Annotated in this window: 183 protein-coding genes, 1 tRNA gene, 4 pseudogenes and 1 riboswitch (1 of these 189 only partly in view); of the genes and pseudogenes, 128 read left to right on the top strand and 60 right to left on the bottom strand. The window is 45.0% G+C overall.

Annotated features, from left to right (window positions below; genetic code table 11):
• On the top strand, window positions 1-86 hold an 86-nt coding region (locus G9U52_RS11350), incomplete at its 5' end, for an IS3 family transposase (protein ID WP_166146575.1).
• Window positions 87-265: 179 nt separating this feature from the next.
• Here G9U52_RS11350 and gerQ read toward each other — a convergent pair.
• The 8 genes and pseudogenes from gerQ to urtA all read right to left on the bottom strand — a co-directional run bounded on the left by gerQ (window position 266) and on the right by urtA (window position 7340).
• Window positions 266-718, bottom strand: a complete 453-nt coding sequence (gerQ, locus tag G9U52_RS11345; protein WP_166149391.1) for a spore coat protein GerQ — start codon at window positions 716-718, stop codon at window positions 266-268.
• A 39-nt stretch (window positions 719-757) separates the two neighbouring features.
• Window positions 758-1088, bottom strand: a pseudogene (locus tag G9U52_RS11340) (cell wall hydrolase).
• A 170-nt stretch (window positions 1089-1258) separates the two neighbouring features.
• Window positions 1259-2086, bottom strand: a complete 828-nt coding sequence (locus G9U52_RS11335) for an aldo/keto reductase (RefSeq protein WP_243767264.1) — start codon at window positions 2084-2086, stop codon at window positions 1259-1261.
• A 201-nt stretch (window positions 2087-2287) separates the two neighbouring features.
• The gene (gene urtE, locus G9U52_RS11330; RefSeq protein WP_166149387.1) at window positions 2288-2983 is read right to left on the bottom strand and encodes an urea ABC transporter ATP-binding subunit UrtE; all 696 of its coding nucleotides are present in this window, start codon (window positions 2981-2983) and stop codon (window positions 2288-2290) included.
• A complete protein-coding gene (gene urtD, locus G9U52_RS11325) occupies window positions 2970-3761 on the bottom strand; it encodes an urea ABC transporter ATP-binding protein UrtD (protein WP_166149385.1) in 792 nt (263 codons plus the stop codon). The genes urtE and urtD overlap by 14 nt, the downstream gene beginning before the upstream one ends.
• A 138-nt stretch (window positions 3762-3899) precedes the next feature.
• The gene (urtC, locus tag G9U52_RS11320) at window positions 3900-5024 is read right to left on the bottom strand and encodes an urea ABC transporter permease subunit UrtC (protein WP_166149383.1); all 1125 of its coding nucleotides are present in this window, start codon (window positions 5022-5024) and stop codon (window positions 3900-3902) included.
• A 54-nt stretch (window positions 5025-5078) separates the two neighbouring features.
• Entirely contained in the window at window positions 5079-5981 is a 903-nt protein-coding gene (urtB, locus tag G9U52_RS11315) for an urea ABC transporter permease subunit UrtB (protein ID WP_166149381.1), read from the bottom strand.
• Window positions 5982-6068: 87 nt separating this feature from the next.
• Complete coding sequence (urtA, locus tag G9U52_RS11310) at window positions 6069-7340, bottom strand: urea ABC transporter substrate-binding protein (protein ID WP_207952895.1); 1272 nt, start codon at window positions 7338-7340, stop codon at window positions 6069-6071.
• Between the two features lie 399 nt (window positions 7341-7739).
• On the opposite strand from urtA, the gene G9U52_RS11305 reads away from it, so the two are divergent.
• From G9U52_RS11305 to G9U52_RS11265, 9 genes are all read left to right on the top strand, one after another.
• Window positions 7740-8048, top strand: coding sequence for an urease subunit gamma (locus tag G9U52_RS11305; protein WP_166149379.1), 309 nt, complete (start codon window positions 7740-7742; stop codon window positions 8046-8048).
• A 20-nt stretch (window positions 8049-8068) separates the two neighbouring features.
• Window positions 8069-8458, top strand: coding sequence for an urease subunit beta (ureB, locus tag G9U52_RS11300; RefSeq protein ID WP_166149377.1), 390 nt, complete (start codon window positions 8069-8071; stop codon window positions 8456-8458).
• Complete coding sequence (ureC, locus tag G9U52_RS11295; protein ID WP_166149375.1) at window positions 8439-10238, top strand: urease subunit alpha; 1800 nt, start codon at window positions 8439-8441, stop codon at window positions 10236-10238. Before ureB ends, ureC begins: the two co-directional genes overlap by 20 nt.
• A gap of 72 nt (window positions 10239-10310) precedes the next feature.
• Window positions 10311-11015, top strand: a complete 705-nt coding sequence (locus G9U52_RS11290; RefSeq protein WP_207952894.1) for an urease accessory protein UreF — start codon at window positions 10311-10313, stop codon at window positions 11013-11015.
• A gap of 67 nt (window positions 11016-11082) precedes the next feature.
• Entirely contained in the window at window positions 11083-11742 is a 660-nt protein-coding gene (gene ureG / locus G9U52_RS11285; RefSeq protein ID WP_166149373.1) for an urease accessory protein UreG, read from the top strand.
• Window positions 11723-12613 carry an urease accessory protein UreD gene (locus tag G9U52_RS11280; RefSeq protein WP_166149371.1) on the top strand — a complete coding sequence of 297 codons (891 nt, stop codon included), beginning with the start codon at window positions 11723-11725 and terminating at the stop codon, window positions 12611-12613. The genes ureG and G9U52_RS11280 overlap by 20 nt, the downstream gene beginning before the upstream one ends.
• 240 nt (window positions 12614-12853) lie before the next feature.
• On the top strand, window positions 12854-13798 hold the full coding sequence (cyoE, locus tag G9U52_RS11275) for a heme o synthase (protein ID WP_166149369.1): 945 nt from the start codon (window positions 12854-12856) through the stop codon (window positions 13796-13798).
• A gap of 83 nt (window positions 13799-13881) precedes the next feature.
• The gene (locus tag G9U52_RS11270; protein ID WP_243767263.1) at window positions 13882-14508 is read left to right on the top strand and encodes an SCO family protein; all 627 of its coding nucleotides are present in this window, start codon (window positions 13882-13884) and stop codon (window positions 14506-14508) included.
• A gap of 23 nt (window positions 14509-14531) precedes the next feature.
• Window positions 14532-15455, top strand: coding sequence for an AEC family transporter (locus G9U52_RS11265; protein WP_166149367.1), 924 nt, complete (start codon window positions 14532-14534; stop codon window positions 15453-15455).
• Here G9U52_RS11265 and G9U52_RS11260 read toward each other — a convergent pair.
• Window positions 15435-15800 carry a toprim domain-containing protein gene (locus tag G9U52_RS11260; protein ID WP_166149365.1) on the bottom strand — a complete coding sequence of 122 codons (366 nt, stop codon included), beginning with the start codon at window positions 15798-15800 and terminating at the stop codon, window positions 15435-15437. The two genes, G9U52_RS11265 and G9U52_RS11260, sit on opposite strands and share 21 nt — an antisense overlap.
• A gap of 206 nt (window positions 15801-16006) precedes the next feature.
• Here G9U52_RS11260 and G9U52_RS11255 point away from each other — a divergent pair, with 206 nt between their 5' ends.
• The 4 genes from G9U52_RS11255 to G9U52_RS11240 all read left to right on the top strand — a co-directional run bounded on the left by G9U52_RS11255 (window position 16007) and on the right by G9U52_RS11240 (window position 22011).
• Window positions 16007-18364: a helix-turn-helix domain-containing protein gene (locus G9U52_RS11255; protein ID WP_166149363.1), complete on the top strand. Its 2358-nt coding sequence runs from the start codon at window positions 16007-16009 to the stop codon at window positions 18362-18364.
• A gap of 100 nt (window positions 18365-18464) precedes the next feature.
• Window positions 18465-20087 carry an extracellular solute-binding protein gene (locus G9U52_RS11250; RefSeq protein WP_166149361.1) on the top strand — a complete coding sequence of 541 codons (1623 nt, stop codon included), beginning with the start codon at window positions 18465-18467 and terminating at the stop codon, window positions 20085-20087.
• A gap of 97 nt (window positions 20088-20184) precedes the next feature.
• Window positions 20185-21117, top strand: a complete 933-nt coding sequence (locus tag G9U52_RS11245; protein WP_243767262.1) for an ABC transporter permease — start codon at window positions 20185-20187, stop codon at window positions 21115-21117.
• 12 nt (window positions 21118-21129) lie between these two features.
• Window positions 21130-22011, top strand: a complete 882-nt coding sequence (locus G9U52_RS11240) for a carbohydrate ABC transporter permease (RefSeq protein ID WP_166149359.1) — start codon at window positions 21130-21132, stop codon at window positions 22009-22011.
• A 193-nt stretch (window positions 22012-22204) separates the two neighbouring features.
• Here G9U52_RS11240 and G9U52_RS11235 read toward each other — a convergent pair whose 3' ends face one another.
• Window positions 22205-23836 (bottom strand): S-layer homology domain-containing protein, encoded by a 1632-nt coding sequence (locus G9U52_RS11235; RefSeq protein ID WP_166149357.1) that lies wholly within the window; start codon window positions 23834-23836, stop codon window positions 22205-22207.
• A 275-nt stretch (window positions 23837-24111) separates the two neighbouring features.
• On the bottom strand, window positions 24112-25287 hold the full coding sequence (locus G9U52_RS11230) for an MFS transporter (RefSeq protein WP_166149354.1): 1176 nt from the start codon (window positions 25285-25287) through the stop codon (window positions 24112-24114).
• 205 nt (window positions 25288-25492) lie between these two features.
• Here G9U52_RS11230 and G9U52_RS11225 point away from each other — a divergent pair, with 205 nt between their 5' ends.
• From G9U52_RS11225 to G9U52_RS41350, 8 genes are all read left to right on the top strand, one after another.
• Entirely contained in the window at window positions 25493-25663 is a 171-nt protein-coding gene (locus G9U52_RS11225; protein WP_166149352.1) for a hypothetical protein, read from the top strand.
• A gap of 41 nt (window positions 25664-25704) precedes the next feature.
• Window positions 25705-26145, top strand: coding sequence for a hypothetical protein (locus tag G9U52_RS11220; RefSeq protein WP_207952893.1), 441 nt, complete (start codon window positions 25705-25707; stop codon window positions 26143-26145).
• Window positions 26146-26193: 48 nt separating this feature from the next.
• On the top strand, window positions 26194-27357 hold the full coding sequence (locus G9U52_RS11215; protein ID WP_243767261.1) for a transglutaminase domain-containing protein: 1164 nt from the start codon (window positions 26194-26196) through the stop codon (window positions 27355-27357).
• A gap of 36 nt (window positions 27358-27393) precedes the next feature.
• A complete protein-coding gene (locus G9U52_RS11210; protein ID WP_166149348.1) occupies window positions 27394-29439 on the top strand; it encodes a peptidoglycan D,D-transpeptidase FtsI family protein in 2046 nt (681 codons plus the stop codon).
• A gap of 151 nt (window positions 29440-29590) precedes the next feature.
• Window positions 29591-31468, top strand: a complete 1878-nt coding sequence (gene asnB / locus G9U52_RS11205) for an asparagine synthase (glutamine-hydrolyzing) (protein ID WP_166149346.1) — start codon at window positions 29591-29593, stop codon at window positions 31466-31468.
• 16 nt (window positions 31469-31484) lie between these two features.
• Window positions 31485-32228, top strand: a complete 744-nt coding sequence (locus G9U52_RS11200; protein ID WP_166149344.1) for a Cof-type HAD-IIB family hydrolase — start codon at window positions 31485-31487, stop codon at window positions 32226-32228.
• Window positions 32229-32313: 85 nt separating this feature from the next.
• Entirely contained in the window at window positions 32314-32793 is a 480-nt protein-coding gene (locus tag G9U52_RS11195) for a DUF456 domain-containing protein (protein WP_166149342.1), read from the top strand.
• A 107-nt stretch (window positions 32794-32900) separates the two neighbouring features.
• Window positions 32901-34571 (top strand): putative polysaccharide biosynthesis protein, encoded by a 1671-nt coding sequence (locus G9U52_RS41350; protein WP_207952926.1) that lies wholly within the window; start codon window positions 32901-32903, stop codon window positions 34569-34571.
• A gap of 151 nt (window positions 34572-34722) precedes the next feature.
• Here G9U52_RS41350 and G9U52_RS11185 read toward each other — a convergent pair whose 3' ends face one another.
• Complete coding sequence (locus G9U52_RS11185; protein WP_166149338.1) at window positions 34723-35157, bottom strand: small multi-drug export protein; 435 nt, start codon at window positions 35155-35157, stop codon at window positions 34723-34725.
• Between the two features lie 188 nt (window positions 35158-35345).
• On the opposite strand from G9U52_RS11185, the gene G9U52_RS11180 reads away from it, so the two are divergent.
• The 6 genes from G9U52_RS11180 (at window position 35346) to G9U52_RS11155 (ending at window position 41886) form a co-directional block, all read left to right on the top strand.
• Complete coding sequence (locus G9U52_RS11180) at window positions 35346-36491, top strand: Gfo/Idh/MocA family protein (RefSeq protein WP_166149336.1); 1146 nt, start codon at window positions 35346-35348, stop codon at window positions 36489-36491.
• A gap of 284 nt (window positions 36492-36775) precedes the next feature.
• The gene (locus tag G9U52_RS11175) at window positions 36776-38365 is read left to right on the top strand and encodes a copper amine oxidase N-terminal domain-containing protein (protein WP_166149334.1); all 1590 of its coding nucleotides are present in this window, start codon (window positions 36776-36778) and stop codon (window positions 38363-38365) included.
• 76 nt (window positions 38366-38441) lie between these two features.
• The gene (locus G9U52_RS11170) at window positions 38442-38795 is read left to right on the top strand and encodes a thioredoxin family protein (RefSeq protein ID WP_166149332.1); all 354 of its coding nucleotides are present in this window, start codon (window positions 38442-38444) and stop codon (window positions 38793-38795) included.
• 268 nt (window positions 38796-39063) lie between these two features.
• On the top strand, window positions 39064-39996 hold the full coding sequence (locus G9U52_RS11165; protein ID WP_166149330.1) for a COX15/CtaA family protein: 933 nt from the start codon (window positions 39064-39066) through the stop codon (window positions 39994-39996).
• 247 nt (window positions 39997-40243) lie between these two features.
• Window positions 40244-40969, top strand: a complete 726-nt coding sequence (locus tag G9U52_RS11160) for a Cthe_2314 family HEPN domain-containing protein (protein WP_166149328.1) — start codon at window positions 40244-40246, stop codon at window positions 40967-40969.
• A gap of 137 nt (window positions 40970-41106) precedes the next feature.
• On the top strand, window positions 41107-41886 hold the full coding sequence (locus tag G9U52_RS11155) for an SDR family oxidoreductase (protein WP_166149326.1): 780 nt from the start codon (window positions 41107-41109) through the stop codon (window positions 41884-41886).
• Between the two features lie 95 nt (window positions 41887-41981).
• Here the strand turns inward: G9U52_RS11155 and G9U52_RS11150 are convergent, their stop codons facing one another.
• On the bottom strand, window positions 41982-42227 hold the full coding sequence (locus G9U52_RS11150) for a NifU family protein (protein ID WP_166149324.1): 246 nt from the start codon (window positions 42225-42227) through the stop codon (window positions 41982-41984).
• 83 nt (window positions 42228-42310) lie between these two features.
• Between G9U52_RS11150 and G9U52_RS11145 the strand changes: the two genes are divergently transcribed.
• Entirely contained in the window at window positions 42311-42565 is a 255-nt protein-coding gene (locus G9U52_RS11145; RefSeq protein ID WP_166149322.1) for a YuzB family protein, read from the top strand.
• A 27-nt stretch (window positions 42566-42592) separates the two neighbouring features.
• Here the strand turns inward: G9U52_RS11145 and G9U52_RS11140 are convergent, their stop codons facing one another.
• Together G9U52_RS11140 and mqnE are read right to left on the bottom strand one after the other, a co-directional pair.
• The gene (locus G9U52_RS11140; protein WP_166149320.1) at window positions 42593-43654 is read right to left on the bottom strand and encodes an NAD(P)/FAD-dependent oxidoreductase; all 1062 of its coding nucleotides are present in this window, start codon (window positions 43652-43654) and stop codon (window positions 42593-42595) included.
• Between the two features lie 93 nt (window positions 43655-43747).
• Window positions 43748-44851, bottom strand: a complete 1104-nt coding sequence (mqnE, locus tag G9U52_RS11135; protein WP_166149318.1) for an aminofutalosine synthase MqnE — start codon at window positions 44849-44851, stop codon at window positions 43748-43750.
• A gap of 229 nt (window positions 44852-45080) precedes the next feature.
• On the opposite strand from mqnE, the gene G9U52_RS11130 reads away from it, so the two are divergent.
• From G9U52_RS11130 to G9U52_RS11120, 3 genes are all read left to right on the top strand, one after another.
• Window positions 45081-45260: an aspartyl-phosphate phosphatase Spo0E family protein gene (locus G9U52_RS11130; RefSeq protein ID WP_166149536.1), complete on the top strand. Its 180-nt coding sequence runs from the start codon at window positions 45081-45083 to the stop codon at window positions 45258-45260.
• Between the two features lie 79 nt (window positions 45261-45339).
• Complete coding sequence (locus G9U52_RS11125) at window positions 45340-45711, top strand: HesB/IscA family protein (RefSeq protein WP_166149316.1); 372 nt, start codon at window positions 45340-45342, stop codon at window positions 45709-45711.
• 375 nt (window positions 45712-46086) lie between these two features.
• Complete coding sequence (locus tag G9U52_RS11120) at window positions 46087-46242, top strand: sporulation histidine kinase inhibitor Sda (RefSeq protein ID WP_166149314.1); 156 nt, start codon at window positions 46087-46089, stop codon at window positions 46240-46242.
• 115 nt (window positions 46243-46357) lie between these two features.
• Here G9U52_RS11120 and G9U52_RS11115 read toward each other — a convergent pair whose 3' ends face one another.
• The gene (locus tag G9U52_RS11115; RefSeq protein ID WP_166149312.1) at window positions 46358-47344 is read right to left on the bottom strand and encodes an NAD(P)/FAD-dependent oxidoreductase; all 987 of its coding nucleotides are present in this window, start codon (window positions 47342-47344) and stop codon (window positions 46358-46360) included.
• Window positions 47345-47856: 512 nt separating this feature from the next.
• Between G9U52_RS11115 and G9U52_RS11110 the strand changes: the two genes are divergently transcribed.
• Both G9U52_RS11110 and G9U52_RS11105 read left to right on the top strand, forming a co-directional pair.
• On the top strand, window positions 47857-49047 hold the full coding sequence (locus G9U52_RS11110; protein ID WP_166149310.1) for an NAD(P)/FAD-dependent oxidoreductase: 1191 nt from the start codon (window positions 47857-47859) through the stop codon (window positions 49045-49047).
• A 2-nt stretch (window positions 49048-49049) separates the two neighbouring features.
• Window positions 49050-49337 carry a hypothetical protein gene (locus G9U52_RS11105; protein WP_166149308.1) on the top strand — a complete coding sequence of 96 codons (288 nt, stop codon included), beginning with the start codon at window positions 49050-49052 and terminating at the stop codon, window positions 49335-49337.
• Between the two features lie 98 nt (window positions 49338-49435).
• Here the strand turns inward: G9U52_RS11105 and G9U52_RS11100 are convergent, their stop codons facing one another.
• Together G9U52_RS11100 and hemQ are read right to left on the bottom strand one after the other, a co-directional pair.
• Entirely contained in the window at window positions 49436-50671 is a 1236-nt protein-coding gene (locus tag G9U52_RS11100) for a GAF domain-containing hybrid sensor histidine kinase/response regulator (protein WP_166149306.1), read from the bottom strand.
• Between the two features lie 91 nt (window positions 50672-50762).
• Window positions 50763-51509: a hydrogen peroxide-dependent heme synthase gene (gene hemQ, locus G9U52_RS11095; RefSeq protein WP_166149304.1), complete on the bottom strand. Its 747-nt coding sequence runs from the start codon at window positions 51507-51509 to the stop codon at window positions 50763-50765.
• A gap of 262 nt (window positions 51510-51771) precedes the next feature.
• Here hemQ and G9U52_RS11090 point away from each other — a divergent pair, with 262 nt between their 5' ends.
• From G9U52_RS11090 to dnaI, 4 genes are all read left to right on the top strand, one after another.
• Entirely contained in the window at window positions 51772-52056 is a 285-nt protein-coding gene (locus G9U52_RS11090) for a YuiB family protein (RefSeq protein WP_311764844.1), read from the top strand.
• Between the two features lie 39 nt (window positions 52057-52095).
• Window positions 52096-52293, top strand: a complete 198-nt coding sequence (locus tag G9U52_RS11085) for a YwbE family protein (protein WP_166149302.1) — start codon at window positions 52096-52098, stop codon at window positions 52291-52293.
• A 144-nt stretch (window positions 52294-52437) separates the two neighbouring features.
• Window positions 52438-53982, top strand: coding sequence for a replication initiation and membrane attachment family protein (locus tag G9U52_RS11080; protein ID WP_166149300.1), 1545 nt, complete (start codon window positions 52438-52440; stop codon window positions 53980-53982).
• Between the two features lie 50 nt (window positions 53983-54032).
• On the top strand, window positions 54033-54983 hold the full coding sequence (gene dnaI, locus G9U52_RS11075; RefSeq protein ID WP_166149298.1) for a primosomal protein DnaI: 951 nt from the start codon (window positions 54033-54035) through the stop codon (window positions 54981-54983).
• Between the two features lie 134 nt (window positions 54984-55117).
• Here dnaI and G9U52_RS11070 read toward each other — a convergent pair whose 3' ends face one another.
• On the bottom strand, window positions 55118-55264 hold the full coding sequence (locus G9U52_RS11070) for a YqzM family protein (RefSeq protein WP_166149296.1): 147 nt from the start codon (window positions 55262-55264) through the stop codon (window positions 55118-55120).
• 247 nt (window positions 55265-55511) lie between these two features.
• On the opposite strand from G9U52_RS11070, the gene trxA reads away from it, so the two are divergent.
• Both trxA and uvrC read left to right on the top strand, forming a co-directional pair.
• Entirely contained in the window at window positions 55512-55826 is a 315-nt protein-coding gene (gene trxA, locus G9U52_RS11065; protein WP_166149294.1) for a thioredoxin, read from the top strand.
• A 171-nt stretch (window positions 55827-55997) separates the two neighbouring features.
• Window positions 55998-58130, top strand: coding sequence for an excinuclease ABC subunit UvrC (gene uvrC / locus G9U52_RS11060; RefSeq protein WP_166149291.1), 2133 nt, complete (start codon window positions 55998-56000; stop codon window positions 58128-58130).
• 50 nt (window positions 58131-58180) lie between these two features.
• Here uvrC and G9U52_RS11055 read toward each other — a convergent pair whose 3' ends face one another.
• Window positions 58181-59854, bottom strand: coding sequence for a CPBP family intramembrane glutamic endopeptidase (locus G9U52_RS11055; RefSeq protein ID WP_166149289.1), 1674 nt, complete (start codon window positions 59852-59854; stop codon window positions 58181-58183).
• 236 nt (window positions 59855-60090) lie between these two features.
• A riboswitch (cyclic di-AMP (ydaO/yuaA leader) is annotated at window positions 60091-60238 on the top strand.
• 63 nt (window positions 60239-60301) lie between these two features.
• Here G9U52_RS11055 and G9U52_RS11050 point away from each other — a divergent pair.
• Window positions 60302-61654: a TrkH family potassium uptake protein gene (locus tag G9U52_RS11050; protein WP_166149532.1), complete on the top strand. Its 1353-nt coding sequence runs from the start codon at window positions 60302-60304 to the stop codon at window positions 61652-61654.
• A gap of 11 nt (window positions 61655-61665) precedes the next feature.
• Complete coding sequence (locus G9U52_RS11045; RefSeq protein ID WP_166149287.1) at window positions 61666-62325, top strand: potassium channel family protein; 660 nt, start codon at window positions 61666-61668, stop codon at window positions 62323-62325.
• 94 nt (window positions 62326-62419) lie between these two features.
• Here G9U52_RS11045 and G9U52_RS11040 read toward each other — a convergent pair whose 3' ends face one another.
• Window positions 62420-63358 (bottom strand): LysR family transcriptional regulator, encoded by a 939-nt coding sequence (locus tag G9U52_RS11040; protein WP_243767258.1) that lies wholly within the window; start codon window positions 63356-63358, stop codon window positions 62420-62422.
• A gap of 230 nt (window positions 63359-63588) precedes the next feature.
• Here G9U52_RS11040 and G9U52_RS11035 point away from each other — a divergent pair, with 230 nt between their 5' ends.
• From G9U52_RS11035 to sdhB, 3 genes are read left to right on the top strand one after another with little or no spacing between them, the layout of a single operon-like run.
• Window positions 63589-64245, top strand: coding sequence for a succinate dehydrogenase cytochrome b558 subunit (locus G9U52_RS11035; RefSeq protein ID WP_166149530.1), 657 nt, complete (start codon window positions 63589-63591; stop codon window positions 64243-64245).
• A gap of 16 nt (window positions 64246-64261) precedes the next feature.
• Window positions 64262-66022 (top strand): succinate dehydrogenase flavoprotein subunit, encoded by a 1761-nt coding sequence (gene sdhA / locus G9U52_RS11030; RefSeq protein WP_166149283.1) that lies wholly within the window; start codon window positions 64262-64264, stop codon window positions 66020-66022.
• 2 nt (window positions 66023-66024) lie between these two features.
• A complete protein-coding gene (gene sdhB, locus G9U52_RS11025; RefSeq protein WP_166149281.1) occupies window positions 66025-66789 on the top strand; it encodes a succinate dehydrogenase iron-sulfur subunit in 765 nt (254 codons plus the stop codon).
• A 166-nt stretch (window positions 66790-66955) separates the two neighbouring features.
• Here sdhB and G9U52_RS11020 read toward each other — a convergent pair whose 3' ends face one another.
• Window positions 66956-67906, bottom strand: coding sequence for a cation diffusion facilitator family transporter (locus tag G9U52_RS11020; RefSeq protein ID WP_166149279.1), 951 nt, complete (start codon window positions 67904-67906; stop codon window positions 66956-66958).
• A gap of 828 nt (window positions 67907-68734) precedes the next feature.
• Here G9U52_RS11020 and G9U52_RS11015 point away from each other — a divergent pair.
• The 14 genes from G9U52_RS11015 to G9U52_RS39230 all read left to right on the top strand — a co-directional run bounded on the left by G9U52_RS11015 (window position 68735) and on the right by G9U52_RS39230 (window position 86541).
• A complete protein-coding gene (locus G9U52_RS11015; protein WP_166149277.1) occupies window positions 68735-70576 on the top strand; it encodes an ATP-dependent nuclease in 1842 nt (613 codons plus the stop codon).
• A 4-nt stretch (window positions 70577-70580) separates the two neighbouring features.
• A complete protein-coding gene (locus tag G9U52_RS11010; protein ID WP_166149275.1) occupies window positions 70581-72551 on the top strand; it encodes a UvrD-helicase domain-containing protein in 1971 nt (656 codons plus the stop codon).
• A 485-nt stretch (window positions 72552-73036) separates the two neighbouring features.
• The gene (locus tag G9U52_RS11005) at window positions 73037-74242 is read left to right on the top strand and encodes a hypothetical protein (protein ID WP_166149273.1); all 1206 of its coding nucleotides are present in this window, start codon (window positions 73037-73039) and stop codon (window positions 74240-74242) included.
• 623 nt (window positions 74243-74865) lie between these two features.
• On the top strand, window positions 74866-76569 hold the full coding sequence (locus G9U52_RS11000) for a sensor histidine kinase (RefSeq protein WP_207952892.1): 1704 nt from the start codon (window positions 74866-74868) through the stop codon (window positions 76567-76569).
• Window positions 76570-76585: 16 nt separating this feature from the next.
• Window positions 76586-78079, top strand: coding sequence for a response regulator (locus G9U52_RS10995; RefSeq protein ID WP_166149269.1), 1494 nt, complete (start codon window positions 76586-76588; stop codon window positions 78077-78079).
• Between the two features lie 101 nt (window positions 78080-78180).
• Window positions 78181-80124, top strand: a complete 1944-nt coding sequence (locus G9U52_RS10990; RefSeq protein WP_166149267.1) for an ABC transporter substrate-binding protein — start codon at window positions 78181-78183, stop codon at window positions 80122-80124.
• 75 nt (window positions 80125-80199) lie between these two features.
• Window positions 80200-81198, top strand: a complete 999-nt coding sequence (locus tag G9U52_RS10985; RefSeq protein WP_166149265.1) for an ABC transporter permease — start codon at window positions 80200-80202, stop codon at window positions 81196-81198.
• 22 nt (window positions 81199-81220) lie between these two features.
• Window positions 81221-82063, top strand: a complete 843-nt coding sequence (locus G9U52_RS10980) for an ABC transporter permease (protein WP_166149263.1) — start codon at window positions 81221-81223, stop codon at window positions 82061-82063.
• A complete protein-coding gene (locus tag G9U52_RS10975; RefSeq protein WP_166149261.1) occupies window positions 82047-83003 on the top strand; it encodes an ABC transporter ATP-binding protein in 957 nt (318 codons plus the stop codon). Before G9U52_RS10980 ends, G9U52_RS10975 begins: the two co-directional genes overlap by 17 nt.
• A gap of 26 nt (window positions 83004-83029) precedes the next feature.
• Complete coding sequence (locus G9U52_RS10970) at window positions 83030-84067, top strand: ABC transporter ATP-binding protein (protein WP_166149259.1); 1038 nt, start codon at window positions 83030-83032, stop codon at window positions 84065-84067.
• Window positions 84068-84087: 20 nt separating this feature from the next.
• Window positions 84088-85176, top strand: coding sequence for a glycoside hydrolase family 172 protein (locus tag G9U52_RS10965; protein WP_243767257.1), 1089 nt, complete (start codon window positions 84088-84090; stop codon window positions 85174-85176).
• A gap of 116 nt (window positions 85177-85292) precedes the next feature.
• Entirely contained in the window at window positions 85293-85610 is a 318-nt protein-coding gene (locus G9U52_RS10960) for a hypothetical protein (RefSeq protein WP_166149255.1), read from the top strand.
• A gap of 533 nt (window positions 85611-86143) precedes the next feature.
• Entirely contained in the window at window positions 86144-86383 is a 240-nt protein-coding gene (locus G9U52_RS10955; RefSeq protein ID WP_207952891.1) for a hypothetical protein, read from the top strand.
• Window positions 86380-86541 (top strand): hypothetical protein, encoded by a 162-nt coding sequence (locus tag G9U52_RS39230; RefSeq protein ID WP_207952890.1) that lies wholly within the window; start codon window positions 86380-86382, stop codon window positions 86539-86541. The genes G9U52_RS10955 and G9U52_RS39230 overlap by 4 nt, the downstream gene beginning before the upstream one ends.
• Here the strand turns inward: G9U52_RS39230 and G9U52_RS10950 are convergent.
• The gene (locus tag G9U52_RS10950; RefSeq protein ID WP_166149253.1) at window positions 86538-86819 is read right to left on the bottom strand and encodes a hypothetical protein; all 282 of its coding nucleotides are present in this window, start codon (window positions 86817-86819) and stop codon (window positions 86538-86540) included. The two genes, G9U52_RS39230 and G9U52_RS10950, sit on opposite strands and share 4 nt — an antisense overlap.
• 365 nt (window positions 86820-87184) lie before the next feature.
• On the opposite strand from G9U52_RS10950, the gene merR reads away from it, so the two are divergent.
• From merR to G9U52_RS10930, 4 genes are all read left to right on the top strand, one after another.
• Window positions 87185-87583: a mercury resistance transcriptional regulator MerR gene (gene merR, locus G9U52_RS10945; RefSeq protein WP_166149251.1), complete on the top strand. Its 399-nt coding sequence runs from the start codon at window positions 87185-87187 to the stop codon at window positions 87581-87583.
• A gap of 13 nt (window positions 87584-87596) precedes the next feature.
• The gene (locus tag G9U52_RS41660) at window positions 87597-87857 is read left to right on the top strand and encodes a MerR family transcriptional regulator (RefSeq protein WP_166149249.1); all 261 of its coding nucleotides are present in this window, start codon (window positions 87597-87599) and stop codon (window positions 87855-87857) included.
• A gap of 451 nt (window positions 87858-88308) precedes the next feature.
• Window positions 88309-88494: a hypothetical protein gene (locus G9U52_RS10935; protein ID WP_166149247.1), complete on the top strand. Its 186-nt coding sequence runs from the start codon at window positions 88309-88311 to the stop codon at window positions 88492-88494.
• A gap of 65 nt (window positions 88495-88559) precedes the next feature.
• Entirely contained in the window at window positions 88560-88892 is a 333-nt protein-coding gene (locus tag G9U52_RS10930) for a hypothetical protein (RefSeq protein ID WP_166149245.1), read from the top strand.
• Between the two features lie 1602 nt (window positions 88893-90494).
• Here G9U52_RS10930 and G9U52_RS10920 read toward each other — a convergent pair.
• The gene (locus tag G9U52_RS10920; RefSeq protein WP_166149240.1) at window positions 90495-91505 is read right to left on the bottom strand and encodes a Gfo/Idh/MocA family protein; all 1011 of its coding nucleotides are present in this window, start codon (window positions 91503-91505) and stop codon (window positions 90495-90497) included.
• A 366-nt stretch (window positions 91506-91871) separates the two neighbouring features.
• Between G9U52_RS10920 and G9U52_RS10915 the strand changes: the two genes are divergently transcribed.
• The 3 genes from G9U52_RS10915 to G9U52_RS10905 all read left to right on the top strand — a co-directional run bounded on the left by G9U52_RS10915 (window position 91872) and on the right by G9U52_RS10905 (window position 93472).
• Complete coding sequence (locus tag G9U52_RS10915) at window positions 91872-92801, top strand: ComEC/Rec2 family competence protein (RefSeq protein WP_166149238.1); 930 nt, start codon at window positions 91872-91874, stop codon at window positions 92799-92801.
• 2 nt (window positions 92802-92803) lie between these two features.
• Window positions 92804-93019 carry a DUF3006 domain-containing protein gene (locus tag G9U52_RS10910; RefSeq protein ID WP_166149236.1) on the top strand — a complete coding sequence of 72 codons (216 nt, stop codon included), beginning with the start codon at window positions 92804-92806 and terminating at the stop codon, window positions 93017-93019.
• A 99-nt stretch (window positions 93020-93118) separates the two neighbouring features.
• Window positions 93119-93472, top strand: a complete 354-nt coding sequence (locus G9U52_RS10905) for a hypothetical protein (protein ID WP_166149234.1) — start codon at window positions 93119-93121, stop codon at window positions 93470-93472.
• 117 nt (window positions 93473-93589) lie between these two features.
• On the opposite strand, the gene G9U52_RS10900 is transcribed toward G9U52_RS10905, so the two are convergent.
• Window positions 93590-93805 carry a hypothetical protein gene (locus G9U52_RS10900; RefSeq protein WP_166149232.1) on the bottom strand — a complete coding sequence of 72 codons (216 nt, stop codon included), beginning with the start codon at window positions 93803-93805 and terminating at the stop codon, window positions 93590-93592.
• A gap of 142 nt (window positions 93806-93947) precedes the next feature.
• On the opposite strand from G9U52_RS10900, the gene G9U52_RS10895 reads away from it, so the two are divergent.
• Window positions 93948-94020, top strand: a tRNA-Lys gene (locus G9U52_RS10895).
• A 181-nt stretch (window positions 94021-94201) separates the two neighbouring features.
• On the opposite strand, the gene G9U52_RS10890 is transcribed toward G9U52_RS10895, so the two are convergent.
• Both G9U52_RS10890 and G9U52_RS10885 read right to left on the bottom strand, forming a co-directional pair.
• Window positions 94202-94402: a hypothetical protein gene (locus G9U52_RS10890; protein ID WP_166149230.1), complete on the bottom strand. Its 201-nt coding sequence runs from the start codon at window positions 94400-94402 to the stop codon at window positions 94202-94204.
• 117 nt (window positions 94403-94519) lie between these two features.
• The gene (locus G9U52_RS10885; protein WP_166149228.1) at window positions 94520-95587 is read right to left on the bottom strand and encodes an aldose 1-epimerase; all 1068 of its coding nucleotides are present in this window, start codon (window positions 95585-95587) and stop codon (window positions 94520-94522) included.
• 138 nt (window positions 95588-95725) lie between these two features.
• Between G9U52_RS10885 and G9U52_RS10880 the strand changes: the two genes are divergently transcribed.
• On the top strand, window positions 95726-97114 hold the full coding sequence (locus G9U52_RS10880) for a mandelate racemase/muconate lactonizing enzyme family protein (protein ID WP_207952889.1): 1389 nt from the start codon (window positions 95726-95728) through the stop codon (window positions 97112-97114).
• 168 nt (window positions 97115-97282) lie between these two features.
• On the opposite strand, the gene G9U52_RS10875 is transcribed toward G9U52_RS10880, so the two are convergent.
• The 4 genes from G9U52_RS10875 to G9U52_RS10860 form a co-directional block, all read right to left on the bottom strand.
• Window positions 97283-98284, bottom strand: coding sequence for a mannonate dehydratase (locus G9U52_RS10875; RefSeq protein WP_166149224.1), 1002 nt, complete (start codon window positions 98282-98284; stop codon window positions 97283-97285).
• Window positions 98285-98355: 71 nt separating this feature from the next.
• Window positions 98356-99669: an ABC transporter substrate-binding protein gene (locus G9U52_RS10870; RefSeq protein WP_166149222.1), complete on the bottom strand. Its 1314-nt coding sequence runs from the start codon at window positions 99667-99669 to the stop codon at window positions 98356-98358.
• A gap of 244 nt (window positions 99670-99913) precedes the next feature.
• Window positions 99914-100750: a carbohydrate ABC transporter permease gene (locus tag G9U52_RS10865; protein WP_166149220.1), complete on the bottom strand. Its 837-nt coding sequence runs from the start codon at window positions 100748-100750 to the stop codon at window positions 99914-99916.
• Window positions 100747-101703 (bottom strand): carbohydrate ABC transporter permease, encoded by a 957-nt coding sequence (locus G9U52_RS10860; RefSeq protein ID WP_166149218.1) that lies wholly within the window; start codon window positions 101701-101703, stop codon window positions 100747-100749. Before G9U52_RS10860 ends, G9U52_RS10865 begins: the two co-directional genes overlap by 4 nt.
• 530 nt (window positions 101704-102233) lie before the next feature.
• On the opposite strand from G9U52_RS10860, the gene G9U52_RS10855 reads away from it, so the two are divergent.
• The gene (locus tag G9U52_RS10855; protein WP_166149216.1) at window positions 102234-103139 is read left to right on the top strand and encodes an RraA family protein; all 906 of its coding nucleotides are present in this window, start codon (window positions 102234-102236) and stop codon (window positions 103137-103139) included.
• A 56-nt stretch (window positions 103140-103195) separates the two neighbouring features.
• On the opposite strand, the gene G9U52_RS10850 is transcribed toward G9U52_RS10855, so the two are convergent.
• On the bottom strand, window positions 103196-103849 hold the full coding sequence (locus G9U52_RS10850) for a helix-turn-helix transcriptional regulator (RefSeq protein ID WP_166149214.1): 654 nt from the start codon (window positions 103847-103849) through the stop codon (window positions 103196-103198).
• A 242-nt stretch (window positions 103850-104091) separates the two neighbouring features.
• Window positions 104092-105171 (bottom strand): substrate-binding domain-containing protein, encoded by a 1080-nt coding sequence (locus tag G9U52_RS10845; protein ID WP_166149212.1) that lies wholly within the window; start codon window positions 105169-105171, stop codon window positions 104092-104094.
• Window positions 105172-105444: 273 nt separating this feature from the next.
• Between G9U52_RS10845 and G9U52_RS10840 the strand changes: the two genes are divergently transcribed.
• The 12 genes from G9U52_RS10840 to G9U52_RS10785 all read left to right on the top strand — a co-directional run bounded on the left by G9U52_RS10840 (window position 105445) and on the right by G9U52_RS10785 (window position 119053).
• Window positions 105445-107097 carry an MDR family MFS transporter gene (locus tag G9U52_RS10840; protein ID WP_166149210.1) on the top strand — a complete coding sequence of 551 codons (1653 nt, stop codon included), beginning with the start codon at window positions 105445-105447 and terminating at the stop codon, window positions 107095-107097.
• Between the two features lie 14 nt (window positions 107098-107111).
• Window positions 107112-107540 (top strand): MarR family winged helix-turn-helix transcriptional regulator, encoded by a 429-nt coding sequence (locus tag G9U52_RS10835; RefSeq protein ID WP_166149208.1) that lies wholly within the window; start codon window positions 107112-107114, stop codon window positions 107538-107540.
• Between the two features lie 83 nt (window positions 107541-107623).
• The gene (locus tag G9U52_RS10830) at window positions 107624-108277 is read left to right on the top strand and encodes an HlyD family secretion protein (RefSeq protein WP_166149206.1); all 654 of its coding nucleotides are present in this window, start codon (window positions 107624-107626) and stop codon (window positions 108275-108277) included.
• Between the two features lie 30 nt (window positions 108278-108307).
• Window positions 108308-109627: an efflux RND transporter periplasmic adaptor subunit gene (locus G9U52_RS10825; protein WP_166149204.1), complete on the top strand. Its 1320-nt coding sequence runs from the start codon at window positions 108308-108310 to the stop codon at window positions 109625-109627.
• Window positions 109628-109639: 12 nt separating this feature from the next.
• Window positions 109640-111259, top strand: coding sequence for a DHA2 family efflux MFS transporter permease subunit (locus G9U52_RS10820; RefSeq protein ID WP_166149202.1), 1620 nt, complete (start codon window positions 109640-109642; stop codon window positions 111257-111259).
• Between the two features lie 83 nt (window positions 111260-111342).
• Window positions 111343-112410, top strand: coding sequence for an HD-GYP domain-containing protein (locus G9U52_RS10815; protein ID WP_166149200.1), 1068 nt, complete (start codon window positions 111343-111345; stop codon window positions 112408-112410).
• A 351-nt stretch (window positions 112411-112761) separates the two neighbouring features.
• Window positions 112762-115041 carry a heavy metal translocating P-type ATPase gene (locus tag G9U52_RS10810; RefSeq protein ID WP_166149198.1) on the top strand — a complete coding sequence of 760 codons (2280 nt, stop codon included), beginning with the start codon at window positions 112762-112764 and terminating at the stop codon, window positions 115039-115041.
• A gap of 116 nt (window positions 115042-115157) precedes the next feature.
• Window positions 115158-115391: a hypothetical protein gene (locus G9U52_RS10805; RefSeq protein ID WP_166149196.1), complete on the top strand. Its 234-nt coding sequence runs from the start codon at window positions 115158-115160 to the stop codon at window positions 115389-115391.
• Window positions 115388-115774 carry a D-ribose pyranase gene (rbsD, locus tag G9U52_RS10800; RefSeq protein ID WP_166149194.1) on the top strand — a complete coding sequence of 129 codons (387 nt, stop codon included), beginning with the start codon at window positions 115388-115390 and terminating at the stop codon, window positions 115772-115774. Before G9U52_RS10805 ends, rbsD begins: the two co-directional genes overlap by 4 nt.
• A 190-nt stretch (window positions 115775-115964) precedes the next feature.
• Window positions 115965-117095 (top strand): sensor histidine kinase, encoded by a 1131-nt coding sequence (locus tag G9U52_RS10795; protein WP_166149192.1) that lies wholly within the window; start codon window positions 115965-115967, stop codon window positions 117093-117095.
• A 238-nt stretch (window positions 117096-117333) separates the two neighbouring features.
• A complete protein-coding gene (locus G9U52_RS10790; RefSeq protein WP_166149190.1) occupies window positions 117334-118320 on the top strand; it encodes a YihY/virulence factor BrkB family protein in 987 nt (328 codons plus the stop codon).
• Window positions 118321-118501: 181 nt separating this feature from the next.
• Window positions 118502-119053, top strand: coding sequence for a glycerol-3-phosphate responsive antiterminator (locus G9U52_RS10785; RefSeq protein WP_166149188.1), 552 nt, complete (start codon window positions 118502-118504; stop codon window positions 119051-119053).
• Here the strand turns inward: G9U52_RS10785 and G9U52_RS39910 are convergent.
• The 3 genes from G9U52_RS39910 to G9U52_RS10775 all read right to left on the bottom strand — a co-directional run bounded on the left by G9U52_RS39910 (window position 119050) and on the right by G9U52_RS10775 (window position 121466).
• On the bottom strand, window positions 119050-119280 hold the full coding sequence (locus tag G9U52_RS39910) for an Rpn/YhgA-type helix-turn-helix domain-containing protein (protein WP_243767256.1): 231 nt from the start codon (window positions 119278-119280) through the stop codon (window positions 119050-119052). The two genes, G9U52_RS10785 and G9U52_RS39910, sit on opposite strands and share 4 nt — an antisense overlap.
• Window positions 119281-119285: 5 nt before the next feature.
• Window positions 119286-119594 (bottom strand): hypothetical protein, encoded by a 309-nt coding sequence (locus G9U52_RS39905; RefSeq protein WP_243767255.1) that lies wholly within the window; start codon window positions 119592-119594, stop codon window positions 119286-119288.
• A 195-nt stretch (window positions 119595-119789) separates the two neighbouring features.
• A complete protein-coding gene (locus tag G9U52_RS10775; protein WP_166149186.1) occupies window positions 119790-121466 on the bottom strand; it encodes a glycerol-3-phosphate dehydrogenase/oxidase in 1677 nt (558 codons plus the stop codon).
• A 298-nt stretch (window positions 121467-121764) separates the two neighbouring features.
• Here G9U52_RS10775 and glpK point away from each other — a divergent pair, with 298 nt between their 5' ends.
• Together glpK and G9U52_RS10765 are read left to right on the top strand one after the other, a co-directional pair.
• A complete protein-coding gene (glpK, locus tag G9U52_RS10770) occupies window positions 121765-123252 on the top strand; it encodes a glycerol kinase GlpK (protein ID WP_166149184.1) in 1488 nt (495 codons plus the stop codon).
• Window positions 123253-123593: 341 nt separating this feature from the next.
• Window positions 123594-123824, top strand: coding sequence for a hypothetical protein (locus tag G9U52_RS10765; RefSeq protein ID WP_166149182.1), 231 nt, complete (start codon window positions 123594-123596; stop codon window positions 123822-123824).
• 57 nt (window positions 123825-123881) lie between these two features.
• On the opposite strand, the gene katA is transcribed toward G9U52_RS10765, so the two are convergent.
• Window positions 123882-125339, bottom strand: a complete 1458-nt coding sequence (gene katA / locus G9U52_RS10760) for a catalase KatA (RefSeq protein WP_166149180.1) — start codon at window positions 125337-125339, stop codon at window positions 123882-123884.
• Window positions 125340-125670: 331 nt separating this feature from the next.
• Here katA and G9U52_RS10755 point away from each other — a divergent pair, with 331 nt between their 5' ends.
• Complete coding sequence (locus tag G9U52_RS10755) at window positions 125671-126393, top strand: queuosine precursor transporter (protein ID WP_166149178.1); 723 nt, start codon at window positions 125671-125673, stop codon at window positions 126391-126393.
• A 198-nt stretch (window positions 126394-126591) separates the two neighbouring features.
• Entirely contained in the window at window positions 126592-127587 is a 996-nt protein-coding gene (locus G9U52_RS10750) for a Gfo/Idh/MocA family protein (RefSeq protein WP_166149176.1), read from the top strand.
• Here G9U52_RS10750 and G9U52_RS42065 read toward each other — a convergent pair.
• Window positions 127575-128605, bottom strand: a pseudogene (locus G9U52_RS42065) (IS3 family transposase); the annotation flags it as partial. The gene G9U52_RS10750 and the pseudogene G9U52_RS42065 sit on opposite strands and share 13 nt — an antisense overlap.
• 45 nt (window positions 128606-128650) lie before the next feature.
• Here G9U52_RS42065 and G9U52_RS10725 point away from each other — a divergent pair.
• The 10 genes from G9U52_RS10725 (at window position 128651) to G9U52_RS10680 (ending at window position 139549) form a co-directional block, all read left to right on the top strand.
• Window positions 128651-129052, top strand: a complete 402-nt coding sequence (locus G9U52_RS10725) for an IclR family transcriptional regulator (protein WP_446430478.1) — start codon at window positions 128651-128653, stop codon at window positions 129050-129052.
• Window positions 129053-129129: 77 nt separating this feature from the next.
• Window positions 129130-130911, top strand: a complete 1782-nt coding sequence (locus G9U52_RS10720; RefSeq protein ID WP_243767287.1) for a sensor histidine kinase — start codon at window positions 129130-129132, stop codon at window positions 130909-130911.
• Window positions 130904-131278: a response regulator gene (locus G9U52_RS10715; RefSeq protein ID WP_166149162.1), complete on the top strand. Its 375-nt coding sequence runs from the start codon at window positions 130904-130906 to the stop codon at window positions 131276-131278. Before G9U52_RS10720 ends, G9U52_RS10715 begins: the two co-directional genes overlap by 8 nt.
• A gap of 17 nt (window positions 131279-131295) precedes the next feature.
• On the top strand, window positions 131296-132522 hold the full coding sequence (locus G9U52_RS10710; RefSeq protein WP_166149160.1) for a helix-turn-helix domain-containing protein: 1227 nt from the start codon (window positions 131296-131298) through the stop codon (window positions 132520-132522).
• Between the two features lie 105 nt (window positions 132523-132627).
• The gene (locus G9U52_RS10705) at window positions 132628-133518 is read left to right on the top strand and encodes a carbohydrate ABC transporter permease (RefSeq protein WP_166149158.1); all 891 of its coding nucleotides are present in this window, start codon (window positions 132628-132630) and stop codon (window positions 133516-133518) included.
• 15 nt (window positions 133519-133533) lie between these two features.
• Window positions 133534-134421 carry a carbohydrate ABC transporter permease gene (locus G9U52_RS10700; RefSeq protein ID WP_243767254.1) on the top strand — a complete coding sequence of 296 codons (888 nt, stop codon included), beginning with the start codon at window positions 133534-133536 and terminating at the stop codon, window positions 134419-134421.
• A 26-nt stretch (window positions 134422-134447) separates the two neighbouring features.
• Window positions 134448-135839 (top strand): ABC transporter substrate-binding protein, encoded by a 1392-nt coding sequence (locus G9U52_RS10695; RefSeq protein ID WP_166149156.1) that lies wholly within the window; start codon window positions 134448-134450, stop codon window positions 135837-135839.
• Between the two features lie 362 nt (window positions 135840-136201).
• Window positions 136202-137392: a sialidase family protein gene (locus tag G9U52_RS10690; protein WP_166149154.1), complete on the top strand. Its 1191-nt coding sequence runs from the start codon at window positions 136202-136204 to the stop codon at window positions 137390-137392.
• Window positions 137393-137524: 132 nt separating this feature from the next.
• On the top strand, window positions 137525-138790 hold the full coding sequence (locus G9U52_RS10685; protein WP_166149152.1) for a sialidase family protein: 1266 nt from the start codon (window positions 137525-137527) through the stop codon (window positions 138788-138790).
• 15 nt (window positions 138791-138805) lie between these two features.
• Window positions 138806-139549, top strand: coding sequence for an RraA family protein (locus G9U52_RS10680; RefSeq protein ID WP_207952888.1), 744 nt, complete (start codon window positions 138806-138808; stop codon window positions 139547-139549).
• 225 nt (window positions 139550-139774) lie between these two features.
• Here the strand turns inward: G9U52_RS10680 and G9U52_RS10675 are convergent, their stop codons facing one another.
• Window positions 139775-140581, bottom strand: a complete 807-nt coding sequence (locus G9U52_RS10675) for a histidinol-phosphatase (RefSeq protein WP_166149148.1) — start codon at window positions 140579-140581, stop codon at window positions 139775-139777.
• A 6-nt stretch (window positions 140582-140587) separates the two neighbouring features.
• The gene (locus G9U52_RS10670) at window positions 140588-141490 is read right to left on the bottom strand and encodes a LysR family transcriptional regulator (RefSeq protein ID WP_166149146.1); all 903 of its coding nucleotides are present in this window, start codon (window positions 141488-141490) and stop codon (window positions 140588-140590) included.
• 252 nt (window positions 141491-141742) lie between these two features.
• Here G9U52_RS10670 and G9U52_RS10665 point away from each other — a divergent pair, with 252 nt between their 5' ends.
• Together G9U52_RS10665 and G9U52_RS10660 are read left to right on the top strand one after the other, a co-directional pair.
• Window positions 141743-143305 (top strand): MDR family MFS transporter, encoded by a 1563-nt coding sequence (locus tag G9U52_RS10665; RefSeq protein ID WP_166149144.1) that lies wholly within the window; start codon window positions 141743-141745, stop codon window positions 143303-143305.
• Between the two features lie 77 nt (window positions 143306-143382).
• Entirely contained in the window at window positions 143383-143970 is a 588-nt protein-coding gene (locus G9U52_RS10660; RefSeq protein ID WP_166149142.1) for a PadR family transcriptional regulator, read from the top strand.
• Window positions 143971-144188: 218 nt separating this feature from the next.
• On the opposite strand, the gene G9U52_RS10655 is transcribed toward G9U52_RS10660, so the two are convergent.
• On the bottom strand, window positions 144189-144983 hold the full coding sequence (locus G9U52_RS10655; RefSeq protein ID WP_166149140.1) for an HAD-IIA family hydrolase: 795 nt from the start codon (window positions 144981-144983) through the stop codon (window positions 144189-144191).
• Window positions 144984-145174: 191 nt separating this feature from the next.
• Here G9U52_RS10655 and G9U52_RS10650 point away from each other — a divergent pair, with 191 nt between their 5' ends.
• From G9U52_RS10650 to rpmG, 9 genes are all read left to right on the top strand, one after another.
• Window positions 145175-145444 (top strand): NifU N-terminal domain-containing protein, encoded by a 270-nt coding sequence (locus G9U52_RS10650; RefSeq protein ID WP_166149138.1) that lies wholly within the window; start codon window positions 145175-145177, stop codon window positions 145442-145444.
• 66 nt (window positions 145445-145510) lie between these two features.
• Window positions 145511-145672 carry a hypothetical protein gene (locus G9U52_RS10645; protein WP_166149136.1) on the top strand — a complete coding sequence of 54 codons (162 nt, stop codon included), beginning with the start codon at window positions 145511-145513 and terminating at the stop codon, window positions 145670-145672.
• Window positions 145673-145794: 122 nt separating this feature from the next.
• A complete protein-coding gene (locus G9U52_RS10640; RefSeq protein WP_166149134.1) occupies window positions 145795-146256 on the top strand; it encodes a zinc ribbon domain-containing protein in 462 nt (153 codons plus the stop codon).
• Between the two features lie 207 nt (window positions 146257-146463).
• Entirely contained in the window at window positions 146464-147459 is a 996-nt protein-coding gene (locus tag G9U52_RS10635) for an acetylxylan esterase (RefSeq protein WP_166149132.1), read from the top strand.
• Window positions 147460-147972: 513 nt separating this feature from the next.
• A complete protein-coding gene (locus G9U52_RS10630) occupies window positions 147973-148689 on the top strand; it encodes a metal ABC transporter ATP-binding protein (protein WP_166149526.1) in 717 nt (238 codons plus the stop codon).
• A complete protein-coding gene (locus G9U52_RS10625; protein ID WP_166149130.1) occupies window positions 148626-149534 on the top strand; it encodes a metal ABC transporter permease in 909 nt (302 codons plus the stop codon). The genes G9U52_RS10630 and G9U52_RS10625 overlap by 64 nt, the downstream gene beginning before the upstream one ends.
• 2 nt (window positions 149535-149536) lie before the next feature.
• Window positions 149537-150511, top strand: coding sequence for a metal ABC transporter substrate-binding protein (locus G9U52_RS10620; RefSeq protein ID WP_166149128.1), 975 nt, complete (start codon window positions 149537-149539; stop codon window positions 150509-150511).
• Window positions 150512-150626: 115 nt separating this feature from the next.
• Window positions 150627-151838: a GTP-binding protein gene (locus G9U52_RS10615; RefSeq protein ID WP_166149126.1), complete on the top strand. Its 1212-nt coding sequence runs from the start codon at window positions 150627-150629 to the stop codon at window positions 151836-151838.
• Between the two features lie 48 nt (window positions 151839-151886).
• A complete protein-coding gene (rpmG, locus tag G9U52_RS10610; protein WP_166149124.1) occupies window positions 151887-152036 on the top strand; it encodes a 50S ribosomal protein L33 in 150 nt (49 codons plus the stop codon).
• Between the two features lie 111 nt (window positions 152037-152147).
• Here the strand turns inward: rpmG and G9U52_RS10605 are convergent, their stop codons facing one another.
• Window positions 152148-152507 (bottom strand): hypothetical protein, encoded by a 360-nt coding sequence (locus G9U52_RS10605; RefSeq protein WP_166149122.1) that lies wholly within the window; start codon window positions 152505-152507, stop codon window positions 152148-152150.
• Between the two features lie 125 nt (window positions 152508-152632).
• Window positions 152633-152863 carry an eL33 family ribosomal protein gene (locus G9U52_RS10600; protein ID WP_166149120.1) on the bottom strand — a complete coding sequence of 77 codons (231 nt, stop codon included), beginning with the start codon at window positions 152861-152863 and terminating at the stop codon, window positions 152633-152635.
• Between the two features lie 393 nt (window positions 152864-153256).
• Here G9U52_RS10600 and G9U52_RS10595 point away from each other — a divergent pair, with 393 nt between their 5' ends.
• Both G9U52_RS10595 and G9U52_RS10590 read left to right on the top strand, forming a co-directional pair.
• Window positions 153257-153715, top strand: a complete 459-nt coding sequence (locus tag G9U52_RS10595) for a chemotaxis protein CheX (RefSeq protein WP_166149118.1) — start codon at window positions 153257-153259, stop codon at window positions 153713-153715.
• A gap of 125 nt (window positions 153716-153840) precedes the next feature.
• The gene (locus G9U52_RS10590; protein ID WP_166149524.1) at window positions 153841-154617 is read left to right on the top strand and encodes an SDR family NAD(P)-dependent oxidoreductase; all 777 of its coding nucleotides are present in this window, start codon (window positions 153841-153843) and stop codon (window positions 154615-154617) included.
• Window positions 154618-154715: 98 nt separating this feature from the next.
• Here G9U52_RS10590 and G9U52_RS10585 read toward each other — a convergent pair whose 3' ends face one another.
• Complete coding sequence (locus G9U52_RS10585) at window positions 154716-154976, bottom strand: DUF2573 family protein (RefSeq protein ID WP_166149116.1); 261 nt, start codon at window positions 154974-154976, stop codon at window positions 154716-154718.
• Window positions 154977-155097: 121 nt separating this feature from the next.
• Between G9U52_RS10585 and G9U52_RS10580 the strand changes: the two genes are divergently transcribed.
• The 3 genes from G9U52_RS10580 (at window position 155098) to G9U52_RS10570 (ending at window position 158188) form a co-directional block, all read left to right on the top strand.
• On the top strand, window positions 155098-155913 hold the full coding sequence (locus tag G9U52_RS10580) for an alpha/beta hydrolase family protein (RefSeq protein WP_375790246.1): 816 nt from the start codon (window positions 155098-155100) through the stop codon (window positions 155911-155913).
• 79 nt (window positions 155914-155992) lie between these two features.
• A complete protein-coding gene (locus G9U52_RS10575) occupies window positions 155993-157600 on the top strand; it encodes a DEAD/DEAH box helicase (protein ID WP_166149112.1) in 1608 nt (535 codons plus the stop codon).
• Window positions 157601-157648: 48 nt separating this feature from the next.
• On the top strand, window positions 157649-158188 hold the full coding sequence (locus G9U52_RS10570; protein WP_166149110.1) for a hypothetical protein: 540 nt from the start codon (window positions 157649-157651) through the stop codon (window positions 158186-158188).
• An 81-nt stretch (window positions 158189-158269) separates the two neighbouring features.
• On the opposite strand, the gene rsgA is transcribed toward G9U52_RS10570, so the two are convergent.
• On the bottom strand, window positions 158270-159358 hold the full coding sequence (gene rsgA / locus G9U52_RS10565; RefSeq protein ID WP_166149522.1) for a ribosome small subunit-dependent GTPase A: 1089 nt from the start codon (window positions 159356-159358) through the stop codon (window positions 158270-158272).
• Between the two features lie 384 nt (window positions 159359-159742).
• On the opposite strand from rsgA, the gene G9U52_RS10560 reads away from it, so the two are divergent.
• The 8 genes from G9U52_RS10560 (at window position 159743) to G9U52_RS10525 (ending at window position 168079) form a co-directional block, all read left to right on the top strand.
• Complete coding sequence (locus G9U52_RS10560; protein ID WP_166149108.1) at window positions 159743-160609, top strand: MurR/RpiR family transcriptional regulator; 867 nt, start codon at window positions 159743-159745, stop codon at window positions 160607-160609.
• A gap of 7 nt (window positions 160610-160616) precedes the next feature.
• Complete coding sequence (locus tag G9U52_RS10555) at window positions 160617-161636, top strand: serine hydrolase domain-containing protein (RefSeq protein WP_207952886.1); 1020 nt, start codon at window positions 160617-160619, stop codon at window positions 161634-161636.
• Window positions 161637-161705: 69 nt separating this feature from the next.
• Window positions 161706-163007: an ABC transporter substrate-binding protein gene (locus G9U52_RS10550; protein WP_243767252.1), complete on the top strand. Its 1302-nt coding sequence runs from the start codon at window positions 161706-161708 to the stop codon at window positions 163005-163007.
• Between the two features lie 36 nt (window positions 163008-163043).
• Window positions 163044-163997, top strand: a complete 954-nt coding sequence (locus G9U52_RS10545; RefSeq protein ID WP_166149104.1) for a carbohydrate ABC transporter permease — start codon at window positions 163044-163046, stop codon at window positions 163995-163997.
• Window positions 163998-164052: 55 nt separating this feature from the next.
• Entirely contained in the window at window positions 164053-164877 is an 825-nt protein-coding gene (locus G9U52_RS10540; RefSeq protein ID WP_166149102.1) for a carbohydrate ABC transporter permease, read from the top strand.
• Window positions 164864-165895 carry an N-acetylglucosamine kinase gene (locus G9U52_RS10535; RefSeq protein WP_166149100.1) on the top strand — a complete coding sequence of 344 codons (1032 nt, stop codon included), beginning with the start codon at window positions 164864-164866 and terminating at the stop codon, window positions 165893-165895. The genes G9U52_RS10540 and G9U52_RS10535 overlap by 14 nt, the downstream gene beginning before the upstream one ends.
• Before the next feature lies 1 nt (window position 165896).
• Window positions 165897-166808, top strand: coding sequence for an N-acetylmuramic acid 6-phosphate etherase (murQ, locus tag G9U52_RS10530; protein WP_166149098.1), 912 nt, complete (start codon window positions 165897-165899; stop codon window positions 166806-166808).
• Between the two features lie 317 nt (window positions 166809-167125).
• Complete coding sequence (locus G9U52_RS10525) at window positions 167126-168079, top strand: macrolide 2'-phosphotransferase (RefSeq protein ID WP_166149096.1); 954 nt, start codon at window positions 167126-167128, stop codon at window positions 168077-168079.
• A 104-nt stretch (window positions 168080-168183) separates the two neighbouring features.
• Here G9U52_RS10525 and G9U52_RS10520 read toward each other — a convergent pair whose 3' ends face one another.
• From G9U52_RS10520 to G9U52_RS10495, 6 genes are all read right to left on the bottom strand, one after another.
• Complete coding sequence (locus G9U52_RS10520) at window positions 168184-168783, bottom strand: ABC transporter ATP-binding protein (protein WP_166149093.1); 600 nt, start codon at window positions 168781-168783, stop codon at window positions 168184-168186.
• The gene (locus G9U52_RS10515; protein ID WP_166149091.1) at window positions 168773-169696 is read right to left on the bottom strand and encodes an ABC transporter ATP-binding protein; all 924 of its coding nucleotides are present in this window, start codon (window positions 169694-169696) and stop codon (window positions 168773-168775) included. The genes G9U52_RS10520 and G9U52_RS10515 overlap by 11 nt, the downstream gene beginning before the upstream one ends.
• Before the next feature lie 19 nt (window positions 169697-169715).
• Entirely contained in the window at window positions 169716-170600 is an 885-nt protein-coding gene (locus tag G9U52_RS10510; protein WP_166149089.1) for an ABC transporter permease, read from the bottom strand.
• Window positions 170597-171586, bottom strand: coding sequence for an ABC transporter permease (locus G9U52_RS10505; RefSeq protein ID WP_166149087.1), 990 nt, complete (start codon window positions 171584-171586; stop codon window positions 170597-170599). Before G9U52_RS10505 ends, G9U52_RS10510 begins: the two co-directional genes overlap by 4 nt.
• Window positions 171587-171605: 19 nt before the next feature.
• Window positions 171606-173237: an ABC transporter substrate-binding protein gene (locus G9U52_RS10500; protein ID WP_166149518.1), complete on the bottom strand. Its 1632-nt coding sequence runs from the start codon at window positions 173235-173237 to the stop codon at window positions 171606-171608.
• A gap of 143 nt (window positions 173238-173380) precedes the next feature.
• The gene (locus tag G9U52_RS10495; protein WP_166149085.1) at window positions 173381-175015 is read right to left on the bottom strand and encodes an FAD-dependent oxidoreductase; all 1635 of its coding nucleotides are present in this window, start codon (window positions 175013-175015) and stop codon (window positions 173381-173383) included.
• 232 nt (window positions 175016-175247) lie between these two features.
• Here G9U52_RS10495 and G9U52_RS10490 point away from each other — a divergent pair, with 232 nt between their 5' ends.
• The 5 genes from G9U52_RS10490 (at window position 175248) to G9U52_RS10470 (ending at window position 181783) form a co-directional block, all read left to right on the top strand.
• Window positions 175248-176519, top strand: coding sequence for an S-layer homology domain-containing protein (locus G9U52_RS10490; RefSeq protein WP_243767250.1), 1272 nt, complete (start codon window positions 175248-175250; stop codon window positions 176517-176519).
• A gap of 217 nt (window positions 176520-176736) precedes the next feature.
• The gene (gene ilvA / locus G9U52_RS10485; RefSeq protein WP_166149083.1) at window positions 176737-177990 is read left to right on the top strand and encodes a threonine ammonia-lyase IlvA; all 1254 of its coding nucleotides are present in this window, start codon (window positions 176737-176739) and stop codon (window positions 177988-177990) included.
• A gap of 179 nt (window positions 177991-178169) precedes the next feature.
• Window positions 178170-178718, top strand: coding sequence for an NfeD family membrane protein (locus G9U52_RS10480; RefSeq protein WP_243767249.1), 549 nt, complete (start codon window positions 178170-178172; stop codon window positions 178716-178718).
• Window positions 178719-178751: 33 nt separating this feature from the next.
• Window positions 178752-180371: a flotillin lipid rafts scaffold protein FloT gene (gene floT / locus G9U52_RS10475; RefSeq protein WP_166149081.1), complete on the top strand. Its 1620-nt coding sequence runs from the start codon at window positions 178752-178754 to the stop codon at window positions 180369-180371.
• 266 nt (window positions 180372-180637) lie between these two features.
• Entirely contained in the window at window positions 180638-181783 is a 1146-nt protein-coding gene (locus G9U52_RS10470; RefSeq protein ID WP_166149079.1) for a cation:proton antiporter, read from the top strand.
• A gap of 113 nt (window positions 181784-181896) precedes the next feature.
• Here G9U52_RS10470 and G9U52_RS10465 read toward each other — a convergent pair whose 3' ends face one another.
• The 3 genes from G9U52_RS10465 to G9U52_RS10460 are packed head-to-tail and all read right to left on the bottom strand — an operon-like array spanning window position 181897 to window position 183828.
• Entirely contained in the window at window positions 181897-183210 is a 1314-nt protein-coding gene (locus G9U52_RS10465) for an aminotransferase class I/II-fold pyridoxal phosphate-dependent enzyme (protein ID WP_166149077.1), read from the bottom strand.
• 34 nt (window positions 183211-183244) lie between these two features.
• Window positions 183245-183406 carry a hypothetical protein gene (locus tag G9U52_RS39225; RefSeq protein ID WP_207952885.1) on the bottom strand — a complete coding sequence of 54 codons (162 nt, stop codon included), beginning with the start codon at window positions 183404-183406 and terminating at the stop codon, window positions 183245-183247.
• Window positions 183407-183462: 56 nt separating this feature from the next.
• On the bottom strand, window positions 183463-183828 hold the full coding sequence (locus G9U52_RS10460; protein ID WP_166149075.1) for a helix-turn-helix domain-containing protein: 366 nt from the start codon (window positions 183826-183828) through the stop codon (window positions 183463-183465).
• A 166-nt stretch (window positions 183829-183994) separates the two neighbouring features.
• Between G9U52_RS10460 and G9U52_RS42060 the strand changes: the two are divergent.
• Together G9U52_RS42060 and G9U52_RS10450 are read left to right on the top strand one after the other, a co-directional pair.
• Window positions 183995-184180, top strand: a pseudogene (locus G9U52_RS42060) (nitroreductase family protein); the annotation flags it as partial.
• A gap of 26 nt (window positions 184181-184206) precedes the next feature.
• The gene (locus G9U52_RS10450) at window positions 184207-184812 is read left to right on the top strand and encodes a nitroreductase family protein (protein WP_166149071.1); all 606 of its coding nucleotides are present in this window, start codon (window positions 184207-184209) and stop codon (window positions 184810-184812) included.
• Between the two features lie 311 nt (window positions 184813-185123).
• On the opposite strand, the pseudogene G9U52_RS42055 reads toward G9U52_RS10450, so the two are convergent.
• The 6 genes and pseudogenes from G9U52_RS42055 to G9U52_RS10420 all read right to left on the bottom strand — a co-directional run.
• Window positions 185124-185267, bottom strand: a pseudogene (locus tag G9U52_RS42055) (transposase); the annotation flags it as partial.
• Window positions 185268-185312: 45 nt separating this feature from the next.
• On the bottom strand, window positions 185313-185921 hold the full coding sequence (locus G9U52_RS10440; protein ID WP_166149069.1) for a GNAT family N-acetyltransferase: 609 nt from the start codon (window positions 185919-185921) through the stop codon (window positions 185313-185315).
• Window positions 185922-186147: 226 nt separating this feature from the next.
• Window positions 186148-187656 carry a sulfatase family protein gene (locus G9U52_RS10435; protein WP_243767248.1) on the bottom strand — a complete coding sequence of 503 codons (1509 nt, stop codon included), beginning with the start codon at window positions 187654-187656 and terminating at the stop codon, window positions 186148-186150.
• 15 nt (window positions 187657-187671) lie between these two features.
• The gene (locus G9U52_RS10430) at window positions 187672-188505 is read right to left on the bottom strand and encodes a carbohydrate ABC transporter permease (protein ID WP_166149067.1); all 834 of its coding nucleotides are present in this window, start codon (window positions 188503-188505) and stop codon (window positions 187672-187674) included.
• On the bottom strand, window positions 188502-189392 hold the full coding sequence (locus tag G9U52_RS10425) for a carbohydrate ABC transporter permease (RefSeq protein WP_166149065.1): 891 nt from the start codon (window positions 189390-189392) through the stop codon (window positions 188502-188504). The genes G9U52_RS10430 and G9U52_RS10425 overlap by 4 nt, the downstream gene beginning before the upstream one ends.
• A gap of 101 nt (window positions 189393-189493) precedes the next feature.
• Window positions 189494-190807, bottom strand: coding sequence for an ABC transporter substrate-binding protein (locus G9U52_RS10420; RefSeq protein WP_166149063.1), 1314 nt, complete (start codon window positions 190805-190807; stop codon window positions 189494-189496).
• 178 nt (window positions 190808-190985) lie between these two features.
• On the opposite strand from G9U52_RS10420, the gene G9U52_RS10415 reads away from it, so the two are divergent.
• Together G9U52_RS10415 and G9U52_RS10410 are read left to right on the top strand one after the other, a co-directional pair.
• Window positions 190986-191747: a response regulator transcription factor gene (locus G9U52_RS10415; RefSeq protein WP_166149510.1), complete on the top strand. Its 762-nt coding sequence runs from the start codon at window positions 190986-190988 to the stop codon at window positions 191745-191747.
• A protein-coding gene (locus G9U52_RS10410) for a sensor histidine kinase (RefSeq protein ID WP_166149035.1) crosses the window boundary here: on the top strand, window positions 191744-192590 show its 5' end (the start). Its footprint extends 908 nt past the window's final position; the window shows 847 of its 1755 coding nt (coding positions 1-847); it begins with the start codon at window positions 191744-191746; its stop codon lies off the right edge, out of view. The genes G9U52_RS10415 and G9U52_RS10410 overlap by 4 nt, the downstream gene beginning before the upstream one ends.

The following is a 192590-nucleotide window of genomic DNA, read 5'->3' as shown; positions in this document are numbered from 1 at the left end:
GTTATTATAATCATCACAGATATCAGTGGGGACTAAAAAAGATGACTCCTGTTCAGTACAGGAATCATCTCTTATGTGTGGCCTAGCACTCTTTTTTTTAAGTGTCCTTGACTAAGGGTCTAGTTTAGATCAACGATCAACCGGGGCTTCTCTTTTCTTTGCGATTCATTCTTTCTTGCCTATTATGTTCATGGAATTATGCTTATGCCCAAGCTTGTGAATCCCTTGCGCGTGTTATGACGCTGCATGGCAGAAGAGCCTCTTCTTATCGTCCAGGCATCGGATTCCCATACGGATACGTATAATTTAATTCCTCGTCAAACGTGATGTAATCCAGGTTGACCATCAATAATAAGTAGCGCATACCAGTCTTGGGGTCGCTGATGATGATGTGGTCACGGCCGGCAGCCTCCAGCCTGCCTTTAAATATTTTGGCATTCCACTCGCTGTTGTTCTCGTACGTCATATAAATGGTTGCCATCTTGCCCAGGTTTAGACGTAAAATATTTTCGATGAAAGACTGTTCCAACGGCAGCAGGCCTGGAACTGTGGGTGATCCGGTCGTCGGGCCGCTTGATGTGCCTGGAATGAAAGAGCCGCTAGGCGTACCCGGCGGAGGAGAATACTGCCCGGTTTGGGGCGCCCCCATGGGCATTTGCATATAACCGCCGGGGTAGCTAGGGTAGGGCGTGCCACTTCGGTAAGGGTTGTTATTCATATCTTGTTATCCTCCTTCATGGGTTATAACTCTTCTGTATTAATAAGTATTAAAGACGCTTGGACAATTATCACTAGTTGGTGAAAAAAAATAATGTTTTTTGAAACGGCATGTCAGCGGCTGGTCGTACCACTCGTCCGGACAGTCACCCTCAGGCCGGAAGTACCATAAGGAATTGCTCGCGGGATGGAATCTTTCGCCATTGACGACTTTTTGGGCTAGGCGAATCTCAGAATCACGAGGCTTTTGGTAAAAGTAACCTTTTTGCGTAGCTTCAAAGCCGCCAGGGCTTTGAAATACCATTTGCCTCAGCACGCATTAAACGTGCCAATAGCTGCAAGTCCTCTGAATTGGTTTTAATGACGGCCATATGGAACGTTCACTTCCATTCGTAAATACAATTGGCTTATGCACATAACAGCATATGGGCTAGACTATGAATTGATGACAATTACAGCAAAAAGCCGGCTTCTCCCCAAATAGGAGGAAGTCGGCTTATGTCGCTTTTAACGGCGAGATGAAACAGCAAGGAGCATAGCCTTAAAAATTGAAATTATCCGGGTCAGCCCCAAAACGATGGTTTTCGTTTAGGGCATCCAGCTCGGAGATATCTTCAGCAGACAAGGTGAAATCGAAGATAGCTGCATTTTCTTGAATGCGCGCAGGAGTGATCGACTTAGGGATCACAACAATCCCATTCTGAAGGCTCCAGCGGAGAATGACTTGTGCTGGTGTTTTGCCATGCTTGGCAGCAAGCTTGGCCAATACAGGAAGGTCTAGATTTCCTTGCATTAACGGGCTCCAGGCTTCGACTTGAATACGATTTGCTTGGCAGAAGCTGCGCAGCTCCAGCTGGCTCAAACGGGGATGAAGCTCAATTTGGTTCACCATCGGAACAATCTCGCTTCCGGCGATCACATCCTCCAGATGATGTACTTGGAAATTGCTGACGCCAATGGCTCTAACAGCGCCATCCTTATAAAGCTGCTCCAGAGCGCGCCAGGTTTCTTTGTATTTGCCTTTAACCGGCCAATGGATCAAATAGAGGTCAATGATATCGATACCCAGCTTTTTTCGGCTCTCTTCAAATGCCTTTAAAGTGGAATCATAGCCTTGCGAAGCATTCCATACCTTCGTTGTAATAAAAAGCTGCTCGCGGTCAATCCCGCATTCCTTGATCGCGGTACCAACGCCTTCCTCGTTGTCATAGGCAGCAGCAGTGTCAATGCTGCGGTAGCCAGCTTCAATCGCGGATTTCACGGCGTTGATCACCTCGTTGCCCGGCTTTGTCTTCCAGACGCCAAACCCTAGTTGTGGCATTGTGACTCCATTGTGCAGTTCTATGCTTACGGTGCTTTGTTTACTCATTGTCTTCATTCCTCTCAATAGATATGTAGTACAAGCTTGTCGTTTCTGAATGGCTTTCTGAGTGGCTTGCCAATATATCATACCATTGCTTTTGGGTAAAAGGAAAATTGGGCGAGTTCTTAACAAATGACAAAAAAAACAGCTCGCTATCGCGGCGGCTGCGGTTAATTGTATGGAGTTGGATGTTAGCTGCTTAGAATCTTAGACGGCGAGATGCTTCTTTACTTGATCCTCGCTTAATGTTGAAGAGCTGCCTTCGGCGACGATCGTTCCTTTATCAAGAACGTAATAATAGTCAGCAATGCTTGTAGCGAAGGTGAGGCTTTGCTCAACGAGTAGCACGGACATCCGTTTGCTGGCTTTGATCGATTCGATAACCTGCTCAATCTCCATGACAATGGAAGGCTGGATTCCTTCCATCGGTTCATCGAGCAGCAGCAGTTCCGGCTCGGAAACCAAGGCACGCGCGATGGATAGCTGCTGCTGCTGGCCGCCGCTCAAATCGCCGCCTTTACGGCGCATCATTTCTTTGAGCACGGGAAACATTTCATATACGTTATCGGGCACCTTGCTCTTGCGGATGCGGCTTGCTTCCAAGCCGAGCATCAAATTCTCCTCCACGGTAAGCTGGGGGAAAATGTCTCTGCCTTGAGGCACATAGCCGATTCCTGCTTTGGCACGTTTATCCGGTGGAGCATGGGTAATTTCTTTTTCTCCGTAGTAAAGGCTGCCTCTTTTAGGTTTAATCAGCCCCATAATGGTTTTCATTAATGTGGTTTTACCGACACCATTGCGCCCCATTAAGCAGATCACCTGCCCAGGCTCTACCTTCATCGTAACGTTTCTCAGAATCATGCTTTCTCCGTAACCGGCCTCCAATTCCTTAATGCTCAGCATCACGTTCACCCCGTCTTCCCAAATAAACCTCAGCTACCTTGTCGTCATTTTGGACTTCTTCCATCGTTCCTTCACAAAGCACGGTTCCTTCATGCATTACCGTTACGGTTTTGGCAAACTGCCTGACAAATTCCATATCGTGCTCCACTACGATAATCGTTTGACGGTCGCTGATTTTGTGCAGCAGCTCACCGGTTTTCTCCGTTTCACTGTCAGTCATTCCAGCCGCTGGCTCGTCAAGCAGCAGTAGCTCCGGTTCCTGGATAAGCAGCATTCCTATCTCCAACCATTGCTTCTCGCCGTGGGAGAGGGAGCCGGCTTTCTCTTTGGACTTATTTTCCAGACCGATCATATGAAGATAATGCTGTATACGGGCGCGTTGCTCGGCTGTGGTATGGGCGATTAGGGAGCTGAGCAGGCCTCTTTTTTGGCGCATGGATAACAACAGGTTTTCCAACACGGTTAAAGTGATGAAAATGGAGGGGGCTTGAAACTTCCGTCCGACTCCTAGCTGTGCAATCTGGTGCTCTTGATGCTTGGTCAGATCGATATGGTTGCGAAACAGTACCTTGCCCTTAGATGGCTTTACTTTGCCGCATAAAACATCAAGCAAAGTAGTTTTGCCGGCACCATTGGGGCCGATCAGGAAACGCAGCTCGCCAGATTGGAGAGAGAAGTCTAAGCCACGGATGGCTTTAAAGCCGTCGAAATCCACCTCTAGCTGCTCGACATGCACCAATTCGCCAGTGACTTCTTTTCTTGGTGATGTTTCAATCATGATAGAACCTCCTTAGAGTTTTGCGAAGCAAAACTTTCTTCGTAAGCATAAGCTGAGTTTTGCGAAGCAAATTCTTCGTAAGCATAAGCCGAGTTTCACAGGTCAGCTATGGAATAGGTGCGGAGAAGTATTTGCTTTTTACTTGGTATGGGCGGGATTCGTATCTTTAGGTAGGTCTGGATACGAGCCTTCACTAGCTTTTGGCTGTAATCGACTGGATTTTTTGAACGGGTACAAGCCCCATTTCTCGCAATATTCGTAGATCGTTCCGACTATACCTTTTGGGAAAAATAGTACGGCTGCAATAAACATGGCTCCAAGAATGATCGGCCACCATTGCGGATACGCTTCACTGAACGTAGTTTTGGCTGCATTGGTAACGACTGCCCCAATAACGGCTCCATAGACGGTTCCACGTCCGCCGATAGCTACCCATAAAACCATTTCAATCGATGGTACGATGCCCATTTGTGCAGGTGAGACGATACCCTCTTGAAGAACGAAGAGGATTCCAGCTACGCCGGATAAAGCGGCGGAAAAGCAGTAAATGAACACTTTGTACGTAACGGGGTTATACCCGATAAACCGGACGCGGTTCTCTGCATCGCGGATAGCGACCAGAATTTTACCAAGACGGCTGGTAATCAGCCATTGGCAGAGCAACAAGGTACCGATAAGTGCGAAGGCAGTTACATAATAAAAAATGAGCTTAGTCGATTGCTCGCCGACTTTCATGCCAAGAAAGGTGTCAAAGTTCGTTAAACCGTTCGTTCCGCCTGTATATCCCTGCTGCCCCACGAATAAGGTGACGGTAATAATAACAAGAGCTTGTGATAGGATGGCAAAAAAAGCTCCTTTAATTCGGTTACGGAAGGTCAGGTAGCCAAGGACAAACGCGACAGCTACCGGAACGATAATGGCCAGCAATATAGCAACGCCGGCCGACTGGAATGGTGCCCAGAACCAAGGCAGCTTGTCGACACCGCTCCAAGACATGAAATCAGGAAGCTCGCCATGCGAGGCGACCAGCTTTAGGTGCATCGCCATACAGTAGGCGCCTAGCCCAAAATAAACGCCGTGGCCGAGGCTGAGAATACCTGTGTAGCCCCAGATGAGGTCGAGACCCAAGGCAATAATAGCGTAGCAGAGAAATTTGCCTAATAAGGAAAGCCGGAAATCGGATAAAAACATCGGCGCCGCCAGCATCACAGCAAGAAGAAGTACAGTGAACACGATTTTCATTTTTGTGTTAGTGATGGCCATTTTATCAACTCCTACAAGCTTCCTTTAGGAAGCTGACTTCGTAAGCATGTGCTTCTAATCGAGTGCTCTTGATTTTATCGTGACCAAACCGGAAGGTTTCCATTGTAGGAAGGCGATAATGAGTGTAAAGACGATTACTTTGCCAAGCGTAGCGCTGGTTGTGTATTCGAATACGGTGCTGAGCACGCCGATGCCAAGTGCGCCGGCAATGGTTCCAATAATTTTGCCAATGCCACCGAGAACGACGACCATAAAGGCGTCCACGATGTAATAGGTGCCAATTGAGGGTCCGATTGGACCTACGAGAGTTAACGCGCAGCCTGCAATGCCAGCCATGCCGGAGCCAAAAGCAAAGGCCTGCCCATCGATACGGCGTGTTGAGATACCGAGGCATGAAGCCATGCTGCGATTTTGCATAACAGCTTGCATGTTGCGTCCACCGCGGCTTTTGTATTGATAGAGATAAATGATCGTAATGCACACAATGACAAGCCCGATAATAAATATCCTTTTGTATGGCAGAATGACATCGCCAAGCGCGAGGCCGCCCTCAAGCCATCCTGGTGCTTTGACCGCCACATTGGGGGCTCCGAAAATTTGCCTTGCAAGCTGTTGGAGTACAAGGCTTACGCCCCATGTGGCCAGCAGGCTATCTAGGGGTCTTCCATAAAGGAAGCGGATCAGTGTAATTTCGAGCAGCCATCCAATCGCGAACGCTACAGCAAAGGCAACAAGAATCGAGAGGATGAAATACCAACCAAATGCAGACGCCGGCAAAAACTTTTGGAACATCTGTTGAATCGTATATGCCATATAAGCACCGATCATAATAAATTCGCCATGTGCCATATTGATCACATTCATTAAGCCGAATGTAATAGCCAGACCCAGTGCGATTAAGAGCAGGATGGAGCTCAGGCTGATACCGTTAAACAATTGGAGCATTAATAAGCTCATTGGAGTCATCCTCCCTTATAAAATGCAGGACTGTCCTTGAAGGACAGTCCCGATCCTTAATTATGCAGTTGATTCATTGCGAAAGGGCTATTTCTTAGTAACTTCAGCGCCCCATGGATAAGTTTTAAGGAATGGATCTGGCTTCACAGGTTTACCGGAGTTCCATACTTCTTTAAATTGTCCGTCCGCTTGCACTTGGCCGATACGAACGGTTTTGTATACGTGTTGATTGTCACCATCGATCACAACCTTGCCGCCTGGTGCATTATACTCAAGGCCTTTAGCTGCTTCCTTTACCTTTTCCACATCGAAGGATCCGGCTTTTTTTACAGCTTCTGCCCATAAGTAAACGCCAAAGTAACCAGCTTCGATCGGGTCATCCGTTACGCGGTCTTTACCATATTTGGCTTTGTAGGCTTCAACGAATTTTTTGTTTTCTGGTGTATCTGTAGATTGGAAGTAGTTCCATGCTGCATAATGTCCTTCCAATACAGAAGCGCCAATTCCGCGAATTTCTTCTTCCGCGATACTAACCGACAATGTCGTCAAATCTTTGGCGCTAATGCCAGCATCCTTTAATTGCTTGAAGAAGGCTACATTGCTGTCACCATTCAAAGTGTTAAAAATGACATCCGGTTTATCTTGTTTAATTTTGCTAATAATAGTGTTGTAATCGGTATGTCCAAGTGGCGTGTACTCTTCGGCAACGGTTGTTCCGCCTTCTGCCTTAAGCTGCTCTTTAATAATTTTGTTAGCCGTTCTTGGGAATACATAGTCGGATCCGAGTAAGAAGAACTTTTTGCCTTTGTTTTGCAATAACCAGGTTACAGCAGGAACGATTTGTTGGTTAGTCGTTGCACCTGTGTAAAAAATATAAGGAGAGGATTCAAGGCCTTCGTATTGCACGGGATAGAAAAAGAGTCCTTTGTTTTGTTCAACAACTGGAAGTACAGCTTTGCGACTTGAAGATGTCCATCCTCCGAAAATAACTGCAGCCTTATCGCTTTGCAGTAGTTTTTTCGTTTTCTCTGCAAATGTTGGCCAATCGGAAGCGCCATCTTCTATAATCGGTTTAAGCTGTTTACCAAGCACGCCCCCTGCTTTATTAATTTCTTCAATTGCCATCATTTCGGCATCTTTGACAGATACTTCACTGATGGACATCGTGCCAGTTAGTGAATGAAGAATGCCTACGGGTACCGTATCGCCTTTGGCTGCCTCAGGTGTTGCAGGCTTAGCCTCCATGGTTGGGGCTGCTGCCGGCGTTGGCTGCGTCTGTGTGGCACAACCTGCTAATAGTACGGTAAGCGACATACTAACTGCCATTAATACGGTAATTCCTTTTCTCTTTGCCGACATTCCATCCACTCCTTTTAATATACTTCTGAAAATGTTATATAACCTAACGTAATGCTGACCTCTGATTTAGTGTTCAGATGTTTTTTGTGTATCAGCAAAGTTAATTGGCTATATCACATGATTAATATAGTGTAAATGTTATGTAAGTGTCAATAAAAATAACACAAAAATTTCCGTATTTATGTTTCATTTTGTATGACAAAATTCGACTTTATGCTTATTTTTAGGAAAAAAGCCCTTGAAACAAAGGGATTTAACTATTTTAATTATTCAAACACGAATGACGGAGATTTACAGTTCTCTATATAGCGAATATAATAAACATGAAAGATGTTCATTATTCGTCTTTTCATGTTAGATTGTTTTACATTGCAAGTGGTGTAAAGGAGGCAAGTCGAGATGCATTTGACCGAAAGAGAAAAAGAAAGGCTGCTGATTACTGTAGCTGCCGATCTTGCCCGAAGGCGTTTGAATCGTGGCGTAAAACTCAATTATCCCGAGAGTATAGCTTTGATCACATCGGAAATTATGGAAGGTGCCCGAGATGGAATGAGCGTGGCACAGCTTATGCAGTATGGGACGAAAGTGCTAAACTCAAGCCAAGTCATGGAAGGTGTGCCGGAGATGATTCACGAGGTACAGGTAGAAGCTACCTTCCCGGATGGCACGAAACTGGTTACCGTCCATCAGCCGATTAACCATGAATAAGGATGAAGGAGTGGGCAAGCATGATCCCTGGGGAATATCGCGTAAAGGCTGGAGAAATAGAATTAAATAAAGGCAAGCGAACGCTCCGCATCTTAGTGACGAATATCGGGGACAGACCGATTCAAGTCGGATCCCATTATCATTTTTTTGAAGTGAACCGTGCTCTTCAATTCGACAGAGAAGCCGCATTTGGCATGCGTTTAAGTATAGCTGCTGGTACAGCTGTCCGTTTTGAGCCTGGTGAAGAAAAGCCGGTAGAATTAGTAGAATTGGGTGGTTCGAAGCTGTCCTATGGGCTTAATCATTTATCCAAAGGCGAGGCAACACTAGGGCAAATGCCTGAGGAGACGAAGCGACGCTTGGAGAAGTGGAAGGAGGGACCGGTTACCTATGGCAAAGATGGATCGTAAGGCTTATGCGCAAATGTTCGGTCCTACGACCGGCGATGCCATCCGCTTGGCTGATACGAGGCTTTGGGCTGAAATCGAACGGGACTATACCGTTTATGGAGATGAATGCAAGTTTGGCGGCGGCAAAGTCATTCGTGATGGAATGGGACAATCCAGCCGCCATACCCGGGATCAAGGTGTACTGGATACTTTAATTACGAATGCAGTTATTATTGACCATTGGGGAATTGTTAAGGCGGACATTGGCATTAAAGATGGCATGATTGTAGGAATAGGCAAAGCTGGTAATCCCGATCTTATGGATGGCGTGCAGCCCAACATGATCGTAGGCGCCGGAACCGAAGTCATTGCTGGTGAGGGCAAGATTATTACAGCGGGTGGCATTGATACACATATTCATTATATATGCCCACAACAGATCGAAACAGCGCTTGCATCTGGTGTGACTACGATGATAGGTGGTGGCACTGGTCCGGCAGCAGGTACAAGCGCGACGACATGTACACCTGGTGTTTGGCACATGCATCGTATGCTGGAGGCGGCTGAGGCCTTTCCGATGAATCTCGGATTTACAGGAAAAGGGAATGCTTCCTTCCCGGAGCCGCTAATCGAGCAGGTGGAGGCAGGTGCTGTAGGCCTTAAGCTTCATGAGGACTGGGGTACGACACCAGCAGCTATCGATACTTGCTTACGGGTAGCGGACCAATACGATGTTCAGGTGGCTATTCACACCGACACCTTGAATGAATCTGGCTTTGTAGAGGATACGCTTGCTGCCATCGGCGGCAGGACGATCCATACGTACCATACGGAAGGCGCCGGCGGCGGCCATGCTCCTGATATTATTAAAGCATCAGCAGAACTTAATGTGCTGCCATCCTCGACGAATCCAACAAGGCCTTACACCATTAATACTATAGAAGAGCATTTGGATATGCTGATGGTTTGCCACCATCTGGACAGCCGTATTCCCGAGGATGTGGCATTCGCGGATTCACGGATTCGCCCGGAAACAATCGCGGCTGAAGATATTCTTCACGACTTAGGTGTATTCAGTATGCTGAGCTCTGACTCACAGGCGATGGGGCGGATTGGCGAGGTTATTATTAGAACCTGGCAGACAGCGGATAAAATGAAGCAGCAGCGCGGTTATTTGCCAGCGCCTGATGAAGTTTCATTGTCGGCTCCTGAAGCAAACCATGCTGAGGCTGTGGTGCATCAAGGGCAGTCAGAAGAGTCGGAAGAGTCAGAAGATACATACCAAGATAATTTTCGCATCAAGCGTTATATCGCCAAGTATACAATCAACCCGGCAATCACTCATGGCATTTCGCATTTGGTGGGCTCGGTGGAGGTAGGCAAGCTGGCTGATCTTGTCGTATGGAATCCGATGTTTTTTGGTGTAAAGCCGGAGACGGTGATCAAAGGCGGAATGATCGCTTACGCGCAAATGGGCGATCCTAATGCTTCCATTCCCACTCCGCAGCCGGTGATGAGCCGTCCGATGTTTGGTGCTTATGGGCGGGCGCTTAATCAGTGCATCACCTTTGTATCGCAGGCAGCTTTTGACCTTGGTGTACATACCCAGCTAGGGCTGCAAAAGCGGATCGAGCCAGTCAAAAATTGCCGAACGGTTACGAAAAAGGATATGATTCATAATGGGGAAACCCCCAAGATTGATGTTAATCCAGAAACCTATGAGGTTAAGGTAGATGGAGTGGCTATCACCTGTGAGCCTGCGACCGTTTTGCCGATGGCGCAGCTTTACTTCTTATTTTAATTAGCAGCAAGCAAAACTCAGTGAATGCTTACGAAGATAGTTTTGCAAGCAAAACTTTAAGAAGGTGAATTCTTGGGGCAGCAAATATCTACAGTCAATTGGCTATCGTATTTACAGCTTCTGGATTCGGCGCTGCCTATCGGTGGCTTCTCGCACTCCTTCGGGCTGGAAACACTCGTACAGAATGGCACGGTACAAAAACCAGCGCATCTAAAGCAATATGTCGAGACGATGCTCACTCAGAGCTGGGCGCCTATAGATGCCCTTGCTGTCAAAGCGGTGTATGTATACGCTCCAAGCGGGCAATGGGAAACGTTATGGCAGGTAGACCAGATGCAGCATGTACAACGTACAGCCTATGAGACTCGCGAAGGTGTGGTGAAAATGGGCCGCCGTCTGCTGCAGCTCGGGCTTTCGATTTATCCAGACCTGCGTTGGGGTCTTCTGCAGGAAGCAATTCGCGAGCAAAAATGCTTCGGGGCGCATCCCTTAATTCATGGCTGGCTAGCCTACCATTTGCAGGTGCCGTTGACGATGGCGGCAGAAGGTTACCTGTATGCCTGTACGATGACTTGTATTAACAGCGGTTTACGGCTGATGTCGATTGGGCAAACTGAAGGCCAGCGCGTACTGGCGGAGATGCTTCCCATTATAGCGGAGGCATGGAGGAATGCCGAGCATCTTGACCCTGTAATGGACGGCTTTGGCAACACGCCAATGGCTGACATCTCGATGATGCAGCACGAAAATTTATACTCACGACTATTTATGTCCTAATCATCCTAATCATCCATACCTCCCCGGTATCTGTGAATGATAAATATAATTTCAGGAGGCAAACTTTATGTGCCAAGGCGGAACGCATAATCATGGTTGGGTAACACCCGAGAAATCCCAGTTAGAACGTCCAATGCGAATTGGTATCGGAGGCCCTGTAGGCTCAGGTAAAACAGCACTTGTAGAAAGGCTTGCACGCCGTTTAAATGATAAATATAGTATTGCCGTTATTACGAATGATATTTATACGAAGGAAGATGCCAATATTTTAATCCGTTCCGAAGCATTGACAGCCGATCGTATTATCGGGGTGGAAACGGGAGGTTGCCCGCATACAGCGATTAGAGAGGATGCTTCCATGAACTTTGAAGCCATCGAAGAGCTGGAGAGTCGCTTTGCGCATCTCGATATTATTTTTATCGAAAGTGGTGGAGATAACCTAGCGGCTGCATTCAGCCCGGAGCTGGTGGATCGCTTCATCTATATTATCGACGTAGCCCAAGGCGAGAAAATCCCCCGCAAAGGCGGTCCAGGTATTATTCGCTCGGATATGCTCATTATCAACAAGATCGATTTGGCTCCTTATGTAGGCGCGAGCTTGACCGTTATGGAAGAGGACACTCGCAAAATGCGTGGAGAACGTCCATTTATTTTCTCCAATATGTTTGACGGCCAAGGTGTGGATGCGATTGTGGATTGGGTAGAGCATGAATTCGCACATGCCTGATATGACCGGCTGTATCTCGGCTGGATTTCACGAGCGGAATGGGCAAACATGGCTCGGCGATAAGTACCATACGTATCCCCTTAAAATCGCCAAAACCTTTGCATTTGATTATGGGCAGCTTGGCGTCTATATGATGGATGCTTCGCCGGGCATTATGGCGGGCGACCGATACGTGATGGATTGGCGGTTTGGGGAACGCACCAATGTGTATATAACAAACCAATCCTACACCAAGGTACACCCTGCACGTCCGGAGAATGGCGGAGATGAAACCGTAAGAGTTAGCGAACAGCAGCAGACGTTGGAGCTTGCTTCTAACAGCTATGTTGAATATATGCCGGAACCTGTCATGCTGTATAAAGATGCTGTACTGCATAGCAGCATGGAGGTGCGGCTGGCTGCGGGCTCGACTTTAATTCTTTCCGATCTGGTATCACCGGGAAGGGTGCTCCGTGGTGAGCTTTTTCAATATGAGCATTACGAGAATCACCTGAAGGTGACCTATGAGGAAGAACTGATTTATTGCAGCAAACAGCGCATCGTACCTGCCCAGCAAAAGCTGCAGGTTATTGGTGGCTGGGCGACCTATACGCATATTGGAACCTTTTATCTATTCAATGAGCAAGTGGATGCGGAATTTGTGGAAGCATTAAAGGTGCATTTGGATGAACAGCTCCAGCTTGATCGCGAGAACGACTTGGGCGTCGCAGCAATCCCGCTTTATTACGGGGTCAGCCGTACTTATAAAAAAGGGCTGGTGCTTTCCATCCTTGGTCATAAGGTATATGAAATTCAAAGCCTGCAGGATGCCGCTTGGGCGTTCATTCGCAAGCAGTTATTTAAGAAAAGTCCACTGCTGGTTCGAAAATAGCATCCCATATTCATGCCTTATTATAGAAGAGCCGCATTTAGCTGCGGCTTTTTTTCTGCGAACAGTGACAAATTCTTTTCACATTTAGGCCTAACTATCGACAATATTTTGAATTCGTGCCGTGGTTTATTGTCAAATGGGTCTTGGGTTGATATGATAAGGTAAGTAAAAGCTTAATCGGAATTTTGTGAACTTTGAAGCAAGCTTTCTGTGAAAACTCTTAAGGAGGATTTTATCCAAGTGGAAGAACAATTGAGGCTTAACCTCACTGTGGATTCGGCGGCAGCCGAGTCAGAGATGGAACATGTCGACCAAGGCCCCGTAACCTGGAGAGATTTTGTGCAGCTGGCCAAGCCGGGTATTATACTTTCGAACTCGATCACTGCATTTGGGGGCTTCTGGGTCGCTTCGGGCTGGAATGTCGATTGGGTGCAGTTGTTGTATACAATGATCGGAACAGCGCTTGTAATGGCGTCAGGCTGTGTGCTGAACAATTATTTGGACCGCGATATGGACACGAAGATGGCTCGTACTCAACAACGGGCACTGCCTAGCGGCAAGATGTCCCCACAGACCGTATTGTGGTATGGGATTATATTGGGCGTGATCGGTGTTTCCGGGCTTTGGCTGCTCGTCAATCCATTAGCCGCGTTATTCGGATTAATCGGTCTGTTCGTATATGTTTGGATTTACACAGCTTGGTTCAAACGCACATCGGTTTGGAGCACGGTTGTAGGCAGCTTTTCTGGTGCGATGCCACCGGTTATCGGTTATTGTGCAGTCCGCCATGATGTAGATGCAGGAGCCGTTATCTTGTTCCTGATTCTTTTCCTCTGGCAGCCGCCGCATTTCTGGGCACTTGGGATTCGCCGTATGGAGGAATACCGCGCCGCTGGCTTCCCGCTATTGCCTGTTGTCAAAGGTACTTTTATAACGAAGATCAGCATGGTCCGTTATGTCGTTCTGCTAGTCCCAGTCTCGCTTTTGCTTTATGTCTATGGTTACGTCAATGTGATTTACTTTTACGCGGCGATCGTGATGGGCTTATACTGGGCATTTCTCTGTATTAAGGGCTTTAAAGCTGAGGATGAAGTGCTATGGGCCAAAAAAACATTTATTTATTCCATTAACTATTTGACGGTACTGTTTATTATTATGGTTCTAACTACAGTAGCGACTAAATAACAGCGAGAAGTTGTAGCAACCTAAGATTCAAGTCCCATGGCAGCATGGGATATTTTTTTTCGCACAAAGGATGGAGACAACTAATGAACCCTACATTTATGCAAAAAAACGGCTTTAAGCTACTGGTCATGGCACTGCTTTTGGTGATGATTGGTACTTTGGGCTATATGGTGATAAAAGGGAATAATCCCGCTTCGAAGCTGGAGGTTATGAAAAAAGCACCCGATTTCAAGCTCGATAATATCGACGGCAAGCCCATCAGCCTAGCGGAGCTATCAGGTCGCTCCAAGCTGATTTACTTTTTTTATTCCACATGCCCGGATGTATGCCAGCCGACTACGTATACCTTATCCAAGGTGCAGGATGCTTTAGTGAAAAAAGGCGTATTTGGGGATAAAACGGCGATTACTTCGATCAGCTTTGACCCTAGCAAGGATACAACCGAGCAGCTGCAAAAATTTTCGAAAAGCTTTCACGCTGATCCCAAGGGCTGGTATTTCCTGCGCGGTGATGAAGCCGCAGTGATTGATCTGGCGCAAAAGTACGGAGTGATGGTGGTTAAGGATAAAGAAGGTGGCACATTTACCCATAATAATGTGATCCTGCTTGTCGACAAAAAGGGCGATCTCAGAACGTACTATAATGGTAGCGACCCGGATCTTGATGTAGATAAAATTGCAGAGGATATGATTGGATTAAGCAAGGAATAGCGCATCTTTAGAGGAGCACAGGCATGACGTATTTCGTTTATATTTTACTCAACAATATTATTCCGCTTTCGATTATGATCGCTTTGGGTGTGATTCTTTATAAAGCCTTTAAATTAGATATTCGCACCTTATCCAAGCTGAATTTTTATTTATTTTCTCCTGTGCTTGTATTTAAAATGCTTTACGAATCATCGCTTTCGTTGCAGCTTATGATGCAGACACTCCTGTTTTTCTCACTCCATTTTGCTGCGATGTTCCTGCTGGTTGAGTTTGTAATGCGTATACGCGGCTACCAGAACAGCATGATCACTGCCATGCGCAACAGCGTGATTTTCTACAACAGTGCCAACTATGCGCTTCCGCTGAATCAGCTTGTTTTTGTAGGCGATGCCTTTACCTTATCGATTCAAATTATTATTATGATGATGCAGTCCTTGTTGCCTAATACGTATGGGGTATATAGCGTAAATGCGCATAATAAGGATACTAGGAAAACGTTGCGTACGATCCTGTCACTGCCCGTTATTTATATGATTCCACTTGCTTTCCTGATGCGCTGGCTGCATATTCCGATTCCTGATCCTATCTATACACCGATAAACTATATTTCGAGTGCATTTGTCTGTACGGCCTTACTGACATTAGGTGTGCAGCTGGGAAGTATGAAATGGAAGCTGATGTTTTCGGATGTGATGCTCTCCAATGTTCTGCGCTTAATGGTCGGACCGGCTGTTGGCTTCGCGATTGTCTGGCTGCTGGGTATCCATGGAACCATGGCTCAAGCACTTGTGCTGGCTAGTGCCGTGCCCACCTCGCTAAGCAGCGCATTATTAGCCGTAGAATATGATAATGAGCCGGAATTCGCCTCTCAAGTCGTATTTTCTTCTACGATTTTTAGTATATTTACAGTGACCTTGGTCATTTATTTAATCCAATTTATTGCTTAAAGCCGTGATGGGTAAGGGGTATATGATGTACTCCTCCAGGCCGGCTTTTTCTAATTGCAGAATTAAATATTCGTCAGGTGTACCTTCTACTCCGGCATAACCCCTTCTTGTGTAGATTTGAGTGGCATCAGGAAAGGCATCGCGCAAAACACCACGAATTTTTTTCCCGGAAGCATCATTATCTGTAAATAAAAAAACCTCACTGTCCTCGGCTTGTTTCTTCAATAATTCCAGACGCTTCGTACTTAAGGAGCCATAAGTGCAAACAATGCGGATCTCTCCTGTTAACAATCTCCTTAAACGGCTTCGGTCATTTTTTCCCTCAACGATAATAGTTATATACATGCTTACACCTCATATCCACGATGCTAACGCTTTTATTTGTAGTATATCCACTTTTACCGCCTATTCCAAGCTAATTGGAAGCTATTTGTATTTCCTAGGAAATGTATAAAGTAATAGTATGAAATGAAGTAAACGCATTCTTTTCCTAATTATAAAAATAAAGTATGATTGTTACATATGCATGATTCTTAAGGGGGGAAGGCCACTTGGATCTTAAAAAATTGCTATTGAATCGTCGAAGTGTTGTCATGACATGGTTGATTTCTTATATATTGGTTTTGTTCGTTCCCATATTGTTTAGTGCTGCTTTATATGGAGAAGCAAAACGCACAATTGATGAACAGATTCAAAGAGCTAACGATACTTTGTTGAAGCAGATGCAGGATGCTATAGACAACGAAATTGACCAGATAAACCGCCTTACGAATGAAATCTATTCCAATGTGAAGGTGCGAAATTTATTTTATACCAACAAGTTTTCACGCGGGGATTACAGCTATGATCTGTACGAGATTACACAGGATTTAGGAGCATACCGCTCTACGTTTTCCAATCTTGCTGAATTTTATATATATTGGGCACCCGGTGACCTGGCTTTGACACCAATGGTTCATAAACCGTCAGAGCTGCTTTTTTCAGATCTTTATAGTGGCGGTGAATTGAGCTTGCAAGGATGGAAGGAGAAGCTAAGCCATATTCATCAACGCCAAGCTATATATACAAGCCGGACGAATGAAGCCGGTAATAAACAAACCTATGTCAATTTTATTAGCCCGTTTCCAGCTGATAATAACGACAAACCTGTCGGCTCCATTGTTGTCATGATTGATAAAAATAAACTACTACATACCATTTCAGGTGTAGGCGAGTATAGCGGAAGTGATGTGTTTATTCTTAATGAAAGCAATCAAGTGCTTGTATCGAATACAACGAAAGAAATCGATCTATCACTGGTTAGCCGCTTCTTCGATAAATCAGGTAATGTATACGGAGAATATCAGGGGGAGGAATCACAGTTTTTCTACATTAAATCGAATAATTCCAAGCTGACCTATTTGTCGGTTGTTCCCAGCTATTTAATATGGAAAGCATCGGCTTATGTGCGGAATATAGCCGTTTTCAGTATTGGTTTTAGCTTGCTAGGGGGTTGTCTTCTAACCCTGTTTTTTTTGCGTCGAAACTACAAGCCTCTGGATGCCCTGATGCAATCCATGGCCGCATATACAGGAACGAAGGCTCAAAGAGACGGCAATGAATTTCATTTAATCCAAAATACATTTAAAGATACCATGGATGAAAAAGAGCAAATCAGCCATCGTTTGAAGCAACAGCAGAATCAATTAAGAGCACATTGGATTTCGCGTTTACTTAAGGGAAGGATGGATGCCCAGCTTTCCTTAGAGGAGGCTACGCCATCTTTTCAGCTACAGTTCGTCTCTAGGGATTTTTGTGTGATGCTGTTTTATTTAGAGGATAGTGACCCCTTTTTCGAGAAAATTAAACATCATCAGGTTTTGGATAAGCTCAAGCTTATGCAATTTATTGTGACGAACGTAGTTGAAGAGTTGGTCAACAAGCATGATACAGGCTATATTGCAGAAGTCGATGATATGCTGGCTTGTTTAATCAATGTACATAACTTTGACAAGGAACAAACATCACTCCAGCTGGCCCAGATTGTCGAAGAGGCGCGGAGCTTCCTGATGGTTCATTATGAAATCGAGGTGACCATTGCCATAAGCGGATTCCACGTCTCCAAGCTGGAGCTTCCTGATGCTTATAATGAAGCATTAGATGCGATGGAACATAAGCTGATCATGGGGAAACGAAAAATAATATGGTACGAGGAGCTTCGTCAGGGAGGGTTATACCAATCGAAGGAAGGTTATTATTATCCACTGCAAACTGAACAGCAGCTTATTAATTTTATTAAGCTTGGCTTAGTGGATCAAGCACGTTCGTCTTTAAATCATATTATTGACCGAAATTTACATCAAACTTCTTTGTCTTTAGAGTTTGCCAAATGTTTATTATTTAATTTGGTTAGTACTTTGATTAAAACAATGAATGAAGTGGATGATATCCACCAAACGTTTATAGAAAATCACCCCCATGCTATTGAAAATCTGACTAATGCTAAAACCGTAGAAGATATGCATAAGCAATTGATAATGATGCTTGAATCTATATGCCTTCTTGCCGCGGTTAAGCAAGAGGAGAATAAGTTAAAGCTAAAGGATAACGAACGTGATGAATTTACGCGAAAAATTGTGAAGTATGTTGAGGATAACTATGCTGATACCAATTTGAATATATCGATGATTGGTGACTCATTTGGCATGAAAGCCACCTATTTGTCGAAGCTTTTTAAAGATCAATCAGGTGAAGGGCTACTGGACTTTATAAATAAGTTGAGAATTGAAAAAGCGAAGGATTTGCTGAAAGCCGAAGAGGTTCCTATCATGGAGATTGCCAATCGCAGTGGTTTTAATGATTTAAATACATTTATGCGCATTTTTAAGAAGCTAGAGGGCGTTACTCCAGGGAAGTATAAAATTTTATGAGAGTGAGATTGGACATTTTGATGATATCCGTACTACCTAATTGTGCTCATAATAAGGGGGTAAGCTCTTACAGGTTACGAGTAAACGAGGAGGTCAACAAATGAATAAGAATGTTAAGAGGTCTCTATGGTTATTAACGACCAGTCTTATGACTAGCAGTTTGGTGTTGGCTGCTTGCTCTAAGGATAGCTCTCCAGTCAGCTCTACTCCTAAAGCCAATGAGGCTACGGCATCGGGACCCGTTACTTATCCGATTAAAACGGATATAGTGCTTACTCATTGGTACGCTGCAGGTGCCCAGCAGTTGGGTGTGATTCCTGATGCCACGAATTGGCCGATTTTCCAAGAGCTCGCGAAGAGAACCGGGATTAAGGAGAAGTATGTATCACCTGCTGTAAACCAAGCCAAAGAGCAATTGAACGTCATGTTTGCCTCAGGCGAGTATACCGATATTATTGAATGGAATTTTCTAAATGATTATCCGGGCGGTCCTGAGAAAGCAATTAAAGACGGAAATATTCTCAAACTAAATGATCTGATTGATAAACATGCGCCTAACTTGAAAAAATATTTGAAAGCGCATCCAGAGGTGGATAAACAAATTAAAACCGATAACGGCACCTATTACGGATTCCCTTTTATTCGCGGTGATGATTGGCTCAAGACTTATGGAGGTCCGATTATTCGCAAGGACTGGCTAGATGATTTAGGCTTGCAAGTTCCTACAACGATTGATGAGTGGTATGTCGTACTGAAAGCATTTAAAGAGAAAAAAGGAGCAACGGCTCCACTGACATTTAAGAGTGGGATTCCCAGAGTTTTCGATGACCTTTCTAGCGGTGCATTCATCGGTGCTTACGGGGTAACAAGGGGCTTCGCTATGAAAGATGGCAAGGTTTATTTTGGACCTGCACAACCCGGATATAAAGAATTTCTGGCAACCATGCGTAAATGGTACGCCGAGGGCTTGCTCGACAAGGATATTGCAACGATCGACGGCAAGATTCAAGATGCCAATATGACCTCGGGTAAATCAGGTGCAACCTTTGCTTTAGCAGGTGGCGGGATTGGCAAATGGCTTGGTGCGATGAAAGATAAGGACCCGAAATATAACGTGATCGGAGCACCGTATCCGGTACTGAAAAAAGGCGATGTGCCGATGTTTGGACAAAAGGATTATACGGCTCCGAGCGGAGGAAATTTTGCCGTTTCACCCAAAAGCAAGAACCAAGAGCTGGCAGTTCAATTGCTTGATTACGGCTATAGCGAGGAAGGGGCTACTTATTTCAACTTTGGAACTCGGGGTGTTAGCTATGATATGAAGAACAATTATCCCACCTATTCCGAAATGGTGAAGAGTAACTACTCGTTAAATTTAGGACTGTATACCCGATCAACTGGAGGACCGACTATCCAGGACAAGCGGTACTACGAGCAATTCGCCGCACTTCCACAGCAATCAGAGGCTGTTACCACTTGGTTCAAAACCGATGTGGATAAATACCAATTGCCTCCGATTTCTCCTACTCCTGAGGAAAGCTCAGAATTGGCAAAGATCATGACAGAGGTGAATACGTTGGTAGATGAAACCACAATCAAAATTGTTTTGGGAACGGACCCGGTCGATTCCTACGATAAATTTCTGGAAAAATTAAAATCATTGAAGATTGACCGTGCCTTACAGATTGAACAGGCGGCATTAGATCGTTACAACAAAAGATAACAAAGCAGGTAGGAGCGATAGGGGAGCGAGTTCATGCTCTCCTGAACTTTATTAGCGGTCTAGGCCAGATAGATTGACAAGTATGGAAGGGGATATCATGGAGAAAGCACTAAAGAAAATGAGCCGGAGGAAATTTCTCTTAAATGATTTACTTCGCAATAAACTTCTTTATGTAATGATGCTGCCCGCACTAGCCTACTATATTATTTTTCATTATGGACCGATGTATGGGGCAATTATTGCGTTTAAGGATTACTCTCCATCCAATGGAATTTGGAACAGCGAATGGGTGGGACTAGCTAATTTTAGAGAGTTTTTCAGCGGTTTTTATTTCTGGCGTATCTTTAAGAATACTGTACTAATCAGCATATATGCCCTTGTATTTGGATTTCCTGCCCCGATTATACTAGCTTTGCTAATTAATGAGCTGAGAAGCAGCGGGTTTAAGCGAATCGTCCAGTCTATAACCTATATGCCCTATTTTATTTCACTTATTGTTATTTGTGGCATTATTAAAGATTTCACGAATAGCGGTGGTCTTATTAATACTTTATTCAGCTATTTTGGCGGCGATGGTAAGACGATGCTGCAAAATCCGGATTATTTCCGCCCGATTTATATTCTTTCTGAAATCTGGCAGCATTTTGGATGGGAATCGATTATTTACTTGGCAGCTTTAAGTGGGATTGACCAAGAGCAATATGAAGCAGCTAAAATAGATGGAGCCGGACGTTGGCGGCAAATGCTGAGTGTAACCTTGCCTGGTATTCTTCCAACTATAATGATTCTGCTTATTCTTAGGATGGGGAACCTGCTTAACGTTGGATTCGAAAAAATTATTTTGCTTTATAACCCTTCCATTTACGATACGGCAGATGTCATTTCTTCTTACGTATATCGAAAAGGCTTAATCGAATTCAATTGGAGCTTTAGTGCATCCGTAGGTCTTTTTAATTCACTCATTAATTTATGTCTGCTTGTTGCAGCGAATTATATTAGTCGTAAAACCAGTGAAAACAGTCTGTGGTAAGGAGGAGGAAGGATGGGAAATAGACGTTCCCTGTCGGATAAGTGGACCGATGGATTCATCATCTCGATCATGCTAGGCTTGGTCTTTATTACGGCCTATCCCATCTTTTATGTCATTCTCGCTTCGTTTAGCGATGGGACGCTATTGATGCAGCACACCGGGTTTCTTTATAAATCATTTGGTTTCCACATTGACGCGTACTTAAAGGTGTTTGATAATGCTAATATATTAATCGGCTACGGAAATACGCTTTTTGTCGTTGTGGCTTCCCTTGTGGTCAGCTTAAGCATTACCGCTATGACTGCCTATGTGCTTTCACGTAAACAAGTATACTGGAATCAAACGTTTATCTTCATTATCGTATTAACGATGTTTTTTAATGGCGGGTTAATTCCTTTTTATTTAGTCGTTAAGGGTGTAGGGTTAATGAATTCATTATGGGCATTAATTATTCCTTTTGCTGTCAATACCTTTAATCTGATTATTATGCGAACCGCATTTATGTCTGTACCTGACAGCTTGGAGGAATCCGCTAAGATCGATGGAGCTAATCATTTCACAATCTTCTTTCGGATTGTTATACCGCTTTCGCTTCCTGTAATTGCGGTGATGTCACTATATTATGCGGTGGAAAAATGGAATGGTTGGTTTTATGCATCGTTATTCTTGAAGGATCGCCAGCTTTTTCCATTACAGCTTATACTGAGAGAAATATTAATATCCAACTCGACGGATAGTATGCTGGGTGGAGGGAACCTGGATACCCAAGTTGAATTCAGTGAAACGATCAAATACGCTACAATTGTAGTCGCAACCTTGCCAATTCTATGTATTTATCCTTTTGTGCAGAAGTATTTTGTGAAGGGTGTCATGGTAGGGGCTTTGAAGGGTTGAACGCAAATAAAGCTTGAATTGGGTACTTAAGGTGACGGGTGTTTAAGAAGTAGGAAGGGCTAATCCCCGCTGCCTACAGGGTGAGCAGTAAAAATCAATGGCTATTTACAAAGAAAAAAGGGAACTGACATTGCTGTCAGCTCCCTTTTATTACTTATTGTTGACCTCTTCTTCATTCATTTGCCAAGCAAGCTTAGTTAATGAAATTGGATTTGGTCAAGAAACGTTTCAGCATAGTAGCCGATTGTGCACGAGTTGCTTGGTTGCCCGGAGCAATTGTGGTATCGGTCATTCCATCAACAATACCAGCTTCAATGGCAGTTGCTACTTCTGTTTGCGCCCATACAATGCTGCTGGAATCGGTGAACTTAGCCAGCAATTCGGCTTGACGGTCTGAAGTTACAGTTGGCTTAGCGCCAGCGTAGTTCAGTGCACGAACAACCATTGCTGCTAATTCTTCACGCTTAATGGGTTGGTTCGGTCTAAATGTCATATCTTCATAGCCATCAATGATTTTTGCTTTAGTTGCTGCACCAACAACGCCAGCAAACCAATCACCTGAAGCAACGTCATTAAATGAACTGCTTCCAGTCGCTTGCTCTAAACCAAGTGACCTAACCACTAATGCTGCGAATTCAGCACGAGTAATGTTACGCTCTGGCTCAAAGGTTGTGTCGGTTACACCATCGATAACTAGCTTGTTAGCCAATAAATCGATGTAGCCTTGCGCCCAGTGGCCTATGCTGTCAGGGAAGCTTTTGTTTAATTCAAGAGCCGTATAAATACTGTTGCTGTTACGTTTAATTGTTGCTTGGTTCACGTTTTCTGATGAACTAAATAATGTAGGTACAAAGCTTAACTTCTTCGTTATTGGATCAAATACGACACCAGTTGAACGGGTTGTATCAGCCGTTTTCGTAATTGGTAGGATACGGCTAATATAAGTGTTACCGAAATCTACAGCTTGTGTTTTACCATCTTTGCCAAGAGCAACTACAGTGAAATCAACAGGTGTAGCAATTTCAGTTGCGCCCAAAGCTGTAGCCGCTGAGCTGATGCTTGCAATGTCAGCAGCACTTGCCGCAGAGATCATTACTTTGATTACCAATTCGTCAACCGTAATGCCAAGCGCGGTTGCTAAATCAGCCAAGTTCAAAGAAGAAATCGGAAGAATATAAGTGCCTTTAGTGTTAACAATTCTTAATGTCTTTAATGGGTTGCTAGTGAAGCCGGTTAATGCTTTAGCTGGAATTAAAGCAAGATCGCCGCTAAGATTAAGCGTGACTTCATCCGCGTTGTTCAAAGCATTGGTTAAGGTATTCGCATCGACTGTTCCATCGGACGAGATATTCATAGTCGATCCGGATGAGCTTCCGCCACCACCGCCACCGCCACCGCCGCCGCCGCCTGTGTTGCCACCAATATAGCTATACGATATAGGCATGGTAGCAGATTCGGTTGGATCTACTGTACCGTTCTTGTATACAGTAGTGCTTACCGATAGTGTGCCGTAAGAATTGGAAACACTGATAGCCGGTATAGTAGAATAGTACCAACCTTTGTTGGGGTCATACGTATTGGTGTAAACAGCTTTTGCAGCAGTAATAAATTCTCCAGTACTACTATACACATTGACATATACGGCATCACCAACAGTGTTGGTATGTAAATCATTAGTGGAATAGACCGTTGCATTTACAGAATTATTCTGATAAGTAAGATTGGAAAATCCTGTTGCAGCAAAAGCCAATACAGGTAACATTACTGAGATGATCAGCATTAGAACGGTAACCTGTGCTGTCTTTTTGAAAAAAGCTTCTTTCATTGATGGCTCACTCCTATCATTCCTGGTTATATGTTGTTCTTTTTGAAAAGGCTTATTTGTCACTATGCTTTTCACCTCCTTCTTCGACAATTATCTTTGTAGCTGTCTTATTACAAAGTTCGAACGTAATTTCTCATTTTAAGTCCGTCTGTCCCCAAATAATATTGATTCAAGACTATTCAGAGTAAAATGAGAAATTACGCTCGACGTAATCCCTAATTACCCGCAACATATTATCTTGAATCAGAATTGATAGATGGGGATGATTGCTGATCTTAGCTGGGCTCGATGGGCACTGCTTGAAACGTTTTTATAGGCACTAGGCTTAAAGCCAGCATCAAGCAAGCAAATGCGATAAAATAAGGCGAGGTATGACTTCTCAAATGGCCGGCAACAATGGGACCTATAAAGGCTCCTATAGAAAAGGAAATCGACAGAATGGAAAATACACGTCCATAGCGGCTAGGGTTTGTAATGCTTGCCAATAAAGAGGCTATGGCTGGAAAGATAACGCCTTTAGCCATTCCAATCAGAAACAACGAGACATAAATGGGGATGGGCCAATGGATGGATAAACCAAAAAAGACGATGGCTAGTCCGAGGCTTCCTATCGTAGTCCGCAGAAAAGGAGACTTCCTATTCAAGAACACCATACTTAACGTTACGAGCGCACCCAGACTGACAAGTGAAAACAAAATGCCGGAGGTGAGAATGGAGCCGCCGGATTCCTTCATTAAGGGAAGCTCAAAAAACAAAATCCCCTGTGCACAGGAAATCGCCAATGGGATTCCGAAAAATAACCAAGGAATACGTGTCTCTTTTATTGGCAGGAGCCCGTCTACGTTTACATCGGTATTGGTATCGGGGTGTTGCTGCAGTTGCAGATCGGCCACCTTGTTTAAATAGGGCCGCTCCTTCACGCCTATAATCGCGAGTAATCCAGTAGCAATCAGCACCCATCCCAGTATGGTGAACGATTGGGAGAAGCCAAGCTTGGCTACCAGAAAAGCGCCGACTGCCGGGCTTAGTACGGAAGCAATCGTATGTACAAGCCCATTTCCTGACATGAACTTGCTTTGCTGGATCCGGTCTTTCGCAATCTTGGCTAACAATGCCAAGCAAGCAGGTGATAAAAAAGCGAGTACAAACCCACTAATCGAACGGATGATAAGTAAATCCCAAGGATCGGTTACGCGAGATTGAACTAATAAGACAATTCCTGCTACAATTAGACTGAAGACAATAAAGCCCTTGCTGCCAAAACGGTCCACACCATAGCCTGCTAGAAGATTGCCTGGTAAATGCGTAAGTGAATATACCCCTAGGATAAGTCCAATAAAGGAAGGGGCTGCACCAAGCGAAAGCGCAAATGGGGATAAAATGGGATACTGCGCATGCAAGTCGAAAATCGCGATGAACATAAATAAATATAACCACATAGCCGTCTTCAAATCGTTCACCTCTAATTTAGGAGCAACTGAATAATAGCTGGTAATTCTATTTCAGTTGTGCCTTAGTCGTTATTCTGCCAATTCAGCAGTCTGATACTACTTTTACGTGACAAGCTATTGGGTTAGTACCACTATTTTTACAACCAGAGGGCATGAGGTGCGTACAAGGTACAAAAGAAGGAGCGTTTGTGAAAGGGGGTTAGGTATGGAGCCGTTTACACTGATCGTATTAGCCCTTATTCTCGTCTTTTTGTTTTTTAGGCTGCGCCGAACCTTTCGAAAGACCAAAAACTTCGATCGATCCGAACAAATTCAGCAACAGCTACAGGAGCTGAGGAAAAAAAGGGATGAAGATAACGATAAAAATGGTGTATGATAATCAATATTGAGAAAGTATTTGGTTGAGGCCGAGGAGAGATGGAATTGGATTTTATTGCAGCATTTTTACAAGAGCGCTGGTATATTATTGTTGCAGCTATTATTATTTTGTTTATAGTTGTCCGGATTGTTAAAACGGTTATCAAGTGGGTCATTGTACTTGCGATAGTGGCAGGATTATATTTCTATGGAGCTAGCTACAAGGATCAACTTATCAATATGGGGGCTTCTGTAGGAGCTTCTGTAACCACAGAAGTGAAAAACCAAGCGGCCAAAATCGTCTCAAGTGAAATGAAGGATGCGCAATATAAGCAGAATCCAGACGGAAGTTATACCGTAACGACCAAAAGCTTAAGAGTAGATGGAAAACCAGGTGCGAGCGAGGTTAATGTCACCTTTATGAATCAAACCTTTACGATGAAGCTCGATGATATCATTAAAGCATTGATTGACCAAGCCAAGGCCAATACAGCGGCCTAAAGTGCTTCATGCCGCTGGAATCCTGGGCTCGTGAGGAGAGGAAAGAAATTGCCACCATCTATTGATCTATTAACTTCTATAAACTGGGTTACGGTGCTTATAGCTGGGACAATCCTATTCTCGATTATACAAGGGATGATTCGCGGAGCATCCTCTTCGGCTCGTTATTTCGCCTTGATGCTGTCAGAAGGCATTGCCACTGTACTGGGTATTCTTCTGTCTTGGCAGCTGTCTTCCTGGGCATCGCCTCATGTTCAAGTCTGGTTGCTAGCACAGCAGATCGCGATTCCTACGAGAGAGCTTGCTTTTTACGAGCAATTTTATTATACCTTTATTACAGCAGTACGCGATTTCCCTTTGCTGCGATTGGGTATTTTGTTCATGATTGCTTATGCGGTTATTAAGCAAATCATTTACCGAGTCATGGATCCCTTCGTCAGCAGATGGATGGCGAGTAAACCAACGCAACCAGCAAAGAAAACGGAGCGTTCCCAAAGTCCGGGTATACTTAGCAGCCTAGTAGGTGCTATTATGGGCACCTTAACAGGGCTTGGGCGTGCACTTATGGTGATAGCGGCACTGTTTATATTCACTACATTGCTTCCGCAAACTCAGATATCGCCCTATATTCAAGCCTCCACTTTGTATCAAAAAGGGGCAACCCAAGTGATCAAGCCAGTAGCTGGCGACTTCTTGGCCAACCAGCTTCCTGTGTTTACAAGAGCGGTCGAAGAAGAGTTTAGCAGTATTTTGCAAAGAAAGTATGAAGTGCTGGATGCGCAAATTCCCGCGGATATTGCTGATGCTGCCAAGGAAGTAGTAGCCAAAGCAACAACGGATGAGGAAAAGGCGAAGCTTTTATATAAATGGATCGGCACTAGGGTGAAATATGACTGGGATAAGGTCAATTTATATGAGCAACAACGAATTTGGAAAGAACAAGCACCCGCAGAGACATTTCAAACAAAAAAAGGCGTTTGTATCGATTACTCACGATTATATGCGGTGATGGCTCGCTCCATTGGTCTTGATGTTAAGGTCGTAACAGGGTTGGGCTATGACGGCCGGGGCGGCTATGGTCCGCATGCATGGAACGAAGTGTATTTGCCCGAGTACCAAAAATGGGTACCGTTAGATTCAACCTGGGTGGCAAGTGGAGGCAATTGGTTTAACCCGCCTAACTTTGATGAGACCCATATTAGGGAAGTCTAAACAAGCACCCAAGAAACGCTTTAAGGAGAGGTAAGTATGTTACGCAATAAGCTTTCCAAAGAGGATCCCCAGAAGCAGGAATCGGCCAAACGCCACCATTTTACGTTTCGGATCAATCTGATCTTTTTTTGTACATTTTTTTTATTTTCGATTCTCATTGTCAGGCTTGCCGTACTGCAGTTTGTTGAAGGCAATCAATTAAAAGCCGAAGAAGCCGATAAGGACAAGATGGATACACCTATCGGACCAATACGCGGTAATATTTATGATAGAGGGGGTGCCCCCTTAGCTTTTACTTCGTCAACTCAATCGCTTTATTTCCGGATGGAATCGGATCAGAATAAGGATGAGGTTATTGCGATGGCGCACCAATTAGAGCAAATATTTGTTGATCTGGGTACACCCTCGAATAAAGTGCTGAGCGCTGCCGATATCATTAAAGAGATGGATGTTGGCTACGACCTTGAGAAGGCAACGACGACCTCGCCAAGCTATTCTTTTGTCCCAAGGCGTATTAAGTCAGGCTTGTCTGAAAAAGAAATTGCCTTTATTCTTGAGCATCGTGACGAAATGAAATGGCTCGAGATCATGGAAGAAAGCATTCGGGCCTATGATACGGGACCGATTGCGGCGCAATTAATTGGTTATATGCGGCCCTTCTCAGTAGCAAGGGAAACGAAGAGTGGGCTTGAATACTATAAAAACAAAGAGATTACAAAAGGATATCTCGACACAGAGGATATCGGTTATGATGGTATCGAGTTGATGTACCAAGAGGAGCTCCGCGGCAAAAACGGGATGAAAACCTACCCGGTTAACGCTTCCCAAAAAATTATTGGCAAGGTATCTGTCAAAGCTCCCGAAAAAGGCAATAATCTATATTTAACGATTAATAAAAATGTGCAGGAGGTTGCCGAGCAGGCGATCATGGAGCAGCTTGCTGCTGCCAAATCAGCCGCTGCGCGGTCTTCCCAATATGGCTATGCCCCTAATGCAAGAGCTGGCTACGCGGTTGCCATAGAGGTTGAAACGGGCAAGGTGGTTGCGATGGCCAGCATGCCGGATTACGACCCTAATTTATGGAATGGGGGTATTCCAACAAGCGAATACAACCGAATCCAGCCTTTTATTAATAATGGTACAATTACTAATGCCTATCCGGATTACCCAGCGGCTGAGCTTAAGAACCATCCAACCTCGATTGTGTATGTAGGATCGATCATAAAGCCATTATCCGTATTAATTGGCTTACAGGAAGGATTATTTGGTGTCGAAACTAGGTACAATGACACAGGCGAATTCAGCTACGGCAAGGACAATAACGCGAGGCTGACGAATTCCGATCGAGCCTCTTATGGATATATTAATGCTTCGGATGCGATATGGCATTCATCCAATACCTTTATGTCTGCTATGGTGGGTTACAAACTTCACCAGAAGTATGGTGCCCAATCCGCAGATATTTGGGAATCCTACCTAAATAAATTTGGCATGGGTATTACAACGGGTAGTGGCTTGCCCAGAGAATCGGCGGGGATGAGCGAGTTCAAAACCAACGATAAGGAATCCATGCAATCCCGGATGGTATTTGCTTCCTGGGGACAAAATGAGAAATATACAACGATGCAAATGGCGCAATATGCAGCTACATTAGCAACCAAAGGCAAGAAAATGAAGCCGCTTTTGGTCGATAAAATCGAAACCTATGAAGGCCAGCCAGTAAGAACGATTGAGCCTGAGATTATGGAGGAAACAACCTTCCCCAAAGCTTATTGGGATTCGGTTATTAAGGGGATGGAAAAGGTCTCCGTTCAAGGCTTTGACGGATTTCCTTACCCCTATGCGCGAAAAACAGGGACCTCCACGCAATCGGTGGGCGGAAAGCTAATCGATAATGCTGTATTTATCGCCTATGCTCCACTCGATAAACCAAAGCTGGCGATAGCCGTAGTCGTTCCTGAAGGGGGCTTTGGCTCCAGAAATGCTGCACCTATTGCCCGCAAAATATTCGATGCCTATGATCAAAATTATGGCTTGGATGGCGTGCCTAAAGGAACCAAAGGGGTCGTCGTTTCGCCATAGCTGGCTAGAGACTGACCAGGCGCCTGTCCTAATGGACAGGTGCTTTTTGCATGAAGGGCCTATAAAATTAAACATAGCTATCGTATTTGTGGTATACTATAGCATTGAACTAGGTTCAACATCTAGATGCTTATGAGGGGGAATTTTAGTTATGTGCGGTATCACCGGAGCGATGTATTTTGAAGATAGGGAACCCTCGCAAGCGATGCTTAAAAGCATGACGGATTGCATCATACACCGAGGTCCTAATGATTTTGGGTTTTGGGGCGAGAACCGTATCGGCTTAGGCTTTCGCAGGTTATCCGTTATCGACCTTAAAGAAGGCCATCAGCCATTAGCGAATGAGGATGATACGGTCTGGATCGTATTTAATGGAGAAATTTATAATTATAAATATTTGCGTACCTCGCTTCAAGAGAAGGGGCATGTATTTAAAACGCATAGCGATACCGAGGTCATTGTCCATCTCTATGAGGAATATGGTGAGGAGTGCTTAAAGCATCTTCGTGGCATGTTTGGATTCGTCATATGGGACCGCAGGAAAAAGCGGCTTTTTGGAGCACGTGACCATTTTGGCATCAAGCCTTTTTATTATTATAAAAATAATAGACAGTTTTTGTTTGGCTCTGAAATAAAAAGCTTGCTGGCTGCAGAAGGTATGGAGCGCACCATACATACAGAAAGCCTGTTGAATTACTTGACCTTTCAATACGTGCCTGAGCCGGATACGATGTTTCGCAACATTCAGAAGCTGCCGCCAGGGCACTACATAACGATTAGCTTTGACGGAGAGATGCAGATCCGCCGCTATTGGGATCCAATGTTCGAGCCGGAGGAACGGCCATTTGAAGAATATGTGGAACGAATTCGTGAAGGCGTAAAGGATTCTGTGATCCATCATATGCAGAGCGATGTAGAGCGTGGCTGCTTTTTATCCAGCGGTATTGATTCTACGGCAATAGCTACGCATATGCGTAATATTGAGCCAATACGTACGTTTTCCGTTGGTTTCGAGGGTGCCAATAATGAGACCGATATTGCCCGCCAAACCGCAAATGCGTTGGATACCGAGCATTATTCGAAAATTATTTCGCAGCAGGATTTCTTCAATGTGCTGCCCAAAGCGGTATGGCATCAGGATGAGCCCGTGGCAGATCCGTCAGCCATCGCTTTGTACCACGTTGCCCAGATGGCAAGAGAGCATGTTACGGTGGTGTTATCTGGAGAAGGAGCGGACGAGCTATTCGGCGGCTACCGGATTTATAATGAGCCGCTGTCGTTAAAGGGGCTTGATAGCCTGCCTATGGGGCTAAAGCGAATGCTGCATGCCGTTGCCAGAATGCTGCCTCATGGTTTATACGGCAGGAATTACCTGCTTCGGGGTACGACGCCGCTGGAGCAGAGATTTCTCGGCAATGCCAAAATCTTCACCGAAGATATGAAATCGGAGGTCGTGCGTATCGACCAAGATATGCTGCGCAGCTATCGCAATCCTTGGCAAATCGCTGAACAGTATTATAATAAAACCAAACATCAGGATCCAATCACACGGATGCAATATATCGATATGAACCTTTGGCTGCCTGGAGATATTCTGATGAAGGCGGACAAAATGACGATGGCGCATTCCTTGGAGCTTCGTGTTCCTTTTCTCGATGTGGAGCTTTATGAGGTCGCCCGCCGAATACCTGCCCATTACCGCGTATCCCATGGAACAACCAAATATATTTTCCGTAAAGCGATGGAAGGGATTATCCCGGATTTTATCCTTAACCGCCCTAAGCTGGGTTTTCCGGTTCCCCTGCGGGATTGGTTGAAAGGCAACCAAGGCAAGGTGATGCTGGAGCAGATTGAAGCCAGCGGCATTGAGGATTACGTTAACATTGGGACTGTTCGCCAAATGGTGAGCAAGCACCAAAGCGGGCAAGGCGACTATGCTAGACGTTTGTGGACCATTTATATGTTTGCTTTATGGCATGTTACTTATATGGAGGATTTACCGAAACCGTCTTTTGCCAAGGCACTCTAGAGAGGGGATGTAACGGATGGGAAAAGGAGATTACAAGCTGCTAGCTTTGGATATGGACGGAACGTTCCTGACAGACGATAAAACCGTCTCCAAGGAAAATCGTGCTGCGATTATCGCTGCTGAACGGGCTGGAGTTAAGGTAATGTTCGCCACAGGACGTGGGATTCAAAATGTGCAAGCCTATATTGAGGAGCTCAAGCTGGAAGCGCCGATTATTACCGTAAACGGCAGCGAGGTATGGGCAGCACCGGGCAAGCTGCATAGCCGCATCCTGCTAGATCCGGCGATCATGAGCGATTTGCATGCTATTGCTGTGGAGTATGATACCTGGTTCTGGGCTTATGCAGTTGGCGAGATTTACAACAAGGAACGCTGGGTGGAAGCTATAGATGCCCATCAATGGCTCAAATTCGGCTACTATTATGAAGATGAATCGATCCTTTCGGCTATACGGGCTAAGCTTGAGGCATGGGATTTACTGGAGATCACCAATTCACATCCGCTAAATTTGGAGTTAAATCCTAAAGGGATAAACAAAGCCAGTGGCGTCCGCCAAGTATGCGAAATGTTTGGCTTTGATATGTCGCAGGTGATCGCGATGGGAGACAGCTTAAATGATATCTCGATGATTCGTGAGGCTGGCTTGGGTGTCGCAATGGGTAATGCACAAGACGAGGTAAAAGCGTTGGCTGATGTGGTCACAGTAACGAATGAAGAGCATGGCGTCGCGAAAATTATCGAAACGTATATTTTATCGTAGCTTACGAAGTAGCTTTTGCTAAAGCCAAACTCGATTTATGCTTACGATGTAGTTTTCTATCAGAAAACTTGTAGGAGGGCGCCCCATGTTAATCACCGCTTGGATTATCGTTATTGTTTTATTTATAGTCGGTATGATAGGAGCCGTGTATCCGATTTTTCCTGGAGCAGTTGCAATTTATGCAGCGTTTTTTGTATATGGCTGGATGGTTAGCTTCGAGCCTTTGGGTGTTTGGTTTTGGGTAATTCAGACGACGATTTTTATCGCCCTGATTGTCGCCGATTATGCGGTAGGAGCCTTAGGGGTGAAAAAGTTTGGGGGCTCCCGGGCGTCGATGATTGGCAGTACAATTGGGCTGATCGCAGGACCGTTCGTTATTCCGGTAGCTGGACTACTACTCGGCCCTTTCCTGGGTGCAGTTATTGCCGAGTTGATCATAGGTACCGAATTCAAAAAGTCGCTTAGCGTCGGTCTTGGAGCTCTAGTAGGGCTACTCTCCAGCGTCGCCGTCAAATTGGTGCTTCAGCTGTTGATGGTTATTCTCTTTTTGGTTTGGGTGCTGTAAGCACAAGAATGAAAATGCTTGGCATCTAAGGATCCCAGGCAATTGGGTAGGGAGAAGGGACAGTTGTGGCCAAGGATTCATTAGTGAAGGGAACCCTGATTTTAACGATGGCGGCATTGGTCGCTCGGGCGCTTGGGGTTGTCCAAAGAGTTCCGCTTATTGCTTTATTAGGTGACATTGGGATGGCAAGTTACGGGATCGCCTTTAACCTCTATTCCATGTTATTGGTTGTAGCTACTGCGGGCATTCCCAGTGCCCTTAGCAAAATGATTTCTGAGCGCAGGGAGCTCGGGTTTTATGCAGAGGCTGCACGTATTTACCGTGCTGCTCTATGGTTTGCTGTGGGTGCGGGTGCCATCATGACGCTATTTTTATATATCATTGCCCCTTATTATGCCAATATCACGTTAAATCCACAGGCGGCGTTGCCCATCCGAACCTTGGCACCGGCGCTGCTGTTGTTCCCGCTAATCGCGATTATGCGCGGCTACTTCCAAGGGCGGCAGATGATGATGCCTAACGGCATCTCACAAATTGTGGAGCAAATCTTCCGCGTTGCCGCTTCGGTAGCGCTTGCCTATATGCTGCTTAGCTTTAGCCTGGATTGGGCTGTAGCCGGTGCTTCCTTCGGCGGCGTTGTTGGCAGTGTGGCTGCCATTGCGGTCATGATCTATTACGCACTGAAGCTGCGCCGCGGCGATCGTGCGGAAGGAGTAGCTGCTGGCAGTAGCAGTGGCTCAAGTTCAACGGGTTCAGCTAGTTCAAGTGGTGCTATTGGCAAACAAATGGTGGATCGGGTCGATCAAAGCTCGCTTTCTTTCAAATCGATCTATGCCCAGCTGTTTAAGCTGTCGATTCCCATCGTTATTTTTTCCTTGACGGTTACCTTGGTATATACGATTGATTCATCCATTGTCACGCTGCTGTTGAGGGATCAGGTTGGTGAAGCAAGTGCCCAAGAAATTCTTGGGGTGCTTGTTGGACGGGCACAGTCATTAGCAGGTATCCCAATTATATTGGCGATTGCCCTTAGCCAATCGGTAGTGCCGATTATTTCCTCAGCCTATTCCAAAAAAGATATGGTGGAGGTTGGGCAGCAGACAGGCAAAGTGCTGCAGCTTTCTATACTAAGCGGCTTACCGATGGTGCTGGTCATTTGTTTGGCTGCCGGACCCTTGAACGGTTTTATTTTTGGTAATATAAAAGGCTCGGCCATTGTCGAGACTTTCGCCGCTCCCATTATTATTGTACTGACGATTAGCTCGATTTTCCAGATTGTGATGCAAACATCGGGTGCTGTATTGATGGGGATGGGAAAAATGCGGCCACTTGTGTTGCATGTGATTGTGGGGATCGCCATTAAGCTGGTTGCGAGCTTTGCGCTTGCGCCCTGGTTTGGCATCTACGGCATTATCGCAGCTACTTGCTTATGCTTTATCGTGATGGCAGCGCTCAACCTGCTTGTGCTTCGTAAAGAAGTTACGTACACGTTACTAAGTCCACGCCGCTTTCTCGGCCTCGCCATAACAACAATCGTTATTATAGCAGTAGGAATGGGCTTGGGCAGTTTAGTCCATGCCTATGTGTGGCCATTTGGCCATGCCCGCGGTGATGCTTTTATTCAAGCAGCTATCTTGTGTACAGTTACCGCTGCCGCTTATCCTTTACTACTGTTCGTTACGCGCACGATGGGCGTGGCTGACCTCCAGCATATGCCTGGTTCTATACAAAGGTTGCTTGGACGAGTGGCGCCTAAGCTTATGAAAAAAGGAAACTAGGAGAAACCCGCTCAAAGTTAACTGAAAAATCCGGCTAAATCTTGTCCTATTCGCTATTTGGGCGAATGGTGCTCGAATTAACCGGATTTTTTCCATATATCAGCATAAAAAAAGAAATACGGACGAAATGAAGGGAGCTTTCCAGCTAAAGCTAAGCCAGCTTAAGAGCCATCAACCCATATGCGGCAGCAATCGTTAATACGCAGCTCCAAAATATGATACCCACAGCCATCCAAAGCAGCAGCTTGCGCGGCTCTGCATTAAAGGAAATCCCGATTGCGGCACCTAAAGGAGCCCCTGTCAGGAGCGGCGACAGGAAGCCTAGGCCAATGATCCCATAGCGGTTCCAGATTCGGCTCATGCGGCTGTCTTTGCCCCCATTTTTGCGTTGGAATCGTTGGATCAGCCAATTCCGCAGCGAACTGCCAAAAAAGATAATAATTACAGCACTTAACAATGAACCAAGAGCGCTTAATATAGCTGTTGTCACGGGATGGAGCTGTAGGGTAAAGCCGAGCGGAATCGCCACCCATAGCTCCAACACACCTGAACCAAGGACGGAAGCCCATGCCAATAGAGTGTTCATCAGGGTCACCCACTTTCTAGCCTGAGGCATGATTTGAAAAGCTATACATAGGTATACGTAATAACAATGGAATGGTCGCGTTTAATAGGTCTATGGGATGGAGTTGGGCTGTTTCTGCTTCAAAACCGTGAAAAATGGACAAATAAGAGATAGCAAGAAGATATAGACCGAATGGAAGGATGATGGATATGGGAGATAAACAAGTGCGAATCGGAATGATTGGATATAAATTCATGGGCAAAGCGCATAGCCATGCTTACCGTGACTTGCCGTTTTTTTTCGATTTACCGCTCGTTCCCGTGATGCAGGCAATTTCCGGACGGGACGAAGATGGGGTTCATACGGCGGCTCAAAAAATGGGCTGGGCATCCCATGAAAGCGATTGGCGTAAGCTAATCCAAAGGGATGATATCGATGCTATCGATATTGTAACCCCCAACCATTTACACGCAGAGATCGCTATTGCAGCGTTAGAGGCTGGCAAGCATGTTTTATGTGAGAAGCCGCTCTCTGTTAATGTAGAGGATGCCAAACGAATGCTGGCAGCTGCCCATAAATCGGGCAAGGTGCATATGATATGCCACAATTACCGCTTTTCCCCGGCTGTGCAATTTGCCAAAAAGCTGATTCGTGAGGGTCGTCTTGGTCGTATCTACCATTTTCGCGGACTTTACCTGCAGGATTGGTTAATGGATCCGGATAGCCCGCTGGAGTGGCGGATGCGTAAGGAGCAAAGCGGCTCCGGGGCGCATGGAGACCTGGCTTCGCATATGATTGATCTGGCTCGTTTCCTGGTAGGCGATATTGCTGAAGTTGTTGGTACGATGGAAACCTTTATTGGTGCCCGCCCGCTTCCTGACCAAGAAGCCCCTGAAGAAATAACAGAGATGGGTGAAGTGGATGTCGATGATGCATCGGCCTTTATCGTGAAATTTAAAAACGGGGCAATCGGTACGTTTGAGGCAACGCGTTTTGCCGGCGGCAACCGAAATGGGAATCGTTTTGAAATCAACGGGGAGCGGGGCTCCATACGTTGGGATTTGGAAAGCTTAAATGTATTGGAAGTATATTTAAAAGATGACGAGGCGGGCTTGCAGGGCTTCCGCAATATTACCTGTACGGAATCCGAGCATCCTTATGGCAATGTATATTGGGCACCTGGCCATAACATTGGATATGAGCATACCTTCTTAGGCTTGATTCGCGAGTTCCTTAATGGCATAGCAACAAGCCGTTGTCCCCAGCCGAGCTTTGCCGATGGGCTTCAGAACCAGATGGTACTGGAGGCCGTTGAGAAATCGAGCCAAAGCAGGCAGTGGGTATCTGTGGAGTAAAAGAAGCTGGGCGCGATAATTAATTCATATAACCATGATAGGAGCAGGCAGTAGAATGCCAGCTCCTATCATGGTTTTTTGGTTTGCCTAGACCCCTGGCCGGCTACCTCACTCATAAGCAACAAATCCGAGCCAAGATGATGCGTTAAGCGGGTGACGTTTATAGTTAAAAAAAGGAGTTACACCTGCGTTTGTCGTATATAAACAATAGGCCTTGCATGGGCAAAGAATTTCAGCAGATGGTATCATATAAACTTTCTGCGACAAATCTAAGGAGGAAAATAATGAAAATCAGGAAAAAGCAAACATGGATTGCCCTACTATTAGCAGTAGCTTTAGTTGTGCTGTCAGGCTGCGAAGCTGTTAGTGGGTTGGATTTGAACAAAGCCATTCAAAACTCGTTGAGCATTAAATCCTCAGAAGGCAGTCAAACCATTTCGTTGGAAATAGTTCCGAATCCTTTGGCGACATTTATGGTCGAGAATGACAAAAAGCTGTTGGAGCTATTCAGCAACGTTAAGCTCACCATTACCGATGCCAAGCAGCAGGATTATACACATGCTTCCCTCAAAGGTATTTTCGAATATAATAAAGGCAAGATACCTTTTCAGCTGACAGTAGCCGACCAGAACTATACGATCATGGTGGAAGGTGCCAAAAAACCAATCGTCATTTCTAATAATGGGTCGTTTCAGCAAGGACAGCAAGCCATGTCAGCAGAAATGCAGGATGTGATCAAGCAAATGCAGCTAAAGGTTTATGAATGGTACCCAGCACTCGGAGCTTATATAACAGGCATTTCGCCGAATCCGAACAACATTTCCGCTTCCAAAGGCACTGAGATCATCGGCACAGAAACCGTAAGTGGTACTAAGGTCCATGCTGAAATCAAGGGCACTGAATTAGTCGGTCTAGTCAAAAAGTTTTTAACCAATATGCTAGCGGATGAAAAAGGGTTAAAGGATGCGTTGGGCCAAATCTATGATTTGTTTGTTCCTATCATCAAGCAATCCCTTAAAGAAAGCGAAAGTGCAGATGCACCTAATCCTTATGGCAACGTAATTGCGCCATATTTAAACAATAAAACATTAGCAGTTGAGTTCGCCTTTACGTTTATCACTAGCAATTTGAAGTCTGCTTTGGAAAGCTTTGACGGGACCGTTCAATCAATGAAGGAATCGTATCAAGGTGAATCTTTGAATGTACTATTAAGTGATCAGCTGAAATTAAAAACAGATATGTTTATCGATAACGACTTGATGCCGCGCAAAGCAACAACAGAGGTTATGTTTACTCTGCCAGCGGACAATACAACGGCGCTGCAATCTATCAAATTGACTAGTACCGCCCAAAACTGGAATATTAACAAACCGGTCAAGGTAGATGTTATTGATACAAGCGCAGGGGTTACTGAAATCAAAGAATTTAATAAGCCGACTCAATTTTTGGCTTTACTGGATCCGAAATCGAAGCTGTATGAGTTATTGAAGAATGATTTGCATATTACCAAAAAAGAAATCAATTTACTGATGGATAACTCCAGCAGCAGCTACAATGATTCAACCAAGCCCTATATTCGTAATGGTATCACCATGGTTCCGGCTCGCTTCGTCGTTGAACAGCTAGAATCCGACGTTAGCTGGAACCAAGCGACTCAGCAGGTTACAATCACCGATCCTGTCAGCGGCGCTGTAATCAACCTGAACATTGGCAGCAAGCAAGCTACAGTGAACGGCATGATCAAGCCGCTTGAAGTTGAGGCTGAGCTCAAAGATGGCACCACCTTTGTGCCCGTTCGCTTTATTGCCGAAAATCTAGGCACCAAGGTGAGCTGGAACCCAGAGCTGCAAATGGTTACGATTTCACGCGATTAAGCCTGGCTTTCGAGTATTGACTTCAAAAATCGAGCATGCTATATATAAGTAATGTATGTAGAAAGAGGTGCTCTTTATGGAAAAAGTGAATTCTGAATCTGTTTTCGATCAAATCGTTGCCGGCGACAAACCGACAATTGCTGTATTCAAAGCATCCTGGTGCAAGGATTGCCATTATATCGAGCCCTTCATGCCTTCAATCGTAGAAGCTTATGGAGACCGTTTGAACTTTATCGAATTGGATCGAGATGAGGTTCCAGATCTGTGCGAGAAGCTTAATATTCTTGGCATCCCGAGCTTTATTGCATTCCGCGATGGCCAAGAGCTGGTTCGCTTCGTCAGCAAGCTGCGCAAAACAAAAGAAGAAATCGAGCAGTTTCTGGATCGCGCTGTACAAGTAGCGGATGCACTTAAGAAACCGCAGGCATAAGAGGACTTGGCTTAGAGGCTAACAGGACCCGAGGATCAGGTTGGTTAAGTAACGGAAGGCGAGTAAGCAACGCATGAGCTGATGGTTACCAGGGAATGAGAACGTCCCCTGGTAGCCGTCAGTTTTTTTAATAAGCTTTATGCTCACTTTCAACGCTTTGTAACATTTCCACATGGAATTGCTCTGCTTTTATCGCTATAATGAAACATGAACGTTTCGGCTTGCAGAACCGTGTCGAAGCTTTAAGAAAAGTGGGTGATACCAGCTTATGAATTTGCAAAAGTGGCTCAAAGGCTTTTCCTTTGCCAGTATGTACGGCATGTTCCTTATTCTCGTAATGGGAGCACTTGTGACTAAAACGGAATCCGGTCGCGGCTGCGGTGATGATTGGCCGCTATGCAATGGTAAATTTGTGCCAGCGTATACCATTGATTCCATTATCGAATATAGCCATCGCTTCGTGGTGGGGGTAGTCGGCATCATTTTATTAATTGCGTTTATCCTAGTATGGATGTATAGCAATAGAAAAGATGCAAAGGTGTTCGTATCCGGTGCGATGTTTTTTACAGTGCTGCAAGCTTTGTTGGGTGCTTTGGCTGTAATTTGGCCGCAATCGTCCTCTGTTTTGGCTCTGCATTTTGGCTTCTCTTTAATGGCTTTTGCTTTTACCTTGCTGCTTTCCTTGGTTTATACCCGTTTTGGTAGCGGTCTGTCAGGCGCGACACTATCACTAACTGCTGGAGTAAGATGGGGAGTTTTCTTAATTACCCTTTACAGCTATGCCGTCGTATATTTGGGCGCATTTGTCCGGCATACGGAATCCTCAGGAGGCTGTATAGGTTGGCCCTTGTGTAACGGAAGCTTCATTCCTGAATTGGTCGGTCCAACAAGAGTCGTATTCGCGCACCGTCTTGGTGCCGCACTATTGTTTGTTTTGCTTGCTTGGCTGTTCATGGCTATTCGTTCCCAGATGCGCGCAGAGGAAAATATGTACCAAGCCGCCAAATGGGCGCTGATTCTCGTTATTACGCAAATATTTAGCGGTGCTTTCGTGACTTTATCGATGGGATACGACTCGTATCTTGTAGCGAGCCTGCTTCACGCGGTGCTGGTATCGTGTTTGTTTGGTATATTGTGTTATCTAAGTGTACTTGCCTTCCAAGCCAAGAAGGGCGATAGACAGGCTTACGGAGCTCGTTAGGTATGCGTAGCTTGTTGTTGCATGCAAATAGCAATATGTGTAATAGGCTACTACTGTGCGACCAACGCAGCAGGCTGGTAGATAGCCCAATTACTTAAAAATATGCAATGCTTTAATAGCATTGCTTGGTTTTTGAAAGCGCTTCGCTTTGTTGATTGCGAAAAGATCGGCGGCTATTTTTGGGCATGATAACAGTAGGTGGCTTTTTTTCGATTATAGAATCCAGCAGAAGGGGTGGGCGAGCTACATGCTAAGAGCAATGTTCGGTGAACCAAGCCGTGAAGCTAGGGGAGCCTTGGATGAGACGAACCATTCCATTCATCAATATTTGGCATTGTTGAATTCGGTTCCGTTTGCCAAGCGCAGCTCCCAGGACAAGCGATACATCATTTGGGGCAATGGATTTCTGAGAGCCTTGGATGAATTGGAGCAGAGCCAATACGCGGCGAGCCGTTATAGCGAGCATATCAATAAAACGTTTATTGATGATATGGACGCAGAAGAGCTGGCTAATTATAACCGCCATCTGTATTTTTATAGAAATGCGATCATTCGTGTATTCGCCATATTGGATAAGCTCGGTCATTTCATGAACGAGCGGTTTCGGCTGAAAACCGAAGAGGTCAAGTCGCGGTTTTCGTACTTTACCGTGCTTCGTAATATGCATCAGCATCATTTGTACTCTGAGCTGGAGCGCAAGCTTTACGATTTGAAAATGAACTATAAGAATCCAGTAGAGCGGCTCAGAAATGAGCGCAATTTGGAAATCCATACGATAAATGCTGATCTGCTGGATGATTTATTGCAGGTGGCTGAGGTGGAGCAACTACACAATGAACGTATGAAAACGGAAAATGTAAGCGGGCATCTTAAAGACTTGGAAGCAGGCTGTGATATGGTGTTTGCCGCTGTACACACAGCTTTTGATTATATCGGGAAGCTGTCCGAGTCCACAGGAAGATACCACCCTTAATGCATGAAAATTTACTTGAACCTACCCAAGCCCGTTCTACAAGGATTTATCGATTAGGGTTGTAGTTGTTGTTGAATCGGCAGTGTGCTTCCTCTATACTTAACTATAGCATGTGCAACAAGGAGAGGAAATTCGGGATGAGCGAACAACGGAAAGTCGCACTCATTACAGGAAGCGCCAAAGGGCTAGGCAAAATGACCGCACTCCTGCTCGCAGATATCGGTTGTGATATTGTTATTAATTATGTGCATAGCGCTGATGAAGCTAAGGAATTATGCGAACGTATTCAAGCCAAGGGAGTTCGCTGTTTGGCACTACAGGGGGACGTCTCCCGCCGAGAGGATATGCAGCGACTTGTCCAAAGTACGGTCGAGCAATTGGGAAGCATTGATATTTTAATTAATAATGCGGGCCCCTTTGTCCGTGAGCGCAAGTTTTTTGGCGAATACGAGCAAGCGGATATCGATTACATCATGAATGGAAATTTGCTTGGTGTTATGCATTTAGACCATATGGTGCTTCCCATGATGCGTACCAAGCAATGGGGCAGAATCATCCATTTCGGATTCGGTCATGCCTCAGAGGCACGAGGATGGCCGCACAGGGCTGTTTATGCAGCAGCCAAGGTTGGGTTGGTTTCGTTCACCAAAACGCTGTCAGTAGAGGAAGCACCCTTCGGAATCACCGTTAATATGATTTGTCCGGGTGACATTCGGGGTGCCAACAAAGAAAAGCGGATTGCCGAAGTGGAGCATGTGAAGGATCCTGAATCACCACGCGGCCGGCCTGGAGCAGGAGAGGACATTACGAGAGTGATCGCCTTTTTGTGCGAGCCGAGCTCGGACTTCATAACAGGCAACATCATGGAAATATCGGGAGGTCTGGATCCAATCCGCGCCAACGTTCATATGGAATAAATACTGGATAGAAAAAAAGACCTTGGATACAAAGAAGCAAGCCAATTAGGCTATTTCTCCTTGTACACACAAGATCTTGAATGTAGGATTTGGTATTAGAATACTTGTACGACCTCTACTACGCCTTCTACTTCTTCAAGTAGAGCACGTTCAATACCTGCCTTAAGGGTGATGGTTGAGCTTGGGCAACTCCCGCAGGCACCAACCAGTTTTAGCTTAATGATGCCATCTTCAACATCAACTAGCTCTACGTCGCCGCCATCGCGTTGTAAAAACGGACGCAACTTATCTAAAACCTCCAGTACTTCATCGTACATGGTGCTTTGTGTTTGTTCTGTCATTTGACGTCAACTCCTTTCTAACTCTTATTATAATACAATTGCCATGAAATTAAAATGGCTAACAAGGCAGGTGCGAAGTAAACATGAGTGCAATCATCGAATTTTGCTCAAGTAATCTGCATAGCGGCACGGAATTGGTAATGAAACGCCTCGAAGCAGATATCGAGCTAGATGTGATCGAATACGGCTGTCTGGGTAACTGTGGGGAATGCTATACGTTTCCTTATGCCTTAGTCAATGGCGAAATTGTAGCCGCTGCATCCCCAGATGAGCTGTATGAGCGAATCCAATCCAAAATAAAGCAAGCCCAAGCTATGCTCGATCTTTTGGGTGAGTAGCCCTAGCTGGGACACAAGCGGATAAACTTAACCGAAATGGTGCTTAGATAACCATAACACACCACTTTTTAAAGCGCGGGGCACCAGACCGGTAATTGAACGTTTGCCCATGACGCCAAAGCCGGATTTTTTGCCAAGCGAACCCAAAACCCCTTTTAGCTTGATTTGTCCAAGCCGAGGGGTTTGCTGCTTCCAGCCTGCACGAATGACTTGTGCAATCTGCTCGCCTTGTGCTTCGGCTGCCTGCGCGCTTGGCGAGAAAGGCAGCGACGCACAGTCGCCAACCACATAAATATCCGGGTAATCATGAATATGGTGGTACTCATTAATAATGAGCCGTCCTTGGTTGTCTTTGGGAAGCTGTAATTGCTGCACGATAGGGCTTGGCTGAATGCCGGCCGTCCAGATGGTTACATCGGTATGGATCACATCCTGCTGGTTATACAGGATACCGCCTTCAAGCCGGGAAAGTGAAACATGGGGCATCATTTCGATCTGGTGCTCCTGCATCCATTCACGGACGAATCCCTGCAGCTTCTCAGGAAAAGCAGACAAGATGCTGGGTCCGCGATCCAGGATGCGGATGTTGAGGTCTGCCCGGCTTTCACGAAGCTCTGCTGCCATCTCGACACCACTTAAGCCTCCGCCAACAATGGTGACTTGCCCATAGGGCAACGTATCATTGACCGCCTGATACGTTTTACGTGTGCCCGAAAGCGTTTGGATGCTGTTGGAATATTGCTGAGCGCCAGGAATCTCATGGTACTTGTCCACGCAGCCAAGACCCAGAATTAGCGTATCATAAGCCATGGGCTTATCATTTTCAAACAAAATCAGCTTTTGAACGGGGTCAACAGCGGTAACCTCGCCATATTTAAGAATTAAGCGTGGGTCTACAGGATATTGAACGCGAATTTCTTTATCGGCGAGCGTCCCAGAAGCCAAAGCATAATATTCAGTTTTTAATCCTTGGTAGGGCATCCGGTCGATGAGTACCAAGACAGTGTCGGCAGGCAAATCTTTTTCGAGCAGCTCATTGGCTACAGTGAGACCGCCATAGCCTCCGCCCAAAATGACGATTTTTTTCATGATGCACAAACCCCTTCTCTCCAACTATCCGAAATACAAACCTTAGAAACCGTTATGAGGCATTCTAAGTGTTGATCTTTATTTAAGTGTTGATTATTCGAAAACTTTAATTTCTTTGTAAAACGTATCACGTTCTACAGCAATTCGCCCAGCGCCTTGGATAAGCCAAACAAGCTCATCACGAGTTAGGCCTTCAGGAGACAAAGCTCCAGCCGCGTGGCTGATCCGTTCCTTAACTATCGTTCCGTGCACATCGGAGGCTCCGAAGGTAAGGGCGATTTGTGTAAGCTGTGTGCCCAAATTAATAAAATAAGCTTTGATGTGTTGAATATTGTCCAGCATCAAACGGCTGATCGCGATGGTTTTCAAATCGTCAAAAGCGGCTACGCGGCGCTTGATTCCAGCATTTACACTGGCAGGCTGCACGGAGTTCGGAATAAATACCATAAAGCCGTCTGTATCGTCCTGAAGCTCACGCAAATAAATCATATGCTGAATGCGTTCCTCTAGAGTTTCAATGGAACCATAAAGCATTGTTGCGTGCGTCTTCATACCCATTCCATGGGCTACGCGTTGAATTTCCAGCCATTGATCGGTAGTTGCTTTGCCTACGCCCATTTTTTTGCGGTAGCGCTCGGACAAGATTTCTGCACCTCCACCGGTCAATGTGCTAAGACCTGCATCGATCAGAGCCTCAAGCACCCCTTTATAGCTTAACCCACTGATCCGCGAATAAAACTCAATTTCTGCCGCAGTGTGCGCCTTAATTGTTACGTTGGGATAACGCTGCTTCAATGAGCGTATGGATTCGAGATAATAGTCAAATTTAAGATGGGGATTATGGCCTTGTGCAATATGGAACTCGCGCATACCAGGGTGGTAATGCTCATCGATAAATTCAAACATCTGTTCAGGTGTTAAGGTGTAAGCACCTTCTTCGCCTTCATCCCGGCGGAAATGACAGAAAGCACAATGAGCTTCACAAACATTGGTAAAATATAAGCTCATATTTTCAATGAAAAACACTTTCTTTCCATTTTTACGAAGATTGACCTCATTTGCTAATTGGCCTATGGATAATAAATCATCGGATTGGTACAAAAATAAACCATCATCTGCCGATAGCCGCACCTCATTCCTGACTTTATCGGCGATTTCGGCCATCCTTTGTTCAGAACGACTAATTAAAATACTCATGGAGCCACCTCCTTTTTTTAGTGTAAATGGTGAAGCAATCTTATCTATTATAAACTTACTGCTTGGGTGGGGCAATACAGAGTTCGACAAAATGGATTTATAACCCTTATAATGGAATTGAAAGTAGAAAGATGTAACCTAAAGGCGTTTTTTGGCAGAATTAAGTAAATATGCGAATCTATGTATATGGTGGTGATGACAATTGAAATCCATCTACTCGAATGAGCTTATGAAATATTCAAGAGAAATAGAGATAGTTAGATCACATATGGTTCAACTCGTCGATCAATATGGCTTCATGCATCCGGAAGTGCAGCAGTGTAGCAGCCAGCTTGATATATTGTTATTGCAATTTTACCAATTGGACAAGCAGTTAAAGCTTAAGGGTCTTGAGGAGTATACATATTAAGAGTATACTGAGAAGAGAGGGGTTTATGTAACCCTTTTAAATAAGTTTCCCTTCGAAAAACTTTAGGAGGTTATAACAAATGGTAAACATTAGCGAAACAGCTGTTGATAAAATTAGAGAAATGCTCGCAAGCGAAGAAACACCAAACCTATTCCTGCGTCTTGGTGTTAAGTCAGGCGGATGCAGTGGGTTCTCATATGGTATGGGCTTTGATGATAAAGAAAATGCCGATGATAAAATATTTGAAATCCATGGACTTAAGGTAGTAGTGGATGGGGATAGCTCCAAATATTTATTCGGTGTAGAAATTGATTTCAAGGATACAGGAATGGGCGGGGGCTTTACTATTGATAATCCGAATGCCGTAGCTTCTTGTGGCTGTGGATCTTCATTCAAGCCTGCTGATTATGAAGGAACTCCAGAGCCTTGTGATGATAAAGTAGAAGTGTAACCCTAAGCTTAAATAAGCATTTAAAAAACCTCCTGCATTTGTATGTAGCCCATACAAAATGCAGGAGGTTTTTTGGTTCGGACCCAACTGTGGATTAAGCTTGCGCGAAAATGGTTAAAAGATATTAAACAAGGCTTTATAGGCAAAACAAAGCAAATATTCACAAAATTAAAAATATTTTTAGCGTGAATGGTGGGTAAGTTAGCCTGTGCATAACCTTGTCCACACTATCCACCGTGTTATCAGCCAGTTTGTTACACTTATCAACAAATTGCGCACAGCTTATACACAGTTGCTTGTGGATAACGGAACACTTGTTCTTAAGGATTTAACGTGTTAATATGAATTTACTTTACAGAATTTGGGTGATATTTAATGAGACTAATGAGCAACGAAGTATTAATTGACACCTACTTCAAGGCATTAGACCTGAAGCTTGAGAAGGAATTTATTCGGCTCTTATTGGATGAGATCAGTCGTCGGAAACTAAGTGTAGATTATTATCCCAACGGAGAAGCGCAGGTTAGCTAAATCTCACCACCATAGATAGGAACAACAACGTACAAACCAAAAAAGGATATCCATAACAGAATTACGTAAGTGGATATCCTTTTTTGGTGCTTTTGCCTAAAAGACAAACCATAAATTACATTTTCATATTGCTGCTATGTCCTGGGGATAGCTTGGCGGTAGGGTCAATATAAACCTTGGCATTATTAATGGCGGTAGGGGCTTCACCAAATCCAACAGCAATCAATTTCAGCTTGCCGGGATAAGTAGTGATATCACCAGCAGCGAAGATGCCGGGAATGCTTGTTTCCATGCGGGAATCGACGATAATGGAGCCATTATCGATTTCAAAGCCCCATTCTGCAATTGGGCCTAGGGAGGAAATAAAACCGAAATTGACGATAACGGCATCTACTTCAACGTCCATCACTTCACCGCTTTTGCAATCCGTCAAAACAACTCTATTGATATAATCTTCTCCGTGAAGCGCGGTAATTTCTTTAGGGGTTAAAATCTCGACAGTAGATTTGTTCAAGTTCTCTACACTATGCTCATGCGCGCGGAATTTATCACGACGGTGTGTTAAGTACACTTTTTCTGCAATTGGCTCTAGCATTAAAGCCCAATCTACCGCGGAGTCGCCGCCGCCGCTAATCAATACTTTTTGACCTTTAAATTTAAGCAGGTCACTAACAAAATAATGAAGGTTTTTCTTTTCGAATTTCGATGCTTCCAGCAATTCCAGACGTCTTGGTTCAAAAGCGCCAACTCCACCCGTTATAATAACAGCTTTGGATTGATGGACACCTTTATCGGTAACAACTTCGAACAAACGCTCGTCCTTCTTAATCACCTGCAGTACCTTTTCTTCCAAGCGAATATCAGTTGGGAAGTGCTTCAATTGGCGCTCCAGGTTGCTTACAAGCTCCGCCGCTGTTACTTTTGGGAACCCGGCAACATCATAAATGTACTTTTCCGGATACAAGGCAGCCAATTGTCCACCTAGTTGGGGCATGCTTTCAATGATTTTTACACTTGCATGACGCATACCACCATAGAACCCGGCAAACATACCGGCAGGGCCTCCGCCAATAATAATAATATCCACAATTTCGTTCTGCATTTGTTTAATGAACCTCCTAAGGATTAATGAATATCAGTAATTGAAATGAATCACTGATAATGAATATCAGTTAACAATATTCGAATTATATTATACATGGGCACATAATGGAAGGAAATATTAATCTTATGAAGGATTTTCTTGTCTACAGTATGTACAACACCGAAAATTTAGCAGGTAAAAAGTCGAATAAAGGCTTCAGCATTTGATTCTTAACAAATACGCAGTAATTGGGAGGAATCGCGTATATACTCAAGTTAGTGTTCGTTTTTTTCCTCTATATTAACCAAAACAAACCTTGCTATTTGTCACTTAAGAGTATACTATGTCTTGAGAACTTGTTTACACTGATGTGAGATTTGAAAGGGGATTGGTCATATTATTTATGTATTATGATCAAACTATCATGAAGAAAATGACCCGCGGTGTACTTTGTGTAAATTTTCACAATCATTTTTGTGGCGATTTACAATGATTGATAAAAAGAAACTAACGGATGGAAGGGATTAACCATGAGTCGAATACCAAGAATAGTTATTTTGGGAGCAGGGTATGGAGGCATTGTAACGGCTATTCGCTTGCAAAAGGAATTGAATTACAACGAAGCTGATGTAACTCTTGTCAACAAACATGATTACCACTACATTACTACACATCTGCATATGCCCGCTGCAGGAACAGATAACCCAGAGAACGCAAGGGTAAGCATCCTTAAACTGATTGACGAATTTAAAATCGATTTTGTGAAATCGACAGTTGTTCAAATTCGCCCTCAAGAAAAGAAGGTTATTCTCGAGGAAGGTACACTTTCCTACGATTATTTGGTTATTGGTTTAGGCGGAGAGCCTGAAACCTTTGGTATTCCAGGCTTAAAGGAATATGCGCTAAGCATTCGCAGTATCAATAGCGTTCGTTTTATCCGTGAGCATATTGAATATCAATTTGCAAGATTCAAACGCGAACCAAACCGTCTAGATTATTTAACATTTATAGTAGGCGGTGCCGGGTTTACAGGAATTGAATTTATTGGTGAAGTGACTGACCGTATTCCGAAGCTTTGCAAAGAATATGACGTTGATCCTTCCCTTGTGAAAGTATATAACATTGAAGCTGCACCAACAGCATTGCCTGGATTTGATCCAGAGCTGGTTGAGTATGCAATGGGTGTCTTGCAAAGTAAAGGCGTAACCTTTAAAATTGCAACGGCTATTAAAGAATGCACACCTGATGGCGTTATTCTTGCTAACGGAGAAGAAATCAAATCAGCCACTGTCGTATGGACAGGCGGTATCCGCGGCAATCATATGCTTGATGATGCAGGCTTTGAAACGATGCGCGGTCGTATTAAGGTTGACGAGAACCTGCGTGCACCTGGCCACGATAACGTCTATGTATTAGGCGATTGCTCGCTTGTATTCAGTCCGGAAGGTCGCCCTTACCCGCCAACGGCTCAAATCTCGATTCAACAAGCGGATGTCTGTTCGCACAATCTTGTTGCTTCCATTCGTGGTGAAAAGCTTAAAGGCTTCACTTATGAGAGCAAAGGTACGGTTGCTTCACTCGGACGCGGCGAAGCGATTGGTATTGTTGGTTCCCGTAAAGTTAAAGGCGGTATGGCTGCTATCATGAAAAAGGTTATCGATATGCGTTACCTTTATATGATTGGCGGAATTCCTCTGGTGCTGAAGAAAGGTCGCTTCTAGTTATGCGGCACTGCAGCGTACAGGTACGCGGTTTATTGACGCGGGATGAGCTGGATCGCTATAACGCGCTCATTGACGTGGGGCATTATCTGGAGTCCCAAACCCGCTATGATCTGGTTTATACGGTGCAAAAGGAAATTGATACTTTGATTCTGCCGGCCATTGAAAGGCTGAAGGAAAAGTCGCGTCAGCGCGATCGGGATACCGAAGCTTATTTGGCGCAAAAGGCTGAAGCGAGCCGAGATGCCAGATTCGATGATGACGACGATGATGACGAAGAACAAAAGTAATAATGAAAAGCAAAATCTTAAAAAAGCCATATAGCCGCTGATTCGCGGCTGTATGGCTTTTTGGCGGTCAGGATTTGGACGGAAGAAGTTACAGACAGCTAAGAAGGCTGGTCTACATAAGAAACTTGGATATCAAAGCAGAAGCAGGTTCCGTTTCCAGTAGCCTCTAACCAGATATGTCCATCCATTAGCTCAATTAACTGCTTACAAATGGCGAGCCCAAGCCCAGTCCCCCCATAAAATTTGCGGGGAGTTGTGGAATCCTCAGCGGAGAAAGAATGGAGCAGCCGATCAGCAACAAGCTTGGGTATCCCAATACCTGTATCTCTTACTTTAAAAGCAAGGTAAACGGATTCCGTTTCTTTTTCAGTAGAAATTAAATCGACGGATAAGGTAATTGATCCCTTTTGCGTAAATTTTACAGAATTTCCCAACAAATTTATTAATATTTGTCGAATCTTATTTTCATCACCAAAAAGAATTGAAGGCACTGCATCGTTAACTTCAACAATCAATTCAATTCCTTTTTCTAAAGCTTTAGCATTAAATAAAGCGCTAACTTGGTTTACACAAAAAAGAACTTCAAAGGGAAGAATATCTAACTCCATATTTCCAGATTCTATTTTCGAATATTCCAGCAGGTTGTCTAATATAGAAATAAGCGCTTGGCTACTCGATTGAATAATTTCGGTATACCCGCTTTGTTCAGAGGATAGCTCGGTTTCCTGGAGGAAGTTGGTCATACTAATAACGCCGTTCATAGGATTGCGGATTTCATGGGTCATGGTGGTCATCAAATTGGAGTTGTCCTCCAGAGCCCGAATGGCAACCGCTTCCGATTTTTTTAGAGCATCTATCGTGTTGTCGAGTTCAAGGACATAGGCGAAAAAAACAGCTAATGAGTTCATTAAGCTAATATCTTTGGCATGAAATGGATAATAGTCGGGATCAAACGCACAAAAGGCTCCGTATATAGACCCATCACGCCTTTTGATAGGGACACCTAGAAAGGAACAGCCACCTAGGACGGGGGTCACGCTCATATCGCTAGTTAACGGGTGGATGAGATTATTCTCGATGATCAGCGGAACTGGAGACTTATCAATCACCAGGTGGCAATAGGATTCCTCATAAGGAATACGCCACCCTTCCTGAAGGAATTGGCGATCGCGGTTAAAGGCTTTAAGTATAGTGGATGTATCCCCATCAATGGCCGAGATGTAAAAGGTATGGGCTAATATAAGCTCGCTGGCGGTTTGCATAACCTGTCCAGCCGCTTCGTATGCACGAATAGACATTAAAGATAAAATATTCTCGACCATTTCTGTCTCCAAGTTGACACCTGCCTATTGTCCTAATTTTAAGGGTGAAAAACCCTACCTGTGCTGTTTAGCCCAGGTAGGGTATAGATGATGGTTGGAGGTGTTACAACTTTAGCATAGCTTCCATTTTGTCACGGCTTAGTAAATTGCCTACGTAAAATTCGCCGAATTCACCAAAGCGGGCGCTTGTTTCGTCGAAGCGCATCTCGTGGACGATTTTTTTGAACTGTAAGGCGTCCTCGGCAAAGAGGGTAACGCCCCATTCCCAATCATCGAGACCAATCGAGCCTGCGATAATTTGTTTGATTTTTCCTGCATAGGTACGTCCAATCATGCCATGCGCGCGCATGAAGGTACGGCGTTCTTCTGTCGATAGCATATACCAGTTGTCATTGCCCTCTCGGCGTTTATTCATCGGGTAGAAGCAAACGTGACGTGCTTTAGGCAAGATAGGCTTGAGGCGTGCGATGATATCTGGATCTTCCATCGGATCCGTCCCCGGCTTTGCCATATAGCTGCCTAGCTCGACGATGGAAACATAGGAGAAGGTCGGAATGGTGACGGAAGCGAACAAGCTTTTATTGAACGCCGTTTCAAGCTCGTTGAGCTCCTCCAAGGTTTCACGCAGATGCATGAACATAAAGTCTGCCTTCTGGCCGACGATCGAATAAAATGCCGTGCTTCCTTGTTTCTTATCCTCTACATCTTGGTACTGGCCCAGCAAGCTGTAGAGCTCGTCCTCGGCGCGATTTCTTTCCTGTTTGGAAAGACTTTTCCAGGCGGTCCAATCAATAGCGCGAAAATCATTTAGTGCATACCAGCCTTCTAATGTTTGTAGAGCTTCACTCATTAAGAACACTCCTTCTATGTAATAGGTTCGTTTTCATATATAATAGTGACCTGCAAGAACTTGCATCAATCATCAAACTAGGCAAGGCCTTTTATTCGTACTTGCCCGCCTGTACCATTGTAACGAAATTGGACTCAAAGGGCAAATAAAGTGTTACCGTTTCACGAAGGGGAGTTGTTCATCAAGCGTTCACTTTACCCCGTGGCAAAACTTATATAGAATAAACTTAGGTATATCCGATTGTATTAAAGGAGTTGGGATTGTGCTGCAACTAATGATTGTTACCGTGCTGTTGTTTGTATTGTTCTTCGGTCTCGGTTTTATATTAAACATGCTGATGAAAACAACATGGTTTCCGATTTATGGCTATATCGTATTGGTGATCGGATTGATCATTTATTGGGGCTGGGGGACAGGGTCGCTGGCATCGAATTTATCGGAATATTCGGTGGCCGACTACATTCCAGCTGTTGGCGGGCTGATGGGTGCCGCCTTAAGTGGTTGGACGATTAAAGCCTTGCGTGTTCGAGGCTACCAAATGTTCTAGAAGCCTCCTTAACGGGAGGAAGGAAGCGGGTGATCATTGATGAATGGCCAGCAACGTAAAGATGTAATACCAGGAAGAAAGGTTCAAATTGTCCAAAAGCAGGATCAACGAAGCGGCAAGCTAACGGCAGGTGTCGTAAAGGATATTTTAACCAATTCGCCAAATCATCCCCATGGCATCAAAGTCCGTCTGGTGGACGGGATTGTCGGCCGTGTTAAAGAGGTTATTATCGAATAAGCAAGCCTAAGAGCTCCCGAGCTGTTTTGTTACGACAAAGCCTCTGGGAGTTTTTTTCATCGTTTTCATCACCCAACTTATCGAGTTCTGTGTTAAAATGAAGTTTACTAGACTAGTAATGTTATTTAGATGGGATTTGAGCTTATGCGAATTACGAATATGCACCACTTCTCGGAATACCACCGCTTTTATGTGGTACGGGACTTTTCATTAAGCGGAATAGACATGAAAATGCTCTCAACGATTTACCAGCCGATGGTCGGAGCTTATGCGATCAGCCTGTTCCACACCTTGTTCCTGCAATTGGCGATGGATAAGGTAGGGTGCTCCTCAACCGAGCAGCAGCGCAAGCTATTTCTTTCCTTGGAGCTGGAGACGGGTGAGCGGGGGCGGAAGTTTTTTATTGAGCAGACGTCGAAGCTTGAAGCGATCGGCTTGCTAAAAACTACCCGTAAATTCGCCGAGGCTTCGGATGATTATGTGTATGTGTATACGCTCCATGCTCCCTTGTTGCCCAATGAATTTTTTAAAAACCAGCATTTAACCCTACTGTTGCGTGATAAAGTCGGAAAATATATGATTTATTCTTTGCGTGATGAGCTATTGCAGCTGGAGCCCGATGAGCTAAAATCGGCAAATGAAGAAAATTTGTCAGTACCCTTTTATGAGCTGTTCCATTTGAATTCGCAAGCTATTGATTTGGAGATGGAGCAGGCTTTTTTCGAAACCGCAAGCACCAAGCCAGCAGAGGCAAAACTCGAAATTGTGAATAAAGGCTTCCAGTATGCCGATATTATTTTGCATTTTCCTCGGGAGTCGGGAAACCGTGTTTTTGTTGAGCAGCTGAAATATGAGCCTGAGCAGATGGGACAAATTAATTATGTAGCCAAAAAATATGGCTTATACCTGACGGACATCTGCCGCCTGTTGGATGAAGATGGTGTGTTTGATCCGCATGGGGAACTCATGCTCGAATTGCTGCAGCATAAGGCAAACTTGGTGTTTCGGCAAGACAAGAAGCGCGGCGAAGAGCGAGGGCGTTATTTGGCCAAGGTGGAACAGCAACAGGTGCGTGGGGCTGGAGTACAAGCTAAGGATGGCAACGGCGAAGCCGCCACTGATAAAACCGTAGAGATGGAATTTTATTTGCAGGTGCCGGATATTTTCCAAGGGGAATGCAACCAGCACCAGTATAATTATATTTTGCGTAATGAGCCTTATCGGTTTTTGCTGGAAAAAATATTTTCCAAAGGCACGGTTCCTGATGGGCTGTTGGATACATTGGCCAAGGTTGATTTGAATTATGGCTTGAAAGAGGAAGTCATCAATGTCATGATCCATTATTTGTATATGAATAAGCGGTCATGGTCGAAGGCTTCAATTGAGTTCAGTGTTACGGATATGCTGGCGAAGCAGGTGAATTCGTACGAGCAGGCAGTGCAATATATTCGCGAGCAAGCGAAGTATATGGAAAGCAAGTCAGCCGCTGCTGCTCCACGCACTGGCGCACGCGCCAGCGGCTCTACGGGGGCTGCTGGGCAACGCAGCAATTATGCGCGCGGTACAGGCAGGCAGAAGCCCTTGCTGCCTACGGTCGAGGATAAGCCGGTAACGGCAGCCGCCTCACGGAGTGCTGAGGAACGCGAAGCTATGCGCCGTAGAGCGCAGATGCTGGACGGTAAAGTATAGCACCGAGCAACGGCTAGGAACAACGGAATGTGGAAGGAGTGTTAAAAGCTATGGAATCGCTCTCCGATGTACTCAAGTCGATGCCCAATTCGAAATTCCGCCAAAGAGCCGAGAGTAAGATCAAGGAAGTATTGGCGGACCCGTTAATAACGAAGCTGCGGCAGCAATATCCGCTACTTGATGAATATACAATGAAGATCAATATGAATAAGCTTTATCAATATGTGACTGAGCATAAAAGCTGCTCGAATTGTCCGGGGCTGGACCTATGCCCCAATGATTTTATAGGGCATTACACGATGCTTACGGTCGAATCGGACAATGGAAGAACTAGCTTGTACGATACGAAGGTTCCCTGTAAGAAGCTGATTGCGAAGCAGAACCAGGATGCAATCCGCAGCCGTATCCGCAGCTTTTATGTGGATGAGCGGGCATTGTCACAGGGCTATTCATCGATGGAAATATTCGATAAAGATCCGGCGCGTGAGGAAGCTGTGGATAAGCTGAACCAGTATATCTATTTGACACGTGGTGAAGGGCTGCAAAGCTCAGGCTTATATTTGGCGGGAAGCCTAGGCACAGGCAAAACCTTTTTGATGTGCTATATGCTTCATGAACTGGCGAAAAGCGGGTTTAGTGGAGCGATTGTGTACATGCCTGATTTCGCGGAGGATTTAAAGGCGATGTTCCAGGATCCGCAGAAGCTAAAGGAAACGATCGATGCGCTCAAGGATACGGATTTACTCGTATTCGACGATATTGGAGCGGAGAACCTGAACCCTTGGCTGCGTGACCATGTGATGGGGGCGATCCTGAATTATCGGATGAACCGCAAGCCTACTTTTTTTACATCGAACCATGATCTGAATGCACTGGAGCAGCATTTTAGCTTTACCAGCAAGGATGGAGATGAGGAATTTAAAGGCAGGCGGATTATGGACCGGATTCGTCCTTTCGTGGAAGTAATCCTTGTTAATGGGTACAATAAGCGCGGCGGCTAGTCAAGGTCTGAGTATACAGCAGTCCCATAAAGCAGTTGGAACAAAACCATGATAACAAAAAAGCCTGCTCCAAGGTAGGAACAGGCTTAGCTGGTATAGGACTTGATGGGATCTGTATTCTTGTACTCGGCAAATTACTTGATAAGTAGAGAGATAACTGTTGCAACTACGCCCATAAGTAACAAGAAACCAAAAAATGCACCAAAACCAATAGCGACGTCCATAAAATCGTTGCGTGGTTCTTCGTTAACGTGAATCTCAGGGTGTTTGATTTCGTTCATAGGAATAATTCCTCCTTGGATTGAGTGAAGACCGATGGTTGAAGAATCACATTTAGTATAACCAACTTCACCGAGAAATGTAAAGCAAGTTCATTTTTAAATAGGCATCGCGCACGCGCTTTGTGACAAGTTGAAGGCAGAATGCAAGCGGGTTAGCTTTTATGGTGAACGTGTGCGGTTGAAAATAGGGCTTACTGTGGTATACTTTACATGTTCACTATATTTTATTGGGTAAAGGAGAATTTCTATGGCTATCGTAAATGTAACGGATCAATCCTTTCAAAACGAAGTTGAAGGATCTGGTACGGTTTTGGTTGATTTCTGGGCTCCGTGGTGCGGACCTTGTAAAATGATTGCTCCTGTATTGGAAGAGCTGGACAAGGAGCTTGGCAACCTGAAAATTGCTAAAGTCAATGTGGATGACAATCCAGAAGCGGCTTCCCGCTTTGGCGTGATGAGTATCCCTACACTGATCGTGTTTAAAGATGGCCAGCCAGTAGATAAAGTGGTAGGCTTTCAATCGAAGGAAGCTTTGAAAAACGTTGTAACCAAGCATCAATAAGACAAAATCGGTTTTGCCCGGCAAAACGCTCGGTTAATGAAGCTTGTATGGCATTAATCGATACATATTGACGTTTGTGAAGCGGTTTTGCTGCGGCAAGACCGTAGAGTAAAAGCTCCTTTTCTGCTATGCTGGAAAAGAGCTTTTTTTGCATGGAAAGGAGGGGGCGTGATGTCTCCAAATGAAGAGCAGCTGGAACGAAAAAAACGCGATGAGCAAATCCGCAGCAAGCTGGCCCTCTTGCCCGAGAAGCCGGGCTGTTACCTGATGAAAAATAAAGAGGATATCATTATATATATCGGAAAAGCAAAGGTGCTGCGTAATCGGGTACGCTCTTATTTTACCGGGAGCCATAATGCCAAAACCTTGGCGCTAGTCCAGGAGATTGCCAGCTTTGAATATATTGTTACTGCCAGTAATGTCGAAGCACTCATTCTTGAATGTAATTTAATTAAAAAGCACCATCCCAGATACAATGTATTACTGAAGGATGATAAGACCTTTCCATATATTAAAATTACCCACGAAACCCATCCGCGGCTGGAAGTGACCCGCAGGGTGTTTAAGGATAAAGGGAAATATTTTGGCCCCTACCCCAATGCCTTTGCAGCCCAGCAGACAAAGAAATTATTGGATCGGCTATACCCTTTGCGTAAATGTAAAAAGCTGCCGGATCGTGTCTGTCTTTATTATCACCTAGGACAGTGCATAGCCCCCTGTGAATATGAGGTTGACCAAGAAGCTTACGACAAGATGGTCCAGGAAATATCCCGTTTCCTAAATGGCGGTCATGATGAAATCAAAAAGGATTTGACCCGTAAAATGCAGGAGGCTTCAGAGGAGCTGAATTTTGAACGGGCAAAGGAGCTTCGCGACCATGTGATCCATATTGACCAGGTCATGCAAAAGCAAAATATTACGACGACCGATTCGTCAGACCGCGATATATTTGGTTATGCCGTTGACAAGGGCTGGATGTGTGTACAAATTTTATATATGCGCCAGGGCAAGCTTATCGAACGCCATGCTTCGATGTTCCCCTATTATGGGGATGAATATGATGATTTCGTCACCTTTATTACGCAGTATTACAGCGACAATCCGGCTTTGCCGAAGGAAATCTTTTTGCCTTTGGAGGCAGTAACGGTGCTGCCTAGGGCAGAGGCAGGGACTTTGGCAGGCGCGATGGCAGAGGATGCTGCGGGCGGGGCAGAGGCAGGGACGATGGCTGATCCAGCCACGGGTGCGAATGTTTTGGCAGCCGTGGATATTTTGCTGGATGAAGCAGCAGGCGGGGAGGCGGCGTTTGAGCCGCTAGATACGCGGGATACGGACATATCGAGGCTGGAAGTTGAGCTTGAGCCTGAGGTCGAAGCGACGAAAAAGGATGTTAAAGAAGCTTTGGAAAGCTGGCTTAAGGTCAAGGTGCATTTTCCACGCAGGGGATCGAAGAAAAACATGGTGGAGATGGCCGGTGACAATGCACGGGTTAGCTTGGATGAGAAATTCCGACTGATAGCCCGCGATGAGCAGCGTACGGTAATGGCTGTTGAAAACCTAGGGGATTGGTTAGGAACCGGAGTTATTCGACGTATTGAGGCATTCGATAATTCCAATATCCAAGGCTCGGACCCGGTCTCTGCTATGGTCGTATTCACCGATGGCAAGCCTGACCGTAAGGAGTACCGCAAATACAAGATCCGCACTGTAACCGGCCCCGATGATTACGAGACGATGCGTGAGGTCGTGAGACGCCGTTATGAGCGCGTATTAAAGGAAGGCTTGCCAATGCCTGATCTGGTCGTGATCGATGGAGGAAAAGGGCAAATATCGGCCGCCATCGATGTGCTGCAGAATGAGCTCGGGCTCTACATCCCGGTCTGTGGCTTAGCCAAGGATGACAGGCACAAGACAGCGCAGCTGCTGATGGGCGATCCGGCAGAGGTGATTCCTTTGCCGCGTGATAGCCAGGAATTTTATTTGCTCCAGCGCATACAAGATGAGGTCCATCGCTTCGCGATCACCTTCCACCGGGACACGCGTGCCAAGTCCATGATCGTCTCCCAGCTGGATTCGATTCCCGGAGTGGGGGAGAAGCGGCGCAAGGCGATTTTAAAGCATTTTGGATCCATGAAAAAAATAAAAGAAGCCGGAATTGAAGATTTCCGACCGCTTGGTATTGGCGTCAAACTGGCTGCACAAATATTACAGGCACTTAATGACGATCAAGAGGGCGATGCCCAGGAAGAGGCTGCAACTAACGCAGCTAACGGCGCTCAAGACGAGCCCTCAGGCAGCCACTAGAATGACACTAACTCGAGCATAACCTCTTAGCTGCATTTTTGAGTTTATAGCTAATATTGATCAAGACGAGGCATAGACGAAGCTCGTCTTTTTGTTCTGCTTTGATGAAGCTTGTAGATGAACCAGCCGACTAAAGCGGGGAAAACTAGGTAAAAGCTGCCGATGAGAATATGTGTCCAATCGCCTAATCCATATAAGGACATGCCCATCAGAATACTATCCATGGAGGCATGGGCAAACAGTACGGTCATAAACCCGTATTTCAGAAAAGCATAGCCGAAAATAACGCCGATAATTGTGACCTCGACCAACCGCGTGTAGACCGGATAAATCGGGTATTGGGTATGGCTTAATGCCCAGATGACGCTGGGCAGCAAGATGGCCAGAAAGCGGAAACGGCAAATTTTCATGAAAAAAGCGATCCCAAATAAGCGGTAAATTGCTTCCTCGGAAATTGCCGCAGCCCAAGCCATTAAGGGGAAAAATCCAGGTATGGACATATTCAGCACGGAGTCGGAAGCATCATTGACCGACCACACATCGAAAGCCTGCTCGGCTATAAAAAACAACACCTGCTGCACGCCAAGGATGAATAAGCATAGCAGGTAACCGCGGCCCATAGCGGTCAAGGCATCTCTTCCAAAGCTAGATTCTTTCCAGCTGGGTAACGGGTTCCAGTGGAATCTCGACCACATCTGCTTGCCCGCAAGGACGGACAAATACACGCTGACAGCCATCATCACAATGATGACATTAAGGAAGGCAAGATAGAACAGCGCTTCAAACTGCGACGGTCCTTCGGAATGGGAGGTGCGAAAGGCAGGAAGCATATTAAAATTATTACCGATGTAAATAATAAGGAAGATCACCGTCAGCCATAGGCCGCTGCGGAAGGTGATTTCTCTGCGGTAACGAATGAGAATATAAAGCGCATAGGCAGCCATACCCAAGGAAACCAACATACTGATGCGCGTCATCAGCGATGCGCTGTCATTTTGTGCGGCCTGCCAGGCTTCAAAGGAAGCCGGGATGTTAAACAGCGGGTAGAAGGAAACGATCTTGCCGCCCGAAACGGCCAAGGACAGATGCAGCCTCGCCTCACCAATCTGGTTGGTGAGGCTTTGATAAACGAAGCTGCTGCCTAATGCGGCAGGAAGAGAGCTGCCTTTCTCCAAGGCAGGGCTTTTATCCAGATCCAGCTTCGTGAAATCGGCCAATGTATAGCCTTGGTCTTGAATGGCTTGCTCGGCAAGCGCCTGGGGCTCTACGAGGGACGAGGCTACGGTATTCGCCTTGGTTAAAGGGGAAAGATGCGCTGACCAACCAAGAACCTGGCTATTCTCGTAGTTGATATCGACGTAGTACGTTGTGGAGCCCCTCGATAAATCGTTAATTTCCACCTCATAATAATCGATCGGCAGATTAGCGAAACGTTCCGAGTAAGTATCTGATAAATGCTCCTTTTGCAAATATCCGCTTCGTTTGGAATGGGTTTGGTATAAAGTACTGGCTTCATAATTGCTGGAAAGCTGGAATTGCTTTTGGGCAAAACGAACGGCGACATCGGCTGCTTCCTGCATCGTTATGGCAGGTGTCTGGCTGGCTTCCTCTTCAGCTTGGTCAGTGCCCAGCAGATAAGAGGATGTAAAAATAACGCTTAAAAAAAGGATGACACCAATGACTGCCAACAGCAGTAAAGTAGATTCCGATTGACGTTTGACCATGATTGTCTCCTTAGGGTAAATGGTTTGGATTACTTTGGTTATTGTATTCTCTAAACTTAGCATACATGCTAAGGCAAATCCAATGCATGAACCAGCATAACGGTGAAAAATGGTGGAATCCCAAGCGTTTAGCCATTCGGCTGGACCCCAGCTCTTATAAGAATCGGTTTATCCCTGCTTTTCGAGTTATTACGACTTTGTGATTATAGTTAAATAGCTTTATAATTCATATGAATTGAATATGAAAGCCGAGTTTCTTTTTTTGAAAACGGGGGAACCATTGTAGTAAGGGGTGAATCCAATTCCATTCATGTAATGGGATTGATAGGGTACCTGTAAACCCGAATCCGTCAGCTAACCTCGTAGGCTTTATGGCAGGAACCTTTATGAGACAGTGGGTTTCCAGTGTCTTTTTTGCTGTGTTTATATCCATATATGAGGTGAATGATGAAATTACCATGGAAAAAATTCCAGCTGGCGCCTCCACAAATTTTAGTGCTTGGCTTTGCCGCGATTATTGTACTGGGGGCTATATTGCTCTCACTGCCAGTGGCATCTGCAGCCGGGGCTAGGCTCCCCTTTCTTGATGCTTTGTTTACGGCAACATCGGCTACCTGTGTAACTGGATTGGTCATTGTTGATACGGGTACTTATTTCTCGATATTTGGACAAAGTGTCATTATGGTTTTGATTCAAATCGGCGGACTTGGTTTTATGACGATGGCCACTTTGTTTGCCTTTGCGCTGAAAAAACGGATTTCCTTAAAAGAAAGGCTTATTTTGCAGGAAGCGATGAACCAAGGCAGTATGGAAGGGATTGTCCGGCTGATTCGTAAAGTGATTTATTACTCTCTAACGATAGAGTTGGTTGCGGCGATTATTTTCTCGATCCGTTGGTCATTTGATCTGGGACTAGCCAAAGGTATTTATTTTGGAGTCTTTCATGCGATTTCTTTTTTCAATAATGCAGGTTTCGATTTATTCGGTTCCGTGTCAGGACCCTTTAGCAGCCTTACTGCTTATGCTTCCGACCCTATTACGAACATCGTATCCATGGGGCTTATTGTACTCGGGGGCATCGGGTTTATTGTCTTATCGGACCTGCTTGAATATAAGAAGGTAAAAAGATTGTCGCTGCATTCCAAGGTAGTGTTAAGTGCTACAGCAGGGCTTATTGTATTTGGTGCTATTGTGCTGTTTATGTTTGAATTCAGCAATGCGAGAACCATGGGGACGCTCAGCCTGTCGGGCAAAATATGGGCTTCGCTGTTTCAATCGGTAACCCCAAGAACGGCAGGCGCCAATTCCATTGATATTGCTGGCATGAGGCAGGCCTCCCAATTTTTTATGATCATCCTGATGTTTATTGGCGCATCACCCGGATCAACGGGCGGCGGGATCAAAACCACTACATTTACCACGCTGATTGGGGCGATTATCGCAATGATTCGGGGGAAAGAGGATATTGTCCTATTCCACTATCGTCTGGGCAAGGATCGTATTCTCAAAGCCATTACTTTGACGATGATAGCGCTATTTCTTATCATTTTCGTAACGATGGTGCTGTCGACTACCGAGGATCACTCGTTGCTGAAGATTTTGTTCGAGGTGACCTCGGCCTTTAGTACAGTTGGCTTGTCGATGGGAATTACAGCGGATTTATCGATAGTTGGCAAAATTCTTATCTCCATAACGATGTTCGCCGGTCGTTTGGGGCCGTTAACCTTGGCTTATGCGTTGGGACCAAAAGCTGAAAAAGAATTATACAGATACCCTGAAGGGAAAATTACAATTGGATAGGGGAACATATAATGAAACGCACGCAATATGCAGTTATTGGTTTGGGCAGATTTGGTTCAAGCCTAGCGAAGGAGCTCGTCAAGCTAGGCCATGAGGTTCTGGGTATTGACCAGGATGAAGAAGCCGTCGATGAGATGAGTGAGGTTCTGACCCATGTGGTCGTAGCAGATTCTACGGACGAGGAGGTGCTTCGTTCTCTGGGCATCCGCAATTTTGACTGTGTCGTTGTTGCGATCGGGAGCGATATTCAAGCGAGTATTTTGACGGCTATTTTGCTTAAAGATGTTGGGGTAAAAAAGGTCGTAGCTAAGGCGCTTTCCGAGCTGCATGGCAAGGTGCTAAATAAAATCGGCGTGGATCGTGTTATTTATCCAGAGCGTGATATGGGGATCCGTGTCGCCCATCAGCTGGTTTCTCCGAATCTGCTCGATTTTATTGAGCTATCCAAGGATTATACGATTGCCGAACTGGCCGTGCCGAAGCGGATGTCAGGCTGGACCTTAAGGGATCTGAACCTGCGTGCCAAGTATGGCTGCAGCGTCGTTGCTATTAATAAGAAGCAAGGCGTTATTATAGCGCCTACGGCTGTTGATATTTTGGAGGAGCAGGATATCATGGTTGTGATTGGCACGAATGCACAGATCGAATTGTTTGAGCATGATATTGCGTAGCAGGTTCCTCCGATTGAAACCATAAACAAAGGCACTGCTACGCTATCTCCAGAACCCCTGGCCACTCTGCGAAGTTTTCACCGACTTTTAAATTTTAGTCATTACGGTTAAAATGGCTTTTGGCTTTTTCAATAAACCGCTGTGCGGAAGGATGATGGACGGCCTCTTCTGTGTACAACAGGGAGGTCGTTCTTGTTGTTTGGTCGAGGGCGGGAATAAAGCGCACGACCAGTTCGTTTTCCTCCAGGAAATGGCGTCGGAGATAGGACTCGGGAAGCAGTGTAGCGGTTTTGCAGGTGGAAACTAGACGGATAATCGCTTCGAAGGAATCGATTTCCATTTTCACATCAGGCTGTAAGGAATAACGCTGAAACAATTCGTCCATGAGAATCCGGTACCAGGTTCCGCGGGAAAATAAGATCATCGGCAGCCCGTGTAAATCTGTTATTTCTATAGATGCTTTGTCCACATAAGAATGATTATCGGGGAGCACCAGGCAGAGGCGGTCGTCGAATAACGGAATGCATTGCAGGCCGGGATGTTCGATTTTGGAAGCAACGAGACCGATATCCACCTTGCGTTCCTTGACCATCGGGACAATTTCATGGGTTTTGCCGGTGATGGCTTTTATATCGGTGTGGGGATAGTCCTTGGCATAAATTGTGATTAAATCGGGCAGAGTGGATTGTAGGGTCGTTAGGCTGGCTCCAATAATGATACTTGCGGGCTTGACCGTTGTTTTAAATTCTTCAATGGAACGCTGCAGCTTCCGTTCCAGAGTGCGCTGCTCCAGGGCATACTCATAGCAGATTTGCCCGGCACGGGTAATTTCCAACCGTTTTCCCTTACGCCTGAATAGCTCAATACCCAGCTCTTCCTCCAGCCGCATAATTTTTCGCGACAAGGCGGGTTGGGATATATTTAAGGAGTGTGAAGCTTTATTCAAGCTTTCCATTTCAACGACGACTGCAAAAATATCAATATTTTCGAACATAGGGATACCTGCTTTCTGCTGCTTATGTTTAAAATGCATAAGTGATTATAAATAATCGGCACTTCCATTATAAGCGTTAAAGGAGTACGATGTATATGTTACTTAAGCTTCACATTATTTTGCCACAATTGCATAAATATTTGTCGACTCATGGAAAATAGGCGTAGCGAAACTTGTTGACGCTTGTTTCTTGCGGGGGTACAATGAAAAATGGTTTTGACAAAAATGTGAACACGGCTATCAACTATTTAAGGGGGGAACGCATTCAAATGTTTGGAAATTCGTATTTAAATCGTAAGCTGCATTCATTGCTTGGTGTGATTCCGGTCGGATTCTTTCTGGTCGAGCACCTAATAACTAACTATTCTGCTTCAAAAGGCGGACATTCGGCATTTCTTGAAGAGGTTGAATGGCTTCATAATCTGCCCTTGGTGCTGGCGCTTGAAATCGTAGCCATCTGGATTCCGCTGCTCTATCATGCGATCTACGGCTTATATGTTGCGTACACGGCAAGGAATAACGTGTCCAATTATGGCTACTTCCGCAACCAAATGTTTTTTATGCAACGTGTTACAGGTGTCATTACGTTCTTGTTCGTGGCCTGGCATTTCTTTGAAACACGCTTTCAAATTACATTGGGTAATGTTGAGCAAGAAGCTATTGGTGTGCAAATGCATCATATTGCGACCAATCCGGTCAGCTTTGTCTTTTACTGTATCGGCATTGTGGCTGCGGTGTTCCATTTTAGCAATGGTATGTGGTCTTTCCTGGTCAGCTGGGGAATTACTGTTGGACCGCGGGCGCAAAAGGTATCTTCGTATATATGGATCGGCGTGTTTGTGATTATGACGGTGATGTTCTTGATGTCATTAACGGCATTCCTGAATCCTGATTTCCAAACTGTACCGCAGCCGGCTAAAGGTTAAGGGGGGAAAAACAACAATGGCTAATTCAAAAGTAATCGTAGTTGGTGGGGGCTTAGCTGGTTTAATGGCTGTTATTAAAGCCGCAGAAGCAGGTGTCCATGTTAATTTGTTTTCACTGGTTCCAGTAAAACGCTCACACTCTGTCTGTGCTCAAGGTGGAATTAATGGCGCCGTTAATACAAAAGGCGAAGGCGATTCCACCTGGGAACATTTTGACGATACGGTGTATGGAGGCGACTTCCTTGCTAACCAGCCACCTGTTAAAGCGATGTGTGATGCCGCACCAGGCGTTATCCATCTTATGGACCGTATGGGTGTTATGTTCAATCGTACACCTGAGGGCTTGCTAGATTTCCGCCGTTTTGGTGGTACGCAATATCACCGTACAGCCTTTGCTGGAGCCACAACAGGCCAGCAATTATTATACGCATTGGATGAGCAGGTACGCCGCTGGGAAACCGCCGGTCTTGTAACTAAATATGAGCATTATGAGTTTGTTGGCGCGATCCTTGATGATGACGGCGTATGCCGTGGTGTTACCGCGCAGGATCTGCGTACGATGGAAATGATCTCCTTCCCTGCCGATGCCGTTATTCTGGCAACAGGCGGTCCTGGGATTATCTTCGGTAAATCGACCAACTCGGTTATCAATACAGGTACAGCCGCAAGTGCTGCTTACCAGCAGGGCGTTTATTACGCGAATGGCGAATTTATCCAAATTCATCCGACCGCGATCCCGGGTGATGATAAGCTTCGTTTGATGTCCGAGTCAGCACGAGGTGAAGGCGGACGTATTTGGACCTATAAAGACGGCAAGCCTTGGTACTTCCTTGAAGAAAAATATCCGGCATACGGCAACTTGGTTCCTCGTGATATTGCAACGCGGGAAATATTCGCAGTATGTGTGGATGAAAAGCTGGGTATTAATGGAGAGAACATGGTTTATCTCGATCTTTCCCATAAGGATCCTAAGGAATTGGATGTTAAGCTAGGCGGAATTATTGAAATTTACGAAAAATTTATGGGTGATGACCCCCGTAAAATTCCAATGAAAATATTCCCTGCCGTTCATTATTCCATGGGCGGAATGTGGGTTGACTTCAACCAAATGACGAACATCCCAGGCTTGTTCGCCTGTGGCGAGTGCGAGTATCAATACCATGGCGCCAACCGTCTAGGTGCGAACTCGCTATTATCCGCTATTTATGGCGGTATGATTACGGGGCCTAAGGCGATTGAATATATTAAGGGCTTAGCCAAGCATTCCGAGGATATTTCTTCCACTTTGTATGAGAATGATTTGAAGAAGCAAAAGGATAAGTATGAAGGCTTGTTGAAAATGGACGGTACGGAAAATGCCTACGTCCTGCACAAAGAGTTGGGCGAATGGATGACCAATAACATGACGGTTGTACGTTACAACAAGAAGCTTGAAGAAACCTTGGCTAAGATCAACGAGCTGAAGGAACGCTACAAGAATATCAGCATGACCGATACCGCTCGATGGAATAACCAAGGCGTAGCATTTACCCGTCAGCTTTGGAATATGATTGAGCTCTCCCATGCAATGACATTAGGTGCGCTTATGCGTGATGAAAGCCGCGGCGCCCATTACAAGCCTGAGTTTACCGAGCGTAATGATGAGCGCTTCCTGAAAACAACAAAAGCCAAATGGACACCTAACGGTCCTACCATAGAATATGAAGATGTCGATGTATCCTTAATCGAGCCTCGTAAACGGGATTACTCAACCGATAAGAAGAAGGGAGCGAGCTAATCATGGCTGAAACGAATACTGCGGGTAAAAAGGTTAAATTCGTTATTACCCGTCAGGATTCCCCTGAAAGCAAGTCCTATACAGAGGAATTCGAGATCCCTTACCGTCCTAATATGAATGTGATTAGTGCATTGATGGAGGTTCAGAGAAATCCGACCAATGCTGTGGGCACTAAAACAACTCCGGTATGCTGGGATTCCAACTGCTTGGAGGAAGTATGCGGTGCATGTTCGATGGTGATCAATGGCAAGCCGCGCCAAGCTTGTACGGCGCTTATTGATAAGCTGGAGCAGCCTGTACGCATCGCTCCAATGAGCACGTTCCCTGTCGTGCGGGACCTTGTAGTTAACCGCGAGCGGATGTTTAATGCGCTGAAGAAGGTTAAAGCGTGGATCCCAATTGACGGAACGTATGACCTTGGTCCAGGACCCCGTATGGCAGAGAGCAAGCGCCAATGGGCCTATGAGCTATCCAAATGCATGACCTGTGGCGTATGTCTGGAATCGTGTCCCAATGTAAACGATAAAACCTCGTTTATTGGTCCTGCCGCCATATCCCAGGTTCGATTGTTCAATGCCCACCCGACAGGTGAAATGAACGCTGATGAGCGTCTGGATACCTTGATGGAGGACGGCGGCATCGAAGGCTGTGGTAATTCACAGAACTGTGTGCGCTCGTGCCCGAAAGGCATTCCGCTTACGACTTCAATCGCAGCAATGAACAGGGATACAACGAAGCATTTGTTTAAAAAATGGTTAGGGATGTAAGGACTTAAGCAAATCCAAGCAGATCTAAGAGAGACCGCACTTCCTGAAAATGGCCTCTAGTCGAATATAAAGAACCTTCAATTCCACTTGAATCGTGGAATTGAAGGTTCTTCGCATTTATACCGACAATGCTTAAGGTCTATTAGGAAGTGTGCTACTTGGTAATCTACTCTGAAGAATGTCCTAGCTCCTCGCGGTGCAGCAGAAATTGCTTGCCATATTCCCCATGGGGATGAATGCTGGCATTTTCCATTTGAATCGTAGAGTGGGCGATCCCATACTGCTTCTGCAGGGTTTCATTAATAGCGAGGATGATGCAGAACGGTTGGATCTTGTCATCAATAAACACATGGGCGGTCAGCGAATAATGGTCGGAGGAAATGGCCCATAGGTGCATTTCATGAACATCCTCTACACCTTCGACGGTTCTAATCGCTGCACGGATTTCATCCAAATTAAAATGTGGGGGAACAGATTCCATCAATATCATGTACGAGGCCTTAATAATTTTCATTCCGCCCAGAAAGATAATGGTTCCAATGATCATACTGATCAGTGGATCCAACCACTGCTGGTTTGTGAAATAGATGAGTACCGCAGAAATAATAACGCCAATCGAGCTTAATAAATCACCGATAAAGTGCCATAAGGCGCTCTGGATGTTAAGATTTTCTTCCTCCTTCATACTGCGGCTCAGCACGATAGTAAGCACAATATTGACAACCAGGCCAATGGAGGCAATGACAATCATCAGCTTGAAGTCAATGGGCTCTGGATGGATGAAGCGGCGAATTCCTTCAACAAAAATCCCGATAGCAATGATCGCTAAAGCCAATCCATTCAGAAAAGAAGCGATAATTTCAAACCGCAAATAACCAAAGGTAAACCGGGCATTCGGTGGATGTGTCGCCAAATAGATGGCAATCATGCTAAGCCCCAGAGCGAGTACATCGGAGATCATATGGGCAGAATCCGATAAAAGTGCAAGCGAATTAGAAAGCAGCCCTCCGATAATTTCAACAATAGTGAAAAATAAGGTCAAGAGAAGGGTGATCCATAAAGTCCTTTTGGATTTGGATTGCTCCTTCACATGTCGTAGATGATGGTAATCATACATATAATCACTCTCTTTCGCTTTCAAATATGTTATGGTTGGATTATACGTCAAGGTCGATATTTTGGCAAATAGTTTAAATGATACTGATTATCAGCCTTATGATAGCGATTATCAGTATTGTGATAAGGTTTATCATTGATTTACTCCTATTTACGAGATAATTCTCTATTTTTATATGAGGAAAAGCTCGGAATATAGTTAAAGCAATTAATAATTAATAGCGCTTTCAAAATTGTTACATAACTGAAATATTGCTGTTATGGTTTTAACATGTTTATGAGGTATTATAATAACCAAGACCCCCTTTTTAATATAAACACTTTAAGAACCGCCCCGTTGGCGGTTCTCTTTTTTTGTCCAGACGACAAATAACCCTTATAGAGCAAGGGTTTACGGGGTGTAGGCGCTAAAGTAAATGGTTTTTTTGAGGACGTTGGAAGGATATTGGAAGGAAACCTAAGAAATCGAGGTTTTAAAGTGTGTGAAAAGATGAATTATAATGCTATTCGTGTTCCTTTTGATCATTGTCCTCATCCAGATCAAGTAGCCTTTCCATGGTAAGGTGAGAATATAGGTCTAGCGTGATTTGAATACTGGAATGACCTAATAGCTCTTGTAGGATGATATACAGTACCTATAACTTAGTTATTCAGGTTTATAATATAGATTTGTCTTTTAGTGATATACGAGAGTTCATTGATTGGTATCATTATTTTCGTTAAGAGTTATACTTTGTGGATTAAGTTAATATAATTGAAAAAAAGGAAAATGACGGAAAATGTCGAATTTTTAAAAGTATTCTTTTATATTTGAGGAGCATTGATAGCTATGTATCTTTCCGAAGTAAGAATTAGAAACTTTAGAAAATTTGGTGAAAAAGCCGATGCCAGTCCAGGATTGGTTTTATTTTTAAATAAAGGTTTGAATGTTCTTATAGGGGAAAATGATGCTGGAAAAACTACAGTAATAGATGCAATTAAAACAGTTTTGTTAACGCAAAGCAGAGAGTATACGAGATTAGAAATAGAAGATTTTCATGGTACATCCAATGAGTTGAAGATTGAGTGTATCTTTAAGGGTTTTACTGTAAATCAAGCTAAAGATTTTTTAGAATGGATAGGAATAGATAACGATAAGGGATATTCTCTTAGAGTGTTTTTAAGTGCAAGAAAAGACGTCAAGGGAAAAATTTTTATAGATGATATCCATGCAGGTAATGACACTGAAGGACAAATACTTCATAGTAAAGCTCGCGATTTATTAAGAACGATTTACCTTAAGCCTTTAAGGGACGCAGAAAATGAACTTGCTGCGAAGAGAAATTCAAGGTTATCTCAAATTCTATACTCACATCCAGCGTTTTCCGATGGGGATGAGCACGAATTAGTAAGGATTATAAAGAAAGCCAATTTAGATATCGAAAAATACTTTGAATACGAAGAAATGACTAAGGATGAAAAAAAGGTTTTGCAATCGATTAACTCATTTTTGGCGAAATTTTCAGACAATAAAAACATTTTAAAATCAAATATAGAGTTAGCTCAAGTTGGACTAAAAACAATATTAGAAAAGATCGATTTACTATTACTAAATGTAAAATCAGGGCTTGGTTCGCTCAATCAACTGTATATAGCGGCGGAACTTTTACTTTTGAGGATTGAGAAAAAAGAAGGCATCAATTTGGCTTTAATTGAAGAGATTGAAGCCCATTTACACCCTCAGGCTCAGATAAGAGTTATTAATTATTTGCAGGAACTGAGTGAAGATGTGAAGTCTCCTATGCAAATACTTCTTTCAACTCATAGCGTAACATTAGCTTCAAGTATAAAGTTGAAGAACCTAATCATTTTTACAGAGGCAAACGCTTATTCTCTTGCAGAAGGGAACACGAAGTTACACAGTGGTGATTATAGATTTTTGGAAAGATTTTTAGATTCTACTAAAGCAAATTTGTTTTTTGCAAAGGGAATCATAATTGTTGAGGGTGATGCTGAAAATTTATTATTGCCAACGTTGGCTGCAAAGCTAAATAAACCCTTCGCTAAACATGGGGTTTCAATTGTTAATGTTGGTAGTACTGCCTTGTTAAGATATTCTAAAGTTTTTTTGAGGAGCTCCGCACCAGATATGAAATTGCCAGTGGCGATTCTTACTGATTGCGATGAGAAGGTTTCAGAAATTGTTGATAGTTCTATAAAAATGATTTCTGACAGAAATTCTATTGCAAAAAACTTAGATAAAAGGTTGAAATACAGTGCTGCAAATGTGATAGCTTATGTTTCTCCTGAATGGACTCTTGAATTTGATATGGCTTGTAGTTGTTTGAAAAATGAATTATATGCGGCAATCTTAATGGCAAGAGATTACACCAATCAAGACAAAGCTTTAACAGAAGATAGAAAGATTAAGGAAATTAAAAACTTGGATGACTACTTATCAGACGCTGAAATTAAACTAGCTGAGTGGGAGATGTATGATAAGTTTACACTCGCTTCAAATATAGTTAAAGACGTAGTTCTCAAAAAGAATATTTCCAAAACAGTAATAGCCCAATGCCTTTCGGAAATCTTAGAATATCGTGATTTTACAAATGAAGAAATTGAAGCTATTAAAAATGACACTTATCTAAAGTATTTAGTAGATGCAATAGATTATGTTACAGGAGATTAGCCAAATGAATAAATTCACTATTAGTGATGAAGATATACAATATGCTTCAGCTATTTTAAAAGTCAGTAGTTTTGATGACCAAAGGACTAAAGTAATCAAGTGCATGGAGAGTAAAGACATTGTCGCCTGCCCAGGCAGCGGAAAAACTACTGTGTTGCTTGCAAAATTAATGATATTAGCTAGAAAGCTGCCATTTGAAAACAATAAAGGAATATGTGTTATAACACATACGAATGTCGCCATTGATGAGATAAAAGAGCGGCTAGGAGATAAAGCTAATGAATTGCTTTCGTATCCTAATTACGTTGGAACTCTTCATTCATTTATTAGTAAGTTTTTAGGAACACCCGCTATGATTAAATATCATTCGAAGAGACCAACAAGAGTTTTTGAAAACGAAGATTTTAAAATGCGTTTAATTAAAAAAAGTAATGTGGTGTATCCTCCTTTTAAAGGTAGCAAATTAGCTGGTTATCTATACGCCAATACCGATAAAAAAACAAGAGATTCAAAAGACAAATTAAAAATTGCAAAAGCTAGAGAGGATATGCTTCGTTCATTTGAATTTGATTATACAGATAATATTATTAAGAAAGTGTCTTACAACAAAAGATCAAATGTATTTAGTGAGGCAACCGACTCATTTAAAGAATATAAAATGTTAATAGAAGAACTTTTAAATGATGGAATAACTTCTTACAATGAAATACAAGGTTTAGCAATAAAATATTTAAATGAGTTTGAAAAACAGCTTTCTGAGATTTTCGCGAGCCGTTTTTCTTTTGCATTTGTTGATGAAATGCAGGATACAAGTTTACTGCAATTGCAAATATTGAATAAGGTGTTTGATACAAATAAAGTCGTTTTCCAATGTTTTGGTGATCCTCAACAAACGATTTATGAATCGGAGGACAAAGGATGTGCTTGGCAGCCAATTGATCCTTTACTTATTAAAAATAGTCATAGAATAAGTCAAAGTATAGCAAATGTTGCGGATGTTGTGGCTCTTCATCCATATGGGATGCAAGGGAGAATACTTCCTGAGAACAACAAATGGGCTCCAATTATAATAACTTATAAAGCAGACGATGTTTCACATGTGCTAAAGACATATGCCAAGATTATCAGTAAATATAAAATGGACGAAAACGACCAAGCAGTTTTTAAAGCTGTAGGCATGGTTAAAACTAAACCCACAGGGCTATCAATTACAAGTTACTACCCCGAGTTTCAAAAGGAAGAAGGTAAAAGGAAGATTAACAATGATTTTTCTAATCTCCAAAATTATCTAATCAAGATTCAAGAAGAAATAGTTAAGAAAGAAGGAACGAAGGTTTATTACAATCGATTCATTCTTGCTTTTTTAAAGGTGTTAAGAATAAAAGATATTAAGACTACAGACGGTCGATATTTTTCGAAGAATTCTCTCATTAAATATTTACGAGAAAACGATGAAAAGCTGTACAGAGTAACTCACAGATATTTTGTAAGGACAATAGCAAGAATAGAACAAGAAAAATCAGTATTAATGAGTTTTAAATACATGATACATATAATGTTAGATCGATTGTTTCAAGATAAAATTGATCTAATTGCAGATGACTTTATTAACGGGTCTTCTGTTCAAGTGCCTATAGTCCACAAAAATGTTGGACAAGAAAATACTTATGTATATAACGATATAGGCATAGAAATTAATAGCGTCCACGGGGTTAAAGGACAAACCCATACTGCAACCTTATACTTAGAGACCTTCTACTTTTCAAAAACTACTGGAAGCATAATTGATTATTTGAATGGAGGAAGTAAAGCGAACTTAGAATCATATGAGGAAAAACACTTGCGAGTCGCATATGTTGCCATGACGAGACCAACGGACTTGTTGTGTATTGTGATGGATGATGAAGTATATTTACAGAATAAAGCCAATTTAAATCAATTAGGATGGGTTCATCATTCTGATGTATTGTCATAGTATAATAAATCTTTTAAATGACTTTGAATTGCCAAAAGGAGTCTAGGGGTTGTGGACTCTTCCTTCAAAATGATAATAAAAGCCGGATACTATTAAATGGGTTCGGCTTTTCGCGCGGCTTGTTGATAGACTTATAATTAAGGCTTGCTGAGCAAATAAAAAAATGAACTGTAGCAAGGATTTAGACGTTGAATATTTACTGGTGAAAAGGCTATCAGTTGCGTAAGAAAAAATCACATGCAGAAAATAAGAAAGCAATTGAATCAAATTAAATAACAGTATATTTATCGGTCGAAATGGCATCTATGAATACAAAGACCCTCATCTTCATAAATCCCTCAAACCCTTGTCACACCCACAATGCTTTATGCCATGTATGATAAGGGAAAATGCCAGAAGTTGTTGAAAAGATAGCATCATTGATAATCAGGCCAAATTAAATAATGGTGATAGTTTGGGATAATATTTCAAAGGGGTCAAGTGACATGTTTAATTTAGAAATTGAAGATAATATAAAATTAACACTCGAAGTATCTGAAAACTATCTAAAAAATATCATTGATGAACGCAATGATGTCAAAAACTACAAAATGGTAATTCTTACACTACACAATGCACTAGAATTAACATTTAAATTTTTGTTGCAGTCGAGAGATGGCTTTATGATTTATGAAATGCAAGACAGTAATTCTTTTCATAACGTTATAAAGACCTATAAAAGAATTCATAAACAGAGTAAATTTACAACTGAAAAAATGCTACCAGAAAGTGAATTACATACGGTTTCATTTACTAAAGCTTATGAAATATTAGCTTATCTTTATAACGTAGATGGATTTGATGAAAAATTTATTTTTAAATTAAAGAGGTTGAATACATTACGTAATGGATTGACTCATTTTAAAGCCAGAATAGAACATACTGATATATTAGTTTTATATAATCTTTATGAAGAATGTGTTGATTTATACAATTCCGAAATAGATAACGACAGACATAGTCTTAGAAAACTTATCAATGTAGACTATAATTATAATAGATTTATACCAAATCAAGATTTAGCATATGAGTTTCCAAATGCAATTGAAGAAATCAAAATGAAGTTGTTGGATGAACCTATTATTAAAGAACTTATTGGTTTTTTAATAAAAAAATTGGATTGTGTGAATTCAGATATAGATTTAAATGATTACGAAAAATTACTCGAATTTTTCTTAGGAAAAGAGAAACGCGGTATTAATATAGTATCTAAGGATAACTATAAATCACTTGGTTTTACAGAATCAGAGTTTGAGAAAGTTCTGAGAGAAAGCAAAGAACAAGAAAAAAAAGCTAATAAGAGAGAAGCTAGAATAAGGACGACAATATACAATGAATCTGATAAAAAGGATTCTTTTGAAGAATTTGTTGTAAGGGCTATTTTTATGTTGTTAGAGTCAGATTTCATATATAGCAGGACATACTATCAGAGATATGAAAGTTTTGATCATGATTTAATGGGAGGATTAAGTTTAACAGTTGGTTGTAAGGATCTTATTCTAAAAAAATGGAATTATGACAGTGATTTGATTTGTAAAGCATTTGACCTATCCCAAGAGGAATACTACAGATTATTAAAATTTCAAGGGGATCATGATCATTTAGATTCGTTTGATGACACGCTTATTGATTATCCAGATGACGAGCTGTAGGCTCTGCCAAAATAGTATTCAGAAGCACGTAAAAACACAATGAATTTTATGAAAATATAAAACATCACTGTTTAATATCTAATCCTTTTATCGTTATGAAGAGGGTCTAATCCTTATGCCGCTCGAGCTATAAGATACCAGCCATTAAATGATTTGGTAGGATTTCTGGTAGGAAATGAGCGATTCGGCTTTCTGCGGCGCACTGAAAATGAAATCACTTCATTTTCATAAAAACGCCCAAACCCTTGCCACACAAGGCTTTACGCCTCGACTTTCCTTATAGCTCATCGCTCAAAAAATCACCAAAATCTCGGAACCTACGTCCCGTTGGCGGTTCTCTTTTTTTTGTTTGGACGTCTGAGAACCCTTATACCATAAAAAGGGGCGTTGACAAGCATCAGGACTGGTGGCATTATATATCATGCTGAAGGTGCTACTGTGTTGATATTCGATTTCAATGACCAGCCTCATTCGTAGGCTGGTCTATTATGCGCTTGGCAGGGCATCGACTAAGGAGTGAAACGCTCCAAATCTCGTGTCGTGAAAGAAGCTGTATTTATTACTATAGGAGGTTTTCATTTGGCTGGATATTTTGGGTATGAACAAAAAATAACGATATGTACATGATGAGATTCTTGAAAATGCGAACGCTCAAATCGAAGATTATTTTAATGTTTATCTTGACCGCTAGTATTGTGTTGGTTATTCAGGTAGGGGTTTTTCAGAATTGGATCAGCACAATCTATATGGAACAATCGGATGCATATTTTCGCGAAACGGTACATCAGATAGGTAAACGTGTGGATCTTCAAGTGGAAAAGTCCGACAATATGATGCAGATCATTACAGGTAACCAAGTACTGAAAAATTATTTAAAGGACCTCAAATATGATTCCATTAACTACAATGTTGCCAAATATTTGATCACTCGGGAAGTATTAAGGCATACGAATCTCGAAATGATCGACAATATATATATTTATCCTGTCAATCATGAGCCCATTAGCAGTTATTATTCGGGGCCGACCTTGGATAATCATTTAGATATGAATGATCTTCCAGATTCGACAAGTCCTAATGACAAAGTCGAAAGAATGGCTTTGAAGACAAATCCGTTTCAGCTTACTATCTTGATATCCATACATGATGAGGAAGAGAGACTGGGTTTGTTAAGAATCGATCTTAATGAAACCTTTTTAAGCAGAATCTTGGATGAGGTAAAGCTGGGAAATGAAGGAGAGGTTTATATTGTTGGTAATAATACCGTTATTTTTGCGAAAGACCGCGACCTGATTGCAAAGCCCGTATCGGTAATAAACCAGACTGCCGGTTCAACGGTAAAGCATTCCTTATATAATAAAAATTGGGAACTGATAGGCATCGTCCCCAATACGGAGATTATGAACCATATTAATAGGTTTAACCGTATTTTTTTTCTCATGGTTATTTTGATTTTGCTGGCTATTTTGGTTTTTGCACTGGCTACAGCCCGGCTAATTTTTCGACCGTTAAAGATGATCATGAAAGGAATGGAGAGTATACAGCAAGGGAATTTGAATATTATATTGGAAAATAACAAGAATGATGAATTTGGCACTATTATACATAGTTTTAATTCAATGGCGGATAGAGTGAAATCTTTAATCGAAACGATTTACCACCAGCAAGTTCATTACCGAAAGGCGGAGATTCTGAGCTTGCAAGCAAAACTGAATCCCCATTTCTTATACAATACATTGGATATGATCTATTGGATGCTGATTTTAAAAGACGAGGAAGAAATAGGGGAGTCTGTTGTAGCTCTCTCGAGTATTTTGCGCTATTCGATTTCACATAACAACGAATTTGTGACGGTAAGGGAAGAAATGGATCAATTGGAAAACTATTTAAAGATACAAAGAATGCGCTTCCAAGATAAGTTTCAATTTACTTTTGAAATACAAGAAAATGTAAGGGAGTTAAGAATTCCAAAACTGATTATACAGCCGTTGGTGGAAAATTCCTTTAAGTATGCGTTCCAAGATTTGAAGCGCAGCGGGTCTATTATTATCCGCAGTTATGCGGAAAACGATCAATTGTTTTTTGAAGTAGCTGACAATGGGGTAGGGATGTCCGAAGACAAAATCTGGTCTATTTTTAGTTCATTGGAAAACCAAAACAAAAAAGGCGGAATCGGCATTCAATTAGTACATCAAAGAATGAAGTATATTTATGGGGAAGGGTATGGTATATCTAACGTTGAAAGCGTTCTCGAAAAAGGGACGAAGGTAACAGTGAAACTTCGGAAAAAAGCTGAGATCAACGCGGAAGAGCTATTAAGCGAATAAAAGGGGGATTTTTACAATGCTTAAAATCTTAATCGTGGATGATGAAATAACAGTTTTAAAGGGCTTGAATAAGATATTGTCCAAACATTGTCCTGACTATGAAATCGTAAATATGGTGCAAAGTCCGCATGAAGCGCTGAGAATATTGACAGAAAAAGCGGTTGATGTTGTGATTACCGATGTCAAGATGCCTGATATGGATGGAATTGAGTTAACAAAAAGAATCCGTGCTCAGTATCCTGATACAACGGTCGTTGTGCTAAGCGGCCATTCTGATTTTGAATTCGTCAGACAAACTTTGAAAAATGGTGCGCATGATTATTTGTTGAAGCCCTGCCATTACCAGACTGTAGTAGATCTTCTTCGTACCCTTGAGGATAACGTGAAGCATAAAGAGAAAAAAACACTGGAGTCCAATAAAAAAAAAGTTTTGGAAGCTGTTATATCGGGAAAGCAGGAATTGTCTGAAGAATGGGCTGTCTATGCTCATTTGCAGATGATTATTATTAAAATTAAAGACTATAAGGATCCGTTGCTTGAAGAACAACTGAAGAAAGAATTTGTAAATAGGAATGGGGATAACGAATTTCTGGAAATGGTAACCTTTGATGATATTATCGTCGTGCTTTTTCAAAATTCAATTGACATAGCAACAGTCAGACAAAGGGTATTTCCTAATATTTGTAAAAGTGGATTTCGTCTCTGTATGGCCATGCATCGTTTTATGAACGGTCCCAAATGCTTACAAGATGCTTATAACACCTGTATGCAAATGATTGAGTTTTTAGAATTTAACGTGCTATCCATCTTTATGGATATGGAGATGTATCTCGAATTCGTCGAACGCCAAAAGAAGTATGCATTAAATAATTACTTTTCCAACCAGATACTGTTGAAGCATATGATGAACGGCAATCTCCAGATGGCGCAGCAATATCTCTCAACAAATCTGAATCAGTTGTATCTTCTCGATGTATATGTTGATCCTGTCCGTATAAGGAAAGAAACGCTGAGAGAATTGATTTCACTGGAACAACACTTAAAGGATCACGGTATCGATATCGAACAACATTTTGGACGGCAAGATGATTATTTACGTGAATTGAAGGAACTGAAAACATACCGGCTTTTATTAAATTGGTTCAAAAAGTTCGTAATGGGGATCATTATGAAGACGGAAGAAGGTAATTATATGCCTTTTTACATTCATGCGGCTATCAAATATATAAATACACATTATATGGAAGATATTACTTTAAAAATGATTTCGGAGGAGGTATATGTAAATCCTTGGTATTTCAGTACTCAGCTGAAAAAACATACGGGTTTATCCTTTAGCGAATATGTAAATCAAGCAAGAGTTCGAAAAGCGAAAGAGTTTTTAAAACAAAAGGACTTGAAAGTATACCAAGTGGCGGAAATGGTCGGATTTCAAGATGCGGCCTACTTCAGTACCGTGTTCAAAAGCATTGAGGACATAACTCCGAAGGAGTATCAAAAAATGATTTAAAAACAAGTCCCAATATTTTTAGAAGAAATCAAATATTCACAAAATTCAAAAACCGATTGGGATGCTATACTTCATTTAGCCCAATACGAGGAGGAGTGTTAATGAGAAAAAGGCAAATGAATACGCTTTTAAGTTTATTTTTGTCATCAGTTTTGTTACTGACAGCCTGTACGGATGCGGTGGCGCCGCAAAATCCAACTGCTACAGATAAGAATGAGCCAAGCGGCACCGCAAGGATGACCGATGCCGGAACGCCTAGAAACGAAACGTTAATTGTGGATATCCTTAACGGCCGCCAAGCCGATCCGCAATCGATGAACCCGTACATGCCAGGCTCAGTTCACACATCAGCCGGCTTGCATCAATTGATGCAGTCTCATTTGTGGGAGATCGATACAGTAAAAGGTGATCAAATCCCCAATTTAGCGGCAACGATGCCGGAACCGTTGGACAATACGAATACCAAATTTAAATTTAAGGTCCAGGAGGGCTTAGCTTGGTCGGACGGCGTGGAATTCACGGCCAAGGATATCGAATTCACTTCAGATTTGATTATGAAAACAAAAGAGTTCGGGTTTAACGGATTTTACACAAGCTTGGTGAAAACAATGAAAGCGCTTGATAATTACACCATTGAGGTGGAAACCGTCAAGCCGGAAACGAGATTGGCTCAAAAATTGGGCGTTGTTATTTACGGTAACTCTTTTAAGATTCTTCCTAAGCATATTTGGGAAAAGGAAGATCCGACCAAATTTAAATTTTCAAACCCGATTGGCGTCGGACCGTACAAGTTGAAAGATCGCGATCCGCAAGGTTACTGGTTCCTGTATGAGAAAAGGGAAGACTGGAAGAAAAGCGATGTCGGCAAACTTGCAGGAGAGCCGATACCGAAGTACATTCTGTTCAAGTCCTATGGTCCGGAAGAGAAGCGCATAATCGCGGCAATCCAACATGATATGGACGTGCTGCAGGATATTACGCCGGAGAGCTGGGATATTTTAAGAAAGAAAAACGAATTTGCAAGAGCTTGGTATAAAAACTTCCCGTATGCGACAATGGATGATCCTTGTCAGCGCGGAATGTCCTTCAACGTCTCGAAGGCGCCTTACAACAATCCAGATGTCCGTTGGGCATTAGCACTGGCGACCGATATCAAGAATGTGTCGATGGCTACCTTCGGCGGGATGTTGAGAGTATCGCCGATTCAGGTGCCTCCTATTTCGGTACTGCAAAAGAATTACCACAAACCGATGGTGGACTGGTTGAAAAACTTCGAAATCAGCGGCGGTTATAAACCGTTCGAAGAAAGCTATGGCAAAGACATGGTCGAGATGCTGAAGCAACAAGGAATCAAGGATTTGCCGGCAAACAATCAGCTGGTTGATACATTTGGAATCGGCTGGTGGAAATACGATACCAATAAAGCGAGCGAATTGCTGACAAAGAACGGATTTACAAAGAAAGGGGATAAGTGGTTTAAGCCGGATGGTTCTCCGTGGCAAATGACCATTAACGCTCCCGCTAACTTTGAAATCCAATCCATGAGGCTCGCCTTCGCTGTTGCGGATACATGGAGAAAATTCGGTATTGATGTAAATGTTCAACAAATGGATTCAGCTACTTTCGGGACTAGTGAATCCACTGGCGCTTTTGAAGTAGGATCGTATTGGCCTTCTTGCGGATTGTTGCCGGATACGACAGTTCAAATGCAAACTTGGCATAAACAGTATGTCGTCGAAAACGGCAAGCAAGCACCCGGAAATCGAAACCGTTGGGCGAACGACCGTGTAAGCCAATTGCTGGATGATTTGCAGGGAATGAAAAGCAACGATCCTGCTGTCATTAAAAACATTACCGAAATCAACAAAGAATTTGTAAAAGAATTACCGTTTATCCCGATGTTCGGTACATCGAAATTCGTACCTGTCGATACGTACTATTGGGAAGGGTTCCAAACCTCGGAAAACGCTTACGAGGGGCCATGGTGGTGGTGGTCACAGTTTAAGTATTACTTGCCTCACCTGAAGCCTACTGGGAAAAAATAGTCTGATTTGTCTGATGAGTCTCGCATGCCGGGCTGAACAAACCTGGTATGCGATTCTAAAAAGGGAGCGTATCCTATGGGATTTTACAAGTTTTTGTTAGGTAGAATAGCGACCTTTTTATTGGTTGTGTTAATCGGTATTACAACGGTGTTCTTCGTGCCGAGATTTATGCCGTCCGATCCGGTGGAAGCGATGATCGGACAAATGATGTCCAAATCGGCTTTTATGGAGCCGGAAGCGGTTGTAACGCTGCGCAAATCGTTAAATGAATCGTTCGGGCTGGAAGGGACTTTATGGGAGCAATATGTAGGATTTTTTAAGAGGGTCATTTTCACACAAGATTTTGGCCCTTCGCTTGCCATGTATCCTACACCGGTTAATCAACTGATCTCGAACGCATTGCCCTGGACGCTTGGGCTGCTACTTACTTCAACGGTGATTGCCTGGCTGATCGGCAACCTGGTCGGTCTGTTGGCAGGATTTCGAAAAGAAAAAGCATATTCAAAAGTGCTGGAAGGGGTATCGATGGTTCTATACCCGATTCCTTATTACATCCTGGCATTGATATTGATTATGCTGTTCTCGTATATATATCCCATATTTCCTCTTTCTACGACGGTCAAGGGAACAGGATTTACATGGGAGCATCTCCGTAGCTTGATCTACAACTCGCTGTTGCCGGCGATTTCCATGGTTTTAATCGGAACGGGCTGGTGGGTGATTAGTATGAAAACGCTGTCGGCGGGCATTGCCGAAGAGGATTACGTTCATTTTGCCCGTTTGAAAGGGTTGAAGGAAAGAACGATTATGACCAAGTATGTTCTGCCTAATGCGGCATTGCCTCAGATCACCATGTTGGCCTTGCAAATCGGCGCCGTATTCAACGGAGCCTTGATTACGGAAATTTTGTTCGGATATCCCGGCATTGGGATGCTGCTCTACGGGGGCATTTTGCAGGCGGATTACAACTTGATCATGGGGACCATTACCGTTTCCATCATTTCGGTAGCCGCTGCGACATTTTTTATCGATTTATTGTATCCGTTTATAGACCCTCGGGTGCGTTATAAGTAGGAAGGAAAGAGGGAGGATCGGCATGGCGTATTGGAACACACGGCTAAAGCTGGGAGTACTCATTTTAGGCATATTCCTGATCCTGGGGTTTATTGTACCGCTATTTGATTCTGGCAACCCTGTAGAATGGGGGAAATTTCCTAAGAACTTAAAGCCGGGCGCGGCGCATTGGCTTGGCACAACGAGCCTTGGGCAGGATACGTTTTGGCTAATTGCAAAGTCGATTCAAAATTCATTTATTATCGGGATAATCGTCGCCTTTTTCGCAACGCTGATCGGTGTGCTTGTTGGGCTTTGGGCCGGATTGAAAGGCGGGTTTCTCGACAGAATCATCACCTTGATGACGGATTCCTTTATCGTTATTCCCTCCTTGCCGATTTTGATTTTACTCGGCAGCTTGTCCAAAGGCAAAGCGTCTTTAATGTACATTGCGCTCGTGCTCATTATATTTAACTGGCCCTGGCCGGCGAGACAAATCCGCGCGATGGCGTTATCGCTGAGAGAACGTGAATTTATCGATACGGCGCGCTTTTCCGGGGAAGGCACGTTTAAAATTATAACGAAAGAAATATTCCCCTTTGTATCAGGATGGTCGCTTGCCAACTTTATTAATACCGTACTGGTTGCCATTACTGCGGAGTCGGGACTTGCCATCATCGGGATGTCGAGCAATGAAAGCGCGACCTTAGGAACGATGATTTATTGGGCAAACCAACATCAGGCCATGCTGGCCGGACACTGGTGGTGGATCGGTGCGCCGGTCGTCGCGAAAATGTTCATCTTTATCGCCCTGTTCTTGACTATGTCAGGATACCAAGAGTATTCCGCGTTAAGGAGGGGGAAGAAGCTTGCTGCAGCTAACTAATGTAAGCGCACAGTACAAGACGGTGTCGGGAACCGTGAAAGCCGTGGATCGTGTTGATTTTACCGTTGAAAAGGACGAAATTTTCGGGATAGCCGGGGAGTCGGGCTGCGGAAAGTCCACCTTACTGAAGGTTATGTACGATCTGATCAGCTACCCGCTGGAAATTTCGGAAGGCTCCGTGCGGATTCAAACCAAAGATAAAAACGGCTCTCCAGTAACTTTGTCCAATGGGGAAATCCATCAGAGCTGGTGGAAAGCAATTTCTTACGTCCCGCAGGGCGCCATGCATGTCATGAATCCGGTGACAAGAATCCGAAGCCAATTTTTTGACGCCATCAACAAATATCATGATAAAACAGACAAGAAGGCATTGGAACAGGAAATCATCCGGTATTTAAAAGAACTGGAGCTGCCCCCTGAAGTGCTGAAAGCTTATCCGCACCAGCTGAGCGGAGGCATGAGACAGCGGGTCCTCATAGCGCTAGCCACGTTCTTGAATCCGGAAATTGTATTGGCGGACGAACCGACAACCGCTCTGGACGTTGTTGTGCAAAGAGGCATATTGACGATGCTGTCCAGGGTACAGAAAAAGATGAAAAACTCGATGGTTATCGTATCGCATGATATGGGAGTTCATTATCAAATTACGAACCGATTGGGCATTATGTATGCCGGACAGATGATCGAAATCGGCCCGACCGAGCAAATTTTTAGCAACCCGCAACATCCATACACGAAGATGCTTATTAGCGCTCTGCCTAAGGTAGGGGATAACAGCCAGAAGGAAGGAATTCCGGGCACACCGCCCAGTTTGAGGAATCCTCCTGGTGGCTGCCGGTTTGCCGCAAGATGTCCGCTTGCTGAAGAACGTTGCCGGACGCATGAACCGGTTCCCGTATCTGTGGGTCCCAGACATGTTGCCAGCTGCCACTTGCTCTAGTAAGCCAACCGGAAAGGAAGTAAAATATGGCGCATCCTATACTCGAAATTAATAACGTTTCGCGGAATTTTAAAATAGGCGGTATGTTGCTCGGAACCAAAATAAAAGCAATCGATGAGGTCAGTCTCACCTTGCCGGGCGACAAGCCTCAGATCATGAGCATCGTGGGGGAATCTGGCTGCGGCAAAACAACGTTGGCGAGGATGATCCTGCGCTTGTTGGATCCGTCGTCGGGTGACATCATGATTGATGGCGTTCCATTATCGTATTACAGTAAGCGGAAAAACAGGAAAGAGTTTTTTAAAATAGTACAGCCTATTTTTCAAAATCCGTTCACTTCTTTCAGCATGAGGAAGACAGTAGACACATATTTGTTTGAAACGGCGTTAAACCTGGATGTGGCCAAAACGAGAAAGGAAGCAAAAACCGTAGTTGCCGATGTCTTGAAGTCGGTCGGTCTTGAGATCGATCAAGTGCTGGGCAAATACCCCAATCAGTTCTCCGGCGGTGAATTACAGCGGATATCCATTGCGCGGGCCCTCATCTCAAGGCCTCGGTTAATAGTAGCGGATGAACCAGTAGCTATGATAGATGCATCCCTTAGAATGAACATCGTTAATTTATTTAAAAAGCTAAAGGATGAATATAATGTAAACTTTGTTTATATTACTCATGACCTGTCTACCGCTTACTATGTAAGCGACTACATCGCGACCATGTACCGAGGCAATTTGATTGAATTTGGAAACGCCAAAAATATATTGACCCATCCTGCGCATCCATATACAGAACTGCTGCTGGACTCGATTCCTAAAGTAGGGGAAAAGTGGGATCAGGAATCCTCTCTTCCCGACTTAGAGTCGAAAGAGTATGGCTTGAAGGGGTGTAAATTTGCAACACGTTGCCCTCATGTTAAAGAAGTATGCCGTAGCTCCATTCCTGAGATGGTCCTAATCCATCAAGAGCACTCGGTTCTATGTTTGAAACACAATGATTACAAAACGGGCATTCCTAAGCAACTCGACAAGAGCGGCTTCGATTCAAATAATCAATTAAGCGTTTAGAAGATTTCATAATAGAAGGGATGAAGCATATGTCAGGATTTGACGGATTAGGAATGGGTTTAGGAAACTTATCAAGATTATCTAAAGCGAAAACACGTTCCATCAGTGCTGAGAATTTTACCGGAGAAAAAGGGAAAGGCGGAATGGCCACAGAGGGAACAGGCGCCGCATGCGCGATTGATTTGGGGCAAGGCTGGAAAATTTCCCCTTCCGTTGTCATCGCAGGAAAATCCGTCTTTACAATGGCGGATATTGCAGGACCTGGAGTGATCCAACATATTTGGTTGACCTGCCACCCGAAGGCTTGGCGGTACTTTATTTTCAATATTTATTGGGATAATGAGAACGAGCCTTCGGTAAAAGTACCGGTAGGGGACTTTTTCTGTAATGGCTGGTGCGAGCGGAGCAACGTCAATTCGGTTCCGGTAGCAGTCAATCCGGCAGGCGGCTTTAACAGCTACTGGGAGATGCCTTTCCGTAAAGCGGCCAAAATTACGATGGAAAATATATCGGATGAGGATGTCGTACTATATTATCAAGTAGATTATACTTTAACCGATGTCCCGAATGATGCGGCCTACTTCCATGCGCAGTACCGCCGCAGTAGCCCTCTTCAATACAAGGAAGTACATACGATCTTAGATGGAGTAAAAGGACAAGGACATTATGTAGGTACTTATTTGGCCTGGCAGGTGAACAACAACAAATGGTTCGGAGAAGGGGAAATTAAGTTTTTTATGGATGGGGATAAAGAATTCCCGACGATATGCGGTACAGGAACGGAAGATTATTTTGGAGGGGCATGGAACTGGGATCAGGACGGACAATATGTCACGTATTCTACTGCATTCCTAGGTATGCACCAAGCCATTAAAGCGGATGGCTTATATCAGGCGAATCAAAGGTTCGGGATGTACCGTTGGCATATTATGGATCCGATTCGTTTCGAAGATGATTTGCGTGTAACGATTCAAGCATTGGGCTGGCGCTCAGGAAGAAGATATCTTCCGTTAAAAGACGATATCGCTTCTGTGGCGTTTTGGTATCAGTCCGAGCCGCATCAATCCTATCCGCAATTTCCAAGTAAGGATGATTTGGAAGTTATTTAATTAACAGCCAGAAATCATCAAAATTCTGAGACCTTAGCCCTGTTGGCGGGTCTCTTTTTTTGTATTGCTACACGAAAAATAGAGGGAGTCCAACATGTTAAAGGAAAAAATTATGCATGGTTGCTGCTTTCGGGTTTGTCCAGTCCTATTACCAGAATGATATCTCCGAATATTTAGGTGTAGGAAGAGCTTTTCATGGTTTAACGTGGTCTACAAATATCATCATTTCTGCACTATGCGCACCCATCGGTGGCTTATTAGTAGATAAATACGGCTACAAAAAGGTCATGTTATTCACAGGGATAACGGGTAACATCGATATTTTAACCATGTTATACGCAAACACTTCGGTAGGTTATTTTATTGGCTGTTACTTATTATTGGTTTGGGCTCCATTCTTTTTATACTCTTTTTTGTCCGTACTAATGATGTAGAGCATGCTGCTAAGGCAGAATCTAATTCTAGTGATACGCCCATAAAAAAGAACGGAAGCTGTTGGAGAATGCAAGAGAGTGGTCTCCAAATTTCATTCGATATTGTAAAAAATCCAACAATTGTAGTTGTAATGATTGCTTGTTTACATGTGGCTTTAATATGGGGATAGTTGAGAGACATTTCATTGCCATTCAGCAGGTTTCACATGTACACGAAACTGTATTTGCTTCATCTCTGAGTTTACTCGGTTTGCTCGAGATCGTGGGGGGGATTATTTTTCTCATTCCTGATTGATCGTATAAACAGGTTGTTAGCATTGCGATCCTGTACTTCATGGCAGCTTTACGTTATATATCAGAATCTGGATTAGGAAAAATACTACTAAAAAAAGCGCAGCCAAAAAAGAGCCTTCCGTAGAAACTCAACGACCTCATGTACTTCTATTAGATGAGGCAGAATGATGCTTACATCCAAATGCAATACGAGAATCATGTAAATGTAAGGTTCTTTATGATTTACCTCAAACAGGAAATTGGCAAGTGATGGTAACCACTCTCATTCCCCGGCTTTTATTGATTTAACAAGTGACAATAAAACAATTATTCGTGTTGAGCGTGGTATAGATGGTCAGATAAATGGAACAACTCTTTATCGACCTGAAAAAGCGAAATTAGATGATGATGATAAAGCACTTTTGAAGCTATTGAATTTGAATATATGCGATCCTTATGTTGCGGAATTCTTTTTTGGCTTTTTGGAGGACGGATTGTGATAGTTGAAGGTGATACTCCACAGGCAGCGATGCGGTCAGATCAGTATATGAATTCAAAATTAGCAATAAAACTGGAAGGAAAATTGGAAGGAAATGAGCTGCTCGACATTCCGCGCGCATTGAAAATAAAAGGGCTCCATTTTCGAAAATTGCTCTAAACCTTTATTATACAAGGGCATAGAGCAAGCTTTTCTTTACTTCTCAGCCCATTAAAACTCATTAAATTTCGGAGACCTCCGCCCCGTTGGCGGTTCTCTTTTTTTTGTCCGGACGACAAATAATACTGAGAAAGCCTTGATACATATTCTGGCATGTCCATTTCGCCGAAAGACCCTAAGGTATCCATTCTTCCTTTAGGTAACCCGACAACGGCAGCCCCTTTATCAAAGATAGAAATATTTTTGATTATGTTTATAGTCGATTCATCGAAATTCACTTCGGGCCACTCCAGCGCCAGCAACTCCCCACGTCTAAACCCACCTATTAAGCTGCCTAAGAAGTATAAGCGCCAACCGATTGGTTCTTCGTATAAAGCCTAAATTAACAATTCGGCTTCTTTGTCATCATAAAAATCCGCTTTGTTTCTCTCAGCGGTAATCAACCTTGGAGGAAGTGCTCGTTGAGGGAGATATCACGCTACAGGATTGAACCAAATCGAAGTTGGTAATGGACTGATTGCAAGGGTACCTTATGTTTCTTGAAAAACATGTGGAATGAAAAATGAAGAAATTAGTAAATATATATTGACCTATTGACCACGTACATAGGTACAGGGTTTAAACTGCATATGAGGTGATACAAATGCATCTTCATGTTGGAGAACTGGCTGAAAAATGTAGCGTTAACAAAGAAACCATTCGATATTATGAACGAATAGGTTTAATTTCAAAACCTATTCGTTCAGATTCTGGATACCGAATTTATTCAGAACTAACTGTTGACCGTTTAAATTTTATTAAACGAATGCAAGAATTGGGATTTACACTAAAAGAAATTATTGAATTTACAGATGTTTTCGGTCGCGAAGAAACAAGGTGCCAAGATATATATGATATCACGGTTAAAAAGTTAGGAGCCGTACAATGTAAGCTTCAATATCTCAAAAGAATTGAACAAATGCTTGTAGATCTAAAAGAAAGATGCCCCGAAAACAAGGCTATTTGTAGTTGTCCCATTATTGAAGAATTAATGAAAAAATAAGAAGGTGACCAGCATGAGGCCGTATCTACGCAACTATGAACTTGTGGTTCGGTTAAACATAAAAAGGGGAACCCTTACGCATTGGATTAAGTATTTTCAGGAATTTTTGCCTATTGATAAACAAGGAGATGTGAAGTGTTATGGTTATGAGGCTATAAATGTTTTATTGAGGATTAAAACCCTCCGTGAACAGTTATATTCAAAACCATCAATTAGGGAGATTTTAATTAACGAGGGTTATCCTATATTCACCAAAAATCCCGATAACTCATAACTGAACGCAATCTTTGGAACATGCTTGCAAGCTAACCAAAAATATGGGTGGATTTCCTCATAAATTAAGGTTTGAAAGCAGTTTGTTAAAAAATACCATGTAGAGCAGGAAATGCTTCCTTACCTTAATCCCAAACGTTTTCGTTCCTTGTGGGGGAAATGGAAGCCTTCAGAGGCTGGATTGAAAGTTAGCAAAGCTTCGGTGAAAGCCGCGACCAATATAATGAAATGTTCCTGTGGATCCGAAATGCTTCTACGAAAAAGCAAAGAAGGTAAGAAGCTTTGGGGGTGTTCACAGTTCCAGGCATGCAGATAAACGAAGTCGAAGTCAGTATAACTCATATAAGCTATAAGCCCTCATCCTTCGCGATCGAGGTTTTTTTGTCTAAAGGCAGATAACTGTGTATAATAAGAATTTGGATGAATTGGAATAGAAAGGAATGCGATGTTTAATGGGAGCATTTTCAATTTACGCAGCTATTATTCAAATATTGACTTTGGCATTCTGGGTTTTTATTATCTATGCAGCGGTAACGTTAGTAAAGAACTCTAACGAAAACAAAAAAAGATTAGAAGGCATTGAACTGGAGCTTCGTAAAATCAACCTTCGTCTTGAGAATGATTCTAATCATGGATAGGCCAGGGCAGTTTTCATTATCAAAATATACTATCGAGTTCGATCTAATTTATAGGTGGTGATTAAATGACCAGTTCTATGAGTGATCTGTTGATGATGATGTGGACCATCATCATCATCATTGCTATGGGGTTATTTTTTAATATTGTATTCGTGCGACAAAAATTCACCATTGCTATGTTACGTCTTATAGTTAAAGAGATGGGATTAAAAACTCCAATAGATACCGAGCTACGAAAATTTATAGCCCAAGGAGAAAGAAAGAAATCAATAAAAATACGTTTAGACCTCCCAAATTATTATCACAACAGTCATATCATTGGATACACACATGAAAAGCCCTCATCCTTTGGGATCAGGGGCTTTTTGTTGCTTTTGCTGAACTCAAGTGTTCGCTGAAGCGCTCTTGTCTTTAACATTTATTGATTTCTTATAATTTAGATAACGTATAATTGAAATAGGTAAATTTGTGGCTCCTATAAATATTCCACAGAATAACGGTATAAGCTGTTGGAAAGAAGGTGGCTTAACTCCATCTCCCACTGGTCCAACTTTTGGTTGGTTGGCATCCCATAAGCCATACAAAATGGCGCATATAGGGAATATTAGCGTAAATGATGAGATAACTATATAGAAAGCATACCTATTCACTATATTACCTCCATACAATGTTTTATAATCTCCATCTAATACGTACGTATTTTATCTGTTAAATGTTTCTTTATTACTCGATCCCATTAACCTCCCATGCATACGAGCATATTACAGAATGATCATTAAAGGTCAGGAAACTTTTCCTTACCATCATCCCAAGCGTTGCGAATATAAAAGCCTTCCTTAACTTCGGGACGCGGGCTCTTTTTGATTTCTTCAGTGGATTTCACCTATTATAGGCAATTGCCGTGTTCCTTAAAGAGATGTCTCCATAGACTGATGTCGTAAGCTATTCACAATATCGAGGAGTGGTAATCGGAAATGTCTTTTACTCATCAACAAATGCCTATGTATACCCAGGATCACGCAACATACTGGAAGCAAATGCATGATTGGCACATGAAAATGCACCATTATCATGATCAGTTACGGGCGTTTCATTTGGAAAGAGCGAAACATTTTCAAGGGTTAATGGGAGGGACTACTCACCATGCTAGTCCTCGCCCGGAAGGTGTAGCCTGAGGGAAGTGCATCACTTGGAGTCAGGCCTTGACTTGGAAAAACACTGAATGAGACAATGTTGCCCTCATTGTATATAAATACAGAAATGCCCTCTTCCTTCGGGACGCGGGCTTTTTTTGATACACACCAAACATGACTAAAGTCAATTGATGCTGAAAAATGTCGAAAAATGATCGAAATATTACTAAATTAGTGAACTTCTTCATCTACAATAGGTCGTTAGAATTGTTTATAATGAAGATAGCTTAATTAAGTATCCTAAAGTCTGTAGGCCAATCATGTTTAAGGGAGATGGCTAGAATTCAAAACGATATTTTTTTTACTGAACTAAGAAAATTAAGTTATAATGATGATATGAGATACAAACGTCTGATCTTTGGTATCAAACGAATTTTGGAAAACAAAAAAAACAAAAAAAGTATATTCCGAACAAAGGTGAAAACCCAACCAAAATGGGATTGACTTTGATTAGGCGGACGCCTTCCATAGACACCTTCCTAGAGTTAATGTAAGGCAGTGTGTCTTTTTTTTTATTTTTCTATTAGAGAGGAGATTATATGGGCAACAACAATTTATGCCCTTACTGTGGGTTTTTAAAGCCCGTGATTCATTTGATTTGTGAATCTTGCACAGAGGAATATAAAGCTATACGTTTCTATATAGAGAAACAACCTTTATCAAACATGATGGAAATATCTACTTCAACAAAAATTTCACTAAAAAAAATCAGAATGTTTATTAAAGAAGGATATATTTCTTTGAAAATGTAATACAAAAAGCCCTCTATCTCGAAGCCCCATCCTTCGGGATCAAGGGCTTTTACCGTTACCGTTGCGGCACCTCTACGGTTCGCCGCTCCAATGAGGATTGATAAATGCTTTTCACCAATTGCAGCGACTTTCTTCCTTCGGCTCCATTGACCAAGGGCTGCCTGTCTTGCTCAATGGCCTCGATGAAATCGATATATTGCTGTTTGTGCGCTTCGCCCAAATGGTCCACGGGGACAGCGGGATGGTTAATCGTCAGCTCAGGACGATCCTGAATGTGCAAAGTCCGAATATAAGGAACCTCGGTTCCCGCTAATTCAAGCGTGCCCTTCGTCCCGTGGAACGTCAATAGCTGGGGATGGTCGGGGTAGATCGAGGTCGTCCCTTGGATAATGCCCATGGCTCCATTGGCAAAATTGACAATAGCGGCAGCGGTATCCTCGACTTCTATTGCATGCTTGAGTGTTTTAACCTGTGCGGTCACAGAAGAGACTGAACCTGCTAACCACAGCAATAGATCGATCCCGTGAATGCCTTGGTTCATCAGGGCGCCCCCGCCATCCAACTCTTGTTTCCCTTTCCATGAGCTGTTCTCATAATAAGTTTCCGGACGGTAAAATTTCATATAAGTGTCTACCTCGATAAGTGCACCTAACAAGCCTTCCTCCAATATGCGTTTTGCTTTTTTCGTCTCCTCCATAAATCGAAGTTGAAAAATCACCCCAAGCTTAACGCCGTTTTCCTTGCATACCTGGATGGCTTCATCAGCTTGCTCCAAAGCAATATCCAGAGGTTTTTCTACAAGCACATGCTTGTGGTGCTGGGCTGCCTGAATAATCAGCTCTGCATGCGTCCCGCTTGGTGTGCAAATAGCAACAGCATCAATATCGGAAGCCATCAGCAGCATTTCCAAATCCGTCGAATGCTTGCAGCCATATTTTCGGGCAAAATCTGCCCCATACCGCTCATTACGGCTATGTACCCAAGTTAAATGATGGCCGTCCAGCGATTGAATGACTTCAGCATGAATGTGGCTGATCATACCCGTACCGATAATAGCAAAATTCATAATTTAGCGCCTCCAATTCGGATAAATTTTTCTTAGTTCCAGTCCCAGTGTCCCAGTCCCAGTCTTAATCTGTGGGAGGGGATATTCACTGGAGAGACGACAGCGGAACGGTTTTGTACTGACGCCGTTCCCGTTCAAGCTGATAAGCAGGCCTCAAAGCCGGACTGCTCGCCTTGGGCATTAATAATATTAGGTAATGCCGAATATACCATAAATCATTTTCGAATAAAATACGTATTTATCGATATGAAGAAATGGACGCTGCAGGTGCTCGTCAAGCCGCTGGGTTAAGAAAAGTTGTGCAACAAATCTGAATCTTAGGTTATAATGGGAAGAAAATGGCATCAGGGGAGCGCATACTAGCAGATGTTGAAAACTTCATATCGTTGGTTAATGGGAATTATAGGTTTAGCTTTGGTTATACTGGTAGGCTATGTATGGCTAGTAACGGTTGACGAGACCGAAACTACCTCTGGGGTAGCTACGGTTAGCGAGACTGAAGCCACGAATACCAATCTGCAGCCCGATGGTAAGCTGCGGGTTATCTTTCTCGATGTGGGGCAGGGAGGCAGCCAGCTACTGATCAGCCCTTCAGGCAAAACGATGCTAATCGATGCTGGCAATAACGATAAAGAGCAGGTAATGGTCGATTACCTAAAGAAGTACCATATCGAGAGGTTGGATCTGATCGTGGGCACCCATCCGGATGCCGACCATATCGGGGGACTTGATAAGGTAATTGACTATGCAAGCGTAGGGAAAATTTATATGCCAAAGGTCTCGTCCACCACCAAGACCTTTGAATCTGTATTGGAATCAGTCAAGAATAAAAGCCTGCAGGTGCAAACGGCTAAAGCCGGACTTTCACTGGAATGGGATAAATCCGTAAAGCTGGAGATGATTGCTCCTGTTGAAACCTATGGCGATCCCAATAATATGAGTGCCGTCATTAAGGTGACCTTTGGCAGCACTTCGTTCCTGTTGACCGGTGACGCAGAAGCCGCTAGCGAGAAGGACATGCTCAAATCAGGCGTTGACCTTTCGGCAACCGTTCTGGGCGTTGGCCATCATGGGTCGAAGTCATCGACTTCCCTGGCTTTTTTGAAGCAGGTCAATCCGAAGTATGCGGTTATCCAATCGGGAAAAGATAACAATTACGGGCATCCAGAAAAAACCATTTTAAGTCGATTAACTAAAGCGGGTGCTGAGGTATTCCGTAATGATCTTCAGGGTACCGTTACGCTAGTTTCTGACGGGAACCAAGTCTCTGTTGCGACGGAAAGGAAGGCGAAGTAAGCTTGAAGGGTATCGTTGACCGTATTGAGGGAAAGATCTATGTTATTGAAATAGATGGTGTAACCACCGATGTCCACCGTAGTAAGGTAGCCCGAGATGTCCGGCCAGGCCATGCTGTTGAGTTTGTGAAAGGGCTGTGGATAGCTGATGCTTCAGCCACTAAGCTAAGAGAGCAGAAGATCGCTAAGCTTATGGACGATGTCTGGGCCAAGGAATAAGGAAGAATGTCCAGAAGAACATAAACCTAAAGCTTTTCTAATTGTTTCCTAACAGTTGTTATATATACTAAAAAGAAAATCCAAAAGAGGTATACATACATGCATTTTTTTTCATATGGGATCGTCGCTAATCAATATAACTCTAATGTGATTTTGAAACGTGGGCTTACTGTAGTTTCCAAGCATGCATGGGTAAAAGGTTCATTATATGATACCGATTTAGGATTTAATGTGATGGATTTTGGAGAAGACAAAGTGGATGGTATTCTGTTTCATGTCGATGAAGAAGCGATAATGACTATTAAAGGGATTGCCCAAAATTTTCAATCGCTTAAGCCTGGTTTGGATTTTGTGCTGACACCAATGGTGGTCTATACGGAAACCGTGGGATATGAGGCCTATGCATTTATTAACGAAAGTGTTGAAGGATTGTTGAAAATATCGAGCAGCTAAAATAGGAACCAAGCCGTCTTTCTACATAGTACACCCTAACATAGATGGGAACCATAAAAAGAAGCTCCATATTGAATGGAAGCTTCTTTTTACCTTATACTATAGAGTGGCTGTCCTCTAAATAGGTTTTTGATCAGGAATTTCAGGAACTACGGGCGGACTGATTTCAGGTGTTTTTTGGGGTTGCGGCGAAATTTCCGGAATCGGATTCGGATTTACTTCTGGTGATGACTTTGGTGATATTTCCGGAATGGGATTCGGATGGGGTGTTACCTCTGGCGGAATATCTGGATTTATTTCCATAATCGGGCTTGAAGCTAATAGCTCTTGCATAACCAACACCTCCTTCGTAGGTATTATTAAACATAATAAGCATTTTTAAATAATTTAATCATCAATTTCGTAAAGAAAAAAATTCCATATCATTTAGGGTTGCATTTAGTATAGGGGATGTGCTATTATAACTAAGCAGTAAAGGTCCGTAGCTCAGTTGGTAGAGCAGTTGACTCTTAATCATCTGGTCGCGGGTTCGAATCCCACCGGGCCTATATTTTATAACAATGATTCCGCTAACTCAGGTTAGCGGTTTTTTTGTGTCTGCTGGGCGGGATAAATATATATATGCGCCTATCATATGCAAAGAAAAAAGCCCGCCTGCTTGGGCTACTCAGGCTCGCGCAGGGGACTTGGGTTTGACTCCGGTTGGAGCTTATTGCGTCGTGCTTGGTGCTATACTTGGTGGGTAGCCCGCTCTGCAACCAAAATTTGCATAAGCACGTTGCCAAGCCGGTGAATCCCTTCTTGAATTCGCGCGTCATCCATATTGGAATAGTTTAAGCGAATCGTGTTCTCATGGCCGCCATTCGGATAGAAGCTTCCGCCGGGAACGAAAGCGACATTTTGTTCGAGGCAGCTAATGAGGACATTCAAGCTCCACGAACGTCCGGTTGGATTCTGGAAGTCCGGGATCACATAAATTAATTTGCTGCGCGCAGTTGCTTGTAGCAGCAGTCGCAGCTGCTGGATATACTTCCTCCTCCTTGGCGGTTAGCGCTGCTGGCTCCGTTGTGAATGGACAGCCGCTGTAGCACCATATTCAGCCTCTGCACGTTCTTTAATACAATAAAGTCGGCTGGTTTCCTCCCAGATTTCTCCGGGCTCCAGGCCGAATAAGCCTGTTTGTTCACGATCCAGCTCTTGCTTTATGTTCGGAGCGTTAACCAGATTAACCTGAGGCTCTGGACAGAAGAAGCCTTCCGTCGCATTGTTATTCCAAATCATCCACTGCTTGTAGCTGGTACCCACATCATAAACAAGAGTGACCTTGCTGCGCAGATCGGTCAGCTCCATCCGGTTGCGCCCATTTTGCGGGCTAGCGGTATAATGGTTGTCCATCGATTCCCAAAAAGGAGATAGCCCTTCGGCTTTCATGCTCGCTTCACCAGGGCTCAATTTTTGAAAACGACCGGTAGGCAGCATGCGCTCATCCAATTCCCAGCGATCGCCGATGGTCAACTTAAAGCGGTAATCGTCTGCAGTGCTTGCCGGGTCGAAAGGGGCATTAATTGCGGTATGGAAAGCCAGCAGGCAAGGCATAAGCGCTTCGCCATCGTTACGCACAATAACATGCTGGGATAGACCAAGCTCGCTTAAGGTGTATCGGATTTTGATCGTAAAGGCATGGGGGATATACGAATATACGGAATGGCCTTCCGTCACGGTTAAGGTAAGGGTGACCCAGCTCTCATTGGAATCGTTTCCAAATCCTTCAACCTTCCAAGGGATGCTGTGGACAAACCCATGTAGATGGTTGCCCGTTGCTGGTTCATTAACAGGAAACTTATAAATATTCCCGTTCCAACGAAATTCGCCATCCTCATAACGGTTGGGGGGGAACAGCACAGGGATTCCATAGCTGTAGGGCCTTGCTTTAAAGGCTTCCATTTCTTCAGGCTCTGGCTCATGTAAAAAACGGTATTGGCTGTCTGTATCGCGAAAAGCAATTAAGTTGGCGCCTATTCCAGGCAGAATAGCAGCTTCATAGGTAGAGGCACGCAGCCAAATGGCTTTTTCTCCTTGATAAATCCCTTCACTAGCATGCGGATGATAGCTCATGTTTCCTCCTGTGATGATATATTGATGACCTAACCTCTATTATAAGAAAAAGAACTAAAAAAACAAACAAAATGATAATTTTACAGCCTGCCAATTCAGGAACACGCTTTATATAATGTGATAAAGGAGATGGTTAGCTTGTTAGTAAAGGAAACATTCGAAAGTACAACCGCTTATGTAAATACGTATTCAATTCCTGCGGAATTAAAAATTACCGATGTTCGCTTCGCAGATATTGATGGGGCTCCGATGCATTGCAGCTTGATCAAGATTTATACGAACCAAGGTTTAGTTGGCTACGGTGAGGTGAGGGACGCTGCTGACAAACGATACGCGTTGATGCTGAAGTGTCGGATTTTAGGCGAGAATCCTTGCAATATTGATAAGCTTTTTCGGCGGATTAAACAATTCGGCGGCCATTCCCGGCAAGGTGGAGGCGTGAGCGGTATTGAAATTGCGTTATGGGACCTAGCTGGAAAAGCTTACGGCATTCCGATTTATCAAATGCTGGGCGGCAAATTCCGCGACAAGATCCGGATGTATTGCGATACCGATGTGATGGGCAGAGACACGGGGCTGTCGATGGGTCATGCGTTGAAATTGAGGATAGAAAAAGGATACACCTTTCTGAAAATGGATCTCGGAATTAACCAAATTATTCACGAGCCGGGTTCTTTGAGCGCACCACTGGGCTTCTTTGAGAATATGAGGAACTTATCCGAGGCATGGGCCAACCGCAAGCATACGCAAATGAGCGAATCGGAGCTTTGCTATGCACGGAATCGACTGTATGATGCCTATAATATAGCCCATCCGTTCACAGGAATTCATGTGACTGAAAAAGGACTGGATATGCTTGAGCAATATGTAAGCGATGTGCGCTCGGTGATTGGCTATGAGGTACCACTGGCGATTGACCATTTCGGGCATATCGGCCTGGAGGATTGCATCAAGCTGGGGCGCCGGATCGATAAATATAATCTTGCTTGGATGGAGGATATGATTCCATGGCAATACACGGACTTATACGTCAGACTTTCAAGGGCCGTGACAACCCCAATTTGCACAGGTGAAGATATTTATTTGAAGGAAAATTTTAAGCCTTTGCTGGAATCAGGTGGCGTTTCCGTAATTCATCCAGACCTGTTGAGCACAGGCGGCATTCTGGAAACGAAAAAAATCGGTGATATGGCTCAAGAGTACGCCGTAGCCATGGCAATTCATATGGCGGAGAGCCCGATTGCCTGCTTGGCTGCAGTGCATTGTGCGGCAGCAACGGAAAATTTCCTCGCGCTTGAATTCCATTCCGACCATGTGTCGTGGTGGGATGATATCGTTATTGGGCGTTCACTTCCCAAGCCTCTGATCCAGAATGGCTTTATCACTGTGCCAGATGCCCCAGGGCTCGGTATCGATGCGTTGAATGATGAGGTGATAGCCGAGCATCTACACGAGGCTATTCCAGGCTTGTGGGAGTCAACGGACGAATGGAATCATTCGGTGTCCAATGACCGGCTGTGGAGCTGATCAATTTTAGCTGTCAAAGCGTCTGACGCTTCCTTGCAGGAATGGAGAAACGCTTTACAGGCTGCAGCTGCGTTGATTGAAAGAGAAAGAACCTTAATCCCTACTATTTAAGTAGGGATTAAGGTTCTTTTTCCAGTCACCAGTCATTCCATTCAATTATGATTCAGATCAATTATGATTCAGAACGGGCTCAGGGCTAAATCTCTTATCGGCACTTACCGCCTCCATAAGTCCTTTGATATAGCCAACACCGTATAAACGCCCCAATAATTCATAGCCGGGATGTGTATTATCTTCGCCCTCCATGGTAGGAACATGGTCAGGTCGTGCCGGCCCCTGGAACCCAACCTCGTAATAGGTACGCATGGCTTCCAGCATATCGGTTTTGCCGTCGTCATGGAACGTTTCCTCGAACTTTTCAGGCGTTCCACGTACATCGCGGAAATGGACGAAGAAAATTTTATCCTGCGCAGCAAACTTGCGGATGACGCTTGGGATATCTTCGCCAGCCGTGGCTAAGGTGCCTTGGCATAACGTAATGCCACTGTAGGGGCTGGGCACCAAATCAATTGCGCGTTGCAGCGCTTCTGAATTGCGCAGGATCCTTGATACTCCGCGTATCGGGGAGATCGGGGGATCGTCGGGATGCAGTGCGAGCTTGACCTTCGCCTTCTCCGCAACAGGGACGATCCGTTCCAAATAATAGTGCAGATTGTCCCACAGCTGGTCCTCTGTGACGATACCGGCCTCCGTGAGTGGTGCATCCGCAAGCAAGGAATGATCATAGCCGGAGACAAGCGCGCCTCCACGGGTACGAATGGTCGTCGAGGTTCGAAACCAATTAAATTGCGCCATAAAATTATAGCAAAGCACGGAAATGCCGGCTGCGCCCATATTCGTAATGAATTGGCACATAATATCGATTTCTTCATCCCGACCGGGCAGCCCCAGCTTGATTCGATTCGTCTCAGGTGCGGATTCGATAACCTGCAGGTCGAGCCCGAAATCGCCAAATCTTTGCTTCATTTGCACCAAATTCATGTAGTCCCAGGGTTTCATGCCATGCTCCTCTTTAGGAAGCGGTCCGACGGCATAAGCAATTCCCATCTGCTTGGCAAGATGCCAAAGCCTGCTCGGGTATCCGGGAAAAAACTCGGCTAATTGAAACATATCATGCCTCCTCTTAAGAAATGGTCTGCCTTTTTATGATAGTCTGTTTTTATTAAAATGGTCTGAACGACTTACTTTTTGTTCAATTTGGCTTCGGTTTCTTTGCCTTTGGCGACGATTTTGTCATAAGCTTGCTCTATAGTCTGCTTTTTGAACATAACGGATTCCATTTCCGCTTTGTAAAGACTGACGAAATCGGACCAGCCTTGTGGCGCAGGATAGAACGGAAGTGCCTTATCCAAGGCAGTAGCTAACAATTCCTTGCCCATTAAATCCTTTTTACTTAATGTTGGCTCCAAGGCTTTGTAGATCGTATCGTTGATGGGAACACCACGTGTCAAGCCGAGAGTTTTTCCAGCTTCTGGATCAGAAATGAAATATTGAAGAAATTTTTTCCCTTCAACTGCATATTTGGAGCTCTTGCTCATGCTCAGGAAGATCGTAGCCTGCGCCCATCCGCCACCGCTAGGGCCAACAGGGTTGTTGACGACGGCAATTTTGCCTGGATTTAACGTTTCCATAACGCCAACAGAGCCAACAGTTACAGCTCTAGCCATAACGCCGGATACCATGGCATCGGCTTTAGGATCATTGTCCTTATAGGCAGAGGAGGTTTCTGCTGAAGGAAGCGAGCCGTCTGCACGCCATTGCTCATGCATATTTTGGAATTTAAACCAAAGGTCCTTATCCAGGTTAAATTTGGTTCCATCCTGCATGATGGGACCCTTGCCGTTGGAGGTTTGGTAAAATTGGTACCAATCCCATACGCTTGTATTATCTGTGAAGGCATACTTGCCCTTCGGCAGCTTCTCGTGGGCTTCTTTCACAAAGGCGAAGTATTCATCCCATGTCCAGTCCTTTTTGGGCAGCTTTACGCCAGCTGCCTCCAGCTCCGTCTTATTGTAAGCGATGCCTGAACCGTTGTGGCTAAGCGGAATTCCATATAATTTACCATCGATCTTGACGTTATTAACAATTCTCGGATCAACAAGCCCCTTTAAGTCAACGTCAGACAGATCCATGAGCAAGCCTTTTTTGGCATACTCATTAATATAAGCTCCATCCATTTGCAAAATATCGGTCATTGAGTTGGAGGCAGCAAGCGTAGGGAGCTTGGCCCAGAATCCATCCCATGCCATATATTCGGAAGTGAATTTAATGTTCGTATTTTTAGCCGAATACATGTCGAGCACTTTGGTTGTAGCTTGATGACGGTCGTCCGCTCCCCACCACATAATGCGCATATCGGCAGGTGTGGCCGCAGTGGGTGTATCCTTGGCTGGGGTACCCGTCCCTGTAGTTTCCACGGCTTTGGAGCAAGCGGTCAGCACCAAGGAAAAAGCAAGCATGGCGAGCAAAAGGTTTTTCTTTTTATTGGATTTCATTATAGATACACTCCCCTAAATCATATAGTTTTACAGAGGCTCCACCAGTTAGTCGATCTGCCTGCACAGCGTAGCGAACGATGCCAAGCCATGGCTAGCTCATGACTGGATTGTATGGCCTTCCGTGAGGCCGATGGGCCTGCAATGCTGTAATTCAGTAATGCGTATGCACGTATTGCACATGTTACACTCCAGAATGTGGCCAACATTCGTGGAAGCAGGTGTTACCAGCTATCAAAACCGTTTATCCTTTTATGCCGGTTGTGGCGATACCTTCAACGAAATGCTTTTGTGCGGTTACAAACAAGATGACGGACGGAACAACCGATAACAAGGACATTGCCAAGAGCTGGCCCCACTGGATTTCGAACTGGTCAATAAACATGCGAAGTGCTAAACCAACCGTATATTTATCGATAGAGCTTAAATACAGAACTTGGCCAAAGAAGTCATCCCAGCTCCATATAAACGTGAAAATCGCTACCGACACCAACGCTGGTTTGATTAATGGAAAAATAATGTGAGAGAACGTCTTATAAACAGAGGCTCCGTCAATTTTGGCAGCTTCGTCAAGCTCTTTGGGAATACCGCGAATAAACTGGACGACCAGAAATATGAAGAAGGCACCGCCCCCTAAGAAATGGGGAAGGATGAGCGGGATGTAGCTGTTCACCAACCCCCAATTGTTGAACATAATATATTGCGGCACGATGGTAACTTGTCCGGGAAGCATTAAAGTGAGCAGCAAAATGGAAAACCAGAAGGAGCGGAACTTAAAATTAATTCGGGCAAAGCCAAAGGCGACTACTGCACTGCTGAGCACGCCCCCCAGCACGTTCCAAAATTCCATGATCAAGGTGTTCATAAAAAATGTCGTAAAGCTGTATTTGGCCGAGAAGGCCCAGCCCTTGGTATAGTTCTCCCACATAAAAGTGGTTGGCCAAATGGATGAAGATTTCATATCTGTTACGGTTTTGAGCGAAGCGCCCAGCCACCAGAAGACGGGATAAATCATAATGAATGAAAACACGAGCAGGATGAAATGGCTGCGAAATGTGCTGAATCCGATAGCTTTGTTCATTTGTCATTCCCTCCTTCCGACTCATAAAATACCCAATACTTAGAGGCCAAGAAGTTTAGACCGGTCATAATGGCAATGATGACGAGCAAGATCCAGGCCAGAGAGGATGCATATCCCATTTGATAATGTTTGAAAGCCTTTTCGTAAAGATAAAAAGCATACATATAAGTAGAGTTTGCGGGTCCACCAGTCGTAATAATGAATGCGGAGGTAAAGGTTTGAAAGGAGCCGATAATTCCAAGGATGACATTGAAAAACATAACAGGGGAGAGCATAGGTAAGGTGATATGGAAAAATTGACGTACTTTGCCTGCACCATCTACCGAGGCTGATTCATATAAATCCTTAGGTATTTGTTTGAGGCCGGCCAGGAAGATAACCATGGTGGAGCCAAATTGCCAGACATTGAGCAAAACGAGCGTGCCGAGCGAAGTATCCGGGTTGGCGATCCAGGCTCTTCCTTGAATGCCAACCCAAGAGAGCACCTGATTGACATACCCATCAAGGCCAAACAAATTACGCCAGAGGACGGATACGGCGACGCTGCCACCGATTAGGGAAGGAAAGTAGATGGCGGTGCGGTACAGGTTCATGCCCTTGAGATTTTTATTAAGCAGGATCGCAACCATCAATGAGAAGAACAATTTGAGAGGCAACGAGAAAAGCACAAAGGTAAAGGTAACGCCCAGCGATTTTTTGAACAGGTTATCCTTTAAAAAGATTTCTGTGTAGTTATCTAATCCGATCCACACCGGCTGCTCCAGAAGTGAATACTCCGTAAAGGACAGATAGAAGGACCGCCCGATCGGCCAAACGGTTAGCAGCAAAAACCCAAGCAGCCAAGGGGAGATAAATATATATCCATCCAAATGATTGCTGAATAAGTTTCTTTTACTTTTGCGGACTGGCAGCTCGGCTACCGTGTTTACATTTGTTATTTCTTTAACCGCCATATATTCACATCCCTTATCATAGGTTTCGAGTACTTTCACAGTGTAGCAAAGCGGGTTTAACCTGCACAGGTGAGGAATTTATGATATTGTTTGATTTTTTAACCACTCTTATTTACGTTAATTTGGCTGATTGCAGGGGAAAATACACATGGTGGCTGAGCATCAATGCGGTAGTTGAGAGGCGGGCTATGATCATCTGAGAGGAGCTTGTGAGGGTAAAGGAACATAAAAGTAATGATCAAATGTAAACGCATACAATTAAATTGGTTACTTATTTAATTCCTTTTGTAATCCCTCCTCTTATTTCCAATATACATACTGACAGAGACTCTATATAGGGGAATTTGATAAGCTATAGGGGGGAATATCATAAGGTTGTTAAGTGGAAAAGCGAAAAATTTATAACCCTGCTATAAAATTTACGTAAAAAAACCGCATCGACAAAACAGAAAAAACGCTTAACATGAGAAGTGGGACTTAAGTTAAGAGGTTTAGTTATAAGACTTAATAAAAGGAAAGAAGGGCTTAGCTTGAATTATGATAATCGGGATGACATGATCCAGCTTACACCACTTTGGCAGGGCGAGAGATTTCCTAATGGCCGGCCCAAGGTGGCTGACGATATTTTGCGGCGTATGGCGAGAATTACCTTGGAGGAAGCCTGGGGGACACTTTGGAATCACGGGTATACCTTTCAATTTGAAGGTGATTTAAAAATCATACATCCAAATCGAGTGATGGTTGGGCGGGCAGTGACCTCGGTCATGGTTCCCAAACGTCCCGATTTACACGATACCTTGTTGCATTATGGCCATGGGCAGGAAAACAGGAATGGCTTTTTCAATCAGTGGGTGATCGATACGCTGCAGGAGGATGATGTGGTGGTAGTCGACCTGTTCGACAAGGTTCATCAAGGCACCTATGTGGGTGGTAATCTCTCGACGGCGATTGCAGCCAAAACCAAACGGGGTGGTGCTGTCATCTGGGGTGGAATCCGTGATACACAGCAAATCGTGGGCATTGAAGGGATTAATATGTATTATCGAGGCAGTGACCCAACGGCAATTGCCGATGTTACAATGGTCGGCTTAAATACACCTTGCCGGATTGGCAAAGCAATATGTCTTCCAGGTGATGTGGTGCTAGGAACGCCGTCAGGTGTACTCTTCATTCCCCCGCATCTGGCTGAGCTTACTGTCGTCCAAGCTGAAAAGTCGCAGGTACGCGATATATTCGGTTTTATCCGCTTAAGGGAGGATATCTATACGACAGCACAAATTGATTCGCCATGGACGGTGTCGATCTGGAATGACTTTATCGGATGGCTCGGTAGCACGGAAGAGGCTTCGGACTTTCGCCAGCTTACATGGGATGTGGAGCTGGAGGAGGCAGGCAAAGCAGAGCTGCAGGGAGGTTCAGGCCAGGTTCGATTGTAAAATAATAAAGGGGCCATATAGGCTGATCACCGTATGCCCCTTTGCCCTATGTGGCTTTAATTGGTAGCTGATTCTCTGTAATCACTAGGCGACAATCCGACCTTTTTCTTGAAAATTTGACTGAAATAACGGGAATCCTGATAGCCTATGGATTCGGCTACTTCGTAATTTTTGAGATGGGTATTTTTCAGAAGCTGTTTGGCCTTGTCAATCCGAATTTCTGTGAGTTGTTCAATAAAGGTTTTGCCCGTATTGGATTTGAATAACATGCTGAGGTAGGAGGGTGTCATAAATACTTTCTGGGCAAGGCTGTCGAGGGTGGCATGCTGGAATTCGTTCTCCATGTGCTGGATCGTTTTTAATATTATGCTGGTATGATAGTGATTAAACTTACGTAATATAATTCCCCGTAATTCCATAAAACATTCAAGTACGTATGCTTTAACCTCCTCTAGGTTTGTTTTATTGACCACGCTCATCACTTCTAATTTATTACACTTGCTATCCTTGCCAAATTCGGCAACAACCCTTTTTTCTATGCCCACTAATAAACGAACCGTCGTTTCATACATCTCAAACATTTCACTGGAGCCATTTTGGACAAAAAAATCATAAAAGGTTTCTATGCTGTGCTGAATCTCGGTTGAATCGCTAGCTGATTTGAAAGTATCGTACAGCTCCTTTTCTTTGGTATACGAATATTCCTGCATAAACATCACTCCCCGCTTGGCTTTTACCATTTGCAGCTTAAAAATTTGTTAGCAAATAAGTGATTTTGTTAGGTAAAACTAATTTAGCACATAAAATGAAATCGGTTACATTACCATTTTAAGTTAATTCTACAACGGAATTATAGTCAGGTCAACCTAAATTGTTTGAAAAAACTAAAAAATGAGTATTTTTTTCTGGATATTAGTTTTAAGTTAGCAAAACAACCTAACGAATATATTTGTTAGGTTGTTGTTGGGACTTCTTTAGTGGTTTTAGCTGCCTGTGTACTGCCTCTGTAAATAAATTGGCTTTGTAGCAAAACCTTCTCGTAGGGCATGTGGGGATTCATAATTCTCCACAATAACAGGTCTACTGCTTTGGTGCCTAACGCTTCTTTCTCTGCATTAATGGTTGTGAGCTCAGGGAAATATTGGGTAATATCGTCGTTGTTATCAAATCCAGTAATGGAGCATTCATCAGGGATACGAATGTTCAGCTCCTTAAGGGCATCGGCTACATGCAAGGCGATTTGGTCATTCGCACACACAAAGGCTGTGGGAAACATAGCTGCCGACAATTGGAATTGCTTAAGCTCCGACAAAAGCGAGTGATAATTATCCGGATTGTAGGATGGCTTAATATGCAGCAATAGTTGGTTAGTCTTATAGGTGCTTACTTGTTCATCCATGGCTGATTTAAAACCACACCATCGATCAAAAAAGCTTCTGGAATAATGAATATCTCCGACAAAATGAATATCCGTATGGCCCAAACCAAGCAGGTATTTCGTTAATTTACGAATGCTGTCAAAGCTATTCATAAAGATGCTATCCGATGCCAGCAGCTCGTCCTCATGATCGACCAGCACGAAGGGGATGGATAAGCGCCTAAGCTCCTCTAACATCGGGGTGGATATTAGGCCTACACTTATAATGCCCATTAAGCCTTCAGGCTTAATAACGAGATTAAAGTTTTGCGGGGAGTCGTTAGTAATGATAATGGTGCCAACACCGCGCTTTTCTAGGTTGCTGGATATGCCCTCAACAATTTTGCCCCAATAAGCCGACTCCTTATTTTGGCTTCTAATATCAGGGATTAGAATACCAACCAGTTTATTTTCGGGATTCGCTTGAGTCTGGTGAGCCCTATCTATTTTTGCTTTATATTTAACATATCCGTATTGCGAAGCCACTGTTAATATTTTCTCGCGAGTTGCTGTGCTTATCCCTGATTTCCCGGACAAAGCTTTGGACACGGCAAATTTGGAGACGCCCACTTGATTGGCTATTTCCTGCATAGTCACCTTTTTGTTTGTTGGCATTAGGTTCACTCCGATTGAGTTCTATTATACTTTTACGGGTATCGTATAATTTTCACATAGATCTAAACGGAATATCAACATATTTTTATTAATTTTTTTTACAACAAAGCTTAATGGACGAGTGGGGCTTGGAAAAAAAGAATATTGCCAATAAAACCAATAAACATTCTCTTGCAAATCGAGGGAATCTTTATTATTATACATTTACACAAGTTAAATATTATTACTTGTAATATTATTGCGTATAACAAAAATATAAAAGAGGTGAACGGTATGGCTACTGCGGTTCCAACAAGTGAAACAGCACAACAAGCTTCTGCTTATGAGAAAAAACCATCCTTGGAAGAACAAGATCCGGCCCAACGTCGGGGGCTGTTGGTTGCAGGATTAATTATAGCTATGCTGTTTGGTGCCTTAGATGGAACGATAGTCGGAACGGCAATGCCGCGAATTGTAGGGGATCTGGGCGGGTTAGGCTTAATGACCTGGCTAACCACCGCTTATATGCTTACATCGACCGTGATCGTTCCCATAGCCGGCAAGCTGGCGGATTTATTAGGTCGTAAGGTGGTTTATGTAACAGGCTTGACGATATTTATCGTAGCGTCCGCGTTATGTGGGATGTCCCAGAACATGACAGAGCTTATCTTATTTCGCGGTTTGCAAGGCATCGGCGGCGGGATCATGATGCCGATGGCGATGATTATTATCGGTGATATTTTTACCGGTAAGCAACGCGCCAAATGGCAAGGTGTATTTGGTGCTTTATTCGGTTTATCTTCGATTATTGGCCCGCAGGTTGGAGGCTGGATCGTTGATGCCGCTAACTGGCGTTGGGTATTCTACATCAACCTGCCTGTTGGAATCCTAGCTGTCGTGTTAATTGCGATGGCGTTGCCGAAGCACGAAAGAGCGAAGAAGGTACAATTTGATATTGCAGGCATTGTCACAATGATCGTGGGTGTGGTCAGTCTGTTGCTTGCCCTGACCTTTGGCGGCAAGGAATTTCCGTGGGCCTCCTGGCAAATTATCGGTCTTATAGCGCTGGCTATCGTCTCATTGGTAGGCTTTGTGTTTATTGAATCAAAAGCCAAAGAAGCGATCCTGCCTGTTCGTTTGTTCAAGAACCGAACCTTCTCCATTATTAATGGAGTTGGCTTCCTGATGAGTGTCGGCATGTTCGGCGCGATTATGTTTGTGCCGCTGTTTATGCAGGGGATTGTCGGGATCAGCCCGGCGGCATCGGGAACGGTCATGACGCCTATGATGATTACGATGATTGCAGCAAGCGTGCTGGGAGGGCAGCTTGTGCAAAAAATCGGCGTACGGACGCAAATGGGTGTTGGCATGGTCATTATGGCGGTTGGCTTTATCCTGCTCACCACGTTAAGCATGACGACCTCCAAGCTTACAGCATCTAGCTTTATGATGGTCATTGGGCTAGGCATGGGATTGGTCATGCCGATATTGACATTGGCTCTTCAAGAAAGCTTTCCGAAATCGGAGCTGGGCGTTGTAACCTCATCCAGCCAATTTTTTCGCCAGATCGGCGGCACGTTCGGCATGACCTTATTGGGTGCTGTGATGAACCATCATTCGAGCAAGCTGCTTAATGAGGATTTGGTGCCCGTACTTGGCCAGATTCCACAGGAAGGCACGGTTAATACGTTTATCGTTGACATGTTGGCCAAAATCAATACAGATCCACAATCGTTATATTCAATCCTGCTCAATCCTGAGGCTTTAAGTAAAATTCCGCAGGAGCTATCTGCGAAGATTGAACCGATTCTAAAAATAGCTTTAGTGGATTCTCTGCATACCGTCTTTGTATATGGTTTGATTTTTGTGATTTTGGGTGCAGTTCTCAGCTTGTTTGTTGGTAATGTCCAAATCACTGACCGTAGAAAGGAACAACAGGGTTCTTAAGGAAGGACTGAATTATGGTGACTGAACTATTTGATCTTGAAGTGATGGAGCAGTTACATCGGCAAATTCACAAAAAGTATTTGGCTGAGTGGAGTGCAATTAGCCCTCTTAACCTCACACTTCCTCAGGCTAATATGCTGTATAAGCTACAAAAGGAAGGTATACAAAGGGTTACGGATTTGGCGGAATTATTGTGCATGACACCCGGTAGCCTTACACTATTGTGCGATAAGCTGGAGGAAAAAAAGCTGATTCTGCGCTACCGCGATGAAGTCGACCGCCGTAGTGTGTATTTAGAAATTAGTGAAGAAGGTGAGAAAGCAGTTAGCTCCATCAAAGAACTAAAGGCAGAACTTTTCAAAAAAATGATGCAGGGTGTTTCCGCCGAGGACCTGCAAGTCTTAAAAAAAATATTTAACTCCTTTTTACGAAATTTGGAATGACTTGGAGTAAGCATTATTGAGATGAATATGGATGTTGGGCTGTTGGAGAGACGTTAAAGACGGAAAGAGGATTGGGGACAGTTATGAAGCGTAAAGTCATATTGATCGTTATTTTAACAGTTTTGGTTATCGGGGGTGGAGCACTGGGAGGCATGTTCTGGTACCAAGGCACCCAATATGTTTCCTCAGAGGATGCAAGGCTTGCTGGTGACATCTACAAAGTCATGCCGCGCGTTACGGGCAAGGTGCTTACGATGCAGGTTAATGAAGGCGACCATGTACTGGCTGACCAGATTGTAGGGCAGCAGGACAGCAATAACCTAAGCGTTAGTATGCTTGACCAAGCTACATTAAGATCCCCGATTGAGGGGACGGTGATCAAATCGTTGATCAAGCCTGGCGAAATTGCTTCACCAGGGCAAACGGTTGCGATGGTCGTAGACCAAAGCCAATTGTATGTGTCCGCGAATATCGAAGAAACGGAAATTCACCGGATTCAGGCCGGGCAGAAGGTTGAGATCAAGGTCGACACCTTCGCTGGAGTCACACTTACTGGCACAGTGAAAGAGATCAGTAAAGCGACTGCCTCTACCTTTTCCTTGCTTCCAGCTTCGAACACTAGTGGGAACTTCACTAAGGTGACACAACGCATTTCTGTGAAAATATCTATTGATAACCAACAAGTCCTCGATCTATTGCCGGGGATGAGCACCGCGATCAAAATTCATGTTAAGTAACTAAGGTATGGATAGAGGAGAGTTAATCATATGAAATCAAAGCAAATGTGGGTTCCTGCGTTATTATCCCTAACATTAATTGGAGCCTTATCGGGGTGTGGCTCAGATACTAGCAGTCAAGTTGATGGTGCGGATGCCGCTGCATCCGTTAAAGTTATGAAGCTCGGCCAGGTTACAGATTCAGGCTGGAGCGGGAAGATTAACCCGAATCAGGAAGTGAAAATAGTAAGCAAAACCTCAGGTAAGGTGACCGCTGTAAATGTCGAGGAAGGAGCCCTTGTGAAAAAGGGTGATGTTCTCGTTCAACTCGAAACTGACGACCTGGTACAGCAGCTGAAGCAGGCCGAGTTCGGCGTGATCGCCTCCAATGCGAAGCTTGCCGATACACTGGCTGGAGCAAGATCGCAGGATCTTCGTGCTGCCGAGAGCGCCGTGCGTGCGGCTGAAGCCACTCAGGCACAAACGAATGCAGCGGTTGAGCAGGGCAAAGCGGGCTTGGAGGTAGCAACACATATTTATAATAGCTTGCGAAACCAGTTTGACAGCTCCTCCGCGGTAACCAAAGAGGATATGGACCGCGGCCAGCTGGAATTTGAGAAGGCGCGGACTGGCTATGACCAAGCAATGGCGGCAAGCCAAGCAGCGGCAGCCCAAGCCAACGCTGCTAAAGCAAGGCTGGAGCTAGCCCAGGCTGGCGCCACAGATAATACGATTAAGGCATTAAAGGCTGATGTGGATCGGTTGAATGCTACGGTTGTATTGGCTAACAACTCGGTCAACAATGCAGCGATTACAGCACCTGCGGATGGCATGGTCATCAAACGCACAATCCAGCCAGGTGAAATGGCGCAGCCGGGCGTAGCGCTTTTCTCGATCGTAGACATGAGCCAGGTTCAGGTGGAGCTTAGTGTCACCGATACACAGATTGGCAAGGTCAAGGCTGGGACAGCGGTTGAGGTCAAGGTAGCCAATGTGCCCGACCAAACCTTCCCAGGTACCATTACTTTCGTCAGTCCTATTTCTAATGCCAATAGCAATACATTTCCCGTCAAAGTAACGGTAGATAATAAAGATGGCTTGTTGTTTGCTGGTACGATTGCTGAGGTTCATATGCAGAACACATCTCCAAGCAAGCTTGAGGTGCCGAAATCGGCAATCATCAAGAAGGATGGCAAAAACTACGTAGCTAAGGTAGAGGGCGATATTGCTCATCTTATGGAAGTCCAAACCTCCGATAAAAACCAGGATTGGGTATTCGTAGAAGCTGGAGCTAATCTCCAAGCCAATCAGCAAATTGTAGTCAACCCTAACGACAAAATCGTCGAGGGTGGCAAATTGAAGGTAGAATAGGTGGTGCACAATATGGCCGAGGCTACAGCTTTACAGACAGATTCGAAAAGTGACGGGAGAATATGGCTTGGGCTGATTGCTATCGTGCTGGGCACCTTCGTTTCTGTCTTGAACAGCAGCTTAATGAATGTGGCGCTGACCAAATTTGTTGCTGTATTTGGATCGGATGTTCCTACTGTCCAATGGGTTATAACGGGGTATATGCTGGCATCCGCTGTAGTAATTCCGATGAGCGGGTTTCTAGGTGCCCGGTTTGGCAATAAAAATGTGTTTATTTTTTCGGTAGCAGGTTTTACGATTGGTTCGGTTCTTTGCGGGTTAGCTTGGAGCGATTCCAGCTTAATTTTATTCCGTATTCTCCAAGGCTTGGCAGGCGGATTTATTATGCCCATCGGCATGGCTATTATTTATTCGACATTCCCGCGGGAAAAGACAGGTACCGCAATTGGGCTTTGGGGCGTAGCGGCTATGGTAGCGCCTGCGCTTGGACCGACCTTTGGCGGCTACTTAATTCAATATTATAGCTGGCGTTGGTTGTTTTTCATTAACATTCCTATCGGTATTTTTGCCTTTATTATGGGAAAGGTGCTGCTTCAGGAGTCGCCAAGGAAAGTGGATACGAAATTTGATACGGCTGGCGCGGTGTTTTCCATCCTGTTCTTTGGGACGTTGCTGTTTGCATTAAGCAAAGGGCAATCGGAAGGCTGGACATCCCTGTTTATTGTCAGCCTGCTGTTCGTCTCGTTTTTTAGCCTGCTGCTGTTAATATGGGTCGAGCTTGGCTCCGAGCATCCATTATTGGACCTTAAGCTTTTCAAAAATACAGGCTTCACCCTGAGTGTTATCGCTTCGAGCCTGGTTATGATGGGTATGCTTGGCGGTACCTTCCTGACTCCGCTATATTTGCAAAACATCCAATCGATGTCAGCGATGCAGACGGGGCTTCTAATGATGCCCCAATCGATAGCGATGGCTTTAATGATGCCGATCAGCGGGAAGCTTTATGATAAGTTTGGCATTATTCCGCTAGGAGTCGCCGGGCTTACGATCCTGGGCGTTACGACCATGGAGCTTCATATGCTGACCGTGGATACGCCGCATCATTGGTTGAATGTGTTATTGACCATCCGTGCCATAGGCATTGGGCTTTGTATGATGCCGTTAACCTCGGTGGGCATGACGAATATTGCACCCCAGCAAATCGGCAATGCCTCTACGATGTCAAATGTAAGCAGGCAAGTAGCGGGGTCAATGGGCATAGCCATATTTACTTCGATTATGGGTAATCGCCAAATCGTCCATTACCAGCATATTACCGAAAGTGTCCCTGTTGATTCATTGGCAGCCAGCGACGTCATATCGTCGATGACCGGTGCGATATATCAATGGGGTGTAGATATGACCACGGCGAGTGGTACAGCAGCAATTAACCTTGCTGGCATTATGCAGAAGGAAGCTTTAGTACGGGCGATAGCCGATACCTTTTATATATCAGCCATTCCCGCATTTTTGTGTATACCGTTAGTGTTTTTCCTGAGTGGTAAACGTAAGGCTGTGGCTGCTCCGGCAGCTACTCCAACAGCCTCCATAGTTCCCGTAATTTCGGCAGTTTCTGCCAATAAATCTAGTTGACAAGCTTTGACAAACAAGTGTACCCTGAATATAGAATCTACTCCTTCGAGAAGTGTCCATTCTAGATTTAGGGAGGTCCATCTATGAAAAATCACCTTGATTTGCATAAGCTTGCAGCTAACAGGAATTGCATACACCAGCATGATGAAGCGGAGTTTGAGGTTAGTGACCTGATATTGAAAGGCAATGACCATTTTTGTCCAGTTTCTATCGGCAAATGGGGGACAGTCTCCCTATGGGTATTAATGGTTGTAGCGATTATTACAGCAGTTTGGGTAAACCTCTACCATTCTTCTCCGTTGTTGCTCGGATTGTATGCCATTCCGGTTATTATCTTTACTTTATATGTAGCCAATGGTTATTTAGTGGTTACCTTTGCTGCTGCCGTTATGGCCATATGGCTTTATTTTAGTGAGCCAGGGCTTGTTTCTATTCTTGCTACTGCTGCATTATTGCTAATTTCCATGCTTATTCGTCGGGTGACGGTTATATCCCAACGTAATTTTCGACAAAAGCTAGAGTTTGAAGAGCTGTTTATGAATACGATTCTTTCCTTTTCCAAAAGCATTGACGCACGTGATCCTTACACAGCTTTTCATTCCAAAAATGTAGCAGACTATGCCAAAAAAATTGCGACGGAGATGGGCTTGTCCAAGCAGGATATAGAAGCTGTCCACTTGGCTGGGCTCATTCATGATATCGGCAAAATCGGGACGCCGGAAAATATTTTGCAGAAGGAAAGCCGGCTTACAGAAGAAGAATACGATATTATGAAGCGGCACGCCGAGGATGGCTACCAAATTATTAAAGATATTAAAAAGCTGCAGGATATCGGCGCAACAGCCATGGTTCGTTACCATCATGAGCGGATGGATGGCAAAGGATACCCGCAAGGCTTGAAAGGCGATGAAATACCGCTGGGTGCCAAGATATTAGCAGCGAGTGATGCGTTCGATGCGATGACGACGAATCGCTCCTACCGGCAAAAGCTGTCGATGGAGACAGCGGCTGAAGAGCTGAGGAGGCATAGCGGAACCCAATTCGACCCGCTGGTGGCCGAAGCGTTTATAAAAGTACTAACGGAGGCTCAACTGATCCCCGCTGAAGAAAAGGAAGCATTAGGCTTAAATGCTGTGCTGCAAAAAGCATGATTTGCATGGATTAGCTACATAAGTGAGATGAGCTTCGGATCCGTTTGCGGACCGAGGCTTTTTTTGTGGAAAAAACGATATTATTACTGAGCTTTACACGGCACTGGTCTATAAAGGGGGAGAAAATCATGTGCCTCTAAGACCATGACTGCATCTGTAAACAAAACAATGTCGCTCGTTTTTTAATGATTAATATTTTATCGCTATGCTAGGTATCGGGCTTATTACTCCTGAGCTTCCGACGCAGGGAGCGTTTTTTGTGCTTTGTTGCTGGGCAAGCATGAATTATCGAACACGTCCATATATTGAAAGTGTTAGACGGACTGATCTCGATGATAACGGAGTGGAGCTATGAGCAGCCAAAATGATCCCCAATATGTGGTGCTGGATATTACGGGAATGACGTGCGCAGCATGTGGAGCACGGATAGAAAAGGCGGTAGGGAGGATGGACGGTGTAGAACGCATCCAAGTCAATTTAGCACTTAATCGAGCTGGCGTGACCCTGCTACCCCAGCAAACCCATATCGACCTTATCAAAAAGCGCATCCACCAATTGGGCTTTGAAGCTATTGAGAGGAGCAAGGATGAAGCAGGAAAAAGCGAAGGTTCATCGCGAGGGATTTGGCATTCAGGGCTAATATTTGTGGTTTCCCTCTTGCTTACACTGCCTTTCCTGTGGGCGATGGCCGCCCATCATGAGCTTACTGCTTCGGTGTGGGTGCCTGCTTTACTCATTAATCCTTGGTTTCAATGGGCGCTTGCGACACCAGTACAATTCGTGATCGGATTTCCTTTCTACCTCGGAGCCTATCGGGCTTTAAGAAGTGGGAGCGCGAACATGGATGTTCTCATTATCATGAGCACTTCTGCGGCCTATTTCTATAGCCATTATTTGTTGTTTCATGCTCCGGATATACATAACTATAGCTATACTGAGGCTGGGAGCTTGCACCCGCAGCATGTACCCTTATATTTTGACGCTAGTGCGATGGTGATGACGATTGTCTGGTTGGGCAGATGGCTGGAGTCGTTATCGAAAAAACGAGCGTTAAACAGTCTGCACCAGCTACACCGCCTGCGCCCTGAAGCGGCCCGAGTCATTCAGGAAGGGCGTGAGCAGCGGATCCCGCTCGCCCAAATCGCCGTTGGCGATCGGATTCTCATAAGGCCAGGTGAAAGCATTCCATTAGACGGGGAAGTGGTTGATGGGGACTCTTCTGTTAATGAGTCGATGCTCACTGGAGAAGCGATGCCGGTTAATAAAAAAACGGGAGATAGGGTGACAGGAGGCACGATCAACGGTAATGGGATGTTGGAGGTGAGCGTAAGTGATGTAGGGCACCAATCCACTTTGTCGAAAATCATCGCGCTGGTCGAGGAGGCACAAGTCAGCAAGGCTCCCATTCAAAGGCTGGCCGATCAAATTTCCGGTATATTTGTACCGGTCATTATAGCCATAGCCATGGCTACCTTTGCCGGATGGTATATGATCATGGAACCGGGTGATGTCGGAGGAGCCTTGGAAAAAGCGATTGCGGTGCTGCTGATCGCCTGCCCATGCGCCCTTGGCTTGGCTACGCCGATTTCGATTCTGGTAGGCTCAGCGAGGGCGGCACAATCGGGGATTGTGTTCAAGGAAGGCAGAAATATGGAACTCCTGCCTAAGGTTAATATGATTCTGCTCGATAAAACAGGCACGATGACGGGCAGCATTCCGCGAGTTACAGATATCTGGACAGCCAGTGGTGTTGGAGGAGCTTCGACTCCTCCGGCTCCACCCAAGCATGCCTTGCTGCGAATAATGGCTGCGGCCGAGCAGCATTCCGAGCATCCGCTGGGCAAAGCCATCATAAGGGAAGCACGAGGTATGGAGCTGGACATTCCGGCAAGCAGCCATTTTGTGGCCTTCCCTGGAAAAGGCATCCAAGCGCTTGTTGAAGGCAAAGCAATCTGGATAGGCACACGGCAATGGTTAGTTGAGCGAGGCGTGGGCGGCTTAGTCCAGCCCGGGGCTGGGGTGTTCAAGCAATGGGAGCAGCAAGGATTTATTACCCTCTATGTCGCGGCTGACGGCCTGTGGCTAGGTGCCCTTGCCTTCAGCGACCCGGTCATCCCGGATACCCGCAAAGCCGTTCGTCAATTGGCATCGATGGGAATGGACATCCGAATGGTTACTGGAGACCGCCAATCGACGGCAGCCTATACGGCTAAGCAGGCAGGAGTTCGGCATGTTTACGCCAGAATGCTGCCGGAAGGGAAAGAGCGGCTGGTGAGGTCCCTCCAGCAGGAGGGATATACAGTAGCCATGGTTGGTGATGGTATCAATGATGCACCAGCCCTCGCTGCAGCTGATATAGGGATTGCCGTGATGCAGGGAACCGATATCGCGAAGGCTGCGGCAGACATTGTGCTGCTAAAGCATGGTCTGCAGGGGCTCGTTCGCTCGGTGAAGGTCAGCCGGGCTACGATGCGGATTATTCGTCAAAACCTCGCATTTTCCATGCTTTATAATGCGTTTGCCCTGCCTTTTGCGATAGGGGGATACCTGGCTCCATGGATGGCTTGTACAGCTATGGCCTTTAGCTCGGTCACCGTTATTTGCAATGCGCTTCGGCTGCGTAAAGCATAATGTCCTTATCTTCCACTTATCTGCTCTCCTATATTGACGAACAATAATTGCGCTGATAAGGTAATGTTATCTTAATCTATTAAGGAGCATTTCAATAATCAGGGAGGCCAAATAGTTTGAAAAAGTCGAGTTGGGAATATTGCAAGGCTGTCAATTTCAATGAACTCCAGCAATTGGGCCAAGAGGGCTGGGAATTGGTCAGTGTAACAGGAACACGCCAAAGCGGGCAAGAGCATGAGAGCGGGAATGGGGATATCTTTTATTTGAAGCGTCCCACCCCTTCTATTAGAGAAGGAATTACAGCAGAGCAGCGGAACCGTGCTTTGGCGCAGAGGCAGGGAGCCCAATGAAAAGAGGAGGCATATTAAATCCAACGTTGAACCGCATTTTAGCAGAAACCGGGCATACCGATTTATTGACCATCTGTGACCGAGGATTTCCTGTTCCCCTTGGGATTGAACGGCTGGATCTCGCATTGACGGATGGGATTCCTACCGTATTGGACACGGTTCGTGCAATACATGGCGAATTTATTATAGATTCGGTGATTGTAACCGAAGAGATGAAGCAAGCAAGCCCCGCGCGTTATGAGGAATTGGTCGAGGCGCTCCCAGGTGTTGCCTTTCGCGTTATAACGCACCAACAGTTTAAAGATATATGCGGGGAATCACGAGCTGTTATTCGAACAGGGGATTCCGTACCTTATGCGAATATCATGATAATTTCGGGATAAAAGCCATACCCAATGTGTCCAGAATGTGATAAAATGTAAAAATATCACAATTATATTTGGATAGTGGTTCCTGTTAAATGTTGCTGACTAAGAACAGAGCTGTCCCCTAGGGACAGCTCTTTTTTATGCACTGCACTCCCTCCCCTTGGTTTCCGATATTATTACCAATTTTATAAACAGGAAGGTCTACATGATGGATAACCGCGATGTTTTAACCCATGTTCGTATCAATCGGGCAGCGTATATTACCTATTGGATTCAAGCATTTAATGAACGGTTTCCCAACCGCTATGATGAGTCTTACATGTACAGTATGGGAGAGAAGGGGTTTGGCTACATAACCGATCTAGAAACAGCTGTTGAGGCTTACCCGCTGCATAATAATCTATTAGGCAATTGTATTCCTTTGGAGCAGCTGGTGGAGCAAGAAGGCGTAGAGACAGGCATGTTATTCTTGGCCGCACAGCTCTGGAGGCAAACACTACTTGAGGTTGGCGAGTCTACGCTGACGTTAACGCTATTTAAACAAATGAATGCCAGAATTGATTATTTCGAAACGGTAATGTGCCAAAACTATTGGAACCAATCCATTTCCCAGATGAAAGATAACGCTTCCGCGATCACTAAGCACCACGATGACAGAATTTCGCTTGTTGGCAAAATGGCGGCGAGCATGGCTCACGAAATTCGAAACCCGATGACATCCATCAAAGGGTTTCTGAAGCTGCTGCGCTCCACAATAACCAGCAATAACTATGAGCGGGCTGAAGCCTACCTCGATTTTATTGACGATGAATGTGACCATATCCTTATGCAGGTGACCGGTTTTCTCAGCTTTTCCAAAAAACCGATCATGGACGAAGCGAAGGACCTTATTTCTGCCAAGCAGGTGCTTGACCATATTTTATCCTTGCTGAATCCAAGGCTAATTAATGAAAATGTGGACTTAACATTAACCATTTCAGCGAATTTGATGTTAAACGTACAAAAGATGGCAATTCAGCAGGTGCTCTCCAATTTATTGAATAATGGGATCGATGCGTTATCCAAGCTTAAAAGTGATAAAAAAATACATATAGCAGTTATGGAAGACAACTTCCATACGTATATTAGAGTGAGCAATAATGGACCAAGCATCCCATCGAAGATGAATGATGTGATTTTCAACCCCTTTGTGACGGATAAGGAAAATGGTACAGGGCTTGGATTAGCGATATGCAAGCAGATTATGTTAAAAAATGATGGGGATATTTCGTTTACCAGCAATGAAAAGGAAACCTCGTTTCTGCTTGCTTTTCGGAAAAATATAGATTCAGATTAACATTGATATTCACTCCTCCAGGTTGTGTCACTCTCCCCTTCAATGGGGTAAGAAAGAAGAGCAACCACTGTATCTGCTTACACGGTATACAGTATTACCGAAGGAGGAATCACAATGGGCCATTTAACTAATGCACAAATAGTCTCCCGCGAATGAAGATGAACCGCTGCCAGATGCCATCGACCAGTCGGCATTAACTAAACGAAATTCATCCAGATAACGAATAGGAGGCTATTGTATGGCAAAAGCTGTGGATCCAGCTAAAAAAAAACAGTCGTCAGCCGTATGGACCCAGCTTTCCCAAACACCCGTTGTTGGCGACGGCTCCGGCAAGCATAAGAAGCGGATGTCATTCATTGATTTCCTACAAAGCCTCTATTGCCGATTTGAGGATGATGACGTTCCTGCGTTAGGAGCCCAACTGACGTATTATTTGATTTTATCGTTTTTTCCTTTTCTTATTTTCGTTTTTGCCGTTCTTAGCTACTCAGACATTACGGTAAGTGATGCGTTGGCCAATATAAGTCGAGTCATTCCGCAGCTTTCTGATGAAACGATCGTAGATGTGTTCTCGGAATTACAAAAGTCGAGAAACGGCTCGATTCTCTCCATTGGTCTGCTGGCTACCTTATGGTCGGCCTCCAACGGGGTTAACGCGATTATTAAAGCGTTAAATAAAGCCTATGACGAAGAGGAGAACCGACCCTTCTGGAAGGTGAGAGGGATTTCCCTTATTTTTACGGTCACCTTGGCGATCATGCTGTTTCTCAGCCTTATCTTATTAATTTTTGGTAAATTAATAGGTGAGACGATTTATAAGTTTACGCAATTACCCGGAAATTTTGAATTTCTATGGGGCATTGCCCAATATGTCATTCCCTTGGTTACCATGGTGACGGCATTTGTATTGATCTACAAATATACGCCTAATTTACGCCTTCGGTTTCGTGAAGTGCTGCCAGGAGCTGTTTTTGCCACGATTGGTTGGGTTCTAACCTCCATCTTATTTTCGTTTTATGTCAATAACTTCGGCAACTATACGAAAACCTACGGTAGTATTGGCGGTGTTATTGTTCTGCTGACCTGGTTATATTTATCGAGTATCTTGATTGTGTTGGGTGGAGAAATTAACGCGACTTTGCATTTTGACCGAGAAGGTAAACAAAAGGAGGGCATGAAAAAATTTGCTTTCCCGATGCCCTTTGGTAAAAAAAATAAAAAGTAAATAAAAAAAGCTATTCGGTTCCCCACATATGAAGGGCAACGATAGCTTTTTCTATTTCAGCTTAAATGAGCCAAGTGCGTTATCTTATATGAAGTAGGGTCGATAACGCCATTCGGAAATGATATGATAATGGAAGGCTGACAGCTTAAAAACTATAGGCAAAGCAAAGGAGGAAATACGATTGGATTTCATGGGGCAAAAGGTGCTGCCAGCGGTTCGTAAAATGAGGGACCTGGAATTATTAATTAAGAGCAATTTCCAATATTTAGTACTTCTTGACAGCCATATTTCTCAATTGCTAAGTGTTTCCCAGCTTGCCAGAAGCCATGGAAAAAACTTATTGATCCATGCTGATTTGATCCACGGATTGAAAAACGACGAATATGCGATCGAGTTTTTATGCCAGACCATTAAACCAGCAGGGATCATATCCACAAAAAGCTCAGCAATCCTCACGGCAAAAAAGCATAAGGTGCTGGCCATTCAACGGCATTTTCTGCTGGATACTACTGCCTTAGAGACTACATATAAGATTACGCAAAAAAATCAACCCGATTACATCGAGGTTTTACCGGGTGTGATGCCACATATAATAGAAGAACTGCACGGGCAATTGAGCATTCCTATTCTTGCTGGCGGCTTGATCCGGACCGTGGAGGAAGTAGAGATGGCGCTGCAGGCGGGAGCCGTTGCAGTAACCACCTCACGCAAAGATATTTGGAGCCAGTATTAGTGAAGCTGGCTTTTTAGGTGTACCACTGCTTCTTCGGTAAGCCCTGTAGCTTGTGCAATAGCACGAATATCCAGCCCTAGTGCAATCAGGTTTTTGGCGATCGTCAGCTGTGTTGTTTCTTTGCCTTGCTCGATGCCTTGCTCAATACCTTGCTCGATGCCTTTACTGATCATTTTTTGCTCAAAATCATCCAGTGTTTTCTCGAGATTTGACCTCACAGTACTCACACCTTTCACTTTGATATCATCCAGTATTGCTCCATGTCCTGCTGGTTTCCTGGCTTTAATTTCCTGCCGACGATATTCGTTAGCCATGTGATAAATCGCTGCTGCAATTCCAAGGGCATATGTTCAATAGTTCCGATCAGCTTGCGGAGGCGGGCGATTAACAGCTCTGAATCTGCCTTTTGCTCAAGTAAAAACACAGAGCCGATTGTATTGGAGAGGCCTAACAGCTCTGCTTCTGAATAACGTTGGATATCCAGAAGCAGATATTGAAAATCAACAAGATCCTTGCCAAATAGCTGGTGATTGGTAATCATATCTGCTTCATTAATATGCTCAACCCAGCCTTCATGTACAAAGGAGCGGAGCAACTCAAGGAAGATTTTCTTGCTCGATAGCAGGTACTTGTAAGTTTATCATGCAGTTGGTGAATATTGGATTGGGCACTGTCCGATTCCATGAAAGTCCACCTTTCACTAAGGGGAGCTATGGGGAAAGGTAGAGTAATAACGCTAATCTGTGGTTGTGACCAACGGTTCGACAGCGTCGCGTATGTGTAGCTCGAGTGTATTCACATGTGAATTGGTTTCTAAATCCGTCCAATTGAAGCGCTCCGCCATATAGGCTGTCACGGGCTGCTTATAGAGCTGCAGAGCCTCAATATTGAAATAAAGCGAACCAGTCCTTCTAATGAAAAAATCATGGGGGGTCGCTACCATTTCCGCTTCTATGCCATACAGAAGCGCTGCGAACCATTCAGCTGGAATGTTATGCTCGGAAGCTTCAGTTTTATGCATCGTGTAAAGCTCCAGCACCCGGTCTACATTGGAGCCATAACGATGGACTAGCACTTTAGCGGACTGCTCGGAAAGCCCAAGGCTTTTGGCATCATCAATTTTACTTTTGACGAAAGCGGCAAAGCCTTTAGAGCCGCCCATCTTGCCTCCTGATAGGACAATACTTGCAGTTGTACATGCCGGGAAGGAGGGGCGATTGTCTTCCTTTTCCAGCTGTGTAGCAACAAGATTAACGATCCGTTCGGCCATTTTGCGATATCCGGTTAGCTTGCCGCCTGCTATCGTGATAAGTCCCGACGGAGCGATAAAAATTTCATCCTTGCGTGAAAGCTCGGAGGGAGATTTGCCGTCCTCATGAATAAGCGGGCGTAAGCCGGACCAGCTGGATTCCACATCCTTGGCAACCAAATTCAAGCTAGGAAACATAAAATTGGCCGCGCGCAATATATAGTCACGGTCCTCGAGAGTCATCCGGGGATGCACAAGCTCGCCTGTATAATTTGTATCGGTGGTGCCGATATAGGTTTTGCCTTCTCTTGGGATAGCAAATACCATTCGTCCATCCGGGGTATCGAAGTAGGTTGCCTGCTTTAGCGGGAACTTGGTTTGGTCAATGACAAGATGTACGCCTTTGGTTAGATGTAATCTTTTGCCCTGCTTGGAGCCATCGATTTCCCGGATCGTGTCGACCCAGGGACCTGCCGCATTTACGATTTTTTTGGCGTAGATACTAGCGGCTTGCCCCGTTAATTGATCTATTACACGGACGCCTACCAAACGGCCTTTCTCATAGATCAGCTCATCCGCCTTGGCATAGTTAACGACCTTGGCTCCACGTTGTACCGCTTCCTTCATGACTTCAATCGTCAGCCGCGCATCATCAGTGCGGTATTCCACGTAATAGCCGCCGCCTTTAAGCTTATCCTTACGCAGCAAGGGCTCGCGCTTAATTGTGGCATCTAAGGAAAGCATACGGCGCCGTTCATGCTTGTGGACGCCAGCAAGGAAGTCATAAATAATTAAACCGAAAGAGGTTGCCAGTTTCCCATATGTCCCACCCTCGATGATCGGCAGCAGCATCCATTCTGGTGTAGTCACATGAGGTGCATTCTCATACACAATCGCCCGTTCCTTACCTACCTCGGCAACCAGCTTAAACTCCAGCTGCTTTAAGTAGCGCAAGCCGCCGTGGATTAGCTTCGTTGAACGGCTAGAGGTGCCTGCCGCAAAATCCTGCATCTCAATCAGTCCTGTTGACATGCCACGTGCTTGCGCATCCAACGCAATACCTGCCCCTGTAATGCCTCCACCAATTACTAGCAAATCCAAGGTCTCTGCTTCTAGTGCTTGAAGATGTATAGAGCGTAGCTCTCCTGAAAAATTCAAACCCATCCGAATCCCATCCTTTTTCTGTGGCAACAAAAAAAGACCGCTAACATACCCTATGGAAATTGCCAAACGGCTCCCACAGGGTTTGCTACGGTCTACTCTTAGTCTCTGACCACACTATTAACTTGTCATTGTTGTAAATATTAAAGCCATCATATCATGAACAGGCTGATTACTCAATAGTGAGACGATGCAGCACCAAGCATTAACTAGGGGTTGACAGAGAAAAACGGGATGTGGTAGATTGCTTCATGAAAACATTACTAAGGGTAAGCAGGCTTATGGTGGGAGGAAGAGCGCGATGGGGAAGCCGCAATATATCGTTGCAATTGACCAAGGGACAACAAGCTGCAGGGCGATCGTATTTGATCATCAAGGTGCAATTGTTAGTACGTCGCAGAAGGAATTCACGCAGTATTTTCCACAATCGGGCTGGGTTGAGCATGATGCCGAGGAGATTTGGCAAGTACAGCTTGAGGTGCTGCGCGAGGCTTTGAAAACGCTTGCGATCGAAGATGTTGCAGCGATTGGGATAACCAACCAACGTGAAACGACAGTGGTATGGGATAAGACAACAGGCAAGCCGCTACATCGTGCTATCGTGTGGCAGTGCCGCCGAACTAGTGCGATGTGTGAGGAGCTTAAACATAAAGGCTGGGAAGCTACCGTGCGCAGCAAGACCGGCCTGCTGCTGGATGCCTATTTCTCAGGGACGAAGCTCAAATGGCTGCTGGATTCGGACCCGAGCATTCGGGAGAAAGCAGAGCGTGGGGAAGCCTTGTTCGGAACGATCGATTCTTGGCTGATATGGAAGTTGACTGAGGGCAGGCAGCATGTAACCGATGTATCGAACGCTTCTCGGACGATGCTTTTGAATATTCATACGGTTCAATGGGATGAAGAGATATTGCGGGAGCTGGACATTCCGATTGGCATGCTGCCGGAGGTCAGATCCTCCAGTGAGGTGTATGGGCATACCACGCTGTTGGGTGAAGGTGTTAGTATCCCTATTGCCGGCGCTGCAGGCGATCAACAGGCCGCCTTGTTCGGCCAAGGCTGCTTCACCGAAGGGATGGCGAAAAATACCTACGGCACAGGATGCTTCGTGCTGAAGCAAACCGGAGAAAAGCCGATCCTCTCGGAGAAGGGCCTCATTACAACGATTGCCTGGAAGCTGGATGGCAAAGTGTATTATGCCTTGGAGGGCAGCGTCTTTAATGCTGGAACCGTCATTCAATGGCTGCGCGATGGGCTGGGCATCATTAAGGATGCCGCTGAGACGGAAGCGATCGCCCTATCTGTCGACCACACAGAAGGCGTCTATTTCGTGCCGGCATTTACCGGCTTAGGGACACCTTACTGGGAGCCCGATGCACGCGGCATGATTACGGGGTTAACCCGCGCCTCGACAAGGGCGCATATTGTAAGAGCCGCGCTGGAATCGATCGCATTCCAGAGCCAGGATGTGCTGCAGGTTATGGAGGCCGAGTCGGGCATCCATCTGCGCGAGCTGCGTGTAGATGGTGGTGCGGTGCGCAATGATTTTCTGATGCAGTTTCAAGCGGACCTGCTTGGTGTAACCGTTACCCGTCCGAAGGTGATTGAAACGACGGCACTAGGTGCTGCTTTCCTGGCCGGCCTCGCCGTAGGCTTCTGGCAGGATCTCTCACAATTGGAGCAGTTGAAGGGCTTTGACCGCTCGTATGAGCCTGGCAAGGATGAAACCTATCGCGAAGCTGCGCTTTCTGGCTGGAAGCGGGCTGTTGGCTACCAGTTGGGCGGGAAGTAGCACCGAGATTAAGTGAAGGCCATTCCATTCTGGAATGGTCTTTTTGCTTGCTCTAATTAGTTTTACAGAGTGGTTGTACAGAAATTGTTCAGAATCAGTTGGTATAATAAAAAAGTGTTTACTAATAAGATGCTATCAGCTTCACATGCATGACTTAAGTCATATTTGTTAGTAAATAATGTTGGAAATTGGCTGAAATACCGCTTTGCTAGTGAACTATTGCATCTTGGTTTAGTCATTAGATTTATTTATAATTAAATTATCAAATCCTCAAATTCGGTAGATGTCTGTTTAAAGAAGTAATACAATCAATAAAATTTTGATAGGGGGAATATAATAGGATGAAGCTATCACTAAGTGAAGTCGAATCACTGACCGAGATTAAGGTTTATCGTGAGAGGCTTGGAAAATACTGTGTGAAAGTCTATGCCAACCAGTTTAATCAGTCTAATTCGAAGGAAGCTATTTATGAATGGAGAAATATGAGAGATGCTTTAATATGTGCACGTGGTATTTCCAAAATGTTCAATGTGCCCAAAGAGCTCATTTCTATCGAACAGGGTATTCAATAATTGAGCACGCAAAAACCCGAAGCCCTCTGTGGAAGTGGCTCGGGTTTTTGCATGTGATTAAAGGCCTTCTGGAAGCGATAACCCCAGACCTGCTGCGACACGTTGCCCATATTCGGGGTCTGCTTTATAAAAATGCCCAATTTGGCGGATTTTAATTTCTTCCTTTTCTACAGGTGTCATAGCCCCTACAACCGTTTCGACGAGCCGGGCCCGTTCCTCTTCACTTAATAAACGGTATAAGTCACCGGCTTGTGTATAGTGGTCACTATGGTCAAAAGCTACGCTTTCGGCAAGGCCTGAAACAGGGAAAGCCGCTGGCTTGGCTTGAGGAGCCTCAGTCGGTCCACCAAAGCTGTTTGGCTCGTAGTAGACGGATTTTCCGCCATTGCTATCGGACGTCATTTGGCCATCGCGCTGGTAATGATTCACTTCCGCATGGGGACGGTTGATCGGCAGCGTATTATGGTTGGTGCCCACACGATAACGATGCGCATCTGCATAGGCGAACAGGCGGCCTTGCAGCATTTTATCCGGTGAAGCTTCAATTCCAGGGACGAACGCTCCAGGCGAAAAGGTCGCTTGCTCAACTTCAGCAAAATAGTTTTCGGGATTTCTATCCAAAACCATGCGCCCTAATTCTATGAGCGGGTAGTCCTTCTGCGACCATACCTTCGTGACATCGAATGGATCGAAACGGTACGTATCTGCATCTTCTAAAGGCATAATTTGTACATAACAGGTCCATGCTGGGAAATCGCCTTGGTCAATGGCATTAAAAAGGTCTTCAGTATGATAGTCCGGATGCTCACCGGCAAGCTTGGCAGCAAGAGTGACATCGAGATTTTTAACGCCTTGCTCCGTTTTAAAATGATATTTCACCCATACCGCTTGCCCTGCGGCATTCACCCATTTGAAGGTATGGCTTCCGAAGCCGTGCATATGTCTAAGCGTAGCGGGGATGCCGCGGTCCGACATTAGAATAGTTACTTGGTGCAAGGATTCAGGCGATAAGGACCAGAAATCCCACACGGCTGTGGGGTTTTTTAGATGCGTTTGTGGATGGCGTTTTTGTGTATGTATAAAGTCAGGAAATTTAATGGCATCACGAATGAAAAATACGGGCGTATTGTTGCCGACTAAGTCATAATTGCCTTCCTCTGTATAAAATTTCAAGGCAAAACCTCGCGGGTCACGCACGGTATCAGAAGAACCCAGCTCGCCAGCAACCGTAGAGAAACGAACAAACATCGGCGTACGTTTGCCAACCCCGGATAAAAAACTCGCCTTTGTATATTGGGACAAATCGTTGGTCACTTCAAAATGGCCGTGGGCGCCTGCACCCTTGGCATGAACAACGCGCTCAGGTACACGCTCTCGGTTGAAATGCGCTAGTTTCTCAAGAAGATGGACATCTTGAATAAGTGTAGGTCCCCGCGAACCAGCGGTCATGGAGTTCTGGTTATCGCCAACAGGGGCACCCCAGCTGGTAGTCAAATTTTTATCTGTTGTACTCAAATAAAATCACCTCTTATAATGGAGTTATAAAGCTGTTCTATTATATGATAACAATTCTTAAATTAAAATCAATCTAATTTATATATTTCAACTTTTTCTCGAAAGATCAACTAATAGGCGATCCCCATGTCTGCAAAGACTTTAGGGACAGCCTTTCTCCTTGAGTCTGAAGGAGACATGATGATGCAGGCAGCTACGGAAGGCATGGCCGGATTAAGGCAGACATTATCTCATACAGTTTAGTCTTGTAGATACACAGTAAATTATTATATAGTGTACAAAGACAGTTCGCGACCATCCTGTCTATAAACAAAACTATGGAGGAATGTGCATGAGTACAAGTAATAAGCCAGCAAGCCCGCTTTCAAAAGGTGGGGCGATCCCTTTTCTTGCGGTCGAGCCTGCAACAAGAAAGCTGATCATTTTGACCGCGAGTTTTATAGCAGCATTAATGCTTGCTAATATCGTGGCGATCAAAATCGTGGATCTAGGCTTTGCTGCTGTAACCGCCGGCATTTTCATCTATCCGATTACGTTTATTATTTCGGATACGATTGCAGAGATTTGGGGGCGACGGGTAGCACAGCAAGCGATTTGGATTGCCTTGGTGATCAACGCATTTATGGTTGGCGTGTTCACTTTAGTGATCCAGATGCCATCCGCTGTTTTTTTCGAAAGCCAGAAAGAGCTGGAAGTTATTCTGGGTGCCGTGCCGAGAATCGTGCTGGCTTCATTGGTCGCTTTTACAATCAGCCAAAATATCGATGTGTACCTGTTTACCAAGCTGAGAGCGAAAACCGCCGGCAAGCATCTCTGGCTGCGAACCAATGTGTCTACGATCACCTGCCAGTTGGTTGATACCGTCGTTTTTTTCGTGGTTGGATTTATCGGACTTATGCCTCTTATGGAAATGGCCACGGCGACAGCTACCGAGCTAGGAGTGAAAATTGCCATGTCGGTCATTGGCACACCCATTGTTTATTTGCTTGTTAAATGGGCACGTGGAACATTGCAAACAACGCTGCAACCAGAATTAGAAGCCAAGAGCTCGTAATGATCTAACAATTAAAAAACCATATTGCCGAGTTAACAGGCAATATGGTTTTTTTTGGTTTGTTTTGTGTACATTTTCGTGTTTTTTGCTGAGAAAGCTTGGTGCTGTTGTTCGTTTAGGATTGTTCAGAGATCACTTGAAAATTAAGTTTGTATAGCTTAACTCGATTCTGTATTATAGAACGAAAGGAGGGGTATTATGAAACTTCGTATCGGTTTTATAGGAACAGGGAGATACGCTGATAAGCATCAATGTATACTTTCACAAATGGAGGGTATATCGGTTGTGGCTTTTTGCGGCAGGAGCAAGGACAGTGCTGAGAGGGCAGCTATTAACTGGCCTGAAGCGAAAGCGTTTACAAATGTGGTACAAATGCTGGAATCATGTAAATTGGATGCTGTGTATGTGTGCGTACCGCCAATGGGGCATGGTGAAATTGAAATGCACCTAATTGAACGTGGTATCCCTTTTTTTGTGGAGAAGCCTCTAGGATTAGAGCTGACCGACGGTATGCGGCTACTGCGGGATCAAGCAGCAGAAAAACAACTCATTACTTCAGTGGGTTACAATTGGCGTTACCTCGATTCTGTGGCAAAAGCGCGTGAGCTTCTGTTGGAAGGCACTGTGGGTATGGCATTGGGTTATTTCATGAGTTCCTTTCCGCAAATTGCATGGTGGCGAAGACTAGACGGCTCGGGGGGACAATTCAACGAACAGACGACACATATTGTGGATCTTATTCGTTATCTGTGCGGTGAGATCGAAGAGCTGTACGCAGCCTTTGGCAAGCGGCGCACACATGAAGTTCCTGAAGGAATGGATATACCGGATGTGGGGACAGTCACTCTCAAATTTGTGAGCGGAATGGTGGCGACTATTTCCAACACGTGTATCCTTCCAAGAGGGCATCATATGGGCCTGGATTTGTATACGACCTCAGGTGTTCTGGAAATCCGTTCGAATAGCCTGAAAGAAATCGGGCGAGATCGTACGGTGGAATACAAGAATAGCTCCGATCCATATATATTGGAAAATGAGGCCTTTGTTCATGCATTGCGAACGGGGGATACCTCCGGTATATTGTCCGATTACGGGGATGCTTTCCGTACATTCGAAGTGACGTCGGCTGCTAGCTTATCTGCGGCTGAAGGCCGCATTATACGGTTTCGGACAAGTACAGGGAAAGAGAGTTGAAGCTGCTTCACAGTAAATTCACCGGAGCTGGGAATTGCAGAAATAAGTGAGAAGCTGATACGTTGGTTGTTGTAAAACACTTCGATGTACTCAAAGATGCTCTTCTTCGCTTCTTCCCGTGTTTCGTACTTATGAAGGTAAATCCTTTCCTTCTTCAGGACACTATGAAAGGACTCGATGCAAGCATTGTTGTTGGCTTCCATAGGCTTGTTTTAATGCCTGTAGAACCAATTACTTGGTCATTCGTTCACTCATGTGCCAGCCGACGATCTCACGGGAGAACAGGTCCATAACGCTCGCCAAATAGAGCCAGCCTTCATTTGTGGATACATAGGTAATGTCCGTCATCCACTTCTCATTAGGCTTGCTTGCCGTAAACTCACGGTTCAGTACATTCTCTTGAACGGGCAGCGAGTACTTGGAGTTGGTTGTCGCTTTGTATTTTTTCACCGTTTGGAACGGATCCCATTGGCTTTCATAATCCGGGTCACTGTACGCTCAGAGATCGAGATGCCATTCTTCTTTAATTGCTGGGTGACCTTGGGGCTTCCGTAAATCTGCCTGGATCGTTCATACACTTCCTTGACTTGCCCTGTCCATTCTTTGTGCTGGCGCTCACGGTTACTCTCGGGGCGCCCTAACCACTTGTAATAGCCGATACGCGAAACGTTCATAATGCGGCACATCTTCTCCAGTCGGTATTCTCAGCGGTGTTCATAGATGAACGTGTATTTTACCGACGGTCTTTTGCGAAGAAGTGCATCGCCTATTTTAAAATTTCGTTCTCCTCTTGGAGATCACGAATCTGCTTCTGGAGTTCCTTGTGTCGCTGGTCTTCTGACTTTAACGCTTGCACAGCTACGATTTCAGGCTCACTACCGTACTTTTTCAACCAGCCATATAAGGTATTCACGTTAATTTTTAACTCCCGTCCGATTTCAGCTACAGACTTTCCACTCTCCTTTATGTATGGAACGGTCTGCTTCTTGTACGTTTCATCATGATCGATCTTTTTCATAGACACAGGGCTCCCTCATTCAAGTTATTGAATCTAGTATAATCTGTGTCTACTATTCAGTCTAACTGCATGGTTTATTTAGATTTTACCTGTCCCCGGAATCAGCTTTTCTCAAGATCCATGCTGGGTGTAAAGGCACTACTTTATTGTACCGGTATCGGTAAAGGGATGCTGGCTTATTTACCCGACGACAGGATCAAGACTGTAGTAGAGAGGGGGCTTACAGCCATAACAGATAGTACGATAACCAATAAAGAAGCACTTATACGGGATTTGCAGCAGATTCGGGCTAGAGGGTATTCCATAGATAATATGGAGCATGAATATGGAATTAGGTGCATATTCATGCCGATTCGCAACAAAAGGCGAGAAGTCATTGCCGGATTAAGTATTTCAGGATCGTCTCTAAGGTTTGATGAACCTAAGATTAAAAGGCTTTGCAGTTAATCTTCAAAGAGTGGTTAGCCAAATAGAGGATAAGTTGTAAAGCATAATTCCAGACAGGGGAGATTTAAGTGGCAACTATGGGATGGTCACTTCAGAATATGAGGCTTAAATCCAAATTAATCGTATCCTTTGTATTACTTATCGTAATATCCACGTCTATTATAGGCTGGGTATTTTTTCTTATTTTAAAAGAAGCCATCGTTAATGAAGTAGGTCAATCTGTTCAAGAGGTTCTCAAGCAAACGATGCAAAATATTGATTACAAGCTCAAAGATATTGATGAATTGTATGTAAACATCGTCTCTAACAAAGATCTGCAATTTATTATGGAAACCGATGCCTCAACTGACACGACGGCCAGAGCTAATTTTGAAAAAACGTTTTATGAGATCGTGTATCCGAAGATTTTCGGGGGACGTTCTGAACAGATTCAATCTGTAAGTATTTTCGGCCAATACGGCTTGAATTTATTCGTTAATACGGACGCAACTGCCGCAAATCGAATAAAATCGGAGATTGAACAAACCTTGATTTATCAACAGTCGTATTCGGCTAAGGGGAAACCGTTATGGTTGTTTTCGAACAAGGACATATTCTCAAACCGTGATTCAGGACCAAAGGTTATTTATAATGCGAGAAAAACACTAGGATTACTAGACCTTAAGGAATGGGGTCTTATGCTAATTAGTGTCCGTGAAAGTTTTATCTTTGACAGTTTTAAAAATGTGCTCACGGATATGTTGGCCATTACTTATTTAGTAGATGAAAAAGGATTCATCATTTCTCATGTTAGTAAGGAGCGAGTTTCTACTAAAGCCGATCCCCATGTATGGGGGGTTATTAACGGTTCATCCAATGGAAGCTCCCTAATTTTATTACAAGGAACGATGTATTCCGTTCATTACTTTACATCGCAATATACGGGCTGGAAGCTTGTTACTTTGATTCCGCAAGCTGCTGTCTATAAACATATAGAACTTGCTAAAGGTACGATTATTATGATTGTGCTCATAACAGTGGCATTATCCATTCTTTTTTCCGTGTTAATTTCATCTAGTATTACCCTACCATTAATGAAATTAATCCGCCATATTAAAAAAGTAAGGGATGGAGATATCCATACAAAAGTCCATTTGGGAACACAGGAGGAATTTGGAGAAATATCGGAGAGTTTCAATGAAATGACGGAAGAAATTGGAGCTCTAATTAGTAAAGTGAGGGACGATGAAAAGAAAATCAGAGAGGCGGAGCTTCGAGCCTTGCAGGCACAAATAAATCCACATATTTTGTATAATACGATGGATTCCATCTATTGGATGACCATAACAAAGGAATATGATGAAATTGCAGAAATGACAACGGCGTTTGCCCAGTTTTTCCGGCTCATTCTAAATAAAGGTGACGAAATGACGACCATTGCTAAGGAATTGGAAACGATCGAGCATTATCTTCATATCCAAAAGCTCCAGTTCAAGGATAAATTTGAATACGATATTAAAGCGGAACCAGATGTATTGGAGGAATCATGCATTAAACTAATTTTGCAGCCATTGGTGGAAAACGCGCTGCTGCATGGAATCAAACCGCTAAAAAATAAACGTGGTATGATTTCGATCATAGCAAAAAGAGAAGGTCAACTCATCCTGCTGGAAGTTATCGATAACGGTATTGGGATGGATTTGGAACAAATAGAAGCTCTCCTCGAACAGCCTTCGCAAAACGGAGGTTATGGCATTTATAACATTAACGAGCGCATTCATTTGGCTTATGGAGAAGGATATGGCTTACACTTCGAAAGTCGAAGAGATGGGGGATCCCACATACAAATCATACTTCCAGGGGGATACGTCGATGTATAAAATGATTTTAGTGGATGATTCGGAACGGGTGAGAAATGGGCTGAAAATGAGTATGGACTGGTCTAAGCATCAAATTGAGATCGTTGGTGAGGCGGAGGACGGACTGGAAGCGCTCCAGTTGATTAGGGAGGTCAAGCCTGATTTGATCATCTCCGATGTAATAATGCCGCATATGAACGGGCTGGAGTTAACGGAAAAGGCGCTGTGCATCGTACCGCATGTGAAGGTTATTTTATTAAGCGGCTATGATAATTTTCCCTATGTGCAGACTGCGATTCGAAATGGAGCCTTTGATTATTTGTTGAAGCCGAGCAAAATCGAAGAATTATTTGCTATCATCGAAAAAGCAAAGCAAAGCAAAGCTTAGAGCAAGAAAGGAGCCAGGTGAAGGACGTTGTACAATTAAGACAACAGCTGCTTCACAGCATCCCTGTGCTCAAGGAGAGGTATTTGCGTTATTTGCTTTCCGGTCTAATGTCCTTACCTGATATACGAGAGAGATGTAATTACCTGAACCTGTCCATCGGCAACCATTTGTTTACATGCCTGGTATTAGAGATCGATGACGAGGATGCAGTAGCGGAAAGTGCCCGTATTCGCGATAAGCAGCTCTTATTATTTGCTTTTCGAAACATTGTGGAGGAGCTGCTTAGGGAACAGCTGTATACTGAGATTGTCGAAAATTACGATAACCAAATCATTATGATCGTAAGCCGGGAGGCGCCTATGGACAGCAAGTATTATTTGGAGCTGCTACAGGCGATAGCCAGAAAAATAAAATATTATATACGGATTTATTATAAGGTGTCTGTTTCGATCGGAATTGGCGGCATCTATGATGAACCGGAATGGATAACCGAGTCCAGCAAAGAAGCGGTAGAGGCTGTCCAATATCGTCTGTATTCAGGCAAAGAGAGCATCGTCTACATTGGGGACATCAGATACCAGGTTTCACGGGAACATGCCGTATACCCGTATGACGTAGAAAAAAAATTGTGTATGGCTTTGAAAATCGGGGATATAAACGGAGCCGGCGGGTATGCAAGACAATTTTTGCGCGCCGTTGTCGGGGATGTCACTCCCACTCCTGATCATCTACGCAAGATATGCTTGCAGTTGGTTTACACGCTGCTCCGCCAGTTAATCGAGTGGGATCTTTCAGATGGAAACATACTGGAGCTCACGGCATTGGATGAACAGATTAAAAAAAGAAAAACCATTGAACAGCTTGAAATGTGGCTTCTGCAATATGTAAATGACCTTGCCCAAAGCATAGAAAACAAAATGCAGCAGCGCCATGTTTCGATCATTCAGAAGGCGATTACATTCATGGAGTCGCATTATTCGCAAGATATCTCTTTGCAGGACGTAGCCGATGTTGTCTATTTGACCCCCAATTATTTCGCCAATTTATTCAAGGAAAGGACAGCTGAAACCGTTTTGAATTTTTTGGCCGATATTCGGATCGACAAGGCGAAGCAGCTGTTAAAGCAAACAGACTTGAAAATATTTGATATCTCCAGAGAAGTTGGATATACCGATGCCAAGTACTTTGGGCAGGTGTTTAAAAAAAGGGTGGGCGTTACCCCATTGGAGTACCGGAAAATGTAGCTCATTCGATAACATTACAAACCAATCATAAGAATTTCACCTATGTATCCCTATGGAAATTACGGATAATAAGACCAAGGGACGACATAAAGGAGGTGAATGACGATGATCATTAATAAAAATATGCTGGTAAATAAACATACGGTTGGTTATTTGTTTCTGCTGCCACTGATTCTGGGGGTCGTTACCTTTTCCTTGTATCCGATAGGAGAAGCTTTCCGTATCAGCTTGTATCACCACAACGGAGTGAGAGGGGTCTGGGCAGGATTCAGCAATTATGAATTTATTTGGTCTGATAAAACCTTTTGGCGAGCGCTTAAAAACACAATAATTATGGGTGTGATGGGGCTTGGAATCGGATTGCCAGCGAGCTTTATTATCGCTTCAATGATTAATGGAATTACCGCCCGCAGGTTGAGCGTCCTATTCAAGGCGATTTACTTTTTACCGAATGTCACTTCGACGGTTGCGGCCTCCATCGTATTCCTGCTGCTGCTTTACCCGACGGAAAAAGGGATAGCCAATACATTCTTAAGCTGGTTCGGTGTGGCTCCGCTCGGATGGCTGGCAGATCCCAGATATGCACAATTTAGCGTTATTCTGATGGATACTTGGCATGGATTGGGCTACTCGGTTTTAATCTGGCTGGCAGGTCTCCAAGGTATTTCGCGAGATTTGTATGAGGCGGCAAGCGTTGATGGTGCTAAGAGGTTACAGCAGTGGTTCTATATAACCATTCCGAGTATGAAGCCGGTCATTTTTTTTATGGTTGTTATGGGTACGATCAATGCGTTTAAAAGATTCGGAGAAGTTTTCGTTATCGGGGGACCTGATGGAAACCCGGGCGGATCATTATTTACACTCATGCTTTACGTATACCGATACGGTTTTTATACCTATGAGTTTGGTAAAGCTGCTGCTGCATCGTATGTGATTTTCATCATTATTTTAATATTTACTCTTTTTAATTTTAAAGCGTTTCAAAATAAGGATTGACCGGAGTTGAGATGTATGTCCATGCTGTCCACTGCAACTAAAACCGGGGTGGTACTGCAATCGAGAAGAAAAGCAGACATGCTTGGAAGGCTTGTGACCTTATTGTTCTTACTCGCTGGCAGTGTAATGATACTATTTCCATTCATTGTTATGCTTTCGATAAGCTTCGATAAGGATGCCATTTTCGAATTTCCTTTTCCCTTCCGTTTGATCCCGGAGCACCTCAGTTTCGAAAACTTTAGAATAGCCGTCATCAATACCCATATGCCGCGATTATATGTAAATACGTTTATGATTGCCGTTGGTGTTATTACGATTAGTACGTTTTCAGCGCTGCTCGCGGGCTACGCATTGTCGAAGTTGAACGTAAAGGGCGGCAAAATCATCTTGTTGGTCGTGCTGGCCACGTTGATGATTCCTAGTGAAGCTACACTAATACCGCTATTTATGCTATTTAAAAAGCTGCAGCTTATCAACACCTACTGGGCTTTTTATTTACCGGCAATTGCCAATATTTTCGGAACATTTTTGGCCAAGCAATTTATGGACGGCCTTCCGGGCGAACTTAGGGAAGCCGCCACTATAGATGGCGCAGGAGAGTTTCAATGCTTCAGCAGAATCTATTTTGCATTAAGCATGCCGATCATCGCCACTTTGGTTATTCTCACTTTTCTGAACGTGTGGAACAGCTTTTTGTTCCCGCTTATTATGCTGAATGATCCGGCCAAATACACGATTCAAATTGGAATTGCTTTGCTTAATGCACGTACACAAACCGGCGAATCGCCTCCGGGTCTGAACATGGCTGCCACAGTATTGTCCATCCTTCCTGTGCTGATGGTGTACTTGTTTTTCCAAAAATACATTATTCAAAGCGTTGCCCATTCAGGTATAAAACAATGAGACATCTACTTTTGAGGAGTGATACTGTGAAAAGTAATAAACGGAAAATCACATTTATGCTTGCCATTTGCTCGCTGCTGTTGTTTTTAACCGCATGCGGCGGGGGTGGGACGGGAGACAACAATAGTGCGGCTCCAGGTCCGACGGGAAATGCGGATAATTTATCCGGTGTTGTCAAGTTTGCTGTTTTTAGTTATCCGGTAGATGACGGCATCGATCCGGTAACAGGTAATAATGTCAAAGGGATGAAAACGATGCTGCAGCCATTTTTAGACAAGCATCCCAAACTAACTGTCGAATATATTGAAGTTCCGCAAGATAACAGAAAGGCCAAATTTCAATCTCTTTTGCTTAGTGGAAGTGTGGACGTGTTAATCTTGGATTCGGCAATTGATTTCTATAATCAAGGATTTTTAATGCCGCTAGATGATTACTTAAAACGCGATAATTGGAAAAATAATTATTTCGATTCTTTATGGTTGGACAAAGAGCGCTTTACGAATGCTACGGACGGTAAAGTGATGGCCATACCGGGAATCGTGAATACCAATACGGTCATGTATGACAAGCAAATATTTGACGATTGGGGTGTGGCACCGCTCAGCGATAAACCGACAGCTCTGGAAATCTTGGAAAAAGCCTCAAAGCTGACAGGGATCAATCCAAAAACAGGAAAACAAACATATGGCATGTATTACGACCCGCGCAGCAGTAGTCATATGATGCTTGATTATTTCTCTGATGGGAACGGCGTACAAATTGGTGAAACAGACTGGGCGAACTTCGGAAACAGTAAATTGAATTTCAATACCCCGCAAATTAAAAAGAGCCTTCAAACCTTAATCGACATGAACTCAAGCTTACCGCCAGGCTACGAAATCGGACGCGGCTTTGAGAATTGGGGTAAAGCCGAGAACAACGTAGCGATTTGTTTATGGTGCAGCAAAACCGATGAAATACTTAAAAATAAGCTGCAGGATCGGTATGTCTTGACCAAAGGGGTAAGGGACAATAACGGAAAAACCTCCTATGGTACAGCCCAAACGTACACGATCGCCAAAGATACGAAAAATCCGGAAGCGGCATGGCAGGTGCTGAAATATATTACGGGAGCTGAAGGACAAAAAACGATCTATGATAACTACAAGTCCTTGCCCTCCTGGAAAAATGCCGATTGGGTTGACGAAAAAGATAATCCGTATGCTAAACAATTGCTAGCCGTCGTGGCAGATACCAAGAATGTGTTATTTCCACCGATCATGTTCTCACTTGTTCGTCCTTGGATGGCGGAATTGATATCCAGAGCTAATCATGGACAAAAGTATGATTTAACAACCGAAATGGCAGATATTCAGGAAAAGATTAATAAATGGGTGGAGGAACAGAAAATAATCGATGCATCAAAAAATAAGAAGTGATTTAGCATTAAAAGGATAAGCCTAAGGATGAGGCGACAACTGCAGGCTTCAGCCGCAGAAGGGATGGATTTACTATAAATAATCTTAGAGAGAACCATGCGTGGAGCTATTCAACAGGAAAGGAAATTGCCTATGCTTCAAAAGGCAATGGAGCTAAATACAGTGATTTAAATATAGTACGTCTTGCTCCGGGAAATAGACAGCTACAGGTAGATTGGCGGTACGAGGGAGATGGAACATACAAATCCGATGAATTTTTTTTCGAAGTAAAGCTGACCGCAGGGGAAGAACGGACAGAAATTCAAACTCACGAAATACTGGGGGCAGCAGGTTCGATTTTAATTAAAGGTCTGGAAAATGCTGTGGATTACGATATTACCGTTCAAGCCGTGAAGAAGGGTTCAAACGAGCGGTTGGCGGAAAGTCCGGTAAGGAAGGCGCGAACTGGAGAAGTACCTGGCATTGTCATTAATTATATTCATCCGGACGACTACACCTATGACTTCTCGGGCCGCTCCCCGGCAAGTCCATCTATCGTGAAGCTTCCTAATGGAACCTTGTTAGCCTCTCATGATGTTTTTTGGGGGTTGTACGGACAAAATTTGAGCAAGGTTTTTCGATCTCTTGACGGCGGGCGTAGCTGGACATTCTTATGTGATCTATTTCCATGCTATTGGGGAAAATTGTTTCTGCATCGCGGAGCGCTGTATATGCTTGGAACAAGTACGGAATATGGGGCTTTGCTGATTGGTCGCTCGGACGATGGCGGAATGACTTGGTCTGCGCCAACTGAACTGCTGACTGCAGGTAGCAGGAAGGAGGGAGGTCCCCATAAAGCCCCAATGCCTGTTGTTGAGCATGAGGGGCGCATTTGGAGTGCGGTGGAATATGGGTCTTGGGATAACGGGGGGCATGCCACCGGAGCTATATCTGCTCCTGCGCATGCAGATTTGCTGGATGCTGCTAACTGGGTGGTAACCCCTTTCCTTCCCTATAACCGGGAATGGACGGGAATCATTGAAGGCGGCGATAAGCCTTCCCTGCTGGAAGGCAATATCGTAATCGCTCCTGATGGCAGGCTTGTGAACCTGCTTCGTTATAATACAAAAGGAGGCAATCCTGATTACGGAAAAGCCATTATACTTGATGTGAATACAGCACATCCTGGTGCGGATCTGACGTTTGGCAGTGTCGTAGATTTCCATGGCAATATGTCCAAATTCACTGTTCATTATGATCCCGTCAGCCGAAGGTACTGGTCATTAGTGAACAGGGTCACTTTGTCCAATGTGTCCCAACGCAATATATTATCATTAGTATCATCCGAGGATTTGGAGTTATGGCAAGTTCATACCGACGTATTAAACTATCAGGAAAATGGCTGGATGGAAGATGATCTTAAGGTAGGATTCCAATATGTCGATTGGCTCTTTGAAGGGAAGCATATTATATTAGTAAGCCGGACCGCAATTAACGGTGCTTTCAATTATCATAACGCCAATTATATAACATTCCACACCTTGGAAAATTATCGTTCATTTCTTATGGATTGACTAGAAGTCCGTGAATAGCTAGAGGAGAGGTCAAGGTGTACTGGAGATAGCGAAGCAAGACTCATTCACCGGGTATCTAGGGCTAATAAAATTTATATCTAGGGTTCAAACATTTGGAAAGGATGTGCCTCAATGAATCTGATGAGACCGCTTGCACAGGATTTTATAACTGTTTATGAATCGCCAGATCCCAACAATATCTATACTTACAGTCCCGGCATTGCAGTCTTGCCCAACGGCAGGCTGGTCGCCACGCTCGACTTGAGCGGACCGGGTATGGAGGACCTGCCAGGTCCCAAGCGTGTCATCGAGCACGGTCAATTATGGTTCGGTAAAATATTTACCTCTGATGATAAAGGGAAATCATGGGATTTTCGTGCGGACTTTCCTTTCATGCATGCAAGACCTTTCGTGGCGGGAAATTCTGTTTATGTAATCGGTCACTGCAACGACCTTGCGATTGTCCGGTCGGACGATAATGGGGAAACATGGAGTGAGACCAGCTTTTTATCGGAGGGGGAAATCTGGCACCAGGCTCCTTCAAATGTCCATTACGTTAACGGACATGTTTATCTGGTTATGGAAAGAATGACGTTTACTGGTATGAAAATATGGCCTTGCAGTATCCTTGCCCCTGTTCTAATGAGGGGGAGCATCGATAGCGACTTGCTACTTAGGGAAAATTGGACATTCGCTTCGGAGCTGGCATTTTGCGATACGGTGCCAGTGGATCAGCTGGATTATTTCGGTATCCCTTTTTATAATACGGAACCGATTACGGGGACGATGATCGCTCCGGGACGTAATTGCGCGCCATCCGGTTGGCTGGAGACGAATGTCGTGCAGATCGTTGATCCGGATCATTATTTTTACGACCAACGGGGCCGTACTTTCCATCTTTGGATGAGGGCGCATACCGGTGGAACGGGATATGCCGCGATTGCGAAAGTAGTGGAGAACGACGATGGGAGTATGACAACGCTGCTGGAGCAGGTTCCTTCGGGTAAAACGATCGTCTACGTGCCATGCCCGGGCGGACAGATGAAGTTTCATATTGTATACGACGATGTCTCAGAGATGTATTGGCTGCTTAGCACCCAGGCGACCGATAGTATGACGCGCGCGGAGAAGCTTCCTGAGGATCGGTTCTGGACGCCGAACAATGAGCGTCATCGGCTGCAGCTTCATTTTTCCCGCAACTGCATCGATTGGTGCTTTGCTGGTATGGTAACAATGGGGGCCTCGCAGAAACAGTCACGCCATTACGCCAGTCTGGCAATTGACGGGAACGATTTATATGTGTTGAGCCGGACTGGGGATCATCGTGCCAAAGATGCGCATAATGTGAACTTAATCTCATTTCATACGATTGCCGATTTTCGCGAATTAATTTATTAAGGGGGAATGAACGCTGTGACTTTAACACATAGTGAATTATTGCAGCTCAAACGTTGGAATACACCGTCGGTCTTTAATGGGTGGGAACAAATTTCGAAACACGACCGCAGAACGTGCTTTAACTTGGAGGAAACCAAAGATTTCATGCCCCATATGGGAGTTATGGTTGGATATGCGGTGACTGTAGTGTGTGAGCCGAGCAATCCCGACCATCAAACCGCGAATCCGAATGCCCAGGTTGAATACCGCGAATATATTGCTAGTATTCCGGGACCGAAAATCGTGGTCGTTCAGGATCTGGATAAACCCTATGCGTATGGTTCTTATTGGGGGGAGGTAGGTGCCAACCTTCACCGTTCACTTGGCTGCATCGGAACGATTACGGATGGAGCTATCCGTGATCTCGATGAAATGAATAATGCTGGATTCAAATCCATCGCCAGCAAAATGTGTATCGGTCATGCATATAGCTGGCCAGTGCGATGGAACTGTGAAGTAGAGGTCTTCGGTACGAAAATTAACCCAGGGCAGTTGATCCATGCGGACAAACACGGTTTCCTCGTAATTCCCGAAGAAGATCAGGGCGGACTTCTTGAAGCGACGCGGTTTATGGATAAAAATGAATGTGACACAGTTATTCCATCAGGCCGTAATACAGCAGGCATAGAGATGAATGCTTTGCTGCACGGCATGAAAGAGGCAGGAAACCAGTTCGGAGCTGCGGCCCAAGCCCAATTCGGACGTAGAGGCGAATGGTAGAAGCAGTATAGCAATATTTTACAAATAAAACAGTATTTTCGTAATCTATACCTGGAGAGGGAAAATATTGCGTTTTGGCAAATTACCATATAAAAAATTGGATATACGATAAAATATCCAAATAATGGATATTTTATGTCTGAATCAACCATGATATTAACAAAAGAAGCCTGTCGATTGATGTACCGCATGCGGGTACATCAATCGACAGGCTCTTTACATCGGCTACAAAGCCACAATTTGCCGCTGCTTTTGCTTGAAATAGACCCAATCCTTGAAGCCGATTTCCTTCAAGCGTTTGCTGACGTCGTCCCACTCGTCGCCAACCCGTTCAGGAACGTGGGCATCCGATCCGAAGGTAACCCTGACGCCGTAATGCAGCGCACGTTCCAGCACCGCATCTACCGGATACCAACCGCCGCACGCTTTGGTTTTTCCGGAGGTATTAATTTCTATCGCGATATCCTGCTCTCCAATAATCTTCAAGGTGCGGTCAACAGATTCTGTAGGGACTGCCGAAAAAGGTGTGAAATAAGCACGCATCGCATCAATATGGCCAAGAATCTGGAATACGCCACTGCGTGCCGATTGCTCAATGAGGTCGTAATAAATTTCCTTTTGCTCAACAAGCTGGATATCCGTTAAGCCTTTGAACCGGTTTTTATTGAAAATACTAACACCACCGGATAAATGAACGGATCCAATAATGTAGTCAAAAGGGTATTGGTCATACATTTGTTTATACAACTGGATATGCTCGGGGAAAAAATCGGACTCTACACCAAGCAATACATCGATCTTGCCGCTGTATTCTTCTTTAAGCCTGAGAACCTCGGCAATATAAAGGGAAAATTCGCTTTTCGCCATAGCAATACCAGGCTGCTCACGATCTACAGCACTAGCAAAATAAGGAGAGTGATCGGAAATTCCAATCACCGAAAGACCGTTCTGAATACCTGCTTCCACGTAATCGCGAATCGTCCCGATAGCATGGCCACAACGTTCATGATGCGTGTGTAAATCGAACTTCATCCTCAATCACTCCGATCCAATAAATTGTATTTCCTGCATACCCTTTAAATCCAACAAAAATTGATGCAACGCCGAGCTTAAGTAACGTCCAGATTTATAAATAACACCAACCGGATGGCTAATTTCCAGCTCATTCACTTTAACCATCTTAAGTGTTCCCAAGCGAAGCTCGTTCGCAATCGACATCTTCGAGATAATCGCAGCACCAAGATTTAACTCGACCATCCGTTTAACCTCTTCACTGCTTGAGAGCTCCATAACAGTTTGTGGAACTATATTCAAATGCTTAAAAATCTGGTCGACAAACCGGCGGCCAGCTGTTTCTGGCGAGAGCATAATCAATGAAATATCCTGTAGCTTTTCAATCGGTACATGGGCATAGCGACTTAACGGGTGTTGGGGTGATACGACCAATTCAAAGGTATCGTAATAAAGCACAGAGCTCTCCAGAGAAGGATACTTCTCGAACAGATAGGTAATGCCGATATCAATGTTACCATTCTCGACGCTTTGCATAATTTGCGAAGAAGTCATCGAATGAATCGTTGTTTTAATCAACGGGAACTGATTTTGGAAATAGGACAGCACACGCGGCAATATTTGGATCGCAATCGAGGTTGTCGTACCTAGATGGATATGGCCTTGGGGAGTGTGGTTCAAGTCATTCAACCGCTCCTTCAAATCCTCCACCGTATGTAGAATTAACTCCGCATGCTCCAAAAACACACGGCCGCTATCCGTTAAAGTAACTGGCTGGTTACGGTCAATCAGTATGGTTTTGAACTCATCCTCCAAGCTTTTGATTTGTGCAGAAACCGCAGGCTGGGTAAGATTAAGCAATTCTCCAGCTTTGCGAAAGCTCATCGTTTTGGAAATGGTAATTAGTGTTTCCAGTTGATTCAAATTCACTTCATCAGATCCTCCTCTCCAAAGAGTATTTGAAGTCGGGCTTATCTTTTTAGATTGAAATAGATATTTTTTATCAGGGTTAACCATAATATAAATACTATTTCTCGATATAGTCATTATATGACACTTGCCGCCTTGGAGCAAACCTAGTCTTAAAAATAAAACACTTGTTTCTTATTCAAATTTGAATATAATAATTATGATAGAAAAGCAATAAATGGAAGCTACATATTGAAAAGATGAGGGTGAAATATGCCGCAAAAGAAATCGAATGTCCGTTTAACTATTGTCGGTTTAATGCTGGGATTGCTTCTGGCGTCCTTAGACCAAACGATCGTTTCTACGGCAATGCCAACGATTGTAGGTGAGTTTGGAGGCTTGGACAAATTTGTCTGGGTATTTTCCGCTTACTTGATTGCCAATGTCGTATCCATGCCGATTTTCGGCAAGCTATCTGACATGTATGGCAGAAAGAAGTTTTTCCTGCTGGGACTTGTCGTGTTTATGATTGGTTCGGCACTATGCGGGACATCAACGTCGATGTTCCAATTGATCATCTACCGTGCTATTCAAGGGATAGGTGGCGGAGCCTTGTTACCGATCACGTTTACGATCGTATTTGACTTGTTCCCTCCTGAAAAGCGCGGCAAAATGCAAGGCTTGTTCGGTGCCGTTTTTGGTATTTCGAGTGTATTGGGGCCACTGGCTGGCGCTTACTTTACCGATTACGTGAATTGGAAATGGATTTTTTACATTAACCTGCCGCTTGGTGTAGTTTCCCTGCTGTTGATCACATTTTTTTATCATGCAGCACGCCCCAACAATCCGAATCAAAAGATCGACTGGCTCGGAACGGCTACTTTTGCCGCCTCTGTATTATGCTTGATGTTCGGTTTGGAGCTTGGAGGAAAGGAATTCGCTTGGAATTCCGTGCAAAGCTATAGCTTATTCACTGGGTTTGTTGTGCTATTGGCTTTATTTTTATGGATTGAGACCAAGGCATCCGATCCGGTCGTTCCGCTTAAGCTGTTCAGCAATAGGTTGTTTACTGCGAGCATGGGTGCCAGCCTGTTTTATGGAGCGATATTGATGTCGGCTGCGTCCTATATTCCTTTGTTTATCCAAGGTGTGTACCAAGGCTCTGCATCCAGCGCTGGACAAGTGCTAACTCCAATGATGCTTGGGGTCGTGGTCAGCAGTGTTTTTGGTGGGCGTTTCATTAGCAAAACCCCTTACCGCAACATTTTACTGCTATCTTGTGCTTTATTGCTCATCGCGACTTCTTTATTATCAACATTGTCGTTTTATTCACCCGAATGGGTAAAATCACTTTATTCGATGTTTGGTGCTGTTGCACCAGAGCTGACTCCGCGAGGGCTCGTTATTACGTATATGGTGTTGATGGGCCTGGGTATTGGGGTATCTTTTCCTGTCGTTTCGATTTCGTCTCTGCATAATGTGGGCTTCGAGCAACGCGGTACCGTCACCTCCATGGTATCCTTCTTCCGTTCGATTGGCTCTGCGATCGGAGTTACGGTGCTGGGAAGCGTCCAGACCTCTGCGTTAAATTCACGTTTAAGCGAGCTGCTTCCGGGATCTGGAATGGCGGCGATCGATCCTAGGGCATTACTTCAGCCTGAGGTAAGAGCCAGCATTCCACCGCAAGTATTAGAAAAGCTGACGATTGGACTGGCTGACTCGATTGCCTTTGTGTTTCTTTGTACATTGTTAATGGCTGTAGCCACCTTAATCTGTGTTTTATTGATGGGTAAGGCTAGAATGGAAATTCCCGCACATACGAAGCAAAAAGCATAGGAAAAGTGTGGCAGAAATCTATTCGAATTTGAACATCGTGCTTTTGTGGCTTGTGATACAGAAGGGGATATGTGGAAATGTCAATGAAGCTGGTTATCTTGGGGCTTTTAATGGAAAAAGACAGCCATCCCTATGAAATTCGGCAAACGATGATCGAGCGCGCCATGCACCATTACATCAAAATGCGCGACGGCTCCTTGTATTACGCCATCGAGCAGCTGAAAAAAAACCAGCATATCGATACTGTCGAAATCGTCAAGGACAGCAGCCGGCCAGATCGTACGATTTACACCATTACATCGGCTGGCAAGCTGCTTTTCCAAGAGCTGCTGCTCCAGCAGTTTGAGGAAAAAGCGCCGGTATATTATCCGATTGCAACAGCGCTTATGTTTGCAAGCCATGGCGACCACGAAAAGATCCATCAAATAATACTTAAAAAAATCGAGGAACAGCAGCAAAAAAACCGCAAAATGAAGGAAATTTACGACGAGCATGTGCCTACTGTGCCCCGGAGCGTGCTGCATATGATGCATTGTGCTTACGAGCATGGCATTACGCAGCTGCGCTGGCTGGAGCATCTGGCGCAGGACGCCAAGGACGGACGCTTGAGCGAGATTGGGCTTCCCTTGGAGGAATCCAGTTGTGAGGACAGAGAAAGCGTTTAAAGAGAAAGAGTTAAAAGGATGGAAAAAAAAGAGCTGCCCGATGTGCTTTCGGGACAGCTCTTAACCATGTTTATATTATCGTAAATTAATAAGATAGGGTCATCAGATGACCTGATTAATTTTAATGAAATAATAACAGAACAATAGAACGGCTAATTTGAGTTAACCAGCTAGTTAAGCTTGAATAAAGATAAGCTTGTTGAATCTGCTCAATCTGCTCAATCTGCTTTGTCTGACAAAGCTTCTGCAAGCTTCATCAAATGGTCGCATACAAGCTCGGCGTGAACGCCTGTACGCTGCTCATACTCCGCAAGTGTACCGCGGCTAACAAGGCCGGTCAGGACAAGCGCAGTCCGGCAGCCAGCAGCCAACCCGCCCTGTATATCGGTCTGGAGGTTATCACCCACGACCCAGATTTGATTGAACGGCAGCCCCAGCTTGGCAATCGCATAGTTCATGATGATCGGCGAGGGCTTGCCAATAATGGTCGGCTCCGTCTGGCTTGCCCGTTCGATGCTAGCCGCGATGGAGCCTGCACCCGGATGCACCTCACCATTCATCGGCAGCAGGTGGTCGGGATTAGTCAGCACGAAGGCTGCACCGCTGCGAATAAAGCGAACCGCATGAGCAAGCTTCGAGTAGCTGAACTCACGGTCAATCCCCTGAACTACGAAATCAGGCTGCTCGCCTTCTTCGACTATTTTAAAGCCGACCTCCTGAAGCGCTTGCTTTAGCCCGATCTCCCCAATCGCATATACATGCTTGCCGATATTACGTTCCTTCATATATAAGGCAGCCGCTTGCGATGAGGTTAGCACCTCCTCGGGCAAAGCATTGATGCCTGCTTTTCTCAGGTGGGCTGCGACTTGCTCAGGCGTGCGTGACGAATTATTCGTCACATATAAATAGGGATAGCTGTTGTCACGCAGCCATTGAATAAATTCAGGCGCATAAGGAATTGGGGCATCTCCATCGTATAAGGTTCCATCCAAATCCAGTATAAATCCTTTCATAACATTTCCTCCTCCGCTTATACGGTCTATCTGATTGCACATTTCCCCATTGTAGCAAAAATACAAGTAGAAACAAGACATATCATGAGACTACCGACTTCGATTAGCCTTGGCCGAAAAAACGCTTGGGTCTTTTTCTGTACTTATGGCACTCGATACTGTATATTTCAACATATTGAGGGAGTGATTACATGGCAATAGAAATCAGTATTCAACATACACCTAACCCAAATTCGGTCAAAATCAATACGAATCAAACCTTATTCGAAGGAGCGCGAAGTACATCCCTGAAAGCCGGAGATGAAACTGAGCATCCGTTGGCACTTGCACTGCTTGCGATAGCGGGTATCGACAACATATTTGGGATTCGAGATTTTGTTACGGTCAGTAAAACAGCAGACGCTGAATGGGATACAATTTTGCCGCAAGTGAAAGAAGTTTTTCAAGCCGTTTACGCTTAATTGACATGAGTAGTAGTAGCGAGCATCTCCAGAAATCGTGATAGATCGCGATGAAGGGGGTGTTTTTTGTCATATATCCGCCGTGAATCGGAAGTGCTGTGTTGCGGCAGAGAAGGAGTGGTTGGAATTATGAATAAATTCGACAAGCAGGAAAAACGGCTCATGATCGTATGTCTGATTGTCGTCGTTTTATTGTCTATTTCGATGCTTCGTAAATTTTTCACCTGACTAAAGCTTAATGGACGCCATATTGAGCTTTTTGTTCGAAAAATGGTATGAGCGGCTCTCTATCCGTCATAACGTTGTAGTAAGGGATATTACGAATATTGCGAGTGAAGGGAGCAATGGACATGTCATTTTTTGATAAAATGAAGCAGGGAGCATCGGAGGCAGCCAAAAAGGCGCAACAAACGGTGGAAACGACGAAGCTGCGCGTCCAAATCTCATCCAAAGAGAAGGAGCAGGAGAAGTCGTGCAAGCTGATCGGTGAGGCTGTCTACCAAGCGTATGAGGCCGGTAACTGGAAGCAGGCGGAGAAAGAAATCGTCGCCTATTGTGAGCATATTCGGCTTCTGCGCCAGGATATCCAATCCATTGATCTAAAGATCAAGCAAGCTAAGCATGTCAAGGAATGCCGTTGCGGAAAAATGGTTGCAAGCAATGTGAAATTTTGTCCGGCTTGTGGGTTCGCTTTCCCTGATGTACCTCAAGAAGAAGCCGCAGCGGCAGAGGTTTTTCTGCTTTGCCAGGTTTGCCGAACGCCCAATGAAGCGGATACGAAATTTTGCTCGCATTGCGGGATTGTGATGTAAGCTGCAAGCTGCAAGAAGGATCCAAGTGGATGTAAAGGGAAGAGTAAAGCTTCTAATGCGATCACCCCTAGGGGTGATTTTTCTTTGCGCTTCTTACTAACCATTTTTATTCATTTTATAGTTCTTGGTATGGTATCATCATTAAATAGTAAATATTTGATAAATTATTAATTTATTAAATTAAATGATGGAAAGGACAACCCTAACATGACACAGGAATATTCCAATGCCATCCAAAGAAAAATCGACGAGCTGCTACAATTATACCCTCCGCTAACCGCTAGAGAGGATTTACATAGCTATTGGGAGCAAACGCTCGAGAGCTTTGCACATAAACCGCTTAACGCTACGCGGGAGCAGGCGCCATGCCCGCAGCCTTATGTTGATGCTTACCGAGTTACCTACGAAGGCTTTGACCATACCAAGGTTCATGGCTGGTATCTATTGCCGAAGTTCGTTCCTCAGACGAATCTGCCTTGCGTTATTATTTACCCGGGTTATTCGGGAGGGAGCGAATATCCCGAGCAGTACAGCCAATGGCTGCTAATGGGCGTTGCCGTATTTGCTGTCGATGTTCGTGGACAGGGCGGCGACACAGGCAACAATCTGGAGCAATCCTTTGGTATGGTCAAAGGCTGGATGACACAGGGTATATTGGACAAGGATACCTGCTATTACAAAGCAATTACCATCGACAGCCTTAAAGCTGTGGACTGGGTGAGCGAGCAGCCCGAGGTCGACAGCTCAAGGATTGCCCTTGTTGGCGGCAGCCAAGGCGGTGGGCTTGTCTTGATCACAGCAGCATTAAGCGACAAGCCGGCCATAGCTATAGCCAGTATTCCAAACATGTGCCAGATGGATCAGGGCATGCTGACATCAACCGGCTCCCTTACAGAGGCAGCGGCTTTTGTAGCACGGTTTCCCGACCGGCTGGACGAGGTGCTGGAGACACTCAGCTATTTTGATATATTAAATCTGGCTGATCGCATTAAGGTACCCGTTATGATGTCCGTTGGGCTGAAGGATACCGTATGTTTGCCGGAAACCATTTATGCGGCTTATAACCGGATTCAGAGCAGTAAGGAGATCCATGCTTATCCGTTTTCAGGGCATGAGGTTCGGACTTACCATAATCGGCTTATGCTGGATTTTGTCAGCAAGAATTTTTTGGGAAAGAATGAAGATAAGCTCAAGAGGCATTAGCTGTTACCTGAGGAGAAGGCTGGAATTACGAAGCTGGTTGCGACATTGTAGCTGCTTTAAGAATCGAATGGGTGAGACTATTCTAGTCCAGCCTGTCCGGTTTTTTTTTGTATGCAAAGGGAGATACGAAAAAATGTGTGAAGAATGCTTGCCTATTAAAAGGATTTGTGGTTTAATATGTTTAATAGTAATAATTACTATTAAACATATTAAACCTGCGGGAAGGGGTGTCGCCAACGCTTTACAACCTCAAGAATTAGCACGTTTTTGATTGCCTTTTTATGGTTCTGGTAAGTAAAATGGAACGCTAAGTTAGCATTGACTTAAAGAGCATAGGCTGGTAGAATGAAAAAAGTAATTATTACTATTAGAAAAGTAATCATTACTATTTATATTCCAGTTCCTATTAAGCTTCTTGTAGAAGCTTTTTTCTTAGTTAACATATCGTAATAATTACTTATTAAAGAAGGCTCCTTTATTATGAGGAAGCTTCTGCCGGAAAGGAAATGGATTATGCTGCTTGCATCGATGAACAAGGTTGTATTCGGATATAATGAAATACCCTGTCTAGAGGATGTTGATCTGGATATTTACTCCAGCGAATTTGTGGCTGTAGTCGGCCCCAATGGTGCTTCCAAAACAACGCTGCTTAAGCTGGCGTTAGGGCTGCTTAAGCCGTGGAGTGGAGACGTCCAGCTATCGGCTACCAGTGAGAAGGGCGGTAAATTGACGGTTGGCTACGTCCCGCAGCAAATCGCTTCCTTCAATAGCGGATTTCCAAGCAAAATTATGGAGTTCGTGCTCTCGGGCCGCTACAGCAAAGGCTCATGGTTCCGTAAGCTGCAGCCAGCTGACCATGAAATCACAGAGCGTGCGTTGCGCCAGGTCGGGATGTGGGACCAGCGCCACCGTAAAATAGGCGAGCTCTCAGGTGGGCAAAAGCAACGGATTTGCATCGCCCGTGCCTTGGCACAAGAGCCGGATTTATTGGTGATGGATGAGCCCACGACAGGAATGGATCAAGAAAGCCGGTACGGCTTTTACGAATTGATGCACCATCAAGTAAAAGAGCACGGAACTACTGTTGTTATGGTTACGCATGGACTGTCGGAAGTAAACAGCTATCTGGACCGGATCATCGAGCTCGAAAGAAAGGAGCAGGGTGGATGGAAATGCTGCACTACGACTTCATGCAGAGGGCATTTTACGCCGGCGGCATTATTGCAGTAATCGCTTCGGTACTGGGCGTTTACTTGATGCTGCGGCGCCAAGCGCTCATGGCGGATATGCTGTCCCATGTTTCACTGGCCGGCGTTGCCGCGGGTGCCGTCTTGCATGTCAATCCGGCTTTAATGGGGTTTGTCGTTGCGGTCATTGGAGCGATTGCGGTTGAATATGTCCGGCGATCGTATAAAACCTATAGTGAAATTTCAGTTGCGATCATTATGATCGGCGGGTTATCAACGGCGGTTGTATTGATGAGCTTAAATCAAAGCATCAACAAAGGCTTCTCCGCTTATTTGTTTGGCTCCGTAGTGGCTGTCAATGAAACAGAGCTTTACATGATGGTCGGAGCTGCACTTGTTGGCGGCATTTTTTTCTACGCGCTTCGCCGGCCTTTATACCAAATTACGTTTGACGAGGAAACTGCGAGAACCAATGGTCTTCCAGTCAAGCAAATTTCGCTTGGCTTCAGTATCGTCACAGGCATGATCGTAGCAGCAGCGATGCCTATCGTTGGGGTGCTGCTGGTATCTTCCTTGATTATACTACCTGCTGCATTGGCGATTCGTATTGCTCCGAGCTTTGTTTCGTCATTATTTATATCGATGTTGATTGGCCTGGTTGGCGTATTCAGCGGACTGACGGCTTCCTATGAGTTTAGCACGCCTCCAGGAGGTACCATTGCACTTGTACTACTAGCCTTTCTAATAATAGGGATTGCTATCCAAAAATTAGTTTTAAAGCTGAGAAAAGCTGGAAATAAAGGACTGGATACGCAGAACAATGTGGATCAAAGCGAAGTGAAGGGCTTTACTAAAGATCCATTTACCAAAGAATCTGGAGGAAATTAATTATGAAGGCATGGTTGAAGGCATCATTTATTATGGCAGTAGCCTCAAGCATTGTACTTACGGGTTGTGGCAACTCCAAACCAGATTCTCTTTCCGCATTCAGCGGCAAAAAGCTCAAGGTCGCAGCTTCATTTTACCCGATGGTAGAATTCACGAAGCAAGTGGCAGGTGACCATGCGGAGGTGATCGGTTTAGTTCCAGCAGGAGTGGAGCCGCATGATTGGGAACCTTCAGCGCAAGAAATGAAGCTGATTAAAGAAGCCGATGTATTCGTCTATAACGGGATCGTTGAAGGCTGGGCGGAAGCATCCTTGAAGAGCGCCGCTAATGATAAACGGGTTGTGGTAGAAGCTAGCAAAGGTATTGATTTGCTTGAAGGCTTGGAAGAGGAAGAAGAACACAAAGAAGAACCAAAGAAGGATGGAGCCAAGGTAGAGGAGCACCATGACGGTGGGCAAGATCCTCATGTGTGGCTGAGCCCGGCGCTAGCGCAGCAGCAAGTAGCTTCCATTCAAGCGGCACTGGAAAAAGCGGATCCTGCCCACAAGGACGATTACAAGAAAAATGCGGATGCTTACATAGCCAAGCTGAAAGAGCTGGATCAATCCTTCAAAACAGATTTGAACAATCCCAAGCGTAAGGAATTCGTCACCCAGCATGCAGCATTTGCTTATTTAGCGAAGGAATATGGACTTGTACAAGTTCCGATTGCCGGACTTTCCCCAGAGCAGGAGCCAACTCCTGATAAGATGGTAAGCATCATTAAGTTTGCTAAGGAAAAACAAGTAAAGACGATCTTTTTCGAATCGCTGGTTGATCCGAAGGTAGCCGCAACAATAGCCAAAGAAATTGGTGCCAAGACGGAAGTATTGAACCCACTCGAAGGGCTGACGGATGAGGAAATGAAAAAAAATCTCGACTATGTCGGAGTAATGAAAAATAATGTGGCAGCTTTGAAAAAAGCTTTGAATGAATAAGAAGGTCCAGACGACGTAGGGAATATAACTTACTCTCTGCGTTCCGTCATTGTAGATCACGGCTATTATAGCATGCCTGTTTATTGTAATAATTACACTTAAAAGGAGCAAAAACATGATTCCCTTCAAAATACCGGTAACCGTTCTAAGCGGTTATTTGGGTTCAGGCAAAACAACGCTGCTTAATCATGTGCTCAATAACCGAAGTGGGCTGAGGGTGGCTGTTATTGTTAATGATTTAAGTGAGGTTAATATAGATGCCGAGCTTATTAAAAGCGGGGGCGGTTTATCACGTACGGATGAGAAGCTGGTAGAGATGTCCAATGGCTGTATCTGTTGTACCTTGCGGGAGGATTTATTGCGGGAGGTCCAAAGGCTTGCCCAAGAAAACCGGTTCGATTATATTCTGATCGAATCCACTGGTGTTGGTGAGCCTGTTCCCGTAGCGCAAACCTTTACGTATATTGATGAGGAGTATGGGATTGACCTAGCCCAAATATGCCAGCTGGATTGTATGGTGACGGTTGTTGATGCTTATCGTTTCTGGCATGATTTCTCCTCAGGGGAAACCTTGCTGGAACGCAGCCAGGCTGTGGGTGAAGAGGATACCAGGGAAGTTGTCGACCTGTTAATCGACCAAATCGAGTTTTGCGATGTGCTGGTCTTGAACAAAGTCGATATGGTGGAGGAAAGCGAGCTGGTGGAGCTGGAGCAGCTTCTGCGCAAGCTGCAGCCACGAGCCAAGCTCATTCGAGCTGTGCATGGTCAAATCGATCCAGCAAATATTTTGAATACCGGCTTATTCAATTTTGAAGAAGCCAGTACATCGGCAGGCTGGATTCAAGAAATGGAAAAGCCTACGCATACGCCAGAAACCGAGGAATACGGGATATCATCATTTGTGTATGAGCGTATCCAGCCATTTCAGCCTGAAAGGCTGATGGCATGGATGGCGGAATGGCCATCCGAGATTGTGCGGGCCAAAGGCATGATGTGGCTGGCCACACGTAATAATTACGCCCAAAACTTGAGCCAGGCTGGTCCTTCCGTACAATTCGGCCCTGCAGGCCACTGGATTGCTGCGCTTCCTGAGCAAGAACGCGAAGCCATGCTGCAAGAAGACTCGGAGCTGGCTGAAGTGTGGGATGCCGTTTATGGTGACCGGATCAATAAGGTTGTATTTATTGGCATTGAGATGGATCACCAGCAGATTATAGCGTCTCTAGACGAGTGTCTCCTGACTGCAGAGGAGGCGCAGCTGGATTGGACTGGATTCGTTGATAAGCTGCCGAATGTCATGGAGGAAGTACTGTCGATGCCTGTTTAGATCTAAGCAGGCATCCATAAGGAACGAGTTGTTAAGGAGGTGAACAGCTTGCGAGTAATTATTACATTAGCCTGCACGGAATCGGGAGATCGTAACTACACAACTACCAAGAACAAAAGAACACAGCCAGGACGTATGGAGTTGCGCAAATATTGCCCTAGGCTTAAGCGGCATACCCTTCACCGTGAAACGAGATAACAACAAGTAAGAAAAAGCCGGGCTGAGCAGCCTGGCTTTTTCTGGTTAGATCAGATCGCGATAAAATCAAGGTGCCAGATGTGGTGGGTCGCTGTCAAGGGCATAAAGCATTCAGCGGAACCAGAACCATTTCTTGGGAGGAATAAAATGCTTTTCGGAACGTGTCATTCGGACGTATTCAGGGACTTTCGCAGGAGGCGCTTCAGATAGCTTGGTTTCAGTGGCTTCAGCTTCATCTGCAACCACAGGCTTTCCTGGTGGAGTCCAGATGAGCTGCTCAGCTGTCACTGCGATCTCGCCAAGCAGCAGGCGCTGCTCCTTTAATTCCCGTTCCATATCTTCTAATCGTCGAACCAACTTCTGGTTCTCTTGCTTAAGTTCCGTTATGAGCTCATTCAGCAATTTCATGGTAAGCTTGGGACTCGCCAGCAGCAGCTTCAAATCTTCTTCAATTGGGATGTTTGGATTCACGGTCCTTACTCCTTTTAATATTGAGATTACATAGGATAATAGCTTCCTCTGATAGATTTATCCTATCTCAATTCCAGTAAGGATACTGTCACAACCTGCTGTCAGAATCAGGGCATTATCCACGATTATAACAACAAGACAATGGCAAGCAAATCAAACAGCACCAGCGGCAAAATAAATGGAAAAAAGGAAGTATGCACCCGTTTTCCGTCATGGACGGAGGATACCTTGAGATGCACCTTTTTGCCGTCAACTTTGACTATTTTCCCCACATACACGTTCCCATTCTTAGCTTTGATGCGGACACGTCGATTTAAATATCGGACGCATTTTTTGTAGTTAGAAATGACCGTCATTTCGTTCCACCCCCTTTTATATGGTTGTTGAATGATTAGTATATGGGAGAGGAAACGTAAATGTGTGGGACTAACAACTAACAGGTAACTCAGCTATTAAGTCGCCAACACCTTAATTTCCATATTAATGAGTTATAAAACATTTATCATAGATGGCCAAGCTTGGCAACAAAGACCTGTGACTAGGTACAAAGACAGGTGCATAGACTACCCTTAAAGTCGTATTTTAACGAGAAAAACAGCTTTTACTGGGGAAAATAAGTGGCTATATTCGGTGCATAAAGAGAAACAAGACAAAAGTTATATACTTTTTCGACAAAATTAGGTATAATGAGGGGAAATTATGACCTAAACATGATAAGTAATATTGTCACAAAGGAGCCGAAACATCTTATGAAGGCAGAATATATCAATCCATTTTTGGAATCTGCTCGAATTGTCATAGAGCAAGTCGCCAATATTCGTCCTTCGACTGGACAATTGGGGATTAAGGACGTTAAATTCGTAGAGAACCACATTTGGATTCAAATTGGCATGACCGGGGAAATGCAGGGAGATGTCGTATTCGGTCTGCACGAAGAGGTTGCGCTTAAGATGGTTTCCGCGATGATGGGTGGCTATGTGGTGACAGAGATGGATGAGATGAGCAAAAGCGCTATTTCTGAGCTCGGTAATATGATTAGCGGCAATGCTAGCACAATGCTGTTTAACCAGGGTATTCGTGTTGATATTACGCCTCCAAAGATCTTACATTCTGCAAGTGCAGCAGGATTTATCCCTAAGAAGGCACTCACGATCCCGCTTATCATGGAAGGAATCGGCGAGTTAGATATTCAGGTTTTGATTGTCTAATTGAATGGGTAGTCCAACATTACCTGGATGGTGAAATGAAGTGGGAGCTTCCGGCTTGACGGAAAGCTGGCCACTTTTTTTAAAATATTTGTAGGCGCAGAAACTGGGACATTGGTGGAGGTTGAATCATGCTTAGCGGAAAAGTTGTTGTCGTGACAGGCGCCTCCAGCGGAATCGGCGCAGCTATGGTGAAGGAGCTATCCAAGCGCGGAGCTATTCCGATCCTTATGGCACGCTCCGAGGACAAGCTGGGTGGGATTGCTGCTGAATTAGCTGGTGAGCATGGTCTCTACCCGCTTGATGTGACTTCGAATAAGCAGGTGCAGGATACGATGGCAAGTGTCATTAACCGTTTTGGCAGGATTGATGTGTTGATCAATAATGCCGGTTATGGTGTATTTGACAAGCTAACCGATGCTTCTGTGGATGAAATGTCAGAAATGATGAATGTTAACTATATGGGAACCGTACGCTGTATTAAAGCTGTACTGCCTGCCATGCTGGAAGCGCGGAGTGGGCACATCATTAACATAGCTTCGTTAGCCGGCAAAATCGGCTCCGCCAAATCCTCCGGATATTCGGCTACCAAGCATGCGGTGCTTGGTTTTACTAATAGTCTGAGGCAGGAGCTGATGGGCACAGGGGTTAAGCTTTCGGCGATTAACCCGGGTCCGATTGATACGCCCTTTTTTGACAGAGCTGATCCCTCAGGCCAATACATTAAAAATATTAAATGGTTTATGCTTAAGCCTGAAAAGGTGGTGGGCACGATCATACGTACGATTGAACGAGGGACACCCGAGGTGAATATGCCATGGGTAGCAGGCTTTGGAGCCAAGTTTGCCATCTTATTTCCACGGATTTTTGAGAAGGTTGCTTACAGAATGCTGAATAAGAAATAAGGGGCAGTACAGGGGTTATAATCAAACAAGCGCCTCATACCACAGTGATAGTGGGAGAGCGGCGCTTATTTCTTGTCGGAAGGTATCCACATTGTTGCTTATTCATCACCATTCAAATTCTTTTCCTTTAATTCAAGATGCATGGCACGAACCTCTTGAAAAAGGCCACGTATAATAGCTCGGCTCTCCGGATGCTCTTGGTTCCAGTGGCTTGCTAATGCAGGCATCGTTTTGTGGATATGGTTATAGATCGACCATATTTTTATTTTTTCCACCATCTCTGGAGTTTGACTGCCTGTTAGCATTGCTGAGAAGGTTTCCAATAAGGCCTCGAATTCGATATCAAACTGCTCATTCATAGAAGCTCCTCCTTATCGTCATATTAGTAAGGTACAGCTAGTCTAGCGTATTTTAGCGGGTTCTGTAAAGAAGCGGCTTAAGGAGCGACTTACGGGAGGAGAAAACCGATTTATGGCGATCATGGATACGGAGTGGGCATCTGGAACCTTATTGGAGAGAGAGGCTTTGAACAGCAGGAAGCCAGGCGTCTTGTTGTATATGCTGACCTATGCCAGCGACGGCCTGAAGGTCAAAGGCTATTTAGCCGTTCCCGAAGCGGCGGTGCCTTGTCGTGCCTTAATCTTTTGCCGGGGCGGTATCCGCAAGGTAGGCATGCCGAGGAAGCGCAGAATCATGTCGATGGCAGCGCGGGGCTATGTGGTGTTCGCGCCTTTTTACCGCGGCAATATGGGTGGGGAAGGGCGGGATGAATTTGGCGGGGAAGACCGCTACGACATCTGCCACGCCATTACCTTAGTGCAGTCGCTTCCTGAGGTTAAGCCAGGGCCGGTTCCGCTGATCGGATTTTCTCGCGGTGGATTTATGGCGTTATTGGCCGCCAAGCAATGCGAAGGAGCGGGGCCGGTCGTGTTCTGGGGCGGCGTAAGCGACTTATTCGCTACCTACGAGGAGCGCGTCGATCTGCGGCGTATGCTCAAGCGGGTCGTGGGCCATCCGCGCAAGGATGAGGAAGCCTACAAAAGCCGCTCGCCGGTCTATTGGATCCAGGAGATCCATGTGCCTGTCCTGATTGTGCACGGCACGGAGGATACCTTGGTCAGCGTATCCCATGCCTGGACGCTGGCTGAAGGACTTAAGCAAGCGGGCAAGCCATATAAGATCGAGCTATATGAAGGCTTAGGCCACCGCTTTCCGAGGAAGTCTGACGAGCAGGCACTGGACTCGGCTTTTGCCTGGATCACGAATAAGCTGGAGCAGATGGACATCACCTATTGATGTTCCTTAGCTCCATTGGTATGATCATTGTATAAGCTAGTTTGAGCCCCATCGGGGCATTTCGTTTAGGAGGAATTAGATGAACAGCAGTTTTTCGTCTTTACATATTGAAGAAGGTTATGTTCGCAAGCTGGAAGAAATGGATATTCTCGTGCCTTCACCGATTCAGCAAGAGTCGATCCCGATTATTTTGTCAGGTAAAGATGTAGTGGCCCAATCACAAACCGGCTCAGGCAAAACCTTGGCCTATGCCTTGCCTTTATTGCAGAAAATAGACAAGAGCTCCAAGGAAGTTCAAGCTATTATTATCGTACCGACGCGTGAGCTAGGTTTTCAAATCGTACAGACTTTAGAGCTTTTAACAGAAGGCAGTGATATTCGCATACAAGGCTTGATTGGCGGAGCCGCTTTAAGCAGGCAAATCGATAAGCTGAAGCTTCGTCCACAGGTCGTAGTAGGCACGCCGGGGCGGGTCATGGAGCTGTTGAAGCTTCGTAAGCTGAGTGTCCATTATGTAAAGATAGCTGTAGTGGATGAGGTTGACCAAGTATTCGATTTGGGCTCTATGCAAGAGGTAGAGGCGATATTTAAGGGGATGCAACGCGGCAGGCAGATGCTATTTTTCTCAGCTACGATGCCTGAGCCTATTCAAACGGTAGTTAGCCGTTGGATGCAGGAGCCTGCTTATGTGCAAATTTCGCCGGAGCAGAAAACGTCGGAGACACTGCAGCATTTTTATTTTGTATGTGAGGATCGCGATAAAATTGATACACTGCGCCGGATGGTGCGTTTGTACAATATGCCCGCCGCTATTGTTTTCGTCAATGAAATCGATAATATGGCCGAAGTGGTCGAAAAGCTGAAGTTTGCTGGCTTGTCCATCGAGGCTCTTTACAGTGAAGCAGGCAAACAGGAGCGCGCTAAGGTCATGCAAGCTTTCCGTGCCGGCAAATTTCAGCTGCTATTGGCGACAGATATCGCTGCACGCGGCTTGGATATTCCTCATGTCACCCATGTTATTAATTTCGAGCCTCCAATCGATGCCGATCATTATGTACACCGAGTGGGGCGGACTGGGCGCATGGGCAAAAAAGGAACCGCTATTTCGATTATCACCAATAAACAGCGGTTTATTATCGAGAAATTCGGCAAAGTGTTGGGCTGTACGATGCAGGAAAAAGAAATGGCCTATGGCAAGATTTATCAAACCGGTGCGCCAGGCGCATCCAGAGGTGCTTCCTCTCGTGGAGAAGGAGCAAGCAAAAGCTATGCTAAAGCTCCGGCTGCGGCAAAGCCTGCTCAAGCTTCGGTGGGTCAAACGTCACGGACAGCTCGAACATCTGAGGAGTCGCCAGTCACATCTCAGACGGCATCACGAACTGCATTTCGGTCATCTGGAGAAGCGAGCCCTGCTTCCTCAAGCAAATCTCCAGCTGCTTCGGGTAAGCCTGCTTATAAACCTTCCAGCTACAGGGCAGGGGATTCAACGAAGCCTCCTTCCAAGCCAACGGAAGGCTCAAGAGCGCCAAAAGCCTCCGTTGCCGCTGCAAATTCGTCCAAGGCTAAACCAGGTGGCAAGGCAGGAGCGAAGCCTATATCCAAAAAAACTGAACGTGAATTGGCCAAGGAACGCAAAAATAAAGGGGCACCACGCTGGTTAAAAGATAAACCCAACAAGCCCATCTAAACATGTACAATAGATAGTGACAGGAACTATTCAAGGAGGACTGCAGAGATGGGAAAGCTGTTGCGATATGGAGGAACGCTGCTGCTCGTAGGTATGCTGCTCTTGGGCGTTTCCTACGCTTATGCCCAGCCGGATCGGATGCTCGATCTTAGTTATTCTGAGCTTTCTATCCGTGACAAGCTTGCGGCTATGCTGGCCAACCGCAGGATGGAGGTTGTGCTTACGGAGTATGAGGTCAATGAGCTGCTCAAAAAAACACTCGCCGACCGTGCTGAATTGCGGGAGAACTGGACTTTGACAGGTGCCCAATTTAAGCTCAAAGGGAATGAGTGGACGGCTGACGTCAATCTGATGTACAAAGGAAAATGGCCAATTGGCGCCAAGCTCTTTTTTACAGTTGACTGGCAAGATCCCTATCTAACGGCTGTACATACAGAAACGCAGATCAAACAAATCTCGATCCCGATGGAATGGTTCCAGCTACAGCCGCTGCAGATCCCTTTAAATGACTATTTGCCCAAGCCTGCTGGGGTACGCAATGTCACCTTTCAGGATGATATGGTGAGACTCGCTTTGAGGAGACGTTGAATAGTTTCTGCACGTTACACATAAGAAAGCCTCCAAACCATGGTGAACGTGGTTTGGAGGCTTTCTGTTTTCTAGACTAGTCTAACGGTTACCGCCCTCACGCATTTGCTTGTGGATCTTTTTCCAGCGATCCTTCTCTGCTCGCGCGGCGCCAGCATCGGCTTTGCGCTCGATGTAGGCGAGCTCCTTTTGCAGCTTCAGGAAGCTGCTCCAGCGCTCGCTGTCCAAGTCGCCCGCCGATAGTGCCAGCTGAATGGCGCAGCCGGGCTCTTGGTTGTGCCCGCAATCGGCGAACCTGCAGCTCGCAGCCAGCGAGTCGATATCCTGGAAGGCTTCGCCCATCGACTCGCTGCCTTCCCAGAGCTGTAGCTCACGCATGCCAGGCGTGTCTATAATGAGCGCACCTCCCGGCAGCACAACCAACTCGCGATGCGTCGTGGTATGCTTGCCGCGGTCATCGCCGTCGCGTGCAGCGCCGGTTTTTTGCCGCTCCTCACCATAAAGGCTATTGAGCAGCGTGGATTTCCCAGCGCCGGAGGAGCCGAGCAGAGCGATGGTTTCACCCTGCACCAAGGTTTGCAGGATGGATGCGACGCCAGCGTCCGCCAAGCTGTTAACTACATAAACCGGTACACCGAAAGCAACGGTCTCGACCTCGCTTTGCCTGGCTGCCACATCGTCGCATAAATCCATCTTGGTCAGCACGATTTCTGGTGAGGCACCACTTTCGTAAGCCAATAGCAAATAACGCTCCAGCCGCCTTATATTAAAATCGCGGTTTAAAGCCATAACTAGAAAAACCCGGTCAATATTCGTTGCTACAATTTGCTCCTCAATACTCGAACCAGCGGCTTTGCGCGAAAATTTACTTTTGCGCATCATCACGCCATGGATAACCACGCGCTGCTCGCCGGGCTGCTTCGTGATCCAGACCCAATCGCCTACGGCTGGATAGTCCTCTCGATGGTGCGCCTCATAACGGCTTTTGCCGGAAAGCTCACCTAGCCATTCGCCATCCTCACAATAAATTCTATACATATGCTTATGCTCCAGAGCAACACGCCCTGCTTGAAAGCCTTCACGATGCTGAAGCTCAAAAAATGGCTGGAAGCCATACTTATATAAATGTTGATTCGATTTCAATTGGATAGATCCTCCCTGGTTATACATGGTAAGGGTTTGGGGAAAATCCGGTAAAGCCAAGAAGTCTTTTTATAGGCCTCTGTTAGTGTTTTTAGTGCCTACAGTGCAACCCGTTTCGCCTTTTTTTCCCGTTTACCCAGTCTTGCAAGCTTCCGCCATGCTTCCTATTTACAATCACGCCCATAATACTTCACTCCGTTTCATCACCGTATAGAACCAGTATACGCATATCGGATACAAAACAACAGGGAGAGAACAAATATAACAGTCCACGCCCGTTGACGAAAATAAAGAAATAATATTTCACGAAAAGTATTTACAATATGAAATATTGTTTTATAATAGAGTTGTAAGCTAAACTTACATGAAACTAACTCATAACCGAATTTGTTGCAAAGGATAGTGGTGGGCATGGTTAATCAGGGTCAAGGCCTCATAAGTATCCGAGAGTCATTGGAGACGCTAAAGCCTACGGAACGCAAGGTTGCTCTGTATATTTTGGACCATCCAGAGATGGTCATGAATGCGTCGGTTCAAAAGCTGGCAGAGCTTGCCGAGGTCAGCGAAGCGACTATTGTCCGTTTGGCACGTTCGCTTCATATGAAAGGGTTTCAAGAGCTGAAGCTGAGAATTGCTGCCGACTTGGGAAAATCCTCGAATAATATGGGAACCTCGTACCAGGAAATCCAGATCGATGGTTCGATACCTTCCCTGATCCAGTCCATTTCGCATAATAATATTTTATCTATTCAAGACACATTGGCCGTGTTATCGGCAGAGGATGTGGAAAAAGCGATTGAATGCTTGGGTAATGCGAATAGGGTATATATTTTTGGAGTGGGTGCATCGGCGGTTATTGCCCAGGATTTCAAGCAGAAGCTTTCACGGATTAATCGCTGGTGTGAAGCAGCATCTGATTTTGACTCCCAGGTCACGTTGGCAGCTAATATGACTGATAAAGATGTTGCCTTCGGCATCTCCTATTCCGGCCAGACAGAGTCGATTATTCAAGCTCTGGAGATCGCCAAGGAAAGTGGAGCTACGATTGTATCGATGACGAAGTTTGGGCATAACCCTGTTTCAGAAATAGCGGATATTTGCTTATTCACAAGCTCGATGGAGCAAAGCATTCGCAGTGGGGCTATGGCTTCAAGAATTGTCCAGCTGAACGTTATCGACATCTTGTATGTAGGGATTGCCAGCCGGTCGTATGAAGCGAGCATACAAGCCTTAGAGAACACAAGAAAAGCGGTAAGAAGCTCGAAGCGCAATGTTTAGTAAGGCGATGCTTCCTATCGAAAAGCAGGTCCAGACCTGGGTGGAGCTTGGCAACATACCCGGGGCTGTGCTGGAAGTAAGCCTTGGCGGCCAATTTGCTTGGCACAAGTCTTGGGGCTCCTACTCGGATGGAAGGATGCAACGGCCCATCACCCGCTCCACGATATTCGATGCTGCTTCCTTAACGAAGGTAACGGCGACACTGCCAGCCATCTTGTTGCTTGCCAAGTGCAGCCAGCTTTCCTTGGACGATAAGGTCCAGAGGTATATCCCCGGCTTTTTACATGAGCAAGTAACTCTGCGGCAACTGCTTCAGCATACCTCGGGTCTTCCGGCAGATCTGCCACGCATAGATAGATACGAGCAGAGGGATGTCATTCAGGATATTTTGCAGCAAGAGCTGGTTTCCACGGCAGGGACGCAAGTCTTATACAGCGATCTGGGCTTTATATTGCTTGGAGCCATCATAGAAGAGCTAACCCAGCAAACGATATCCGCATTTGTGGAGCACGAGGTTTTTACTCCACTCGGTATGCGGGATTCGAGGTTTCAACCCGTTGCCTCATTAAGAGAGCGTATCGCTGCCACGGAGGCAGATGGCGATGGTTTTATAGTTGGAGCGGTACACGATGAAAAATGCTTTCAGCTTGGTGGTGCGTCCGGAAGCGCCGGATTGTTCACGACAGCCGCGGACCTGGTCCAATACGCGAAGAGCTGGCTCACAGTTGACGATACCCTGCTCTCCCGAAGACAGCGCCAAGAATGTGTGGCTGCCCCTTTTCAAGGCAGGGGGCTTGGCTGGGAGGTCTGGCAGGGGCAAAGCGTGGTTCCCAGCTGTAGCGCTGCATGGCCGATTGGCAGCTATGGGCATACAGGCTTTACAGGCACGAGCATATGGATAGAACCACGTAATGAGCTAATTGTAGTATTTATGACCAATGCTATTCATTACGGAAGAAGCAATCCGATTCGGCAGCTGCGCCCCCTTTTACATGAAGCTATTTATTCCTCGCTCATAGGGGATTGAATATAGGTCAACCGTCAAAGCGAATGCTTATAAAGTAAGCTGCTTCGCAAACAATTAGGAGGAGTCAATATGATGAAACGTACAATGAAGCTTTCTCTAATCACGGCAGCCGCTTTAACCTTGATAATTACAGGCTGTAGCAGCACAACCACTGAGCCTGGAGCAACACCAGCACCAGCACCTGCGAAGACAGACACTAAGGTAGACAAGGTGAAGCTGACCATGGGCAGCTGGAGGACGGAAGACAAGGAAGCTTACGAGAAAATCATCAAAGAATTCCAGTCCAAAAATCCGAATATCGAAATTGAATTCAAGCCAACCAAAAATACAGAGTACAACACCTTGTTGAACACCTCACTGCAAACCGGAAGTGCGCCGGATATTATTCATCTTCGTCCGTATGCCCCGGGTATTGCTTTGGCGGATGGCGGATACTTGGAGCCGCTTGATACTGTCAAAGGGCTTGATGTCATCTCTAAAGAAGCTTTGACAGCGGCGACGGGAAAAGATGGCAAGGTGTATGGTGTGCCGACAGTGTTCAGCTCCACGCAAATATTTTATAATAAAAAGCTTTTCAAGCAATTTAGTATCGAGGAGCCCAAAACTTGGGCAGACCTGATTAAAGCGGCAGATACCCTGAAGCAAAATAAAATAACCCCATTTGCCTTTGGCTCCAAGGAGGGCTGGTTGATTTCATTGACGCATGGCGCTCTTGCACCTGCGATCTATGGCGGAACCGACTTCGTTACTAAAGTAACGACAGGCCAAACGAATTTGAAAAGCAAGGAGTTCGGCGATTCGGTACAAATGATGCAGGACTTATCCAAATATTTTCCTGACAATTATATAGGGCTATCTATGGATGATATGAGGAATTTATTCGTAACCGAGCAAGCCGCAATGATGGTAATGGGTGACTGGGAAGTGGCGGTCATGAAAAAAATGAATCCTGATTTGGATATGGATTTATTCCCTGTTCCGAATGCAGCAGGCAAAGCAACGGTTACGACTTGGGTAGACGGATCATTTGGGGTCAACAAGGAATCCAAGGGCAAGAAAGAAGCCTTAAAGTTCATTGAATTTATGACAACGAAGGAATTTGGAACATTGGTTGCTAATGAATTGAAAAAACCAAGCACCATTCCGGGTGTTATCTCCACAGATCCTATCGTAACGAAAATTTCCAATATGGCGAATTCGATTTCAACACCTTATCTATTTGTTATTCATTTTAACGGGGGCAATCCTACCTCCAAATCGGTCTTTGAGCAGCTTTTACAAGGAATGTACCTGAATAAGGAAACTCCTGCACAGGTAACCGAGGAATTGCAAAAGAGTGTGGATTCCTGGTTTAAACCGATAGCCAAATAATAAACTATTCTATGGTAGATAAGGCGGCGAGGCATAATGAATGGGATTCATGCACAAGCCCATGAACCAAAGAACAAGCATAAGAAGTTCAACTGGAGCAAGGGGTTCATTCATCTATTCCCGATTCCTGCCCTCGCCGTATATACGTTATTTATTGTATATCCGATTCTTGCGGCGTTCAGCTACAGCTTATTCGACTGGGTTGGACTCAAAAAGGGTGCATTTATAGGAATTGCGAATTTTACGAAGCTATTTACGACAGAGCCCTTCAGGGGGCTGTTCTGGAATGCTTTTGCCCACAACTGGTATTACTTCCTGCTAGAGATGGTTGTGCAGAATGGGATTGCTTTTATACTGGCCTATATTATTTTCACTAAGGTCAAGGGAGCCGAGCTTTTTAAAATGGCGTATTTTCTGCCTAGGCTGCTCTCCGTGATCGTTGTCGGGTTTCTGTGGAAGCTAATGCTTAATCCGAACTTCGGCGCTATCAATGTGATGCTTAAGCAAGTGGGACTAGGGGAATGGGCAAAGCCATGGCTGGGTGATCCGGCCTACGCCTTAACCTCGATTATATTGGTTAACAGCTGGTTCGGCATCGGCTTCTCGATCTTGATCCTGTTAGCAGGGCTGCAATCGATCTCCCAGGAAGCTATCGAAGCAGCGCGTTTGGATGGAGCCAAAGGCTTCCAACTAATAAAGTCGATTATATTCCCCATGATGTCCCAGTCGGTTATTATTGTTACCCTCTTTACGTTTGTTCAAGCCTTTGAAGCCTTTGAGCTGGTTTACGCGATGCAAGGCTCTCAAGGGGAGCCGTATCATTCCACTGATTTGCTGGCAGTCTTTTTTTACCGGGTTGCTTTTGGAGGCTCAAGCGGTGACGGAGTAGCTATTGGACTTGGCTCGGCTCTTGCGGTTACCTTGTTTTTTATCATTGCGGTGCTGTCTGCCCTTTTCATGGCGTATGTGAGAAAACGGGATATGGATTAAGCGGGATGCAGTCTATGCTGGGTTCTTATCATTACATGAAAGGTGTGGAGTCACAATGAAAGAACATAAGGGATTACGTATAGGACATTATGTGATCGCGCTTGTATTCGCGGCTGTCAGTCTGTACCCGATTTTCCTGATGGTGCTGTCGTCGTTTAAGACGAATGTGGAAATTTTCAAAAACCCGATGGCTTTTCCAAAGTCATGGACCGTTAATGCTTATAGCAAATTGCTGGACCAATTGCCTTACTTCGATTACTTTTGGAACAGTGTGTTCGTCAGTGTTACCTCTGTAGCGCTGATCTTGATTTCAGGGGCCTTGGTATCGTTTTATATTGCGAGATTCAATTTCAAATGGAATGGTGCCTTGTTCTTCTACATCCTGCTGGGAATGATGATTCCGGTCAAGCTTGGGATTGTGCCCTTGTTTATTTTGATGAAAAATCTTGGTTTGATGAACACGAGCTTCTCGCTGATCTTCGTCTATACGGCGATTGGCATTCCCATGTCAGTGCTGATTTTGGTTGGTTTCTTCCGAACCTTGCCGAAGGAGCTGGAAGAATCGGCGAAAATAGATGGCTGCTCGGATTTGGGTATTCTTGTGAAAATCATTGCGCCCCTTATGCGTCCTGCGCTGGGTACAGTCATGATTATGAATTTTATTACGGTGTGGAATGATTTTTTCTTCCCGCTGATCTTTATTCAGGATGAAGTCAAAAAGACGATACCTGTTGGCATGCTAACCCTGTTCAGTGAGTATTCGACCGACTGGAGTGTACTTTTCGCCGGGCTGACGTTATCTTCGCTTCCCATGATTATCTTGTTCGCAATAGCTTCCAAACAGTTCATGGAAGGGATGACTGCCGGTGCTGTCAAGTAAAGAAATTAGATTTATCGGGATTGACGGCGGTGGCACGAAAACCGCTTGTATGATCGGTGATGGGGAAGGTAATGTACTGGGTCAGTGCTATGGACCCTCCAGCAATATCAAATCGAGCTCATGGGAAATTGTGCAGCAAGTATTATGGATGCTGGTTCAGCAGGTATTGGATCTGTCTAATAGTAACGAAAAGCAGCTGCAGGTGGTTTTTCTTGGATTGGCTGGAGCCGACCGTCCAGAGGATAAGGCGCAGATCCTTGCTTTTTTTGAAGGCAAGCTGCCGGCTACAGTGAAGGTCATTGTGCATAATGATGCCATAACGGCGCTTTCGGCTAGAACATGGGGCGAGGCTGGCATTGTGGTGATCTCGGGGACCGGGTCGATTGCTTATGGCTTTGTACCGGAAACCTCGGTAAGTGTTCGCGTCGGTGGCTGGGGATATTTATTGGGCGATGAGGGTAGCGGCTTTGCTATCGGGCAGCAAGCAATGATGGCTGTGCTGAAGCAGCATGATGGACGAGGCGCTCAGACTTCGCTTACTGGATATATTTTGGAGAACTTGTCCCTCCAAAACCCTAACCAGCTGATCACTTACGTATATGGGCAAACCAATATGCGAATGGCGATAGCGGATCTATCCCGCATTGTCGTTCAGGCTGCCAAGGAAGGCGATTCAGTAGCACTTGCGATCATCGAGATGGCTGTTCAAGAATTGGCACAATTGGCTTTAACCGTACAAACCCGATTAATGGAATCACATAACCATGATGGATTGCACAACCACGAACCTATGCCAGACCTACCGCTGCTGTTGAGCGGAGGGCTGTTCTCGGATACATGGTTTCAGGCTTGCTTTGAAGCGCAGGCATGTATACAAACAAGCGGGCTTCAGGTAAGCAAGCTGGATGCACCGCCTGTAGCTGGGTGTTATGTACTTGCGCTCAAGGAGGCGGGAATCGCCATTACAGCTGTTGTAAAAGCAAATATTAGTGCATGGGAGACAAGGAGGGAATCATAAGTTGAAATACATCGGAAGTCAACCCATTACGGAACAACGAAATGACAAAACCGCAAATTTGGATGAAATGAGTGTCCAAGAAATTATTCGGATTATGAATGCGGAGGACCAGACTGTAGCCATATCGGTGCAGCGTGCGTTGCCACAAATTGAGAAGGCTGTTGAAGCTATTGTCGAGGTGATGAGCAAGGGTGGCAGGCTGTTTTATATTGGAGCCGGAACGAGCGGGCGACTGGGCATCCTCGATGCTTCCGAGTGTCCACCGACCTTCGGCGTCAGCCGGCATCTGGTCACGGGTATTATCGCAGGTGGGGAAGCGGCGATTATGACCGCCATCGAAAATGCGGAGGATGACGCCGAGGCAGGCGCGCAGGATATTGAAGCCTGCCTGACAGCCGACGATGCCATCGTAGGTATCGCCGCCAGCGGCAACACGCCTTACGTGATTGGCGCGATCCGCCGGGCGCGTGAAATGGGCGCCTTGACGGCAAGTGTTTCATGCAACGCAGCAACACGGCTTAGCGAAGCTGCGCAATACGCGATTGAAGTGCCGGTTGGGCCTGAAGTCGTAACCGGATCAACCCGGCTAAAGGCCGGAACCGCTACGAAATTGGTGCTTAATATGATTACGACTACAGCGATGATCAAGCTGGGCAAGGTGTATGGCAACCTGATGGTCAACATGCAGGCTACGAATGAAAAGCTGCGCGACCGTGTGGTCCGCATCGTTAGCGATGCGACTGGAGCTGAGCCCTCGAAGGCTGCTGCCTATACTGAGCAGGCAGATGGTGATGCACGAGTGGCGATTTTGATGCTCAAGTTTGCGGTAGACTCTGTGAAGGCGTTGGCGGTATTGGAGCTGTGCAATGGCCATTTTGGCGATGCAGTGCGAATGCTGGAGAAGGAAAGGTAATAAGGTGACTTCTGAAAACCGTCAGGGAAGATTGGATCCTTGACGGTTTTCTTGTCTAGTTTAACCCTAGGGTGGAGCATCCATAAGAATTGCAGAATTTCAGCTCGAAATGGTATACTGCTATCAGATATATAGATCCATAAATTGGATTTATATATAATATGATTCAAATGGAGGGTTACCGTCATGGGCATCCAATTCATACGGATTCGTTAAAATAAGCATATTCCGAACAAGCTCGGCCATTTTTTGAATGGTGTGGGTTTATTTGAGTTTTGTTTTTATTAACCAATACGAATGATTGAGGTGTATTTTTGATGTCTTCTAATAATGAAACTACAGATTATAAAACTACAGTTAAGCATATCCTTTCTATAGCACATGTCCATGGATTTGATATCGATACAACCAGTGTAAAGGTCAATGAATCGGGCTTGGACTTTTTGGCGGTGTTTGCGAGTACTAAGGATGGCCTGACTTGGGTATTGCGCACACCCCGGAGAGCCGATGTTGTGGAATCAGCAGCCTATGAGAAAAAAGTATTGGATCTGCTAGCGGGCCACTTGCCTGTTTCGGTGCCGAATTGGCAGGTGCATACGCCTGAGCTGATTGCATATAAGATACTGGAGGGGAATCCAGCGGCGACCATTAATCCCGAAGCGAAAAACTATGAATGGTATTTAAATCCCGAATCGCTTCCCGAGCTCTTCGAGCAATCCCTGGCTGAGGCGATGGTCGCCTTGCACAGCATGGATCATGGAGCAGCAATTGCTGCTGGCGTTCGAGTCCTGCAACCGAATGAGGTGCGACAAGCGCTTGCAGAGAAGATGGAGACCGTCCAGCGGAATTTTGGGGTTTCCCAAGCGCTGTGGGAACGGTGGCAAAGATGGCTTGCTGATGATACATTCTGGCCAAACCATTCGTCGCTCGTGCATGGTGACCTTCATCCCGGTCATATTGTGGTGGATCCCGTAGGAAAGGTAACGGGATTGCTGGATTGGACAGAGGCGGAGGTGGCTGATCCGGCTATTGATTTTACAATGTATTATGCTTTGTTCGGAGCGTCGGGCTTATCCAGCCTAATAGAGAGGTATGAGCAGGCAGGCGGTCTTGTATGGCCGCGAATGCACGAGCATATCATTGAAATGATGGCCGCTTACCCTATGCTTATTGCGATGTTTGCTCAGAAGTCGGGGCTGGAGGAATATAGGGTCATGGCGAGAGCCGCCCTTGGTGTTAACGAATACGGGGAGGAGCTTCCGGCTGAATAGGAGAGTCTGTACAGGAGCGTCTGAACAGTTAGGCACCTTATAAAAGAAACAGGGGTTTCGGAATTATTCCCGAAACCCCTGTTTGTCATATTCTTCCTGGCCACTTAAGGCCATTCAATAACCCGGCTGCATAGCCGCTGGATTAAGCTCGACTCATGGCTGATGACAAGGATGCCGAGATTTCGCTGTCGGGCGATATCCATGACGGTATGCCATATTTGCGCTTGGGTGATCGCATCGAGCATGGTCGTCATTTCATCCGCTATTAAATAACGGGTCTGTGGACCTAATGCTCTGGCTACACAAAAGCGTTGTAGCTCCCCGCCGGACAGCTCGTTAGGATAGCGATCCAGCCATTCCCGCTCAATGCCAAGCGTTTGCAGAAAGCCTGCGTCTGGCTCCCAGCCCTCGGTAATCGTCCGGCGCATCCGCCAGCGGGGATTGACCGCTTTCTCCGGATGCTGGAATACGAGCTGGACCGGCTGGATGCCGCCTGGCAGCAGCGGGCGTCCATCGCAGGTGATACGGCCTGCCTGCGGAAGATCGTAGCCAGCCAGCAGGCGGGCCAGCGTTGTTTTTCCGCTTCCGCTTGGCCCTACCAGCCCCACAACTTCGCCCTGCGCGATGCTGATGTGTGCTCCTTGAACGATCCAAGGTGCTCCACGACCATATCGAAACCCGAGATTACTACCTTCAAGATGCATGGATGCACCTCACTAGCCCGGCTCGCAAATCCCGCATCGCAGGCCGTAAGCTGCTACACTCGGCTGACGCTTGCTGGCAGCGCGGCGCAAACAGGCAGCCTTCCGGCAACGAGCCAGGAAGCGGCTGGGAGCCGGGGATGAGCTTGAATTCATTTTGCGGCAGCGATTGCCAGAGTGCTTGGCTATAGGGATGCCTTAGCTGCTGTCCGCTACCGGAGAAATCCGCTGCCGAAGCGACTTCAACTGTCGTACCGGCATAAAAGACAGCGACTTTATCAGCAATCTGCAAGGCGGATTCGATATCGTGCGTAATGAGCAGGATGGCACAGCCCTCATCGGCTAGCTCGCGGAATCGGCGCAAGGTTTCCTGGGCGACCTCCTGATGGAGACCAGGGGTTGGCTCGTCGGCCACGATAAGCTTGGCACCACTTATCGTAGCCGTTGAGAGCAGCACCCTGCGCGCCATGCCGCCAGAAAGCTGAAACGGATACAACTGCTCAACCTTCTGGTCCAGCTGGTAACGGGCAAATGCTTTTCTTTGTGCATCAAGCTCTGCCTTATCCGTGGATGATGAGCGAACCTGAGCGCCAACCTTCATGAGTGGGTCCAAGTAATTGACCGATTGCGGGACAAGCGCCAGCTCTTTTCCCCGCAGTGCCGCCAGCTTCTTGGCATCCAACGGCTCACCGTTATAACGTAAGCTTCCTGTCATCCGGGCATTTCCCGGAAGAATGCCCATGATCGCGTGAGCCAGCAAGCTTTTTCCCGAGCCACTGGAGCCTACAACGGCAACAACCTCGCCGGGATTGATGGAAAGCTGAAGCCCATTAATAACCTCAAGCGTTTGCTGCCGAAATAAGCCTCTATAACGCGTAAATGAAATAGATAAGTCCATAACCTCTAGTAAAGCCATAGGTAAAACCTCCTTTTCCTTACTCCTGAGATCGGCGCGGATCCAGTAGAATTCGCAAATGCTCGCCAACCGTATCAAAGGAACGAACGACAAGGAGCAGACAGATCCCTGGGAAAAACGCCAGCCACCACATGCCTGTCGATAAATATCGCATCGATTCCGATAAAATAATCCCGATAGCTGGCTGATGCGGCGATAAGCCTAACCCGATAAAAGTGACGGCAGCCTCATGCAAAATCGCATGCGGAAACAAGAGAAGCAGCCCGACCAGCAGCTGGGGCAGCAAATGCGGAAAAATATGCCGCGATGCCACCCACCAGCGCGATTTGCCAAGCTTGCGGGAAATCAGCACATATTCGGCTGACCGAAGCTGCATCACCTCTGCCCGGATAATGCGTGCCAGACTTGGCCAATGCGTAAAGGCAATCCCGATAATAATGCCCTTCATGCCACCACCGAACACGAAGGAGATAAGGATAAGGGATACCAGATGCGGGACGCTTAGAAAAAGGTCAATCAACCAAGACACGACGGCATCGGCCGTTCTCCCTAGCGCAGCGGCAAGCCCCAGCGCAGCCGCAATGAAGCAACTGCAAGCCGAAGCAAGGAGGCCGACCTGAATGCTTAGTCCCAGTCCCTTGGACGTGCGTGAGAACATGTCCCGCCCCAGCCAATCGGTTCCGAAAGGATGGACAAGCGAAGGGGGGAGGTTGCGCAGCTCCAAATGGGTGGATAAATGACTGGGGTCTATCATATATCCGCTTAACCAGGCGACCAGAATGAATAGCGCGACCAATCCGCTCAAGATGAAGGAGCGCTTGCGTCGGTTAACGGTGGAGGAGGAGGTGGCGGTATAGGCTAGTCTGTCACCTTTTGTTTTAGTCAAATCCCTTAATCCGCTCATTGTCTCACTCCCTTCCCGAGCCGTGGGTCAACAAGTCGGTAGAACAGATCTGCCAGTAGGTTGCCGGAGAACACGAACAGGGAGCTGCACAGAACAATGCCCAGCAGCAAGGGGACATCCCCTCGCAAGCCGGCTTCAACCGTCGCTTGTCCCAGTCCTGGGTAAGAGAATACCTGCTCAGCCAGCACGGCACCCCCGAATAGCTCGCTAAAGGAGGTGAATTGCAACGAAATCGCAGGCAGCGCAACATTGCGGAGCCCATGCCTCCAGAATAAGCGAAAGCCCGATTCCCCCCTTGCTCTGGCAAAAAGCACATAGTCACTGCTCAGCACTTCAACCAGCTTTTGCCGTGTATGTAAAGCGATACTGGAAATTCCGATTACACTTAAGGTTAAGGCAGGCAGAATCATATGCTGAACCCTGTCTCCGAACGTAACGTCACCTGATAACACGCCTGCGGGCACGCCAAGTCCAACCGGGAACCAGCCCAGCCATACTGCAAAAACAATCAACAGAAGCAATCCCAGCCAAAAGGTGGGAGTTGATGCCAATGTGTAGCAGTACCATTTAATTAAGCGGTCCGGCCACCTGTCCTTATTCATTGCGGCAACCACGCCAGCGACGAAGCCAATAATACCGGATAATAGCCATGAAACGCCCATAAGTGCGGCAGAGCTCAGAAAGCGCTCTTGAATTACTTCCGTAACGGGCAGCCGATAAATCATGGATGTACCCAGGTCACCGTGCAGCAGGGCGGAGCCCCAGCGCAGGAACCGTTCTACAGGCGGCTTGTCCAACCCCCAATATTCAGCAATAAGCAGACGCTGCTCCGCGCTGACCTTCATCATATCTGCCCCCACATACGCCTGAATGGGGTCAATCGGGGATTGCTCGACAAGCCAGAATGAGATGATACTGACTGCAAATAGAAGGGAGAGTAACCGAATTGCCTTTAATCCCCAATAGGTTAACGTACTGCTTTGCATACCCTTAGCCCCGCTCTCTTTATGGCTTCCAGCTCCATTCCTCAATGTTATCGGTCACAGGCCAGCCATGTACATGAGGATGGATCTTTTGCTTGCCGATATCCAGCTTATCCTTAACCAGATACAAATGATCGATATTTACGAGCCATGCCCAAGGAGCATCCCCTTTGAAGCTGGAGCCGGTTTTGCCATCCCATTGCGATTTCCTCCAGTTATCCCAAGCCGCTTCTTCAGTGCGGGCCAGCATCGCTTTATTCATCCAATCATCAACGGTTGGATTGCTGTAGTAGCCTGTATTGTAATAATCGACACCCCTGAATTTAGTGCTGTAAAGATTAAACATTTCCAGCGGGTCATTACTACCAAACCCGAACATGATCGCGTTCGAATACATTAATTTTTCAATGTCATCCCAGCTTTTGCCCTCGACATTGATTTTAATTCCAATAGGCTTGATCATATCGGCTGCGGCAAGCGCAAGCGATTGCCTGGTCACATCGCCCGAAGGATATATCAATGAAAATTGTGCCTTGAGCGCCTCTTTTTCAACGATGCCGTCACCATCAGTGTCCTTCCATCCGGCTTCCGCTAATAGCTTCTTGGCCTCGGCCGCGTTGCCATCGGCGAACACGGTTTCCGGGTTCCACCACGGCAAGCCATCATTCACCGTGTAAGCGGGAGTGCCGTAGCCCTCCAAGACACCTGCAACAAGTGCTTTGCGATCCATCGCTACATTGATGGCTTTACGGATCGACAGGTCCGCCGTCACGTCGTTGCCGATTGGAGCGCCATCCTTTGTCTTGGACCCTGACTTCACATAAGGCAGCATGATGCCGCGGTTATCGACGGATTTGATCGCTTCAAGGCGCATCCCGGTAACGGTTTGCTTGCTGAATGCCGAAGGGATATAGGAAACATCGACACTGCCCGCTTTCGCTGCCGCAAACGCAGCATCCTCGTTCAGGAACAAAAAGGTCATTTTTTTGAAAAAAGGCTTCGTCCCATAATATTCGGGATTGGCCTCGACAATGACCTGCTGGCCCTTATCCCACTGCACCAGCTTAAACGGTCCGGAGCCAATCGGATGTGCGGCATAATCCTTGCCGTAAGCATGCTTGGGGACGATCCCTGTGGAAACGAGCAGGCTAATGAAAGTAGACTGCGCTTCCTTGAGCTTAAATACTACGGTAAGCTCATCCGTGGCAGTAACACTTTCCATATTGGTCAAGTCGATAGTTGTTGCATTTTTTGCCGCCGTCTCGAAAGTGAATTGCACATCCGCCGCGGTTAAAGGCAAAGCATCGGAAAATTTCGCATCCTTGCGGAGCTTTACCGTCCATGTCCCGCCGTCAGCGCTAACCTCGTAGCTGGTGGCCAAGTCGTTAACAATCAACATGTCGCTGTTTCTTTTCAGCAATGTGCTTTGGAACAAGGGAGAGCCGTAGCGCCCCCAGCCAGTCGTAGGATCGAATCCGGCTTCAGGCTCAGCACCGACGGCCAGCACAAGCTGATCGTTGGCCTCGTTGACAGCTTGGGGCAATTTGTCGGCCAAACAGCCGGATAATAGCAACAAACAGCTTGTGACTGTGACAATTAGGGCCCATCGGCCTCTCTTTGTTTTTAATTTCAAGCTCAACCACTCCGTATCCATCATTTTTATGTATTCGTGTTACGAACTCAATAAATTGTAACACAAACGATTAGCAGGAGCACTACTTTTTCTTCAGCTCGTCTAATGAAGCAAAGAAAAAACGCATCCAATGAATGGATACGTTTGTGGCCTAGCAGGGCACGTTATTTCTTTCTAGTATTCACATAAGCAGGATATACAATTTCCCCCGTATCCAGCTTGGCAATCTCGTCGTTCGTCCAGCCTTTAATTTTATTATTGCCAGTGATGCCGGTGTTTTTGATCTTATATGTGGTTTCCAAATATTTATTCAGTGCAGGCATATCCGGCTCCTGCAGCTCGCGCAGCTTTTTCTTGCCTTGGATTTGTCCGAGCAGCACACCGATGGTTTCTGCCGCAAGGCTGGTATTAGGTTGGATGCGGGCGCTGCCGTAAGCAATCGCCGATGAGCCGACATTTTTCCCGGCAACAAGCACATTATCGTAATCCTTCAGCATAAAGCTGCGCAGCGGCATTCCGTATTTATCCGGCCTGCCCATCTCGATCCCCCATTTGCTGGAGCTAATCCCTTGCAGGTCAAGGGGATACCCGCCGATGCTGACATTATCCCAGAACATACGTGCACCGAGCATATCGGAAGGCTCCAATACATAATCGGTTTCATAATGGTTGTACTCGCGAATGTACAAGTGGTTCGGGAAGCCGTTCAGCTCAGCTTGCTCCCAGCCGACAATATTTTTGCGGAAATGCGCCAGGATCAGCGGCAATTCCTTTTTACTGAGCTCCATGGCTTCAGCAACCGACTTGTCGTCCGCAGGGTCAACGGTATAGATCAGGAAGGCGTTGATCAGCACCTCGCCATCCCTTTGATTGACGGCATTCAAGCCACGCAGAAAAACGCGGTCATTGCTGGGCTTATATGCACTCGTCATACCGCTCAGCCCAATGGCAAAGCTTTCGTTAACCGAGCCACCACCGTATTTGGTTCTGCGCTCTTGGGCGGTCATGGCGTTGAAGCTGGTATTAAACTTGCTCCAATCGACATTTTTGAATTTTAGCATAAAGCCCGTGCTCATATATTCAATCTGCGTTTGTCCGTAAAATTGCTCAAGCCCTGGCAGCCGGGTCACCTTCAGCTTGCTTAGCATGGCCGCATAATCGGTATTATCTACCCAATAGCCGGCTTTAATATTTTTCTTGGCACCGTCTTTCGTTGTGTAAGTAATGGATTCAACCGCATGAAGCCCAAATTGACCCGGTATTTGTTTAATATCTGTAATTTTAATGCCCGATTCTATAGGGATGTCCTTTTTTAGCTTATCAAAATATTGCACAAACTCCGGCAGCTTGCGAATCTTGCCATTGCGGAAGCCGTCGAACAGCTCTTTGGCACGGCCTTGGACCAGTGTCCGTCCTTGCTCGTCACGCGTTTCGTCCAGAAACAGCATTTCAGCCTGCAGCACTTGGCCGCCGAAGCCTTCCCTTGGGTCCAGTACCTTGACCTTCAGTCCTTCATCCGCAGCGGCTCTTGCTAGATAAAGCCCTTCGAGCTCGCTTCCGAATACAACCACATCCACTTCCTCGGTAGGAACCGGTGGTTCAGGTGGGGGTGTGGGGGCTGTTACGGCAACCGCAGGCTGTGGTGTGGCTTTGCCATCCTGTGGTGCTTGGACAGAGCTGCCTGGCGCAGCTTGAGGTTCGCTTTCCTTCATAGAGGACATCCAAGCGAATAGGGCTCCCGCCACGACCAATACCAGTAATGCCAGTAAAACTGTCAACCTTCTAACCTTCCATCTCATGCTTATAAATCCTCCCTTAATTAATACCTTTGCGTGATCATGTATCTATAGTAACATGGCCATTCGTTTTTTAGTTTACCATTATTTTCAGCTTGCTCCTAATGACCCCCACAAAAGGATAGCGCAAGGCGAAACTTTTAGTATTCCAAAGAACACTTCGCGAAGGTGGTTCTGATTCATATCTTGCTACCAATAATATAATCCAAGTGAATTGGAAAAAGGAGACCCCAAAATGATGATGAAACATGTATTCAAGAAGGTAATGGTGACAGGTTTGGCGCTTGTTATGGTAGTTGGCGGTTCCACGGCAGCTTTTGCTGACAACAATGGCAAAGGAAATGACAAGAACAAGGATCAAGATCGCGATAAAGGCAAGCAAAAAGTCGAAGCTGTACAAAAGACACAAAATTACCAAAACATCCAAACTAAATTCAATGAACAAGACTATAAAAAGGCAGTTAAATTAACTTTTGACGATGTTAAAGGTGCCGACGTTGAATGGGCGATGCGTTACATTGCAAGCCTTGCCTCTAAGCGGGTATTTGATGGCTATGAGGATGGAACCTTCCAGCCACGCCGGACGATCACTCGGATTGAAGCCATTACGGCTGCTGTACGATTGATGGGATTGCGTGAGCAAGCTGAAGCCGCCGATGCGATGCAAGCTAACCTGAACTTTAGCGATGCGGATAAAATAAAGTCCAAATACGCATGGGCAACCGGTTATGTAACTGTAGCGCTGCAAAATGATTTGTTCGAGGAATCTGAAAGTGCCGTACAGCCAGAGAAGGAAGCCGATCGCTTGTGGGTTACGACGCTATTGGTTAAAGCATTGAAGCTGCAAAATGAAGCAAAAGCCAAAGTGACTACGAAGCTTAATTTCAAGGATGCCAATAAGATTCCTGCTGGCTCCGTTGGTTATGTAGCTGTTGCTGTCAAGAAAAGTCTCGTAGACGGCTATGAGGATAATACCTTCCGCCCGAACAATCCCGTTACACGTGCCGAAATAGCTGCATTGCTGGATCGCACAGGCAGCCAGCTGCCCGATAACACCTCCGTTCGCGGAACTGTTAACGCGTTAGTGAGCAATAACCTGCTGACCTTAACAACAGAAGGCCAAGCTTATAGCGTGGAAATTGATGCAACAGCATACATTTTCCGTAATGGTACCCGAGTGGCTGCCACAGATCTAAGAGTTGGCGATTCCGTGCTGGTGAGAACCTATGGAGGTAAAGCGATTTTTGTAGAAGTATTGACCTCCAGCAACAATCCGGTAACGGATTTCACAGTGGTGGGAACCTTAAATACCTTTACCTTAAATTCCAACGCACAAATAGCAACGATTACGATCAATCAGGTATTGAGCAGCGGATCGGTGCAAACTGCGGTGTACAACACAGCAACGAATGTATCCGTTCAAGGTGACATATCCTTGCTGACAACGAACCGCCCCATTGAATTAAGAGGTAGCAACCAGGTCGTTCATACGATCGTGATTCGATAACAGACAGAACCTTAAGACCTCAAGACCCATAGAGATAGACTACAGAGAGATATGAGAAAAAGGTTGAACTACGACGACAAGAACAGCCCTTTCATTCAGGCGTAAGCCGGATGGGAGGGCTGTTCTATGCTTCTTGATTGATTTTTATGAAAAGCTATGGACAGCCTCTCCCTACGGTGTATAATAAGTGAAATTAACAACCAGCGGGGGGATACATATGGATAACCAAACAATCAAGCTCGAAGATATCATCATGGCAAGCCATCTGTTAAAGGATGTGGTGTTTCATACACCTCTGCAAAGGAACGCGATTTTATCAGATAAATACAACTGCAATGTGTTTCTAAAGCGTGAGGATTTACAGGTAGTGCGGTCATTCAAAATCCGTGGTGCTTACAACCTGATGCGCAGTCTTCCTGCGGATAAGCTGTCCAAAGGGGTCGTATGTGCGAGTGCGGGTAACCACGCCCAAGGCATGGCTTATTCCTGCAAGGCGCTGGAGGTGCATGGTAAAATCTTTATGCCAACCACAACACCAAGGCAAAAAATTCAACAGGTCAAGCTGTTTGGTGGAGCTTTTGTTGAAGTGATCCTGGTGGGGGATACGTTTGACGATGCGTTGAAGGAAGCGGTGCTGCTCAGCGAGCGAGAAGGAATGCAATTCGTGCATCCCTTTGATGATCTTAAAGTGATTGCTGGTCAAGGAACGGTAGGGCTTGAGCTGATGAATGATATGCGCGAGCCGGTCGATTATGTATTTGCCGGAATCGGCGGCGGTGGTTTGGCGGCAGGTGTGGGTACCTATATTAAGAGCATCAGCCCTAAGACACAGGTTATCGGAGTAGAGGCTACGGGTGCGCCCTCGATGCGCAATTCAATCGATGAGGGACAGATCGTCACGTTGACGGAGATCGATAAATTCGTTGATGGCACAGCCGTCATGCGGGTAGGGGAGCTTACCTATGGCATCTGCCAGAAGGTAGTGGACGATATTATCGTCATTCCCGAAGGCAAGGTGTGTACAACGATCCTTGAGCTTTATAATGAAAATGCGATTGTTGCTGAGCCAGCGGGTGCTTTGTCAATTACCGCATTGGATTTTTATCGGGAGCAGATTGTCGGATGCAATGTGGTCTGCATCATTAGCGGCGGCAATAACGATATTGAACGGATGCAGGAGATCAAGGAACGGTCGCTGATTTTTGAGGGGCTGAAGCATTATTTCACAGTGCAATTTCCTCAACGGGCAGGAGCCTTACGCGAATTCCTCGACGAGGTTCTAGGACCCAACGACGATATTACCCGTTTTGAATATACGAAGAAAACAAGCAAGGAAAACGGTCCGGCGCTAGTGGGCATCGAGCTGAAAAACAAGGAGGACTACGGTCCTTTAATCGAGCGTATGGAAAGCAAAGGCATTAAATACGTGGAAATCAACAAAAATGCTACACTGTTTAACCTGTTGATTTGAGGCTGTGAGTGGGGCTCTTTAGGGGATTTCCTTAAAGGGCTTTTTTGCGTTGCTGCCAGCTGTCAGCCTCATCCTGCTAAACCTGACATAGCTTGTTGTTTTCATGTATAATATAGGAGAACACACAATCAAAACCAAACCATTGGCTCCCTGTGAACTTATCACATCTGGAGTAAATCATGATTGGAGAGGATGGCGCCATGCTAATTGTGTATTGGAACTGCTTGATATTCGGGATTGCCTTCGCCTTGATTTCGCTTGTGATCGGTGAAGTGATTGGACATTGGCTGGATAGTGCAGCAGCAGCGCTACATTTGAACCATTTCGACTTTATGCAGCCGATTGTTTTGGTAGGCGGGATTACGACGTTTGGCGCAGCAGGAATTATTTTTCATAAATACACAATGCTAGGCGCGACCTTAATTGTAGTGCTAGCGATATTGATCGCCATGGTGCTGTCAGCTCTAACTTACATTTTTTTTGTGAGGAACATGAACAAAGCGGAGCAATCCATTGGGCATTCGGTACATGAGCTTGTAGGCCGCGCAGCCGAAGTATCGGTAACGATTCCGACGCTTGGGTATGGAGAAATTATTATTCGTACGAGATCCGGCATTTCCAACTATCCAGCCGTCAGCTTCGAGGGCTTGTCCATTGCCCAAGGGAAACAGGTGGTGATCGTTGAGCTTCGAGGTCGCGATTTTGCCGTAAGTGAGCTCAATATTTAAATTTTTGAAAAAATCGGAAAAGGTGGGATTTCATTGCCGTCATTTACTGACTATGAATATTTAACAATTCCAATTTTATTAATTGCTGTTCTGGTTATTCTCGGATTGGCTTTTTGGTCGCGCTATAAAACGGTGAGTCCTGACAAAGCGATGATCATTACGGGCTCTTTTCTCGGCTCCAAAAATGTGATGAATGACGAAACGGACCGCCGCTTAAAAATCATTCGTGGTGGGGGCGCCTTTATTCTTCCTGTGTTTCAGCAAGCCCAATTTATTTCGCTGCTTTCCCATAAGCTGGATATTGCGACCCCTGAGGTCTATACGGAGCAAGGCGTTCCGGTGCTGGCCAACGGTGTAGCGATCATTAAGGTAGGCGGCTCTATCGAGGATGTGGCGACGGCAACCGAGCAATTTCTTGGCAAAAGCGACCTGGAGCTTCGCAGTGAAGCCCAAGAGGTACTAGAGGGGCATCTTAGAGCGATACTGGGGAGTATGACGGTTGAGGATATTTATAAAAACCGGGATGTGTTTGCACAAAAGGTTCAGGAGGTTTCCGCGATTGACCTCCGCAAGATGGGGCTGCAAATCGTTTCCTTCACGATCAAGGATTTGCGTGACAACAACGGCTATCTGGATGCCCTCGGTAAACCGCGAATTGCCGCAGTGAAGCGTGATGCGGATATTGCTGAGGCGCAAGCCTCCCGGGATGCACGGATTTCCAAAGCGAATGCAGAGGAGCAGAGCCAGAAGGCCGAGCTTGCGCGGGATACGAATATTGCGGAATCGGAAAAGGATAAGCAGCTGAAGATTGCTGCCTTTAAGAAGGAGCAGGACGTGGCCAAGGCGGAAGCCGATCAAGCTTACGGCATTCAGGAAGCCAAGTCGAAGCAAATCATTGTTGAAGAGCAGATGAAGGTTGAAATTGTCCGTAAAGAGCGTGAAATCGATCTGGAAACCAAAGAGATTTTGCGCCGCGAGAAGCAATACGATTCCGAGGTGAAAAAGAAGGCGGATGCGGACCGCTATTCGATCGAGCAGGCGGCCGAGGCTGACAAGTCGAAGCGAATGCGGGAAGCTGACGCGCGGCAATACCAGATCGAAGCGGAAGCGAGGGCGAATGCGGAGCAGGTGCGCATCTCGGGTATCGCAATCGCGGAGGCGGGCTTAGCCAAGGGTAACTCCGAGGCCTCCGTCGAGCTTGCCAAGGGTACCGCGCAGGCGGATGTTATCCGTCTGCAAGGCTTTGCCGAGGCCGAGGCCAAGGAGAAGCTGGCGGAAGCCTACGCCAAGTTCGGCGAAGCGGCGATTCTTGACATCATCGTCAAGATGCTGCCTGAATTGGCGGCTCGCATTGCCGAGCCAATGTCGCATATCGACAAGCTGACGATTGTTGATGCCGGCGGCAATGGCGGCGGCGCCACGAAGGTCAGCAAATATGTGACCGAATTGATGGCTACGGCACCCGATATGCTGAAAAGCGTTTCGGGAATCGACCTAGAGGCGCTGGTTAAAGGGTTTACCGACAAGATCACCCAGCCGTCGCAGCCAGTGACACCAGCGACAGCACATGAAGTGTACGCACAGCCTTTTGTGGCGGCTCCTGGCAAGGTAGTTAGCATGGAAGCTATCAATGAGCCGGGCGAAAAACAATAGGAAACGGTCTGTTTTTGGCTGGTTCAGCTGATTCCAAGCCTACCGCCAAAAATCTGCTGTTTTTAGAGGATTAGGTGTTATAATTTGTCGAATGTGTTATACTAAATGAAAGAACTGAATATCGTGAACCACCGGAGGAGCCTGCCAAACGCAGGCTCTTTCTGTCTTTTTTTATATGCTCTCCTTTTGAAATCATCTATTGAAATCGTCTTTTGAAAGGACCATCTTACCAAAACAAATTGGCTATAATGAAAGGGTGACGGCACGTGGAATGGCTTTTACAATTGTTAATTATTATTCTCAGCACGAAAATAGCAGGGGATATCGCTGTCCGCCTGGGGCAGCCCTCGGTGCTTGGCAAGCTCATCATAGGTGTCGTGATTGGCCCTGCGCTCTTGGGATGGATTCAGCCATCTGAGGTGGTTACAGCGTTCAGTACGATTGGGGTGCTGCTGCTGATGTTTTTTGCCGGGCTGGAAACCGACCTCAAGGAGTTAAACCATAACCGAAACGCATCGTTAGCGGTTGCAATTGGAGGCATTATGCTGCCTATGGGAGGAGGCTACCTGACGGGTGTAGCTTTAGGGATGGACAGCTCCCATGCCTTATTTCTGGGCTTGCTGATCTCGGCAACCTCAGTCAGTATTTCCGTCCAAACCTTTAAAGAGTTGGGCCAGCTTAAAAGTAAGGAAAGCACTACCGTGCTTGGCGCAGCACTAGCAGATGATATTATTGTAGTGATCTGCTTGGCAGTGATGATGAGCTTTTTGACAAGCGAAGAGATCAGCTTAAGTATGGTTATCGTGAAAAAAGTTATATTTTTTGCTTTGGTTATCTTCTTAGGCTGGAAGGTTGTCCCTTGGGTGATGCGGAGGCTGGCACCATTGCGGGTCACCGAGGCTGTGATCAGTGCGGGGATTGTGATTTGTTTATTTTTCTCTTATATGGCTGAATATCTCGGTGTTGCAGGGATTATTGGTGCTTTTGCCGCGGGAGTTGCCATCTCGCAAACTGAATTTAAGCAGGTCGTCGAGCAAAAGCTGGAGCCTATTGCTTATGCGGTTTTTGTCCCCGTTTTTTTTGTGAGCATCGGGCTTTCGGTAACCTTCGTTGGAATTGCCAACCAACTTATTTTTATCGCATGTTTAACGATCGTGTCCGTTTTGACGAAGCTATTGGGTTCGGGCCTTGGAGCCAAGCTAACAGGATTTAATTGGTATTCATCCTTTGTCATTGGAGCAGGCATGGTTTCGCGTGGAGAGGTAGCTTTAATTATTGCAGCCATCGGCTTGGAAGCAGGTTTACTGAACGCGACCTATTTTACATCTGTTGTAGTCGTCATTATTCTCACCACCTTGGTGACTCCACCTTTGTTGAAATATTTGTTAAAAGATGTAAAACCAGCCTCGTAATCCAGCAGGGGTTTGGTACATTTCCGTCAAGCAACTAGCCGCAGAATATTGGGTTGGCAAAAAAAAGGCTCCGGGAACTTGTTCCCGAAGCCTTTTTACCTATGGATAGGTGTTTATTCAACCGTTGTTGAAACCTTTTCCAGATCCTTTACACCACTGTAAATCGTTTCGAACAGCTCTTCGAGATTGTTTTCTTCGATGCAAGAGAAAGCAACCCGCAGATCCGTTTCACCTAGCGCGATCGTACCAACGCCATATTGGTTCAATAGATGGACGCGCAATGTTTCGGCATCAACAGTTTTTAGTTTTAAGCACATGAAGTAACCGGAATTGAAGGGGTAGTACTCCCAGCCCTCATTATATTTGCCTGTGTCAAGAATGGCTTTTACTTTGTTGGCACGGCCTTTCATGATCGCTGCTTTTTCCTGTTTTTGCGCTGTAAATTCAGGAGCGTTCAACGCATGAAGCACAAAGGTTTGCGAAGGGTGGGGGCCGCTTGAAATGGTAGCGCGGATAATGCCCATCGTTTTTTGCTCCAATGCAGCAAGCATTGGCTCGCTTTGCCCTGCGTAAGTAATGAAGCCCACACGGAAACCCCAGACGAATTCTTCCTTAGTGGCTCCATCGATCTTGATGGACAGCACTCTTGGATGAAGGTCAGCAAGCTGACCAGCCAAGGACTCCTGCATCGATTCTTCAAAAAACAAGCCAAAGTAGGCATCATCTGTGACAGCAACGACATTAATCCCGGCTTCTGCGGCTTCCTTAATAACAGCAACGATTTCTTTGCCTTCCTCAACACCTGGGGTGTAGCCTGTGGGGTTGTTCGGGAAATTCAACAAAACAATCGCTTTACCTTTGCCTTGCTGTGCAAGCAGGGATTCACGAAGACCCTCTGCATTAAAGCGGCGCTCGCTGTTATATAGCGGGTATAATAGAAGCTCGGCACCGCGGCGAATGCCGAAGGTCAGCTCATAGTTTTCCCAATTTTTGTCGGGAACGATGACGGTATCACCAGCATCAGCGAACAAATCGGCTACGATGCTAAGACCGTGGGTAAGGGCATTCGTTACAATTGGATTGCCTAAGCCTTTGTCGGAGAGCGAAGGGTTCTCTTCTAGCATCTTTTTGCGCCATGCGGTGCGAAGCTCGGGCTTGCCGGCAGGTGGAGCATATTCATACAAATCCTTGGGATTGTATGCGGATAACGTATCTTGAATAACCTTGAGATGCATCGGAGCGCCGTTTTCGAGTGCAGTGCCGATTGTGGCATTAAAGGTTGTTGCTTTTACTTTAGCTTCTGCGGATTGGCTAAGAATGCCTACTTTAGGAAAATAAATTTCTTTGCCAAGGTTGGATAACATCGCGTACACATTATTATTTTCATTGGCAATTGTATTATTGAGCTGCCCAGCAAGAGGGTTCATTCGTAATTCATCCTTCCATCTTCCATTTGATGTTTCAGTAAATGTTCGGTGATATTATATCACTTTCCGCGCGGTGAGTCACGATCGATTCAAATTTACCATTTACCGAATAATCGAAGGTTACCGGTTCTTTAAGAATCAACGTATATTCACCAGAGGGCACAGGCTTACCGCTTGCATCCGTTTTATCCCACAATAGATAGGGTGCTTGTAAGCCCCAGAAGATTTTATTACTGCCGCAGTATCCCTAAATTAATATTTTCCGAACCCATCCTCACACGTAATATCCAATTCAAGAATGTCGTAAAGATTGTTTTTGGAAACCTCTAATTTTTTTTGAGCGTCTTCAATTTCTGATATTTTTTCTTTAATAATGCGTGTTTGTTCATCTTTTGATATTCCATTTTTCGAGATCATGGATTTTATATCATTGATTGAAAAACCAACAGCTAAACAATTTTTAACAACATCTAGATGATGAATGATTTCTAAAGCATAATTCTGATAATTATTCTGTTCTCTCAGTATATAATCATCAGTGATAATGCCCATTTTCTCATAGTAACGGATAGTTGATATAGGAAGGTCAACAATTTTTGCTACTTCACTAATCTTCATATTAGGCACCTCGTTTTTTTCACTTGCTATAAAGTATACTTCATAGTTTACAATCCTCATAGTGATGATAAGTGACATGTAGCCCGATCTCACAAATATTAAAAAAGGAGTTAAGTAAGATGACATCTTTAAAACAAAAAAATTTCGACAACATTGAAGATGTGGAACAACAGCTCTATCATCAGTTAATCTACAACCTTGGCGGGTAGTGGTCGTTGAGAGTGAAGAAGGAAAGGGGAAAGTACGTCCTCTTGTTATGTTTAATACCCAACAAAATGATACATCTTTTGCGATGCTTTTGAACGCAGATTACATTTATAATTTGGCTGAACGCATGCCGTACAATTTAAAACCGATATATAAAGGAGAGAAATCTACATGAGCACAATCACCGGCAAATTCAACAAAACAAACGAATTCAATAAAATCGTCTTGGAGCGCCATTCCGTTAAAGTCTACGATCCTGAAGTGAAAATCAGCCGGGAGGAAATGACTGAAATTTTGGCGGAAGCTTCCCGTGCCCCTTCTGCCATTAACATGCAGCCGTGGCGTTTCCTTGTCATCGACAGTGCTGAAGGCAAAGAAAAACTTGCACCGCTGGCCTCCTTCAACCAGACGCAAGCTCTGACTTCCTCGGCTGTCATTGCGGTATTTTACGATGCAAACAACATTGAGTATATTGACGAAATTTTCGGCAAAGCAGTTGAACTTGGATACATGCCACAGGACATCATGGATATGCAATTACAAATAGCGAAACCTTATTATGCGAACATGGGCGCATCCGACCTGCGTGATATGAACCTAATTGACTCGGGCCTCGTTTCGATGCAACTGATGCTTGTTGCCCGTGCCCACGGATATGACACCAACCCGATGGCCGGTTATGAGAAGGACCAGATCGCTGAAGCTTTTGGCCTGGACAAAGAACGGTTCCAACCGGTCATGTTGATCTCGATAGGAAAAGCAGTCAAAGAGGGCTAACCTTCCTACCGCCTGCCGGTTGAAACGATTACAGCTTGGGCATAATCAACAATTACTCTCAAAGTCGATGAAAAGACGAAGCCGCTGCGCAAGCTCATAATACCAGCGCACATTTTCAAGCTTTCGTGCAACAGGGGGTTGCTTTCATGGCAGCAGCAATGAACGTGGAAGTAGGTTCTGGAGCGAAAATAAACTATTCTCCTAAAGCAAAAATAGATCGGTTTCGGGTCACGTTCAAGTGATCCAAAACCGATCTTTTTTTTGATCGAATGGATGAGCATAAAAGTGTCAAAGAGCAGAAAGATGGAGCGAGAAGATGTCTGCCTACTCTTAAAAACGGATGTTCCCGAGATTTTATTCTCCGCAGCTACACCAAGGTACTTTTTAAGCTCTAAATATGTTGAGAAACGTTCAATATCACCAATAGCGCCGATAAGTGTACAGGCCATAGATTCAAAAATGATTCCTAGTTAGATTCCGTGTTTCTAAGAAGCATTTTGTCATATTAGTGACTGGTTATCAACGTCATTTGATAAATAACCTTCAAGTCTAACTTTAACCTTTTCCCATTCTTGAGCAATGATACTGTAAAAAATTGAGTCACGAACGAATCCATCAGGCATGATACGATGTTTTCGTAAAACTCCTTCTTTTACTGCTCCCAATCTTTCGATAGCCTTTTGGGAACGAATATTTCGAGAATCTGTTACTATTTCAACACGTAATGTTGATAGAGTTTCAAAGCAATGATGCAGTAATAGATACTTACATTCAGTATTTATTCTTGTTCTCCAAACCTCGGGAGTGAGCCAAGTTGAACCAATTTGCAGGCTTTTGTTAGGTTTCGAAATATTTAAAAATCGCGTACTACCAACTATACGATTCGTCCACTGGTCAACAATTACAAAAGGCAACTCTTGTCCTTTTTCCCTTGCAACAATCGCCCCTTGTACAAGATTCTGCATCTCATTTAATGTAGTACCCCTTCTGGCTATATAAGTCCATATTTCAGGGTATTTTCCTGCTTCAAATAAGTCATGAGTATGTTCGATTTCTAATGGTATTAGTTTCACACGTTTGCCTATTAGTTCTATTGGAACGATTTCCATTGTTTTCACTCTCCGTTTGATAAAATACTCATTTAGGTAGTGCTTAAACAGGGGACTTATCATAACCTAAGCACTAAGAAAATACTTTATTTTCTTCTGACAATTGAGTTTGAAAAAAGAACCTTCAAACCCACGTTTACCGTGGTGTTGAAGGCTCTTTAGCGATAAGGGGGCTGCCAAAACCTAAGCGCCAACAACCAAACGCGGTGTTGTACTGCTGCTTCCCTTACTCGAAAATCTCTTGCTCGCGCACCTTTCTTTGTGCCGATGGCAGTACAGGTGCAGGGTGGATCAGCGGCGCTTGCTCGCCCGCTTCAACCATTCGGCGGATTAATGTATCGCGAAGCTGGTTCGCGACATCCCGATGCGATTCCATACCCGCGAGGTTGGAAAGCTCATAGGGATCTGCATAGAGGTCGTAGAGGAATTGCTCCACATATTCCTCAGCGGATGCAGATTGGGTCGCATCCCCACCGGACAAGCCAGCGGACGCGCTTACGCTGTATTTCCAGCGATGCGTGCGGATGGCGCGCCCAGTATGCGACTCGCTGATCTGCACGAAGACTTCGCCGGGCCATTCCGCACGGCTTTCGCGGCTGTGCAGCAAGGGCACGACCGACCTGCCTTGCATATGGTCGGGCACCTCGATGCCCACGGCATCCAGCAGGCTGGGCACGAAGTCGACCAAGCTGACCAGCTCGCGGACGCTGCCGCCGCCTGTAAATTGCGAGCCATACAAGGCACTTGGCACGCGGATAGAGCTTTCATGGCAGGAGCGCTTGTATTCGCCATTACGTGTCTTGAAATGCGAGCCGTGGTCGGAGGTAAACAGGATAATGGTTTCCTCCGTCAGGTGCAGGCTGCGCAGTGTATCCCTAATGCGCCCAAGTGCTTCATCCAGCCGTTTGACCATCCCGTAATAGCCGCCGAGATGCTGGTGCGCTGTTCCGCCCAAAGCGGCCAGATCCGGCGGTACCCACCGTGAAGTGTACATATCACGGTACACGTCAGGTGCCGGGTAATCGTCACGGTGGTTCTGGTGATGTGGCTCCAGATAGGACAGGAACAAGAAGAAGGGATCGCTCTTATGGCCGTCAATATAGCGGATTGCCGCATCAGTCAGCGCATCCACGCGGTAGCCCGGAAGCTTAACAGGCTGGTTATCGTTATCGTACAACAACGTTTCATAAGCATCCGAGGTATGCTCAAGCGCGTCCGCGGCGAGCCAATATTTATAGCCTCCACGCAGATGCTCCGGCACGGGCTGGTCGCGGGTTACGGCAAGATGCCATTTGCCGATATAGCCGGTGTCATAGCCCGCTTCATTGAAGTAGCCCGCAAGCGTAGGCAAATCCTGGCGCAGCGGGATGCCATTCTTATAGCAGCCTGTCTCTGTGGCGTAGAGGCCGGTCTGTAGGCAGGACCTTGCAGGGCCGCATACCGGCTGGCAGGTGAAGGCATATTCCAGATGGGTGCCTTGGCGCGCCATTTGGTCGAAATTCGGTGTCAGGCCGAGCGGATTGCCGTGCACACCGGTTGTATCCCAGCGCTGCTGGTCAGTGAAAAACACGATCACATTAGGCTGCTTGCGTTCTGGCTTAGCGGGTTTGCTCATGAAATCAACGTCACTCCTTATCAAATCATATGCTGCCAAGAAATAGGACACGGGGACAGGTAAATAAATGGGGCTTTTGGATAGAGCTTCTGGATGGGGTCGCCTACCCCTCCTGCCCATCTTAATAGCTTACGGCTATCCTTTCAACCCGGTTGTGGAAATACCGTCGACAAAATATTTTTGTGCAATAAAAAATACGATAATGCAGGGAAGGATCGTAAGCACGGACATCGCCATAACCTGGTTCCACTGCACGGCGCCTTCGTTATCGAGTACCATTCGCAAACCTAATGCAACCGTAAATTTGGACACGCTGTTAATATAAATCAAAGCATTAAAAAATTCATTCCAGGTCCATATAAATTGGAAAATACATACCGAGAACAATGCAGGCTTCGCCAGCGGTAGAAGCACCTTGGTTAAAATTGTGAAAGAGCCGCAGCCGTCAATAACGGCAGCTTCATCCAGATCCCGTGGAATCCCGCGGAAAAATTGAATCAATAAATAAACGAAGAAGGCATGCACTGCCAGCAAGGCAGGTACGTAAAACGGTAAATACGTATTAAGCCAGCCGAAATTTTTGAACAAAATATAACGTGGAATCATAATGACAGCATCGGGCAGCATTAAGGTGGACATCATTAGTGCGAACAGCAGCTTCTTTAATGGAAAATTAAAGCGGGCAAACCCGTAGGCTACGATTGTACTGGACAATGCGGTCAGCACGACAACCGGAACAACCATAATGAACGTATTGGTGAAAAAGGTGCTAAAGCTGTTTTTGCCGATGCCTATCCAGCCCTTCATATAGGAGTCCCAAATAAAGGTAGAGGGGATCAAGCCAATAGTCGAGAAAACCTCATTATTGGGCTTAAACGAAGCCGATACGAGCCATACCAAAGGATAAATAAATAAAAGTCCAAACAGAGACAGCAATACGATTGTCCATATATTTCGTTGCAAGGTCATTTGCCATCGCCCCCATCTTCATAGTGAGTCCAGCGGTTGGAGGTTTTCAGTAAAATAAACGTAAAGGTCATAATGATCACAAACAGAATCCATGATAACGCGGAGGCATAGCCCATTTTGAAATAAAGGAACGCATTATCATACAGCATCAAGCCGTATAAATAGGTTGATTTGACAGGACCGCCTCCCGTTATGACGAACGCAGCGGTAAACTGCTGGAAAGCCCCGATCGTTTGCATAATTAGATTAAATAAAATGATAGGGGTCAAAAGTGGAAGCGTAATGCTGAAGAAGGTACGGATTCGTGACGAGCCATCCACCTTGGCTGCCTCATATAATTCTTTGGGAATCTGCTTGAGGCCAGCGAGAAATAATACCATGGAGGAGCCAAACTCCCACACCGGAAGCAAGGTAATGGTGAATAAGGCAAGCTTGGGATCTCCCAGCCAGTCGATGGGCGGAAGTGAAGCATAGGAGAGCATTTTGTTCACTAAGCCCTCGCGCATAAACAGGAACTTCCACAGAACCGAAACAGCAATGCTTCCGCCCAGAATGGAAGGTAAATAGTAGACAGTACGGAAAATCCCAATACCCTTCATCTGGATATTCAAAATAACCGCAACGAGTAGAGCAAAAGCAAGCTTGGCGGGTACTGCCATCATGACATAACAAAAGGTAACCCAAAGTGATTGGTAGAAGTCGCGGTCATTGGTGAAAATATCGATATAATTAGTGAGCCCGACAAAGTTGGGAGCTTTTAGCATATTGTAATCGGTAAACGAGTAGTACAACGAAGTGAAAAACGGGTACAACGTCAGTACAAGAAAACCAATAAGCCAAGGGCTAATATACACTAATCCGATGTACTTTTTGCTTATGCGATCCATGCGTCCACTCCTATCTTCTAGTTAAAGGAAAAGGCGGGAGGGCAGCTAACCGCTCCTTCCGCCTGTCGTCAAATGCTTATAGAGTTGTGCAAAGACTACCATTACTTAATAGCTTTTAGCTTGTCGTTCAAACGCTTAATAATCTCTTGTGCAGCTTTATCTGGAGCTGTGCGTCCAAAGGCGACCTGCTGCATATAATCCTCTACCAGCTTGATTAGCTCCTGATTGTTGCTAATACCGTTGATCGGCTCCCCTGGTTTCTCAAGAGCGATGGCTACGGCTTTGGCTACAGTTGGGTCAACGAGCTTCTTCTCAACCAATAGCTGCGAATTTTTCTCGACTGCCGGGATACTGTAGGTATCCTTCAGAATTTGTGCAGCCTCAGGGTCAGTTAACAGCCAGCTTGCGAATTTGGCCGCCGCTTGTGGGAATTTGGTACTCTTATTTATCGCAAGTGGGTTACTCGGATTGACCAATACGCCTGAATCCTTGGCATTGGACGGAACCGGATACATACTGACCTCGGTATTTGGAATAAAGGACTTAAGCTTGGTTATCGTCGATGAAAGGCCAAAGGAGATCCCGATATTGCCTTTTTGCCAGGTAAGGTTTTGCGTGATCTCCGGGTACAGGCTGCTTTCGGCCACCGGTTGGAGAACACCATCATCCAACAGCTTTTTGTAGTAGGCCAATGCTTCTGTTAAGGTCGCTTCGTCAAAGCCAAGCGTTTTGTCATCATTGATCCATGGCTTGCCTGTCTTTTGCTTGACATAAGGCTGAAGGAAGCCTCGAACGTCTAACATGGAAAGTAAATAAGCGGTTGCGTCCTGCTGGTGTACTTTTTTGCCGTACTCATGAATTTTTTCCCAATCCCACTTGGTATCCTCGGGAATACTGAATTTCTTGAAAAAATCCTGGTTATAAGCGCTGACCATTCCGTTAATGCCCATCGGAAGCCCAACGAGCTTTTTGTCGAACACGACATATTTACTCAGAAAATCGGTGTTAAAGGCACTTAGGTTAATGTTGTCCTTCTGCGTGTTTAGATCCATGACAAGATCGCCTTTAACGGCAATTTCATCGATCCAGTCGAAGGATAAAGGTGTTAAATCGGGAGCGGTACCACCGGCAAACTGGGTAAGGAGCTTTTGGTAATAGCCATCAAACCCGCCGTATTCAGCCTCGATGGTCACATTAGGATTTTTGCTCATATACAAAGCAATCGCTTCTAGTATCGCTTTATGACGTCCTTCTGAGCCCCACCATGCGAAGCGTAAAGTTACCTTTTGGTTAGAGTTCTCCACGGCACCACCTGCGTTGGGGGATGCATCCTGGCCACCTGCACAGCCTGCAAATACGGCCATTAGCAGTGAGCATATACCTAACATTTGGAACCACTTCATTGTTCGTTTCAAAAATAAAACCTCCCTAATCACTATTTGATAGTATAGAATATAAGATGATTGCCGCAGAATGAAAAGGCATACAAATTTGTATTAGGTATCATTATTCATAATTTTTCATCAAAAGGTATCATTTTTTGCTTTTTTATGTCGAACGGCGTGTTTTTGTAAAGAAAGGGGGCTTGGATTGATGTACAAGCTGGTGCTGGTAGATGATGAGGTGGAGATCAGGAATGGCTTATCTCAATATTTTCCCTGGAATGATATAGGCTTTGATGTCGTTGGCAGCTTTGAGAATGGCAAGCAGGCCTTGGCTTATATAGATGCCCACCACGTAGATGTGATGCTATGCGATATTAAAATGCCGATTATGACCGGCCTTGAGGTAGCGAAAGAGCTGCATAGCCGCAAAAGTAAAATCAAGATGATCCTCTTAAGCGGGCACAAGGATTTTGAATATGCCAAGCAGGCCTTATCTTATGATGTTAAAGGCTATATCGTCAAGCCTACCAAGTATAATGAGCTGTACGAGCATTTCACCAAGCTTAAACAGGAAATGGACAAAGTGGAGGAGGAGCAGACGGGCAAGCAAAGCCTGAATGAGAAGGGCACCTTCAATGAAAAAGTAATTGCAACGATCCGCAGCTATGTGGAGCAAAATTACAAACAGGCAACACTGGAGGAAGCAGCCGCGCTGGTCAGGATGAATTCCTATTATGTAAGCCGCTATTTTAAAGAAAATACAGGACAAAACTTCTCCGATTTTGTAGCTGAGGTCAAGATGAACAAAGCTACCGAGCTGCTCAAGGATATTCGTTACAAAACCTATGAGATTAGTGAGATGGTCGGCTATAGCCATGCGAAAAATTTTACACGTACCTTTAAAAAGCATTTTGGGATGAGCCCGCGTGAATTCAGGAATACCCGTGAACAATCAACGAGGCTGGAATGAGAAAAAAGTTCTTTATGAAAAATTTATTGTTGTTTCTTGTGCCTCTGCTGATCCCGATCATCATCTTGGGCACCTTGTCCATCGTCATTACCCAGCGCTATTTGCAGGAGGAAGTTAACAAAAACAATTTGAATTTATTTAACCAAATCGACCGCAATATCGAACTGATTTTTAACGAAATCGATTCGTTAAGCATCAGCTTAGGCAATACTGAGGTCCTTTACAGGATTGAGGACATTTTGCAAACGCAAACGTTAACCCTGGAAAATCTGCGTTTAATGAAAACCTCGCAAAATTATATAAACGCGCCTGTTATCGCCAAGCCGTATATTGAATCGATTTATGTGTATGTCAATAATGAGCATAACCAATTTATCGCCAATGGTGTCGGCTTGACGACCTTCAGTGAATTTCATGATGTATCCTGGAGGAGCAGCTTTAAGGACAACCAGAATAAAACAGAGGTTTGGACGGAGCCGCGGCAAATCCAGCGTTATTCGTTCGAAGCGCCGATATCGGTAACGACCGTTTATAAAAACCTGTTTTCCAATGTGTTGTACCAGCCCAATGGGGTTATTGTATTAAATATTTATACGAACTATATTGAGAATTTATTGAAAAATATCGTGACCTATCCGGACCAGCATATTCTGGTTGTTGATGGCAATGACCAGGTGATTTTCAAAAATCGACCGCTCGACAAGTTGGAGAATATCAACTTGAAGGACATCATGTATGCAAATGAATCTTTCACTTTGCAAAACGAAGGTAAGGCGTATTTGATCTCACAGCTGCATTCGAGCAAATATGGCTGGAGATACATCTCGATCACACAGGGCCAGT

The organism is Paenibacillus agricola, from assembly GCF_011440305.1.
GTDB lineage: Bacteria > Bacillota > Bacilli > Paenibacillales > NBRC-103111 > Paenibacillus_S > Paenibacillus_S agricola.
Note: the sequence above shows the minus strand (reverse complement) of the source record. Positions and strands in the feature narration are given on the sequence as shown.

Excerpts from the sequence above, each read along its gene's own strand:
- gerQ (WP_166149391.1), bottom strand. The coding sequence starts at position 718 with ATGAATAACAACCCTTACCGAAGTGGCACGCCCTACCCTAGCTACCCC.
- G9U52_RS11335 (WP_243767264.1), bottom strand. The coding sequence starts at position 2,086 with ATGAGTAAACAAAGCACCGTAAGCATAGAACTGCACAATGGAGTCACA.
- urtE (WP_166149387.1), bottom strand. The coding sequence starts at position 2,983 with ATGCTGAGCATTAAGGAATTGGAGGCCGGTTACGGAGAAAGCATGATT.
- urtD (WP_166149385.1), bottom strand. The coding sequence starts at position 3,761 with ATGATTGAAACATCACCAAGAAAAGAAGTCACTGGCGAATTGGTGCAT.
- urtC (WP_166149383.1), bottom strand. The coding sequence starts at position 5,024 with ATGGCCATCACTAACACAAAAATGAAAATCGTGTTCACTGTACTTCTT.
- urtB (WP_166149381.1), bottom strand. The coding sequence starts at position 5,981 with ATGAGCTTATTAATGCTCCAATTGTTTAACGGTATCAGCCTGAGCTCC.
- urtA (WP_207952895.1), bottom strand. The coding sequence starts at position 7,340 with ATGTCGGCAAAGAGAAAAGGAATTACCGTATTAATGGCAGTTAGTATG.
- G9U52_RS11305 (WP_166149379.1), top strand. The coding sequence starts at position 7,740 with ATGCATTTGACCGAAAGAGAAAAAGAAAGGCTGCTGATTACTGTAGCT.
- ureB (WP_166149377.1), top strand. The coding sequence starts at position 8,069 with ATGATCCCTGGGGAATATCGCGTAAAGGCTGGAGAAATAGAATTAAAT.
- ureC (WP_166149375.1), top strand. The coding sequence starts at position 8,439 with ATGGCAAAGATGGATCGTAAGGCTTATGCGCAAATGTTCGGTCCTACG.
- ureG (WP_166149373.1), top strand. The coding sequence starts at position 11,083 with ATGTGCCAAGGCGGAACGCATAATCATGGTTGGGTAACACCCGAGAAA.
- G9U52_RS11280 (WP_166149371.1), top strand. The coding sequence starts at position 11,723 with ATGAATTCGCACATGCCTGATATGACCGGCTGTATCTCGGCTGGATTT.
- G9U52_RS11270 (WP_243767263.1), top strand. The coding sequence starts at position 13,882 with ATGAACCCTACATTTATGCAAAAAAACGGCTTTAAGCTACTGGTCATG.
- G9U52_RS11265 (WP_166149367.1), top strand. The coding sequence starts at position 14,532 with ATGACGTATTTCGTTTATATTTTACTCAACAATATTATTCCGCTTTCG.
- G9U52_RS11260 (WP_166149365.1), bottom strand. The coding sequence starts at position 15,800 with ATGTATATAACTATTATCGTTGAGGGAAAAAATGACCGAAGCCGTTTA.
- G9U52_RS11250 (WP_166149361.1), top strand. The coding sequence starts at position 18,465 with ATGAATAAGAATGTTAAGAGGTCTCTATGGTTATTAACGACCAGTCTT.
- G9U52_RS11245 (WP_243767262.1), top strand. The coding sequence starts at position 20,185 with ATGGAGAAAGCACTAAAGAAAATGAGCCGGAGGAAATTTCTCTTAAAT.
- G9U52_RS11240 (WP_166149359.1), top strand. The coding sequence starts at position 21,130 with ATGGGAAATAGACGTTCCCTGTCGGATAAGTGGACCGATGGATTCATC.
- G9U52_RS11235 (WP_166149357.1), bottom strand. The coding sequence starts at position 23,836 with ATGAAAGAAGCTTTTTTCAAAAAGACAGCACAGGTTACCGTTCTAATG.
- G9U52_RS11225 (WP_166149352.1), top strand. The coding sequence starts at position 25,493 with ATGGAGCCGTTTACACTGATCGTATTAGCCCTTATTCTCGTCTTTTTG.
- G9U52_RS11220 (WP_207952893.1), top strand. The coding sequence starts at position 25,705 with ATGGAATTGGATTTTATTGCAGCATTTTTACAAGAGCGCTGGTATATT.
- G9U52_RS11210 (WP_166149348.1), top strand. The coding sequence starts at position 27,394 with ATGTTACGCAATAAGCTTTCCAAAGAGGATCCCCAGAAGCAGGAATCG.
- asnB (WP_166149346.1), top strand. The coding sequence starts at position 29,591 with ATGTGCGGTATCACCGGAGCGATGTATTTTGAAGATAGGGAACCCTCG.
- G9U52_RS11200 (WP_166149344.1), top strand. The coding sequence starts at position 31,485 with ATGGGAAAAGGAGATTACAAGCTGCTAGCTTTGGATATGGACGGAACG.
- G9U52_RS11195 (WP_166149342.1), top strand. The coding sequence starts at position 32,314 with ATGTTAATCACCGCTTGGATTATCGTTATTGTTTTATTTATAGTCGGT.
- G9U52_RS41350 (WP_207952926.1), top strand. The coding sequence starts at position 32,901 with ATGGCGGCATTGGTCGCTCGGGCGCTTGGGGTTGTCCAAAGAGTTCCG.
- G9U52_RS11185 (WP_166149338.1), bottom strand. The coding sequence starts at position 35,157 with ATGAACACTCTATTGGCATGGGCTTCCGTCCTTGGTTCAGGTGTGTTG.
- G9U52_RS11180 (WP_166149336.1), top strand. The coding sequence starts at position 35,346 with ATGGGAGATAAACAAGTGCGAATCGGAATGATTGGATATAAATTCATG.
- G9U52_RS11175 (WP_166149334.1), top strand. The coding sequence starts at position 36,776 with ATGAAAATCAGGAAAAAGCAAACATGGATTGCCCTACTATTAGCAGTA.
- G9U52_RS11170 (WP_166149332.1), top strand. The coding sequence starts at position 38,442 with ATGGAAAAAGTGAATTCTGAATCTGTTTTCGATCAAATCGTTGCCGGC.
- G9U52_RS11165 (WP_166149330.1), top strand. The coding sequence starts at position 39,064 with ATGAATTTGCAAAAGTGGCTCAAAGGCTTTTCCTTTGCCAGTATGTAC.
- G9U52_RS11160 (WP_166149328.1), top strand. The coding sequence starts at position 40,244 with ATGCTAAGAGCAATGTTCGGTGAACCAAGCCGTGAAGCTAGGGGAGCC.
- G9U52_RS11155 (WP_166149326.1), top strand. The coding sequence starts at position 41,107 with ATGAGCGAACAACGGAAAGTCGCACTCATTACAGGAAGCGCCAAAGGG.
- G9U52_RS11150 (WP_166149324.1), bottom strand. The coding sequence starts at position 42,227 with ATGACAGAACAAACACAAAGCACCATGTACGATGAAGTACTGGAGGTT.
- G9U52_RS11145 (WP_166149322.1), top strand. The coding sequence starts at position 42,311 with ATGAGTGCAATCATCGAATTTTGCTCAAGTAATCTGCATAGCGGCACG.
- G9U52_RS11140 (WP_166149320.1), bottom strand. The coding sequence starts at position 43,654 with ATGAAAAAAATCGTCATTTTGGGCGGAGGCTATGGCGGTCTCACTGTA.
- mqnE (WP_166149318.1), bottom strand. The coding sequence starts at position 44,851 with ATGAGTATTTTAATTAGTCGTTCTGAACAAAGGATGGCCGAAATCGCC.
- G9U52_RS11130 (WP_166149536.1), top strand. The coding sequence starts at position 45,081 with ATGAAATATTCAAGAGAAATAGAGATAGTTAGATCACATATGGTTCAA.
- G9U52_RS11125 (WP_166149316.1), top strand. The coding sequence starts at position 45,340 with ATGGTAAACATTAGCGAAACAGCTGTTGATAAAATTAGAGAAATGCTC.
- G9U52_RS11120 (WP_166149314.1), top strand. The coding sequence starts at position 46,087 with ATGAGACTAATGAGCAACGAAGTATTAATTGACACCTACTTCAAGGCA.
- G9U52_RS11115 (WP_166149312.1), bottom strand. The coding sequence starts at position 47,344 with ATGCAGAACGAAATTGTGGATATTATTATTATTGGCGGAGGCCCTGCC.
- G9U52_RS11110 (WP_166149310.1), top strand. The coding sequence starts at position 47,857 with ATGAGTCGAATACCAAGAATAGTTATTTTGGGAGCAGGGTATGGAGGC.
- G9U52_RS11105 (WP_166149308.1), top strand. The coding sequence starts at position 49,050 with ATGCGGCACTGCAGCGTACAGGTACGCGGTTTATTGACGCGGGATGAG.
- hemQ (WP_166149304.1), bottom strand. The coding sequence starts at position 51,509 with ATGAGTGAAGCTCTACAAACATTAGAAGGCTGGTATGCACTAAATGAT.
- G9U52_RS11085 (WP_166149302.1), top strand. The coding sequence starts at position 52,096 with ATGAATGGCCAGCAACGTAAAGATGTAATACCAGGAAGAAAGGTTCAA.
- G9U52_RS11080 (WP_166149300.1), top strand. The coding sequence starts at position 52,438 with ATGCGAATTACGAATATGCACCACTTCTCGGAATACCACCGCTTTTAT.
- dnaI (WP_166149298.1), top strand. The coding sequence starts at position 54,033 with ATGGAATCGCTCTCCGATGTACTCAAGTCGATGCCCAATTCGAAATTC.
- G9U52_RS11070 (WP_166149296.1), bottom strand. The coding sequence starts at position 55,264 with ATGAACGAAATCAAACACCCTGAGATTCACGTTAACGAAGAACCACGC.
- trxA (WP_166149294.1), top strand. The coding sequence starts at position 55,512 with ATGGCTATCGTAAATGTAACGGATCAATCCTTTCAAAACGAAGTTGAA.
- uvrC (WP_166149291.1), top strand. The coding sequence starts at position 55,998 with ATGTCTCCAAATGAAGAGCAGCTGGAACGAAAAAAACGCGATGAGCAA.
- G9U52_RS11055 (WP_166149289.1), bottom strand. The coding sequence starts at position 59,854 with ATGGTCAAACGTCAATCGGAATCTACTTTACTGCTGTTGGCAGTCATT.
- G9U52_RS11050 (WP_166149532.1), top strand. The coding sequence starts at position 60,302 with ATGAAATTACCATGGAAAAAATTCCAGCTGGCGCCTCCACAAATTTTA.
- G9U52_RS11045 (WP_166149287.1), top strand. The coding sequence starts at position 61,666 with ATGAAACGCACGCAATATGCAGTTATTGGTTTGGGCAGATTTGGTTCA.
- G9U52_RS11040 (WP_243767258.1), bottom strand. The coding sequence starts at position 63,358 with ATGCATTTTAAACATAAGCAGCAGAAAGCAGGTATCCCTATGTTCGAA.
- G9U52_RS11035 (WP_166149530.1), top strand. The coding sequence starts at position 63,589 with ATGTTTGGAAATTCGTATTTAAATCGTAAGCTGCATTCATTGCTTGGT.
- sdhA (WP_166149283.1), top strand. The coding sequence starts at position 64,262 with ATGGCTAATTCAAAAGTAATCGTAGTTGGTGGGGGCTTAGCTGGTTTA.
- sdhB (WP_166149281.1), top strand. The coding sequence starts at position 66,025 with ATGGCTGAAACGAATACTGCGGGTAAAAAGGTTAAATTCGTTATTACC.
- G9U52_RS11020 (WP_166149279.1), bottom strand. The coding sequence starts at position 67,906 with ATGTATGATTACCATCATCTACGACATGTGAAGGAGCAATCCAAATCC.
- G9U52_RS11015 (WP_166149277.1), top strand. The coding sequence starts at position 68,735 with ATGTATCTTTCCGAAGTAAGAATTAGAAACTTTAGAAAATTTGGTGAA.
- G9U52_RS11010 (WP_166149275.1), top strand. The coding sequence starts at position 70,581 with ATGAATAAATTCACTATTAGTGATGAAGATATACAATATGCTTCAGCT.
- G9U52_RS11005 (WP_166149273.1), top strand. The coding sequence starts at position 73,037 with ATGTTTAATTTAGAAATTGAAGATAATATAAAATTAACACTCGAAGTA.
- G9U52_RS11000 (WP_207952892.1), top strand. The coding sequence starts at position 74,866 with ATGATGAGATTCTTGAAAATGCGAACGCTCAAATCGAAGATTATTTTA.
- G9U52_RS10995 (WP_166149269.1), top strand. The coding sequence starts at position 76,586 with ATGCTTAAAATCTTAATCGTGGATGATGAAATAACAGTTTTAAAGGGC.
- G9U52_RS10990 (WP_166149267.1), top strand. The coding sequence starts at position 78,181 with ATGAGAAAAAGGCAAATGAATACGCTTTTAAGTTTATTTTTGTCATCA.
- G9U52_RS10985 (WP_166149265.1), top strand. The coding sequence starts at position 80,200 with ATGGGATTTTACAAGTTTTTGTTAGGTAGAATAGCGACCTTTTTATTG.
- G9U52_RS10980 (WP_166149263.1), top strand. The coding sequence starts at position 81,221 with ATGGCGTATTGGAACACACGGCTAAAGCTGGGAGTACTCATTTTAGGC.
- G9U52_RS10970 (WP_166149259.1), top strand. The coding sequence starts at position 83,030 with ATGGCGCATCCTATACTCGAAATTAATAACGTTTCGCGGAATTTTAAA.
- G9U52_RS10965 (WP_243767257.1), top strand. The coding sequence starts at position 84,088 with ATGAAGCATATGTCAGGATTTGACGGATTAGGAATGGGTTTAGGAAAC.
- G9U52_RS10960 (WP_166149255.1), top strand. The coding sequence starts at position 85,293 with ATGGTTGCTGCTTTCGGGTTTGTCCAGTCCTATTACCAGAATGATATC.
- merR (WP_166149251.1), top strand. The coding sequence starts at position 87,185 with ATGCATCTTCATGTTGGAGAACTGGCTGAAAAATGTAGCGTTAACAAA.
- G9U52_RS41660 (WP_166149249.1), top strand. The coding sequence starts at position 87,597 with ATGAGGCCGTATCTACGCAACTATGAACTTGTGGTTCGGTTAAACATA.
- G9U52_RS10935 (WP_166149247.1), top strand. The coding sequence starts at position 88,309 with ATGGGAGCATTTTCAATTTACGCAGCTATTATTCAAATATTGACTTTG.
- G9U52_RS10930 (WP_166149245.1), top strand. The coding sequence starts at position 88,560 with ATGACCAGTTCTATGAGTGATCTGTTGATGATGATGTGGACCATCATC.
- G9U52_RS10920 (WP_166149240.1), bottom strand. The coding sequence starts at position 91,505 with ATGAATTTTGCTATTATCGGTACGGGTATGATCAGCCACATTCATGCT.
- G9U52_RS10915 (WP_166149238.1), top strand. The coding sequence starts at position 91,872 with ATGTTGAAAACTTCATATCGTTGGTTAATGGGAATTATAGGTTTAGCT.
- G9U52_RS10905 (WP_166149234.1), top strand. The coding sequence starts at position 93,119 with ATGCATTTTTTTTCATATGGGATCGTCGCTAATCAATATAACTCTAAT.
- G9U52_RS10900 (WP_166149232.1), bottom strand. The coding sequence starts at position 93,805 with ATGCAAGAGCTATTAGCTTCAAGCCCGATTATGGAAATAAATCCAGAT.
- G9U52_RS10885 (WP_166149228.1), bottom strand. The coding sequence starts at position 95,587 with ATGAGCTATCATCCGCATGCTAGTGAAGGGATTTATCAAGGAGAAAAA.
- G9U52_RS10875 (WP_166149224.1), bottom strand. The coding sequence starts at position 98,284 with ATGTTTCAATTAGCCGAGTTTTTTCCCGGATACCCGAGCAGGCTTTGG.
- G9U52_RS10870 (WP_166149222.1), bottom strand. The coding sequence starts at position 99,669 with ATGAAATCCAATAAAAAGAAAAACCTTTTGCTCGCCATGCTTGCTTTT.
- G9U52_RS10865 (WP_166149220.1), bottom strand. The coding sequence starts at position 100,750 with ATGAACAAAGCTATCGGATTCAGCACATTTCGCAGCCATTTCATCCTG.
- G9U52_RS10860 (WP_166149218.1), bottom strand. The coding sequence starts at position 101,703 with ATGGCGGTTAAAGAAATAACAAATGTAAACACGGTAGCCGAGCTGCCA.
- G9U52_RS10850 (WP_166149214.1), bottom strand. The coding sequence starts at position 103,849 with ATGCAGGAATATTCGTATACCAAAGAAAAGGAGCTGTACGATACTTTC.
- G9U52_RS10845 (WP_166149212.1), bottom strand. The coding sequence starts at position 105,171 with ATGCCAACAAACAAAAAGGTGACTATGCAGGAAATAGCCAATCAAGTG.
- G9U52_RS10840 (WP_166149210.1), top strand. The coding sequence starts at position 105,445 with ATGGCTACTGCGGTTCCAACAAGTGAAACAGCACAACAAGCTTCTGCT.
- G9U52_RS10835 (WP_166149208.1), top strand. The coding sequence starts at position 107,112 with ATGGTGACTGAACTATTTGATCTTGAAGTGATGGAGCAGTTACATCGG.
- G9U52_RS10830 (WP_166149206.1), top strand. The coding sequence starts at position 107,624 with ATGAAGCGTAAAGTCATATTGATCGTTATTTTAACAGTTTTGGTTATC.
- G9U52_RS10825 (WP_166149204.1), top strand. The coding sequence starts at position 108,308 with ATGAAATCAAAGCAAATGTGGGTTCCTGCGTTATTATCCCTAACATTA.
- G9U52_RS10820 (WP_166149202.1), top strand. The coding sequence starts at position 109,640 with ATGGCCGAGGCTACAGCTTTACAGACAGATTCGAAAAGTGACGGGAGA.
- G9U52_RS10815 (WP_166149200.1), top strand. The coding sequence starts at position 111,343 with ATGAAAAATCACCTTGATTTGCATAAGCTTGCAGCTAACAGGAATTGC.
- G9U52_RS10810 (WP_166149198.1), top strand. The coding sequence starts at position 112,762 with ATGAGCAGCCAAAATGATCCCCAATATGTGGTGCTGGATATTACGGGA.
- rbsD (WP_166149194.1), top strand. The coding sequence starts at position 115,388 with ATGAAAAGAGGAGGCATATTAAATCCAACGTTGAACCGCATTTTAGCA.
- G9U52_RS10795 (WP_166149192.1), top strand. The coding sequence starts at position 115,965 with ATGATGGATAACCGCGATGTTTTAACCCATGTTCGTATCAATCGGGCA.
- G9U52_RS10790 (WP_166149190.1), top strand. The coding sequence starts at position 117,334 with ATGGCAAAAGCTGTGGATCCAGCTAAAAAAAAACAGTCGTCAGCCGTA.
- G9U52_RS39905 (WP_243767255.1), bottom strand. The coding sequence starts at position 119,594 with ATGATTACCAATCACCAGCTATTTGGCAAGGATCTTGTTGATTTTCAA.
- G9U52_RS10775 (WP_166149186.1), bottom strand. The coding sequence starts at position 121,466 with ATGGGTTTGAATTTTTCAGGAGAGCTACGCTCTATACATCTTCAAGCA.
- glpK (WP_166149184.1), top strand. The coding sequence starts at position 121,765 with ATGGGGAAGCCGCAATATATCGTTGCAATTGACCAAGGGACAACAAGC.
- G9U52_RS10765 (WP_166149182.1), top strand. The coding sequence starts at position 123,594 with ATGAAGCTATCACTAAGTGAAGTCGAATCACTGACCGAGATTAAGGTT.
- G9U52_RS10755 (WP_166149178.1), top strand. The coding sequence starts at position 125,671 with ATGAGTACAAGTAATAAGCCAGCAAGCCCGCTTTCAAAAGGTGGGGCG.
- G9U52_RS10750 (WP_166149176.1), top strand. The coding sequence starts at position 126,592 with ATGAAACTTCGTATCGGTTTTATAGGAACAGGGAGATACGCTGATAAG.
- G9U52_RS10720 (WP_243767287.1), top strand. The coding sequence starts at position 129,130 with ATGGGATGGTCACTTCAGAATATGAGGCTTAAATCCAAATTAATCGTA.
- G9U52_RS10715 (WP_166149162.1), top strand. The coding sequence starts at position 130,904 with ATGTATAAAATGATTTTAGTGGATGATTCGGAACGGGTGAGAAATGGG.
- G9U52_RS10705 (WP_166149158.1), top strand. The coding sequence starts at position 132,628 with ATGATCATTAATAAAAATATGCTGGTAAATAAACATACGGTTGGTTAT.
- G9U52_RS10700 (WP_243767254.1), top strand. The coding sequence starts at position 133,534 with ATGTCCATGCTGTCCACTGCAACTAAAACCGGGGTGGTACTGCAATCG.
- G9U52_RS10685 (WP_166149152.1), top strand. The coding sequence starts at position 137,525 with ATGAATCTGATGAGACCGCTTGCACAGGATTTTATAACTGTTTATGAA.
- G9U52_RS10675 (WP_166149148.1), bottom strand. The coding sequence starts at position 140,581 with ATGAAGTTCGATTTACACACGCATCATGAACGTTGTGGCCATGCTATC.
- G9U52_RS10665 (WP_166149144.1), top strand. The coding sequence starts at position 141,743 with ATGCCGCAAAAGAAATCGAATGTCCGTTTAACTATTGTCGGTTTAATG.
- G9U52_RS10660 (WP_166149142.1), top strand. The coding sequence starts at position 143,383 with ATGTCAATGAAGCTGGTTATCTTGGGGCTTTTAATGGAAAAAGACAGC.
- G9U52_RS10655 (WP_166149140.1), bottom strand. The coding sequence starts at position 144,983 with ATGAAAGGATTTATACTGGATTTGGATGGAACCTTATACGATGGAGAT.
- G9U52_RS10650 (WP_166149138.1), top strand. The coding sequence starts at position 145,175 with ATGGCAATAGAAATCAGTATTCAACATACACCTAACCCAAATTCGGTC.
- G9U52_RS10640 (WP_166149134.1), top strand. The coding sequence starts at position 145,795 with ATGTCATTTTTTGATAAAATGAAGCAGGGAGCATCGGAGGCAGCCAAA.
- G9U52_RS10635 (WP_166149132.1), top strand. The coding sequence starts at position 146,464 with ATGACACAGGAATATTCCAATGCCATCCAAAGAAAAATCGACGAGCTG.
- G9U52_RS10630 (WP_166149526.1), top strand. The coding sequence starts at position 147,973 with ATGCTGCTTGCATCGATGAACAAGGTTGTATTCGGATATAATGAAATA.
- G9U52_RS10625 (WP_166149130.1), top strand. The coding sequence starts at position 148,626 with ATGGAAATGCTGCACTACGACTTCATGCAGAGGGCATTTTACGCCGGC.
- G9U52_RS10620 (WP_166149128.1), top strand. The coding sequence starts at position 149,537 with ATGAAGGCATGGTTGAAGGCATCATTTATTATGGCAGTAGCCTCAAGC.
- G9U52_RS10615 (WP_166149126.1), top strand. The coding sequence starts at position 150,627 with ATGATTCCCTTCAAAATACCGGTAACCGTTCTAAGCGGTTATTTGGGT.
- G9U52_RS10600 (WP_166149120.1), bottom strand. The coding sequence starts at position 152,863 with ATGACGGTCATTTCTAACTACAAAAAATGCGTCCGATATTTAAATCGA.
- G9U52_RS10595 (WP_166149118.1), top strand. The coding sequence starts at position 153,257 with ATGAAGGCAGAATATATCAATCCATTTTTGGAATCTGCTCGAATTGTC.
- G9U52_RS10585 (WP_166149116.1), bottom strand. The coding sequence starts at position 154,976 with ATGAATGAGCAGTTTGATATCGAATTCGAGGCCTTATTGGAAACCTTC.
- G9U52_RS10580 (WP_375790246.1), top strand. The coding sequence starts at position 155,098 with ATGGATACGGAGTGGGCATCTGGAACCTTATTGGAGAGAGAGGCTTTG.
- G9U52_RS10575 (WP_166149112.1), top strand. The coding sequence starts at position 155,993 with ATGAACAGCAGTTTTTCGTCTTTACATATTGAAGAAGGTTATGTTCGC.
- G9U52_RS10570 (WP_166149110.1), top strand. The coding sequence starts at position 157,649 with ATGGGAAAGCTGTTGCGATATGGAGGAACGCTGCTGCTCGTAGGTATG.
- rsgA (WP_166149522.1), bottom strand. The coding sequence starts at position 159,358 with ATGTATAACCAGGGAGGATCTATCCAATTGAAATCGAATCAACATTTA.
- G9U52_RS10560 (WP_166149108.1), top strand. The coding sequence starts at position 159,743 with ATGGTTAATCAGGGTCAAGGCCTCATAAGTATCCGAGAGTCATTGGAG.
- G9U52_RS10555 (WP_207952886.1), top strand. The coding sequence starts at position 160,617 with ATGCTTCCTATCGAAAAGCAGGTCCAGACCTGGGTGGAGCTTGGCAAC.
- G9U52_RS10550 (WP_243767252.1), top strand. The coding sequence starts at position 161,706 with ATGATGAAACGTACAATGAAGCTTTCTCTAATCACGGCAGCCGCTTTA.
- G9U52_RS10545 (WP_166149104.1), top strand. The coding sequence starts at position 163,044 with ATGAATGGGATTCATGCACAAGCCCATGAACCAAAGAACAAGCATAAG.
- G9U52_RS10540 (WP_166149102.1), top strand. The coding sequence starts at position 164,053 with ATGAAAGAACATAAGGGATTACGTATAGGACATTATGTGATCGCGCTT.
- G9U52_RS10525 (WP_166149096.1), top strand. The coding sequence starts at position 167,126 with ATGTCTTCTAATAATGAAACTACAGATTATAAAACTACAGTTAAGCAT.
- G9U52_RS10520 (WP_166149093.1), bottom strand. The coding sequence starts at position 168,783 with ATGCATCTTGAAGGTAGTAATCTCGGGTTTCGATATGGTCGTGGAGCA.
- G9U52_RS10515 (WP_166149091.1), bottom strand. The coding sequence starts at position 169,696 with ATGGCTTTACTAGAGGTTATGGACTTATCTATTTCATTTACGCGTTAT.
- G9U52_RS10510 (WP_166149089.1), bottom strand. The coding sequence starts at position 170,600 with ATGAGCGGATTAAGGGATTTGACTAAAACAAAAGGTGACAGACTAGCC.
- G9U52_RS10505 (WP_166149087.1), bottom strand. The coding sequence starts at position 171,586 with ATGCAAAGCAGTACGTTAACCTATTGGGGATTAAAGGCAATTCGGTTA.
- G9U52_RS10500 (WP_166149518.1), bottom strand. The coding sequence starts at position 173,237 with ATGGATACGGAGTGGTTGAGCTTGAAATTAAAAACAAAGAGAGGCCGA.
- G9U52_RS10495 (WP_166149085.1), bottom strand. The coding sequence starts at position 175,015 with ATGAGATGGAAGGTTAGAAGGTTGACAGTTTTACTGGCATTACTGGTA.
- G9U52_RS10490 (WP_243767250.1), top strand. The coding sequence starts at position 175,248 with ATGATGATGAAACATGTATTCAAGAAGGTAATGGTGACAGGTTTGGCG.
- ilvA (WP_166149083.1), top strand. The coding sequence starts at position 176,737 with ATGGATAACCAAACAATCAAGCTCGAAGATATCATCATGGCAAGCCAT.
- G9U52_RS10480 (WP_243767249.1), top strand. The coding sequence starts at position 178,170 with ATGATTGGAGAGGATGGCGCCATGCTAATTGTGTATTGGAACTGCTTG.
- G9U52_RS10465 (WP_166149077.1), bottom strand. The coding sequence starts at position 183,210 with ATGAACCCTCTTGCTGGGCAGCTCAATAATACAATTGCCAATGAAAAT.
- G9U52_RS10460 (WP_166149075.1), bottom strand. The coding sequence starts at position 183,828 with ATGAAGATTAGTGAAGTAGCAAAAATTGTTGACCTTCCTATATCAACT.
- G9U52_RS10450 (WP_166149071.1), top strand. The coding sequence starts at position 184,207 with ATGAGCACAATCACCGGCAAATTCAACAAAACAAACGAATTCAATAAA.
- G9U52_RS10440 (WP_166149069.1), bottom strand. The coding sequence starts at position 185,921 with ATGGAAATCGTTCCAATAGAACTAATAGGCAAACGTGTGAAACTAATA.
- G9U52_RS10435 (WP_243767248.1), bottom strand. The coding sequence starts at position 187,656 with ATGGGCAGGAGGGGTAGGCGACCCCATCCAGAAGCTCTATCCAAAAGC.
- G9U52_RS10430 (WP_166149067.1), bottom strand. The coding sequence starts at position 188,505 with ATGACCTTGCAACGAAATATATGGACAATCGTATTGCTGTCTCTGTTT.
- G9U52_RS10425 (WP_166149065.1), bottom strand. The coding sequence starts at position 189,392 with ATGGATCGCATAAGCAAAAAGTACATCGGATTAGTGTATATTAGCCCT.
- G9U52_RS10415 (WP_166149510.1), top strand. The coding sequence starts at position 190,986 with ATGTACAAGCTGGTGCTGGTAGATGATGAGGTGGAGATCAGGAATGGC.